At 64.2% G+C, this 226397-nt stretch carries 205 protein-coding genes, 2 tRNA genes, 1 other RNA gene, 7 pseudogenes and 1 riboswitch (2 of these 216 cut by a window edge); of the genes and pseudogenes, 98 read left to right on the top strand and 117 right to left on the bottom strand.

Annotated features, from left to right (window positions below):
- Positions 1-1125 carry the 3' portion of an IS1182 family transposase gene (locus ABIA42_RS36430; RefSeq protein WP_370114641.1) on the top strand. The gene continues 276 nt to the left of window position 1, outside the view, so only the last 1125 of its 1401 coding nucleotides appear in the window; its start codon lies off the left edge, out of view; its stop codon occupies positions 1123-1125.
- Between the two features lie 505 nt (positions 1126-1630).
- Here the strand turns inward: ABIA42_RS36430 and ABIA42_RS36425 are convergent.
- Complete coding sequence (locus tag ABIA42_RS36425) at positions 1631-3193, bottom strand: winged helix-turn-helix domain-containing tetratricopeptide repeat protein (RefSeq protein WP_370116218.1); 1563 nt, start codon at positions 3191-3193, stop codon at positions 1631-1633.
- Between the two features lie 167 nt (positions 3194-3360).
- Here ABIA42_RS36425 and ABIA42_RS36420 point away from each other — a divergent pair, with 167 nt between their 5' ends.
- Positions 3361-4056 carry a hypothetical protein gene (locus tag ABIA42_RS36420; RefSeq protein WP_025576406.1) on the top strand — a complete coding sequence of 232 codons (696 nt, stop codon included), beginning with the start codon at positions 3361-3363 and terminating at the stop codon, positions 4054-4056.
- A 36-nt stretch (positions 4057-4092) separates the two neighbouring features.
- On the top strand, positions 4093-4437 hold the full coding sequence (locus ABIA42_RS36415) for a hypothetical protein (RefSeq protein ID WP_370116220.1): 345 nt from the start codon (positions 4093-4095) through the stop codon (positions 4435-4437).
- A gap of 229 nt (positions 4438-4666) precedes the next feature.
- Here the strand turns inward: ABIA42_RS36415 and ABIA42_RS36410 are convergent, their stop codons facing one another.
- Positions 4667-4963, bottom strand: coding sequence for a DUF1127 domain-containing protein (locus ABIA42_RS36410; RefSeq protein ID WP_370116222.1), 297 nt, complete (start codon positions 4961-4963; stop codon positions 4667-4669).
- A gap of 631 nt (positions 4964-5594) precedes the next feature.
- Positions 5595-6392, bottom strand: coding sequence for a helix-turn-helix transcriptional regulator (locus ABIA42_RS36405; protein ID WP_271527185.1), 798 nt, complete (start codon positions 6390-6392; stop codon positions 5595-5597).
- 323 nt (positions 6393-6715) lie between these two features.
- Between ABIA42_RS36405 and ABIA42_RS36400 the strand changes: the two genes are divergently transcribed.
- Together ABIA42_RS36400 and ABIA42_RS36395 are read left to right on the top strand one after the other, a co-directional pair.
- Complete coding sequence (locus ABIA42_RS36400; protein WP_370116224.1) at positions 6716-7030, top strand: hypothetical protein; 315 nt, start codon at positions 6716-6718, stop codon at positions 7028-7030.
- A 258-nt stretch (positions 7031-7288) separates the two neighbouring features.
- On the top strand, positions 7289-7708 hold the full coding sequence (locus tag ABIA42_RS36395; RefSeq protein ID WP_271527187.1) for a DUF6647 family protein: 420 nt from the start codon (positions 7289-7291) through the stop codon (positions 7706-7708).
- Between the two features lie 468 nt (positions 7709-8176).
- On the opposite strand, the gene ABIA42_RS36390 is transcribed toward ABIA42_RS36395, so the two are convergent.
- The 3 genes from ABIA42_RS36390 to ABIA42_RS36380 form a co-directional block, all read right to left on the bottom strand.
- Positions 8177-9181 (bottom strand): hypothetical protein, encoded by a 1005-nt coding sequence (locus tag ABIA42_RS36390; RefSeq protein ID WP_370116226.1) that lies wholly within the window; start codon positions 9179-9181, stop codon positions 8177-8179.
- A 494-nt stretch (positions 9182-9675) separates the two neighbouring features.
- On the bottom strand, positions 9676-12252 hold the full coding sequence (locus tag ABIA42_RS36385) for an autotransporter outer membrane beta-barrel domain-containing protein (protein ID WP_370116228.1): 2577 nt from the start codon (positions 12250-12252) through the stop codon (positions 9676-9678).
- An 815-nt stretch (positions 12253-13067) separates the two neighbouring features.
- Entirely contained in the window at positions 13068-13430 is a 363-nt protein-coding gene (locus ABIA42_RS36380) for a hypothetical protein (protein WP_370116230.1), read from the bottom strand.
- 473 nt (positions 13431-13903) lie between these two features.
- Here ABIA42_RS36380 and ABIA42_RS36375 point away from each other — a divergent pair, with 473 nt between their 5' ends.
- Both ABIA42_RS36375 and ABIA42_RS36370 read left to right on the top strand, forming a co-directional pair.
- On the top strand, positions 13904-14203 hold the full coding sequence (locus ABIA42_RS36375) for a hypothetical protein (protein ID WP_370116232.1): 300 nt from the start codon (positions 13904-13906) through the stop codon (positions 14201-14203).
- Positions 14204-14400: 197 nt separating this feature from the next.
- Entirely contained in the window at positions 14401-15000 is a 600-nt protein-coding gene (locus ABIA42_RS36370; protein WP_370116234.1) for a hypothetical protein, read from the top strand.
- A 220-nt stretch (positions 15001-15220) separates the two neighbouring features.
- Here ABIA42_RS36370 and ABIA42_RS36365 read toward each other — a convergent pair whose 3' ends face one another.
- The 5 genes from ABIA42_RS36365 to ABIA42_RS36345 all read right to left on the bottom strand — a co-directional run bounded on the left by ABIA42_RS36365 (position 15221) and on the right by ABIA42_RS36345 (position 19611).
- Entirely contained in the window at positions 15221-16144 is a 924-nt protein-coding gene (locus ABIA42_RS36365) for an acetamidase/formamidase family protein (RefSeq protein ID WP_370116236.1), read from the bottom strand.
- A 42-nt stretch (positions 16145-16186) separates the two neighbouring features.
- The gene (locus ABIA42_RS36360) at positions 16187-17014 is read right to left on the bottom strand and encodes an ABC transporter permease (RefSeq protein WP_370116238.1); all 828 of its coding nucleotides are present in this window, start codon (positions 17012-17014) and stop codon (positions 16187-16189) included.
- Between the two features lie 20 nt (positions 17015-17034).
- Positions 17035-17862 carry an ABC transporter ATP-binding protein gene (locus ABIA42_RS36355; protein WP_370116240.1) on the bottom strand — a complete coding sequence of 276 codons (828 nt, stop codon included), beginning with the start codon at positions 17860-17862 and terminating at the stop codon, positions 17035-17037.
- Positions 17859-18905, bottom strand: a complete 1047-nt coding sequence (locus tag ABIA42_RS36350) for an ABC transporter substrate-binding protein (RefSeq protein WP_370116242.1) — start codon at positions 18903-18905, stop codon at positions 17859-17861. Before ABIA42_RS36350 ends, ABIA42_RS36355 begins: the two co-directional genes overlap by 4 nt.
- 337 nt (positions 18906-19242) lie before the next feature.
- Entirely contained in the window at positions 19243-19611 is a 369-nt protein-coding gene (locus tag ABIA42_RS36345) for a transposase (RefSeq protein WP_319338301.1), read from the bottom strand.
- Positions 19612-19803: 192 nt separating this feature from the next.
- Here ABIA42_RS36345 and ABIA42_RS36340 point away from each other — a divergent pair, with 192 nt between their 5' ends.
- Positions 19804-20742, top strand: coding sequence for an acetamidase/formamidase family protein (locus tag ABIA42_RS36340; protein ID WP_370116244.1), 939 nt, complete (start codon positions 19804-19806; stop codon positions 20740-20742).
- 254 nt (positions 20743-20996) lie between these two features.
- On the opposite strand, the gene ABIA42_RS36335 is transcribed toward ABIA42_RS36340, so the two are convergent.
- A complete protein-coding gene (locus ABIA42_RS36335) occupies positions 20997-21686 on the bottom strand; it encodes a Crp/Fnr family transcriptional regulator (RefSeq protein ID WP_271527197.1) in 690 nt (229 codons plus the stop codon).
- Positions 21687-21781: 95 nt separating this feature from the next.
- Here ABIA42_RS36335 and ABIA42_RS36330 point away from each other — a divergent pair, with 95 nt between their 5' ends.
- The 8 genes from ABIA42_RS36330 to ABIA42_RS36295 all read left to right on the top strand — a co-directional run bounded on the left by ABIA42_RS36330 (position 21782) and on the right by ABIA42_RS36295 (position 29655).
- Positions 21782-23197 (top strand): DUF1254 domain-containing protein, encoded by a 1416-nt coding sequence (locus ABIA42_RS36330; RefSeq protein WP_370123727.1) that lies wholly within the window; start codon positions 21782-21784, stop codon positions 23195-23197.
- A gap of 73 nt (positions 23198-23270) precedes the next feature.
- Positions 23271-24251: a DUF1254 domain-containing protein gene (locus ABIA42_RS36325; protein WP_370123729.1), complete on the top strand. Its 981-nt coding sequence runs from the start codon at positions 23271-23273 to the stop codon at positions 24249-24251.
- 77 nt (positions 24252-24328) lie between these two features.
- Positions 24329-25303: a transporter gene (locus tag ABIA42_RS36320; RefSeq protein ID WP_370123732.1), complete on the top strand. Its 975-nt coding sequence runs from the start codon at positions 24329-24331 to the stop codon at positions 25301-25303.
- 65 nt (positions 25304-25368) lie between these two features.
- Positions 25369-25857, top strand: coding sequence for a hypothetical protein (locus tag ABIA42_RS36315; protein WP_370116246.1), 489 nt, complete (start codon positions 25369-25371; stop codon positions 25855-25857).
- 49 nt (positions 25858-25906) lie between these two features.
- Positions 25907-26667, top strand: a protein-coding gene (locus ABIA42_RS36310; RefSeq protein ID WP_110115815.1) for an IS5-like element ISBj2 family transposase whose coding sequence is annotated in 2 segments (ribosomal slippage) — positions 25907-26246 and positions 26246-26667 — 762 coding nt in all. Because the reading frame shifts where the segments join, the coding sequence is not laid out codon by codon here.
- Between the two features lie 50 nt (positions 26668-26717).
- On the top strand, positions 26718-28262 hold the full coding sequence (locus ABIA42_RS36305; protein ID WP_370116248.1) for an adenylate/guanylate cyclase domain-containing protein: 1545 nt from the start codon (positions 26718-26720) through the stop codon (positions 28260-28262).
- Positions 28263-28486: 224 nt separating this feature from the next.
- Entirely contained in the window at positions 28487-28945 is a 459-nt protein-coding gene (locus ABIA42_RS36300) for an Rrf2 family transcriptional regulator (protein WP_370116250.1), read from the top strand.
- A 26-nt stretch (positions 28946-28971) separates the two neighbouring features.
- Complete coding sequence (locus ABIA42_RS36295) at positions 28972-29655, top strand: class I SAM-dependent methyltransferase (RefSeq protein WP_370116252.1); 684 nt, start codon at positions 28972-28974, stop codon at positions 29653-29655.
- 264 nt (positions 29656-29919) lie between these two features.
- Here the strand turns inward: ABIA42_RS36295 and ABIA42_RS36290 are convergent, their stop codons facing one another.
- From ABIA42_RS36290 to styA, 3 genes are all read right to left on the bottom strand, one after another.
- Positions 29920-31371, bottom strand: a complete 1452-nt coding sequence (locus ABIA42_RS36290) for a DUF1254 domain-containing protein (RefSeq protein WP_370123735.1) — start codon at positions 31369-31371, stop codon at positions 29920-29922.
- 147 nt (positions 31372-31518) lie between these two features.
- The gene (gene styB, locus ABIA42_RS36285; protein ID WP_271527203.1) at positions 31519-32004 is read right to left on the bottom strand and encodes a styrene monooxygenase NADH-dependent flavin reductase subunit StyB; all 486 of its coding nucleotides are present in this window, start codon (positions 32002-32004) and stop codon (positions 31519-31521) included.
- A 24-nt stretch (positions 32005-32028) separates the two neighbouring features.
- Positions 32029-33279 (bottom strand): styrene monooxygenase subunit StyA, encoded by a 1251-nt coding sequence (gene styA, locus ABIA42_RS36280; RefSeq protein WP_370116254.1) that lies wholly within the window; start codon positions 33277-33279, stop codon positions 32029-32031.
- A gap of 103 nt (positions 33280-33382) precedes the next feature.
- Between styA and ABIA42_RS36275 the strand changes: the two genes are divergently transcribed.
- From ABIA42_RS36275 to ABIA42_RS36265, 3 genes are all read left to right on the top strand, one after another.
- The gene (locus ABIA42_RS36275; RefSeq protein ID WP_370116256.1) at positions 33383-34312 is read left to right on the top strand and encodes a LysR substrate-binding domain-containing protein; all 930 of its coding nucleotides are present in this window, start codon (positions 33383-33385) and stop codon (positions 34310-34312) included.
- A gap of 30 nt (positions 34313-34342) precedes the next feature.
- Positions 34343-35365 carry an LLM class flavin-dependent oxidoreductase gene (locus tag ABIA42_RS36270; RefSeq protein WP_370116258.1) on the top strand — a complete coding sequence of 341 codons (1023 nt, stop codon included), beginning with the start codon at positions 34343-34345 and terminating at the stop codon, positions 35363-35365.
- A 99-nt stretch (positions 35366-35464) separates the two neighbouring features.
- The gene (locus ABIA42_RS36265; protein ID WP_271527207.1) at positions 35465-35926 is read left to right on the top strand and encodes a DUF2846 domain-containing protein; all 462 of its coding nucleotides are present in this window, start codon (positions 35465-35467) and stop codon (positions 35924-35926) included.
- 98 nt (positions 35927-36024) lie between these two features.
- On the opposite strand, the gene ABIA42_RS36260 is transcribed toward ABIA42_RS36265, so the two are convergent.
- The 5 genes from ABIA42_RS36260 to ABIA42_RS36240 all read right to left on the bottom strand — a co-directional run bounded on the left by ABIA42_RS36260 (position 36025) and on the right by ABIA42_RS36240 (position 41952).
- Positions 36025-37344 carry an aminotransferase class V-fold PLP-dependent enzyme gene (locus ABIA42_RS36260; protein WP_370116260.1) on the bottom strand — a complete coding sequence of 440 codons (1320 nt, stop codon included), beginning with the start codon at positions 37342-37344 and terminating at the stop codon, positions 36025-36027.
- Positions 37345-37640: 296 nt separating this feature from the next.
- On the bottom strand, positions 37641-39785 hold the full coding sequence (locus ABIA42_RS36255; protein ID WP_370116262.1) for a GumC family protein: 2145 nt from the start codon (positions 39783-39785) through the stop codon (positions 37641-37643).
- 199 nt (positions 39786-39984) lie between these two features.
- Complete coding sequence (locus ABIA42_RS36250) at positions 39985-41028, bottom strand: zinc-binding dehydrogenase (RefSeq protein ID WP_370116264.1); 1044 nt, start codon at positions 41026-41028, stop codon at positions 39985-39987.
- Positions 41029-41041: 13 nt separating this feature from the next.
- A complete protein-coding gene (locus ABIA42_RS36245) occupies positions 41042-41707 on the bottom strand; it encodes a class I SAM-dependent methyltransferase (protein ID WP_370116266.1) in 666 nt (221 codons plus the stop codon).
- 101 nt (positions 41708-41808) lie between these two features.
- Positions 41809-41952 (bottom strand): hypothetical protein, encoded by a 144-nt coding sequence (locus tag ABIA42_RS36240; protein WP_370116268.1) that lies wholly within the window; start codon positions 41950-41952, stop codon positions 41809-41811.
- A 93-nt stretch (positions 41953-42045) separates the two neighbouring features.
- On the opposite strand from ABIA42_RS36240, the gene ABIA42_RS36235 reads away from it, so the two are divergent.
- The 4 genes from ABIA42_RS36235 to ABIA42_RS36220 all read left to right on the top strand — a co-directional run bounded on the left by ABIA42_RS36235 (position 42046) and on the right by ABIA42_RS36220 (position 45137).
- Positions 42046-42372 carry a hypothetical protein gene (locus ABIA42_RS36235; RefSeq protein ID WP_370116270.1) on the top strand — a complete coding sequence of 109 codons (327 nt, stop codon included), beginning with the start codon at positions 42046-42048 and terminating at the stop codon, positions 42370-42372.
- Between the two features lie 115 nt (positions 42373-42487).
- The gene (locus ABIA42_RS36230; RefSeq protein ID WP_370116272.1) at positions 42488-42853 is read left to right on the top strand and encodes a BA14K family protein; all 366 of its coding nucleotides are present in this window, start codon (positions 42488-42490) and stop codon (positions 42851-42853) included.
- Positions 42854-43094: 241 nt separating this feature from the next.
- Positions 43095-43886: a phytanoyl-CoA dioxygenase family protein gene (locus ABIA42_RS36225; RefSeq protein WP_370116274.1), complete on the top strand. Its 792-nt coding sequence runs from the start codon at positions 43095-43097 to the stop codon at positions 43884-43886.
- A gap of 201 nt (positions 43887-44087) precedes the next feature.
- Positions 44088-45137, top strand: coding sequence for a phosphatase PAP2 family protein (locus ABIA42_RS36220; protein WP_370116276.1), 1050 nt, complete (start codon positions 44088-44090; stop codon positions 45135-45137).
- A gap of 86 nt (positions 45138-45223) precedes the next feature.
- On the opposite strand, the gene queD is transcribed toward ABIA42_RS36220, so the two are convergent.
- The 3 genes from queD to ABIA42_RS36205 all read right to left on the bottom strand — a co-directional run bounded on the left by queD (position 45224) and on the right by ABIA42_RS36205 (position 46823).
- The gene (queD, locus tag ABIA42_RS36215) at positions 45224-45580 is read right to left on the bottom strand and encodes a 6-carboxytetrahydropterin synthase QueD (RefSeq protein ID WP_271527216.1); all 357 of its coding nucleotides are present in this window, start codon (positions 45578-45580) and stop codon (positions 45224-45226) included.
- A gap of 340 nt (positions 45581-45920) precedes the next feature.
- Positions 45921-46145, bottom strand: a complete 225-nt coding sequence (locus tag ABIA42_RS36210) for a hypothetical protein (RefSeq protein ID WP_370116277.1) — start codon at positions 46143-46145, stop codon at positions 45921-45923.
- 102 nt (positions 46146-46247) lie between these two features.
- Positions 46248-46823 (bottom strand): hypothetical protein, encoded by a 576-nt coding sequence (locus ABIA42_RS36205; RefSeq protein ID WP_370116278.1) that lies wholly within the window; start codon positions 46821-46823, stop codon positions 46248-46250.
- Between the two features lie 337 nt (positions 46824-47160).
- Here ABIA42_RS36205 and ABIA42_RS36200 point away from each other — a divergent pair, with 337 nt between their 5' ends.
- Positions 47161-47784, top strand: coding sequence for a tyrosine-type recombinase/integrase (locus ABIA42_RS36200; RefSeq protein WP_370116280.1), 624 nt, complete (start codon positions 47161-47163; stop codon positions 47782-47784).
- A 427-nt stretch (positions 47785-48211) separates the two neighbouring features.
- Positions 48212-49618 carry a primase-helicase family protein gene (locus ABIA42_RS36195; protein WP_370116282.1) on the top strand — a complete coding sequence of 469 codons (1407 nt, stop codon included), beginning with the start codon at positions 48212-48214 and terminating at the stop codon, positions 49616-49618.
- A gap of 54 nt (positions 49619-49672) precedes the next feature.
- Here the strand turns inward: ABIA42_RS36195 and ABIA42_RS36190 are convergent, their stop codons facing one another.
- The 3 genes from ABIA42_RS36190 to ABIA42_RS36180 form a co-directional block, all read right to left on the bottom strand.
- The gene (locus ABIA42_RS36190) at positions 49673-51577 is read right to left on the bottom strand and encodes a DUF6538 domain-containing protein (RefSeq protein ID WP_370116284.1); all 1905 of its coding nucleotides are present in this window, start codon (positions 51575-51577) and stop codon (positions 49673-49675) included.
- A gap of 86 nt (positions 51578-51663) precedes the next feature.
- A tRNA-Arg gene (locus ABIA42_RS36185) sits at positions 51664-51740 on the bottom strand.
- Positions 51741-52006: 266 nt separating this feature from the next.
- Complete coding sequence (locus ABIA42_RS36180; protein ID WP_370123738.1) at positions 52007-53449, bottom strand: ATP-binding protein; 1443 nt, start codon at positions 53447-53449, stop codon at positions 52007-52009.
- Positions 53450-53856: 407 nt separating this feature from the next.
- Here ABIA42_RS36180 and rpmH point away from each other — a divergent pair, with 407 nt between their 5' ends.
- From rpmH to dapE, 10 genes and pseudogenes are all read left to right on the top strand, one after another.
- Positions 53857-53991: a 50S ribosomal protein L34 gene (gene rpmH, locus ABIA42_RS36175; RefSeq protein ID WP_008542748.1), complete on the top strand. Its 135-nt coding sequence runs from the start codon at positions 53857-53859 to the stop codon at positions 53989-53991.
- Between the two features lie 26 nt (positions 53992-54017).
- A complete protein-coding gene (gene rnpA / locus ABIA42_RS36170) occupies positions 54018-54404 on the top strand; it encodes a ribonuclease P protein component (RefSeq protein ID WP_061879588.1) in 387 nt (128 codons plus the stop codon).
- Between the two features lie 16 nt (positions 54405-54420).
- Positions 54421-56271, top strand: a complete 1851-nt coding sequence (gene yidC, locus ABIA42_RS36165) for a membrane protein insertase YidC (RefSeq protein WP_271527218.1) — start codon at positions 54421-54423, stop codon at positions 56269-56271.
- A gap of 152 nt (positions 56272-56423) precedes the next feature.
- A complete protein-coding gene (gene yihA, locus ABIA42_RS36160; protein WP_370116287.1) occupies positions 56424-57077 on the top strand; it encodes a ribosome biogenesis GTP-binding protein YihA/YsxC in 654 nt (217 codons plus the stop codon).
- Positions 57077-57442, top strand: a complete 366-nt coding sequence (locus tag ABIA42_RS36155; protein ID WP_370116289.1) for a DUF423 domain-containing protein — start codon at positions 57077-57079, stop codon at positions 57440-57442. Before yihA ends, ABIA42_RS36155 begins: the two co-directional genes overlap by 1 nt.
- Positions 57443-57549: 107 nt before the next feature.
- A pseudogene (gene argB / locus ABIA42_RS36150) lies at positions 57550-58438 on the top strand (acetylglutamate kinase).
- A gap of 197 nt (positions 58439-58635) precedes the next feature.
- The gene (locus ABIA42_RS36145) at positions 58636-59622 is read left to right on the top strand and encodes a DUF1036 domain-containing protein (RefSeq protein ID WP_370123741.1); all 987 of its coding nucleotides are present in this window, start codon (positions 58636-58638) and stop codon (positions 59620-59622) included.
- 14 nt (positions 59623-59636) lie between these two features.
- Positions 59637-60323: a pyrimidine 5'-nucleotidase gene (locus tag ABIA42_RS36140; protein WP_370116291.1), complete on the top strand. Its 687-nt coding sequence runs from the start codon at positions 59637-59639 to the stop codon at positions 60321-60323.
- Positions 60324-60503: 180 nt separating this feature from the next.
- Positions 60504-61349: a 2,3,4,5-tetrahydropyridine-2,6-dicarboxylate N-succinyltransferase gene (gene dapD / locus ABIA42_RS36135; protein WP_271527222.1), complete on the top strand. Its 846-nt coding sequence runs from the start codon at positions 60504-60506 to the stop codon at positions 61347-61349.
- A 10-nt stretch (positions 61350-61359) separates the two neighbouring features.
- The gene (dapE, locus tag ABIA42_RS36130; protein ID WP_271527223.1) at positions 61360-62526 is read left to right on the top strand and encodes a succinyl-diaminopimelate desuccinylase; all 1167 of its coding nucleotides are present in this window, start codon (positions 61360-61362) and stop codon (positions 62524-62526) included.
- Between the two features lie 141 nt (positions 62527-62667).
- On the opposite strand, the gene ABIA42_RS36125 is transcribed toward dapE, so the two are convergent.
- The 4 genes from ABIA42_RS36125 to def form a co-directional block, all read right to left on the bottom strand.
- Positions 62668-62958 (bottom strand): GIY-YIG nuclease family protein, encoded by a 291-nt coding sequence (locus tag ABIA42_RS36125; protein ID WP_370123744.1) that lies wholly within the window; start codon positions 62956-62958, stop codon positions 62668-62670.
- Positions 62959-63026: 68 nt separating this feature from the next.
- Positions 63027-63764: a tRNA pseudouridine(38-40) synthase TruA gene (gene truA, locus ABIA42_RS36120; RefSeq protein WP_271527225.1), complete on the bottom strand. Its 738-nt coding sequence runs from the start codon at positions 63762-63764 to the stop codon at positions 63027-63029.
- Positions 63764-64687 carry a methionyl-tRNA formyltransferase gene (gene fmt / locus ABIA42_RS36115; RefSeq protein WP_370116294.1) on the bottom strand — a complete coding sequence of 308 codons (924 nt, stop codon included), beginning with the start codon at positions 64685-64687 and terminating at the stop codon, positions 63764-63766. The genes truA and fmt overlap by 1 nt, the downstream gene beginning before the upstream one ends.
- Before the next feature lie 138 nt (positions 64688-64825).
- On the bottom strand, positions 64826-65353 hold the full coding sequence (gene def, locus ABIA42_RS36110; RefSeq protein ID WP_271527227.1) for a peptide deformylase: 528 nt from the start codon (positions 65351-65353) through the stop codon (positions 64826-64828).
- Positions 65354-65524: 171 nt separating this feature from the next.
- Here def and ABIA42_RS36105 point away from each other — a divergent pair, with 171 nt between their 5' ends.
- Both ABIA42_RS36105 and ABIA42_RS36100 read left to right on the top strand, forming a co-directional pair.
- Positions 65525-66724 carry a DNA recombination protein RmuC gene (locus ABIA42_RS36105; protein WP_271527228.1) on the top strand — a complete coding sequence of 400 codons (1200 nt, stop codon included), beginning with the start codon at positions 65525-65527 and terminating at the stop codon, positions 66722-66724.
- A 189-nt stretch (positions 66725-66913) separates the two neighbouring features.
- Entirely contained in the window at positions 66914-68275 is a 1362-nt protein-coding gene (locus tag ABIA42_RS36100; RefSeq protein ID WP_271527229.1) for an MFS transporter, read from the top strand.
- Positions 68276-68399: 124 nt separating this feature from the next.
- On the opposite strand, the pseudogene ABIA42_RS36095 reads toward ABIA42_RS36100, so the two are convergent.
- The 5 genes and pseudogenes from ABIA42_RS36095 to ffs form a co-directional block, all read right to left on the bottom strand.
- A pseudogene (locus ABIA42_RS36095) lies at positions 68400-68835 on the bottom strand (hypothetical protein).
- 27 nt (positions 68836-68862) lie between these two features.
- Complete coding sequence (gene recR, locus ABIA42_RS36090) at positions 68863-69465, bottom strand: recombination mediator RecR (protein WP_271527231.1); 603 nt, start codon at positions 69463-69465, stop codon at positions 68863-68865.
- 242 nt (positions 69466-69707) lie between these two features.
- Positions 69708-70028, bottom strand: a complete 321-nt coding sequence (locus ABIA42_RS36085) for a YbaB/EbfC family nucleoid-associated protein (RefSeq protein WP_028176358.1) — start codon at positions 70026-70028, stop codon at positions 69708-69710.
- A gap of 112 nt (positions 70029-70140) precedes the next feature.
- Positions 70141-71982, bottom strand: coding sequence for a DNA polymerase III subunit gamma/tau (locus tag ABIA42_RS36080; RefSeq protein WP_370116297.1), 1842 nt, complete (start codon positions 71980-71982; stop codon positions 70141-70143).
- Between the two features lie 94 nt (positions 71983-72076).
- Positions 72077-72173: signal recognition particle sRNA small type (gene ffs / locus ABIA42_RS36075), an RNA gene on the bottom strand.
- A 201-nt stretch (positions 72174-72374) separates the two neighbouring features.
- Here ffs and ABIA42_RS36070 point away from each other — a divergent pair.
- The 4 genes from ABIA42_RS36070 (at position 72375) to ABIA42_RS36055 (ending at position 75288) form a co-directional block, all read left to right on the top strand.
- Positions 72375-72794, top strand: coding sequence for an HIT domain-containing protein (locus ABIA42_RS36070; RefSeq protein ID WP_199751774.1), 420 nt, complete (start codon positions 72375-72377; stop codon positions 72792-72794).
- Between the two features lie 11 nt (positions 72795-72805).
- Positions 72806-73750, top strand: coding sequence for an NAD(+) diphosphatase (nudC, locus tag ABIA42_RS36065; RefSeq protein WP_370116299.1), 945 nt, complete (start codon positions 72806-72808; stop codon positions 73748-73750).
- Between the two features lie 13 nt (positions 73751-73763).
- Positions 73764-74681 carry a sugar kinase gene (locus ABIA42_RS36060; protein ID WP_370116301.1) on the top strand — a complete coding sequence of 306 codons (918 nt, stop codon included), beginning with the start codon at positions 73764-73766 and terminating at the stop codon, positions 74679-74681.
- Between the two features lie 97 nt (positions 74682-74778).
- Complete coding sequence (locus tag ABIA42_RS36055; RefSeq protein ID WP_131871818.1) at positions 74779-75288, top strand: Lrp/AsnC family transcriptional regulator; 510 nt, start codon at positions 74779-74781, stop codon at positions 75286-75288.
- Between the two features lie 103 nt (positions 75289-75391).
- On the opposite strand, the gene ABIA42_RS36050 is transcribed toward ABIA42_RS36055, so the two are convergent.
- Positions 75392-76741: a cell wall metabolism sensor histidine kinase WalK gene (locus ABIA42_RS36050; protein WP_271527237.1), complete on the bottom strand. Its 1350-nt coding sequence runs from the start codon at positions 76739-76741 to the stop codon at positions 75392-75394.
- A complete protein-coding gene (locus tag ABIA42_RS36045) occupies positions 76741-77463 on the bottom strand; it encodes a response regulator (protein ID WP_271527238.1) in 723 nt (240 codons plus the stop codon). The genes ABIA42_RS36050 and ABIA42_RS36045 overlap by 1 nt, the downstream gene beginning before the upstream one ends.
- A gap of 182 nt (positions 77464-77645) precedes the next feature.
- Here ABIA42_RS36045 and ABIA42_RS36040 point away from each other — a divergent pair, with 182 nt between their 5' ends.
- From ABIA42_RS36040 to ABIA42_RS36030, 3 genes are all read left to right on the top strand, one after another.
- On the top strand, positions 77646-77867 hold the full coding sequence (locus tag ABIA42_RS36040; protein ID WP_028176370.1) for a hypothetical protein: 222 nt from the start codon (positions 77646-77648) through the stop codon (positions 77865-77867).
- Between the two features lie 73 nt (positions 77868-77940).
- Positions 77941-78252: a cysteine rich repeat-containing protein gene (locus tag ABIA42_RS36035; protein WP_370116304.1), complete on the top strand. Its 312-nt coding sequence runs from the start codon at positions 77941-77943 to the stop codon at positions 78250-78252.
- 9 nt (positions 78253-78261) lie between these two features.
- On the top strand, positions 78262-79101 hold the full coding sequence (locus ABIA42_RS36030) for a sterol desaturase family protein (RefSeq protein WP_370116306.1): 840 nt from the start codon (positions 78262-78264) through the stop codon (positions 79099-79101).
- Positions 79102-79115: 14 nt separating this feature from the next.
- On the opposite strand, the gene ABIA42_RS36025 is transcribed toward ABIA42_RS36030, so the two are convergent.
- From ABIA42_RS36025 to ABIA42_RS36010, 4 genes are all read right to left on the bottom strand, one after another.
- Entirely contained in the window at positions 79116-80615 is a 1500-nt protein-coding gene (locus tag ABIA42_RS36025) for a phosphomannomutase/phosphoglucomutase (protein ID WP_370116308.1), read from the bottom strand.
- 193 nt (positions 80616-80808) lie between these two features.
- Positions 80809-81321, bottom strand: a complete 513-nt coding sequence (locus tag ABIA42_RS36020; protein WP_370116310.1) for a TIGR02281 family clan AA aspartic protease — start codon at positions 81319-81321, stop codon at positions 80809-80811.
- 160 nt (positions 81322-81481) lie between these two features.
- Entirely contained in the window at positions 81482-83956 is a 2475-nt protein-coding gene (gene hrpB / locus ABIA42_RS36015) for an ATP-dependent helicase HrpB (protein WP_370116312.1), read from the bottom strand.
- A 128-nt stretch (positions 83957-84084) separates the two neighbouring features.
- On the bottom strand, positions 84085-85401 hold the full coding sequence (locus tag ABIA42_RS36010) for a UDP-glucose/GDP-mannose dehydrogenase family protein (protein WP_271527247.1): 1317 nt from the start codon (positions 85399-85401) through the stop codon (positions 84085-84087).
- Between the two features lie 191 nt (positions 85402-85592).
- On the opposite strand from ABIA42_RS36010, the gene ABIA42_RS36005 reads away from it, so the two are divergent.
- The 3 genes from ABIA42_RS36005 (at position 85593) to ABIA42_RS35995 (ending at position 90690) form a co-directional block, all read left to right on the top strand.
- Complete coding sequence (locus tag ABIA42_RS36005; protein WP_271527248.1) at positions 85593-86660, top strand: acyltransferase family protein; 1068 nt, start codon at positions 85593-85595, stop codon at positions 86658-86660.
- 209 nt (positions 86661-86869) lie between these two features.
- On the top strand, positions 86870-89950 hold the full coding sequence (polA, locus tag ABIA42_RS36000) for a DNA polymerase I (protein WP_370116314.1): 3081 nt from the start codon (positions 86870-86872) through the stop codon (positions 89948-89950).
- Positions 89951-90054: 104 nt separating this feature from the next.
- The gene (locus tag ABIA42_RS35995; RefSeq protein ID WP_370116316.1) at positions 90055-90690 is read left to right on the top strand and encodes a LysE family translocator; all 636 of its coding nucleotides are present in this window, start codon (positions 90055-90057) and stop codon (positions 90688-90690) included.
- Positions 90691-90812: 122 nt separating this feature from the next.
- On the opposite strand, the gene ABIA42_RS35990 is transcribed toward ABIA42_RS35995, so the two are convergent.
- Positions 90813-91439: a glutathione S-transferase family protein gene (locus ABIA42_RS35990; protein ID WP_061879621.1), complete on the bottom strand. Its 627-nt coding sequence runs from the start codon at positions 91437-91439 to the stop codon at positions 90813-90815.
- 172 nt (positions 91440-91611) lie between these two features.
- Between ABIA42_RS35990 and pyrE the strand changes: the two genes are divergently transcribed.
- Complete coding sequence (gene pyrE, locus ABIA42_RS35985) at positions 91612-92175, top strand: orotate phosphoribosyltransferase (RefSeq protein WP_027575142.1); 564 nt, start codon at positions 91612-91614, stop codon at positions 92173-92175.
- 244 nt (positions 92176-92419) lie between these two features.
- Positions 92420-93175 carry a DUF2865 domain-containing protein gene (locus ABIA42_RS35980; RefSeq protein WP_370123747.1) on the top strand — a complete coding sequence of 252 codons (756 nt, stop codon included), beginning with the start codon at positions 92420-92422 and terminating at the stop codon, positions 93173-93175.
- A 43-nt stretch (positions 93176-93218) separates the two neighbouring features.
- On the opposite strand, the gene ABIA42_RS35975 is transcribed toward ABIA42_RS35980, so the two are convergent.
- The 7 genes from ABIA42_RS35975 to ABIA42_RS35945 all read right to left on the bottom strand — a co-directional run bounded on the left by ABIA42_RS35975 (position 93219) and on the right by ABIA42_RS35945 (position 101007).
- Positions 93219-93650 (bottom strand): hypothetical protein, encoded by a 432-nt coding sequence (locus tag ABIA42_RS35975; protein ID WP_370116318.1) that lies wholly within the window; start codon positions 93648-93650, stop codon positions 93219-93221.
- Between the two features lie 289 nt (positions 93651-93939).
- Complete coding sequence (gene pdeM / locus ABIA42_RS35970; protein WP_370116320.1) at positions 93940-94638, bottom strand: ligase-associated DNA damage response endonuclease PdeM; 699 nt, start codon at positions 94636-94638, stop codon at positions 93940-93942.
- 119 nt (positions 94639-94757) lie between these two features.
- A complete protein-coding gene (locus ABIA42_RS35965) occupies positions 94758-97346 on the bottom strand; it encodes a ligase-associated DNA damage response DEXH box helicase (protein ID WP_370116322.1) in 2589 nt (862 codons plus the stop codon).
- Between the two features lie 77 nt (positions 97347-97423).
- Positions 97424-97789, bottom strand: coding sequence for a nuclear transport factor 2 family protein (locus ABIA42_RS35960; protein WP_370116324.1), 366 nt, complete (start codon positions 97787-97789; stop codon positions 97424-97426).
- A 154-nt stretch (positions 97790-97943) separates the two neighbouring features.
- Positions 97944-98294, bottom strand: a complete 351-nt coding sequence (locus tag ABIA42_RS35955) for a RidA family protein (RefSeq protein ID WP_027575148.1) — start codon at positions 98292-98294, stop codon at positions 97944-97946.
- A 133-nt stretch (positions 98295-98427) separates the two neighbouring features.
- On the bottom strand, positions 98428-99345 hold the full coding sequence (locus ABIA42_RS35950; RefSeq protein WP_271527256.1) for a PHB depolymerase family esterase: 918 nt from the start codon (positions 99343-99345) through the stop codon (positions 98428-98430).
- Between the two features lie 3 nt (positions 99346-99348).
- The gene (locus ABIA42_RS35945) at positions 99349-101007 is read right to left on the bottom strand and encodes an FAD-binding dehydrogenase (protein WP_370116326.1); all 1659 of its coding nucleotides are present in this window, start codon (positions 101005-101007) and stop codon (positions 99349-99351) included.
- A gap of 262 nt (positions 101008-101269) precedes the next feature.
- Here ABIA42_RS35945 and ABIA42_RS35940 point away from each other — a divergent pair, with 262 nt between their 5' ends.
- From ABIA42_RS35940 to ABIA42_RS35920, 5 genes and pseudogenes are all read left to right on the top strand, one after another.
- A complete protein-coding gene (locus tag ABIA42_RS35940) occupies positions 101270-101791 on the top strand; it encodes a hypothetical protein (RefSeq protein WP_271527258.1) in 522 nt (173 codons plus the stop codon).
- A gap of 107 nt (positions 101792-101898) precedes the next feature.
- Positions 101899-102093 (top strand): hypothetical protein, encoded by a 195-nt coding sequence (locus tag ABIA42_RS35935; RefSeq protein ID WP_131871839.1) that lies wholly within the window; start codon positions 101899-101901, stop codon positions 102091-102093.
- Positions 102094-102117: 24 nt separating this feature from the next.
- A complete protein-coding gene (locus tag ABIA42_RS35930) occupies positions 102118-102708 on the top strand; it encodes an SCO family protein (RefSeq protein ID WP_271527259.1) in 591 nt (196 codons plus the stop codon).
- Between the two features lie 240 nt (positions 102709-102948).
- A pseudogene (locus ABIA42_RS35925) lies at positions 102949-103882 on the top strand (transporter substrate-binding domain-containing protein).
- A 227-nt stretch (positions 103883-104109) separates the two neighbouring features.
- Entirely contained in the window at positions 104110-105750 is a 1641-nt protein-coding gene (locus ABIA42_RS35920) for a lysine--tRNA ligase (protein WP_370116329.1), read from the top strand.
- A gap of 113 nt (positions 105751-105863) precedes the next feature.
- Here the strand turns inward: ABIA42_RS35920 and ABIA42_RS35915 are convergent, their stop codons facing one another.
- Positions 105864-106616, bottom strand: coding sequence for a carbonic anhydrase (locus tag ABIA42_RS35915; protein ID WP_271527262.1), 753 nt, complete (start codon positions 106614-106616; stop codon positions 105864-105866).
- A gap of 137 nt (positions 106617-106753) precedes the next feature.
- Positions 106754-107410: a helix-turn-helix transcriptional regulator gene (locus tag ABIA42_RS35910; protein WP_370116331.1), complete on the bottom strand. Its 657-nt coding sequence runs from the start codon at positions 107408-107410 to the stop codon at positions 106754-106756.
- Between the two features lie 294 nt (positions 107411-107704).
- Between ABIA42_RS35910 and ABIA42_RS35905 the strand changes: the two genes are divergently transcribed.
- Complete coding sequence (locus tag ABIA42_RS35905) at positions 107705-108049, top strand: DUF952 domain-containing protein (protein ID WP_370116333.1); 345 nt, start codon at positions 107705-107707, stop codon at positions 108047-108049.
- Entirely contained in the window at positions 108046-109143 is a 1098-nt protein-coding gene (locus ABIA42_RS35900) for a quinone-dependent dihydroorotate dehydrogenase (protein ID WP_028181548.1), read from the top strand. The genes ABIA42_RS35905 and ABIA42_RS35900 overlap by 4 nt, the downstream gene beginning before the upstream one ends.
- 142 nt (positions 109144-109285) lie before the next feature.
- Here the strand turns inward: ABIA42_RS35900 and ABIA42_RS35895 are convergent, their stop codons facing one another.
- From ABIA42_RS35895 to ABIA42_RS35875, 5 genes are all read right to left on the bottom strand, one after another.
- Positions 109286-110611 carry an MATE family efflux transporter gene (locus tag ABIA42_RS35895; RefSeq protein ID WP_271527266.1) on the bottom strand — a complete coding sequence of 442 codons (1326 nt, stop codon included), beginning with the start codon at positions 110609-110611 and terminating at the stop codon, positions 109286-109288.
- 1 nt (position 110612) lies between these two features.
- The gene (locus tag ABIA42_RS35890; protein WP_271527267.1) at positions 110613-111347 is read right to left on the bottom strand and encodes an MBL fold metallo-hydrolase; all 735 of its coding nucleotides are present in this window, start codon (positions 111345-111347) and stop codon (positions 110613-110615) included.
- A 21-nt stretch (positions 111348-111368) separates the two neighbouring features.
- The gene (locus ABIA42_RS35885; protein ID WP_028181545.1) at positions 111369-111674 is read right to left on the bottom strand and encodes a DUF6460 domain-containing protein; all 306 of its coding nucleotides are present in this window, start codon (positions 111672-111674) and stop codon (positions 111369-111371) included.
- Between the two features lie 266 nt (positions 111675-111940).
- On the bottom strand, positions 111941-113602 hold the full coding sequence (locus tag ABIA42_RS35880) for an ATP-dependent DNA ligase (protein WP_370116336.1): 1662 nt from the start codon (positions 113600-113602) through the stop codon (positions 111941-111943).
- Positions 113599-114636, bottom strand: a complete 1038-nt coding sequence (locus ABIA42_RS35875) for a ligase-associated DNA damage response exonuclease (RefSeq protein ID WP_370116338.1) — start codon at positions 114634-114636, stop codon at positions 113599-113601. The genes ABIA42_RS35880 and ABIA42_RS35875 overlap by 4 nt, the downstream gene beginning before the upstream one ends.
- 62 nt (positions 114637-114698) lie before the next feature.
- On the opposite strand from ABIA42_RS35875, the gene ABIA42_RS35870 reads away from it, so the two are divergent.
- A complete protein-coding gene (locus tag ABIA42_RS35870) occupies positions 114699-115625 on the top strand; it encodes a methyltransferase domain-containing protein (protein WP_370116339.1) in 927 nt (308 codons plus the stop codon).
- Positions 115626-115740: 115 nt separating this feature from the next.
- Positions 115741-116971 (top strand): annotated as a pseudogene (locus tag ABIA42_RS35865) (ABC transporter substrate-binding protein).
- 285 nt (positions 116972-117256) lie between these two features.
- Here ABIA42_RS35865 and ABIA42_RS35860 read toward each other — a convergent pair.
- From ABIA42_RS35860 to ABIA42_RS35815, 10 genes and pseudogenes are all read right to left on the bottom strand, one after another.
- On the bottom strand, positions 117257-118108 hold the full coding sequence (locus tag ABIA42_RS35860) for an amidohydrolase (protein WP_370116341.1): 852 nt from the start codon (positions 118106-118108) through the stop codon (positions 117257-117259).
- 3 nt (positions 118109-118111) lie between these two features.
- Positions 118112-119089 (bottom strand): aldo/keto reductase, encoded by a 978-nt coding sequence (locus ABIA42_RS35855; RefSeq protein WP_370116342.1) that lies wholly within the window; start codon positions 119087-119089, stop codon positions 118112-118114.
- Positions 119090-119195: 106 nt separating this feature from the next.
- Positions 119196-120128: a sugar-binding protein gene (locus ABIA42_RS35850; RefSeq protein WP_370116343.1), complete on the bottom strand. Its 933-nt coding sequence runs from the start codon at positions 120126-120128 to the stop codon at positions 119196-119198.
- Between the two features lie 96 nt (positions 120129-120224).
- The gene (locus ABIA42_RS35845) at positions 120225-121307 is read right to left on the bottom strand and encodes an ABC transporter permease (protein ID WP_271527275.1); all 1083 of its coding nucleotides are present in this window, start codon (positions 121305-121307) and stop codon (positions 120225-120227) included.
- A complete protein-coding gene (locus ABIA42_RS35840; RefSeq protein WP_239627924.1) occupies positions 121307-122065 on the bottom strand; it encodes an ATP-binding cassette domain-containing protein in 759 nt (252 codons plus the stop codon). The genes ABIA42_RS35845 and ABIA42_RS35840 overlap by 1 nt, the downstream gene beginning before the upstream one ends.
- A gap of 12 nt (positions 122066-122077) precedes the next feature.
- Complete coding sequence (gene xylA, locus ABIA42_RS35835) at positions 122078-123400, bottom strand: xylose isomerase (protein WP_370116345.1); 1323 nt, start codon at positions 123398-123400, stop codon at positions 122078-122080.
- The gene (xylB, locus tag ABIA42_RS35830; protein WP_370116346.1) at positions 123397-124854 is read right to left on the bottom strand and encodes a xylulokinase; all 1458 of its coding nucleotides are present in this window, start codon (positions 124852-124854) and stop codon (positions 123397-123399) included. Before xylB ends, xylA begins: the two co-directional genes overlap by 4 nt.
- Before the next feature lie 81 nt (positions 124855-124935).
- The gene (locus ABIA42_RS35825; RefSeq protein WP_370116347.1) at positions 124936-125979 is read right to left on the bottom strand and encodes a LacI family DNA-binding transcriptional regulator; all 1044 of its coding nucleotides are present in this window, start codon (positions 125977-125979) and stop codon (positions 124936-124938) included.
- A gap of 93 nt (positions 125980-126072) precedes the next feature.
- Positions 126073-126546 (bottom strand): GNAT family N-acetyltransferase, encoded by a 474-nt coding sequence (locus ABIA42_RS35820; RefSeq protein WP_370123750.1) that lies wholly within the window; start codon positions 126544-126546, stop codon positions 126073-126075.
- Between the two features lie 456 nt (positions 126547-127002).
- Positions 127003-127086, bottom strand: a pseudogene (locus ABIA42_RS35815) (XRE family transcriptional regulator); the annotation flags it as partial.
- Positions 127087-127326: 240 nt separating this feature from the next.
- Here ABIA42_RS35815 and ABIA42_RS35810 point away from each other — a divergent pair.
- Positions 127327-128318, top strand: a pseudogene (locus ABIA42_RS35810) (alpha/beta fold hydrolase).
- A gap of 5 nt (positions 128319-128323) precedes the next feature.
- Here the strand turns inward: ABIA42_RS35810 and ABIA42_RS35805 are convergent.
- Positions 128324-128397, bottom strand: a tRNA-Gly gene (locus ABIA42_RS35805).
- Between the two features lie 173 nt (positions 128398-128570).
- On the opposite strand from ABIA42_RS35805, the gene ABIA42_RS35800 reads away from it, so the two are divergent.
- From ABIA42_RS35800 to ABIA42_RS35785, 4 genes are all read left to right on the top strand, one after another.
- Entirely contained in the window at positions 128571-129149 is a 579-nt protein-coding gene (locus tag ABIA42_RS35800; RefSeq protein WP_271527281.1) for a methylated-DNA--[protein]-cysteine S-methyltransferase, read from the top strand.
- Between the two features lie 9 nt (positions 129150-129158).
- Positions 129159-129998: a helix-turn-helix transcriptional regulator gene (locus ABIA42_RS35795; protein WP_370116350.1), complete on the top strand. Its 840-nt coding sequence runs from the start codon at positions 129159-129161 to the stop codon at positions 129996-129998.
- A 56-nt stretch (positions 129999-130054) separates the two neighbouring features.
- Positions 130055-130414 (top strand): VOC family protein, encoded by a 360-nt coding sequence (locus tag ABIA42_RS35790; protein WP_271527283.1) that lies wholly within the window; start codon positions 130055-130057, stop codon positions 130412-130414.
- A 146-nt stretch (positions 130415-130560) separates the two neighbouring features.
- Complete coding sequence (locus ABIA42_RS35785; protein WP_271527285.1) at positions 130561-130962, top strand: SRPBCC family protein; 402 nt, start codon at positions 130561-130563, stop codon at positions 130960-130962.
- Positions 130963-131193: 231 nt separating this feature from the next.
- Here the strand turns inward: ABIA42_RS35785 and ABIA42_RS35780 are convergent, their stop codons facing one another.
- Both ABIA42_RS35780 and ABIA42_RS35775 read right to left on the bottom strand, forming a co-directional pair.
- Positions 131194-132636 (bottom strand): MATE family efflux transporter, encoded by a 1443-nt coding sequence (locus tag ABIA42_RS35780; RefSeq protein ID WP_370116352.1) that lies wholly within the window; start codon positions 132634-132636, stop codon positions 131194-131196.
- Positions 132637-132801: 165 nt separating this feature from the next.
- Positions 132802-133854 carry a hypothetical protein gene (locus tag ABIA42_RS35775; protein ID WP_370116353.1) on the bottom strand — a complete coding sequence of 351 codons (1053 nt, stop codon included), beginning with the start codon at positions 133852-133854 and terminating at the stop codon, positions 132802-132804.
- Positions 133855-134136: 282 nt separating this feature from the next.
- Between ABIA42_RS35775 and ABIA42_RS35770 the strand changes: the two genes are divergently transcribed.
- The gene (locus ABIA42_RS35770) at positions 134137-135441 is read left to right on the top strand and encodes a cytochrome-c peroxidase (protein WP_370116354.1); all 1305 of its coding nucleotides are present in this window, start codon (positions 134137-134139) and stop codon (positions 135439-135441) included.
- A gap of 31 nt (positions 135442-135472) precedes the next feature.
- Here ABIA42_RS35770 and ABIA42_RS35765 read toward each other — a convergent pair whose 3' ends face one another.
- Positions 135473-136609 carry a 2'-deoxycytidine 5'-triphosphate deaminase gene (locus ABIA42_RS35765; protein ID WP_370116356.1) on the bottom strand — a complete coding sequence of 379 codons (1137 nt, stop codon included), beginning with the start codon at positions 136607-136609 and terminating at the stop codon, positions 135473-135475.
- A 79-nt stretch (positions 136610-136688) separates the two neighbouring features.
- Positions 136689-136768: riboswitch (SAM riboswitch) on the top strand.
- Between the two features lie 75 nt (positions 136769-136843).
- Here ABIA42_RS35765 and ABIA42_RS35760 point away from each other — a divergent pair.
- Complete coding sequence (locus ABIA42_RS35760) at positions 136844-138031, top strand: O-succinylhomoserine sulfhydrylase (RefSeq protein WP_370116357.1); 1188 nt, start codon at positions 136844-136846, stop codon at positions 138029-138031.
- A 66-nt stretch (positions 138032-138097) separates the two neighbouring features.
- On the opposite strand, the gene ABIA42_RS35755 is transcribed toward ABIA42_RS35760, so the two are convergent.
- The 3 genes from ABIA42_RS35755 to ABIA42_RS35745 are packed head-to-tail and all read right to left on the bottom strand — an operon-like array spanning position 138098 to position 141138.
- Positions 138098-139090 (bottom strand): SGNH/GDSL hydrolase family protein, encoded by a 993-nt coding sequence (locus ABIA42_RS35755; RefSeq protein WP_271527290.1) that lies wholly within the window; start codon positions 139088-139090, stop codon positions 138098-138100.
- A 12-nt stretch (positions 139091-139102) separates the two neighbouring features.
- A complete protein-coding gene (locus ABIA42_RS35750; protein WP_370116359.1) occupies positions 139103-139882 on the bottom strand; it encodes an SGNH/GDSL hydrolase family protein in 780 nt (259 codons plus the stop codon).
- Positions 139882-141138 (bottom strand): OpgC domain-containing protein, encoded by a 1257-nt coding sequence (locus ABIA42_RS35745; protein ID WP_271527292.1) that lies wholly within the window; start codon positions 141136-141138, stop codon positions 139882-139884. The genes ABIA42_RS35750 and ABIA42_RS35745 overlap by 1 nt, the downstream gene beginning before the upstream one ends.
- 196 nt (positions 141139-141334) lie before the next feature.
- On the opposite strand from ABIA42_RS35745, the gene apaG reads away from it, so the two are divergent.
- Complete coding sequence (gene apaG, locus ABIA42_RS35740; RefSeq protein ID WP_035672380.1) at positions 141335-141727, top strand: Co2+/Mg2+ efflux protein ApaG; 393 nt, start codon at positions 141335-141337, stop codon at positions 141725-141727.
- Positions 141728-141976: 249 nt separating this feature from the next.
- On the opposite strand, the gene ABIA42_RS35735 is transcribed toward apaG, so the two are convergent.
- The 3 genes from ABIA42_RS35735 to ABIA42_RS35725 form a co-directional block, all read right to left on the bottom strand.
- Entirely contained in the window at positions 141977-142996 is a 1020-nt protein-coding gene (locus ABIA42_RS35735; RefSeq protein WP_370116360.1) for an Hsp33 family molecular chaperone, read from the bottom strand.
- Positions 142997-143146: 150 nt separating this feature from the next.
- The gene (gene argF / locus ABIA42_RS35730; protein ID WP_028179016.1) at positions 143147-144082 is read right to left on the bottom strand and encodes an ornithine carbamoyltransferase; all 936 of its coding nucleotides are present in this window, start codon (positions 144080-144082) and stop codon (positions 143147-143149) included.
- Positions 144082-145290: an aspartate aminotransferase family protein gene (locus ABIA42_RS35725; RefSeq protein ID WP_028179017.1), complete on the bottom strand. Its 1209-nt coding sequence runs from the start codon at positions 145288-145290 to the stop codon at positions 144082-144084. Before ABIA42_RS35725 ends, argF begins: the two co-directional genes overlap by 1 nt.
- A gap of 458 nt (positions 145291-145748) precedes the next feature.
- On the opposite strand from ABIA42_RS35725, the gene ABIA42_RS35720 reads away from it, so the two are divergent.
- Complete coding sequence (locus ABIA42_RS35720; RefSeq protein WP_271527298.1) at positions 145749-146261, top strand: GcrA family cell cycle regulator; 513 nt, start codon at positions 145749-145751, stop codon at positions 146259-146261.
- Positions 146262-146495: 234 nt separating this feature from the next.
- On the opposite strand, the gene phoB is transcribed toward ABIA42_RS35720, so the two are convergent.
- From phoB to ABIA42_RS35670, 10 genes are all read right to left on the bottom strand, one after another.
- On the bottom strand, positions 146496-147203 hold the full coding sequence (gene phoB, locus ABIA42_RS35715) for a phosphate regulon transcriptional regulator PhoB (RefSeq protein WP_008143479.1): 708 nt from the start codon (positions 147201-147203) through the stop codon (positions 146496-146498).
- 32 nt (positions 147204-147235) lie between these two features.
- Positions 147236-147952: a phosphate signaling complex protein PhoU gene (gene phoU / locus ABIA42_RS35710; protein ID WP_061879664.1), complete on the bottom strand. Its 717-nt coding sequence runs from the start codon at positions 147950-147952 to the stop codon at positions 147236-147238.
- A gap of 11 nt (positions 147953-147963) precedes the next feature.
- Entirely contained in the window at positions 147964-148785 is an 822-nt protein-coding gene (gene pstB / locus ABIA42_RS35705) for a phosphate ABC transporter ATP-binding protein PstB (RefSeq protein WP_271527299.1), read from the bottom strand.
- Positions 148782-149627, bottom strand: a complete 846-nt coding sequence (pstA, locus tag ABIA42_RS35700; protein WP_271527300.1) for a phosphate ABC transporter permease PstA — start codon at positions 149625-149627, stop codon at positions 148782-148784. The genes pstB and pstA overlap by 4 nt, the downstream gene beginning before the upstream one ends.
- A 4-nt stretch (positions 149628-149631) precedes the next feature.
- Positions 149632-150621 (bottom strand): phosphate ABC transporter permease subunit PstC, encoded by a 990-nt coding sequence (gene pstC / locus ABIA42_RS35695; protein WP_271527466.1) that lies wholly within the window; start codon positions 150619-150621, stop codon positions 149632-149634.
- A gap of 177 nt (positions 150622-150798) precedes the next feature.
- On the bottom strand, positions 150799-151812 hold the full coding sequence (gene pstS / locus ABIA42_RS35690; RefSeq protein WP_061879726.1) for a phosphate ABC transporter substrate-binding protein PstS: 1014 nt from the start codon (positions 151810-151812) through the stop codon (positions 150799-150801).
- A gap of 144 nt (positions 151813-151956) precedes the next feature.
- Positions 151957-153255: an ATP-binding protein gene (locus ABIA42_RS35685; RefSeq protein WP_271527301.1), complete on the bottom strand. Its 1299-nt coding sequence runs from the start codon at positions 153253-153255 to the stop codon at positions 151957-151959.
- 47 nt (positions 153256-153302) lie between these two features.
- On the bottom strand, positions 153303-154358 hold the full coding sequence (locus tag ABIA42_RS35680) for a lysylphosphatidylglycerol synthase domain-containing protein (RefSeq protein WP_271527302.1): 1056 nt from the start codon (positions 154356-154358) through the stop codon (positions 153303-153305).
- 451 nt (positions 154359-154809) lie between these two features.
- On the bottom strand, positions 154810-155112 hold the full coding sequence (locus ABIA42_RS35675) for a hypothetical protein (RefSeq protein WP_028179026.1): 303 nt from the start codon (positions 155110-155112) through the stop codon (positions 154810-154812).
- A 2-nt stretch (positions 155113-155114) separates the two neighbouring features.
- On the bottom strand, positions 155115-156509 hold the full coding sequence (locus ABIA42_RS35670; RefSeq protein ID WP_370116363.1) for an OmpA family protein: 1395 nt from the start codon (positions 156507-156509) through the stop codon (positions 155115-155117).
- Positions 156510-156673: 164 nt separating this feature from the next.
- Between ABIA42_RS35670 and ABIA42_RS35665 the strand changes: the two genes are divergently transcribed.
- Positions 156674-157732 (top strand): polysaccharide deacetylase family protein, encoded by a 1059-nt coding sequence (locus ABIA42_RS35665; protein WP_370116364.1) that lies wholly within the window; start codon positions 156674-156676, stop codon positions 157730-157732.
- A gap of 80 nt (positions 157733-157812) precedes the next feature.
- On the top strand, positions 157813-158625 hold the full coding sequence (locus ABIA42_RS35660) for an SDR family oxidoreductase (RefSeq protein WP_271527305.1): 813 nt from the start codon (positions 157813-157815) through the stop codon (positions 158623-158625).
- A 187-nt stretch (positions 158626-158812) separates the two neighbouring features.
- On the opposite strand, the gene boxB is transcribed toward ABIA42_RS35660, so the two are convergent.
- From boxB to ABIA42_RS35640, 4 genes are all read right to left on the bottom strand, one after another.
- Positions 158813-160264, bottom strand: a complete 1452-nt coding sequence (gene boxB, locus ABIA42_RS35655; RefSeq protein WP_271527306.1) for a benzoyl-CoA 2,3-epoxidase subunit BoxB — start codon at positions 160262-160264, stop codon at positions 158813-158815.
- Between the two features lie 149 nt (positions 160265-160413).
- Positions 160414-162102 (bottom strand): 2,3-epoxybenzoyl-CoA dihydrolase, encoded by a 1689-nt coding sequence (gene boxC / locus ABIA42_RS35650; protein ID WP_370116366.1) that lies wholly within the window; start codon positions 162100-162102, stop codon positions 160414-160416.
- A 132-nt stretch (positions 162103-162234) separates the two neighbouring features.
- Positions 162235-163053, bottom strand: coding sequence for an alpha/beta fold hydrolase (locus tag ABIA42_RS35645; RefSeq protein WP_370116367.1), 819 nt, complete (start codon positions 163051-163053; stop codon positions 162235-162237).
- A gap of 225 nt (positions 163054-163278) precedes the next feature.
- Positions 163279-164820 (bottom strand): benzoate-CoA ligase family protein, encoded by a 1542-nt coding sequence (locus ABIA42_RS35640; RefSeq protein WP_271527309.1) that lies wholly within the window; start codon positions 164818-164820, stop codon positions 163279-163281.
- An 84-nt stretch (positions 164821-164904) separates the two neighbouring features.
- On the opposite strand from ABIA42_RS35640, the gene ABIA42_RS35635 reads away from it, so the two are divergent.
- Together ABIA42_RS35635 and ABIA42_RS35630 are read left to right on the top strand one after the other, a co-directional pair.
- Positions 164905-165849, top strand: a complete 945-nt coding sequence (locus ABIA42_RS35635; protein ID WP_370123754.1) for a helix-turn-helix transcriptional regulator — start codon at positions 164905-164907, stop codon at positions 165847-165849.
- 2 nt (positions 165850-165851) lie between these two features.
- Positions 165852-166247, top strand: coding sequence for a group II truncated hemoglobin (locus ABIA42_RS35630; RefSeq protein ID WP_370116368.1), 396 nt, complete (start codon positions 165852-165854; stop codon positions 166245-166247).
- 227 nt (positions 166248-166474) lie between these two features.
- Here ABIA42_RS35630 and ABIA42_RS35625 read toward each other — a convergent pair whose 3' ends face one another.
- Positions 166475-166807 carry a PRC-barrel domain-containing protein gene (locus tag ABIA42_RS35625; protein ID WP_061026089.1) on the bottom strand — a complete coding sequence of 111 codons (333 nt, stop codon included), beginning with the start codon at positions 166805-166807 and terminating at the stop codon, positions 166475-166477.
- A 233-nt stretch (positions 166808-167040) separates the two neighbouring features.
- Here ABIA42_RS35625 and ABIA42_RS35620 point away from each other — a divergent pair, with 233 nt between their 5' ends.
- The 3 genes from ABIA42_RS35620 to ABIA42_RS35610 all read left to right on the top strand — a co-directional run bounded on the left by ABIA42_RS35620 (position 167041) and on the right by ABIA42_RS35610 (position 169155).
- The gene (locus ABIA42_RS35620; RefSeq protein WP_271527311.1) at positions 167041-167874 is read left to right on the top strand and encodes an AraC family transcriptional regulator; all 834 of its coding nucleotides are present in this window, start codon (positions 167041-167043) and stop codon (positions 167872-167874) included.
- Positions 167875-167948: 74 nt separating this feature from the next.
- A complete protein-coding gene (locus ABIA42_RS35615) occupies positions 167949-168383 on the top strand; it encodes a VOC family protein (protein ID WP_370116370.1) in 435 nt (144 codons plus the stop codon).
- 91 nt (positions 168384-168474) lie between these two features.
- Positions 168475-169155, top strand: coding sequence for a transglutaminase family protein (locus ABIA42_RS35610; RefSeq protein ID WP_370116372.1), 681 nt, complete (start codon positions 168475-168477; stop codon positions 169153-169155).
- A gap of 95 nt (positions 169156-169250) precedes the next feature.
- Here the strand turns inward: ABIA42_RS35610 and ABIA42_RS35605 are convergent, their stop codons facing one another.
- The gene (locus ABIA42_RS35605; RefSeq protein WP_370116374.1) at positions 169251-170036 is read right to left on the bottom strand and encodes an IclR family transcriptional regulator C-terminal domain-containing protein; all 786 of its coding nucleotides are present in this window, start codon (positions 170034-170036) and stop codon (positions 169251-169253) included.
- Between the two features lie 109 nt (positions 170037-170145).
- On the opposite strand from ABIA42_RS35605, the gene ABIA42_RS35600 reads away from it, so the two are divergent.
- Positions 170146-171504, top strand: coding sequence for a Rieske 2Fe-2S domain-containing protein (locus tag ABIA42_RS35600; protein ID WP_370116376.1), 1359 nt, complete (start codon positions 170146-170148; stop codon positions 171502-171504).
- A 144-nt stretch (positions 171505-171648) separates the two neighbouring features.
- On the top strand, positions 171649-173085 hold the full coding sequence (locus ABIA42_RS35595) for a glutamine synthetase family protein (RefSeq protein ID WP_370116378.1): 1437 nt from the start codon (positions 171649-171651) through the stop codon (positions 173083-173085).
- Positions 173086-173676: 591 nt separating this feature from the next.
- Here the strand turns inward: ABIA42_RS35595 and ABIA42_RS35590 are convergent.
- The 7 genes from ABIA42_RS35590 to ABIA42_RS35560 all read right to left on the bottom strand — a co-directional run bounded on the left by ABIA42_RS35590 (position 173677) and on the right by ABIA42_RS35560 (position 178987).
- The gene (locus ABIA42_RS35590; protein WP_271527317.1) at positions 173677-174390 is read right to left on the bottom strand and encodes an ABC transporter ATP-binding protein; all 714 of its coding nucleotides are present in this window, start codon (positions 174388-174390) and stop codon (positions 173677-173679) included.
- On the bottom strand, positions 174383-175150 hold the full coding sequence (locus tag ABIA42_RS35585; RefSeq protein ID WP_271527318.1) for an ABC transporter ATP-binding protein: 768 nt from the start codon (positions 175148-175150) through the stop codon (positions 174383-174385). The genes ABIA42_RS35590 and ABIA42_RS35585 overlap by 8 nt, the downstream gene beginning before the upstream one ends.
- Positions 175143-176087, bottom strand: a complete 945-nt coding sequence (locus ABIA42_RS35580; RefSeq protein ID WP_370116381.1) for a branched-chain amino acid ABC transporter permease — start codon at positions 176085-176087, stop codon at positions 175143-175145. The genes ABIA42_RS35585 and ABIA42_RS35580 overlap by 8 nt, the downstream gene beginning before the upstream one ends.
- Entirely contained in the window at positions 176084-177001 is a 918-nt protein-coding gene (locus ABIA42_RS35575; RefSeq protein WP_036042790.1) for a branched-chain amino acid ABC transporter permease, read from the bottom strand. Before ABIA42_RS35575 ends, ABIA42_RS35580 begins: the two co-directional genes overlap by 4 nt.
- Before the next feature lie 297 nt (positions 177002-177298).
- On the bottom strand, positions 177299-177517 hold the full coding sequence (locus ABIA42_RS35570; RefSeq protein ID WP_370116382.1) for a hypothetical protein: 219 nt from the start codon (positions 177515-177517) through the stop codon (positions 177299-177301).
- A 1-nt stretch (position 177518) separates the two neighbouring features.
- A complete protein-coding gene (locus ABIA42_RS35565; RefSeq protein WP_271527470.1) occupies positions 177519-178187 on the bottom strand; it encodes an acyl-homoserine-lactone synthase in 669 nt (222 codons plus the stop codon).
- 71 nt (positions 178188-178258) lie between these two features.
- Positions 178259-178987 carry an autoinducer binding domain-containing protein gene (locus tag ABIA42_RS35560; protein WP_370116384.1) on the bottom strand — a complete coding sequence of 243 codons (729 nt, stop codon included), beginning with the start codon at positions 178985-178987 and terminating at the stop codon, positions 178259-178261.
- 163 nt (positions 178988-179150) lie between these two features.
- Here ABIA42_RS35560 and ABIA42_RS35555 point away from each other — a divergent pair, with 163 nt between their 5' ends.
- From ABIA42_RS35555 to ABIA42_RS35515, 9 genes are all read left to right on the top strand, one after another.
- Positions 179151-179327 (top strand): hypothetical protein, encoded by a 177-nt coding sequence (locus tag ABIA42_RS35555; RefSeq protein WP_271527322.1) that lies wholly within the window; start codon positions 179151-179153, stop codon positions 179325-179327.
- Between the two features lie 399 nt (positions 179328-179726).
- Positions 179727-180665, top strand: a complete 939-nt coding sequence (locus ABIA42_RS35550; RefSeq protein ID WP_271527323.1) for a LysR family transcriptional regulator — start codon at positions 179727-179729, stop codon at positions 180663-180665.
- A 132-nt stretch (positions 180666-180797) separates the two neighbouring features.
- The gene (locus ABIA42_RS35545) at positions 180798-181676 is read left to right on the top strand and encodes a shikimate dehydrogenase (protein ID WP_271527324.1); all 879 of its coding nucleotides are present in this window, start codon (positions 180798-180800) and stop codon (positions 181674-181676) included.
- A 56-nt stretch (positions 181677-181732) separates the two neighbouring features.
- The gene (locus ABIA42_RS35540) at positions 181733-182863 is read left to right on the top strand and encodes an ABC transporter substrate-binding protein (protein ID WP_370116387.1); all 1131 of its coding nucleotides are present in this window, start codon (positions 181733-181735) and stop codon (positions 182861-182863) included.
- Between the two features lie 51 nt (positions 182864-182914).
- Positions 182915-183790, top strand: a complete 876-nt coding sequence (locus tag ABIA42_RS35535; RefSeq protein ID WP_271527326.1) for a branched-chain amino acid ABC transporter permease — start codon at positions 182915-182917, stop codon at positions 183788-183790.
- Positions 183787-184785, top strand: a complete 999-nt coding sequence (locus ABIA42_RS35530; RefSeq protein ID WP_271527327.1) for a branched-chain amino acid ABC transporter permease — start codon at positions 183787-183789, stop codon at positions 184783-184785. The genes ABIA42_RS35535 and ABIA42_RS35530 overlap by 4 nt, the downstream gene beginning before the upstream one ends.
- Positions 184782-185525 carry an ABC transporter ATP-binding protein gene (locus ABIA42_RS35525; RefSeq protein WP_271527328.1) on the top strand — a complete coding sequence of 248 codons (744 nt, stop codon included), beginning with the start codon at positions 184782-184784 and terminating at the stop codon, positions 185523-185525. Before ABIA42_RS35530 ends, ABIA42_RS35525 begins: the two co-directional genes overlap by 4 nt.
- Positions 185526-185536: 11 nt before the next feature.
- Positions 185537-186274 carry an ABC transporter ATP-binding protein gene (locus tag ABIA42_RS35520; RefSeq protein WP_370116390.1) on the top strand — a complete coding sequence of 246 codons (738 nt, stop codon included), beginning with the start codon at positions 185537-185539 and terminating at the stop codon, positions 186272-186274.
- Positions 186271-188142: a bifunctional sugar phosphate isomerase/epimerase/4-hydroxyphenylpyruvate dioxygenase family protein gene (locus ABIA42_RS35515; RefSeq protein ID WP_370116392.1), complete on the top strand. Its 1872-nt coding sequence runs from the start codon at positions 186271-186273 to the stop codon at positions 188140-188142. The genes ABIA42_RS35520 and ABIA42_RS35515 overlap by 4 nt, the downstream gene beginning before the upstream one ends.
- A gap of 348 nt (positions 188143-188490) precedes the next feature.
- Here ABIA42_RS35515 and ABIA42_RS35510 read toward each other — a convergent pair whose 3' ends face one another.
- Positions 188491-189663: an ABC transporter substrate-binding protein gene (locus tag ABIA42_RS35510; RefSeq protein WP_271527333.1), complete on the bottom strand. Its 1173-nt coding sequence runs from the start codon at positions 189661-189663 to the stop codon at positions 188491-188493.
- Positions 189664-190005: 342 nt separating this feature from the next.
- Here ABIA42_RS35510 and ABIA42_RS35505 point away from each other — a divergent pair, with 342 nt between their 5' ends.
- Entirely contained in the window at positions 190006-191271 is a 1266-nt protein-coding gene (locus ABIA42_RS35505) for an NAD(P)/FAD-dependent oxidoreductase (RefSeq protein ID WP_370116395.1), read from the top strand.
- 160 nt (positions 191272-191431) lie between these two features.
- On the opposite strand, the gene ABIA42_RS35500 is transcribed toward ABIA42_RS35505, so the two are convergent.
- The 3 genes from ABIA42_RS35500 to ABIA42_RS35490 form a co-directional block, all read right to left on the bottom strand.
- The gene (locus ABIA42_RS35500) at positions 191432-192643 is read right to left on the bottom strand and encodes an ABC transporter substrate-binding protein (protein WP_370116398.1); all 1212 of its coding nucleotides are present in this window, start codon (positions 192641-192643) and stop codon (positions 191432-191434) included.
- Positions 192644-192704: 61 nt separating this feature from the next.
- Positions 192705-193028, bottom strand: coding sequence for a 2Fe-2S iron-sulfur cluster-binding protein (locus ABIA42_RS35495; RefSeq protein ID WP_370116401.1), 324 nt, complete (start codon positions 193026-193028; stop codon positions 192705-192707).
- A 10-nt stretch (positions 193029-193038) separates the two neighbouring features.
- Positions 193039-194247: a cytochrome P450 gene (locus ABIA42_RS35490; RefSeq protein WP_271527341.1), complete on the bottom strand. Its 1209-nt coding sequence runs from the start codon at positions 194245-194247 to the stop codon at positions 193039-193041.
- A gap of 83 nt (positions 194248-194330) precedes the next feature.
- Between ABIA42_RS35490 and ABIA42_RS35485 the strand changes: the two genes are divergently transcribed.
- Positions 194331-194837, top strand: a complete 507-nt coding sequence (locus tag ABIA42_RS35485) for a MarR family winged helix-turn-helix transcriptional regulator (protein WP_370116405.1) — start codon at positions 194331-194333, stop codon at positions 194835-194837.
- A gap of 380 nt (positions 194838-195217) precedes the next feature.
- Here ABIA42_RS35485 and ABIA42_RS35480 read toward each other — a convergent pair whose 3' ends face one another.
- Positions 195218-197074 (bottom strand): feruloyl-CoA synthase, encoded by a 1857-nt coding sequence (locus tag ABIA42_RS35480; RefSeq protein WP_370116408.1) that lies wholly within the window; start codon positions 197072-197074, stop codon positions 195218-195220.
- A gap of 150 nt (positions 197075-197224) precedes the next feature.
- Between ABIA42_RS35480 and ABIA42_RS35475 the strand changes: the two genes are divergently transcribed.
- Together ABIA42_RS35475 and atzF are read left to right on the top strand one after the other, a co-directional pair.
- Positions 197225-197731 (top strand): MarR family winged helix-turn-helix transcriptional regulator, encoded by a 507-nt coding sequence (locus tag ABIA42_RS35475; RefSeq protein WP_370116411.1) that lies wholly within the window; start codon positions 197225-197227, stop codon positions 197729-197731.
- A 194-nt stretch (positions 197732-197925) separates the two neighbouring features.
- Positions 197926-199731, top strand: a complete 1806-nt coding sequence (gene atzF / locus ABIA42_RS35470) for an allophanate hydrolase (RefSeq protein WP_370116414.1) — start codon at positions 197926-197928, stop codon at positions 199729-199731.
- A 109-nt stretch (positions 199732-199840) separates the two neighbouring features.
- Here atzF and ABIA42_RS35465 read toward each other — a convergent pair whose 3' ends face one another.
- The 11 genes and pseudogenes from ABIA42_RS35465 to ugpB form a co-directional block, all read right to left on the bottom strand.
- Positions 199841-200563 carry a GntR family transcriptional regulator gene (locus ABIA42_RS35465; protein ID WP_271527351.1) on the bottom strand — a complete coding sequence of 241 codons (723 nt, stop codon included), beginning with the start codon at positions 200561-200563 and terminating at the stop codon, positions 199841-199843.
- Positions 200560-200956 (bottom strand): annotated as a pseudogene (hpxZ, locus tag ABIA42_RS35460) (oxalurate catabolism protein HpxZ). Before hpxZ ends, ABIA42_RS35465 begins: the two are co-directional and overlap by 4 nt.
- 1 nt (position 200957) lies before the next feature.
- The gene (locus tag ABIA42_RS35455) at positions 200958-202352 is read right to left on the bottom strand and encodes an AtzE family amidohydrolase (protein ID WP_271527354.1); all 1395 of its coding nucleotides are present in this window, start codon (positions 202350-202352) and stop codon (positions 200958-200960) included.
- Between the two features lie 7 nt (positions 202353-202359).
- The gene (locus tag ABIA42_RS35450) at positions 202360-202539 is read right to left on the bottom strand and encodes a DUF4089 domain-containing protein (protein WP_028182059.1); all 180 of its coding nucleotides are present in this window, start codon (positions 202537-202539) and stop codon (positions 202360-202362) included.
- Between the two features lie 18 nt (positions 202540-202557).
- A complete protein-coding gene (locus tag ABIA42_RS35445; protein WP_370116420.1) occupies positions 202558-204396 on the bottom strand; it encodes a dipeptide ABC transporter ATP-binding protein in 1839 nt (612 codons plus the stop codon).
- Between the two features lie 328 nt (positions 204397-204724).
- Entirely contained in the window at positions 204725-205624 is a 900-nt protein-coding gene (locus ABIA42_RS35440; RefSeq protein WP_370116423.1) for an ABC transporter permease, read from the bottom strand.
- Positions 205625-205886: 262 nt separating this feature from the next.
- Positions 205887-206900, bottom strand: coding sequence for an ABC transporter permease (locus ABIA42_RS35435; protein WP_035677556.1), 1014 nt, complete (start codon positions 206898-206900; stop codon positions 205887-205889).
- 188 nt (positions 206901-207088) lie between these two features.
- Positions 207089-208711: an ABC transporter substrate-binding protein gene (locus ABIA42_RS35430; RefSeq protein WP_370116426.1), complete on the bottom strand. Its 1623-nt coding sequence runs from the start codon at positions 208709-208711 to the stop codon at positions 207089-207091.
- A gap of 398 nt (positions 208712-209109) precedes the next feature.
- Entirely contained in the window at positions 209110-210069 is a 960-nt protein-coding gene (locus ABIA42_RS35425) for an aminoglycoside phosphotransferase family protein (protein ID WP_370116429.1), read from the bottom strand.
- A 210-nt stretch (positions 210070-210279) separates the two neighbouring features.
- Positions 210280-211293, bottom strand: a complete 1014-nt coding sequence (locus ABIA42_RS35420; protein ID WP_370113545.1) for an IS5 family transposase — start codon at positions 211291-211293, stop codon at positions 210280-210282.
- A gap of 218 nt (positions 211294-211511) precedes the next feature.
- A complete protein-coding gene (gene ugpB, locus ABIA42_RS35415) occupies positions 211512-212852 on the bottom strand; it encodes a sn-glycerol-3-phosphate ABC transporter substrate-binding protein UgpB (RefSeq protein ID WP_370116432.1) in 1341 nt (446 codons plus the stop codon).
- Between the two features lie 271 nt (positions 212853-213123).
- Between ugpB and ABIA42_RS35410 the strand changes: the two genes are divergently transcribed.
- From ABIA42_RS35410 to ABIA42_RS35375, 8 genes are all read left to right on the top strand, one after another.
- Positions 213124-214119, top strand: coding sequence for a TRAP transporter substrate-binding protein (locus ABIA42_RS35410; protein ID WP_333921444.1), 996 nt, complete (start codon positions 213124-213126; stop codon positions 214117-214119).
- A gap of 6 nt (positions 214120-214125) precedes the next feature.
- Complete coding sequence (locus tag ABIA42_RS35405; protein ID WP_271527369.1) at positions 214126-216204, top strand: HAMP domain-containing sensor histidine kinase; 2079 nt, start codon at positions 214126-214128, stop codon at positions 216202-216204.
- Entirely contained in the window at positions 216174-217919 is a 1746-nt protein-coding gene (locus ABIA42_RS35400; protein WP_370116437.1) for a DUF3369 domain-containing protein, read from the top strand. Before ABIA42_RS35405 ends, ABIA42_RS35400 begins: the two co-directional genes overlap by 31 nt.
- A gap of 10 nt (positions 217920-217929) precedes the next feature.
- Positions 217930-218667: a response regulator gene (locus ABIA42_RS35395; protein WP_271527371.1), complete on the top strand. Its 738-nt coding sequence runs from the start codon at positions 217930-217932 to the stop codon at positions 218665-218667.
- 305 nt (positions 218668-218972) lie between these two features.
- Entirely contained in the window at positions 218973-219584 is a 612-nt protein-coding gene (locus ABIA42_RS35390; protein ID WP_271527373.1) for a sigma-70 family RNA polymerase sigma factor, read from the top strand.
- A 332-nt stretch (positions 219585-219916) separates the two neighbouring features.
- Positions 219917-220891, top strand: coding sequence for a hypothetical protein (locus ABIA42_RS35385; RefSeq protein WP_370116441.1), 975 nt, complete (start codon positions 219917-219919; stop codon positions 220889-220891).
- A gap of 355 nt (positions 220892-221246) precedes the next feature.
- Positions 221247-221840, top strand: a complete 594-nt coding sequence (locus ABIA42_RS35380; RefSeq protein WP_028181585.1) for a L,D-transpeptidase — start codon at positions 221247-221249, stop codon at positions 221838-221840.
- A gap of 130 nt (positions 221841-221970) precedes the next feature.
- On the top strand, positions 221971-223008 hold the full coding sequence (locus tag ABIA42_RS35375) for an amino acid ABC transporter substrate-binding protein (RefSeq protein ID WP_271527471.1): 1038 nt from the start codon (positions 221971-221973) through the stop codon (positions 223006-223008).
- A 338-nt stretch (positions 223009-223346) separates the two neighbouring features.
- Here the strand turns inward: ABIA42_RS35375 and ABIA42_RS35370 are convergent, their stop codons facing one another.
- Complete coding sequence (locus ABIA42_RS35370) at positions 223347-224486, bottom strand: acyl-CoA dehydrogenase family protein (protein WP_370116446.1); 1140 nt, start codon at positions 224484-224486, stop codon at positions 223347-223349.
- A gap of 146 nt (positions 224487-224632) precedes the next feature.
- The gene (locus tag ABIA42_RS35365; RefSeq protein ID WP_370116449.1) at positions 224633-225832 is read right to left on the bottom strand and encodes an acyl-CoA dehydrogenase family protein; all 1200 of its coding nucleotides are present in this window, start codon (positions 225830-225832) and stop codon (positions 224633-224635) included.
- Between the two features lie 134 nt (positions 225833-225966).
- Here ABIA42_RS35365 and ABIA42_RS35360 point away from each other — a divergent pair, with 134 nt between their 5' ends.
- Positions 225967-226397 carry the 5' portion of a carboxymuconolactone decarboxylase family protein gene (locus tag ABIA42_RS35360; protein WP_370116452.1) on the top strand. The gene runs 115 nt beyond the window's last position, so 431 of the gene's 546 nt are visible here — the first part of the coding sequence; its start codon is at positions 225967-225969; the stop codon falls past the right edge of the window.

Genomic DNA, 226397 nt, shown 5'->3' with positions numbered 1-226397 from the left:
TGCAAGCTCGGCATCGAGGATCATATCCCTGATCACTCGGTGTTTTGCCGGGCGCGGCGCGAACGCTTCCGTGAGAGCGATGCCTTACGCCGGGTTTTTGAGCGTGTAGTGACGCTGTGTATTTCGGCGGGGCTGGTCGGAGGCGAAGCGTTCTCAGTCGATGCGAGCCTGATCAAGGCAGATGTGAACAAGACTAGGCGACTTCCCGGCGACCAGCCTATTACCTGGCCAAAGGCGGAGGAAGCATCCCATGCGGTTCGGGAGTACATCGCAGCGCTTGATGCCGCCAATAGCGATAAGGACAGCGATGAAGACGGCGGCGGTTCAAGTGAAGGCAGCCGTCGCCGCAAGCCTCCCAAGGAAGTCTCGCTCACCGATCCGCAAGCAACATGGGTTACGAGGCCGGGCGTGGATCCATTCTTTGCTTATGATGCGAACTATCTGATCGACAACAAGGCCGGGATCATCCTCGATGCGGTAGGCACGCGCGCGAACCGTGCGGTTGAGATTGCTGTCACCCAGATCATGGTGGACCGCGTTGAGCGTCGCTTCGATCTGCGCCCCAAAAGGTTGGCAGGCGACACGGCTTACGGCGCGGTCAGACTGCTCAAATGGCTGGTGGATCGCAAGATCACGCCGCACGTTCCGGTGTGGGACAAGTCGGCACGCCCCGATGGCACCTTTAACCGAGCGGACTTCGTCTTCGACCAGAAGCGCAATGTCTATGTTTGCCCGGGTGGCGCGGAACTGACCAGCACCGGCAATATCGATCAAGGTCACATCGTTTACTACAGGGCCAGCAAGAGCGATTGCTCTGGCTGCGCCTTGAAGCCCAAATGCACGACGGCGGTCGTGCGCAAAATTACCCGCGACGTCAACGAAGATGTGCGCGATCATGTCCGTGCGCTGGCCAATACGGAAGCCTTCGAGCAATCGCGCCGCGAGCGCAAAAAGGTCGAGATGCGGTTTGCTCATATGAAGCGCATTCTCAGGCTCGACCGGCTTCGGCTGCGGGGCCTGAATGGCGTCAGGGACGAAGTGCTGCTCACAGCCACCGCGCAGAACCTGAGGCGGCTGGCCAAGCTAATCTGCCGTCCTCCGCCACAACTGGCAGTCGCGTGCTGAAATCCACCAGCAAAACGGAAACCGCCGACACCCCGTACCCAAAAAAACCGCCGAAACTCAAAAGCCAAGCTCGCCCCAAGTCAGAAACCAGTTTTGCAACACAATCAAGAGACGAACCGACTAAGGGCATGCGGGCTCCCGAGGGCAGCCTTTGACCCGAAGCGGAAGTTGCGCCTCCTTCGATGCGCCGAAATACGCATCAGGAGATTCCGCGCGTCTCTCGCCGGAGGAGGTCATGCGATTGCGTCGGGTGTGGTGGCCCACACCGGGACGTACACAGTGGACGAGGCCACCAAGATCCACGTCAACATGGAGACGAGTTCATATTCCAAACTGTTCGGAGCGCCAAATCAACGCTGAATCGTGACATCAATTACCGACGATGAACTGCAGTTTACGAATCCACGCACGCCGGCCGGCGTCACGCTAGTGCTGGTATTCAAACGGGGAACCTACGCGCGTCGCTGACGCGGGTCGCGGACCTGGTTGTGACCGGAAGCGCCCGTCACCCTTCCGGCACGCCAGCGAGGCGGAAGCCTTCACACGCGCGCTCGACCCCAGCAAGGTAGATCGGATTGTCGCTTTGTTGAGCAGCAAGAAAGCGACGGATTGTGAAACCCGAGTTGAGCGCAAGTCCCGTTCTTGCAGCATTTCGCGCCTCATCGAGCGCGCCGGTCAGGCCCAACGCAGCGGCGAGCGACAAATGAGCGAGAGGAAAGTTGCGGTTCGCCTCGGTGCTTCGTCGTAGCCAACTGACGGCTTCGACGTCCGAACCAAGCTGTAGCTTGGCCACACCCACATAACACGTCCACTGGTAGGCTTCAACGTCGCGAGGGGAGAGACGTAAAGCCTCGCGTATATGGCCTTCGGTCTCGGCAGCGCGACCCATGCAGAACTTGGCGAGGCCAAGGGCAGCATGAGCGTTGGCCCTATTCGAATCCAGCGCCAACGCATGCTCGAATTCGCGGATGCCTTGGGCGGCCCGGTTCGTAAAGATCTGGACGTAACCCAAGGCCAAGTGGGCCGAAGTACGGTTTGGCCTGATGGACAATGCCCTATTCGCCATCGCCTCTGCCGCTGCAAGCCGCGCAGGCCCGTCATCCGTCGTAAAGCTGGTCGCAACTGCCGTATCAACACTTGCCAGGCCAATCATTGCTTCGACGTTGCCGGGGTCGAACTCTAGAGAGCGTTCGAAGAAGCTCCGCGCTTGCGTCACGCATTCAAGGCTAAACCCCTTCATCAACCAGGCCCGGCCCTGGAAGTACAGGTCCATCGCATCGGGATGCACCGTACGCTCGGCTCGTCGCGCCTCAGCCTCGATGAGCTGGGCACCTAATGTATTGGCGAGCCTCGCTATGATTTCATCCTGCATGTCGAACAGGTCTACGACAGGCTTCTCGAAGCGCTCGGCCCAAAGATGCCGGCCGCTCTCAGCATCGATCAACTGCACGTTCATCCGAAGCCGACTGCCGCTGCATTGCACTGAGCCTTCGAGCACGTAGCGAACGTTTAATTCGCGGCCAACTTGCCGTACATCGACTGCTTTACCCTTGTACGAGACGGCGCTGTTCCGTGCGATTACAAATGAACCACTGATGCGCGACAAGTCCGTGGTCAAACTGTCGGTTACACCATCCGCGAAATAGTCCTGCTCACGATCACCGCTCAGGTTCGTGAAGGGTAGCACGACGATGGATAGGCGCGGCGGCGTGTCGCCGGTCCGCTCGACTGCGCGAACCGTCTCATTTGCGGGCCTCCGGACTTCCTGCACTGCACCAACGAAGCGAAAACCTTTGCGCGGCAATGTTTTGATCAACTGCTGTTTCTCGCCGGTGTCGCCGATGGCGCTCCGAGCGGCATTGATGCGCGTCGTCAGAGCGGCGTCCGAGACGATGCGACCATTCCAGACGCCAGCGATGAGGTCGTCCTTACTGACGACACGTTCCCTGTTCCGGATCAAATAGTTCAGAAGGTCGAATACCTGCGGCGTGACAGCAATCGTGTCGGCTCCCTGCCGCAGCTCCCGCCGGTCCGTATCCAGCGTGAAGTCCGCAAAGGAGTAAAGCAAATGCGTCCTCCTATTGTACGATCGCACCCCGCCAGAGCTGCGATGTAAGCAGACGGTAAGAAGAATGGAAGCCGCTTGTAAAGCGCTTCCCATGATCTCGGTGCATCCTCGTGCGCGGCTGAACAGTATGAACTGCTCGCCGATCCCGCGTCACGAGGGAGGATATCATGAGTCGGATGGTTGCGCTGACGGGAGCGGCGGCTGCAGCGAGGCTCTTGGTCTGGGTCGTTTGCGTTCTCGCCTCTGCGAACCGCGCTCACGCTCAATGCTCGCCGCGTGATGTGCTGCAGAGGCAGTTGACTCTCAAGGCGACGCCATTTGTCCCAACACGCATGGGTCCAGTAACGTCCGTTTCGGATGTTGCCGAATGGAAAACAATAAGCATCGGGACGTTCCCGGATACGTTTGCTGTCCTCACCGCACTGAGTGCGATTGGTTGTGGCGTCGGTAACTCGGCAGCGGAGGCCCTTGCTCGACCTGCGTTTACCGTTAGCGGCACCAGAACGGCGGTGACGCTTCTGACAGTGACCGCGGCCGACCTGGGCTTCAAGAGTGAGACGGTGCCGTTGCGGCAAATCTACGAACTCGCGCAGCAACTGGGCTTCCGGCTTGCGCCGCCCGAAATCGCTCCGCAGCTCAGACTTCAATATCTGGACCAGCCCGTAGGTGAGTTTCTCGTCATCGGGATGAACCCGATCCGGACATGGGCTGGTGAAGAGGTCATCCTGACCGTGGCAAATGGGGGAGCGGGCCTCATCCTCGTTGGCCAGGATGGTCGCGCCGATGCGGAAATACCAGTGACCTCCCGCTTCGTGTTCCTGCGCTCCTTGCCCACGACGCCAGCGGCGCTGATTCGAAACTGAGATGGCCGAGGGGACGAAATGCTGGCGATCAGAGCGATGAAGCACATGGCGGTTCCAATTTTTCTGCTGCTGCTGCCGTCGACCGCGATATTTGCGCGAGATGATGGGCGCTATGCGAATTCCCCGCTGAAGCCCTGGTTCGAGAGTCTGCAAAGCGAATTCGGGAAGTGCTGTGAGGAGTCTGACGCCTACGTCGTCTCCGAACCCAATTGGAAGTCCGATCACGGACAATATCGCGTTCGCATCGACGACGAATGGGTGCTCGTGCCGGATGGCGCCGTCATCAAGCAACCCAACCTTGCCGGACGGACGATGGTCTGGAAGCACTACATCGATGGACATCCTCGCGTCCGCTGTTTCATCCCGGGCAGCATGACCTGATACGTCGGACCATCCTCTGATGCACCCAGTGCATGATCCAAGGTCGATGGTCCCAAGCATTGAGATCGGTTGCTCAGGTTCGTTAAGACAAGAGGCTTCGTCTCCTTACTGTTACGGTGCGTGCATCCGGAAATGGCCCTTCTGGGCTTACCGCAACCCAATTCCAATGTCTGGTGTCTGAGGAAGATCAGAAGGGACTTCGGGCGCAGCAAAACGGCGCTCCTGACCCCTATCGGGAGTCGGTAGGCCCAATCTGGCCATCCACCGTTGGCAGATATCGCGGCCATTCGCCGGATCGGATGCCCCGCGGGTCAATACCTCGGTGCGAGGCGACGTAGTCGATCTCGCCACGCGTGGTGCCGATATCCGTCAGTTCTCGGTTGCTTAGGTCGGATAAGGTGGCGCTCAACTTTTGGCGCTCGCGGCGCTCCTGAAAGGCATCCCAACATTTCCAGATGAAACTGGAGACATGCCGGGTCGATACGGATGTCCGTTCCAGCCACGAAGTGCCGTGCGTCGTGGTCATTGCGGTGTCTCCTCGATGGTGTTTTTCCACCGACGCGAGAGTGCCGCGAGATTGGCGGGGACGCTTAACCGGCAGCTTACATTTTCTCTACCGGCGGCTTATTCTCGCGATTGTCGGCGAGGCCAAAGCGCTACCCGGTTACGGGAACCCTCATCCAATGGGATTCGCATCTTGCGCTATCCCTTCGCGGAGTACGTATTCGACAATGACGCGCGCGAGCTGTATCGCGGGGCCGCCGGAGGAAGCGGTGAGGGACTTAGGAAAGCGGGGTTGCCCGAATAGACCGTGCTCGCCGCATCGACGGGCTGATCATCGGGCGCGATTTGCTGCGCTGCATGAGACTGAATCTGGCCCGATGCTGCCTAGCTCGAAGCTCGCCCGAGCGTCGGCTGCTTGGTGCAAACCGGAAACAGCTTGCAGAAAGGCAGACCGCCGATTCTGCCCCTTAGCTGACCTCAAGCACTTCCCTGTAGGAGGTCCGCGACCCTTTCGAGCCGCTTTACGGGATCGCGGGTGGCGAGCAGCGCCTGCTCAGAGCGCCGGGAGGTCTGCGTCCTGAAGGTGACCCGAAGAGGAACACACGTGATCCAAGGCGGCCTTTACCCCGTGGCTGACGTTCGGGCTCGCTGCATTATCGCAGCTTGCCGAGCCAGAGCGCGGCGAGCGCCGCGCGGTTGCGCACGCCGAACTTGGCGTAGATCGACTTGACGTGGAAGTGCGTGGTGTTCGGACTTTGGCCAAGCTTCTGCGCAATCTCCTTTTCCGCCTGCCCGTCGAGCAGCGAGAGCAATACCCTGCGCTCGGCGGGTGTCAGGGCCGCGTTGGCTATGAGAAGACCGTGACTGAGCAGTTGTTGACGGTGAAACCACCTCAACCCCCGCATCGTGAAGCCCAGAAGCTGGCCGTCCTGCGCCGAGAAGCGGGGTGCCTGCGCATCGCGAAATACGAACAGGCGGATTCGCACGTCCTCATTGAGCGCAATGCGCACTGAAATGCTGTCGGCGAATCCGACATCCAGATAGTGACGACGATAATGCTCGCCCTCGAACCATTCCGGCGGCAGCGTTTCGAACAGCAGGCGAACGCGGAACGGCTCATCTCCCGACGTGGACAGAATCTGAGACAGGTCGACGTTGCCGGACCAGAGCGTATCGTACTGCTTCTGCACGGATGCCGCCACGGCCGGTATCGGGTCCAGCACCCGGACAAGGCGCGGACGCCAGCCAAGCAAGGGATCGGTCCGCTTGCGCGAAGGCAATCGCACGACCGCCCCCCACAGCACATTGCGTGCCGACAACATGGTCCGCAGTGTGGACAGCAGGTGCGTCAGCGCGGCGTCCCCGTCGGCGACCGAGAAGTCGGCCAGCTGATCCCAGAGTGCATAGACTTCTTGGTTTTGCGGATCGACAGGACCCGTGGAGAGATGCATGTCATTCCCGAAGCATGTGCAGGCCGCCGACCGCGCGCGTATCCATAAAGCACAACGAACCACCTTTCCAGGTAGTTCTCAGACGCATCAATCGGCGCGATAGTCGGCACGGTTGTCGGGAAGCGGGTTCTCCCACCGTAATGACATTGGGAGGCCCGCCGGAGAGCGAACCGAGAACCGAATGGCTTCCCGGCTCTTTCACCATCCCGTCATGCGCCGCTCCGCTGCAAAAGCGAGCATCGAGCGGTGAATTTCCAATCGTTCTCTTTTCAGAAACGTCATCGCGGACCACACCGCGCCAGGAGGTTTTCCTGCAAATTTACATGATTGAGCGCGTCAACGCCGACCATCCGATTGCGCGACTGCCTTTCACATGGTGGGAGCGCGCCTGCTTCCGGTCAAAGCTACGCGCGGATATCAGGGACAGATCCGATTTTTTACGCGATATCGGCGTCGACATGTTTGAAGCGCATGCTGAGGCGTGTCGCTTTTTCTGGCAACCGATCACGCTGAAGCGCCCGCCGATCCTGGATTGCGCCCCTGCAACTGCCGCCGTCGCGCGGCCAGCCGTCGATGCCAATGGTTCCAGATATCGCGCTGACAACGCTCCACGTCATCAACCGACCCTGGCGTCCTGATCATGAAAAACACTTCGCAGCCTTCGTCCGCACGGCCGACTCTTGCGTCGTTTCCAATCGAGAATGCAAGGCGACGCTTCCTTGCTTCCATCGAGTCGGCGCTGCGAAGCTCGCGACGCCTTCAGGCGGATCGAATCCTGCGTCAATACGAACATCTGATCGCGCATCCCAGGCAATCCGCCGCGGGGCCAACCTGACCGGAATTAGGAACTTCGAAAACTCCTCGTCACCAGCAGGCCGCGCTGCGGAGCCGTTTCCTTGGATAGCCTGATCGCAATCTACATCGCATGGATCGTTGCCAAGACCGGCTTGTCGGCTCCCGATCATCCGCGGATCCACTTCGTGACACCGGCGGAAATGGCAATGCGACATGGCTCGCCGGAAAACAGCGGGCTGGAGTTGCAGGCGCTCTACAATCGCGACGAGGGGGCGATTTACCTGCCTCAGGGCTGGCGACCCGATGATCTGCGACAGAAAAGCACTCTGGTGCACGAAGTGGTGCACCACGTGCAGAGGGCAAACAACATCGTCCTTCCCTGCATTGCTGCCTACGAACGCCAGGCATACGAGTTGCAGATTGAATGGCTGCGGGAAGAAGGAGTGACAAATCCGTACGAGCTCATCAAGACCAATGAGCTGGGCATCTACATGGCTAGCGCATGCCGTGACGGATCATAGGCGCCGCATAGGCATAGGGACCTCATCACTTCGCCTCGTAGTCCGATGCTATCGGCTATCCAGCTGGCTTGTTAAGGGTATCTAGTCCGCTACTGGCTTCTTGGCGACCGCTGATGCCCGTTTGCAGTTACGGTCGACAAGTGGCCCGTCAGCGAAGTGGCAGCACGCCTCATCGAGGTCCGTTCAATGGGGCGTACCGGGCCGAATCTACTCGCGTTGAGTTCTTCGCGTTTTGACCCTGGCTGTGTGAAAACGTGAAATCTCCCGAAGGGCAGAGAATCTGCTTCTCGGATACGGCCGCGCCGCAGTTCAGTATGCTCCTCATGCTCCCAGAGCGGGCTTTCGAAGGAATACTTTTCTCTGCAATTTGCTCTGCGTTGCGTTTTTACACGGCCAAGGCCCTTTGCGGACATATCGAAATCAGAAAAGACCAAAAGGGAGGCCGAGACGAGAGGCACCGCGGCTCAACTACGGAAGTCCTTTTGTCACCGTAAAGGGATTGAACCCACGTTCCGCGAGGGCAGCCCACGAAGCTGCGCCAAGATGTGACAATCGGAAATAGAGTCGTGGCTTGGTCGGATCGGTGTCCAACACGAACCCGGTCGGTAACTCGCGGACAGTTGTGGCATAGAACCCACCATCCGGCGACCTCTGGGATTCGATTACGGCGATCAACGAGTTTGCCCTCCCAGTCCTGCCGAGCAATTTCATTAAGAGAGCCATTTGGCCCGTCCCTTCGGTCCACACACCATCTCGGTCTTCACCGTAAGAAAAGCCCTCGTCGACACTCATTCGCTGTTCGACGGTCGTAATTGCCGATGCAAATTTCTCGACCGCTCCGTGGAGCGCCATTAAAGGCCAGACCTGAGCATCGAGAGCCAAAATCGGATTGTGGGTGACGCCGTCTTCAGCGGTCCCTGCAGCGAAACAGGCGCATGCCGGATTCCACATCGTATTTACGAAGTGCTCAGCGGCCGTCGCCTTATCACGCCAGCGCGAATCCCCTGTACGGATCGCAAGAAGGCCAAACGCGGCGGCGAGGTCAGTATTATGTTCAGTCGATTTCCACGTCCGCACTTCCGGCGTCGGTTCGTGCCCAAACGTACCGCCCGTGAAGCCGCCAGTACCGCGCGTGTCGGCCCATTGCGCGACCCAGGTGCCAAGCCGTGCCGCACCATCGCGGAACCGAGAGCTGGCGCTCACATCGTCAATCGACAGCAAAGCCAACATTGCCCATGCGACGTTGCCATTGTCGCTGCCCACCTGATACCGATCTTCTAACCACTTGTTTTGAGTATTGTCCCACCAACCCGGAAGTTTGGCGGAGCCACTCGCCACCACACCCGCGGCGTAAGCGTTCCGGAGCCGTCCATCGTGCCAAGTCCGGTCGTTATCGATGGCCCAGAGAATCGCCGCGCCGATCCGACGTGCTTTGTCTCGCTCACCGCAACCGACTAATGCGATGGCGGCCACCGCATTGTCATAAAGGTATGCGGCGCCATGGAGAGGCCCCGATTCCACGGTTGGATAGCTGGGCAAGAACAACGGCCCAGGCGGTGCCTTATCGATTAGACCAGCGAGGTACCCGCATGCAGACGCTTCTGGTGTTGCTAAAGCCCGTGGTGGAGTGGCGGCCATAATGACTATGAAAGTCGTTACGATCCATCCGAAGGTTTCTATTCGGGCCACTTGCTGTTCTCCGGGGTGGACGATGATCCTATATACCGTCGGCGATGTCTGGAAGTGGCCCGTGGCTGCGCTTCGCTCAGAAGACTGAGCGGTCAGCTTTCGGGAGGCGAGCCGAACAGTGCAATTCGGCCTGGCCAAGGCAGCCTTTGACCCAGTGCAGAAATCAACACGGCTTGAAAGTGTGGCACCTGCGTGCTCGCTACGGAGAAGCTGGCACGTCTTGCTGCCTGAGCGGCGCCGCTCTTGTCGCCGGCGCGCCTCCGCTGCGAGCGCGCTATTTACCAGATGAGGCGGAAGCCGCCAGTGCCCTTGTAGTTGCGGTTGTCCGACCCGTCGTTGAGGCTCGCATTGTAGGAAACCTCACCGAAGACAGCGTAGCGCCCGTTGGCCCAGCTGTAGGTGCCGCCGCCGCCGATGCTGGCCCACAGCCGATCCTGCGCATTGGCAAAGCCGGTGCCCGCGACATCGACCTTGGTGCCGTTGAGGAATTCGTAGCGCAGATTTGCGATGCCGTAGATGTCGGATCGCACGATGCCCGTGCCGTCGCTCCAGGTCTTCTGATGGTCGAGCGCAAGCCCGGCCCGGCCGAGCAGGCTGTCGCCATCGCGCAACGACACCGGCGCACCGAACCGGTCCGCAAAATCGTCGAAAGCGACCTTCGCATAGGAAAGCTGCGCCTGCGGCGTCAGCGACCAGCCGTTGCCGAAGCCGATGCGCTTGCCGGTTTCGGCGCTGAAAGCGTATCCGACGCCTTCATTGCCGTGGGTCATGCTGCCAGCCAGCACGGAAGACAGATCGCTGCGGTAGAACATCGACTGCGCCTGACCGTCGACATAGAAGCCGTTGTCGCCATACCAGGTCAGCGTGGCGCCGACGCCGGTTCCCTCGACGCGGATACGGCCATTGCCGTAGAACGAGGCGACATCGGCGGTCGTCAGGCCATATTGCGCGGTGAGGCCGACGATCAGCCGCCCTCGCTCGTCCTCCAGTGCTAGACCATCGAGGCCCGTCTGCACCTTCAACTGGTCGGCCTTGGTGGTCGAGCCCGTGGTGTTGGACGGCTGCAGATCCGAATGCCCGCCCTCGATGCGGCCCCAGAACGCCGTGGGCGTCGGCGACGCCACACCTGGCACCGGTGGCACCACACCCGCGCGCGCCATCGCATCGCTGCCACCCCAATAGCGATTGCCGGCACGCTGCTGCAGCGTCGGCAGATCGTTCATGCCGAGCAGCACCTGCGCGTAGTTCTCGTAGAGCGGAACGCCCGGCTGATAGAGCGGACCGGAGGGTGCCGAGACCGGCGGATTGATCAGGCTCGAGCGCAGATACCAGTCGCCGTCACCGGGACTGGCGATGCCGTTCTTCTGCAACGTGTAGGCATAGGCGCCGCCGACCACCGCCTGCTCGCCGTGAAACACGTAATTGCCGAGAAGCGAGAAGCTGCCGTTGGACGCGCCGACGACGTCGACCACCTTGATGCCCTCGACGGTCTGCGCACCGAAGCCGCCGACATTGGTGACGCGCAGCAACGATGTGCCCGACGTGCTTCCCTGCACCCGCAACAGGTCAGTCGGAGAACTGTCGCCGCCGAGCCGGGTGTTGAGCTGCACGGTGCCGCCGTTGCCCACGTAATTGCCGGTCACGGTGAGCATCGTTCCGGGCGCGCCGCCGAGGGCAACAACGCCGGCATTGCCAAGCGAGGCGACCGTTTGGTTGAAGCCGGCGAGGTCGAGCATGCCGCCGGAGGCGACCGTAAAGGCCGAGGCCGCGCTGAGCGTGTTTGCGGCCCCGGCGCGGAGGGTTCCGGCGTTTACATTGGTCGCACCGTTGTAGGTATTGCCGCCCGCCAGCGTCTGGGTGCCGCCAGTGAGCGTCAGCCCGCCCGTGCCACCGATCACGCCGGCGAACACATCGTTCGCGTTGGTGATCGTCAGATTCTTCACGCCGAGCGCGACAGTCCCGGTTCCTGCGAGGCTTTGAATGTTGGTGCCGGCAGCAGCGATGCCCGAGATGTTGAAAGTTCCGTTTGCGACGACCCGGCTTGACGCGGCTATCGAGCCATTAGAAGCAAGGGCAAGCGTGCCGGACGTGATCACCGTAGCACCGACATAGGTATTGGATGCGCGCAGATTGAAGGTGCCCGCGCCAGTCTTGGTCAATCCGCCCACGCCGGAAAAGCCGTTGTTCGCGCTCACAGTGAAGGCCTGGGTGTCGACGGTCAGGCCGCCCGCGGCGATATTGAGATTTCCCGTCGAAAATCCGGAGATGAAGGCGACGCTGTTTATCCGGGCGCGCAGGATGGCATTGTCGAAATTGATCTGGCCAGTTCCTCCCGTACCGGGGCGAGACAGGGTGGTCGTCTCGAGCGTGCTGCCACCGCCGATATTGAGCGTGCCCGTGCCGCTGGCGAAGCTTCCGAGGAGAACCCCTGCTTGGGCGACGACCCTGGCGCCGTTCTGAATGTTGAGTGTCCCATTGCCACTGGCGCCGATTTCGATCTGAGTGCCGGATGTCGTCCATTGTGATCCGGCCCCGCTGACGGTGACGGTGCCGTTGCTTCCGCCTGCGACTCCAATCGCAATTGTCGCGGCGCTGCTCGTCAGCGTGCTGCCGTTCTGAATTGTCAGGTTGCCGAATGATCCGGTCGTATTGCCGACGGTCAGTTGACCTGTCGCGCCAGCAGCGGCACCGCCTACGCCGAGGATGGTCGGATTGGGCGATGTCGTGTTGATGTTGACGACGTTGCCCGCGATTGGCACCGCGCCACCAGACCAGTTGCTCCCGACCGTCCAATCGCTGCTCGCGGTTCCCGTCCATGTCTGTGCCGAGACCGAAGCGCCGGTCAGGGCCGTCAACACGAACGCCGGGACAGTTGTCAGGATTAAGTGAAGCAGGCGCGTCCGGATGTTGCTGAATGGAGACGGCCGAACCCGGTTCGGACTGCTCTGGGACACGTCATTTCGTTGTCGTCGGATCGTCGCGGGCCGGATGCATTCGCGCATTCGCTATTCCAGTCGGCTTCACACCATTCGAGGATGCGGATTTCTTTTGCGATCCAGAAAAGACAACCACAACGTTAGGCGAAGAGAAACAAGCAGACAAGAACCGAAACGTGACCCTTCAAGAAAGGACCCGGAGTGTGCCCTTTGCGCAACCAAAGACGCTTAACGAGATCTTTCGAGACCAGGTCTCCGACCCAACGTTGACATCGTCGCTGTCGAGAGGCGGCGTTACGACGGCCGGTGACAGCAATTGCAGTGGCAAGAAGATCCAGGGTCGCAGCCACTTTCCGCGCTGCCGTTCGCTAACACTGAACCTCGATCACCCTTTGGGGGCAGCCCTTTGTTCATACTGTCGACCAGGGAACTGACGGCCAGTCGAATGCGTAGTAGGATCGGAAGTGCTGAACCCTGCGGATTAGGACCCGTAAGCACGAGGTGTGTCATGAAGCGTCGTCGTTTCAAGCAAGCCCTCCCCCTCGAAACACGGCTAGCCGAGGAAGCCAAAAGTCTACGTGAGCAAGCCGAGACATTGCCGCCGGGACCAAAACGAGACGCCTTGTTACGGAAGGCCCAGCAGGACGAAATCGGTGCTCACATGACAGAGTGGCTGACATCTCCCGGCTTGAGATTGCCGACTTAGGAACGAATGCAAGGCCTCTCCTGTTGTTTCAGATCACCGACAGTTGCACCGGGCGCCGGTGGCAGAGAGACGAGTTTGCGCTCCCGCCTTTCACGGAATGGGAGCGTTTCAGTGCGAAAAATGCGCTCAGCTGAATGAGAAGATAATGCACTGCAAAGCACTCTCGACGCATACCACCCACCAACTCGCCCTGGACGGAATTGCCATCTTGATTGGGCAGTACGAGGCCCAGAAGCGCGAGCTGCATCCCAACCAGGAGTAAGCCGCCACGGTCGATTTGCGGAGGGAGCGCAATGACCGCCGAGCGAGTATTCCAGATCGCTATTGTTGGGCTGTTCGTCTTCTCTACCGTCTTGATTTCAATGCTGCTCTTGACGCCGTGATGAATCAAAGAGCGCCTCGGCCAAGCAGCGGTTCGCCCCCTTGAGGTTCGCCTCACGGGGTCTAGCGGACCGGAATTGCTCGCGTTGAGCTTTTCCTAATGTGTCCCCCAACGGACCTTCCGATGTCTGCTTTGCGGATGCCAGGGGCTTCAAAATTAGGACAGTTACTCTGGCGAACCAGGCACCGGGCTCAAAGAGACCCACCTCCGAGTCAGTGGGGAGAACGGAGGGCACAAGGTAACAATGCCCGACGTACCTTGAATGCGTTCGCCGCGGGGAATCAGGACAGCGATACAATGTCGCTGATGATTGAACCTTGGTTTCCGCATCGCAGACATAGCAGCAGCCGAAGACTCCAGGAGCAGCTGGTCTGGAGTTGGCGCGTCATGTGAAGCGGTTCATATCAGGGCCGCCGGTGGTTCGATTACTCTGATTGCGGAAGTCGCGGCGCAAATCTCTTTGTTTGCTTGAGGAGATTGCAGTGACGAAGATAATTCTGATGGCCGCCATCAGGGCGGAAATCGTACTGCTGGCATGGTCCTTCGCGGCGCACGCGCATGATCAGAGCCGCCCCGAACTCAATACCTGGTTCGAGAGCCCAGAAAGTGGCAGCCTGCACGATTGGACGCTCGGCGAGGCGCTGCGGATCGAGATCCGTTGCTTCATCCCCCGGGGCCATGATGTGACCGACATCGCGTTTTCAACCGAAGCCTGCCCTACGGTTGGTGGTCGTTGTTGGCCGAAGCCGTTCTGGCGGAACGATACTGACGCAGTTTTCTGATCGTCGATAAGCGCGCGCCTTGCACAAGAGAGGCTGCCATGGGCTTAGTTTTTCATCAGAAAGTTGATTGCCGCGTACGACATGATCGTTCGACAAGGGGGCATCGCAGCCGCCGTCTTGTCTGCGCGATGCTCTGCGCGGTGTGCATATTCCAACTCCCGAGTGAAGCTCGGGCGCAATGCACTGCACGAGATGTCTTGCAGAACCATTTGACGCTCAAGAAAGCTCCTTCGACTGGCGTGCCGCAGGTGCCGGTCAGATCCGCCACCGATGTCCCAACGTGGAAAACGGTTGCGCTGGGGACTTTTGCAGACTCGTTCGCTCTCCGTAGCGCGCTGGACAAGAAAGGCTGCGGCGTCGGAGGGCTCGCTGCGGAAATTCTCGCTCGACCGGCCTTTGTCGTTGGTTCTACGAAAACAGACGTGGAGCTCGTCGCTGTATCGGCGGTCGAACTCGGCTTCAGAACCGATGTTGTAACTCTGGCTGCGATCTATGAGCGCGCCCAGCTATTCGGTTTTGAACTTGCGGCTGCGGAGGTCGGTCCACAACTGAGGCTTCAGTATCTGGACCAACCCATGGGTGAATTTCTCATCATCGGAATGGAGCCAATCAAGACGTGGAGCGGCGAGCCAGTCATTCTAAATGTAGCCAATGGCGGGGCCGGACTTATCCTCATTGGTCAAGATGGCCGACCTGACGCAGAAATAGCAGCAATCTCCCGCATTGTATTCGTACGGTCCAACAGATCCGTGCCCGCTGACGAACTTGCGAAGGCGGCAGCACTCCCGCCGCCCTGAACACGATGCGCCGGCAGCGCCGGATGCCTTTCAAGCCGGCCGCAGTGTGCCACCGGTGGCATATTTCCGCACTTCGGCCGGCCCTCAGCGATCGAACTCCATGTCCGCTCGCAGTCGGCATTCAAGGCAAGATTTGTTTCGGTCTTCCAGGTTGACCCTGGCAGTTGTTGGGGCCGATTCAGAACGTCAGTCACTGGTGCGCACACCGGCTGACGACCGCTCAGCCGTAGTACCGCTCGAGCACGCTTCTTTCGACCTTGCAAATGTAGGTGTACTTCGGATTGACCACCTGCGTGCAGCGGGCTTCCGCAATCTGGCCGAGCAGCATGTATCCCTCCGCAGCCGGAATCTTCCAGTCGTCCTCCATCCAGTAGACCATTTCCTCGAACGCGATGCGCATCGCGTCCTCCAGCGGGCGCGCGCATCCCAGCGTGCAGATGTGAGTGGCCGTCTCGATGCGCGGATGGTTCAGTCGGGCGGGGGCCTTCGCGAGGGAGACCTTGACCGTGAGATTGGCAGCGATCTCGATCGCACCCATTCCGTTGCATTCGCCGTCGCCCTGGATGGCATGGCAATCGCCCAGGAAAAGATGCGCGCCATCCTTGTTGACGCGGAAGAAGATGCTGTTGCCCGCGGTGATCTCCTGGACGTCCAGGTTGCCGCCATGCGGGCCGTTGTCGACGGTGAGGACCGCCCCGTGCACCGGCGCGACGCCGGCCACGCCAATCATCGGTTTGACCGGAAGGCGGAGATGCTGGTTCCAGTGCACGTGGCCTTCCTTGACTTCGACGACGCGTGTCTGGATGCCGAACTCCTTGCGCCTGACCCAATCCGGGAACATGCCGATCCCCGGCCAGAGCGCGGTAAAGCCGAGCTTGTCGAGCTGCATATCCACGACGTCGAGGCGCAACATGTCACCTGGCTTTGCTCCACGCACCTCGATCGGACCAGTGGCGCCGTTCACGAAGGGCATCGTCACGTCAGCCTCGGTCAGTTGCTGTCCGAGATGGCGGATGGTGCCGTCATTGGCGTTGATGGCGCATTCGACCACGAACGTTTCACCGGGTTCCACGCTGGCGATGAACTTGTCGTCGCCGGATAGCGCGTATTTGATGTTGCCGGCCTTGCTGATGCGCTTGGACATGGTCTCTCCGTGAGCCTTTCCGTATGTGATGATGGCTTGAAGTCAGGCCTGCCGCCGCCACGGGATCAGCAGCCGTTCGATCTTGCCGACGAGATACGTCAGGACGAGCGCCAGCACGATCGTCACGACGAGCGCCGCGAAGACCTTGGGAATGATGTAAAGCGACCCGGCCTTGAAGATCGCGTGTCCCAACCCTTCCGACGACGACATGAACTCGCCGACGATTGCGCCGATCAGCGCGAAGCCGACCGTGAGCTTCAGTCCCGCGAAGATGTCGGTGAGCGATGCCGGAACCACGAGCTTCCGGAAGATCTGAAACTTCGAGGCGCCCAGCGTTCGCATGAGGTTGATCTGGTCGCCATCGACGCCGATCGCTCCCTTGTAGGACGTCACCAGCGCGACGATCACCACCGACAGGGTCGACATTGCGACCTTCGAGATCAGTCCGGTGCCGAACCAGATGATCACGATGGGTGCGAGCGCGATGATGGGGATCGATCCGAGCGCGATGACGAACGGCTGGACGACGCGGGAGACGAATCGCGAATACCAGAGCGAGAGGCCGATCAAGGTGCCGACCAGATTGCCCAGGAAGAACCCGAGCAATGTCTCCATGCCTGTGATTGCCGCATCGCGCCACAGGCTCCCGTCCTTCGCCATCTGCACCAGAAAGCCGGCGATCGCCGACGGAGATCCGAACATGAAAGCCGCAGGGCTGCCCTTCGGCGTTACGTACTCCCAGAATGCGAGCAGAGCGGCCAGGACGAGCACTTGAGTCGCCAGCACCGCGATGCCGTCGCGCAGTCTCTTCCACCTTGCGCGGGCCAACTGCGCGGAAGCGCTTCCGATGGGCTTCGACGCATCAGCCATGCTGGTCTCGATACCTGTCGTCATTGGATCGCGACGTCGAGATCGGCCCAGATGCGCCGAACATATTGGCTGAAGTCCGGTCGCTCGCGCAGCGAGATCACGTCGGATCGGCCAACACCGAACTCGATGTGGTAGGTCGCCTTCACCCGGGTCGGCCGCCGCGTCAGCACGACGACGCGATCCGCCAGCGAAACCGCTTCCTCGACATCATGGGTGATGAGCAGCATCGAGCGGCCGCCCTTTCGCACCAGGTCCACCATGTCGTTCTCGATCAACAGCTTGGTCTGGAAGTCGAGTGCGGCGAATGGCTCATCGAGCAGCAGCACGTCCGGGTCGTTGACAAGGGTCCGGGCCAGCGCCACGCGCTGCCGCATGCCGCCAGACAGCGTCGAGGGGTAATGATCTGCGAACCCGTGCAGTCCAAGCTGATCGAGCATGGCCCGGCTGCGGTCTTCCGCTTCAGCGGCGGCCACGCCGCGAATCTCCAGGCCGAGCATGGTGTTGCCGAGCGCAGTCCGCCACGGCAGCAGCAGGTCCTTTTGCAGCATGTAACCGACGTTCTGCGGCTGACCGGACACTTGCCGGCCATGCCAACGGATGCGGCCAGCATCAGGTGCCAGCAGACCGCACAGCGTATTGAGCAGCGTGGTCTTGCCGCAGCCGGACGGTCCGACGATGCTGACGATCTCTCCCTTGCGCAGGGTGAGACTGAGGTCGGCGATGACGGGCACGATCCGACCATCGAGGTCGTAGCCTTTGGCGACGTGCTCGACCATCAGCGGGAGGGCAGCGCCGTTGACGGCCTCGCCCTCGCCATGCCTCGTGTCTTTGGCGGCCTCAACAATCATTTCAGGCTGGCAATCGCCTTTTCGGCAAAGGAATTATCGATGATCTGCTCGAACGGGATCGATCCCTTGGCGTTGCCGAGGTAGATCTGCATGTCCATCAGGTTCTTCCACTGGTCCGGCTTGGTGATGACGGACTGCGCCGGAATGAGGTATTTGAGCTCGGCGTCGATCGCCTTGTCGACGACCTCCCCGGGTAGATCGGGGAATTCCTTCCGTGCGACCTCTTTGGCAAAGGCGGGATCGGCGTAGGTCTTGCGCGACGCTTCCTCGAAGGAGGTTACGAGCGCCTGCACCATCTCGGGATCCTTCTGGATGGTCGAGGGCAGCACCATGATTCCGGTGTTGCAGAACGGCCCGACATAGTTCGAAAAGTCGAACACGACTTTTGCGCCCTGCGCCTCGGCGGCGGCGACGCTCGGCTGATACGCGACCGCCATGTCCGCCTGCCCCGCCAGCATCGCCGCGATCTCGGTGCCGGGATTGACCGGGACGATCGTCGCGTCCGCGCCCAGTTTCAGGCCGGCTTTTTCCAGCATCCGCTTCGTGACGCTGAAATTGGTGTTGGGCTCCGGCGAGGTGACGATCTTGAGACCCTTGAACTCCTTCGGATCGGTGATCGGCTTGAGCGTCTTGGAGACGCCGAAATAGTGCGCGCGCTGCACGACCGTCCCCACGACGACGCCGGGGCCGCCGTTCTCGCGCGAGATCTGCGCCATCGTCGCATCGCCGATCGCGAAATCTGCGGAACCGCCAAGCACGGCCGCGAAGGTCTGGGTGTCACCGCCGGCGGCGCTCACCTTCATGTCGAGACCGTTCTTCTTGAAGATGCCGGCATGCATGCCGACGTAGAGATTGATGTAACCCAGATTGTGCACGGCCTCGCTGAAGCGAACGGTCTTGAGCGTGGCCGCGGACGCGACGCGGGATCCGAGCAGCGGTGTGGCGCCGACACCGGCAGCGAGCGCGGATGAGGCGGCAAGGAAACTGCGGCGGCTGAGCACACGACCACTCGGCGTGGCCGGAGGACGAGCATTTTCGGTCATGGCACGAATTTCTCCAGAACTGCTGACAGGCAGCCCCAAAGACTAGGTGTCGACCTCCGCTCATCAAGCCGAAATAAGCGACGCATTTTGCGCGCGATTTAAACCGCCATTAGAATATGTCGCGCGATTGACACAGAGAGGAAGCGGCTGACCTGGCAATGCTGTTTTATTGCCCGTTGCGCAATCGCGCTGCCGAAATCAACATCCGACTGTCGTCGATTTCGTCATTTTTGACATTATCGCTGCACAAAGATTTTGCAGAAGGCAGCACGGGAACTCGTCAAGCACCGCTTCGCCTGCAAGCTGTCGTGTACGCTGGGCCGCGCTGTCGTGCGCGTTACGGATTGACACGCACCGAGGAGAAGCGGCCAGTCAGCGCGCCGCCGCACTTCTCGGCCGCAATCCGGCTGGCGCGGGTGCCTTCTCGCGGCGCGACTGCGGTCACGCCCTGTCTCTTTTCGGTGTCCGTGTTGCGCAGCAATTCGAACAGATTGCTCACGAGCCCGCGCAAACGCAGATTCTCCGATTTCAACTCGTTCATCTGTTGAACCGCGTGGACGTCGAGCCCGCCGAGGCTACGACGCCAGCGGTAGAACGTGCGCTCGGTAATGCCGGCGGCCTTGCATATTTCTGCAATCGGCACCCCGGAACTCGCCTCGGCGAGGAGATGAATGATCTCATTCTCGGTAAACCGGGATCGCCTCATCGATCTCTCCATCGGCCCGCCATTTGCACGGCGCTTAACCGCCGTGCGCCGCGCTGGGCCTGAGGTCAAGTATAGCCGAAGGATCGCCGCCGCCTAGAACATCCAAGGGCGATTTTGCCGGTCGCACCGTGGCGATCCGGCGCCGACCTTGAACAAAAGAGTGTCCTGAAACGCTACGCCTGGAGTTGTCCAATGCAGCGCCGCCACGAAATACCCAGCACGCCCGAAAACATGGTTTGGGGGTATCTGGACTGCAACACACCACCTGTGCTGGAAATCAACTCCGGCGACAGCGTGACGCTGCATAGCTTCCCGGCGGGAGGGAAGGAGACGCTTCCAGACGACCTCTCGCTGGTTCCGGAAGACTATCGGCTTGCCCTCGAGACCATGCAGCCTGGGCCAGGGCCTCACTTCATTACCGGACCTGTCTACGTACGGGGCGCCAATATCGGCGACACGCTCCAGGTCGACATCCTCAACGTGAAAGTTCGCCAGGATTGGGGTTTCGTCTCGATCCTGCCGCTGCTTGGAACGCTGCCGGACGAGTTCACCGACTACGAGACGATCCACCCGGTGATCGACCGCAAGCGCGAGGTCTGCATCATGCCATGGGGCACGGAAATCCCGCTCGACCCGTTCTTCGGCATCATTGCGACGGCGCCGCCACCAAACTGGGGCCGCTGCGGGTCGCCCGTTCCGCGCGCGTTCGGCGGCAACATGGACAACAAGGAGCTTCGAGCCGGCACGACGTTGTATCTCCCGGTGTTCAACGAGGGAGCGTTGTTCTTCGCCGGCGACGGCCACGGCGTGCAGGGCGACGGCGAAGTCTGCATCACCGCGCTCGAGACCGGCGTCACCGGAACCTTCCGTCTGACCGTACGCAAGGACATGGATATCAAATGGCCTTTTGCGGAGAGCGCCACGCACCTCATGTCGATCGGCCTCGATGAGGACCTCGACGACGCCGCCAAGCAGGCTGTTCGGGAAATGGTCAAGCACGTCTGCGCCCGGACCAACCGCACACGCAACGAGGCCTACATGTTGTGTTCGCTCGCCGGAAATCTGCGTGTCACGCAACTTGTCGACGGCAACAAGGGCATCCACATGTTGTTGCCGAAGGCGCTTCTTTAGCGAGCCCGCCCGAAAGACGTCGCAATCTCCTTCTCGCGTACGGGCCTCATCGGTCCGCCCGGCGCGGCACGGTCAGCAGGAGATGGCGTTTCCGATCGCCTGCTCACCTGGCAGCCCAGCAACATCTGCGAAATAACCGCAGCAGGCTTTGCCTTGCCCGCACCGCGCTCAAAGTGCCTTCCTATCCCGGTTCGCTGTGCTGATAAATGTCGGGTTTCCAAGGCAGTGCGGAAGTCAGCCGCAAGCCGCGAATCTCAGTCATTCGTCTCCGCTTCGGCATATCGGCGAAGCGCATTGACGTCACTTACTATAATCGAGCGATAGGTGTGCGTGAGCCAGCCAGCGTCCCTGAATTGCTTCAATGCGGCATTCACCTGTTTGCGTGATGCATTGGCCATGATGCCCAGCTCGCTTTGAGTCAAGGGCAGAGGGACTTCACCAATTCTTATCGTCCGCTGCAAGACCGAGGCGATGCGACGATCTGCCTGGGGCTTCTGCAAGTCATGCACGACCTCGAGCAAAGTTTCGACGCTCATCATCAGGATTTGCGCGATGTGGTGCGAGACCGTGGGGTCTTTCGCCGCCATTCGGTCGAGCGCATCGAGCGGCACGTGCAACAGCGTCGTATCAAGGGCAGCTCTCACCTCTCCTCGTCGTGGCTTCCTTGTTAGAAAACAAGCCTCTCCCGTCCAGTGGCCAGGTATACCGAGCAGCATCAAGCGCGGTGCGTGATCGAGGGGCGCCAGACTGACGCTAATGGTGCCAGCCACGAGCCCGTAAATTCCACCGGGCGGATCGCCAACGTGAAACAGCACCTCTCCCTTTTTCAATTGAATCAATACCGAATGATCCAGCACGTCCGCCCGAAACTTGCTTGGCACCCGGGTGAGCCAGCCTGACGAGCCTGCGATCTTCTCGGACTCAACCTTAGATATTTTTTTCACAAGCTCTCACCCTTTGTCCGATTTCGGACAATCTTGCATTCTGAGGTCGTTAAACTCAAGGGTGCCTGCAGCTCGGAGGAGAGGGGGTTCGAGTGATGACAACGCATTTAACTCGTCGCGACTTTGTGCTCGGGACGGCTGCTATATCCGTCAGCGCCAACACGAATGCCGCCGCGGCGACATCCCTTGCACCGAGCGATGCGCGAGTGATAGCCAGGGAAGCGACAATCTACGGCGTGCCGATGCTGGAAAACTATCGCATCATGAGGTCGTACTTCGTCGATCGCGACGATCCCGAGTTCAAGGCGCCGTGGAATGCAATCAACAACGTCGCGCGCGTCTTTACCCCGGACGACAAGGCGATCCAGACACCCAATTCCGATACCCCATACTCTCAGCTCGGCGCAGACCTGCGTGCCGAGCCGCTGGTGCTGACAGTGCCCGCCGTTGAGAAGAGGCGGTATTATTCACTGCAGTTCATAGATCTCTACACCTTCAACTTCGCCTATGTAGGAAGCCGCGCCACGGGCAATGATCCCGGAAGTTTCCTGCTGGCCGGCCCACGATGGCAAGGCGAGAGACCGAAAGGCATCAAGGCGGTCATCCGTTCCGAGACCGAGCTCAATCTGGTGCTCTACCGGACACAGCTGTTCGACTCATCCGACCTCGATGGTGTCAAACGAGTTCAGGCTGGCTACAAGGTCCAGACTCTATCCAGCTTCCTGGGGCAACCGGCTCCGCCCCCAATGTCCGCAACCCATTTTCCAGCACCACTCGTGCAAGACGCGCAAAAGAGCTCGCCCGAGTTCTTCGTTCTGTTGAACTTCCTGCTGCAGTTCTGCCCGACGCATCCGTCCGAAAGATCCCTGATGGCTCGCTTTGCGAAGCTGAACATCGGGGCGGGAAAGAACTTCGATCCAGGCAGTCTATCGCCCGAAATGCGCAAAGCCGTGACGGACGGAATGGCAGACGCCTGGAAGGCGTTTGCCGAGTTCAAGGCGAAGGAGGTTGATACCGGCAAGCGCACCGCGGCGGACGGATTCGGTACGCGGGCCATGCTGAAGAACGACTACATGGCCCGGATGGCATCCGCCGTGCTGGGCATCTACGGCAACACCAAGGACGAGGCGATGTACCCGGCTTATTTCCGGGATGCAGACGGCGGCATGCTCAACGGTGCAAGCCGCTACGTGCTTCGCTTCAAGTCAGGACAACTGCCGCCAGCCAATGCCTTCTGGTCCCTCACGATGTACGAGCTGCCGTCGAGCCTGCTCTACGCCAACAAGATCAACCGTTATCTGATCAATTCGACAATGCTCGATAGCCTCAAGCGCGATCCCGATGGCGGTTACACACTCTACATTCAGAATGAACCGCCCGGAGCGGATCGCGAGTCGAACTGGCTGCCTTGCCCCAAGGGGCCGTTCTGGACGACGCTTCGCATATATTGGCCCAAAGCAGAGGCTTTGAAAGGTCAATGGAAGCAGCCCCCGTTGCAGCGCGTTGTCTGAGCGTAAGGAGATTGGCATGAAGATCGGTCGCGTTTCTGTCTTTGCAGTAATGATCACGTCGGTGCAGTTCGGTATGGCGCAAGGCGGATTCCCCGCAGAACATAAGCCCGCTCTGGTAACGCCCGAGAACTTTGCCCGCGCGGAATCGGATCTGTATTTCGGGGGCGTCGTGAAGAACGGTGGTTTTGGAAAATTCGACCATACCCGTTCGCCCGCGCCGCTGGACAAGCAGACTATCATCCGTCTCAACCGAGACACGCTCTATTCGGCCGCCGTGTTCGACCTCGATGCCGGGCCCGTCACGATAACGCTGCCGAACGCTGGCAAGCGATTCATGTCGCTACAAGTGATCGATGAAGACCAGTACACCTTTGGTGTGTTCTACAAGCCCGGCTCCATCACGCTTACACGAAAGGATGTTGGCACACGCTACGCTTTGGCCGCCGTTCGAACGCTCGTCGATCCGGCCGATCCTCAGGACCTCAAGGAGGTGCACGCGCTGCAGGACGCAATCAAGGTGTCCCAAAAGCAGGCGGGGAAGTTCGAGATTCCCGATTGGGATCAAGCAAGCCAGAAGAAGGTGCGTGATGCATTGCTGGCGCTGGGAACCACACTTCCCGATACGAGCCGAATGTATGGACGCAAGGGGGAGGTTGATCCCCTCCGCTTCGTGATCGGCGCAGCCCTTGGCTGGGGGGCAAATCCTCCAAAGGAAGCACTCTACCTCAACGTCGTCCCTGGCCGGAACGACGGCACAACAATCTACAAGCTGAATGTAAAGGATGTGCCGGTTGACGGGTTCTGGTCGATAAGCCTGTACAACGCGGAAGGCTATTTCGAGCCCAACCAGTACAACGCCTATTCACTCAACAACATCACGGCACGAAAGAACGAAGACAATTCGGTATCCGTGCAATTCGGCGGTTGCGACGGAAAGAATCCCAATTGCCTGCCCATCATGAAGGGCTGGAACTATATGGTCCGGCTTTACAGGCCGAGGGCGGAGATCCTGAACGGCAAGTGGAAATTCCCGGAAGCCCAGGCCGACAAGTAGATTTCGGCAACGACAACCGTCTTTCGATGGAAGAAGGCATGAAGCGCAATCGACGGCTCGCGAGCATATCCCTGTCGATGTTTGGCCTGGGTGCGGCTTTGCTGGCGCGACCGGAGCCCTTGTTCGCAGACGAAAGCGGCGTCAGCTTCTGGATTCCCGGCTTTTTCGGCAGTCTCGCCGCGACACCGAGTGTACCCGGATGGTCATGGGCGACAGTCTACTACCACACCGACGTCAGTTCGGGAGCAGGCGCCGCGTTTCCACGCGGCGGTCGAGTCGATGTCGGCATCGCCGGGACAGGCGATCTCGGACTGTTTGGCCCGACTTATGTTTTTGCAACTCCGGTCCTTGGCGGCCAGCTATCCGCAACTCTGCTCGGCATTGCAGGACGAAATGAGGCTTCCGCTGCGCTTTCTCTGGCGGGCCCTCTCGGCAACACGCTCGCCCTGAACCGGACCCAGGAACTCACATCCTACGGTGATTTGATCCCGCAGATTGCGCTCAAATGGAATATGGGCGTGCACAATCTCATGGTTTACGGAACAGGAGCCATCCCCGTCGGCGACTACGATCCGAACCGGCTTGCCAACCTCGGCCTCGGCCATGGCGCGATCGATTTCGGGGCGGGGTACACCTACTTCAATCCGCAAACCGGGAATGAATTCTCAGCGGTCGCAGGAGCGACCTACAACTTCAAGAACACGTCGACCCAGTATCAGAATGGGATCGACTACCATCTCGACTGGGGCGCGTCTCACTTCTTCACCAAGCAATTGCAGGTTGGCGTCGCCGGCTATTATCTGCAGCAGCTTACCGACGATTTCGGCGCGCCGCCTTCATTGGGCGGCTTCCGGTCTCGTGTGGCAGGTGTCGGCCCGCAGATCGGCTTCCTGTTTCCGGTCGGCAACATGCAAGGCTACATCAATCTGAAGGGTTACAAGGAGTTTGCGGCGCAGAACCGACCCGAGGGCTGGAATACCTGGCTCTCGTTTCTGATTTCAGCTGCACCGCCCGAGCCTGCGTCGGCAAGGCCCATTGCGCGGAGATACTGAACGAGCCGCCAGGATCCTGAACCTCAATCAGTGGCCCGGCCGCATCGTCCTCTCAGGGAGACCCGATGGCATCTTCGAAGAACGGCAACATTCAGGTCGGATTCAAGGCCTCCATCATTTCGCTGTTCGTGGTTGTCGTTCTCGCCATCGGTCTGACGCTTGTATATCTGAGCTTTGCGCGGATCACCGCCGCCACGGACTCGGCCGCCAGCAAATTCATCGGCAAAGTGTCCGAATTGTCCGCGGATCGCATTGGTTCGCAGTTGAGGCTCGTACGGGAGAATCTTGCCACGCTGAGGGCTTTGCCGTCGGTCGCTTCAGCCGATATTGAGGACAACCCTCAGCTCAACGCGTTGCTCGCAGCCATGCTCAAGAGCAACAGCCAACTCTTCAATCTCTATATCGGTTACAACGACGGGTCCTTCATAGAGATGGACGCGATCAACACCGTCGAGGGAGAGGCACGCGCGCGGCTGGAAGCACCTGCCGGGGCCGCCTTTCGGCTCGTTGTAATCTCCAGATCGGACGCAGATAGCACTAGGGTCTGTACCTAAATAGCGCCACGTGATTCTCTTGCCTACGTGTTGATTCGGGGGCGAGAGAATGCGCGCTGGTTTGTTTTGGCTGAACGACAGGCAATGGGCGCGTATCGAACCGCATCTGCCGAGGGGACTGACGGGGCCGGATCGGGACGACGACCGACGCATCGTCAGCGGCATCATTCACATGCTGCAATCGGGTGCACGATGGCGTGATTGTCCACGTGAATACGGCCCTTACACGACGATCTACAATCGCTTCAATCGCTGGGCCAAGCGAGGACGATGGTGCGCAATCTTCGAAGCGCTGGCCAAGCCTGGCGAAGACGGCGTCGTACTGTCGCTCGACTCGACCTCGATTAAAGCTCACCGGTGTGCCTCCGGCGGAAAAGGGGGGAGCACAATCAAGCAATCGGCCGCTCGCGCGGAGGCCGCACGACAAAAATCCATGCGCTGAGCGATCCGCTCTGCCGGCCGGTCGTCCTGCATCTGACTCCAGGCCAGGATGCCGATATCGCTGCGGCTCCCGATGTCCTGGCGCTCGCGCCACCCATGAGCGTGCTCCTCGCCGACAAAGGGTATGATGGCGACAAGCTTCGCGGCGCAATCATTCGTCGTGGCGCCAAGCCCGTAATCCCCAATAAATCTAACCGTGTCGTCATCCATCGCTTCAACAAACGCGCCTACAAAGGACGAAATGTCATCGAACGCTGCTTTTGCAGGCTCAAGGACTTCCGGCGCATCGCCACGCGATATGACAAGCTCGCCCGTAATTTTTTGGCCGCTGTTCATCTCGCCGCTCTCGTCGCATATTGGCTCAATTGAGTCTGGACCCTAAGTCGCGGCGGAGATTTCTGACCGAGGGGCTCGAGACCGTGCGGGAATTGCCAGGGCCTCCTGACTACGACCCGCGCGAGCGGCCTTGGTACAAGGACGCAGAGCGTCGCGACGGCAGTACGCTAACCGGGCCCTATGTTTTCTATGCAACCGGGAAACAGGGCTACACCGTCCGGCTGCCGCTGGAACAGGGAAGAGGCGGGGTGATCGCGGGCGATCTGCTGCTCGACGTCGCGCAAGAGCTGTTGAAGCGCGAACAATTGACGCCATCGGCTGCCGCCTTCCTGTTCGACGACGAGGATCGTATCCTGGCCCATCCGCAAATGTCGGAACTGCTGAGACGCGAGGCTTCGGAGACCATTCCTCGCCTTCGCGAAACGGATATGGCCGGCGTGCTTCGGGCGATCAGGGCTTGGCGCGCCGATTCCAATTCGCAGCAGTTCTTTAGCGATCCCGCGGGTCGGCGCTATGCAGCTGCGTTCCAGCCAATTCCGAATTCAGGTCCGGCAAATCTTCATATTGCCGTGCTGGCGCCGGTCGACGAGTTCTTTGCGAGCATTCTATCCGAACGCAGGCGGCTCTTCATTACTGCCGTTGCATTCGTAGCGGTGATGGTTCCCATGGTGTTCCTTATAGGCTCGATGCTTTCCAAGTCGCTGCGGGATCTGGCACTCGAAACCGATCGGATCCAGAAATTCGAGCCCTCTGTTGCGCCGCGGGTGCGCTCGATGATCCGCGAGATCGACGAACTCGGCCATTCGGTTTCGATGATGCGTACCATGACGGAGGCATTCTCACGCTTCGTGCCGCGGCGGCTGGTGGAACGGCTGATCGAGACCGGAACGCCGCTACAACTCGGGGGCATGCGAAGGGAAGTCACCCTGCTGTTTTCCGACGTCGTGAGCTTTACCGAGATTACGGAAAGGGCCGATCCGACTCAGGTCATGCGGTATACGTCGCGCTATTTCGCCGCCATGTCGCACGAGATCATGAGCCACTTCGGCACCGTCGACAAGTTCATCGGCGACGCCATAATGGCCATGTGGAACGCACCGGGCGATGATCCCAACCACGCTGCAAATGCATGCGCCGCCGCGCTCGCCTTTCAGCGTGCGAACGCGCGGCTGAATGCGGAGTTTGAGCGGGACGGATGGCCTGCCTATCGAACTCGAATCGGATTGCATACAGGTGATGCCGTCGTGGGGAATGTGGGCTCCCAGGATCGCATGAACTACACGGCATTTGGATCGACTGTTAATTTGGCGTCGCGCCTCGAGAGGCTCAACAGGAGTTACGGAACATCGATCCTGGTCAGCTCGGCGGTCAAGCAGCGCGCAGAATCCCAGTTTTGCTTCCGCAGCGTCGATCGCATCAAGCCGAAGGGCTTTGCCGAGGAAGTTATAGTCTACGAATTGCGATGCGAACGGACTGTGGCTGACGCCGAGGAGCTGGAATATTGCCGCAGGTGGGAGCTGGTCTATGCCGCGCTATCGCACGGCGTGGCAGGCGCGGAAGTTGAGTTGTGCGCTTTCCTTGCGAAATATCCAGAGGATGGAGTCGCTCGCTGTCATTACGGAAAGTAGTGGCGAGGGCCCGGCCGTTGCCGACTGCGCGCCTTGGATGCGGCGCCGGTTCAGGAGTCCGCGCCCTGGCAGATCTGAGCGCCTTGACATGATTTCCTCCAACATGGAGTTGGGGTAGCTGCTCGGGCACAGATCCACCGCATAATTCAGACTGAGACACCAGGGCACGATCGACATGCACAAGTCGGTTGACCTTCGCCCCAATATGTAACATATAAAGTTACATGAAACGCGACTCCCGATTATCCGGCGTGCTCCACGTCCTGCTGCACATGGCGCAGCAGCCTGGGCCGTTCACGTCCGAGACGCTGGCGAAAGCCATGACCACGAATCCCGTGGTGATCCGGCGCATCATGGCGGGGCTTCGCGATCTCGGTTACGTCCACTCCGAGAAGGGGCATGGCGGCGGCTGGCGGCTTGCCTGCGACCTTTCGAAGGTGACGCTTCGCGACATCTACATTGCGCTCGGGAGTCCCTCGCTGTTGGCGATGGGCAACCGGACCGAGGCGCCGGGTTGTCTCGTCGAGCAGGCGGTCAATGCCGCGCTCGATCAGGCCTTCCACGATGCGGAGGCGCTGCTGCTGTCGCGCCTCGGCGAGGTGACGCTGGCGATGCTCGGCGAGGACCTGCGCAAGCGGCTCGGGTCGCGAAAGATCCACGGCATCAGCGCGCATCGCGCGTGAATGGCGCCATTCACGGGGACGACATCATGACCGACATTCAAGCCGCATTCTCCGATCCGCAGTTCGTGGCGAGATACACGGAGGGGCCGCGGCGCTTCGTACCGGGCTACGACGCCATGCAGTCGATGGCGGCGATTCTCCTGGCCGAACGCGTCCCCGGCGATGCGCGGGTGCTTGTCCTCGGCGCCGGCGGCGGCCTGGAGCTCAAGGCCTTTGCGCAAGCGCATCCCGCCTGGAGCTTCGACGGCGTCGACCCGTCCGCTGCGATGCTGGCGCTCGCCGGCCAGACGCTGGGCGAACTCGCACCACGCGCACGCTTTCATCAGGGCTATATCGACGATGCCCCGGAGGGGCCGTTCGACGGCGCCACCTGCCTGCTGACCCTGCACTTCGTCGACGTCGAAGAGCGGCGCCGCATCGCCACGGAGGTGCGCCGCCGGCTCAAGCCGCGCGCACCTTTCGTGGTCGTGCATCTGAGCGCGCCCCATGGCGAGGAGGAACGCCCGTTGTGGCTGTCGCGCTATTCCGCGTTCCTGGCCGCATCCGGCGTCGAGCCAGACCGGGCAGCGGCCGCGCGGGATGCCGTCACCAACCATCTGCAGATTCTCTCGCCGGCGCAGGATGAGGCGATTCTGCGCGAGGCCGGCTTCTCGGATCCGACGCTGTTCTACACTGGCTTCGCCTTCCGCGGCTGGGTGGCCTACGCCTGAGGTGTCACGGCCTGGTCCACACGGCCGGGCATCAATGCAAAGCCGGATGCGCCATAGAACGTGATGAGATGAGGCTTGATCGCTGCAACAACGGAGGTGCACTCCCTCTCCCGCGCGCGGGAGGGGGTCGGGGAGAGGGTGTATCCCCAACGGGACAATCCCCAAGAGGAGAAAGCCCTCTCCCGGCGCTTCGCGCCGACCTCTCCCGCAAGCGGGAGAGGTGAAGGAGCCGCGGCGATCGATTCAACCTAAAGCCATTCCGCTCTAGCGCTGTACGACCGCAGCCAGTTTCTTCACCGGTGGCGGCTTCCACGTGCCGTTGATGATCGGGGGGCTCTTCTCATTCGGCCAGTACAAGCGCATCATCAGCTGGAATTTGCCGGATGGAGCCGGGAGCCAGTTGGATTCCTTGTCTGCTCCCGGCGAGTCCTTCTGGATATAGATGTCGATGGAGCCGTCCGGGTTCGATTTCAGATTCTGCCGGGCGCTGATCGAATAGCGGTTGATCGGGTTGGCCACGAAGAAGTAGTTGCTGTCATACATCGTCAGCGACCAGAAGCCCCGCGCAGGCGGCAATTGTCCATTTGCAAAACGCAGGACGTACTTGGCGGCTCCGTCATAAGCTTTGCCTTCGCCATCTTTCTGCGAACTGGGATAGACGGCATCTTGCGGCCGGTTCGCGCCGAGACCGACGGCCGTGACGAATGCCCGCATGAAATAGTCGGTCCCGTAGATCCCGGTTTTGGTCGTGTAACCCCACCCGTTGATATCCTTGATCTCCTTGTTGACCTTGAACTGAAGCATGATGCGATCGAAGGCGATTTGCGGGACACGTTTTGCAGAGTCCGCATTGCGCAATCTGCTCGGATCGAACTCCTGTCCGGCGACGAGGCCAATCCGTGCAAACCTGGCGAGCGCGGGGGCATCCGCCGCGGCCGGCGGATTCGCCTTCATGAGCCGCGCCAGGAGTGTGAAATAGGCGATGGTATCCAAGCCATTTACTTGATCGCGCACGGCGGTCTTCATGTCGATGGATCGATCGACCTCGCCGGCTGGCGGCGTATAGGGCTTGCCGTAGCTGCTCAACGGGACCAGCTTGCACTGGTCCTGGACAGCATGGACCGCAGCGTAATCTTCCGGCGTTCCCGTGCAGTAGATCCGTCCGAGTATCCACACGAGGCTGGTTGGTGACTTGTACTCCTTGACGCCGGAGGGGAGCGCACCCTTCCAGCCCGGCCCGGTGATGGCGTAGGTCTGCGCAGCGGTCCCCGTGGTTCGCTTTCCGGGCGCCTGAAACACGTCGGTCCAGCCGTCCAGCATCGGAAACAGAAAATAGCGGTCCTTCATGTCGGGGATACTGAGGACCCACGGCTCCTTTTCGACGTCGATGAATGCCGTCGTGTAGAGGGTGTCCGCATTGGGCGCGGTCACATCGCGGAACGAGGCGTCGGGATATTGGCGCAACTTGATGAACTGGCCCATCGGCGCGCGATTGCCCACCGGGCTCGCGACATTCGTGATGACTCTTCGCGTATATTCCATGGTCACCAACGGATAGCCGTAGATGTAGGCATCCTGGGCCACGGCAAACTCTTCCACTCCTTCACCGAAGTCGCGCAAGATGTCGCCGAACTCTGCGCGGGCCAATGTACCGAATGATGAGCCTGCAAAGAGACTTAGACCGCCAATGGTCGCCTGGCGACGGGATATCGGCATTGCCTTCCCTCCTCTGCACACAACCTTGACGCTAGGTGCCACAAAGCGCGTGACGCTTGATCTAGATCAAGCCCCCGGCGATGCCGCTCTCAGGACGGAGAACGCCCCAGATGGTGAGGAGAGGACGCCTGAGGCGTCACGGCTCCGTCACCGATCAACCGGCACGCCCGGCCCGAGATGATACCGACTTGAAAAGAACACCAACGGCGTGGAGTCACGATGGTCGCAGCCCGAGACTTCAGCGATGATCAGCGTGTGGTCGCTGACCTCGACGTGCCGTGTGACCTCGCAGGCGAACCAGGCCATGCAGCCGGACAGGCGCGGCAGGCCGTCAACGATGTCGTAATGCGGCGCCGCGCCGGTGTTCGGCTGGCTCGCAAAATGCCGCGACAGATCCCGGCCGTGATCCGGCAGGACGTTGACGCAGTAACGTCCGGTCGCCGAGATCGCCCGAAGCATACGGCCGGGCATGACGGAAACCAGCACGGTTGGTGGAGAAAGGCTGACGGTGACGAAACTGTTCGCCGTCATGCCACAGACACAACCGTGCTCGTCCAACGCGGTCAGCACGGCGACGCCGGTCGCAAAGCGCGACGCGGCCTCGCGGAACGAGGCGGGATTGACGCGCGACATCTCAGTCTCCGCTTCGCATCGACTTCACGCTATCGCCCTGACGGGCTCAGGCGGCGCCGACATGCGTTCGATCCAGGCCTGGATGCGCTGCGGCGTGGAGATGCGGTCCCACTGCCGGTCCGGATAGTTGAAATTCTCCGTGAACTCGTTCGCCAGCGCGGGGATCTGGCTCATCGCGCCGATCAGCATGCCCAGCGCTTCCGTCGGCGGCTGCAGCATCACATTGGTCCAGCGCGAGGCCGCCAGCACGCGGTCCTGCCGCTTCAGATCGATCTTCTCGCAGAGGCGCGAATCGAGCGCATCGGCGTTGACGATCTCCTCGCCGAGCACGAAGGCCGCATAGGAGGCGACATTGGCGCCCTGCCCCATCATGGGATCCACGATCGCATGGACGTCGCCGAGCGCGATCGCGCATTTGCCGTCGTCGAATTCGACCACCGTGTTGCGCACGGTCGGGACCACGCCGCCTTGCAGCAGATCCTGAGGCTGCGCGAGATCGAAGCGCGCGGTATCGATGCGGTCGTAAGTGGTCGGGTGATGCTTCTCCAGCTTGCCCAGCAATACCTTCAGGAAGTGTTTCGGGTTGTCGTCGTAGCTGAGCGTCGCCAGCTCCTCCATGTCGCCACCCGGGACGTTCTCCATCAGCAGCGCATTGGCAATCCCGCCGAACGTAATGGTCGGGATCACGATCATCTCGCCATGCCCGGGAGAGACCGAAAGCGTGACGTTCATGGGGTCGGGCTGCCGCACGCCGGTGTAGAGGCCGACGCACAGCCGCCGCTGCGGCTGCGAATAGGGCGTGTGCTCCGGACGGTAGGTGAAGAGCTGGCCGAGCGGCCCCTTGCCGGTGGAGACGACCAGCAGATCGAAGCGCGAGACCAGCGGACGGATGTCGCGCTCCTCGATGCGGCGATACTCGATCCTGCCGCCGCGCTTCGTGAAGTCCTGCATCAGGGCAGGAAGATAGATCCGGTAATCGACGGCGCGGCTTGGTTTGGAGAAATCGCCGCGAAATCTCAGCGGCTGCGGGAAATTGAAGACGTGGTCGTGATAACAATAGTGATCCTTCGGATCGGTCCAGTGATTGACGCCGAGATAGTCCTCGCGGGCGATCGTGACGTGGTGATGCGCGACGGTGTTGAGCAGCCGGATGTTGCGGTAGTCCTCGGGCGGCCGGTCGGTGATGACCGTGGCATCCACGCCGTGCTTTTGCAGGTAGAGCGCGAGATGCAGGCCGGCGATGCCGGCGCCGACAATTCCGATATGGCGTGCCACGTGACTCCCTCCCCGGTTGCTTGTTTTGACAAAGCCTAGCCGTCCGAGATGTTGCGCACTACGGAATATATGGGATATGATTTATTCCGGATCGGAATGAATTATGGACCGGATCGATTGCCTCCGCGCATTCGTTCGCACCCTCGAGGGCGGCAGCTTCTCGGCGGCGGCCAAGGAGCTCGGGATTGGCCAGCCCGCGATCAGCAAGCGCATCGCGATGCTGGAGAGCGAGTTCGGCACGCAGCTGTTCTCGCGCACGACGCGCACGCTCAAGCCGACGGCTGAGGCGCACCGGATCTACGATGTCGCGCGGCAGATCCTCGACAGTTTCGACATGGCGCGGTCGAGCGTCGAACAGGCCACGCCCCGCCCGACCGGCACGCTGCGGATCGGCGTGCCGTCATCGTTCGGACGGCGCTACATGATGCCCGTCATCGCCGAATATGTGCGTCACTATCCTGAGGTTCGGGTCGACATCCGCTTCAGCGAGCGGTTCGTCAATCTGGTGGAGGAGGGCATCGAAATTGCCCTGAGGATCGGTAACCTGGAGGCGAGCACGCTGGTCGCCCGCCGGCTCGGCACCGTGCAGCGCTATCTGGTTGCAACACCGACCTATCTGCACGGCCGCCCGCTGCCACGGACGCCCGACGATCTCAGCGCGCACCAGTGCATCGTCTATTCCAGGATGTCGCCGGCGCATCAATGGGCCTTCGAATCCGAGCATGGCCGTCACGTCGCGTCCATCAACGGACCCATTCATGTCGACGATGCCGACGCGATGCAGGAGGCGACGATGCATCATCTCGGCATCGCGGTCCTGCCCGACTGGAATGCCGCGGACGGTCTTCGCAGCGGCGAGCTCGAGCATGTGCTCCCGGACTACACGATCGCCGCGTTGCCCCTGCATGCGGTCTATCCGGAGACGCAGTGGATGTCGCCACGCGCGCGAACCTTCCTGGATCTCCTCGTGGAGCGCGCCGAACATTTCGCAATGTCTCAGCCGCAGAGCACCGGCATCCGTGCAGATGGTTGACGCCGTCCCGCGCATCATTAAATGACGCCCATGAAAAAGATCGGATTCCTCTCCTTCGGGCACTGGACGCCCTCGCCGCAATCGCAGACCCGCTCCGCCGGCGACACGCTGCTGCAGTCGATCGAGCTTGCCGTTGCGGCGGAACAGCTCGGCGCAGACGGCGCCTATTTCCGCGTCCACCACTTCGCGCGGCAGCTGGCCTCGCCCTTCCCGCTGCTTGCGGCCGTCGGCGCCAGGACCAGCAGGATCGAGATCGGCACGGCCGTGATCGACATGCGCTATGAGAACCCGCTCTACATGGTGGAGGACGCAGGCAGCGCCGATCTCATCGCCGGCGGCCGGCTGCAGCTCGGCATCAGCCGCGGCTCGCCGGAGCAGGTGATCGACGGCTGGCGCTATTTCGGCTACCAGCCGGCCGAGGGCCAGAGCGATGCCGACATGGGCCGGCGCCATGCGGAGGTCTTTCTCGACCTGCTCCGCGGCGAAGGTTTTGCCCAGCCCAATCCGCAGCCGATGTTTCCGAACCCGCCTGGGCTGCTGCGCCTGGAGCCGCATGCGCAGGGCCTGCGCGAACGCATCTGGTGGGGCGCCGGCTCGAACGCGACCGCGGTGTGGGCGGCGAAGCTCGGCATGAACCTGCAGAGCTCGACGCTGAAGAACGACGAGACCGGCGAAGCCTTCCACGTGCAGCAGGCCGCTCAGATCCGAAGCTTTCGCGCGGCATGGAAAGAGGCCGGCCACACCCGAGAGCCGCGCGTGTCCGTCAGCCGCAGTATCTTCGCACTGATGAACGATCGCGACCGCGCCTATTTCGGCGGAGAGCGCGGCGGCGAAGACCAGATCGGCTTCATCGATCCGCAGACCCGGGCCATCTTCGGCCGCTCCTATGCCGCCGAGCCGGATGTGCTGATCGAGCAACTGCGCCAGGACGAGGCCATCGCCGAGGCCGATACCTTGCTGCTGACGATCCCGAACCAGCTTGGCGTCGCCTATTGCGCGCATGCGATCGAGGCGATCCTGACGCACGTGGCGCCGGCGTTGGGGTGGCGGTGACATGGACCGGCGCGGCACGACCAGAAGTCGCGATTGACTTCGTGCACCACCCCCGCCAATGATCCCTTGGGGACTGTTGGACTGAATCAGGGGGTTGGGATGGGCTTGCGTCCGGGGATCTTCGTTGCGGCTTTCTTGCTTGCGGGGTGTGCGTCAGGGCCGATGGGCAGCGCGGCTCTGACAGAACACGTGAGTGCAAATACCGCACGGCTGGTGGTCTATCGCTCATCCGCCCTGGGTTTCGCAGTCCAGCCAAGCTATGCGGTCGATGGACGCGTCATTGGAGGGAGCCAGGCCGCGGGGTTCGTCGCCTGCGAGCTGCCTCCGGGCCGCCACGAGGTTGCAGTCAACAATCTTCCGCTGAGCAGCAACCTGTTCGGGCAAGGAAGTGAGAAGGTGAGCCTCGATCTGCGTGCCGGCAGCACCACCTACCTCTCCGCCCAACCGCAGATGGGAATCGTCACCCCCGGTGCAATCACGTTGATCCAGGTCACGGAGAGCCAGGGCCGTGCCGACGTCGCCAGCTTGCATCAGAGCAACAGCTCATGTGGCAAGGCTTGATCTGAGGCGCTTTGCGGTTTCCTGAGGAGCCCGCCTGAGCGGGCGTCTCGAATGGCCGCACGAGACTGCTCTCAAGTTTGGTTTGCTATCCGCCAGTCTCACCCCGTCTTCGTGCCGGTGATGACGGCCAGCGCCTCGACGAGGCGATCGAGGTCGGCCTCGTCGGTGTAGAGGGCGGGCGTCACACGGATGCACTGGCCTTTGGCGACGCCGGCCCGGCGCACCGTCAGGATCTTATGACCGTCCCTGAGCTTCGCCACCGTCGCGTCGTTGTCGACCTTGCTGGTCTTGCCGGCAAGGCGGAAGGACGTGATCGCGCCATATGAGCCGGCTTCATCCGGCGTCAGAATCTCGATGTCCTTGAATCCGCGGACGCGGCTCACCCAGTAGTCGCGCAAATAACGCAGGCGGGCTTGCTTGGCTGCCGCGCCGATCTGCTGATGCAGCGCCACGGCCGTGGGCACCGTCAGCACCGTGGCGAAATTGACCGTGCCGGTATGTACCCGCGAGCGGATGTCCTCTTGCGGAAAATCCTCGTCGCACATGTTGCGGTCGATGGCCGCGAGACGGTCCTTCCTGATGTAGAGGAAGCCCACGCCAAGCGGGGCGCCGATCCATTTGTGCAGATTGAACCCGACGAAATCGGCGTCGAGCTCGCCCACCCGGAAGTCGATCTGTCCCCAGGAATGAGCGGCGTCGACGATGGTGTCGATGCCCTTGGCCTTGGCCATGCGGGAGATCTCGGCGACCGGCATGACGAAGCCGGTGCGGTGGCCGACATGGGTCAGGAGCAGAAGCCTCGTCTTCGGGTTCGCCTCGATGGCGCGGGCATAGGCGTCGAGCACCGCCTGGCGGGTGGCGGGCTCCGGCACATCGAACTTGACCACGTCGACGCCGCGGCGCGCCTTCAGCGCGTTCATCGCATACTGCATCGAATCATAGTCGAGGTCGGCATAGAGCACGCCGTCGCCGGGCCTCAGCCTGTTGTAGCCGCCGATGAGGAGCTGAAGCGCTTCGGTCGCGCCGCGGGTGAGCGCGATTTCCTCGGGCGCCGCGCCGACCGCCTCCGCCACCCTGGCGCGGACGGCCTCGAAATCCGTACCCGCGCGCAGCCGCGCGTAATAGGTGTTCTGATAGTTGACCATGTCGGACTGGCGGATGAACTCGCGTCTCACCGGCTCGGCCATGATGCCCCAATAGCCGTTCTCGAAATTGACGACATCAGGCGTGACGGCATAGAGCCCCTTCACAGCCGTCCAATAGGCCTTGTCGGTGACGACAGCGGCCACTGAGCCGGTCGGCTGCGCCGGAAGGCCTTCGGCCGCCATCGCCGGTGCCGCAAGCGGCACCACGGCTGCTGCCGCGAGGCCCTTGAGGACCAGCCGGCGGTCAGCCGAAATCGTCTCGATCAGTTGCATGTCAGCTCTCCCCAGAGCGTTCTCGACCGACGTGACGTCCGGCTCGCGTCAAGAGAACGCGTCAAGCAACAATCCAGAGCGCCGTTCCGATGTCATCGGCACCGAAGAGGCTCTGGCGCGCCGGGAAAAAAGCAACGGACGATGCAGCTAAGATGACCGGAGCATGACAATGCGATGATCGCCAAACCGATCGGCGGGATCACCGGCCCTGATCGGGTGAGGCAGGTTGCGGATATCGTGCAGCGGATCCTGTTCGTCAGAGCGACAGCAACATCACCGCCACCGCGTCGTCGTCGTCAGACCGCAAGGCCCAACGCGCCACCCTCGGGCTGAGGCGCCACTGAACCGGCGGGCACATGATTGACGACGAGGCCGGTCGGCACCGCCGCATGTTTTGACAGCGCCGCGGTCACCCTGCGCATCGCGGCCGAACCGAGCTCGCCGGCGCGCGCCACCAGGACGATCAGGTCCGCATGCGAGGCCAGGGCGATGGCGTCGGGCTGCAAGGCGAGATTGCCGGCGTGGACGATGATCAGGTCGAACTCCGAACGAATGTCGTCCTCGGGCCTCGCATCGGGCTTTCGGCCGGCGCTCAGCAGCTCCTCGATCGATTGAAGGCACGCCGTGGTCGAGCCGTCGTGCCATTCGGTCACCGGCGGCTGGTGACTTGCGAATTCCGGCTGGAGCCGGATCAGCACGCTCATCATGCCCCGATTCACGGCGGCGCGATTGAGGGAGCGCGCAACCGTGTTGCCGCCGGCGCTCTTGCCGACCGACAACACCAGCGCGACCTTGCAGCCGCGCACCGGCACACGGTCGATGCGTTCGAGCAGCGGCCGCAGATGGGTGCCGACATCGAGCTCGGCCGAGGTGGCCACCGGTTTTTGCCAGACAGTGCTGATCCCGGCTCCGGATGCCAGCTCGGGGATACGAACCCAGACAGGAAGGCTGGGCATCGGCTCGGGCCGGGGCACGGCGGCGGGCGGTGGCTGGACTTGCCGATCGGGTGCCCCCTCGGCATCCACAGATGCTGGCGCCTGAACGGACGCGGGCTCGTCGGCGGACACGCTCGTCATCACCGCAACGGCGCCGGTCGACGTCAACAGCGAGCCGATGGCCAGCGCCGCGAGCAGCAAGGCGAGCGGCGGACGCGTCGAGCGCACCGGCGGAATGGCGATCGAGGCGACCTTGGTCTGGGATGCCTGCAGCTGACGCTGCTCGCTGGTCGTCTTGAACCTCGACAGGAACTGCTCGTAGATGTTCCTGTTGGCGTCGGCGTCGCGCTGCAGCTCCTGCAGCTTCACGAGAGCCTGACCGTCGACCAGCATCTTCGTCTCGACGGCCTTGAGCTGCTTCTCCAGCGCGTTCTGCTGCTCGCGCTGGGCCTCATATTCGGACTTGGCCGTGTCGATGTTCTTCTTCCGCTCGATCTCGATCTGCCGGTTGATGTCGGCGAGCTGGCTGTAGGAGATCGCGAGGTCGGGATGGCGATCGCCATATACCGCCTTCTTCTGCGCGATCTGGTCGTTCAAGGTCGAGCGCTGCGCGCGCAGCATGCTCAGCAGATCCTGCTTCACCGGCCCTTCGACATTGGCCTTGAGGTCGCGTTGCACCTGCTCGTAGCGCGCCTTGGCCTCCTCGGTGCGCGCGCGGGCGGCGGAGACCTGCTGGGTCAAATCGGTCACCCGCAATTGCTGCGTGGTGGATTCCTTGCCGGCATTGACGATGTTGTGCTCGAGCCGGAAGGCGGCAACGGCATCTTCCGACGCGCGCAGGCGCTCGTTCAGCGCCTTCAACCGGTCCTTGAGCCAGTCGGCGGCCTCGTCGGTTGCCTCGGTGCGAACGCGGCCCTGGCTGGCAACGAATGCCTCTGCGATCGCATTGGCGTAATAAGCGGCCCGCTCGGGGCGATTCGAGGTGAAGGAAATCGCAATGACGTAAGTGAGCCCGCGGCGGGTGATCTCGAGGCGGTTGCGGAATCTTTCGAGCACGCGCGTCATGTCGGTGTAACCGCCGGCGACATCCTCGTCGTCCGCGATCTTGAGCTGCTCGATCAGGGGACGGAGAAAGCCGTCGGATTTTGCGATCTCGATCTGGCTCTGAAGCGCCGCGGCATCCTGGCCGATGCCGGGCAGCACCTCCTGATCCGAGGTCACGCGCAGCTCGCGGGGATCGAGCACGACCAGCGCCGTCGCGGCGTAGCGGACCGGAAGAACCATCAGGACGACGATGCCGAGGGCGAACAGCGCCGCGGCCAGCGTCAGAATGCGCCGGCCGTTCTCGCGCAGAAAGGAGAGTGTACCGGAGACGGTCAGCGATCCCCTGATCAGGGCTGACCCCGTGCCGTCGGGCTTCACCTTCGCAGCCCGCGGCGCTTCCCACGAAGCCGCTTGCTCCGTCGGGGCGATGCTTCGCGGAGATGGGCGGCTACCGAACGCCATGGGTTGGACTCGAAATCAACTGACAGTCATAGCTCAGAGGCTTGCCGCACCGTAAATATCCATGGTTAACCGGCGGTTACGGCGCGCGGCACGAAGCCATAAGACCCGGCGGCATGGCTATGCCGGCGACCGGTGCCGCCTTGCCCCGGCAGGGGGGTCTGATTGCGTGAGGTGAGGCCGTCGACCCTGGGCGCGGCGATCAGCTGATGTTCAGGAGGATCCGTCCCGACGTGCCGCTGCGCATCAGGTCCAGCGCGTCGTTGATGTCATCGAGCGCGAACTCGTGGGTCACGATGCCGCGGTAGCTCACCTTGCCGGCATCGCTCAGGCGAACCAGGCGCGGGATATCGCGCGCGGGCTGGCATTGCCCGCCTTCCGAGCCCTTCAGCACCTTCTCGAAGTGCAAGGGCAGCGTATAGATCTCGGCCTTCTCGCGGGGCACGCCGACAAGGATGCAGCGGCCTTTCTTCGCCGTGATCTCGTAGGCGAGCTCGATCAAGTTCTTGACGCCGGTGGTCTCGACGACCTTGTCGGGTCCGTCGGCCCCCGTGATGGAGCGAACCTCGGCGGCCACATCCTTCACCGCCTCGGAGTTGATGGCGTGGGTGGCGCCGAAATCCCTCGCCATCGCCAGCTTGTTGTCGAGGCGGTCGATCGCAATCACGGGCCAGGCGCCGACCATCGCGGCGAATTGCACGATGTTCAATCCGACGCCGCCGACGCCGAACACCACGACGGCTTCGCCGATGGCGATCTGCGCATCGTTGTTGACGACGCCGAGCGCGGTCGTCACCGCGCAGCCGAGCAGCGGCGCGCTGGTGCGATCGATCGAGGCGGGAACGGGCGTGACGCGATTCTCCGAGACCACGGCATATTCATTGAAGGTGGTGACCCAGCCCGCATTGAGTCGCTTGCCGCGCCAGGAATAGACTGGTGTGTTGGACTGGATGCCCTTGCCCGGCCGCCAGTGCATGACGACGGTGTCGCCCTGCTTGCAGGAGACGACGCCGGGGCCGGTTTCGACGATGGTTGCCAGCGCCTCGTGTCCTAACAGATGCGGCAGGAACTTGTCGACGCCCTTGACGGCGTCGATCTCGTTGATCTGCGCGCCGCAGATGCTCGAGGTGTGCACATGCGCAAGCACCTGGCCGTGTTCGAGCGTATCAGGCAGAGTGAACTCGTCAACGACCAGCGGCTCGCCGGATTCGACGAGGATTGCCGCCTTGGCAGTCTTGATATCCATCAGCAGCGCCCGGTCACTCGAAATAGATGAATTCGTAATCGCCGGTGTAGCCGAGCTTGCCGTACAGCCATATCCATTCCGACGTATGCAGGATGGACTCCGCCGTCAGCGCCCAGCATTCGAGGTTGTGCATTTCGGCGACGTTCCGGTAGCCCTCGACCATGATGTACTTGTTCTTCCCGACCCGCTCGATCTCCTTGACCGCCGCCTCGAGCTCATACAGCCTGAGATTGTGCAGGGTGCCGAGCGAGATGACGAGATCGAAACTGCCGTCGCCATAGGGATAGACGTCCTGGGCGCGATAGTTGAAGAGGTACGGCTTCACCTGCTCGTGCGCATGTGCGAGACCGTGCTTGGAGATGTCGAAGCCGACGACCTTCAAGCCGGGCAGGATCTTCTGCATCTCGTAGAGCAGAAAGCCCTTGCCGCAGCCGACATCGAGCACGCTGGAGCCGTCCTTCAGACCATAGGTCTCGATCAGAGCCCTGGCGACCGGCGCCCAGCGCCCCTCGATGAAGCGGTAGCCGCCATAGCCGAAGCGGCGGTCGCCATCCCAATAATCGGCCTCGTATTCCCGCGCTTTCAGCGAGCAGACGATCTTGTCGTCGTTCATGCGGGCCATGTAGTCGCGCTTGGTCGCCGTATGCAGCGGCGTCACAATATTCAGTAGTCGTCCCATCGAGCCCTCGGATTCCATCACGCGCGAAGATTGTCTTTTAGTGGCCTGGGGAGCCTTGCGCCGTGAACTACGACTCGCCCTAGCATTTGGCCCGAGCGCCATCATTGTTTCAGATCAATGACCAGCGAATCGTGCCGCGGCGGCGTCACCGATCCGCCGCCGAACACGGAGACGCTACAGCACATCGAGGCGACCGGCACCAGGTTCCCAGCGCGACCGTCGGAAAACATGACATAGATGCGCATGCAACCAGAATGCGAACATCGCGTTCATGCTGAAGAGAAGGATTGCCGATCTCGTCCGCAAGATCATTTGTCATTGCCGCAAGGGAATCCACCATGCCGACCAAACCGACGATCGCCCGCATCTGGCGCGGCCGGACCCGCCGCGACCTCGCTGACGCTTACCAGGCTTATCTGCAGGTTGAGGGCATTCCGCCGCTGTTGAAGACCGCACTCGGCGTGCAGCAGTTGCGCGAGGACCGTGATGAGGAGACCTGGTTCACGACCATCTCCTATTGGCCGGACATCGAGGCCATGACGGCTTTCACCAAGGGCGAGCCGACCAAGGTCCATCATCTCGCGCGCGACGCGGAATTCCTGATCGAGCTGCCGGAGCGCATCGAGATCCACCGCATTCTGATCGATGAACAGGGCCTGCGGTGAACAGCTTCATATTGTTCCGCCTGCATCCTTAAGACCAACCATTTTGCCCCGCGCTGAAGGAACGGAGCGGGCAACCCGCCGTTGCCCCGGCATCCTCAACAACATGGAGCGCGACATGATAATGTGTAGAACTTTCGCCGTCCTCGCGGTCGCTGGAGCGATGCTCTCGACGGCTGCTTCGCCGGTGCTCGCGGCGCCTCTGCCGATCGCGAACCCCGGTCCCGACTCAGGCGTGCAGCAGGTCCAGTACCGGCATTGGCACGGACATGGGCATGGTTATTACGGGCACCATCGCGGGCATTACGGTAACGGCGCAGCCGTACTTGGCGGCCTCGCGGCGGGCGCGATCATCGGCGGCGCAATCGCCAGTAGCCAGGCTCAAGCCAACGCCGCGTCCTATTGTGCGCAGCGCTATCGATCCTACGATCCCGGCTCAGGGACCTATTTGGGCCGCGATGGTCTACGCCACCCCTGCCCCTGACGCGCACGTGAAGCTGCGGCAGCCTCATCGCGCAGCGAGAGGCTGCCCGAGCTCAAGGGCAATTCCAATGGGCGACCAGCGCATCTTGATTCGACGGTCCGCGGCGGTATACGTTCCCACCATGATGTTCACGTCCACATTCTTCCCGCTGATCTGAACGGCAGAAAGTCGTTCCGGCGCGTCTGCGCCAATCAGATCAAACCGGCTGCGCTTGATGCTGTAGCCGAGCGGAGAATGTGCAATGCCCAAGGCCGAGCAGGTTGGCCTGACGCCCCGTCAGGTCCAGAACTTCATCGACGACGGTTTCGTCAAGATCGAGGATGCCTTCAGCACCCAGCTTGCAAAGCAATGCAGGGAAGAGCTGTGGGCGGATATTGGTCTGTCGCCGGACCAACCCGAAAACTGGATTCAACCCGTTGTCCGGGTGGGCTCCAAGGCTTCGCCCCCATTCATTGAAGCCGCGAATGCGCCGCCCCTGCGCAGAGCCTACGATCAACTCGTGGGCGAAGGGCGCTGGCTTGCGCCCAGGGGTCTCGGGACCTTTCCGATCCGCTTCCCCTCAGCGGAATCCCCTGGTGATGATGGCTGGCACGTGGACATGAGCTTTGGCACCACCGATCCGGATTTCATGGAATGGCGTGCCAATGTGAAGAGCAGCGGACGCGCATTGCTGATGCTCTTCCTGTTCTCGGACGTTGGCCCGGACGATGCACCCACGAGGATCCGGAAAGGCTCGCATGCTGCCATCGCGCGGGAGCTGCTGCCCCATGGCGATGCAGGCGCGACGCTCCGGCAGCTCTCTGCCGAGAACTACGCCTCGACGGCGGATTGCGAGGTCGAACTGGCGACCGGCACGGCAGGCAGCGTCTATCTGTGCCATCCGTTCCTGGTTCATGCCGCGCAACCACATCGCGGGAAACGGCCGCGCTTCATGGCACAGCCTCCGCTGCTGCCGAAGGGTGAGTTCGATCCGGCGTCGCCACCTTCGCCGGTTCAGATCGCGATCCGGCAGGCTTGCGGACTGGCGTTGTAGCCGGACGAGATCCGGGACCGCCGAGCGGTCCCGGATGTTGCGGCACGCGTACCAGTTCCGCCCGTTTCAGGGGACCTCATTCGCAACTGAGAGAGCAACTACTTAAAGGAATCAGATTCCTAAATTGCAACTATATGGTTACAATCAATTAAGAACATCGCACTATGCATACAATGTATAATTGTATTGCAGGGCGTAAAGATGCCACTCCCGGACCTCGCAAATGGCGTCCGCGATTTCACCTCGCCGAGACAACCTCAAACCCAGGATTGTGATGTTGAGCTGCCCGCTTCAGGGCGCAGCGAACGTGCAATCTGGTTCATCGTTGCCGCAGGTCTGGTTGGTCTGCTCTTCGCCTGCAATCTGCTCAGCTTCGGAATCGCACTTGGAAGTGGACTCCTGGCGATCACGTCAAACGCGGTTTTGCTCGCGTCTGCCTGGCTGATCGAAAGGCAGGGCTGGCTGAGAATCTCCGGGTGGCTCACGGCAACCGCCCAGATCGGCTTCGTGACGATCCTCCTGACGGCTTTGAGCTATGTGCTCGCGAGCACGAACCTGCCAATGCGCGACGCGACACTGATTTCCCTGGATCAGGCGGTCGGGATCGACTGGCGAAGCCTCGTCAAATCCATGATGGACCAGCAAAGGTTGATGTTCGTTCTCAACGTTGCGTATGCCAGTCTCCACTATCAATGTCCGCTGCTGATGCTGCTGCTCTTCCTGTTCGGCCATCATGAAAAAGGAATGCAGTTCACGCTCGTCTGGTCGATCACGCTGGCCGCGACGGTTCTCATCTTCCCGTTCGCGCCTGCTCTGGGCGGCTATCTCTACTATCAACTCGATCCCAAGGACTTTCCCGAAGTCCGGATTGTGGCGGCCTGGCTGTTCGCTCCACCCTTGCTTGCCGCGCGCGATGGCAGCTTGAATGTCATCGAGCTTACGACGCTCGATGGAATCATCACCTTTCCAAGCTTTCACGCGGCCGCAGCGATTCTGTTGGGATGGCACTGGATCTCCATCCCCTTGCTCCGCTGGCCGACGATCCCTCTCAACGCGCTGATGCTCGTTTCAACCGTTCCTGTAGGAGGACACTACATCATCGACGTGATTGCGGGCAGCCTCCTGTCTGTCGTTGCCATCATCGCAGTTCGCGCCTGGGATTCCATGGGGCAGCGGAATCCAAGATCCGCTACGGCCCACGAGCGGCGCTGCGCAACGTCGTCGCCGGCCAGCAGGTCCCGATTGAGTTGACGTCGCCGGGTCGCGCTCACCTGGCCGGCATTGCAGAGACCGAGCGCGAGCGTTTGCTGAAACTGCCGGTGGAACAAGAGCTGTCGTCACCGCCCCTGATATTCGGCCCAGCAGTCTGCCGTCTCATAGACCCGGACCGCCGATAGCTGCCGAAGGCCCGGCTTCAATCGATCCCAGATCCAGACCGCGATATTCTCGGCGGTTGGATTCTCGAGCCCTTCGACCTCGTTCAGGCATTGGTGATCCAGCGCGCCCATGATGTCGGCGAAGCATTTTTCGATATCGAAGAAGTCCGCGACGAAGCCGGTGTGCGGGTCCACCGGACCGTCCAGCTGGACCTCGACCCGATAGGAATGGCCATGCAGCCGGCTGCACCGGTGAGTCTCGGGCACATTTGGCAGCCGATGCGCCGCCTCGAACTTGAACGCCTGCGATATCCTCATCCAGCTCCTCACACGGCGTGGCCATCCGGTCTCGGCCCGGTCTGGCGACCAGATGCTGCCTTGTCCTGACCTGCGTCGAAGAATGGCGCGCCCGGAACGAGGCGAACCGCCAAGTCATAGCCAATTGATAATTCTAGAGAATTTCAATTCCTGCCGTGCAAGCTGATACCACTTGGCTATACCACGAGCAAGCACTCTCTACCGCCCGCAAATCATCAGAAACTGCTACTTTCGCTTCTCTCCAATGCACGAAGGAAACGCGTGACGGTCGCCGTGTTCTCCTCGTTCGGCGCCCTGTCGAGCAAGTCCAGCGCCCTCTCCTTCAGAACGTTCAAGTCGATCAGCCTCTCGAAGCTACGGCTGACACGCTCGTAGTTTCCTGCGGAATGCGCCGCTGTCTTTTGAGTGCATATGCATTACTTGGTTCGCTGGAAATGTAGGTTTCCAGCACCTGATCGGCCTTGGGAAAGAGCATAGCGAGAATGTTGCGCGCGCCCTCAGGACTTTTTGCAGCTTCGGTGAGGTCCTTCAATGAGGCCGCAAGCTCTTTATCTTGTTCCGCCATCAGCTCACCACCATATCAATATTTCGGCGCAACCAAGCGTACACCGAGGGCTCATACAGCTCCAAGACGGTCATCAACGCTAAATCCACCCGGTCTGCGTGATCAGAAAGAGCTGCTAAGGCGACACTCAGAGAATTTACGAAGCGCCTGACATGCCTTGGCGTCGTGAGATAATGACGAAACACGAAATGCCAACTGCCGTTCAATCGTGCTTCGTCCATGCTCCTCAAGGGACCTTGGATAGATGTTCTGAAACATTGCCTGCCAACCGTTCAGCGTCGCAGGGCGGCTGGACCAGTTCTCGCGATAGAGCCTCACAACCTCGGCATGGTTGACCGTTGATCCAGTGCCGCGCACCAGCTTGCAAGCGCCTTCCATGTGGGGCGCCGATCTGCAATACGGACAAACCTTGGGGAACTTCCGGAACACAAGCTCCTCAACGCTGCGAACGCCAAATTTTGCCAGCAAAGGAAAATACCAACCGAGCGCCTTACACAGCGCATCCGTCACATCGAACCCCTCGCGCCGTTTCTTGCGATCATGGATTGTCAGCATGCCGCAGACCTCGACAAAGTGTGCGAAGGTAGCCGTGGCCGTCCGCGTCATGTTCTTGTCGCTGTAGATGTAAGCGACCATTTTATACAGCTCGTCCAGTCGCACCTCGGTGGTGGTCTGCATTTCGCGTTTCCCCTTGCCCATATCCATTGACCGCAGTCATTCCCCCGAAGGTGCCCCTTCGGAGCCCCGGCCGGAACGAGGTGCAGCCTGCAGTTGTGCGCAGCGGTATCTAGCCACAAACCGTCCTTCAGTCGAGACGGTTGAGCGCTGGCGAGCCGGGCGGCGGCGGCGGGCTCAAAGACCAATTATTTGAAATCGGCCCGTACGGCCTTCGCCCCAAGGGGCCCGGTGGCAAAAAGGGGACCCGAAAAAAGCTACGGTGGACAGACCGGGCATTGAAAACTGTTCGTAATTCGGCCATTCTTCGGACAGTCTCTGGTCGCGTGTGCAGGAAACCATGGCCAAATCGCATCTCAAGCTCGTCAAGCCATCCACCGTAAATCGAACAGTCACGCCGAAGCGCCTCCCCAATGCCGACCTGCGGACCCGCGAGTACCTGACAGAGGCCGAGGTCGAGCGGCTGCTTGAGGCCACCAAGGGCAACCGTTGGGGTCACCGGGACGGCACCATGATCCTCGTGGCCTACCGCCATGGCCTGCGGGCGGCCGAGCTGGCGGACCTTCGCTGGGATCAGATCGACTTCGCAACGGCCACCCTGCACGTCCGCAGGGTCAAGCAGGGCAGCCCGAGCACACACCCGATCCTCGGGGACGAATTGCGGCGGCTACGGCGGCTTCAGCGTGAGCAAGAGCCCAAGTCGCCCTTTGTGTTCACGTCGGAGCGTGGGACGCCGTTCACCACGGCGGGCTTTGCGCGCATGGTCGAGCGTGCAGGCGCGCAGGCGGACCTCGGGTTCAAAGCCCACCCGCACATGCTGCGGCACGCCTGCGGGTTTGCGCTGGCCTCCAAGGGGCACGATACCCGCGCGCTTCAGGCCTACCTCGGGCACAAGAACATTCAGCACACCGTGCGATACACCGAGCTGTCGCCCTCGCGGTTCCGCAACTTTTGGCGGGAATGATCCCGGCACCGCACTCAATTGTTTATGTCCAGTGCGGATAAGTTTATCGCTGCGTGGGAAGCGGACCTGTTAGGGTCGATCCCGAGCTGATTTCCGCCACATCCGTCGATGCAAGAACTGCATTGCAATGAAAATAAGTCATTGACCGGGTGGGACGCGGACCTCGGACCGCGAAATCCCGGCTTCCGAGCGATTGACCCGAGACCGCCACGGCCCGGGCCTCTGGCGTGACCCGCTCCTGAGCAGTCGCTCACGTGCCTCAGTTTATGTCTATGCGGAAGCGCCACTGATTTGAAAGAACATCAAGTTCCCAGCGATTGAGATTTGCGTTCACGCGATGAGCTGACTATCTCAGTGGCACGCGCGGACGGCCTTTAGGCTCCGCATGCGCCCGGTAGTTCCGCAGACAGAACAAGAAGGATGCGCCGTGACGAACGGCAGCACGCATAGCTCCCTGAAAATGCAATCGACAGATCAATCCCCCGACACCGAAGTTCAAGATGATTTGCCCCGCGTGGGCACACCCGAGTTCGAAGAGCGATGCGAGCAGGCCATGAAAAAGGTCTGCGACAAGTACGCTTGGACTGCACAGCACGGCGGGATCGTCCTGCGTCGCAATCCGCTGAAGATGGCGCCCCTCCAGGACTACGTGTGGATGCGGATCGCAAAGGCGGAGTACGGCTTTCGTTACTACGATAGTGGAGGGCGAAAGAAGGTCTGGTTTCCATCCTTCGAGACGGTTCTGTCGCAGTACTACGAACCTGAGTATCACGATGAACCTTACAACGGCGTGTTTGTCATCGCGGAACGGGTCGAGTTTCTTCCCGGCGAGCCCGAGATTTCACACGACCGCGACGGTTGCCGCGTGCTCAACCTGTGGACACCCCCGCCTTGGGACGGGGAGGGCTACACCGAGGAGCCCACGGTTTTCCTTGAGCATCTCGCGTACATCTTTGACAATGACAGCGCCGCCATCGAGCACGTCCTGAACTTCCTTGCGCATCTGGTGCAGCGCCCGCAGGAACGGGTCGGGCACGCGCTATTGATCACCAGCGAAGCCAAAGGCATCGGCAAGTCGACCTTGGGGACCGTGGTGCGCCGTTTGGTTGGCGAACAGAACAGCCGCGTCGCGCAAACCAAGGACCTCAAGAGTTCCTTTGATGGCTGGCTCATTGGCAAACTCGTGGTGCAGGTGGACGAAGTCTACGAGGCAGGAAATTGGGACTTGGCCAACAAGCTCAAGCCGCTCATCACCGAGCCCACCGTCAGCGCCAACATCAAATACGGCCCACAGCTTGAAATCGAGAACTACGCCCGGTTTATCATGTTCTCGAACCACAGCGCTCCGCTGAACATCGAAGAAGGCGACCGCCGCTACTTCGTGTTCAACAGCAAGGCCCAGCCACGTCAGGACGACTACTACGACCGCCTTTACGGCTACATCGAAACCCCAGAGGCTATGAACGCTCTTTACGGTTTCCTGATGAAGCGCGACCTGTCCGGGTTTAGCCCCTTCCGGCGACCGCCGATGACTGAGGCGAAGAAGCAGATCATCGCGGAGAGCGAGCACCCGCTACATACCTACATCATCGACGCCGTCGTCAGCGGCCACTTCCGTCGCGAGCTTGGAGCCGAGTTCTCCTTTGACGCCCTCGCGCGCCAGTTGGCGAAAGATGGCTACAGCGCGCAGGCGAAAAATACCAAGGAGGTAGGTAGCGCGATGAAGCTGGCGGGGGCCACACAGGCTCGCAAACCGGTGGGGGACCGAAAGGTGCGCATGTACGTACTCCCGGCAGTGGAGGAAGACGGGGACGACGAGGACCACAAATTCTGATGTCAGTAAGAGTTTCGAAGGCACCCCGGCCTACCCGGTCCGCACGCTGCTCCCCTACGTTTTCCGAGGTTTTTGCGGGCCGGGAACGACACGCCTACCCGGTCCACCACGGGCTCTCTTGGCCCCTCGTGTGCTCATGTGGTCGGGCGTCCATCGGACATGGGAAAGGTTGAGGCCGGGGTAGCGGACCTTCTCAACGGCCTCTGAAAGCCTCTGGAAGCCAAACCGACGAGCCATTTCCTTCCATCCGTAGTCCCGGGCTACCGGATTGTTGCCACTATGTCCTGTGAGCGCATCGTTGATGTCCTCGTTCACGCCTGCTGCGCGCAAAGCGTCCTTGAAGCCGTGGCGGAATGAGTGAAACACGCTGTCCGGGTTGGTGATGCCGAGCTGGCGCTTGTAGCGGCCAAACCATTTCGAGAAGGCTTCCCCAAAGAGCCCCTTGGGGCCCGGTGTGAGCTGTGGAAACAGCCGTGCTGATTGTCCGCCTCCAGCGCTGACGTGCTCCACGAACTCCAGAAAGCCAATGCGGATCAGTTCGGAGTGCACGGGGATGGCGCGTAGAGAGCTTTCAGTCTTCACGCTTCTGCCTTCTTCCTCCGCCTCGATCACAGTGAGGAAACGGACGCCTGTAGGGTCGTCGGTCTTCACGTCCTCCACGCACATCGGCGCAAGTTCGTTCAGGCGAGCACCACTGAAAACTCCGAGCAGCGGCAGCCAGAACGCCGCTTCACCCTTTCCACCTGCGGGCCGTTCTCCCGAAACGTACACTGGTGAGGAGAAGAGGGCCTTCAGCTCCTGTGGCTCCCAAGGCTGTCGTGTGGATCGCGTCTCCCGCAGCCTCATTCCTTTGACAGGATCGGACCACGGCATGTCGTCGGGGATGATGCCGTTGTTTCGTGCCCAGTTCAGCACCGCGCCCAAGCAGTTCAGCCATTTGTTGATGGTTGCGGCCTTGATCCGAGGAAGTTCAGGATGCTTGCGCGAGTAAGCGGCAAGCTCGGGCAGAGGAGCCTTCAAGAGCTTCCCCGACCTCTTCGCTGGCACGAGCTGCGCAGCGTCACGAAACTGGCGGACATGACCTCGGTTGATCTTGGTTACGTCAAGGTCACCGTGCAGTTCGATGAAGCGCTCGATGCCGCGTTCAAACTCCATGGTGGTGCTCTTCCTGCGGGGGGTGACCTTGAGCCAGCCTTCGTAAGCAGCACGAAGCCCTGAGCCTGACGAGGAGACGTTGAGGACGCCGCTGGGCTCGACCAGCTTCGGGCTCTCAATGGGCTCACCACGGTGTCGCGCTTGAACTGCCTCCAATGCGCGGACCTCCGCCCTCATGACCGCGAGTGCCAGCTTGCGAAAGTCGGGACTATCGGGGTCGAGGTTGATGCGAAAGACCTGAAGCAGCTCGTTCACCTCGTAGCGGATGAAATCGACCTTGCCGCGTGCCAAGGCTTCTTTGAGGGCGGGAAGCACCGTCGAGGTGTCCTCCTCGATTTTGTGCATCATCCTGTCGGAGAGACCGGAAGTCGTCTGCGGGACCTCAAATGGAGCAGCGAACTCAACTCCGGCTTCGGTGAGCTGACGGTGAACGTCCGCAAACACCTCATCGGACCCGATGCCCTCCTCGCGAAGCTCTTCATCTGCGCCCAGCTCGTGGGCATAGAAATAGTCGCTGATGGTCTTGATTTCGGCTTCGGTCAGGGAGGTGCGAACGGGCCGTTCGACAAGTAGAGCCTCGGCTTGGGCGAGGACGCGGTCGAATTCTATCATGACCGGCTTTGCGAGAACCTTGGCGCGCTTCTCGTCCTTCGTGCGCAATGAACGTTTGAGCCATGGCTGCCGCGCTCTCGACGCTCCCTGAACTCTTGCGACTGCTTCTTCGAGACGCTTGGGCACCTTCCGGCGCACACACCAAACGCCATGCTCGTTCTGTATCAGACCAAGTCCCACGACACGCACCATTGATCCCACCGCTTGATACCAGTGCGGCAGGACGAAGCTATTGATTTGTCGATTTTTTCCCGAGAAACAATGGCTTCGCGAGATGATGGCGCGCCCGGAACGATTCGAACGTCCGACCCTCAGATTCGTAGTCTGATGCTCTATCCAGCTGAGCTACGGGCGCATTTTCGCAAACAGCGATAGCGGGCATGACCCGCGACGCAACTCCCGGAGGACCGGGAGGGGTGCGAAAGAGCGCTCTGACTAACCGCTCTTGTCCCGATTGGCAAGGTCCGGGATGGGGAGATTTTGCAGGGCGACGACGGCTTCGCTCAGGACATTCCGGGCTCGATCAGCGAGAAATGCGGAATCTCGCCTCAAAACCTCTGGATTCCGGGTTCGGCGTTTCGCGCAGTCCCGGAATGACTCGCTCACTCGGCCGCTGGCCGACTACGCCCTGGCCCGCTCGTTGCGGATCGAGAGCAGTTCCACGGGGCGATCGGGGATGACGATCCGGAAGGTGGCGCCGATGGTGCCTTCGACCAGGTGGATGTCGCCGCCATGGGCGCGGACCAGCTCGGCTGCGATGGCGAGGCCAAGGCCGCTGCCGCCGGGTCGGCCGGAGGTCTGGAAGGCCTCGAACAGGTGCTCCCGGGTCTTCTGGGGGACGCCGGGGCCGGTGTCGGAGACCTCGATGATCGCGACGGCGCCTTCTCGTTTCCCGGTGATCCGGATCTGCTGGACGCGGCCCTCACCCGACGCGTGGCTTTCGAGCGCCTGGGCGGCGTTGCGGACGAGGTTGAGCAATACACGGAACAGCTGGTCGGGATCGGCATCGACCGCAAGCCCGCGCTCGATCGCGGCGACCCAGGCGATCGAGACATCGTTGGCGAGCCCCGCGGTCTCGCGCACCTCCATCACGACCGGCTCGATCAGGATCATGCGGCGGTCGGGCGCGGCCTCCTGGGCGCGGCCGTAGGACAATGTCGACTGGCAGAAGGCGATGGCGCGCTCGAGCGAGCGCACGAGCTTGGGCGCAAAGCGCTGCACCCGCGGATCCGGCACGCTGGCGAGCTGGTCCGACAGGAGCTGGGCCGAGGCGAGCAGATTGCGCAGATCGTGATTGATCTTGGAGACGGCGAGGCCGAGGGCGGCGAGCCGGCTCTTCTGATGCAGCATCGACATCAGATCGCGCTGCATGTCCGACAATTCCCGCTCGGCTACCCCGATCTCATCGCTGCGCTGGCTCGGCACGATGATCCCGGCCGAACTCTCGGGGTTCTCATGGAAGCCGACAAGGCTCGCCGTCAGCCGCCGCATCGGGCGTACGAAGAGATAATGGAGCGCGAGATAGACGAGACCCGCAGTCAGCACCGCGATGATCAGCGCGACCACCACGAGGTTGCGGGAGAAGCGGTACATCTGCTGCCGCAGCGGCAGCTCGTCGGTGACGATCTCGATGAACTGGGCATTGCCGACCCCGGGTCCGACGATGCGAATTGCCTGGTTTCCGGTCTCCAGCATCATCCGGAACGAGCCGGTGATCGCCTCCCAGGCCGTCATGTCGCGCAGGTCGATGTCATGCTCGAGGGCGGACGGGATGTTGTCGCTGGCGAGCAGACGGCGCTGCTGGCCCATCTTGATGGCGACGGCACGGGCGTTGATGCTTTTCAGGATCTGGCGCGACAGCGAATCGGGAACCATGCCGAGCGGCGCCGCATCCAGCACCAGCGCCGCCGTGTTGGCCGCCGCAACGCGGTCGTTCAGCCGGTTGACCCAGAAATTGGCGATGGCCGGCACGTAGAGCAGCACGGCGGCGATCATCACCAGGGGAATGGTGAGCAGCAACAGCTTGCCAGACAGCCCGAGCCCGCGCGTCCCGCGGGGGCGCATCGCCGGCTGGTCCGGCTGATCCAGATCCTGGATCGGCTGGCGATCTGTGGCTACCACGAAATTCGCCCCTGTTGGCCTTGGCTGATGGAGGATGCGGCCCGCCCGGAGTGCGGTCAAATTACGGATCGCTAATCTGCCGAGGTGGGATGTATGCGCTGATATCGCGAGTCGCCACCTCGAGGGTTAAAAACCCCGCACAAACAGCGATATTCACCGGAATCGCGCGCTTGTGCGGCGTTGACGAAAAGAAGACGCTCCCTTATAAGCCGCGCAAATTGTCCGCGATGACCCGGTGCGACACCGGGAGCGGCTCTCTTGGGGCCGGAAAAAGGCCCGTTTTGGGCCGCATCTTCCGGACTTTACCATCAATTCTACAGGCAAATTGCCCGGTCAGCGGAGAAAAACCCGTGAAGCGGACTTATCAACCCAGCAAACTGGTGCGCAAGCGCCGTCACGGCTTCCGCGCCCGCCTCGCCACTGCCGGCGGCCGCAAGGTCCTCGCCGCCCGCCGCGCCCGCGGCCGCAAGCGTCTGAGCGCCTGAGTCGGCCTCCCTTTTGGGATTTCATCATGGATCGGCTGAGGCAGCGGGCGGATTTCCTCGCCGTTGCCAATGGCGCGCGGGTGAATAGTCCCGCGTTCGTCCTGCAAAGCCGTCGCCGCGATGACTTTGGTCCGATCCGGATCGGCTTCACCGTCACCAAAAAGAACGGCAACGCCCCAGAGCGCAATCGCATCCGGCGCCGGCTTCGCGAATTGGTGAAGCGGCTCGATCCGGTGTCGATGCAGCCTCATCATGACTATGTGCTAGTCGGACGAAGGGACGCGCTCTCGCGCGACTTCGCCACCATGCTCGACGATCTGCGCATAGCGTTCACGAAGCCCGCGCGGCATACGGCCAAAGCGCGCGGCCAGAGGCCCGGCCCCGCTCCCGCTGCCAGCCGCAAACCGGATTGATGACGAGACATTCGAGATGACCGATAATCGCAATACCATCCTCGCCGTCATTCTGTCCGGCCTGGTGCTGATCGCCTGGCAGTATTTCTACAACGTGCCGCAGATGGAGAAGCAGCGCGCCCAGCAGCAGGCGCAGACCGAGCTCCAGAAGACCACGCCGCAGCCGACGGCCTCGGCGACACCCGGCACCGCGCCGCAGCCGGGCAGCGTGACCCAGCCGGCAACGCCGGGCGCGAGCCAGCAGGCCCAGCCGGTCGTCGCCCGCGAGGCCGCCATTGCAGCCAGCCCGCGCGTGAAGATCGAAACCCCGCGCATCGCCGGCAGCATCTCGCTGAAGGGCGGCCGGATCGACGACATCGCGCTGGTGCAATTCCGCGAAACGGTCGACCCGAAGTCGCCGCCGATCGTCCTCTATTCGCCTTCGGGCACAGCGGAGCCCTACTACGCCGAGTTCGGCTGGGTGGCGGCGACGGGCGTGACGGCGAAGATGCCCGATGCCCAGACCGTCTGGCAGCAGGACGGCAGCGGCAGCCTGACGCCGACGACGCCGGTGGTGCTGAAATGGGACAACGGCGAGGGCCTCACCTTCCGCCGCACCATTGCCGTCGACGACCACTATCTCTTCACCGTCAAGGACGAGGTGAGCAATGTCGGCAACGCGCCGGTCACGCTCTATCCGTTCGCGCTGATCTCGCGCCATGGCGCGCCGCAGGTGTCGGGCTATTACATCCTGCACGAGGGCCTGATCGGCTATCTCGGCGACCAGGGCTTGCAGGAATACGCCTACAAGAAGATCGACGAAGCCAAGGCGGTGAACTTCAAGGTCACCAATGGCTGGCTCGGCATCACCGACAAGTACTGGGCCTCGGCGCTGCTGCCGGACACCAATGCCCAGCTCCAGGCGCGCTTCTCGTCGAACCCGGTCGGCAACGTCCACACCTACCAGACCGACTACCTGCTCGATCCCGTCACCGTCCCGATCGGCGGCACCGGCACGGCGAACGCGCGGCTGTTCGCCGGCGCCAAGGAAGCCGGCGTCGTCGGCGTGTTCCCGTTCGCCGGGCTCGGCGGCTACAACAAGGAGCTCGGCCTCAATCATTTCGATCTGCTGATCGACTGGGGCTGGTTCTACTTCATCACCAAGCCGATGTTCCTCGGGCTGGACTTCTTCTTCCGTTTCTTCGGCAATTTCGGCATCTCGATCCTGCTCGTGACCGTGATCGTGAAGCTCTTGTTCTTCCCGCTGGCGAACAAGTCCTACGCCTCGATGGCGAAGATGAAGTCGATCCAGCCGCAGCTTATGGCGCTGAAGGAGCGCTATCCCGACGACAAGGTGAAGCAGCAGCAGGAGATGATGGAGATCTACCGCAAGGAGAAGATCAATCCGGTCGCCGGCTGTCTTCCCGTGCTGATCCAGATCCCGGTGTTCTTCTCGCTCTACAAGGTGCTGTTCGTCACCATCGAGATGCGGCACGCGCCGTTCTACGGCTGGATCAAGGACCTCTCGGCGCCGGATCCGACCAATTTGTTCAACCTGTTCGGGCTGCTCCCGTTCGATCCGACCACGATCCCGGTGTTCGGCCACTACCTCGCGCTGGGCATCTGGCCGATCATCATGGGCATCACGATGTGGTTCCAGATGAAGCTGAACCCGACGCCGCCGGATCCGACGCAGCAGCTCATCTTCAACTGGATGCCGCTGATCTTCACCTTCATGCTGGCGGGCTTCCCCGCAGGCCTCGTGATCTACTGGGCCTGGAACAACCTGCTCTCGGTGATCCAGCAGAGCTACATCATGCGACGCAACGGCGTGAAGGTGGAGCTGTTCGACAATCTCAAGGCGACGTTCGCGCGGAAGGCGACGTAGCTTCACGCGAGCGTTCCCGGTCATGCGGGCGCAAATGCCTCCACATCGTCATGCCCGGGCTTGTCCCGGGCATCCACGTTTTGGAGGGTGCCATGCGGACGAACGTGGATGGCCGGGACAAGCCCGGCCATGACGCGAGGATAGACTTTCATATGACAGACAAGTCAGACGACAAGCTGATCGAAGCCGGGCGAAAGCTGTTTGCCCGCGACTGGCAGTTCATCTGGGCCTCGCCCTCGATCGCCACGCTGCCGCCGATGGCGGGGCTGGAGATCGCCTTTGCCGGCCGCTCCAATGTCGGCAAGTCCAGCCTGATCAACGCGCTGACGGGGCGCAACGGCCTGGCGCGCACCTCGCATACGCCGGGCCGCACCCAGGAGCTGATCTTCTTCGAGGTGCCCGGGAAAAGCGACCTGCGCCTCGTCGACATGCCCGGCTACGGCTATGCCAAGGCGCCGAAGAGCCAGGTCGCGTCTTGGACCGAGCTGATCCACAAATTCCTGCTCGGCCGCGCCTCGCTGGCGCGCGTCTACGTGCTGGTCGACGCGCGGCACGGCTTCAAGGACGTCGATCTTGAAGTGCTTGGGACGCTCGACCGTTCCGCCGTCAGCTACCAGATCGTGCTGACCAAGACAGACCAGGTGAAGGCCTCCGAGCTGCAGGCGCGCATCGCCGAGACCGAGGCCGCGCTGGCCAAGCATCCGGCCGCGTTCCCGACCGTGCTCGCGACCTCGTCGCGCAGCTCGACCGGCATGGAGAGCCTGCGCGCCGCGATGGCAAAGCTCCTGGAAGAGCGGAGCAAGTAATGGTGGCCCATCGCCTCCTGATCGGGCTTGCCGGAATGATGGGCGCCGCCGGCGTCGCGCTGGCCGCCGCCTCCGCCCACGGCGCGGATGCGAGCCGGCTGGCGTCGGCGAGCGCCATGCTGCTGTTTCATGCAACAGCCATACTTGCCGCCGTCGCGCTGCTCGCGCGCGGCCTTCTGCATGGCGGAATTTGCCTCGTTGCCACGTTCGGCTTCGTGATCGGCGCCGCGCTGTTCGCGGGCGACCTCGCCTTGCGGCAATATGCGGGTCACGCGCTGTTTCCCTACGCGGCGCCGACGGGTGGAATGGTGATGATTGCGAGCTGGCTCGCGGTGACGCTGGCGGCGGTCGCGGCGAACAGGTAGCGCGCCTCTTACCCTCCCCTGGAGGGTAAAAAGGAACGCCACACTTTGCGCCGCGCCCGGCAATCGGATAGAACGCGCACCGACCGTCCCGCCAGCGAGACCGCGACATGACCGACATCTCTCCGCTCGACCAGGCCCGCATCCTGTCCGAAGCGCTGCCGCACATGCAGCAGTATGACGAGGAAACCATCGTCATCAAATATGGCGGCCATGCCATGGGCGACGAGGCAACTGCGAAGAACTTTGCCCGCGACATCGTGCTGCTGGAGCAGACCGCGATCAATCCGGTGGTGGTGCATGGCGGCGGCCCACAGATCGCGACCATGCTCAAGCGCCTCGGCATCGTCTCGGAATTCGCCGCCGGCCTGCGCATCACCGATGCTGCGACCATCGAGATCGTCGAGATGGTGCTGGCCGGCTCCGTCAACAAGCAGATCGTCGGCTACATCAACGAAGCAGGCGGCAAGGCCGTCGGGCTGTCAGGCAAGGACGGCAACATGGTGAAGGCGTCGAAGACGACGCGCACCATCGTCGATCCGGGCTCGAACATCGAGAAGGCGATCGATCTCGGTTTCGTCGGCGACCCGGAGAAGGTCGACCTCACGCTGCTCAACCAGCTGATCGGCTACGAGCTGATCCCGGTGCTGGCTCCACCTCGCGACCTCGCAGGACGGGCAGACGCTGAACATCAACGCCGACACCTTTGCGGGCGCCGTCGCGGGCGCGCTGAAGGCCAAGCGCCTCCTGCTGCTCACTGACGTACCGGGGGTGCTCGACAAGTCGAAGAAGCTGATCCCGCAGCTCTCGGTCAAGGACGCGCGAAAGCTGATCGCCGACGGCACCATTTCGGGCGGCATGATCCCGAAGGTCGAGACCTGCATCTACGCGCTGGAGCAGGGCGTGCAGGGCGTCGTCATCATCGACGGCAAGATGCCACACGCCGTGCTGCTCGAGCTCTTCACCAACCAGGGCACGGGCACGCTGATCCACAAGTGACGCGGAAGACGCCACGCACGAAAGCCGTCATGCCCGGGCTTGTCCCGCCTGCGCGGCCGAAGCCGCTTCGGCGCGGCGAAGGCCCGGGCATCCACGACCTTTCCTCTCTTGGCAAACGCGTGGATGGCCGGGACAAGCCCGGCCATGACGAATGGAGAGAGCGACGAACCAGCCGCCCGCCTCTCACGCGCTTCCTGATGACGCTGCCGGCAGCGATCGTCTCGTTCCTGTTCTCCTCCGCGCCGGCCTTTGCCGACCTCAAGATCTGCAACCGCATGTCCTATGTCGTGGAGGCCGCGATCGGCATCGACGACAAGGCGGCGACCGCGACGCGCGGCTGGTTCAGGATCGATCCCGCCAGCTGCCGCGTGGTAGTGCAGGGCACGCTGACGGCCGACCGCATCCTGCTCAATGCCCGCGCGCTCGGCGTCTACGGCGCTTCCCCGATCCCGCAGAGCGGCCGCGACATGCTGTGCGTCGCACAGGACAATTTCGTCATCGCCGCGGCGCGACAATGCCGCAGCGGCCAGACCCAGGCCGCGTTCACGCAAGTGACTCCGACGCAAGGGGCGGATGGCAACCTCGTTGCCTATCTCGCCGAGGACTCGGAATATGACGACGAGCAGGCGCGCCTCGCCGGCATCCAGCGGCTGCTGGTGATCGCAGGCTACGACGCAGCTCCGATCGATGGCGTCGACGGGCCGAAGACGCAAGCGGCGCTGGCCGCCTTCCTGAAGAGCCGCGGATTGTCGTCGGACGTCGTGACCTCGCCGAACCTGTTCAAGACCATGGTCGACGCCGTGCAGACGCCCTCTGCGACCGGCCTCACCTGGTGCAACGACACCCCGCACAAGGTGATGGCCGCGATCGCGACCGATGACGGCAAGTCCGTGACGAGCCGCGGCTGGTATCGCATCGATCCCAAGACCTGCCTGCACCCCGATGTGACCGGCCAGCCCAAGCAGATCTTCAGCTTCGCGGAAGCGGTCGACGCCGACAACCGCGTAGTCAAGCTGAAGGACCGGCCGCTGAACTGGGGCGGCGACAAGCAGCTCTGCACGCGCGAGACCAAGTTCGAGACGAGCGAGCAGACCGATTGCGGCGCGCGCGGATTTGCGCCGACGGGCTTTGGCGCCGTGGACATGTCGAGCGGCGGCAAGACGCTGCGCTTTGCGGTGCCGTGAGTGAGAGAGCTGTGATGACCCCGCCCCGCACCTTCGCGCATGTCGACACCTGGGTGTTCGACCTCGACAACACGCTCTATCCGCATCACGTCAATCTGTGGCAGCAGGTCGATGCGCGGATCGGGGAGTTCGTTTGCAGCTGGCTGAACGTCGGCCCGGAGGAAGCGCGGGCGATCCAGAAGGACTATTACCGGCGCTTCGGCACCACGATGCGCGGCATGATGACCCTGCATGGCGTCTCCGCCGACGACTATCTCGCCTACGTCCACAAGATCGACCACTCGCCGCTGGAGCCGAATCCGGCGCTCGGCGCTGCCATCGCAAAGCTGCCGGGCCGCAAGCTGATCCTCACCAACGGCTCGGTCGACCATGTCGACGCGGTGCTGGCGCGGCTCGGCTTCGCCTCGCATTTCGACGGCGTGTTCGACATCATCGCCGCCGAATTCGAGCCCAAGCCGGCGCCGCAGACCTACCAGAAATTCCTCAGCCAGCATGCGGTCGATCCGACCCGCGCCGCCATGTTCGAGGACCTCGCCCGCAACCTCACCGTCCCGCACCAGCTCGGCATGACCACGGTGCTGGTGGTACCGGATGGGACGAAAGAGGTGGTGCGCGAGGACTGGGAACTGGAGGGCCGCGACGCCGCCCATGTCGACCACGTCACGGACGATCTGACGGGGTTCCTGGCGGCGCTGCGGTGAGGCCATAGCGGGTCAACCAGGCATCGTCATTCCCGGGCGCCCGAAGGGCGGATCCGGAACGACGGTGGAGTATGCCCGGGACAAGCCCGGCAGAGGCGAATGTGCGCTTGACTTGACCTTTCCAAATCCCGAAAAAGCGCCCCAATCCACCAAAATTCCTGCTCCCTAGAGGAAATTCCGATGTCCCTTGCAGCCCTCGAATCCAGCATCAACAGCGCCTTCGAGGCGCGCGACGGCATCTCGACCACGACCAAGGGCGAGGTGCGCGAGGCCGTGGACCAGTCGCTGGAGATCCTCGACAAGGGCGAGGCGCGCGTTGCCGAGCGCGGCGCGGACGGCAAGTGGAAGGTCAATCAGTGGCTGAAGAAGGCCGTGCTGCTGTCCTTCCGCCTCAACGACATGGGTGTCATTCCCGGCGGCCCCGGCAAGGCGACCTGGTGGGACAAGGTGCCATCGAAGTTCGAGGGCTGGGGCGAGAACCGTTTTCGCGACGCCGGTTTTCGCGCGGTGCCGGGCGCCATCGTCCGCCGCTCGGCCTTCATCGCCAAGAACGTCGTCTTGATGCCGTCCTTCGTCAATCTCGGTGCCTACGTCGATGAGAGCACGATGGTCGACACCTGGGCCACCGTCGGCTCCTGCGCGCAGATCGGCAAGCGCGTGCACATCTCGGGCGGCGCGGGCATCGGCGGCGTGCTCGAGCCGCTGCAGGCCGAGCCCGTCATCATCGAGGACGATTGCTTCATCGGCGCGCGCTCCGAGGTCGCCGAAGGCGTGATCGTGCGCAAGGGCGCGGTGCTGGCGATGGGCGTGTTCCTGGGCGCCTCGACCAAGATCGTCGACCGCGAGACCGGCGAGATCTTCATGGGCGAAGTGCCGGAGTATTCCGTCGTGGTGCCCGGCGCGCTGCCCGGCAAGCCGATGAAGAACGGCCAGATCGGCCCGAGCACCGCATGCGCCGTGATCGTCAAGCGCGTCGACGAACGCACGCGGTCCAAGACCAGCATCAACGAGCTGCTGCGGGATTGATCCGACGCGCATGACCGATGCCCTGTCCATTGCCCGCGATCTCATCCGCTGCCCCTCGGTGACCCCGGCCGATGCCGGCGCGCTCGGTGTGCTTGAAAAAGCCCTGACCGCAGCCGGCTTCACCTGCCACCGCGTAACCTTCAGCGAGCCGGGCACCGCCGACGTCGAAAATCTCTACGCGCGGATCGGCACGGAAGGTCCGCACATCACCTTCGCCGGCCACACCGACGTGGTGCCGCCTGGCGACGAGAGTGCCTGGAGCGTCGGCGCATTCTCCGGTGAGGTGAAGGACGGTGTCCTGCACGGCCGCGGCGCGGTCGACATGAAGGGCGGCATCGCCTGCTCGGTGGCTGCGGTGCTGGAGCATCTCGCGGCCAATGGCGGCAAGCCGCGTGCGGACGGAAAAGGTTCGATCTCGTTCCTGATCACGGGCGACGAGGAAGACGTCTCCGTCAACGGCACCGTCAAGCTGTTGAAATGGGCCGCCGAACGCGGCGAGACATTCGACCATTGCGTGCTCGGCGAGCCGTCCAATGTCGAGACGCTCGGCGACACCATCAAGGTCGGCCGCCGTGGCTCGCAATCCGGCACGCTCTATGTCGACGGCGTGCAGGGCCATGTCGCCTATCCGCACCGCGCATCAAATCCTGTGCCTGACATTTCGCGGCTGATCGTGGCGATCTCCGACGAGCCGCTCGACCACGGCAGCGCGCAGTTCCAGGCCTCCAATCTCGAATTCACGTCAGTGGACGTCGGCAACAAGGCGTTCAACGTCATCCCCGGCGAGGCCCGCGCAAGATTCAACATCCGCTACAACGACAACCACACGCAGGCGAGCCTGCGCGAGCTGGTCGAGGCCCGCCTCGCCAAGGCCTGCGGCAACCGTATCAAGGCCCGCATCGTCTGGGAGCCGTCGAACTCCAACGTGTTCGTGACCAAGCCCGGCCCCTTCACCGAACTTGCGGTGTCCGCGATCGAGGAGGTGACTGGGCGCAAGCCGGAGCTGTCGACGAGCGGTGGGACCTCGGATGCGCGCTTCATCTCCAGCTATTGCCCCGTGATCGAGTTCGGCCTGGTCGGCCAGACCATGCATCAGGTCGACGAGCGCGTGCCGGTGACGGATCTGGAGAAGCTGACGAAGGTGTATCGCGGGATCCTGACGCGGTATTTCGGGTAGTCGCGAACCGCTGCCAAACCCTCCGCCGTCATGCCCGGGCTTGTCCCGGGCATCCACGTTCTTTGCCGCCCGCTGACAAGAAAGAACGTGGATGGCCGGGACAGGCCCGGCCATGACGATGTGGTGAGAGCTTGGGTCACCTCACTGGACAATCGTGTCGTAGAGATCCTGCCATTCCGGATTATCCTTCAAGATCAGCCTGACCTTCCACGTCCGCGACCAATGCTTGATGTTGTGCTCGCGCTGGATTGCGGTTTGAATGTTGTCATAGCGCTCGAAATAAACGAGCAGCTTGACGCCGTACTTCTTGGTGAAGCCAGGCACGAGTCCATTTCGATGCTCGTAGATGCGACGAATGAGGTCGCTGGTCACACCGACATACAGAATGCCATTCGGCGCGCTCGCCAGGATGTAGACCCATCCGCCATGCATGGTTGCATGTTGACGCACGTGGATGGCCGGGACAAGCCCGGCCACGACGCCTGTGTCGGCATCAGCCGCTAATAATCCACCTTCATCAGATACAGTCCCTCCGGCGGGGCGACGACGCCGCAGGCGGCGCGGTTGCGGGCTGCGAGGGCGGCGGAGAGATCGTCGGCGGTCCAGCGCCCCTCGCCGACCCAGACCAGCGATCCCACCATCGAGCGCACCTGGCTGTGCAGGAACGAGCGCGCCGAAGTGAGAATCGTGATCTCGCGGCCGTCGCGCAGCACGTCGAGCTGGTCGAGCGTCTTCTCGGGCGACTTGGCCTGGCACTCGGTGTCGCGGAAGGTGGTGAAATCGTGCTTGCCGAGCAGGCGCTGCGCCGCCGCGTGCATCGCGTCGGCATCGAGCTTGCGCGGCACGCGCCAGGCGTGGCCGGCGTCGAGCGCGAGATTGGCGCGGGTGTTGACGATGCGATAGCGGTAGTGGCGCTTGACTGCCGAGAAGCGCGCTTCGAAATCGTCGGGCACGATCTCCGCCTCGAGCACCGCGATCGGATGCGGGCGCAGATGCGCGTTGAGCCCGTCGCGAAAACGGCCCGGCGGAAACTGCTTGTCGACGTCGACATGGGCGACCTGGCCGCGCGCATGCACGCCGGCATCGGTGCGGCCGGCGCCGTGCACGCGCAGATCCGCCCCGGTCATCGCCTTCACCGCAGCCTGCAGCGCGCCCTGCACCGACGGCAGCGTCTCCTGCACCTGCCAGCCGAAGAACGGCGCGCCGTCATATTCGATGGTGAGCTTGTAGCGGGGCATCAACCGAACCGCATCGGCGGGCTCACGGGCACGCCGCGCAGGAAGTCGGCGGCCTGCATCCGGCCCTTGCCCTCGCGCTGGAGCTCGATGATGCGGATCGCGCCCTCGCCGCAGGCAATGGTGAGGAGGTCGTCGAGCACCGCGCCCGGCTCGCCCGCGCCTTGCGCGAGCTCGCAGCGCAGGATCTTGACGCGCGCATCCTCAAGCTCGCTCCAGGCGCCGGGAAACGGCGACAGGCCGTGGATGTGGCGCAGCACGGCGCGCGCCGGTCTGGTCCAGTCGATCCGCGCCTCGGCCTTCTCGATCTTGGCGGCGTAGGTGACGCCGTCCTCGCCCTGCTTCTCGAGCTGGAGCTCGCCACGTTCGAGCGCGGCCATCGCGCGCACCATCAGATCGGCACCCAGCCGGGACAGGCGATCGTGCAGATCGAGCGCGGTCATGCTGTCGGAGATCGCGATGCGCTCGGCCATGGCGACGTCGCCGGTGTCGAGGCCGACATCCATCCTCATCACCATCACGCCGCTTTCGGCATCGCCGGCCATGATGGCGCGGTTGATGGGCGCGGCGCCGCGCCAGCGCGGCAGCAGCGAAGCGTGTAGATTGTAGCAGCCGAGCTTTGGCGCATCGAGGATCGCCTGCGGCAGGATCATGCCGTAGGCGACGACGACGGCGGCATCGGCCTCGAATGCGCGAAACTCTTCCAGTGCCTCCGGCGTCCTCAGCGTCTTCGGCGTCAGCACGGGAATGCCGAGCTTTCGCGCAGCTTCCTCGACCGGCGTCGGCTGCAATTGCAGGCCGCGCCGCCCGCCCGGCTTCGGGGTGCGGGTGTAGACCGCCACGATCTCGTGGCCGTGCGCGACGAGCTCGAGCAGCGTCGGCACGGAGAAATCGGGCGTGCCCATGAAGATGAGGCGAAGGGGCATGTGGCGAGACAATCCTCGAAACGAGCAAGGTACTCGTCATGGCCGGGCTTGTCCCGGCCATCCACGTTCTTCCTGCTCGGAGCGACAAAGAACGTGGATGCCCGGCACGAGGCCGGGCATGACGGCGGAGGGCGTGGCCTACTCCGCCGCGCGCTTGGCGGCTTTCTCGAACTTCTTCATCACGCGGTCGCGCTTGAGCTTCGACAGGTAGTCGACGAACAGGACGCCGTTGAGATGGTCGATCTCGTGCTGGATGCAGGTGGCGTAGAGGCCTTCGGCGTCCTCCTCGTGCACCTTGCCGTCGAGATCGGTGAAGCGCACGCGCACCTTCGCGGGGCGCTCGACCTCCTCGTAATATTCGGGAATCGAGAGGCAGCCTTCCTCGTAGACCGAGAGTTCCTCGGAGGAAGCGAGGATCTCGGGATTGATGAAGACGCGCGGCTCGCGCTTGGTCTCGCCGCTCTCGTCGCGCTTGGCGAGGTCCATGGTGATCAGGCGCAAGGGCTGCGCGACCTGGATCGCCGCGAGGCCAATGCCGGGCGCGTCGTACATGGTCTCGAACATGTCGTCGGCAAGCTTGCGGATCTCCGACGTGACCTTCTCGATCGGCTTGGAGACCAGGCGCAGCTGCTTGTCCGGCAGGATGATGATTTCTCGTAGGGCCATGGCCGCGATTTAAGACGCTCGCCGGATGCGGTCAATGCGGCCAGGAACCCCGTTAACCCTCCGCTAACCATAAAACTTCAGGTTTCATTAACCATAACAATTAACGGAGCATTCACCAAAAATGTTCGCTATTCGTTCGTGCGCCATGGCGAATCGGCTAGAAGGGTCGGCATGAACGACATCATCTTCATCCTCGGCGAGTGGCCGGTGCGCGTCGTGGACGCGCTGATCGGCTTCGGCGCCCTGGTTCTCATCCTGCTGGTGGTGATTGCGGTCGTGATCGCGCGATCCGGGCGGCGCGGCGCGGAACTCGCCATGGCCAACGCCATCCGGGCCGACGAGCTCGAGGAACGTTTGAGCGAGGTGCTGCGGGCGCAGAGCGAGTCGTCGGGCCGGGTCGATGCCATGACCCAGGCTCTGGCCGGCCGTCAGGCCGAGATGGCGCGGGCGGTGAACGAGCGGCTGGATTCGGTGACCCACCGCGTCGGCCAGTCCATGGAACACTCCACCCGCAACACCATGGAGAGCCTGCGCGCCCTGCACGAGCGGCTCGGCATCATCGACAGCGCGCACAAGAACCTCACCGACCTCACCACCCAGGTGACCACCTTGCGCGACGTGCTGGCCAACAAGCAGTCGCGCGGCGCGTTCGGCCAGGCGCGGATGGAGGCGATCGTCCAGGACGGGCTGCCGAAGGGTGCCTACGAGTTCCAGTTCACGCTCTCCACCGGCAAGCGCCCGGACTGCGTCGTGTTCCTGCCCGATCAGCGCCCGCTTTGCATCGACGCCAAATTTCCGCTGGAAGCAATGACCGCGCTGCACGACGCCCGGACCGACGAGGAACGGCGAATCGCCACGCAACGACTGCGCGGCGACGTGATGAAGCATGTCAGCGACATCGCAGAAAAATATCTCGTCGCCGGCGAGACCCAGGAGATGGCGCTGATGTTCGTGCCGTCGGAATCGGTCTACGCCGAGATCCATGACGGTTTCGACGACGTGATCCAGAAGGCCTATCGCGCCCGCGTCGTGCTGGTGTCGCCCTCGCTGCTGATGCTCGCAATCCAGGTGATGCAGCAGATCATGAAGGACGCGCGCATGCGCGATGCCGCCGACCAGATCCGCACCGAGGTGATCAAGCTCGGCGACGATTTGGGCCGGCTGCGCGACCGCGTGCTGAAGCTGCAGAAGCATTTTGCCGACGTCAACGAGGACGTCCGCCAGGTGCTGATCTCCGCGGACAAGATCGAAAAGCGCGCGGGACGAATCGAGGAGCTCGATTTCAGCAAGAGCGACACGCCGGAGGCTCCGCGGCTGGTTGCGACAGCCGCGCCGGAGCTGTTCCCGCGGAAGCTCCAGGCTGGGGAGTAGAATCCTAGCGCGCTGTCATGCCCCGCGCAGGCGGGGCATCCAGTATGCCGCGGCGGTCGCGATTAACCAAGGCGCTGGTGATTACTGGATCGTCCGCCTTCGCGGACGATGACATCGAGAGGTGGAGAGAGCATCCGCCCCACCGAGCTCGCAAGAGTCTTTTCCTCCAGAATCTGCTAACACCGCCCCATGACCGCACCCGACGCGACTTCGCCCGCCGCAAGCTCGGCCCCTGCGCCCTCCTGGCGCGACAGCCTTGCCGTTTACCTGCAGCCGCGGGTGCTGATCGTGCTGTTTCTCGGCTTCTCGTCGGGGTTGCCGCTGGCGCTGTCGGGATCGACGCTGCTGGTATGGATGGCCGAGGCGGGGGTCGATCTCGGAACGATCGGGCTCTTTGCACTCGTTGGAACACCGTACACGCTCAAGTTCCTGTGGGCGCCTCTGGTCGATGCGCTGCACGTGCCGTTCTTCACGCGCACCTTCGGCCGCCGGCGTGGGTGGCTGGTGTTTTCGCAGCTGCTGCTGATCGGCGCGATCCTGCTGTTGGCGCTGACCGATCCGGCGCGCTCGCCGCTGTTCGTTGCGCTTGGTGCGCTCCTGGTCGCGACGATGTCCTCGACGCAGGACATCGTCGTCGATGCATTCCGCGTCGAGAGCCTGCCCGAAAGCGAGCAGGCCGCCGGCATGGCCGCCTATGTCGCGGCCTATCGCATCGGCATGCTGATATCGACCGCGGGCGCCTTGTTCATCGTCACCGGCTTCGAGGCGATCGTCCCGCGTGGCGCCGCCTGGATGTGGGGCTATGTGGTGATGGCGGCTCTGGTGCTGATTGGCACGGTGACGGCGCTGGCCGCCACCGAGCCCGCACAATCCAAGCGCGCCGAGGCGGCCACGCAGAACGAGGACGCGCTCATGCGGGTGTTCCATGCCGCGATGGGCGCGTTCTCGGAATTCCTGAGCCGCAAGGAAGCATGGGCGGCGCTTGCCTTCGTCGTGCTGTTCAAGTTCACCGACGCGTTCTCCGGCAACATGACCGTGCCGTTCGTGATCGACATCGGCTTCACGCGGAACGACTACGCGGTGATCGTGAAGGGCGTCGGCATCGCAGCGACCTTGGCCGGAGGGTTTGCCGGCGGCTTCGTGGCACGGCGCTATTCGCTCGCAACGAGCCTGTGGATCGGCGGCATCGTACAGGCAATCTCAAACCTGTCGTTCTCGTGGCTGGCACTCGTCGGCGTCAATGAATGGGCGCTGACCCTCGCAATCACCTCCGACAATTTTTGCAACGCCATCGGCACCGTGATCTTCGTCGCCTATCTCTCGGCGCTGTGCCAGAACCCGCTGCACACCGCGACCCAATATGCGCTGCTGACGGCGCTCGCCGCCGTGGGACGCACCTACCTGTCATCGGGCGCGGGCTATCTGGCGAAGGCGACGGGCTGGCCGATGTTCTTCGCGATCTCCGTCCTCGTCGCCATCCCCAGTTTGATGCTGCTGGCTTACTTGCAGAAGCGTGACCATTTCGACACGTTGGAGCAGGTGCGAGTGTAGAACTCACCTCTCTCGTTCGTCATTGCGAGCGAAGCGAAGCAATCCAGACTGTCACCGCAGCGGCAGTCTGGATTGCTTCGTCGCAAGGGCTCCTCGCAATGACGACGGAGAGAGCTTCCGTCCTCTACTGCTTCCTGATCAAGCTCCACTTCGTGATCACGGCCTCGCTCATCTGGCCGGCGTCGCTGGCGCAGGCGATCTCGTCGACCTTGACCGAGATCTCTTTGCCGACGAACGATTTCAGCTGTGCAGCCTGCGCATCGGTGGAGGTGACGAGCTGGAAGGTCTCCGGGCCGGTCTCGAGATTGCACAGCCCGTTCGGGCGGCGGCAGGCGGCGCGGCTCGGAGGTGATCTGGTAGGTCGCGACGCGCTTGCCGTTCTTGACGTCGCGGACCTTCATCGCGTTCAGTTCGCCTGAGAGCACGTCGCCGGTGTTGATCGGCTTGCCGGGCTTGGACGGCGGCGGCGTCTCGTCGCCCTGCTGCGCGGAGATGGCCGGGCTCACCAGCATCGTCATCATCGCGACCAAAGCCAGTCGTGTGGCGAAAAGTTTCGTCATGTCGTCCGTTCCGTAAAGTCTGGATGGCTAGAACAGGGTGCGCTGCCGCATCGCAGCCGATAGCGTACCTTCATCGAGATAATCAAGCTCGCCGCCGACAGGAACTCCATGGGCGAGCCGCGTCACCTTCACATTGGCGTCCTGAAGCAGGTCGGTGATGTAGTGCGCCGTGGTCTGGCCGTCCACGGTCGCGTTCAGCGCCAGGATGATCTCGTGCACCTGCGAATCATGCGCGCGCGCCACCAATGCGTCGATGGTGAGGTCCTGCGGGCCGACGCCGTCGAGCGGCGACAATGTCGCGCCCAGCACATGATAGCGCCCCTGGGTGGCATTGGCCCGCTCCAGCGCCCAGAGGTCGGCGACGTCGGCGACGACGACGATGATGGAGGGATCGCGCTTCGGATCGGTGCAGACCGTGCAGGGATTTTGCGTGTCGATGTTGCCGCAGGTCTTGCAGACCTGGACCTTGTCAAGCGCGACCTGGAGGGCGGAAGACAGCGGCATCATCAGCGCTTCGCGCTTCTTGATCAGATGCAGCGCAGCGCGCCGCGCAGAGCGCGGACCGAGGCCCGGCAGCCGTGCGAGCAGCTGGACCAGCCGCTCGATTTCAGGACCTGCAACCGCGCCCATCTGCTCCAAGCCATGCCGAAATAGGGTTGCCTCGCCGCGGCAACGACGGCGGCAAACCTCTCCCATAGGGAGAGGTTGCGCCGAAGGCGCGGGTGAGGGGTTCCGCACCATCACGGGACGTGAGCCCCCTCACCCGATTTGCACCGGACGATGCTTCGCATCGCCAGGAGCAAATCGACCTCTCCCCGTTGGGGAGAGGTGGGACGAAACCGCGGACGAATTCCAACAACGAGAAAATCCTGTTACTGGCCGAACAACCCCGGCGGCAGGCCGAGCCCGCCGGTGAGGGCCTGCATCTTCTCCTGCATGGCGGTCTCCGCCTTGCGGCGGGCATCGCTGAGCGCGGTGACGAGCAGGTCTTCCAGCACCTCGCGCTCTTCCGCCTTCATCAGCGAGGGATCGATCTTGATGCCCTTGACGTCCATCTTCGCGGTCATGCGCACGGCGACGAGCCCGCCGCCGGAGATGCCTTCGACCTCGACGTTGGCGAGCTGCTCCTGCATCTCCTGCATCTTGGATTGCAGCTGCGCCGCCTGCTTCATCATGCCGAGAAAATCAGCCATGGGTGCGTGTCCTTGAAAGAGGCTAAGGCGCTATGAATCATCATCGCGCCTTAGCATATTGTTTGCGCATGATCTTATCGGAAAACCGCTTCGCACTTTTCCGGATCATGCGCTAGAAATCGTCGCCGTCGGAACCGTCGGGCGGATCGTCACTGCCATAGTCGGCGTTAATATTGGTTTCCGGCGCCTCGGGGGCAAGCCTGCGGACCTCGACGACCTTTGCTCCGGGAAAGCGCGACAGCACCTCCTGCACGCGCGGATCGGCTTCCGCGGTACGGGCATGCTGCTGCTTGGCCGCTTGGTTTACCGAGCGCAGCGTCGGCTGGCCCTGCTCGTTGGAGACGATCACGGTCCAGCGGCGGCCGGTCCACAGCTCGAACTTCTTCGCGAGCTCGGAGATCATGGTCTTGGAGGCGTTGGGCTCGAGCGCGACTTCCAGCCGACCCTCCTCGAAACGAACGAGGCGCATGTCGCCTTCGAGCGCGCTCTTGGTCATGATGTCGCGCTTCTGCCCGGCGAGCGCGACGAGCTGGGTGAAGCTGGTGACGCGCAGCTGCGGTGCCGCGGCTTGCGGATCCGGCGCGGGGGCCGCCATCTGCGGCCGGGCCGCGCCACCGCCGAACGAAGCGGGCGAGGAGGTCGGCATGCGAACAGGCGCCGCGGACGCAATTGGCGCCGAAGGCGCGCTGCGCGCCGCACTGCCGCCGCTCAAGACCGGTGAGCCGCCGCCGTTCTGCTCCAGCATCCTGATCGCTTCGTCCGGCGTCGGCAGGTCGGCGACATAGGCGATGCGGACCAGCACCATCTCGGCGGCGGCCGCAGGACGCGTCGCACCCTGCACCTCGGTGATGCCCTTGAGCAGCATCTGCCACATCCGCGACAGCACGCGCATCGAGATCTTCGCGGCGAAGTCCCGCGCGCGAACCCGCTCGGTCTCGCCATAGGCGACGTTGTCGGCGGTCGCCGGCACGATCTTCACGCGGGTGACGAAATTGACGAACTCGGCGAGGTCCGAGAGCACGACGATGGGATCGGCGCCGACGTCGTACTGCTCGCGGAACTCCCTGAAAGCGGCGGCGATGTCGCCGCGCACCAGCGAATCGAAGAGATCGATGACGCGGGTGCGGTCGGCGAGGCCCAGCATCTGCCTGACCGCGTCGGCCTTCACCTGCCCTGCCGCATGCGCGATCGCCTGGTCGAGCAGCGACAGCGAATCACGCACCGAGCCTTCGGCGGCGCGCGCGATGATGCCGAGCGCCTCCGGCTCGATCTCGACGTTTTCCTTGGCCGCGATGTTGGCAAGTTGCTTCATCAGCACGTCCGCCTCGACCCGGCGCAGGTCGAAGCGCTGGCAGCGCGACAGCACTGTGACCGGAACCTTGCGGATTTCCGTGGTCGCGAACACGAACTTGGCGTGCTCCGGCGGCTCCTCCAGCGTCTTCAGGAAGGCGTTGAAGGCCGCCGTCGACAGCATGTGGACTTCGTCGATGATGTAGACCTTGTAGCGGGCGCTGGCGGGGGCATAGCGCACGCTGTCATTAATCTGCCGGACGTCGTCGACGCCGGTGTGCGAGGCGGCGTCCATCTCCAGCACGTCCATGTGACGGCTTTCCATGATCGCCTGGCAGTGCACGCCCAAGGTCGGCATGTGGATGGTCGGGCCCTTCACCGAACCATCAGGCATCTCGTAGTTGAGCGCGCGGGCGAGGATGCGCGCGGTGGTGGTCTTACCGACACCGCGGACGCCGGTGAGGATCCAGGCCTGCGGAATGCGCCCGGTCTCGAACGCATTGGAGACGGTGCGGACCACCGCCTCCTGGCCGATCAGGTCGTCAAAAGAGGAAGGGCGGTACTTGCGCGCCAGCACCCGATAGGGTGTGCCCGGCTGGGCACCGAGGGCAAAGCCAGCCTGGCTGGCGCTATCGGGATTGGGAGGGGCGCCGGCGTCGGTCATCGGTCGATCCGCAATGAAATCTCTCTCGGCCGGCTCTTGCGGAAAGGAGCGCGCTGGCGGGACGACCGCCGGCGCAATTCGCTCGAAAAAACAGGTAGGAGACTGACGAGCGACCCGATCCGGACCTCGTTAGGGCTGCTTCCTTCCGGACCTGACCCGGTTGGCGAGTGGCTCGTCCACCGCCAATCTCCCGGTCCCTATTTGGGGCCAAAGGGAGCGGAAAGCAAGCGGGCTGTATGGCTGTTCCCCAAGGCGCCGGACAGACGGGCGGCCTGGCCGATCGCGGCCAGCCCGGCCGGATTGGCATGCCCGCCCCGATGCAACGGCGTATCACGGTTATTGTCCGGGGCCGTGCTGTCTGCGACGGTAGGAATCATCACGAGAAGGTCTTCATGCCCGAACCTGCCTGGTCGCTGCACTCCCGCCTGAAAGAGGACACCATCGACATCGGCGATCTGCCGCTGTCGAAGGTGCTGGTCATCAAGGACGCGCATTATCCCTGGCTGCTGCTGGTGCCGCGACGGCCCGACGCGGTCGAGATCATCGATCTCGACGAGGTGCAGCAGGCGCAGTTGATGACGGAGATCTCCCGCGTCTCGCGTGCGCTGAAGGAGATCACCAGATGCGACAAGCTCAATATCGCCGCGCTGGGCAACCTCGTGCCGCAGCTGCACGTTCACATCATCGCGCGCCGGACCAGTGACGCGGCCTGGCCGCGGCCGGTGTGGGGCGTGATGCAGCCGCTGGCGCACGACGCCACTGAAGTGCAGAATTTCATCAGCGCGCTCCGCCGCAAGATCTGGTTGGGTTGAAAGAGCAAGAAATGTCAGCATCCGATGCGTTTCCGCTGGGGCAGCCGGCCTTCGTCACCAACATTCTCGACCGCGCCGCGCATCTGCGCCGCGACGACGAGAAGCTGTTCGCGCTCGAGCAGAAGCCGTCATCGCGCGCCTATGTGGTCTATCGCGACTCGCTGCTGGTGAAGCGCGAGGGCGAGACGGTACGCGCGATGCTCTCGATCGAGGAGGCGCTGAAGTGCGGCGCCAATCCCGGGACGATCTTCTTGGGCCTGCGCGATGGCGCGGCCGTGTTCGGGATGGGACTATCGCAGGCCGCCGCCGAGAAGCTGGTCGGCCGGGAGGACCATACCATAACCGAGCTGCGCGGCATGGCGATGCAGGGGGCGCTTCCGCCACAGGAGCTGTCGGCGATCGCGATGGCGAAGTCGATGGTGAGCTGGCATCAGCGCCACGGCTATTGCGCCAATTGCGGCACGCGTACCGCGATGAAGGAAGGCGGCTGGAAGCGCGATTGCCCGGCCTGCAAGGCCGAGCATTTTCCGCGCACCGACCCGGTCGTGATCATGCTGGTCGCCTCTGGCGACAAGTGCCTGCTCGGCCGCCAGAAGCAGTTTCCGCCCGGCATGTATTCCTGCCTCGCCGGCTTCGTCGAGGCGGCCGAGACCATCGAGGACGCGGTGCGCCGCGAGATCCTGGAAGAGTCCGGCATTCGCTGCACCGACGTGCAATATTACATGACCCAGCCCTGGCCCTATCCGTCATCGCTGATGATCGGCTGCAGCGCACGGGCGCTGAACGAGGACATCGTCGTCGATCGCATGGAGCTGGAAGACGCGCGCTGGTTCACGCGCGAGGAGGCGGCCCTGATGCTGACGCGGACGCATCCCGACGGGCTCGCCGGCCCGCATCCCTTCGCGATCGCTCATCATCTGCTCGGCCGCTGGGTGCACGACAAGAGCAGTGCCTGAGCTGAGACCATCGATGGCCGGGATCGCGCCGCGCATCCTCTGCATCGGCATGCCGGTGCGGGACCTGATCTTTCGTGTCGAGGCCGTGCCCGAACGCGGCAGCAAGGCCAACGCCGGCGATCTCGCAGAGATCTGTGGCGGCAACGCGCTCAATGCGGCGATCGCCATCGCGCGGCTCGGCGGCCGGGTAGCGTTCACGGGGCCGATGGGCGATGCCGGCGAGACGTCAAGCGGCTTCATCCTTCAACGGATGGCGCAGGAGGGCATCGACATCACGCACATCGTGCGCATGCCGGGCCTGACCACGCCGATCTCGGCGATCATGATCGAGCCCTCGGGCGAGCGGACACTCACCATCTATCGCGACCCCGGCCTGTGGCGCACGAAGCTGCCCGACGCCGACGAATTGCTCGCCGACTGCCGGGCGGTCCTCGTCGAGAGCCGCTGTGCTACGTTCGCAACCTCCCTCTGCGTCGAGGCACGGCAGCGCGGCATTCCCGTCATCGTCGGCGTCGATCGCGCGATGTCGTTGCAGGATGGCCTGCTCACCGCCGCCTCGCATCTGCTGTTCGCCAGCGCGCAGCTGCAGGAGACGGCCGGCATCGCCGGCGACGGCGAGGCACTGAGGCTTCTGGCGGGGCTGACGACGGCGTTCATCGCGGCCACGAACGGCCCGCATGGCACGACCTGGCTGAACGAAAAGGGCCAGCTGGAAGAAACTCCGGCCTTCCCGGTCCAGGCGGTCGATACGCTTGGCGCCGGCGATGTCTTCCATGGTGCCTTCACGCTTCGCCTCGCCGAGGGCGAGGGGGCGCGCGAGGCGCTGCGATTCGCTGCGGCCGCCGCAGCACTGAAATGCACCCGCCATGGCGGCGGCCTTGCCGCCCCACAACGCATTGAAGTTGAAGACTTTTTACGGGACCGGCCCTAGAGCAGCTCCACTGCTCCGCGAAGATTATAGGCTTGCCGTGGAAGGATTTTCTCTATATCAGGGAAATCAGCCCCTTAAATGAAACAAAGTTCTTCAAATGACTGATGTCGCCGCTCAGGTTCCCGAGACCAGCCGCCGCCTCGATGCCATCGACCGCAAGATCCTGATGGTCCTTCAGGAGGACGCCTCCCTCTCGGTCGCCGAGATCGGCGACCGCGTCGGCCTGTCCTCGACCCCCTGCTGGAAGCGCATCCAGCGCCTGGAGGCCGACGGCGTGATCATCAAGCGCGTGGCGCTGGTCGACCAGAACAAGATCGGGCTCGGCATTTCCGTGTTCGTGTCGGTGGAGAGCGCCGATCACTCGGACGCCTGGCTGAAGCGGTTCGCCGAAGCCGTCAGCGCCATGCCGGAGGTAATGGAGTTCTATCGCATGGCCGGCGACGTCGACTACATGCTGCGCGTCGTGGTCGCGGACATGCAGGCCTATGACGTGTTCTACAAGAAGCTGATCAGCGCGGTGCCGCTGAAGAACGTCACCTCGCGCTTCGCGATGGAGAAGATCAAGTCCGTTACCGCGTTGCCGATTCCCGCGGTGGTGACGGCCTGACGCCTGGACCTCCGGTCCTGATCTCGTCAGAACCGGAGCTCCAGATTCTTGTTCTGACGCGTTTTCTTGACGCGAGCCGGTAACCACTTCGCTCGAGAACGCTCTAGACTGGCTGAAACACCGGCAGGGTGACGCTGACGCGCGTGCCTCCGTCCGGGGGCGCGCCGATCGCGATCGTCCCGCCATGGGCCTCGACCAGGCTGCGGACAACGGCGAGACCAAGTCCGGCGCCGCCGGTTGCGCGATTGCGCGACTTCTCCAGCCGGTGGAACGGCTCGAGCACGGTCTGACGCTGATCGGCGGGAATCCCGGGTCCCTCGTCGCCGATCGACACGACGACGGCACCGTCCTTCAGGGCCGTGCGCACATGCGCGGCATGGCCATAGGCGAGCGCGTTGTCGATGATGTTGGCGAAGACCCGTCGCAGGGCGAGCCGGTCGCCGAGGACGACGACGTTGCGCGCACGCTCGTCCGTGACCAGATCGACCGCTGAGCCCTGAAGACGCCGGTCGTTCACTTCGACGGCTACCAGCGCGGCGAGCTCGACCATCTCCTGTGACAGTCCGCCGGCACCCGCCCGCGTTGACAGCAGCGCGTCATCGAGCAGGCGGATCATGTCGTCGATATCGGCGACCGCCCGCTGCCGCTCGGCATCGTCGGGAATGTGCTCGACGCGCAGCCGCAGCCGTGTCGCAAAAGTCCTGACGTCGTGGGCGATGCCGCCAACCAGCGTCATGCGCGCACGCAGCATCTCGGCAAGCCGCCCCTGCAAGCGGTTGAACGCGGCGATGACCGCGCGGATCTCCGGCGCGCTGCGTCGCGCATCCGGCAGCGGCGGCGGATCGGCCGACAGGTCAACGCGATCGACGGCGGCAGCGAGCCGCGCCAGCGGCCGCGTCTCGCGCTGCATGACCAGCAGCGCCAGGAGCGCCACGATCGAGCCGAACAGGCCCGCGCCGAAGCCGACGGGCAGGCCGAACGGGGTCACCGGCAGGCGGGTATAGGCGTCGATGACCAGCAACTCGCCGCTGCGCAGGCCGATGCGGAATTCGATCGCATTGGCCATCAGCCGCGCGAGGCGGGGAAACACCCGGCTACCCCGATGATCGGACGGCGGCACGATCTCAACGGGGCGGCCCGCAAGGCCGGCCGCATAGGTCTCGCGCAGTTCCTGCTGCTCTGGCGGCGTCTCGCCGCCGACCGGCGCGCCCGACGGCACGATGCGCACGGTGAACTGCGGCGAAGACACCGCATCGAGCACGGCCTGCCGTGAACCGGCGTCCGTTCGCTCCAGGAGCGTGGCCAGCGCATCAAGACGCGCTGGCGAAGGCCGTGTCAGCTCGTTTTCGCGGAGGGTTGTCCGGTAGAAGATCGCGACGACCACGGTAGTCACCAGGGTAATCCCCACCAGTCCGATCAGGGCGAGCCGCGCGGCGAGCGTCACGCGCAGCATCAGGACACCTGCTTGACGGTCGCGGTGAACAGATAGCCGCCGTTGCGCACCGTCGTGATCAGGTTGGAGCCGGGACTTGCACCGTCGAGCTTGCGGCGCAGCCGCGAGATCAGCATGTCGACGGTGCGGTCGAACGGCTCGGCCGAACGTCCGCGGGTCCAGTCGAGGATCTGGTCGCGCGTGAGCACCCTTCGCGGCCGCTGCACGAAGCAACCGAGCAGGTCGAACTCGGCGCTGGTCAATTGCAGCTCCGGCGCCTCGGCCTCGGTCGTCTCGACACTGCGCGCATCGAGATCGACGACGAAGCGGTCGAAGGCAAAACGCCGGACCAGCGGCTTTGCCGGCGCCCCGTTGGCACGGCGCAGGATGGCGCGAACCCGCGCCAGCAGCTCGCGCGGACCGAACGGCTTCGTCAGGTAATCGTCTGCGCCCATCTCGAGGCCGACCACGCGATCGATCTCGTCGCTCTTGGCCGTCAGCATCAGGATCGGGATGGCATCGTCGGCGCGCAAGCGGCGGCAGATCGAAAGCCCGTCCTCGCCCGGCAGCATCAAATCGAGGATGACGAGGTCGGGCCGCAGGCGCTGGAGCATCGAATCCATGGCCTTGCCGTCGGCGACGCAAGCGACCTCGAACCCCTCGCGCCGCATGAAGTCGGCAACGAGGCGGCTGATCTCGGGATCGTCCTCCACCATGAGGATCGTGGCTGCTTGCATACTCATGGCTGCATTGTGAGCAATGGCTCGCGTCAGGCAAGGGCGCGAGCTTCCTTGTTACATAGTGTTACACGAGGCCGACAAAGCCATAACAATCGTTTCGTCCCGGCAATGCGCCGCAGACGCGGCCCGACCAGTCTCCTCCCCATGGCTCCCGCTTACGGCAGCCCCATCAGGAGACGACGACCATGACCAAATTCTTCCTTGCCTCCCTTGTCATCGGCGGCCTGTCGCTCGCCGCCGCGGCCGACGCCAATGCCTGGACGCGGTCGGCGACGGCGACCGGGCCGCGCGGCACTTCCCACGTCACCGCGACGGGAAGCTGCGCCTACGGAAGCTGCACGCGCAACGTCACCCGCACCGGTCCCGCCGGCAACACCTACACCCGCACCGGCACGATCTCGCGCTGAGCGGGCCGGACCGTCGCCGCATCTGCCCCGGGCGGCGACGGTCTATCGAAACAGACCAGAAAGGATCCGTACCGTGCCATCGATCTTCCGTGTCCTGCCGCAAGCCGCGGCCGTCGTCGCCCTCGGCGCCTCGACCTCCGCGTTCGCGCAGAGCCAGCTGCAAACGCAGATCACGCCGCAGATGCGCAACGAAGCGCGCACGGTCATGCAGGCCTGCCGCACCGATTACGAGAGCCTTTGCAGCAACGTCGCGCCGGGCGGCGGACGCATCCTGGCCTGCCTGCAATCCCATGCCGGCAAGCTCACCTCGTCCTGCGCACAGGCATTGCCCCGTGCGCAGGCGCTAAGGGGCAGCGCCGTCACCACCGGCGTCGCCCCGAAATAGGAGGGCACCGTGGCTTATGCTTCTCTCCTGCTCGACCCAACGCTCCGGTACGTGGTCCTGGCGACGGCGATCGGCCTGATGCTGCTCGAATACGGCATCGGCCGGCTTGCCCATCGCGAGACCCACGACTGGCGCGAGAGCGTTGCCTCTTTCGGCGTGGCCCTCGGACAGAACCTGCTGCGCGCGGTCGAGGCAGGCATGCTCGCGATGCCGTTCGCCTTTCTTTACGAGCACCGCCTGTTCGACTTCGCGCAGACCGGTCCGCTCGCGCTCGCAGGATTATTCCTGGGCAGCGAGTTCCTGTATTATTGGCAGCATCGCGCCTCGCATCGCATTCGCTGGATGTGGGCCACGCATGCAGTGCATCACTCGACGACGCGACTGAATTTGACTGCGGCGATCCGGCTCGGCTGGACTGGAAACGTCTCGGGCAACTTCCTGTTCTTCCTGCCACTGGCGCTGATCGGATTTCATCCGTTCGCGATCGTGGCAATGCTCGGCATCAACCTGCTCTATCAATTCTTCATCCACAGCCAGTTCGGGCCGAAGCTCGGCGTCCTGGAATGGGTGCTCAACACGCCGAGCCACCATCGCGTGCACCATGCCTGCAATGAGCCGTGCCTCGACAAGAACTACGGCGGCATCCTCATCGTGTTCGACCGCCTGTTCGGGACCTTTGCCGAACGGCCCTCCGACCAGCCGCTCCGGTTCGGCCTCGTTGGCGGCGTGCAATCCTTCAACCCGATCCGGATTGCGCTCGGCGAATGGATCGCGATGCTGGGCGACGCCTGGAAGGCACGGGGTGCGGGCGCGAAGCTCCGCGCCCTGTTCGGCCCGCCCGGAGGCTGAGCGCGCGCAGGCGCTCAAATCTTCTGATTGTACTCGCCGACTTCAGGATGCGTGCGCAGCACGCTGTTCACCATCTCGAACATGTCGTGCATGCGCTGCTCGGAGACCGGACTCTCGACCACGACGACGAGCTCGGGCTTGTTGGAAGAGGCGCGCACCAGGCCCCAGCTGCCGTCCTCGACCGTGACGCGGACACCGTTGACGGTGACGAGATCGCGGATCGCCTGCCCGCCGATCTTGGCGCCCTTCGCCTGCAAGCCTTCGAAGTGCTTCACGACCTTGTCGATGACGCCGTATTTGACCTCGTCGGCGCAATGCGGCGACATGGTCGGCGACGACCAGGTCTTCGGCAGCGCGTTCTTCAGGTCCGCCATCGACTTGCCGGGCGCGCGGTCGAGCATGTCGCAGATCGCGATCGCCGAGACCAGGCCGTCGTCATAGCCGCGTCCATACGGCTTGTTGAAGAAGAAATGGCCGGACTTCTCGAACCCCGCGAGCGCGCCCGTCTCGTTGGTGCGGCGCTTCATGTAGGAATGGCCGGTCTTCCAATAGGCGGTCTTCGCGCCCTGCTTCTGCAGCACGGGATCGGTGATGAAGAGGCCGGTCGATTTCACGTCGACGATGAACTGTGCGTCCTTGTGGATCGCCGACATGTCGCGCGCCAGCATCACGCCGACCTTGTCGGCGAATATCTCCTCGCCGGTGTCGTCCACGACGCCGCAGCGGTCGCCATCGCCGTCGAAGCCGAGGCCGACATCGGCCTTGTGATGCAGCACCGCGTCGCGGATCGCGTGCAGCATCTCCATGTCCTCGGGGTTCGGATTGTATTTCGGGAAGGTATGGTCGAGCTCGGTATCGAGCGGGATCACCTCGCAGCCGATGGCCTCCAGCACCTGCGGCGCAAATGCGCCGGCGGTGCCGTTGCCGCAGGCCGCGACCACCTTGAGCTTTCGGGCCAGCTTCGGTCGGGAGGTGAGGTCGGCGATGTAGCGCGCCGGATAATTCTCGTGGAACTGGTAGGAGCCACCAACCTTGTTCTTGAACTCGGCATTGAGAACGATTTCTTTCAACCGCGTCATCTCGTCGGGGCCGAAGGTCAGCGGGCGGTTGGCGCCCATCTTGACGCCGGTCCAGCCATTGTCGTTGTGCGAGGCCGTGACCATGGCGACGCAGGGCACATCCAAGTCGAACTGCGCGAAATAGGCCATCGGCGTCACCGCAAGGCCGATGTCATGCACCTTGCAACCCGCAGCCATCAGACCGGAGATCAGCGCGTATTTGATCGAGGCCGAATAGCCGCGGAAATCATGACCGGTGACGATCTCCTGCCTGACGCCGAGTTCGGCGATCAGCGCGCCCAGCCCCATGCCGAGCGCCTGCACACCCATCAGGTTGATTTCCTTCTGGAACAACCAGCGCGCGTCGTATTCGCGAAAGCCCGTCGGCTTCACCATCGGCTCGGATTCGAAGGCGTAGGTGTTTGGCAACAATACGGATTTCGGCTTCGGGAACATTGAGACGGTCTCGTGAAAGGGGGGGCAGGATTTGCTGCAGCCTTAGCGAATGCCGGGCTGCAACGAAAGGCGGGAATGAAGGCTTATGGCCGATAATTGCGGCAGATTGGTAACGAAGAGACGTTGCCGCGAGGGCGGCCAGAGCAAGGATATTTTCTCGAAATGGACGGTCGCGCGATCGCGCGGGCTGGCCCTACTGCTCCAGCACCATCTGGCCGTTGGAATATTCGAATCGCTTCAGGCGGGACAGGAAGGAGAGGCCGAGAAGATTCTCGGAGAGCGCCGCGTCCGGCAGCACCATGGCATCGACGTCACGCACGACGAGGCCACCGACCTCAAGCATGGCGATGCGCGTGCGCGCGGCCTTGATGGTGCCGTTGGCCGTCGAGACGGTGGCGTTGTACTCGCTGCGCGACGGACGGAGGCCAAAGCGGGCGGCCGAGGTCTCGTTCAGCGCAACGACGGACGCGCCGGTATCGACCATGAAGCCCATGCGCTGGCCGTCAATCCGGCCCTCGGTCTGGAAATGACCGCGGCCGTCGCGCGGGATGCTGAGGCTGCGGCCGCCGGCTGGCGCCGTGGCCGCAACCGCGACCGTGGTGCGCGGCGCTGACGTTGCCGAAGCAGAGCTCATCCTGTCCGCCATCTGCGCCATGAAGGTGCCGAGGCCGATCATGACGGCCGCGATGATCATAATGTTACGCATCACACCACTTCCGAGCCGAGAGCTCGATTTCACCACGCGACAGGACCGGCCGCGAGCGGAGCTGTGGCCAGGCTCGTGTCATTTTGCCGAAAAGGATGAGCGGACGGTTAATGCGGTGGCCCGAACTTCTCCTCGTCTCCGGGACGAGCGAGGGGGCATCTCACGTTCCGCGCGGCTTCGCCCGCCTTGTCGGCACTGCGTTCGCCGGATCGTCCGGCCAGGGGTGGCGCGGGTAACGGCCGCGCAGGTCGGAGCGCACGGCGGCGTAGCTGCCGCGCCAGAAGCCGGGGAGATCGCGCGTCACCTGCACCGGGCGCTGCGCCGGCGACAGCAATTCCAGCACCAGCGGCACCTTGCCCGCGGCGATCGCGGGATGGGTGTTGAGGCCGAACAATTCCTGGAGCCGCACCGCGATGGTCGGCCCCTGCTCGGCCTCGTAATCGATCGCGAGCGCGCTTCCGGTCGGCGCTTCGAAATGGGTCGGAGCCTCGCGATCGAGCCGCGCGCGCATGTCCCAAGGCAGCAGCGCCATCAACGCGTCGGAGAGGTCGCCCGCTGAGATGTCCTTGAGCGCGATCTTGTCGTAGAGCGCCGGCACCAGCCAATCCTCGCGCCGCGCGATCAATCCCGCGTCGGAGAGGTCGGGCCAGCCGTCACCCTCGGCCTTGCGCAGGAACATCACGCGGTCGCGCCATTGTTTTGCGGTCTTCGACCAGGGCAGCCGGTCGAGACCTGCGGCGATCAACCCATCGGCAAGGATGCGCGCGGTCTCCTCGGAGGGCGACACGGCAAGTGTCGCCTCGGACAGCGTGATCGCATGCAGCGCGCGCCTGCGCCGCGCGCGCAGTGCCATCGCGCCGCGATCAAACGAGATCTCGTCGGCGGTCTCGATATGCTCGGCGAAATGCCGCTCGATCTCGTCCTGGGAGATCTGCGCGGCGAGCAGGATGCGTCCGCTCGCCGCCGTCCCCGTCATCTCGCCGATCGCGATGTAGGGCGCGCGGGCGAGCGAGGAGGTCTGCTCGACCGAAGCGCCACGGCCGTTGGCCAGCACGAAACTGCCATTGCCGCGATTGCGCGCGACACGGTCCGGAAAGGCATAGGCGAGCATCAGGCCGGTCGAGAGATCCTCGTGCTGCCCCGCCTTCTCCGATGCCGCGACCTGCGAGGCCCAGCGCCGCGCCAGGTCGCGCGCGCTGGACGCACGCGGCGAGCGGTCGCGGCGGAACTGGTCGCGCCGATGTTCGAGATCGACACTGTCGCCGCCGAGCCCACGCTCGGTGATGATGGCGGCGATCTCGGCGGCGGCCTCGCCGCTGCCTGCACGATGCGAATCCACGATCATGCGCGCCAGCCGCGGCGGCAGCGCCAGCGAACGCAGGCTCTTGCCCTCTGCGGTAATGCGGCCGTCGCCATCGAGCGCGTTGAGCTCGGACAGCAGGTTTTTTGCTTCCTTCCAGGCCGGCTGCGGCGGCGGGTCGAGGAACGACAATGCGCCGGGATCAGTGACGCCCCATTGCGCGAGATCTAGCACCAGCGACGACAGATCGGCGCTGAGGATTTCCGGCTGAGTGTAGGGCGCAAGCGAGGCCGTCTGCGGCTCGTCCCAGAGCCGGTAGCAGACACCGGGCTCGGTGCGGCCGGCGCGGCCGCGACGCTGGTCCACCGCCGCGCGCGAGGCGCGCACGGTCTCGAGCCGGGTCAAGCCGATGTCGGCCTCGTAACGCGGCACGCGGGCGAGACCGGAATCGACCACGATGCGCACGCCTTCGATCGTGAGCGAGGTCTCGGCGATCGAGGTTGCCAGCACCACCTTGCGCGTGCCCCTGGGCGCCGGTGCGATGGCGCGATCCTGCACGGCGGCATCGAGCGCCCCGAACAGCGGCACGATCTCGATGGAGGCGTCGTGCACGCGCTCACCGAGGAAGTTCTGGGTGCGGCGGATTTCGGCGGCGCCCGGCAGGAACGCCAGAACCGAGCCGCTGTCGGCGCGCAGCGCCGACGCAATCGCATCCGCCATCTGCCGTTCGATCGGCGCGTCGGCCTTGCGACCGAGATAGCGCGTCTCGACCGGAAACGCGCGGCCCTCGCTTTCGACGACGGGCGCATCGCCGAGCAATTTGGCCACGCGCGCGCCGTCGAGCGTGGCCGACATCACTAGGATGCGGAGATCCTCGCGCAGGCCGGTTTGCGCATCGCGCGCCAGCGCGAGGCCGAGATCGGCATCGAGCGAGCGCTCGTGGAATTCATCGAACAGGATTGCGGCAACACCCGAGAGCTCGGGATCGTCGAGGATCTGGCGAGTGAAGATGCCTTCGGTCACCACCTCGATGCGCGTGGCGCGCGAGATCTTCGAGCCGAAGCGGACGCGATAACCGACGGTCTCGCCGGCGCGCTCGCCGAGCGATTTGGCCATGCGATCGGCGCTGGCCCGCGCCGCGATGCGCCGCGGCTCCAGCACGATGATCTTCTTATCCTTCGCCCAGGGCGCATCCAGCAGCGCCAGTGGCACCCGCGTGGTCTTGCCGGCGCCGGGCGGCGCCACCAGCACAGTGGCGTTGTTGGCCTCCAGCGTGCGCGACAAATCGTCGAGCACGGCATCGATTGGGAGGGGCGTGTCGAAGCTGCGGGGCAAGGTCTATCCACTCGTCATGCCCGGCCGTCGTGCCGGGCATCCACGTTCTTTCAGGCGAGAGTGAACAAGACGTGGATGGCCGGGACAAGCCCGGCCATGACGGCTTCTTTCAACGAGAAATGCAGCTATCAGCCCTGCACAGGGGGCCGGCCGACGCTCTCGTAGGTGAAGCCGGCGGCTTCCATGTCTTCGGGGCGATAGATGTTGCGGAGATCGACGAGGACCGGCTGCGCCATGGTCTTCTTCAACCGATCGAAATCGAGCGCGCGGAACTGCACCCATTCGGTGACGATGACGAGCGCATCCGCGCCTTCCGCGCAGGAATAAGCGTCCTCGCAGTAGGTGATGTTGGGCAGCTCACTCTTTGCCTGCTCCATGCCGACGGGATCGAACGCCTTGACGGTCGCGCCCATGTCGATCAGGCCTGTCACCAGCGGGATCGACGGCGCGTCGCGCATGTCGTCGGTGTCGGGCTTGAAGGTGAGGCCGAGCACGGCGATGGTCTTGCCGCGCAGCGAGCCGCCGAGCGCCTGGCTCACTTTCCGCGCCATCGCACGCTTGCGGTTCTCGTTGACCGCCAGCACGGATTCGACGATGCGCAAGGATACGTCGTAGTCCTGCGCGATCTTGATCAAGGCCTTGGTGTCCTTCGGGAAGCACGAGCCGCCGAAGCCGGGGCCTGCATGCAGGAATTTTGTGCCGATGCGGTTGTCCAAGCCAATGCCGCGCGCGACCTCCTGGACGTTGGCGCCGGCTTTTTCCGAGAGATCGGCGATCTCGTTGATGAAGGTGATCTTGGTCGCCAGGAACGCGTTGGCGGCGTATTTGATCATCTCGGCGGTGCGGCGCTCGGTGAACATCAGCGGCGCCTGGTTCAACGACAGCGGGCGGTAGATATCACCCATCACCTTGCGGCCGCGCTCGTCGGAGGTGCCGACCACGATGCGGTCGGGGAACTTGAAGTCGCGGATCGCCGCGCCCTCGCGCAGGAACTCGGGGTTCGAGGCGACCACGACGTCGGCCGCGGGGTTCGTCTCGCGGATGATGCGCTCGACCTCGTCGCCGGTGCCGACCGGCACTGTCGACTTCGTCACCACGACGGTGAAGCCGGTGAGCGCTTGCGCGATCTCGCGGGCGGCGGCGTAGACGTAGGACAGGTCGGCGTGGCCATCGCCGCGGCGCGAGGGCGTGCCGACCGCGATGAACACGGCATCGGCATCCGCGACCGGCTTGGTGAGATCGGTGGTGAAGTCCAGCCGCTTGGCCCTGACGTTCGTCGCGACCAGTTCGTCGAGGCCGGGCTCGTAGATCGGGATCTCACCGCGATGAAGCGCCGCGATCTTCTTCTCGTCCTTGTCGACGCAGGTGACGTCGTGGCCGAAATCCGCAAAGCAGGCTCCGGAAACCAGTCCCACATAACCCGTGCCGATCATCGCGATGCGCATGAAAAATCCTCCCAGCTTGGTTAACGGAAGCCCAATTCGCGGCGGTTTAGCATTTTCCCGAGGTCATGGAACAGTCCGGATGCAAAAACCGGCCCGCGATTTGAACGGGTAAAGAAGTCGGAAACCACTGGGCTCCAAACTGCCCCGCACCCATACAGGGACGGGCGGAACACGCCTCGAAAGGGGACATCATGGCACGATCAGGCACAATCGCGGCGGCCAGCCTTTCCAAGGCCCCTTCCGCCGCGCGTGTCGACTGGGTCGACTACGCCAAGGGCATCTGCATCGTCATGGTCGTGATGATGCATTCGGTGCTGGGGGTCGAGCTCGCGGCCGGCCAGACCGGTTTCATGCATGTTGCCGTGGCCTTCGCAAAGCCGTTCCGGATGCCGGATTTCTTCCTGATTTCGGGCCTGTTCCTGTCTCTGGTGATCGATCGGGACTGGCGAACCTATCTCGACCGCAAGGTGGTGCATTTCGCTTATTTCTATGTCGTCTGGGTGACAATCCAGTTCGGCTTCAAGGCGCCCGCCTTCGCGGCCGAGACGAGCTGGCGCGACGTCGGCCTCTTGTATCTCGAATCCTTCATCGAGCCGTTCGGCACGCTGTGGTTCATCTATCTGCTGCCGATCTTCTTCGTCGTCACAAAACTGACACGCAAACTCCCGCCGCTCGCGATCTGGCTTCTCGCCGCCGCGCTGGAGACGGCCCGCGTCACGACCGGCTGGACCGTCATCGACGAGTTCTGCGCACGCTTCGTCTATTTCTATTCGGGCTACCTGTTCGCGCCTTACGTGTTCGCCCTGTCGGATCGCGCACGCAGCCATCCCGCGCTGGCGCTCGCAGCGCTCGCAACCTGGGCACTGGTCAATGCCGGCCTCGTCGCGTCGGGGGCCAGCGAATGGAAGCTCGTCTCACTCGTGCTCGGCTTTGCCGGCGCCTGCGCCATCATCACGACGGGTACGCTGCTCGCGCGCGCGCAGTGGCTCAATTTCCTCCGCTTCTGCGGCGAGCATTCGATCGTGATCTACCTCGCCTTCTTCCTGCCGATGGCGGCGACGCGCACGCTGCTGCTGCGCACGGGCGTCATTCCCGACATCGGCACGGTGTCGCTAATCGTCACCATCGCCGGCATGCTCGGCGCGCTGGCGATCTGGCAGGTGGCGCTGCGGCTCAATGCGCGCTTCCTGTTCGAGCGGCCGGATGCATTCTGGATCGCGCCGCGAAAGACGGGACCGGTGTTGCAGGCGGCGGAGTAGCTGTGTCGTCCCACGAAAGTGGGGCCCATCACCAAAGGGAGAAGTTGCGGCGCGACGCTGGCACTCCGAGTCGTCGCTGAACCACTCCCTGTGGATATGGATCCCGAATCGGCGCTCCGCTTGTCCGGGACGACGAGAGGTGTGGGAATCGCGCCAAAAATCCGCCTCCCGAGGCTGTCAAACTCCGCAAAAACTCATACATTGCGGCCATGCCCAAGACATCGCCGAAGACCACCGCCAAAGCCGACCCCAAGGCCGCGCCCAACGCGGCCGCCGACACCAAGCCCGCTGCTGCCAAAGCTGCTGCCAAGCCGGTTGCGGCGAAGGCGGCCGGCAAGGGCGATCATGTATTCCTGGTCGACGGTTCCTCCTACATCTTCCGCGCCTATCACGCGCTGCCGCCGCTGAACCGGAAATCCGACGGGCTCCAGGTCAATGCCGTGCTCGGCTTCTGCAACATGCTGTGGAAGCTCTTGCGCGAGATGCCCGAGGACAACCGGCCGACGCATCTGGCGATCATCTTCGACAAGTCGGAGATCACCTTTCGCAACAAGATCTATCCGGAGTACAAGGCGCACCGGCCGCCGGCTCCTGACGATCTGATCCCGCAGTTCGCGCTGATCCGCGAAGCCGTGCGCGCCTTTGACCTGCCGTGCCTGGAACAGACCGGCTTCGAGGCCGACGATCTCATTGCGACCTATGTGCGACAGGCCTGCGAGCGCGGTGCCAGCGCCACCATCGTGTCCTCCGACAAGGATCTGATGCAGCTCGTCACCGATTGCGTCACCATGTACGACACCATGAAGGATCGCCGCATCGGCATCCCGGAGGTGATCGAGAAGTTCGGCGTGCCGCCGAACAAGGTGGTCGAGGTGCAGGCCTTGGCCGGCGATTCCACCGACAACGTGCCCGGCGTGCCCGGCATCGGCGTCAAGACCGCAGCGCAGCTGATCACCGAATATGGCGATCTCGACCAATTGTTGTTCCGCGCCGGCGAGATCAAGCAGCCCAAGCGACGCGAGGCGCTGCTCGAGAACGCCGCGAAGGCGCGCATCTCGCGGCAGCTCGTGCTGCTCGACGATAAGGTCGACCTGGAGGTGCCGCTGGACGACCTCGCCGTCCACGAGCCGGACGCGCGCAAGCTGATCGCCTTCCTGAAGGCGATGGAGTTCACGACGCTGACGCGGCGCGTCGCCGAATATGCGCAGATCGATCCCGCCAATGTCGATGCCGACCCTGGCTATGCCAGCGGCGCCAGTGTGTTCACGCCGCTGCCGCCCTCGGACGTCGTGCCCGCACCGGGAACCGGCACACCGGCGCAAGCCGCGCCCGGCAAACCCAACAAGTCGGCAGGCAAGGAAGACAAGGCTGCGAGCCCGAAGGGTGCGCCCATCTCGCTCGCCGCCGCGCGCGAAGAGGCGCTGCGCAAGCTTCCGGTCGATCGCAGCAAATACCAGATCATCAAGACCCTCAAGGAGCTCGACGCCTTCATCGCGCGCATCCATGACGCTGGCCACGTCGCGATCGAGACGAGAGCGAACTCGATCGATCCGATGCAGGCCGACCTCTGCGGCATCGCGCTGGCGCTGGCGCCGAACGAGGCCTGCTACGTGCCGCTGGCGCACAAGCAGTCCGGCGGCGGCGCCGGCCTGTTCGATGCCGGCCTCGCGCCGGACCAGGTCAAGCAGGACGACGCGCTGCAGGCGCTGCGGCCGGTGCTGGAATCGTCTGGCGTCCTCAAGATCGGCTTCGACGTCAAGTTCACCGCCGTGATGCTGGCGCAGCACGGCATCACCCTGCGCAACATCGACGATGCGCTCCTGATCTCCTACGTGCTCGACGCGGGCCGCGGCTCGCACGCGCTGGAATCGCTGTCCGAGCGCTGGTTCGGCCATGCCATGCTGAAGGAAAGCGAGCTGCTCGGCAGCGGCAAGGGCAAGATCACCTTCGACCAGGTGCCGATCGACAAGGCCGCGCCACTGTCGGCCGAAGGCGCCGACGTCGCGTTGCGCGTCTGGCGCGTGCTGAAGCCGCGCCTCGTCGCCGAGCACATGACCGCCGTCTACGAGACCCTGGAGCGACCGCTGGTCGCGGTGCTCGCACGCATGGAGCGGCGCGGCATCTCGATCGATCGTCAGGTCCTGTCGCGGCTCTCCGGCGACTTTGCCCAGACCGCAGCGCGCGTCGAGGCCGAAATCCAGGAGATCGCCGGCGAGCCGGTCAATGTCGGCAGCCCCAAGCAGATCGGCGACATCCTGTTCGGCAAGATGGGATTGCCCGGCGGCACCAAGACGAAAACCGGAGCGTGGTCGACCACCGCGCAGGTGCTGGACGAACTCGCCGAGCAGGGCCACGACTTCCCCAAGAAGATTCTGGAGTGGCGCCAGGTCTCCAAGCTGAAATCGACCTACACCGACGCGCTGCCGACCTATGTCAACCCGCAGACCCATCGCGTGCACACGACCTACGCCCTGGCCGCGACCACGACGGGCCGGCTGTCGTCCAACGAGCCGAACCTTCAGAACATTCCGGTGCGCACCGAGGATGGCCGCAAGATCCGCCGTGCCTTCATCGCCGCGCCGGGACACAAGCTGGTTTCCGCCGACTATTCGCAGATCGAGCTGCGGCTGCTCGCCGAGATCGCCGACATTCCCGTGTTGAAGCAGGCGTTCCGCGACGGCCTCGACATTCACGCCATGACCGCGTCGGAAATGTTCGGCGTGCCGATCAAGGGCATGCCGAGCGAGATCCGCCGCCGCGCCAAGGCGATCAATTTCGGCATCATCTACGGCATCTCGGCGTTTGGCCTCGCCAACCAGCTCGGCATCGCGCGCGAAGAGGCCTCGGCCTACATCAAGAAGTATTTCGAGCGCTTCCCCGGCATCCGCGCCTATATGGACGAGACGCGCGACTTCTGCCGAAACCACGGCTACGTCACCACGCTGTTTGGCCGCAAGTGCCACTACCCCGACATCAAGGCCTCCAACGCCTCGGTGCGCGCCTTCAACGAGCGCGCCGCGATCAACGCGCGGCTCCAGGGCACCGCCGCCGACATCATCCGCCGCGCCATGACGCGCGTGGAGGATGCGCTGGCCACAAAGAAGCTGTCGGCGCAGATGCTGCTCCAGGTGCATGACGAATTGATCTTCGAGGTGCCCGACGCCGAGGTCGAGGCGACGCTTCCCGTCGTGCAGCACGTGATGCAGGATGCGCCGTTCCCGGCCGTGCTGCTCTCGGTGCCGCTCCATGTCGATGCGCGCGCCGCGAACAATTGGGACGAGGCGCATTGAGGCGATTCGCCTCGCCGAACTCAATTGTCCTCCGAGCAATTGCGTGATGGCATCGGGACCGCTGCGCATATTAGAACCGTTGCGTCCTCCGCACCGGTTCAGCCATGCCCCACATTTCCGCCCTGCTCGGCTTTGCCCTGGTCAGCCTTGGCCTCGTGCTTACGCCGGGACCGAACATGATCTATCTGATCTCGCGCTCGATCACGCAGGGGCCGGCGGCCGGCATCGTCTCGCTCGGCGGCGTGGCGCTCGGCTTCGTGTTCTACATGCTGTGCGCGGCGTTCGGCATCACGGCGCTCTTGCTCGCCATTCCGTTCGCCTATGACGCGCTGCGCTTTGCCGGCGCCGGATATCTGCTGTGGCTCGCTTGGCAGGCGGTGAAGCCGGGCGGGCGCTCGCCGTTCCAGGTGAAAAAGCTCGCGGTCGACAGCCCGCGCAAATTGTTCGCGATGGGCTTCGTCACCAACCTGCTCAACCCGAAGATCGCGATGCTTTATCTCGCGCTGCTGCCGCAGTTCATCGATCCCGCCGCCGGCAGCGTGCTGGCGCAGTCGGTGGCGTTAGGGGCGATCCAGATCGCGATCAGCGTCAGCGTGAATGCGATGATCGCGCTCGCGGCAGGATCGATCGCATTGTTCCTGGCGAACCGGCCGAGCTGGATGCTGGTGCAGCGCTGGCTGATGGGCACGGTGCTGGCCGGGCTCGCGGTGCGGATGGCGGTGGAAGCGAAGAAGGTGTGAGGGTTACTGTCATGCCCCGGCCTTGACCGGGGCATGACAGTACGCCGCGGCCTCTCGACTCAATCACCGCCGTTTCTGGAATACTGGGTCGCCCGGTCGAGCCGGGCGACGACAGCGTCAGCTCAATCCAGCTTCGCTTCCATCCCGCGCTTCACCGCCGGGCGCGCCATCAGCGCCTCGTACCAGCGCTTGACGTTGGGGAAATCGGCCAGATCAACCTTGTGGCGAGGGTGGCGCCAGGCCCAGCCCAGGATGGCAAAATCGGCAATCGAGAGCTCGCCGGCGACGAAGTCGCGCCCCTCAAGCCGCCGGTCGAGCACGCCGTAGAGCCGGCGCGTCTCCGCCATGAAGCGCTTCAGGCCGTAAGCGCGATCCTGCTCATTCTCCAGCGCGATGAAATGGTGCACCTGGCCCGGCATCGGGCCGAAGCCGCCCATCTGCCACATCAGCCATTCGTAGACGGGAATCCGCTCGCTCAGCGATTTCGGCAGGAATTTGCCGGTCTTTTCGCCGAGATAAAGCAGGATCGCGCCTGATTCGAAGATGCTCACGGGCTTGCCGTCGGGCCCCTCGGGATCGACGATCGCGGGAATCTTGTTATTGGGGGAGAGCTTGAGGAACTCGGGCGCCATCTGCTCGCCCTTGGTGATGTTCACCGGGATCACCTTGTAGGGCAGCCCCATTTCCTCCAGCGCGACCGAGATCTTGCGGCCGTTCGGCGTGTTCCAGGTGTACAGCTCGATGGTCATTCCGTTTCCTTCCCCAGGAGGCTTGCCCCCTCAACTACTCTAGAAGGTTGCACCCCCACAACCGGCGGTCCGGGATGGCCGATCCCTGTTGACGGGAGGCGCCCCCTCTGGAATGTCGCGACTGTGCCGGATAAATTCCGCCTCCACCAAAGACGCTGTTCGAGGGACCGCCGTGTCGAAATCTGCCTCCCGCGCCCGCCTGTTCGAAATCATCCGCCGGCGCTCATTCGGCCGCGGCGAGGTGACGCTCGCGTCGGGCCGCAAGAGCGATTTCTATTTCAACCTCAAGCCGACCATGCTCGACCCTGAAGGCGCGACGCTGCTCGCCGAGCTGACCTATGAGGCGCTCAAGGACGACCAGCTCGATTTCATCGGTGGGCTCGAGATGGGCGCCGTGCCGCTCGCCGGCGCGCTGGCGCAGATCTCCTGGATCAAGGGCCATCCGATCGCGGCCTTCTTCGTGCGCAAGAAGCCGAAAGAGCACGGTGCCAAGCTCGCGATCGAAGGCCTGCCCAAGGGCGAGACGCTGGCGGGCAAACGCGTGGTGATCGTCGAGGACGTCACCACCACGGGCGGTTCGGCGATGAAGGCGGTGGAATCGGTGCGCGAGACCGGCGCCAATGTGGTGCTGGTGCTCACCATGGTCGACCGCGAGGAAGGCGCCACCGACACCTTCGGTGCGGCCGGCCTGCCGTTCCGCTCGCTGTACAAGGCGTCGGAGTTCCTGAAGGCGTAAGAGGACGAGGTATTCTCCGCCGACATGCCCGAGCGTGCCCCGGGAGCAACGCCGTCCGTGAAAGCTGCGCGCGGCCATAAAGAGATCACCGCCTCGTCTTGAAACCGCCTCCACGCAACAGCTCATTTACCATCGCGCATTACGGTGAATCGTGTGCTGGAGACCTCGAGGGTCCTGGCCGGTTCCATAGCGTCGGGTGGAGTGAGCCGTGCGTACAGAGTTGTCCCATACGCAGCGTCGCGCGATGCTCGCAGCCGTCATGGTTGCGGTTCCCATGCTTGCGGCCCCGGCCCCGGTTTCGGCCGAAGGCCTGTTCGACTTCCTGTTCGGCGGAATGCAGCGGCCGCAGCCACAGCAGCCGAACTCCAACTCCGATCCCTTCACAGGCCAGCAGAATCCGCAATATGTACCGCCGACACGCTCGGCCGCAGCCGGCGGCTCGGGCCCGGCTTTCTGCGTGCGCAGCTGCGATGGCAAATATTTCCCGCTGATGCGGGGCATGGTCTCACCAGCGCAGATGTGTCAGGCTTTCTGCCCCGCCACCGCCACGAAGGTCTATTTTGGGTCCAGCATCGACGGCGCCTATTCACAGACCGGCGAGCGCTACGCCGACAGCGAGAACGCGTTCGCCTATCGCAAGGCGCTGCGCGCCGACTGCACCTGCAACGGACGTGATCCGGTCGGCCTCGCCCCGGTCGATCTTGCGCTGGATTCGTCGCTGAAGGCCGGCGACGTGATTGCCACCACCGACGGCCTCGTCGCCTATACCGGCATCCGCGTCGGGAACGACCAGGCCGCGGACTTCACCCCGGTTGCCTCCTATCCCGGCCTCACCGCCCAGGTCCGCGCGCGCCTCGGCGAGATGAAAGTGGCGCCGGTGCGGGCAGAGACGGTGTCGACGGACGCCCCGGCCCCCGCCGAGATCGTGCGCGAGGTGCTGCCTGACGTGACGGTGCCAAAGACGGCCGCCAAGCCGGCGAAGCGCGCGGGGCTGGATTGATCTCGCGTCCCGGGCGCGCTGCGCCTTGTCCGGGGCACGGCCGTCACCTGCCGATAATCACCCCGATCACGTTCGGCGCTGCCAGATATTTCTCCTCGATCGCCGCGCGCGCGGCGGCGCGGTTTTCCGGCGTCAAGAGGCCGCGCTTCTCGGCCAAAATCATCCAGCAGAAGCCCCACCAATCGGTCAGCATGCCCGCTTCGTCGACAAGGTCGTAACCCTGCTCGGCCGCGAAGATGCGCGCATGGGCCTCGTCCAGCGTGTCGAGAAACAAATGGTCCTCGGTCGAGAACAGATCGTCGCTGATGTCGTCGATGGTGTAGCCCCAGATCGAATGGCACACCGCGTTGAATTCGCGATCGAACTGGTCGTCATCGACGGCGTAGCGCCGGGCCGCCTGATGCAGCCGTGACAGCGAGCGCGCGAAATCGGCGATCCGGGTAAGGGCAAATTGGTCGAAGGCAACGGTGGACATGTAGTCCTCGCAAAGTCGGACAGACGCTAGATATTGTGTCGGCAAGGCGCCGAATCACAATGATATATCAAAGACTTGCTAAAGTGTTCTTAATTTGTTCCAGGGAATGGTGCGCCGGTCCTGAATGCGGAATTGAAAGGGGCCGCCTCGCAGCGACCCCCTGCCGGTTACAATCTTGTTCGGGATGAGAAATTCCAGCCCCGGCAAGCGTGACGTTAGAACCGGCAACGGGCTCGGGCGATTCCGGAAAAATACTGGATGTAGCGCTGTCCTAATTTGGGCCGGGATCTCAATAACAGCGCGAGGCCGCGATGGCGTGGACCCGACGGTCGCCGAGCAGATGGGCGACGAAGCCGTTCTTCGGAAAGATCCTGGCGAAGGCCGCGTCGCGGATGCTGAGGCCGCCGGCATAGGCGCCGAAGGCGGGCATCACGGCACGCATCCCGTCACTGGCGAAACAGCGGCGCTCCATCGAGCGACCGCGCGCGGAGACGCGCGCCTTCGGATGCAGATGGCCCGCGATCTCGCCGCTTGCGCCGGTCGGCTCGTGGCGGAAGGTGATCGGGCCGATCGTGACTTCGTCCGCGACGGTGCCGCCGAGATCGCGCGGCAGCATGGGATCGTGATTGCCTGAGATCCAGATCCAGTCGCGGCCGCCCTGGAGCGCCGCGACGGCATTGCGATCGTCGGGCGACAGGCGCTCATGCGCGGTGCGGTCGTGAAAGCTGTCACCGAGCGCGACGACGATTCGCGGATCGTGGCGGGCGATGACGGCGGCGAGCCGGCCGAGCGTCGCGAAGGTATCGTAAGGCGGCAGCAGCACGCCGCGCATAGCGAAGCTCGAACCCTTTTCCAGATGCAGGTCGGAGACGACGAGCAGCCGCTGCTCTTCCCAGAACAGCGCGCCGGAGAGATCGGTGGCGAAGGTCGCGGTGGAAACATCCAGAGTGCGGGTAGAAGTCAGGGATGGTGCCACATGTTCCGTCATGGCCGGGCTCGTCCCGGCCATCCACGTTCTTGCTGCAGCGAGAAGGACGTGGATGCCCGGGACAAGCCCGGGCATGACGATGTAGATAGAGTTGCGCCCCGAAAATACATTCTTGCCGTTTACGACATCGCCTCTTTGACGAGTTCATCGGCCGCTTCGGCCAGGAGTTCGTCTGCAGCTTCGCCATAGACTGACTCGCGGCCGATTTCCAGCATCACGGGGACGGCCAGCGGGGAGACGCGGTCGAGTTCCCGGTGCGTGATGCGGCCGTGGATTCGGGCCAGCATGTCGCCGAGTCGGCGCAGGTCGAGCAGGCCGGTGGCGGCATCGGCACGCGCGGCGCGCAGCAGCACGTGGTCGGCCTGGTGCTTGCGCAGCACGTCGTAGACGAGATCGGTCGAGAACAGCACCTGACGGCGGCTCTTCTCTTCGCCGGTGTGGCGGCGCGCGATCAGGCCGGAGATGATCGCGCAGTTGCGGAACGTGCGCTTCATCAGCGCGGATTCGGCGAGCCAGGCCTCGAGGTCGTCGCCGAGCATATCGGGGTCGAACAGCGCGTCGAGGTCGATCCTGCCGTCCCGGATCATGAACGAGAGATCGCCGAGCGCCCAGATCGCCACGGCATATTCGTTGGCGACGAAGCCGAGCGGCCGCGCGCGGGCGCGCTCCAGCCGGCGCGTCAGCAGCATGCCGAGGGTCTGATGCGCGAGACGCCCCTCGAAGGGATAGCAGACCAGATAATGCTTGTTGGCGCGTGGAAAGCTCTCGACCAGGAGCTCCCGCACCGCCGGCACGCGCGAGACGTCCTTCTGCAGCGACAGCCAGTCGCGCACCTGCTCCGGCAAGCCACTCCACGCGCGGCCGTCGTCGAGCAGCCGGCGCACGCGCTCGGCGAGATAGGTCGAGAGCGGAAACTTGCCGCCCATATAGGATGGCACCTTCGGGTCCTTGTCATGCGCGCGCGAGACATAGACCTGGTCCTCGACCAGGGTCTCGTAGCGCACCACCTCGCCTGAGAACACGAAGGTATCGCCGGGGCTGAGGCCCTCGATGAAGGCCTCCTCGATCTCGCCGAGCAGCCTGCCGCCGCGCGCGATCACCCCGGTCGAGCCGCCTGCCTTTCCTTGGCCGCCGCCGCGCGAGCGCACCAGCCGCACCTTCAGCATGTCGTCCTCGACGATGGTGCCGACATTCATGCGGTAGCTCTGCCGCACCTTTGGATTGGCGACGCGCCAGCGGCCCTCCTTGTCCTGCTTGATGCGGGCGAAGCGCTCATAGGTTTTCAGCGCGTAACCGCCGGAAGCGACGAAATCGACGACATCGTCGAAATCCTGCCGCGACAGGTCGGCATAGGGCGCGGCCGTGCGAACCTCGGCATACAGATCATCGCTGAGGAACGGCTCGCCGCAGGCGCAGCCGAGCACATGCTGCGCCAGCACGTCGAGGGCGCCCGTGCGCAAGGGCGGCGTGTCCTGCGCGTTCTCGGCGATGGCATCGATGGCGACGCGGCACTCCAGCACCTCGAAGCGGTTGGCCGGCACCAGCACCGCGCGCGAAGCTTCATCGAGGCGGTGATTGGCGCGGCCGATGCGCTGCATCAGGCGCGAGGAGCCCTTGGGCGCGCCGATATTGATGACGAGATCGACATCGCCCCAGTCGACGCCGAGGTCCAGCGAGGAGGTGCAGACCACGCCGCGCAGTCTGCCCGCCGACATGGCGTCCTCGACCTTGCGGCGCTGGGCGACGTCGAGCGAACCGTGATGCAGCGCGATGGCAAGGCCGTCGTCGTTCATGCTCCAGAGATTCTGGAACAGCATCTCGGCCTGGCTACGGGTGTTGACGAAGACTAGCGTGGTCTTGTTCGCCTTGATCAGCTCGTAGATTTCAGGGAGCGCGTGGCGCGCGCTGTGGCCGGCCCAGGGCAGCCGCTCGCGCGTATCGAGCATCTCGACCACGGGCGGCGCGGCACCGCCGGCGACGACGAGATCGGCGGCGGCTTCCTTGCCGTCTGGCTGCGGCACCAGGAAGCGCGCGAGCTGATCCGGCTCGGCCACGGTCGCCGACAGACCGATCGCGCGCATCTGCGGCGCGAGGCGCCAGAGCCGCGCAAGCCCGAGCGAGAGCAGATCGCCGCGCTTGGACGTCACCAGCGCATGCAGCTCGTCGAGCACGATGCGCTTCAGGGAGGAAAACAGGAACGGTGCGTCGTCGGAGGAGAGCAGCAGCGCGAGCTGCTCGGGCGTCGTCAGCAACACGTCCGGCGGATAGCGCCGCTGCCGTTGCCGCCGCGAGACCGGCGTGTCGCCGGTGCGGGTCTCGACCTTGATCGGCAGCGCCATCTCCGCGATCGGCCGCTCCAGATTGCGCGCGATGTCGACGGCGAGCGCCTTGAGCGGCGAGATGTAGAGGGTGTGCAGGCCGCCGGCGCGCTGCACGCTGCGGCCGGTGGAGACGAGGTTCTTCTTCGCGCCCGCCTCCCGTTCGACCGACTGCGCCGACAGCTCCACCAGCGTCGGCAGAAACCCGGCGAGCGTCTTGCCGGCGCCGGTCGGCGCAATCAGAAGCGCCGAGCGGTCCTCGCGCGCCTTCTCCAGCAGCGCCAGCTGATGCGCGCGCGGCGACCAGCCGCGGGCTGCGAACCACGCCTGAAAGCGATCCGGCAGCAATGCGGCCGGCTCGGCCGATGTTTGGAGGATACGGGGCGGCACAGCATGACAGGTAAGCCGCAGGAGCGGATTCGTCGAGGGGTGGCCCTCCCCGCTTGCGGCGAGAAGGGCACGAGGTCTCACGCCCCGATCGGCACCTGGTTCAGAAATCCGGTCACGCGGCTGATGCGCCCGTCCTTCAGCACGGCAAAATCGGTGCCCTTGATCGGGCTGTCGGCGCCATCAGGACCAAGTCCCCACGAAAAGCGGATGTGATCGCCGTAGCCGTCGGGCTCGCCGATCAGCTTGAACCTGAAATCGGGAAAGCGCTGCTGCACACCCGCGATCAGCGCCTCGATGCCATCTCGGCCGTCGCCCTTCATCAAGGGATCGACATAGCTCGCATCCGTCGTCCAGCTTTCGCTGAGCAGCTCGCGACGGCGTCCGGCCGTGCGCTCGTTCCAGAGCTCGATGTAGCGGTGGGCGATGGTGGTGGGGTCCGTCATGCTGCTCTCCTTCGATGGTGCCGTGTTCGGCCGACCGCCACTCTCGAAGGTTTACGCGCGCCGATCGATTACCTCGGAGATCATGCGCCCACAAAAATGCAGAAGCGCGACGATGCTCTCATCGCGCTTCTGCCGCATCCCAATGCCGCGAAGACTACTTCGCCGCCGTCACCATGATCTCGACGGTGTATTGCGGGGCAGCCAGCTTGGCTTCGACGGTGGCGCGCGCCGGGGTGTTGCCGGGCGACACCCAGGCGTCCCACACCGCGTTCATCTCGCCGAAGGTCTTCATGTCGGTGATGTAGATCGTTGCCGACAGCAGCTTCGACTTGTCGGTGCCGGCCTTGGCGAGGTGGCCGTCGATGGTCGCCAGGATGTCCTGGGTCTGCTTCGTCACGCTTTCGCCAGCCGCCTTGTTCGCGACGACGCCGGCGAGATAGACGGTGTTGCCGTGCACGACGACCTGGCTCATGCGCGGGCCGGTTTCAAAACGCTGAATGCTCATTGGGGATCTCCTGGTGGAATGGCGGCCCTGTCTAGCCCAGCACCTCGCGCTCTGCCACCCCGGGCACGCATGCGTGGCCGGGCACGCATGCGCCGCGTGCGGCGGATGCGTCACCGCCGATGCGAGCCTCGCTTCAAGGAAACTGGCTGAAGAACGTCCAGATCGTCTCGGCACCGTCAATGTCAGCGTTCTGCGGCCCCAGCAGGCCGGCGGCGACCTTCGGGAAGCGGGCATCCGGAGAAAATCCGGGCACGCGATGGCCACCATGGTTGACACGATAGAGCACGACGTCGTGCCCCCGGGGACAGCGTGAGGAGATCCGCGTGACCGTGGAATGGTCTGCGGGCGCCCTGTCCGGCAAATCAGTCGTCTCGGCGTCATCGGTCTCGCAGCCATTGAGCCTGCGCCAGAATGCCAGCGTCTCGTCGGTCGACCAGAACCCGTCCGCGGCAAAATAGCTCGATCCGCGCCCGCCCTCGTAAGGGACCAGCAGGTCGGCGGTGCCGTTCATGAGCAGCATCGGGACCGGCCGCGACGGATGACACGTGACGGCGGCCTCGTCGGTGAGATTCATGATCACACTCGCAGCTGCCGCAAACAAATCGGCGCGCGCGCAGGCCATGGTCATCGCCATGGCGCCGCCATTGGAGATGCCGGCGACGAAGACGCGCCTTGCATCGGCCGTGCCGTCGGCCACCAGCTTCTCGACGAGCCTTGCGATGAAGCCGACGTCATCGGTACCCGCCGGTGGTCCGCGCAGGGCGGGCCCCGCCTTCGTTCGCGCGTCCGCCCATGCATTGTTGAGCCCGTCTGGAAAGACCACGGCCAGGCCCTCGCGCTTTGCAACCTGCGGCCAGGCCGTCCGCGTGATCATGTCGGCACCGCGCTGGGTCTTGCCATGCAGCACGATCACGAGCGGTGCAGGCCTCTTGGCCGGCAGTTGCGCGGTGTAGGAGCGCTTCACGCCGTTGACGTCGATCGTATCGGCGGATGCAGCTGAAGCTGCCGCCAATGAAGCGGCCAGCGCCCCGATGCGCATCCATCGCCGCACGATCTAGCCCACCGCTTTGGCGGCGGCACGGCCCGCATTGCGGCCCGAGAACAGGCAGCCGCCAAGAAAAGTGCCCTCCAGCGAGCGGTAGCCATGCACGCCGCCGCCACCGAAGCCGGCGGCCTCGCCGACGGCGTAGAGGCCGGGAATGACGCGGCCCTCTTCCCCGAACACCCGGGAGTCGAGATCGGTCTCGAAGCCGCCCAGCGTCTTGCGGGTGAGGATGTTGAGCTTTACCGCGATCAGCGGCCCATGCGCGGGATCGAGGATGCGGTGCGGGGAGGCGGTGCGGATCAGCTTGTCGCCGATGTAGCGGCGCGCATTGTGGATGTTCATGACCTGCGCATCCTTGACGTAAGGATTGGCGATCTCGCGGTCGCGCGCCTCGATCTGCATCTTGATGTGCTCGAGCCTCAGGAGATCGCTGCCGGCGAGCTTGTTCATGGCCGCAACGAGCTCATCGAGCTTGTCGCGGACGATGAAGTCGATACCATGGCTCTTGAACGCCTCCACCGGCGCCGGCGCGCCCTTGTTGGTGGCACGGCGCAAGGTCATGCGCCAGCTCTTGCCGGTCAGGTCGGGGTTCTGCTCCGAGCCCGACAGCGCAAACTCCTTCTTGATGATGCTCTGGGTCAGGATGAACCAGGAATAATCGTACCCCGTGGACATGATGTATTTGAGCTGGCCAAGCGTGTCGGAGCCAGGGAACAGCGGCGCCGGCAGCCGTGTGCCCGTGGCGTCGAACCACATCGCCGACGGACCGGGCAGGATGCGGATACCGTGGCGCGGCCAGATCGGATTCCAATTCTGGATGCCCTCGACGTAGTGCCACATCCGGTCGCGATTGATCAGCCGTGCGCCGGTCTTTTCCGTGATGCCGATCATGCGACCGTCGACATGCTCGGGCACGCCGGAGATCATGAATTTCGGCGGCTCACCTAGCCGCTTCGGCCAGTTCTGCCGCACCAGCTCATGATTGCCGCCGATGCCGCCGGAGGCGACGATCACGGCCTGAGCCTTCAGCGCAAACTCGCCGACGACGTTGCGGGAGGAGCTCTTGCCGCGCTCGATCGTGTCGGGCGCAAGGACGGCGCCGCTGACGCCACCCACGGTGCCATTGGTGATCGAGAGCGCATCGACGCGATGGCGGAACCTGAAGCTCAGCCGGCCGCTTCTAGCGGCCTCGCGCGCGCGGCGCTCGAACGGTTCGACGAGGCCGGGGCCGGTGCCCCAGGTGACATGGAAGCGCGGCACCGAATTGCCGTGTCCCATCGCGTCGTAGCCGCCGCGTTCGGCCCAGCCGACCACGGGGAAGATGCGATGGCCCATCGCGCGCAGCCAGCCCCGCTTCTCGCCGGCCGCGAACGCCACATAGGCCTCGGCCCATTTCCGCGGCCAGAAATCCTCGTCGCGGTCGAATCCCGCGGTGCCGAGCCAGTCCTGCATGGCCAAGTCGAAGGAATCCTTGATCCCGAGCCGGCGCTGCTCCGGCGAATCGACCAGGAACAATCCGCCGAACGACCAGAACGCCTGTCCGCCGACCGATTGCTCGCCTTCCTGGTCCACGACGATGACGCGCTTGCCCGCGTCGGCGATCTCGGTGGCGGCAACGAGGCCCGACAGCCCCGCACCGACGACGATAACGTCTGCTTCCTCAGCCATGCATTTCCCCCTCCATGGGTTCCCCCTGTAGTTGCCCGGATTGAAGCCAGCGGTTGCAACTGAGATCAAGGGTATGGCGCGTAAGACCTCATTAACTTGTTCCGCTTTGGGATAGAGACCAGCCGAGTGCAGCGCGGACGCAACACTGGATTTGAATTTGTTTTGATCGAGCCGGGCTGCCTAGACAAAACCTTGGTTACGACAGACGCTAGCTGTGCATCACCACCTGACACGCAGATTCGAATTCGCTGGGGCGGGGACAATGAAGTTTCTGACGGGATTGCTTGCGGTGGTTCTCCTGATCGTGGGCATGGGGGCTTCTCACGCGGTGGTTCGGATCGCGGATGACCGCGGCGGCCGGATTGGAACCTACGTCGACAAGTACCAGGACCTCAGGCAATCGGGCGAGACCGTCATCATCGACGGCCTCTGCGCCTCCGCCTGTACCATCGTCCTCGGCGCAATCCCGCACGATCGGATCTGCGTGACCTCGCATGCGACGCTCGGCTTCCACGCCGCCTGGGATTTCGGCTCCAATGGCCGCGCCATCACCAATCCTGAAGCAACCCAGATGCTCTATGCGATGTATCCCTCGCAGGTGAAGCGCTGGATCGGCCAGCGGGGCGGGCTTACCCCACGCATGCTCTTCCTGAAGGGCAAGCAGCTCGAAGCCATGTACAAGCCCTGCTACCTGGACGCGCAGGCCTCGACGGCCAAGCCGTCGCGCCGATCGCTCCCAAAAGCGGATCAACTCGAATCCGCTCGGGGTCAGCTCCTTCACTGATATTCGTCAGCCCGGATCTGTTTGCGCCGCCGGCGGCGTCTTGCCCGCAGGCGGCGCAAAGCCTATCTGAAAGCCTGGGAACCGGGGCCTTCGTCCCGATCGTTGTCATGGCTCAACCACTGCATCCAGCGCATCGGCTATCGGACAATTCGCCCACTGCCGGCCGGATGCCATCCGTGCTGCTGTGGGCCGGCGCGGCAATCGGCAGTCTCGTCATGATTGGCGCACTGGCGCTCTGGTTCCATTATGGCAGCCAGGTGTTCTTCGAAATGATCAGGACCGGCTTTGCCGCCTGCTTCTGACCTGCGACAGGAAGTTTTCCGCCCATGAGTCCCGCTGCCCGTCCGCTGGTGATCGCGACCGCCTTCGCCGCAAGCCTGGTTATCGGGCTCCTGATCCTGTTCTGGGCCATGGGCGGGCTGAGCAAGGTGGCGCAGCCGGCCGCGATCGGCGGCCCGTTCCAGCTGACCGACCAGAACGGCAAAGCCGTCACCGACAAGAGCCTCAAGGGCAAGCCGACCCTGATCTTCTTCGGCTACACCCATTGCCCCGACGTCTGCCCGACCTCCCTATTCGAAATCTCGGAGGTGCTGCGCGTAATGGGCAAGGATGCCGACAAGATCAATGCCGTCTTCATCTCGGTCGATCCCGAGCGTGATACGCCGGCGACCATGAAGGATTATCTGTCGAGCTTCGATCCGCACCTCGAGGGCCTGTCCGGCGATCCCGCCGAGACCGCCAAGGTCATCAGCTCCTACCGCGTCTATGCCAAGAAGGTCCCGACCAAGGACGGCGACTACACCATGGACCACACGGCGCTGATCTATCTGATGGACCGCGAAGGGAGGTTCGTCTCGCCGTTCAATTTGAAGCGGACGCCGGAGGAGGCGGCTGCGGAGTTGAAGAAGTATCTCTGAGGCCTGCGTTCGAGCTGCGCACTCCGTTGCACCTCTCCCGCTTGCGGTCGCGCCGAAGGCGCGGGTGAGGGCTCTCTCCTCTAGGGGGCTCTCGCCCAGAGGAAACACCCTCTCCCCAACCTTCCCCCGCAAGCGGGGGAGGGAGCGCACCTTCACCTTGGCCACATTCCGGGCTCGCGTTCCCGTCCGGATGGTCTATAAGGCCCTCCGATCCCAACGAAATTCATTCATTTCCGGCCGATGGCTTCATCGCAACAGGCGAAATCGTTCAAATCTGCCCGTGGCTTGCTGATGGGGTTGGCCGCCGCCGCGTGCCTGTTCGCAGCCCTGCCCGCCGAGGCCCAGACGCCCGCCAAGCGGCCCCCAGCGGCGCCCCAGGCCACGCCACAGCACCACCCCCCAGGCAGCCCCGCAGGCCGTGCCCGGCTTCTGGGATCCGCGCCGGCGACCGGAGCGGCCGGACCTGTCGCGCCTGACCGTGATCCGCTTTTTGACCGAGACCGACTATCCGCCGTTCAACTACACTGGCGCAGACGGCAACCCGGCCGGCTTCAACGTCGATTTCGCCCGCGCCCTGTGCGAGGAGATCAAGGTCACGTGCACGGTGCAGATGCGCCGCTTCGAGACGCTGGTGGACGCGCTCACCTCCAACCGGGGCGATGCCATCATCGCCTCGATGGCGGTGAGCCCGCAGCTGCGCGCCCGCGTCGACTTCACCGATCCGTATTACCGCGTGCCGGCGCGCTTCGTCTCCCGCAAGGACGCGGTCATGCCGGAGATCCGGCCCGAATATCTCGAGGGCAAGAAGGTCGGCGTCATCGCCGGCTCCGCGCATGAGGCCTACCTAAAGGCGATGTTCACCGACGCCGAACTGCATGCCTATCCCAGTGACGATGCGATGCGCGCAGCTTTGCGCAGGGGCGAGGTCGATTTCATCTTCGGCGACGCCATCTCGCTGGCGTTCTGGATCAACGGCACGGATTCCGGCGATTGCTGCGCCTTCTCCGGCGGTCCCTTCGTCGAGAGCCGCTTCTTCGGCGAAGGCATCGGCATCGCCGTGCGCAAGGGCAACGACGTGCTGCGCCAGGCCCTGAACTGGGCGATGTTCCGCGTCTGGGAAAAAGGCCGCTATACCGATCTGTGGCTGCGGTATTTCTCGGTGAGCCCGTTTTAGCCAGCCAAACCCGTCATTCCGGGGTGCGCGAGGCGCGGACTATAGTGCGCAATTGCGCACCTGAGAATCTCGAGAATGTTGAATTGTCATTCCGGGATGGTCCGAAGGACCAGACCCGGAATCTCGAGATTCCGGGTTCGATGCTGCCGCATCGCCCCGGAATGACAACAACCGTTCTTTTGCATTCTGCCCGGAAATCGCTATTTTCCGCGGCCCGGAGGCCCCTGATGTCCGTTATCGATATTGCCGCGAACCCGAGCGACCTGCGTGCGCTCGCCGAACAATCCAACGCCTGGCCGTTCGAGCAGGCGAAGGCCATTGTCGCGCGGCTGAAGAAGAGCCCGAAGGACGAGGTGCTGTTCGAGACCGGCTACGGTCCCTCCGGACTGCCGCATATCGGCACGTTCGGCGAGGTCGCGCGCACCTCGATGGTGCGCCATGCCTTCCGCGTGCTGACCGAGGACAAGATCAGGACCCGCCTGCTCGCCTTCTCCGACGACATGGACGGCCTGCGCAAGGTGCCCGACAACGTGCAGAACAGGGCGCCGCTGGAAGCCAATCTCGGCAAGCCGCTGACGCGCGTGCCTGATCCCTTCGGTACGCATGACAGCTTCGGCGCGCACAACAATGCGCGGCTTCGCGCCTTCCTCGACCATTTCGGCTTCGATTACGAGTTCGCGAGCTCGACCGACTACTACACGTCGGGCCGCTTCGACGCGACGCTGCTGAAGATGCTCGCCGCCTACGACAAGATCATGGCGATCATCCTGCCGACGCTGGGTCCCGATCGCCGCGCGACCTATTCGCCGTTCCTTCCGATCAGCAAGACAACCGGTGTCGTGCTGCAGGTGCCGATGATCCGCCGCGACGTCGCGGCTGGCACGGTGACCTATGTCGATCCCGATACGAACCAGGAGGTCGAAACGCCCGTCACCGGCGGCAACGTCAAGTGCCAGTGGAAGGCCGACTGGGCGATGCGCTGGGTCGCGCTCGGAGTCGACTACGAGATGGCCGGCAAGGATCTGATCGATTCCGTGAAGCTGTCCGGCGCCATCGCCAGGGCGCTCGGCGCCACGCCGCCCGAGGGCTTCAACTACGAGCTCTTCCTCGACGAGAAGGGTCAGAAGATCTCGAAGTCGAAGGGTAACGGCCTCACCATCGACGAATGGCTGCGCTATGCCTCGCCGGAATCGCTGTCGCTGTTCATGTATCGCGAGCCGAAGGCGGCCAAGCGGCTCTATTTCGACGTCATCCCGCGCAATGTCGACGACTACCAGCAGTTCCTCGACGGCTTTGCCAAGCAGGACGGCAAGCAGCAGCTCGGCAATCCGGTCTGGCACATCCACAACGGCAAGCCGCCGAAGGGCGACATGCCCGTCACCTTCCAGCTGCTCTTGACGCTGGTCTCGTCGTCGAACGCGGAGAATGCAGAGACGCTGTGGGGCTTCATCGGTCGCTATCGTCCCGGCGTGACGGCGCAGACGCATCCGAAGCTCGACGCGATGGTCGGCTACGCCATCAACTACTATCGCGACTTCGTCGCGCCGACGAAGCAGTTCCGGGTGCCGACAGACAGCGAGCGCGCCGCGCTCCAGGATCTGCGCGATGCGCTGTCGCAGTTGGCGCCGGACGTTTCGGCCGAGGACATCCAGAACGTCGTCTACGAGGTCGGCCGCCGCGATCCGTTCCTCGACCAGGTCAAGAAGGGCAAGGACGGCCGCCCCGGCGTCACGCTCGACTGGTTCAACATGCTCTACCAGGTTCTGCTCGGCCAGGAGAAAGGCCCGCGCTTCGGCTCCTTCGTTGCCGTGTACGGCGTGCAGAACGCCGTCAACATGATCGACGGCGCGCTGGCGCGATCAGCGTAACGCTCAGCGACGACCCGTAGCCCGGATGAGCGTAGCGACATCCGGGGCGCCTCAATGAAGGTCCCGGATATCGCTTCGCTCATCCGGGCTACGGACCCTTCGCTCGCCCCAGCTCAGATCGAGCGCAGCACGTAGCGCCGGTTGTCCTTCTGCACCGGCCGCGCGTTCATCGGATAGAGTTTTGCGAACGCGGCGACATCGGCGGCGGCGACCTGGATCGGGTCGGTCAGCAGCAGCCACTCGACGACCTCCGAGCAGGGCGGCGTCGTCAGCGAGCCGGGATAGCGGAAATAGCTGAGCTTCTGTGGCAGCATGGCGTGAGGATCGATGGTCGCGTCGGCCTTCACCGCGGGTCCTTCCGCCTTCGGCATGGTCTTCACGATCTTGCCGAAGGCCGCGTTCGGCCTGCCCTCGGTCATCAGCACGCCGACCACGGCGAGCCCGCCGGCCTCGTTGCGATGGACGAAATGCGCCTCCATCGGAAAATTCTTGCCGCCGATCATGTGCTCGCTCGGCCGGTGAAAGTGCACCTGAAGCAGCTTGTACTTGACGTCGCCAAGCGTGAGCGTGCTGCCTTCGGCGAAGTTGAGCTGGATCGTGTGCCCGTTGTTGACGATGGTGTCGGCGCTCTTGCTCCAGTTCAGCTTCAGAACCGGCAATTGCGACTTGATCGTCGCCTCGATGTCGATCGGCGATTGTTGCAGGCCGACCGCGCAGGCCTTGTTGGCCGCATCGAGATCGCCCCATTTGGCCGGCCCCCCGGCGCCCTCATAACTCCAATGCGTGCCTTCGGCGGCGAAAGCCGGCTTGCAGAGCGGACATAGCGCAAGACCCGCCAGGGCCTTCAATGCGTGACGGCGATTCATCTTATCCCTCAAAGACAAACTGGATCGACAATATCGGCTGCAGCCTATGCAAGAGGAGCGGTGAGTCGCAAGGTCGCTCGCTGCCGGCCGCGGCGCGGTGGTGTCACCGCGCCCGGCACCATGCCGACGGAAGGCGATCACTGGCTTGCCCACAGAATCCGCGCAATCCACGCCACATCGCCCGCCGCCATCGCGCGTTCGGCCTGTGTCCCATCGATCGGCTCAAGCTCCAGCGCCTTTGCAGTGCGGCGCTTCAGCGTCGCGACCGTCACCTCACCCGCCTTGCTCCTCACCACCACGCGATCGCCTTTGCGGATCTGCGCGCCGGGCGAGACCAGGACGATGTCGCCGTCGCGATAGACGGGCGCAAGCGCATTGCCAGAAATCTCCAGCGCAAAGGTGTGGCCGTCCTCGGTGGTGGGAAGCGCGATCTCGGTCCAGCCCCTGCCGGATGGAAGGCCGGCCTCGTCGAAGGCGCCGCTCATCCCGGCCTGCGCGAAGCCGAGCAGCGGCACCGAGCGCCCGTCGCGCGCGCCGTCATTGTCAATCAACTTCGCAAAGCTGTCGATCGAGGCGCCGGCCGCGGCCAGCGCCTTTGCGATCGATTCGGTCGAGGGCCAGCGCTCACGGCCGTCGGCGGTGACGCGCTTGGACCTGTTGAAGGTGGTGGGGTCGAGGCCGGCACGCTTGGCAAGCCCGGACGGCGACAATCCGGCGCGCGCCGCCAGCCGATCCAGCGCGGCCCAGATCTGGTCGTGAGTCAGCATCCTCTGCGCTTTGGCTAGTCTGACCATGGAAGGTCCAGCCCGTCGCAACTCAGGAAAACTATCCTCAAATCAACCGGTTTTCCGTTTTTCGCGCAAGAGGTGGTGGTGGAAAGCGCTTTCAAGCGAAGTGGGTACCGGTTCGCCTCACGAAAACGCGTCAAAACAAGAATCCAGGGCCCCGTTTCGATTTCATCGGAACGGAAAAGACTCTAAGTCTTGAGTTCGGAAGGAACGGCCTTTACGGTCGCGCCCGGGTTTTGCGGACCTGCGAGAGACGAAAAAACCCAAAAAACTCAAAGAACAAACAAGGCTGCGGAAGCGGTGGTCAAGATCTACAAAATCTGTCCGGCCTCGGCCTGGCGCGAGGCGGAACGGCAGGGTGCCTACCGGGGCAGCGCGGATGACGCGCGCGACGGATTCATCCATTTCTCGACTGCTGCCCAGGTTCCCGAGACCCTGCGCAAGCACTATTTCGGGCAACGTGCGCTGTTCCTGGTCGAGGTCGACGGCGACGTGCTCGGTAGCGAGTTGCGCTGGGAGCGGTCGCGCAACGACGATCTGTTTCCGCATCTCTATGGCGAGCTCGATCTCGGCGCGGTAATCGCGGTGATCAGCCTCAACATGCGCTCCGACGGCGGTCACGATGTTCCGGAGCTCTTGCCGTGATCCGCGCGTTCGACGCCTTTTCGCTGCCGGTGCTGCGCTGGCTCGACCCCGAAGATGCGCATCGCCTCGCGATCCAGGGCCTGCGCTTCCTGCCGCCGGCCAAGCCGCGTGCCGATGATCCCAAGCTCGCGGTGCGCGCCTTCGGGCTGAACTTTCCCAATCCGATCGGCATGGCCGCGGGCTTCGACAAGAGCGCCGAGGTTCCGGACGCGCTGCTGCGACTCGGCTTCGGCTTCGTCGAGATCGGTTCGGTGACGCCGAAGCCGCAAGAGGGCAATCCGCGGCCGCGGCTGTTCCGGCTCGAGCGCGACGAGGCGATCATCAACCGCATGGGCTTCAACAATGACGGTGCGGAGGTTGCGTTGCGCCGGCTTGCCGCGCGTGCGCAGCACGGCGGCATCGTCGGCGTCAATGTCGGCGCCAACAAAGATTCGCCGGACCGGGTCGCCGACTACGTCAAGCTGATCGAGACCTTTGCGCCGGTGGCGAGCTATTTCACCGTCAACGTCTCCTCGCCGAACACGCCCGGCCTGCGCAATCTGCAGGAAGGCGCGCTGCTCGACGATCTCCTCGCACACGTGATCGACGCCCGCGAGCGGGTGCGCCAGAAGGCGGGCGACACGCCGGTGCTGCTCAAGATCGCGCCGGATTTGAGCCTTGCCCAGCTCGACGACATCGTCCAGGTCGCGCGTTCGCGCCGGGTCGACGGCATGATCGTGTCGAACACCACGATCGCGCGGCCGAGCACGTTGCGTGAGCAGGTGCGGGCGAAGGAGCAAGGCGGCCTGTCCGGCCGACCGCTGTTTCGCCTGTCGACGCGCATGGTCGCCGAAACCTATGTGCGCGTCGAGGGCGCGTTCCCGCTGATCGGCGTCGGCGGCGTGGACTCGGGCGGCGCCGCGCTGACGAAGATCCGCGCCGGCGCCAGCCTGATCCAGCTCTATTCGTCGCTGGTCTACAAGGGCCTCGGCCTCGTCGACGAGATCAAGCGCGACCTGACCTCGACGCTGCTCCGCACGGGCCGGGATTCGCTCTCCGATATCGTCGGTGCTGACGCGGCGACGCTCACGGCGGAAGACTGGCCGGGGATGTGATGGCCTCTCCGTGCCCCGGACGCAGCACAGCGCGCCGAGTTCGGCGTGGTAGGCTGCAGAGCCGGGGCCCATGTGGCGGCGCTCTGGATCCCGGCTCTGCGCAGCAGGCGTTTCACGCTGCAGCGCGTCCGGGACACGAGAACTACAGCTTCGAAAACGTCGCCCGATACAGCGCCGGATAGCGCGCACCCTGCAAGCCGCCGCGGGCGACGTAGAACGCGATCAGCGCGCACCACAAACCGGCATTGCCGAACGATTGCAGCGCCAGCCAGACGCCGAAAAAGATCGCGAGCGAAGCCAGCATCAGATTGCGCATCTCGCGCGCCCAGGTCGCGCCGACATAGATGCCGTCGAAGCCGAAGGCGAACACACCGGGGATCGGCGCAAGCACGATGAACGGCAGGAAGTCGCGCGCGGCGCGGCGAACGTCCTCACTGGCCGTCATAACATTGATCAGGCTGGGGCCGAACAGCGCGAACAGCACGGCGACGACCAGCGCGAAGCCGAGGCCCCAGAGCAGCACCAGCTTGGTCGAATCCGCAAATCCCCTGGCGTCGCGCGCGCCAAAGCTGCGGCCGCAGAGCTGCTGGGCTGCGTTGGCGAGGCCGTCGAGGAAGAAGGCGCTGACCAGGAGGAAATTGTTGAGTACGGAGTTCGCCGCCAACGTGACGTCGCCGGCGCGCGCGCCCTTGGCGGTGAAGAACAGGAACACGGCGATCAGCGCCGCCGTGCGGATCATGATGTCGGAGTTCACCGCCAGCAGACGCATCAGCTTTGCGCGGTTGAACAGCGTTGCGCGGGGCACCCTGAAGCCACCGTCCGCATAGCGCCGGCACACGATCACGCCGAGCACGAAGCCGGTCGTCTCCGAGAGCAGCGCGGCAATTGCCGCGCCGGCAATGCCGGTGTCGTAGACAAGCACCAGCAGGATCGTCGCCACCATGTTGATGAGGTTGATGACGACCTGGAGCGCAAGGGCTGGATTGGCGCGGGCCTGCCCGACCAGCCAGCCGAGCACGACGTAATTGGCGAAGGCGAATGGCGATGACCAGATCCGGATCATGAAATAAGTTTTCGCCGCGCGGGTCACGCCTTCGCTGCCGCCCATCAGGTCGAACAGCACCGAGGTCAGCGGCAGTTGCAGCGCGATCAGGCCGGTGCCGATCAGGCCGGCAACGATGAAGCCGCGTACCAGGATCGCGGTCTGCTCGCGCGTCTCGCCGGCGCCCAGCGCCTGTGCGGTGAAGGCGAGCGTGCTCATGCGCAGGAAGCCGAACAGCCAGAACAGGCAGTCGAAGATGACGGAGGCCATCGCGACGCCGCCGAGCAGCGCGGCATCGTCGAGCCGTCCGATCGCGGTGGTCGAGACCACGCCGATCAGCGGCGTGGTCAGGTTCGCGACCATCGCCGGTCCCGCGATGGAGAACACCTGTCGGGAGCTTATCCTGGGATGAACCGGTGCGTGCATGTCAGAACACGAGCACCATGCCGTCCTCTGCAGCGAGATGCGGCACTTCGCCCAGACGTGACAGCATGTCGTCGCTCATATGGGTGAGGACGAGCCGCTTGGCGCCGATCGCGGGCAGATGCTGTTCCAAGGTCTTCAGGCTGAGATGGTTCTTGACCACCTTCTCGTACATGTAGGCTTCCGCGATGAAAAGGTCTGCGCCATGCGCCAGCGGAATGAGCGTCTCCGTCCATTCGGTATCGGCGCTGTAGGCGAGCGTGCGGCCTTCGGCCTCGATGCGATAGGCCAGGAAAGGCCCGCCGGATTCGCCGTGCACGACCGGATAGGGTGTCACCGTCACCGCGCCGAAGCTCTGGCTTTGCTCGGGGGCGAGTTCGATGACGTTCAGCTCGAATCGTTGTTTGGTCCTTGAGGAATGCTCGAACAGCGCTTCCATCAGTTGGGCAAGCCGCGCCGCGATGCCTTTCGGACCCGCGATCGTCAACGGCCGCGTCCGCCGTGAGAATTGCGCGTCGAGCAGGACAAACGGGAGCCCGCCAAAATGGTCGCCGTGGAAATGCGTGATCAGGATCAGATCGATCTCGTTGCAGTCGATCTCGAGCCGCTTCAGCGCCGGCAGTGTCGACGCGCCGCAATCGATCAGGAAGTTGGCCTCGCGCCCGGAGACGTGGAAGCAGGTGTTGAGCCTGCCGCCGGAGCCGAAAGCATCGCCGCAGCCGACAAAGCGCAATTGCATCGGCAGCGAGCCTTCAAAATCTCACCGGCCGCGCGGCGCGCCGAAGACGCGCGAGAGCAGCCAGATCGGGATGACGATGACGGCGCCGAGCAGGAAGTAGCGCCACAGCCAGTTCACGGCATCGAAGCCGAGATCCCAGAGACGCTGGAACAGGAGACGAATGCTAGTGATGATGTTCCAGGGGTCGAAGCCGATCGCGGCCAGCACGACGCCGACCAGGATCGAGAGCAGGACCAGGCGAAACGCGACCGCCAGCGGGGAGCCGCCGAGAAAGCGGTGCAGGCCGTCGCTGCGGCCGGCCGGCAAATCTCTGACGTCTTGGACCATCGCAAACTCCTCAGGGGATTCGACCTCATTATAGGACACGGCGAGGCACATGGGGAACCCGCAACGAGGCGTCAATCAGCTTACCGCACTTTAATTCGGGCGAGCGCGCCACGGGTTGGCTGCAACCTCTCCCGCTTGCGGGAGAGGTCGGCGCGGAGCGCCGGGTGAGGGCTCTGCCTCTTGGGGGAATCCCAATGCGGAGGCACCCTCTCCCCGACCCTCTCCCGCAAGCGGGAGAGGGAGCGCACTGGCTTCGCGGCGACAGTTCATGCTTCAATCTCCGCCGCTTCCGCTTTCAGCATCTTCTCCAGCGTTTCCAGCCGGTCGGCCTCGCGCGGCGGCTTGTCCCAGCGCAAGCGGCTGATGCGGGGAAAGCGCATGGCGACGCCGGACTTGTGTCGCGGCGAACGTTGCAGACCCTCGAACGCAACCTCCAGCACGAGCCCCTTGTCGCCCTCGTGCACGACATGACGCACGGGGCCGAACTTTTCCGTGGTGTTGCGGCGGACGAAGCGGTCGATCTGAAGCAGTTCCTCGTCCGTGAAGCCGAAATAGGCCTTGCCGACCGGCACCAGTTCGTCGCCGCCCTCGCCCCCGGTCCAGACACCAAAAGTGTAGTCGGAATAATAGGACGAGCGCTTGCCGTGGCCGCGCTGCGCATACATCAGCACGGCGTCGATGATGTGCGGGTCGCGCTTCCACTTCCACCATTGGCCCTTCGGCCGCCCGGGCAGATAAGCCGCATCGCGCCGCTTCAGCATTACGCCTTCGACGGCGTCCGCGTCCTCGCCGGCACCTGCGCTTGCCGGATCGGCGCGCGCAGCGGTCAGCGCGTCCCAGCTTGTGAAAGGGACGGTGGGCGACAGGTCGATCCGGGGATCGTCGAGCTTCCCGACGAATCTCTCCAGCCGTTCGCGTCGCTCGGCAAAAGGCAGCTCGCGCAGATCATTCTCGTCGTCGCCAAGCAGATCGTAGGCGCGAAGGTGGATCGGAAACTCCTTGATCAGCTTCGGCGAGACGACCTTGCGGTTGAGGCGCTGCTGCAGGACGTTGAAACTCTGCACGCGGCCCTCGCGCAGGATCAGGAGCTCGCCGTCGATGGCGCCGGGCAGGTGCAGCGACGGCACGAGGTCTGGAAAGCTGCCGGTGATGTCCTCGCCGGTGCGCGAATAGAACCGCGCCGTGATTTGGCCGCGATCGTCCCGCCCCGCCACCGCCTGCACGCGGATGCCGTCCCATTTCCATTCGGCGATGTAGTCGGCGGGATCGAGCGCGGCGAAATCCGTGTCCTCGATCGCATGCGCCAGCATCACGGGCCGGAACGGCGCGGGATCGCGATTGACGGGCTTTTCGGCGCGTCCCTCCAGCCAAGCGAACAGGTCGAGATAGGGCGGCGAAAGGCCCGGCCAGATCAGCTCGACCTCATGCGGGTCCTTGTCGCCGAGTGCGGCAGCCGCGGTCTTGGCGAGGCGCGCGGAGATGCCGATGCGCAGCGCGCCCGTGACGAGCTTCAGCAGCGCCCAGCGGCCGGTCTCATCCAGCTCGTCAAGCCAGCGTTCGAGCTGTCCGGGCAGCTCGGTCTTGCCGAGCGTGCGCAGCGTGGTGACGACTTCGGTGAGGGATGGCGGTGGCGGGTTGTTGTGGGCGGCCAGCGCGGCCTTCGGCCACATCAGCGCCACCGTCTCCGAGAGATCGCCGACATAATCATAGGAGAGCCCGAACAGCACCGGGTCGGTGCGCGCCGCGATGAGATCGCGGATCAGCGCGGGCTTGGCATGCTTGAAACTGAGCGCGCCGGTCAGCGCGGCCAGCGCATAGCCGCGGTCGGGATCGCCGACCTCGCGGAAATAGCCGGTGATCAGCCGCAGCTTGTTGTTGCGGCCGGGCTCGTAAGCGAGGCGGTCGAGCAGTTCGGCGAAGCGGTTCATGCTTCGGCCTCGTCTGGAATCGGCGTCTCGCTCTCCTCCTCGTCGCCATAGCCGACGAGATCGAGCGGCCGCGCTTTCAGGCCTTTGCTCTGGCACCAATGCACCAGCGCATCTTCCTGGCCGTGAGTGACCCAGATCTCGCCCGCGCCGGTGGCGCCGATCGTAGAGGTAAGGCCGTCCCAATCGGCGTGGTCGGAGATCACCAGCGGCAATTCCACGCCGCGCTGCCGCGCCCGGGCGCGCACGCGCATCCACCCCGACGCGAAGGCGGTGACGGGATCGGGAAAGCGCCGCGTCCAGAGATCGGAAGTCGCCGAGGGCGGCGCCAGTGTGATGGTGCCGGCAAGCGCCGACTTCTTCACGCCCTTCACCGGCCTCAGCTTGCCGAGCGCGATCCCGCGGCTCTGGTAGTAGTGCGTGATCGTCTCCATGGCGCCATGCAGGTAGATCGGCGCGTCATAGCCGGCCTGCCGCAGCAGCGCGATCACGCGCTGCGCCTTGCCGAGCGAATAGGCGCCGACCAGATGCGCGCGCTCCGGAAACAGCGCGACGGAGGCCAGCAGCTTCTTCACCTCGTCGGCGGCATCGCCATGCCGGAACACCGGCAGACCAAAAGTGGCCTCGGTGATGAAAACGTCGCAGGGCACCAGCTCGAACCGGGCACAGGTCGGATCGGTCGCGTCCTTGTAGTCGCCGGAGGCGACGATGCAGGTGTCCTTGCACGTCACCGCGATCTGCGCCGAGCCCAGCACATGGCCGGCCGGATGAAATTTGACGCGGACGTCGCCGAGCCGGATCTCCTCGCCATAGCGGATGACTTGCGTCGATCCGGCAAAGTTCTCGCCATAGCGCAGGCGCATCATGTCGAGCGTTTCCTGGGTCGCCAGCACCGCGCCATGGCCAGCACGGGCATGGTCGGAATGGCCGTGGGTGATCACGGCGCGCTCGACTGCGCGGAAAGGGTCGATATGAAAACCGCCGGGCTTGCAGCACAGGCCGGCAGCAGTTGGCAACAGGATGTCTTGCGGACGCATGCCTGCTATATAGGTTGCGTCACTGCATCTTCGAGTCATCACCGCTTCGTTCCCGGTTCCCAATGCCTCTGCGCCTGTTCCTGTCCTCCGGCGACCTCATGGCCGACCGCCGTTTCGAGTTCGCGCGCGACCTCCAGCTCAAGGGCGATCTGCCGGCGGCCGCGGACCTCCTGGAGCAGGCGATCGAGCTTGCGCCGAACTTCACCTCCGCCTGGTTCACGCTCGGCGAAATCCGTCGGCAGCTCGGCGAGCGCGACAAGGCGATCGCGGCCTTTCGGGAAGCGCGCCGATGCGATCCCGCGGACCGGCACGGCGCCGGCCTGCACCTGATGCGGCTCGGCGACGCACAGATGGCGGGGATGCCCAAGGCCTACGTGCAGACCCTGTTCGACCAGTACGCGCCACGCTTCGAGCACACGCTGATCAACGATCTCGGCTACCGCGCCCCGGCGCTGATCTTCAAGGCTGTGCTCGCCGCGCGCGGCGCGGCGAAGAAGCCGGCCTACTTCAAGCGGACCATCGATCTCGGCTGCGGCACCGGGCTTGCGGCTGCCGCGTTCGCCAAGCAGGTCGATCATTTCGTCGGCATCGATCTGTCGGCGGGCATGATCAAGGAGGCGCGCGCCACGAACCTCTACGCGGAGCTCGAGGTCGCCGACATGATCGAAGGCTTGCGCACCAAGGCGGACGCGAGCGCAAATCTCGTCGTCGCCGCCGATGCGTTCGTCTACCTCGCCGATCTCGCACCGGTGCTCACCGAAGCCAGACGCGTGCTCGCGTCGAGCGGCGTGCTCGCCTTCACGCTGGAGACTCATGACGGCGGCGGCATCGTGCTCGGCGAAGGCCTGCGCTATGCCCATTCAGCGGAATATGCCCGCGACGCGATTGCCGAGGCGGGCCTCGAGCTGCTGACACTGGAGCCGGCCTCGCCGCGCAAGGAGAATAACGAGCCGGTGCGCGGCCTCGTCGTCGTCGCCGAGAAAACTTGAGTCTAGGCGCTAGCACTGCGCAATTTGAGCGTCATTGCGTCGCAAAGCTGCGACTTCCCACTTGCGAGCTGCGCTGCGATGTCAGCACAATGCACTCGCTAGGGAGAAACAAATAATGACGAAGAATCCATCGCGGCGCGATTTCAGCGCCGCCGCACTCGCCACCATCGCTGCATCCACCTTGCCTGCGCCTTATGTCTGGGCCGCGGAGAAGAAATACGACGCGGGCGCCAGCGACACCGAGATCAAGATCGGGCAGACCGTGCCGCATTCCGGGCCCGGCTCGCTCTACGGCGTGCTCGGGCGAATCGGCGAAGCCTATTTCCAGATGCTGAACGAGAAGGGCGGCATCAACGGACGCAAGGTCAAATTCCTCACCATGGACGACGCCTACAGCGCGCCGAAATGCGTCGAGGCGACGCGGCGCCTGGTCGAGCAAGAGGAAGTGCTGGCGCTCTATGGCTCGCTCGGCACGCGCGCCGCAGACCGCCGTGCACAAATACCTGAACTCCAAGGGCGTGCCGCAGCTCTTGCTCAACACCGGCGCGTCGAAGTGGAACAACCCGAAAGAGTTCAAATGGACGATGGCGGGCCTGCCGCTCTATCCGACCGAGGCGCGCATCCTGGCCCGGCACGTCGTCAGCGTGAAGCCGAACGCGAAGATCGGCATCCTCTACCAGAACGACGATTTCGGCCGCGACTTCCTGGGTCCGTTCAAGAAGGTGCTGGCCGATGCCGGCGGCACCGCTCAGGTGATCATGGAGCAGACCTACGATCTCACCGAGCCGACCGTCGATTCCCAGCTCATCAACCTCTCGAAGTCGGGCGCCGACGTCTTCTACAACATCTCGACCGGCAAGGCGTCGTCGCAGTCGATTCGTAAAGTGGCCGAGCTCGGCTGGAAGCCGCTGCAATTGCTGTCGGCGGGGTCGACCGGCCGCTCCATCCTGAGCGCCGCGGGCCTCGAGAACGCCGCCGGCATCGTCGCCATCCGCTACAACAAGGAGGTCGGCCTTCCCAAATGGGAGAAGGACCCCGACGTGATGGCGTTCGAGGAGCTGCGCAAGAAATACACGCCTGCGATCGACCCCGACAACACCATCGCCTTTGCCGGCTACGGCCAGGCCGTGACCATGGGCGAGATCCTGCGCCGCTGCGGCGACGAGCTCACCCGCGCCAACGTGCTGAAGCAGGCATCGACGCTCGCGGGCTTCCACTCGCCCTACTTCCTCGACGGCGTCACCTACAGCTATACGCCCGAGAATTACACGCCGATGAAGACGCTGTTCATCTCCACCTTCACCGGTAAGGACTGGGACATCTCCGACAAGCCGATGTCGGAATAGGACCTGGCGCGGGTCCCCGGCCGTTGCTTCCCCTCTCCTGCTCCGCCAGGAGAGGAAGGCGCCGACGCTTCGAGCTAGAGCGGAATGGCTTTAGGTCCAATCGATTGCCGCGGCTCGTTCACCTCTCCCGCTTGCGGGAGAGGTCGGCGCGAAGCGCCGGGTGAGGGCTTTATCCACTTGGGGATTGTCCCAGTGCGGAAGCACCCTCTCCCCAACCCTCTCCCGCAAGCGGGAGAGGGAGCGCACCTCCATCTTTGTAGCGATCGAGCCTCATTTCATCGCGCTCTAAGCGGCGATAGCCAGCCGATAAGCCTGCGTCGCATTCACACCAAAAGCCTTGTCCCGCACGCGCGACCCAAGCCTCGCCAGGCAGGCCTCCAGCGCGGACTTGATCTCACCGTAACTTCCCGCAAGCAGGCACACCGGCCAGTCCGAGCCGTAGATCAGCCTATCCTCCCCGAAACATTTTGCGGCGTGCTCGACGAACGGAAACAGCCGCTCCGCATCCCAGTCATTCCAGACCGCCTCTGTCGCCAGGCCTGAGATCTTGCACCAGACATTGCCGCAAGCCGCCAGCGCTGCGATGCCATCGGTCCATTCGGCGCTGCCGCCGTCGGCGATCGGCGGCTTGGCAGCGTGGTCCAGCACGAACCGTGCCTGCGGAAAGGCCTGCGCGGTTGCGATCGCGGCCGGCAGCTCGCGGGTGCGGACGAGGAGATCGTAGGCGAGATCGCGCGCGAAAGCGGCCGTGAGGCCGCGCTGCACATCCTCGCGGAGCAGCCAATCCGGATTGGCCTCATCATGGACCTGGTGACGAACTCCCACCAGCCTGCCGCCGCCGGGCAAAGCGTGCAGGCGATCAAGTGTTTCGTCGAGGGCGCCATCCGTCAGATCGGCCCAACCGACGACGCCGACGACGAAGGGATTTTCGTGCGCGATGTGCAGGAACTCCTCGGTCTCCTCCAGCGCGGAGCGGCATTGCACCAGGATGCTTGCGTCGATGCCGTTGGCCTTCATGAGCGGCGCGAAATCGGCGGGACCGAAGGCGCGACGGATCGGGCCGAGTTCGTCCGCCTCCATCCAGGGATAGTCGGCGCGTGCCGGGTCCCAGAAATGCTGGTGGCCGTCGATGACCATGCCTTACACTCCGCCCGGCAATGGCGCCCGCGCATCGACGAGCTTTCGTGCGCGCAACTCCTGCCAGAACGCCGGTGGGATCGCTGCCTCCGACATCGCGATGTTGTCGGCGACCTCCGCGGCATTGCGCGCGCCCATCACGGCGACCGTCACCGCCGGATGGGCCACGCAAAACTGGAGCGCGGCGGCTCTCAGCTCGGTGCCGTGCCTGCGGCAGAGCTCATCGAGCTCGAGCGCACGCGCGACGAGCGCCGGATTGGCGTCCTGATAGTTGAATTTGGCGGAGGTCCGCGGATCGGCCAGGATGCCGCTGTTGTAGATGCCGCCGAGCAGAATGCCGATATGCTTCGCCTGACAGACCGGAAACAGCGCATCCAGCGCGCCCTGGTCGAGCAGCGTGTAACGCCCGGCGAGCAGGAAGCAGTCGACCGGCACGGCCTCGGCGAAGCGCACCAGCATCTCCGACTGGTTCATCCCGGCGCCGATCGCCTTGACCGTGCCCTCACTGCGCAGGCGCTGGAGTGCGCGGAAGGCGCCGGCGACGGCGTCGTCATAATGGTCGTCGGGATCATGCACGAGCAGGACGTCGACGCGGTCGAGCCCAAGGCGCGCCAGGCTCTCCTCGACCGATCGCATCACGCCGTCATGGCTGAAATCGAACACCGGCCGCTCGCGCGGCGTGCCCTTGTAGTGCTCGTCCTCCGTGGCATTGCCATCCGGTGCGCGCAGCAGACGGCCAACCTTGGTCGAGATGGCGTAGGAGTCGCGCGGCTGTTGCCGCAGGAATGCACCCAGCCGCCGCTCGGCAAGACCAAAGCCATAGAGCGGCGCGGTGTCGAAGAAGCGGATGCCGGCCGACCAGGCGCGCACGATCGTCGCCTCCGCATCGGCATCGCTGACGGGAGTGAACAATCCGCCGAGCGGAGCAGAACCGAGACCGATTGAAGTAACGTCGAGGGAGCCGAGCCGCGAGCGTTTCATTCCAATTTGCCTTCCAGCAGTCTTCTTCCAACAGTCCGGATCATCTCTCCCGCTTGCGTAAACCGCAAGCGGGAGAGATGTGGCAGCACGGAGGCTGGCGGCGCGCCTACTTCAACATCTGTGCGACGTTGTCCTTGGTGACGAGATCGAGGCCGGTGTGGACGATCTCCGGCACTTTCTCGCCCTTCTTGATGGCGAGCAGCGTGTCCATCGCCTTCTCGCCCATCTCGAACGGACGCTGGCCGACCAGCGCGTTGGCATAGCCGTCGCGCAGCAGCTCGAGCTGCATCTTCAGCGTATCGGCAACGACCAGCGTGAACTTGCCGGAATCGATGTCCTTTTTGTTCCTGGACGCGAAGGCCTTGAAACCCTCAGGAGCGAACATCGGCCAGCCGCCGATCGGAACGATGGCGGCGAGGTCAGGCGTTGCGGTGCGCATGTCCGTCATCTGCTGGACCGCCAGCGCGGGATCGTCGTTGCAGAACGTCGGGGAACCCGCGACCTCGGTCCATTTCGAGCCCTTCAGTGCCTCGCGCACGCCATCGACGCGCTCGGCGAGGTTCTTGGCGCCGGGACCACCCGAGACCATGGCGTATTTGCCGCCATCGGGCCGCATCTTCAAGAGTTGCTTGCCGAGAGCCAGGCCGAACTCCTTGTTGTTGGTGCCGATATAGGCGATGCGCTTGGAGCCCGGTGCGTCAGCATCGAAGGTGATGACGGGGATGCCGGCCGCGGTTGCCGCCTCGATCGACTTGGTCATGGCAGCGACGTCGGCGACCGAGATGGCAAGACCGTCGACCTTCTGAGTGATGAAATCCTGGATGATCTGGGCCTGCGTCGCAGGCTCATGTTCCACCGGCCCCTTGTAAATGCACTCGATGTTGCCGAGCTCCTTGGCGCGCTTCAGGCAGCCGTCGCGCGCGAAGTCGAAGAACGGATTGTTCATCGCCTTCGGCACGATCACGAAGCGGTAGTTCGCGGCGAGCGCCGGCGTAGCCATCATCGCAACGGCGATGCCGGCAAGAAGAAGTTTCCTCATTGTCTCCTCCACCCTTGTGTTTGGTGCCCATCCTCTCGAAAGCGCCCGGGAAGCGGACAGGCGGCATTTTCGTTGCCTTCCCGAGATGACGTCACGTCAGGTCATCCGCGAGCGGATACGGTCGACCAGCACGGCGAGGATGATGATCACGCCCACCAGCGTCTGCTGCCAGTAGGAGCTGACCTGCGCCAGCACGAGACCGTTGCGGATCACTTCCAGCAGCACGCAGCCGACGATGGCCCCGAGCGGGCCGCCAATGCCGCCGGCGAGGTTGGCGCCGCCGATCACGGCCGCCGCGATCACATTGAGCTCGTAGGACGTCGCCATGTTGGCCGGCGCTGACCCGAGCCAACCGGAGATGATGATGCCCTGGAGCCCCGCGGCGAGCGCGCAGATCACGTAGACCTCGATCTTCACCCGCACCACCGGAATGCCGGTGAGCTCGGCCGCCTTCTCGTTGCCGCCGAGCGCGAAGACGTGGCGGCCGAACGAGGTGTGATGCAGCACCACGGCCATCGCCAGCGCGAGGATCACGAGATAGATGAAAGGCACGGGCACGCCGAGCACGTCGCCCGAGGTCGCGGCGTAGAAATAATCGGCGTCCGGTCCGCCTGGAAAGCTGCCACGGCCGTTGGAGACGACGTAGCCGAGCCCGCGCACGATCGAGAGCATGCCGAGCGTGGTCACGAAGGGCGACAGCCCAAGCACGGCGATGCAGAAGCCGTTAACGAGGCCGGCGATCAGCGCGACGCCAAGACCGGCGAGGATCGAGACCAGCAGGATCAGCCCAGGCACATTTGCGAGCACCGTCTTGCCGTCGGCCGCCATGTGCACGAACAGCGCGCCCGCGGGCGAGCCGGGCATCGACAGCTCGGTCATCACCATCGAGGTGATCATGGCGGAGAAGCACATCATCGAGCCGACCGAGAGGTCGATCCCGCCGGTGATGATCACGAAGGTGACGCCGAGCGTCGCAATGGCGATGAAGGAAAAATTCTTCGCCACGTTCTGCATGTTGCCTTGGGTGAAGAAGTAAGGACTGGCGAAATGCATGATCAGCAGCAGCGCCGCCAGCGCGAGCAGGACGTAGCCGGTCTGGGAGGCAAAGATGCCGCGCTGCCACCATCTGATCTTGCCGACATTGGAGAACGTGATCGGGGATTCCAGGGGCATGGCCATCACGCCGCCTCCTTCGCGCCGGTGATGAGAGCGGTGACTTCCTCTGGGCTGGTCTGGTGGATCGGCTTGTCGGCCCGCTTCTCGCCGCGGCGCATGACGATGACGCGGTCGCACACCGCGAACACGTCTGGCATGCGATGCGAGATCAGCATCACGGCGACGCCCTGCTCCTTCAGCCGATGGATCAGGCCGAGCACCTGCTCGACCTGGCGAACAGAGATGGCGGCGGTCGGCTCGTCCATCATCACGAGCCTGGCGTTTGACAGCCGCGTCCGGGCGATCGCGACCGCCTGGCGCTGGCCGCCCGACATCTGCTTGACGAGATCGTCGGGGCGCGTCTCCGAGCGCAACTCGCCGAACAGCTCCAGCGCGCGCGCCGCCATCGCCTTGTGGTCGAGCAAGGCGATGGGTCCGAATTTGCGCTTCAGCTCGCGGCCGAGGAAGACGTTGGCTGCCGCCGTGAGATTGTCTGACAGTGCGAGGTCCTGATAGACCACCTCGATTCCGACAGCGCGGGCATCGACCGGGCGGTTGAAGTGGACCGTGCTGCCGGCAAAGCGGATCTCGCCGTGGGTGGGACGGAAATTGCCGGCGATGATCTTGACCAGCGTCGACTTGCCCGCGCCGTTGTCGCCCATCAGGCCGACCACCTCGCCGGGGAAGACCTGCATCTCGACATCGTGCAGCGCGCGGATCGCGCCGAACTCCTTGCCGATACCGGTCAGCTCGAGGACCGGTGTTGCGTCGGTCTTTGCCATCAGCGGTCCTCCTCAGACGTAGCGGTTGACGAGGGATTCCAGGTATTCCTGCCGGCCCGAGCGCGGCTGCGGGTCGAAGCCGGGACTCATGGCACGGTCGGCGAGATCGACGAGCGAGCGCTGGCCGCCGAGAATGGCGCGCCCCTCGGGGCTGGCCCACCCGTCGTAACGCTTGGCAAGCGGCTCGGTGAGGACGGCGGCATCGATCATGTCGGCGGCGGCGAGGAAGGCACGCGCGCAGGCATCCATCGAGCCGACATGGGCATGGATCAAATCGTCGGGGTCAATGGACTGACGGCGGATCTTGGCGTCGAAATTGAGTCCGCCGGAGGTGAACCCGCCGCGGTTCAGGATCTCGTGGAACACCAGCGCGAGCTCGCCCACATTCATTGCGAATTGGTCGGTGTCCCAGCCGAGCAGATCGTCGCCGCGGTTGATGTCGAGGGAGCCGAAGACACCGAGCGCCTCGGCGAGCGCGACCTCGTGATGGAAGGAATGGCCGGCGAGGATCGCGTGGTTCTGCTCGATGTTGAGCTTGACGTCGTTCAGGAGATCATAGCGTTCGAGGAAGCCGTAGCAGGTGGCGACGTCGAAATCATACTGATGCTTGGTCGGCTCCTTCGGCTTCGGCTCGATCAGGATCGGTCCCTTGAAACCGATCTTGTGTTTGTGCTCGACGACGAGCGAGAGAAAGCGGCCGAGCTGGTCGAGCTCGCGCTTGAGATCGGTGTTCAGCAGCGTCTCGTAGCCCTCGCGTCCACCCCACAGCACGTAGTTCTCGCCGCCGAGCCGGCGCGTCACCTCCAGCGCGGCGCGGACCTGGCCCGCGGCATAGGTGAAGATATCAGGGTCCGGATTGGTCGCGGCGCCCGCCATGTAGCGGCGGTGTGAGAACAGGTTTGCGGTACCCCAGAGCAGGCGCACTTTTGCGGAGGCCATCTTCTGTTCGAACAGATCGGCGATCGCGTTGAGGTTGGCGACGGACTCCGCGAGCGTGGCGCCTTCCGGCGCCGCATCGACGTCGTGGAAGGTGAAGAACGGCACGTCGAGCAGGCGGAACAGCTCGAAGGCGACGTCAGCCTTTGCGCGCGCCATCGCCATCGCGTCGGTGCCGTGGTGCCAGGGCCGCAGGAACGTCTCGCCACCGAAGGGATCGCCGCCCGGCCAGCAGAGGGAATGCCAATAGCAGACTGCGAAGCGCAGATGATCCTCGAGCCTGCGGCCATGCACGAGCCGGTCCTTGTCGTACCAACGGAAGGCGGGCGCGCTTGCGGCATCCCTGCCGGCAAAGGCGACGGGTGCGCTTGCATCGAAGAACTTTGCTGACGCGTTCACCTGACGGACTCCTTCAATGCTGGGTAAAGCGCGCGCCACCGCCGATAGGCCTCGTCATAGACCGAAACGACGGATGCACGGGGCGTGAAGGTCGCGAGCCGCCGCGGACGGGTGCAGACCTCCGCTGCGTCTTCGCCAGTCGCAGCGATGCGGCCAAGCCGCGCGGCGCCGAGCGCGGCTCCGACCTCGCCTTCCTCGACGCGGTGAACGGGAATGCCGAGCACATCGGCGCAGATCTGCGCCCACAGCGCCGAGCGCGAGCCGCCGCCGACGAGATCGACTTCGGCGATCGGCCCACTCGCCGCGCTCAGCGCCGCCAGATTGTCGCGCGCGGCAAAGGCGACGCCCTCGAGCACGGCCTGGACGATCTGGCTCCGGCCGGTCGCACCGCGCAAGCCGACAAAAGCGCCGCTGGCCGCGGCATCGTTGTGCGGCGTGCGTTCGCCATCGAGATAGGGCAGGAATCTGATCGGGCTTGGTCCGTCGACGCGCTCGCCGAGCGGCGCCAGCAGCGCTGCAGCCGGCGTCTCCATCACGCCTGCGAGCCACGCAAGCGAGGCCGCCGCCGACAGCATTACGCCCATCTGGTGCCAGAGGCCGGGCAGGGCGTGACAGAAGGCATGCACGGCCGAAGCCGGCGCCGGGGCGAAGCGATCGGTGACGCGGAACAGGACACCCGACGTTCCCAGCGACAGGAAGGCGTCGCCCGGCACGATCGCGCCGAGCCCGATCGCGCTGGCCGCATTGTCGCCAGCACCGCCCGCGACCACGACATCCTTCTGCATGCCCCAGCGCCGCGCGTAGTCCGGCGCGAGCACGGCGCTCACCTCACTTCCCTCGACCAGGCGCGGCATGTGGTGCAGATCGAGTCCGGTGGCATGCAGCAGCAGGGCCGACCAGCGACGCAGACCGACATCCAGCCACAGCGTGCCGGCCGCGTCCGACATGTCCTCGACCATCTCGCCGGTGAGGCGATAGCGGACATAGGCTTTCGGCAACAGCACCTTGGCCACGCGGTCGAAGATTTCGGGTTCATGCCGCGCGACCCATAACAGTTTCGGGGCGGTGAAGCCGGGCATCGCCAGATTGCCGGTGATCGTGTGCAGCGAGGGACAGCGCCGCTCCAGCGTGGCGCATTCGGCCTGCGAGCGACCGTCGTTCCAGAGGATGGCCGGACGCAGCGGCCGGCCGTCCTTGCCGAGCAGCGTCGCGCCATGCATCTGGCCTGACAGCCCGATGCCACGAACCTGCGCAACCTCGCGCGGCTGGCGCGCGGTGAGATCGTCGATTGCGCCGATGGCCGCATCGACCCAGGCGTCGGGATCCTGCTCGGACCACAGCGGCGCTGGGCGCGACAGCGCAAGTTCGCGCGCCGCCGTCGCGACGACCGCGCCGGCTTCGCTCACGAGCACCGCTTTCACACCGGACGTGCCGATGTCGATCCCGAGATACACGCTATCCTCCCTTTTGCCTGCTGCGGTGCGCGATCTTGCGTCGCTTTCCCCGCAACGGGCCGTTCCGAAATCCGCCTGCCGCTAAGGCAGATTGTCCCGCATCACGATGTCGATCCTGATCTTCTCCTGTTCGCGCAAGATCGGCTCGCCGCGGGCGAGCGCCAGCAGCACGCGCACGGCCGCGCGCGCTTCATGTCCGGGGTTCTGCGAGATCGCAGCATCCATCACGCCCTGCAGCAGCAATCGGCGCGTCAGCGCCGTGACGTCGTGTCCGACGAACACCACCTGCTTGTCGCGGCCGGCCTCGCTCAACGCTTTGGCGACGCCTTGCGTGCCGGCACCGACGTTATAAAGACCAACAATGTCGGCATGGCTGCGGAGCAGCCGGCCCAGCAGCTGCTCCGAACGGTCGTCCTCGTCGCGTCCTTCCAGCACCGGCAGCACGCTGAGATCGGGGAATTCCGTCGCCATCACCTGGTTGAAGCCGAAGATGCGCTCGGCGTGATCGCGCAGGCCCTGCGAGCCCGCCACGATCGCGACCTTGCCGGGCTTCCGGCCGACCAGCCGCCCGACCAGCGCGCCGGCAGTGCGCCCCGCCGCGATATTGTCGATCCCGACATAGTGGTGCCGGCGCGAGGATGGTACGTCCGAGACCAGCGTGACAACCTTGGTGCCAGCATCGACGAGATCGTTGATGGCAGCGCGCACGCTGGGATGATCCAGCGCCACCACGGCAACCCCGTCGCAATCGCCCGACAATGCCTCCAGCGAGGCCGCGAGCGCGGAGGGGTTGAACACGTCGGTTGCGACCGTCTCGACGCTGAGGCGGCGGGCCGCCAGCCAGGCTGCCATCTCGCCGAGATAGGCCTCGATCTGCTGCATGAACGGGTTTGGTCCCGACGGCATCACGAAGGCGAAACGGCGGGCGCGGCCGCGGGCGAGCTCGGCGGCGGCCACATGCGGCTGGAACGAATTGCGTTCGATCGCCGCCTTGACGCGCCGCACCGTGTCCGGCCGCACGCCCGGGCGATTGTGCAGGACGCGGTCCACCGTCGCGAGGCTGACGCCAGCCTCGCGGGCGATGTCCTTCAGGGTCAGCGCGGTCGGGGTGAGCGTCTCGGCCATGGCTGAAGGCTAGCAGAGGTGTTTTGAGGTGCGCAACTCATTTTGAGGCGACCTCGCTGATTTGCGTGCCTTGCGTGGAGACGCGCTCCTGAGCTACCGACGCGCCGGCGCCGACAGGTCCAGCGCCAGGAACAGGCTGTTGGGATCCTCGACATAGCCCTCGAACGGGCCACAGACGATGAAGCCGTGCGCAAGGTAGAGCGCGTGGGCCGGCTTGAAATAGTCCCACGAGCCGGTCTCGAGGCTGAGCCGCGTCATGCCGCGCGCACGAGCCTCCGTGATGATGTGACGCAGCATCCGGCCGCCATAGCCGCGCCGCCGCGCGGTCTGCAGCGTGTGCATCGACTTGACCTCGCCGTGGCTCGCCGAAAGCGTCTTCAACGCCCCGGTGGCGACCAGCGTCTCGCCGTCCCAGCCGGTCCAGAACGCGACGTCGGGTGCACGCAAGCCCGCAAGATCGAGCGCGTGGGCGCTGCCCGGCGCCGTCTGCGCCCGCGCGGCCGTGACGTGGTGATCGAGCAGCGCGACGACGCGGGGATCATAGGTGTCGCCGGTGCGGATCTGCATCGTGCTCGTCTCCATGTCCTGCCTCACATCTTGCCGTAGGACGCGCCGCGCCCTGATGATGATGACGTAGCGCGCGTCCTGCCTGGTTTCGTTCTCGAAGATCACGGCGCGCATCACGTCGAAATCCAGACAATCGCCCTCGCGCAGCCGCACCGCCTTGGTATCGATATGCACGGCGATCGCGCCCTCCAGCATCAGCAGCTGCTGGGTGAAGGCGTTGCGGCCCCAGGGGCTGTAGGAGACGCGGGCGCCGGCCGGAAGGTCGACGACGATGATCTCGATGCCGCTGGCCGCATCCGGCGGCGAGGCATGACGCCGGCGATAGCCGCTGTCGGGATCGCGCCAGAGCGGCTGGTCCGCAAGTCGCACCAGGCGCTCAGGCGGCTTTTCGGCGAGCGCGACGACGTCGCTGAGCGTGACGTCGAGCGCCGCGCAAAGCTTGTTGAGCAGCGCCGCCGTCGCACTGCTCTGCGCCCGCTCCACCCGCCCGATCATGGCCCGGCTGACGCCGGAGCGGCCTGCAAGCTCGTTCAACGTCATGCCCGCCTGCGTCCGCAGCGTTTTCAGGCGCCGACCGATGGCGCGATCGAGTTTCTGCTGGTCCATGGCTTTCATCAAAACATCGCCCCATACGAGGACCGCACCCATCAGAGCGAGAGCAGCCTAGCGCGCACAGAGGCAAACGCCGGGAGCGGAAGTCTAATATATTAGAATCTTTTCTGAGCACGTAGGGCCGATTAGGATGGGCCCCAACCACAATAACCAATCGGAGGCGACGATATGGGCGAGCCGACGCAGCGGACGATCAAGGCCAACGGCATCAGCCTCAATGTCGCCGAGCAGGGTGAGGGGCCAATGGTTCTGCTCTGCCACGGCTTTCCGGAAGGCTGGTACTCATGGCGGCATCAACTCGAGGCGTTGGCAGCGGCCGGCTACCACGCGGTTGCGCCCGACATGCGTGGATACGGAAAGAGCGACCGGCCCGAAGCAATCGATCAATACACGATCCTCCACATGGTCGGCGACCTCGTCGGCGTGCTCGACGCCTTCGAGGCGAAGGACGCCGTCATCGTCGGCCATGACTGGGGCGCGACGATCGCCTGGCACACGGCGCGCCTGCGGCCCGATCGCTTCCGCGCCGCCGCTATCCTCAGCGTGCCCTATCGACCGCGCAGTCCGGTGCGGCCGACGAGCGTCATGCCCAGACGGCGGATGCGCAGTTCTATCAGCTGTACTTCCAGGAGCCGGGTATCGCCGAAGCGGAGTTCGAACGGGATCCTCGCGCAACGCTCCGTGCCATGCTCTTTGGCGGTTCCGGCGAAGGAGCCGCGGCGATCCGTGCCAATGCCGAGCGTCAGGGGCGGACCGTTGGCGTCGGCATGGTCTCGCGGAAGGACGGAATGTTGCCGAAGATGCAGGTGCCGCTGCCGTCGTGGCTGAGCGCCGCCGATCTCGACTATTATGGCGCCGAATTTACGCGCAGCGGGTTTCGCGGGCCACTCAATTACTACCGCAACATCGATCGAAATTGGGAATTGATGGGGGCCTTCGAGGGCGTGAAGGTGGTGGTGCCCTCGCTTTTCATGGCAGGCGACCACGACATGGTCATCGCCTTCCCCGGTGCGGCCGATCATCTCGCCAACATGAAGCAATGGGTGCCGCAGCTCCGCGAGATCATAATGCTGCCCGGCTGCGGACACTGGACGCAGCAGGAGCGGCCGGCGGAGGTGAACGCGGCGATCGTGGAGTTTCTGCGAAGCTTGCCGGGCTAAAGGCTTGGAGCGGGCGAAGGGAATCGAACCCTCGTATGCAGCTTGGGAAGCTGCCGTTCTACCATTGAACTACGCCCGCTTATGCGCGCCTTGCGCCCCTACTGATTAGCCGAGACGGCGCGTCCCGCCAAGCGGTTTGGCGCGCCCGGCCCGACGGTTGTTAACGTCCTGATAAGATTCCAGCTGCGCCGGATTGTGGCGGTGTTATGATTGCGTGTCTGGGGCGAAACGTGCACTGAGTGGGGCGTGTGCATGGCGGGGCGTGCTTACGCGATTTTCGACACGGCGCTGGGGCGCTGTGGCATCATCTGGAGCGGCACCGGCGTGGTCGCCGTGCAATTGCCGGAGGCGCGGGAGATCGACACCCGCCGCCGCATTTTCCTGGCCCATCCCGAGGCGCGGGAGCAGCGACCGTCCGAGAACGCCGAGCTGGCGATCGAGGGGATCGTCGGCCTGCTGCAAGGCGGCGAGCCGGATTTCTCCGACGTCAGCCTGGACGCCGGCGGGGTGCCCGGCTTCGACCGGCGAGTCTACGAATACACCTGCATGGTCCCGCGCGGCGAAACGCGCACCTACCACGAAATCGCCAAAGCCCTGGGCGCCTCCGGCGCCGTGCACTCGGTGGCACAGGCGATCGCCAAAAATCCCTACATGCTGATCGTGCCCTGCCACCGGGTGCTGGAGGCCGGCAATTACACCGACCGGCTTTCGCCCTATGCCGGCATGATCTCCAAGCGGCGGCTGCTGGCTCTCGAAGGCACCCATCCCGTCGCCAGCAAGACGCTGTTCGAGGTGCTGCTGCCCGTTGCTCCGCCCCGCGCGCCTACCTAGATAGGCCGGATGGATGCGACCACGCTGCTGACGACGCCATCGATGACGGTCTCCGAATTTCGCTGCGATGCGGGACCGGACGATACGCCGTTTCCCGAATGCCGCACCGGCCATTCCATCGCTTATGTCCGCGCAGGGAGCTTCGGCTGCCATTGCCGCGCCGGTTTCTTCGAGCTGGTGGCAGGCTCGATGCTGGTCGGCGCCCCCGGCGAGGAATACACCTGCACGCATGAGCACGTGTCCGGCGACGTCTGCCTGTCGTTCTTCCTCAGCGAGGACCTGGTGGAGACTCTCGGCGGGCGGCGTGACGTCTGGCGGATCGGTGCGACACCACCGCTGCCCGAGCTGATGGTGCTGGGCGAGCTCGCCCAGACGGCAGCAGATGGCAACAGCGACCTCGGCCTCGACGAGATCGGCCAGATCCTGGCCAGCCGCTTTGTGGATGTCGTCTCCGGCAAGGCGCGACGGCCGGCGACGCCGACCGCGCGCGACCGCCGCCGCGCCGTCGAGGCCGCGCTGTGGATCGACGACAACTCGCATGCCGAGCTCGACCTTGAACAGACCGCGCGTCAGGCGGGCCTCAGCCCATTCCATTTCCTGCGGCTGTTCTCGAGCGTGCTTGGCGTCACCCCGCATCAATATCTGGTGCGCTCGCGGCTGCGGCACGCGGCGCGGCTGCTCGCCGACGACGACATCGCGGTCACCGACATCGCCTATGACGTCGGTTTCGGCGATCTCTCCAATTTCGTCCGCACCTTCCACCGCGCTGCCGGTGTGTCCCCGACCAAATTCCGCCAGGCCTCGAAGGGACAGCGCAAGATTCTCCAAGAGCAGCTTGCCCTCAACTGACTAGGGTCGTCTCCGGCGCATGCCCCTCTCGGCGCGCTTCTGCAATGGAGACGAACATGTACGACCACATCGGATTGCGTGTTGCCGACCTCGACGCTTCGACACGCTTCTACACCGCAGTGCTGGCGCCGCTCGGATACGTCCTGTGCTCGAGCGGCGACGGTTATGCCGGCTTCGGGCCGAAGGGCGAGCCGGCGCTGTGGCTGCACCTGAACAAGGGCCGGAAGGCCGACGGCGCCCATATCGCCTTCCGCGCCAAAGATCATGACGCGGTCAAGGCGTTCCATACCGAAGGGCTGAAGAGCGGCGGCCGCGACAATGGCGGCGCCGGGCCGCGCAAGGACTACAGCCCGACCTATTATGCGGCGTTCTTGATCGACCCTGACGGCAACAATGTCGAGGCGGTTTGCGCGTGAGCCCCAACGAAGCGCGCCACATTCGCCGTCATTCCCGGATGGCGCCTAGCACCAGACCCGGAATCCCGAGATTCTCAGGCGCGCAACTGCGCGCCGTAGTTCGCGCTTCGTGCGCCCCGGAATGACTCCAGCAAAACAGGAATCCCATGGCGTCCATCCGCAACGACGTTTCCCTCCCCGCCTCCGCACACGACGTCTGGGACGCGGTGCGCGATTTCGGCGCGCTGCACCAGCGGCTGGTGCCAGGCTTCGTCACCGCCTGCACGCTCGACGACGATGCGCGCATCGTCACCTTTGCCAACGGTTCGGTCGCACGCGAGGTGCTGGTCGATTGCGACGATGCGCGACAGCGCCTCGTCTATGCGATCAGCAACGAGCGGCTGAAGCATTACAGCGCCTCCGTGCAGGTGATCGCCGAGAGCGACTTGCGCTGCCGGCTGATCTGGATCATCGACGTGCTGCCGAACGAGCTCGCGGCCTACATTCAAGGGCAAACGAAGGAGGCTGTCGGCGCGATCCACAGGGCATTCCCGCCCGCGACTGCGTGATTTTCTTACAGAGCCGCGCCCTCGCCAGCCGTAACCATGCCCGCGTGCGTCCGGTCGGCTCCGCTCTCCCGGCGAAGCCAAGCACACGAGGAGCATGCCATGCGAGGTGCGGACAAGGTGATCTGCCAGCTAAAGCATGATCCGGAAAAGTGTGCAGCGGATTTCCGAAAAGTCACGCTTGAACAGCGACCTAAAGCACGATGACGATATTCATCCCAATCGCATCGCGCATCAGTCGGCAGTCGAAAGCGCCGGCCTGATCGCAGCTTTTTCCTTGCGCGGCCCCCAGCGCGTCAGCACCACGCTGGAGCACGACAGTACGCCGAGCACGACCATCGAGCTTGCGGCTAGCCAGAAGAAGCTCTGCGCGCTGGCGTCGTGCGTCGACAGCCACCAGCCGACAGCCGCGATGTAAATCAGCCGCGCCGTCTGCGCGAGCACCGGACCGATCACCTTGGCGGCGCCTTGCGAGGAGAAATACATCGTCGTTGCAAGGCCGAAGAAGGCGTAGAACGGCCCGACGGTCGAGAGATATTGATGGCTCGCCGCGCGTACGGCCACGCTGTCGGTGAACATGTTGACCCAGATATCCGGGAAGATCGCAACGAGGCACGCCGGCGCGCCGACCGCCACGAAAGCGGCCGCACTGGCGATCCAGGTGATGCGCCGGGCGCGCGCGATGCGGCCTGCGCCGATCGCCATCCCGACCATCGGCACACAGGCGATGCCGAACGAGAACGCGATCGAGGTCAGCAAGAACTCGAGTCGCGCGCCGATGCCGTAACCGGCGAGGATCGCGGTGCCGAACTTCGCCAACATGTGGGTGAAGATCGAGATCGTCAGCACCGATTGCAGCGGCGAGAAGCAGGCGATGGCGCCGACCTTGAGGATGTCGAAGAACATCGCCCATCGGATGCGCAAGCCGCGCAGTCTCAGCACGATCCGTGCTCGGCCGGAGAACAGGTACCAACCCATGATGCAGATGTTCATGGAATAGGCGATCAGCGCGCCGGCCGCGACGCCGTGCATTCCGAACTGCGGCACCGGTCCGAGACCGAGACCCAGCGTGCCGCCGAGCACGATCTGCCACGCCGCGGAGTTGAGGATGAGAAATGACGGCAGCTTCATGTTGCCGGTGCCGCGCAGGACACCCGCCATGGTGTTGAGCAACCAGGGCAGCACGGCGCCGCCGAAGAACACCTGCGTGTAGGCGATCGCATGCGTCAGCACAGCGCCGCGGCCGCCAAGCATTTCGAGCACCCTGGGCCCGAAGATCAGCATGCCCAGCATGAAGACGAGGCCGAAGCTGATGCCGATCAGCATCGCATGCACGGCGAGCGTTCCGGCGCGCTCGCGATCACCGGCGCCGAGCGCACGCGCGATGGCCGAGGCCACCGCACCGCCCATGGCGCCGCCCGACATCGTCATGGTCAGGATCACGGTCGGAAACACCAGCGCCATCGCCGCAAGCGCCTCGACACCGAGCCGGCCGACATAAGAGGTCTCCGCGATCACCACGCAGATGCCGGCCGACAAGCCGATCACGTTCGGCCACGCGAGGGAGAGCAGCGTGCGCAGAATTGGCCCGTCGGTCAGCGCGCTCTTGACGGGGCGCCGCGGCGGCGGCAACGGGCGCTCTTGCTCATCGACCGGGATCTCGGCGATGTCCGACATGTCCTCTCCCGGGCAGGGGCGCCTTTTGCGGCGCGGCAATGAAAAGGTGTGCCAATCAATCTATTCGCGCGCAGGGCGCGGCGGGGACTTGTTAGCACGGTGCGCGCCGATTCCTCCTGCGCCGGGTGCAGGCGTGCCCTGCGGCAGCGCTCCCCATCGGCGAACTTACCCGATCGTCCAGACCAGTGGCGGACGGCCGGCGACTGCAGAGCGCATCTGCACGCCGATGTGCCGTCCGCACCCCGCGGCGAGCCCCTCGAACAATCCCGCCAGCACCTGCGCACAAGCGGGGTGATGGTCGGCGACGTCGTCCATCAGCTTCCAGCTCTGCTGGTGTATTTCGAACGCGCCTTCTGATTGCGTGGTCTCGGCCGCATCATCCTGCGCGGCAAACAACGCGCTCAGGAACGATGCGAACTCTCTCGCGCCGCCGCGGGTCATCGCCAGCGCCGGGGCAACCTCGTCGAAATATTGCATGCCGATCAGCTTGCCGGTGAGATGCAGGAGATAGCCGGCATCCTCCGGACCGAACAGCTGCACCATCACGGGCGCGGCGGTGCGGACATATTCCATGGCGTAGTTGCGATAGGCCTTTTCCAGACGCGGCTTCGGCCAGTTCGCAACCGGCAGCGCCGGCGCGGTCTTCGCATCGAACAATGGCGCTTCCAGATGACGGGCGAACACCAGGCGCTGGTCGGGCTCGAGCGGATGGTCGTACTGATGATAATAGCCTTCGAGCCCATCCTGGCCATCGACGCTCTGCTTGGTGCAGACGAAGCCGAGCCTGAGATCACCAAGCGCAACGCCGTTGTTGGCGTGCCAGCCACGCAGCATCGCGCTGGAGACCTCGCCCGGCACGCCGCAGATCGCGGTGCCCCTCCAGATCCAGCGCGGCGGCGGATAGCGGATCCAGGCCTTGGTGTCGCTCTCATACATGTACTCGACGTGCACGCCGCCGATCCAGTTGGAGAGATAGTGATATTGGGCAGCCGCGACCGCGGGCGGCAGACCTTTAAGCCCGAGCTTCTCGAGCCCGGGCAGGAAACGCTCCTGCTGCTGGCGACGGAACACGCGGAAGACGAATTCCGCGGCATCCGCTGTCCCGCGCCGAGTCACCACGGTGAGGATGAGGCCGGTGAAGTAGGCGTGATAGAGGTCTGCGACCGCGCGCCAGCGCTTCCATTGCGCTTCCTGCGTGGCTTCTGTTTCGCTCCTCATGCCTTGCTCCCGATGGATTTGTTGTAACGGACTGTGTCATTGCGCGAGAGGCGACGCAACCGAGCCACGCGCGCGGCCGTCATGCCCGACCAGATCGGCGATCCAGAAAAGTAGCCGGATGAGCGACGCCATATCCGGATCCTTCCTCAGATCATCCCGGATATCGCTTCGCTCGTCTACGGCTTGGAGCAATCTCGATACGCTTTCGTCGATTCGCTCACCATGACGTTCAGGACCTTTCGTGTTAGTTTTCTTACTTATCCCGAGAACAAAGGCTATCGGATGCGCGCAATATCGCTGGCTGTTCTCCTGCTCCTGTCGCAGATCTTGCCGTTGCTTCCCGTATCGGCGGCGGACGAAGACAGCGCGGTCGGTCCACCGCCAGCGCTGGCGCCGGGGCAACCGCCGCCGCTGCCTGGGCAAGGGCCACTCGCCGAGCCGCGCTCGCGGGATCAGGTCGGTTTTCCCGCGGCGTTGACAGCGTCAGTGATCCCGCCGGCAACGCCGCTTGCACCTGCGACGGTTGCGTTGGGACAGAAGCTGTTCTTCGACGCCCAGCTCTCGGGCGACGGCACCATCGCCTGTGCCACGTGCCACGATCCGGCACGCGCCTTCACCGACGGCAGGCCAGTGTCGATCGGCATCCATGGGCGCGCTGGCCAACGCAACGCCCCGACCGTGCTGAATGCGCTCTACAACAAGTCGCAGTTCTGGGACGGTCGCGTCGACACGCTTGAGCAGCAGGCGGCGCTGCCGATCACCAACGCTCTCGAGATGGGCTCGGCCAGCATCGGCGATGCCGTATCCAGGATCGCAGGCGACAAGGACTATCAGGCCCAGTTCATGCAGGCCTTCGGCCGCGGCGTCAACGAACAGGACATGTTGCGCGCCATTGCAGCCTATGAACGGACGCTCGCGTCCTTCGATTCGCCCTTCGATCATTTCATCGCTGGAGATGCGGATGCGATCAGCGGTTCGGCCAAACGTGGTTGGGAATTGTTCAACAACAAGGCGCGCTGCAATCTTTGCCATGCGCTGACGGATAAAGAGCGCGATCCAACTGTCTTCACCGATCACGATTTTCACAACATCGGCATCGGCATCCTTCGGCATCGCGTCGGTGCGCTGGCGGAGCAGGCCGAGCGCGAGCTGGCGCAGGGACGTGCGCCGGATGTCGACAACGCGGCGATCGCGAACGAAATGTCGGTTCTGGGGCGTTTCCTGATCACCAAGCGGCCGGGCGACATTGCGTCCTTCAAGACGCCCGGCCTGCGAAATATCCTGGTGACCGCGCCCTACTTTCACGACGGATCGATGGAAACGCTGTGGGACGTCATGGATCACTACAACAAGGGCGACGGCGTCGCTGACGCGTGGCTCGATGAGGACATCCAGCCGCTGGCGCTGACGGAGCCCGAGATCGACGACGTGGTGGCGTTGATGGCGGCACTGACCAGTCCGCAATACAAGGACGCCGGCGACAAGGAGTATGCGCGACAGCTCGTACTATCCAAGGTGAACCGTCCGCAGCGCGATACGGCACGCGCCTTTGGTCCGAAGCCGCCACGGCCGAAGCCGCCGCTTTGAGCCATGGTTCACGCGCAGCACTTGCTGACACTTACACCCGAAAATGCTTGCTCAGCTTCAGGCCCTGCGCCTGGTAGTTCGAGCCGATGCGCTGGCCGTACATGGCGTCGGGGCGGGCGAGCATCTTTTCATAGACGAGGCGGCCGACGATCTGGCCGTGCTCGAGGATGAACGGCACCTCGCGCGAGCGCACCTCAAGTACGGCGCGCGCGCCCTGCCCGCCAGCGCCGGCATAGCCGAAGCCGGGATCGAAGAATCCGGCATAGTGCACGCGGAACTCGCCCACCAATGGATCGAACGGCACCATCTCCGCGGCGTAGTCGGGTGGCACCTGCACAGCTTCCTTGGAGGCGAGGATGTAGAACTCGCCGGGATCGAGGATCAGGCTACCGTCGGGGCGGGCCGAGATCGGCTCCCAGAAGTCTTCGACCGCATAGCCGGAGCGGCGATCGACGTCGACGACACCGGTGTGGCGCTTGGCGCGATAGCCGACGAAGCCGCTCGCCTTCTCGCCGGAGAGATCGACGGAGACGGCGACACCGCCGGAGAGGTCGGCATCGTCGATGTCGACGAGGCGCTCGGCGGCATGCAGCGCCTCGAGCTCGTCGGCATTGAGGATGGCATCACCAGTGCGGAAACGCACCTGCGACAGGCGCGAGCCCTCGCGCACCAGCACCGGAAAGGTCTTCGGGCTGATCTCGGCATAGAGCGGGCCGTGATAGCCGGCGCCGATCATGTCGAAGCGGCGGGTGCCGTCGGCGATCACGCGGGTGAAGACGTCGAGCCGACCGGTCGAGCTCTTGGGGTTCGCTGCCGCGACGATTTCCGGCGGCAGCGCCAGGCTTTCCAGCAGCGGCACGATGTAGACGCAGTTGGTCTCCAGCACCGCGCCGTCGGCAAGGCTGAACTCGTGCAGCTTCAATTCATCGATGCGTTCGGCGACCGTGGCGCCGGGACCGGGCAGGAAGCTCGCGCGGACGCGATAGGCGATATCGCCGAGGCGCAGATCGAGGCTCGCCGGCTGGATCTGGCTTTCGACGAAGTCGTATTCGGGCAGGATGAGCCCCGCTTCCGCCATCGCCGCGATCATGCGGTCGGGCAGGATACCATTGGCGTCGGCGGCGACCGTGAACGTCAACCGGGGGTCCTCATCAGGGCTCTCTTGCATCCCGACATACGGGAAAAACAGCCTTTTACGGCTAGCCGATGGACGCCTTGACGGAAAGGGCATTGCGGAATATGAGCATCACTTATCCCGTGGTGATTTGAGCCGGCCGGCTTGCAGCCACGTTAAATAAGTCGCTAAACAGGCCGGGGACCTCTGTGATCCCGGCCAGTGGAGATATCCAGGCCGGTTTTTTTGTGACCGTTTGCGCATCGAATGGTCATGTCGGAGGGTCCTATGTCGAAGTCGCCTGCCAACTACCGTCCCGAAACCCGCCTGGTCCATTCCGGGACCCTGCGCTCGCAATTTGGCGAGACGTCGGAGGCGCTGTTCCTCACCCAAGGCTACGTCTACAACAGCGCCGAGGAGTGCGAGGCGCGGTTCAAGGGCGAGGATCCCGGCTTTATCTATTCGCGCTACTCCAACCCCACCATCGCGATGTTCGAGCGCCGCATGATCGAGCTCGAAGGCGCCGAAGCCGCCCGCTCGGCCGCGACCGGCATGGCCGCGGTGACGACCGCGATCCTCGCACCGCTCAAGGCCGGCGATCACGTCGTGGCCTCGCGCGCCTTGTTCGGCTCGTGCCTTTACGTCATCCAGGACTTGTTGCCGCGCTACGGCATCGAGACCACGCTGGTCGACGGGCTCGATCTCGACCAATGGCAGCGCGCGCTGAAGCCCAACACGAAAACGTTCTTCCTGGAGAGCCCGACCAACCCGACCCTCGACGTGCTCGACATCCCCGGGATCGCCGAGATCGCGCACAAGGGCGGCGCGCGGCTCGTGGTCGACAACGTGTTCGCAACTCCGATCTGGCAGAGCCCGCTCGCGCTAGGGGCCGACGTCGTCGTCTATTCCGCGACCAAGCATATCGACGGCCAGGGCCGGTGCCTGGGCGGCATCATCCTGTCGTCGGAAGCCTTCATCGCCGAGCACATCCACAATTTCATGCGCCAGACCGGCCCCTCGATCTCGCCGTTCAATGCCTGGGTCCTGCTCAAGGGCCTGGAGACGCTGGCCGTGCGCGTGCGCGCGCAGACCGATACCGCAGCGCGCATCGCCGAGGTGCTGGCGAGCCATCCGAAGATCTCGCGGCTGGTCTATCCCGGCCGCGCCGATCATCCGCAGGCAGCTTTGGTGAAGAAGCAGATGCGCGGCGGCTCGACCCTGGTCGGCTTCGAGGTCAAGGGCGGCAAGCAGGCCGCGTTCCGCGTGCTCAACGAGTTGAAGCTTGCGAAGATCTCGAACAATCTCGGCGACGCCAAGAGCCTCGTCACGCATCCGGCGACGACGACCCATCAGCGCCTGAAGCCGGAGGACCGTGCCGCGCTCGGAATCAGCGAGGGGTTCATTCGCTTCTCCGCGGGGCTCGAACATGCCGACGACCTGATCGAGGATCTGACAGCGGCGCTGGAGAAGGCGTGAAGGGGGAATGGCGAATAGTGAGTGGCGAATGGATCCCTATTCGCTACTCGCCATCCCCTGTTCTCTCTACATCGGCCGGTACGTCCGCACGTCCGCGGGCACGTTCACCCCGAGCTTGATCTGGCCGACGGAACGGATGATGTCGTCACCCAACAGCTGAGCGAAGCAGGCATAGCCCCAATCGTTCATGTGCAGGCCATCGGCGATCACGAAGCCCTCGACCGGAATGGCCTGCTTCTCATGCCAGTCGCGCATCACCTCGAAGCGCGGGAAGATTCCGACGTGACGGAGCTCGGCGACCTTGTTGAGCAGCTTCACCATCTTGCCGGCGCTCTCGGCGCGCTGGTTGACGGCCGGCGAATATTGCGGATCCACCAGCACGATGTCGGCGCCGCCCGCGGCCTGGATGCGGCTGATGCCGTCCTCCACCATCTTGGCGGTTTCGCCGGGATCGAGATTGCGCAGCACGGCGTTGGTGCCGACCTGCCAGATCACGAGATCCGGATGCATGTCGATCACCTGCGTCTGGAGGCGCTTCATCATCTCGGGGGCGTCCTCGCCGCCGACGCCGGCATTGATGACGCTGATGTCGGCGGTCGGATAGTGCCGGCGCAGCTGCGCGGCGAGACGATTGGGGTAATTGAACTCCGGCGAGCTCGCGCCGAATCCCTGAGTCGACGACGAGCCGAACGCGACGATGACGACGGGCAGGCCGGCGACGAGCTTGCCAGCAACGTGCGGCAGCGAGCCCATCGCCTTCGAACCGTCCTTCGGCGGCTGGCAGGGCACACGGTTGAAGATGTCGCTGGCGGATTTGGCGGCCTGCTTCACCTTGTCGATGGCGCGCGCCGTGATGCCGCGCTGCTCGGGCGACGTCGCAGCGACGGTGGTCTGGGAGGGCGAAGCGGAAGCGGGATCAGCCGACTGCGCGGGGGCGGGTGTCGCCTGTGCGGCTGCCGTCTGGGCATGCGATTGCGGGGCCGGCGTCAGCAACAACAGCGCCGCGGCTGCAGGCGCGGCCAGCCATGTCGTCAGGCAAAAAGGGCAGAGAGAACTCATTAACGCTAGACCTCAATTTTGCTGCTGGGCCGGCTCGAGACGGGCTGCGTCGATCACGAACTGTGCCAACGCCCGGCCAAGGCAATCATGGACCTGTTTCGCCAGCTCGGGCCCGCGGGACGGGCTGAACAGGTCGAACTGACCCTGATCATTCCACTGCCGCATGATCGCGAAACGATCGAACAGCGGGATACCGTGCTCCTGCGCCACCACCCGCATATTGTCGAGAAAAGGCTGCGCCGAGATCATGGTTTCAGTGCGTGGACTATACTGCAGATTCATCAAGACGACGTCAGCCCCCGCATTTTGCAATGCAGCAACCCCTTCGGTGACGGCACTGCGAAACTCGTCGGGATCGCTCGCTCGGATAGCGTCCACGGTCCCGGTCTGCCAGATGACCAACGTAGGCGTTTTTGCTTCCATCAGCTTAACGAAAGTGGAGGCGGTCTCCTCTGCCGTTTTCTTGCTCTGTATTTCTACGGAGACATGTACCACCTCCGGCGGCGGCAGCTTCTCCTTGAGGATCGCCTCCATGCGCGCGGGGTACGAGCTGTTCTCCGAAGATGGAATGGTCGTCGAGCGGCTGCCGATGACCAGGATCTCGAGCGGCTTGCCGGCCTTGACGGCGGCGGCGACCTTGGGCAACGCGCTTTCGCTGGTCAGCAGATAGGCCGGCAATTCGCAGGAAGCGGGCGCAGGGGAAGCCGTGGGCGCAGGATCGCCCGCACGCGCCACAGGCGCGGCGAGGCCACCGCATAGCAGGGTCAGGCTCAGGAGAACCTTCGCCTTCATCAGCCCCCTCCCGCCAGATCGGCGTTGCCGACGGCGTTTTTGGTCTTCGCACCGCTCTTGTCAGCCACGCGCTTGTACCACGAAATGACCCAGGCCACCCCCCACATGATCAGCACTCCGGAGAGACTAATCAAGGCATGCATGGCTGCGCCGCCGGAGACTTCGGCCAGGATGAAGTGGCCGGCGAAAGCAAGGAAGACGCCGAGACAGAAGATCTCGAGGGAATGCTGGCCGCACAGGATCAGCGGCCGCAGCCAGGGCGACTTCAGGCCCGGCCAGTCCCGCGGCAGGAAGCGCACCGTGAGCGCGGCCAGCGCCAGGAAATGCGTGAAGCGCAGCACGTCGAGATCGGTCTTGTTGATCGGATACATCCATTGCTCGATCAGCTTCGGCATGAACTGGGAGAGCTGCGGCACATACCAGGTCAGCGTCACGTAGAACGACGCGACGAGATAGGCGATCGCCAGCCACATCGTGACGCGTGACGACAGAATACGCGACATGCGGCGCGCACCTCCGAGCGCACACCATGCTCCAAACACGAACAACAATTGCCAGGCAAAGGGATTGAAGGCCCAGAAGCCGTTCGGATAGGCCGATAGATAAAGATCGTACTCCCAGGTGACCGCGTAGAGCACGACCGAAAGGCCGAGGGTGACGTCGGGGCGCCATTTCATCGACCACAGGATCAGGGGCAGCGCCAGCATCAGCACGATGTAGAGCGGCAGCACGTCCATGTTGACGGGACGAAAGCGCAAGAGCAGCGCCTGCACGATGGTGACGTCCGGCTGCTTGAGGAAGTCCATGATACCCATCTCTTCGGTGTAGAGCGGGTTCTCGAACCTGGTCGCCACGTAGGAGATTTCGGCAAGGAAGATCGTGAACAGGAAGACGTGGGCGACGTAGATCTGCCAGACCCGGCGCAGGATGCGCGCGGTGGCGATGACGACGCCGCTCTCCAGCATCGCCCGGCCGTAGACGAAGGCGGCGGTGTAGCCGGAGATGAAGATGAAGATCTCCGTAGCGTCGCTGAAGCCGTAATTGCGGATCGTGAACCAGGTCAACAGACTCGGCGGCAGGTGGTCGATGAAGATCAGCCACAGCGCGAGCCCGCGGAACAGATCGAGCCGGAGCTCGCGCTCGCCGATGGCGGGCAGCGTGATGGCCGGCGCGGCGGCGCGCGGCTTGGTCCCTGCGGGTCTGGCCTCCGCGGTCCCCGCGATCGTCGATCCCGTCACTTGGTCGGCAATGGTCATCGGGGCCTAAAAACCCTTCCGCAAAACGCGACGTTGAAAGAATGTAAGGGTCCCGCCGTCGTCTCGCAAAGCGGCCCGGATCATATAAGGGAATCTCCCTTTGGGGTGTCCTTCCCTTCGAATTCTGGCGGGACGATGTCGCCAAAGCCGTCTGTGGCGTTTGGTTCCCGGGACGGATTTGGCTATTATAGCAACCATGTACCGCGCCGTGACCCGCCAGATTGAAGTGACCGTCGAGCCGAACTTTGTTCCGGAGCAGTCGTCGGCCGACCGCTCGCGCTATTTCTGGGCCTATACCATCGTCATCACCAATTCGGGCGAGGAGACCGTGCAGCTCAAGACGCGGCACTGGATCATTACCGATGCCTCGGGCCGCCAGCAGGAGGTGAAGGGCGAGGGGGTGGTCGGCGAGCAGCCGATCCTGGCGCCCGGCGAGCGCTTCGAATACACCTCCGGCGTGCCGCTCTCGACCGCCTCGGGCTTCATGACCGGCCGCTACCAGATGGTCAGCGAAACCGGCGAGCGCTTCGAGATCGACGTGCCGACGTTCTCGCTCGACAGTCCCGACAACAAGCGGGTGTTGAACTAAAGCATGATCCGGAAAAGTGCACAGCGGTTTTCCGAAAGATCATGCTGAAACAACAACCTAAGCCGCGATGACGATTCATCCTAGTCGCATCGCGCTTTAGCGCGGTGTCGTAGGGCGGGCAGAGGCGCAAAGCGCCATGCCCACCATTCCGGTCATCGCAGGACATGGTGGGCACGCTCCACTTTGCCTACCCTACGATGTCCGAACCTTTGGCGAGCTGCCCCACATCGTCCTTGCGAGGATGCCGCGTCAGGCGTCTTCCACGCCCGCCTCGTGGGGCGAGAACTGGTACACCGACGAGCAGAACTCGCAGGTGACGACGACCTTGTCGTCCTTGACCATTGCAGCACGATCGTCCGGCGAAAAGCTCTTGAGCATCGAGGCGACCGCATTGCGCGAGCAGGAGCACTGCGCCTTGAGGACCTGCGGATTGAACACGCGCACGCCGCGCTCGTGGAAGAGACGGTAGAGCAACCGCTCGCCCGAGAGTTCGGGATCGATCAGCTCGACGTCTTCGACGGTCTCCATCAGCGAACGCGCCTCGACCCAGGCGTCGTCTTCGGCGACGCTGTGCACTTCGACACCTTCAGGCGCATCGCCGGGATGCAGATCGGCCTGCCGGGCGCGCTCCGGCGCCTTCGGCAGAAACTGCATCAGCATGCCGCCGGCCCGCCAGCGATGCTTGCCGCCGTCGCTCGAGCGCCACTCCTCGCCGACCGCAAGGCGCACGCGCGTCGGAATCTGCTCGGAGCGGAGAAAATATTCGTGCGCGGCGTCTTCCAGGCTACCGCCGTCGAGCGCAACCAGACCCTGGTAGCGGCTCATGTCGGGGCCCTGGTCGATGGTCATGGCGAGATGGCCGCGGCCGAGCAGCGTGCCAGACTGCATGCCAGCGTCCTTGGCCTCGCCGAGGCGCTCGGCGTCAAAGCGGGCATAGGCGCGCAGGCGATCCGGCGCCATGTAGTCGACGACCAGGAACGACACCGGACCGTCGGTCTGAGCCTGGAGAATGAAGCGACCTTCGAATTTCAGCGCGGTGCCGAGCAACGTCGTCAACACGATGGCTTCACCGAGCAGCTTGCCGACGGGTGCGGGATAATCGTGCTTGGTCAGGATATCGTCGAGCGCCGGGCCGAGCCGCACCAGCCGCCCGCGCACATCGAGCGCATCGACCTCGTAAGGCAGCACGGCGTCGTCGATCGGAACCGCCGATGGTGCGCGAACCGGGCCTTCTGGCCCGGTTTTCATGTCAGGGGATTGGGAAACCATGGCGCGTTATCTGGGGTCGGAGGGCTGAGAATGGAAGGGGGCGGCTACCACCACATATTCCGCTATCGTTCCGGACAAGCGAGCGGAGCGAGCGCTGATCTGCGACGACAGCGGCGCGCGGGGCGACAGCAACGCCACCACACGCCCCCGCTATTTCACCGCGTCGAAGCACCAGGCCAGAATGCCCTTCTGCGCGTGCAGGCGGTTCTCGGCCTCGTCGAACACGACCGATTGCGGACCGTCGATCACTTCATCCGTGACCTCCTCGCCGCGATGGGCTGGCAGGCAGTGCATGAACAGCGCATCGGGCTTGGCCAGCGACATCAGCTTGGCATTGACCTGGTAGGGCTTGAGCACGTTGTGGCGGTGCTCGCCCTCCTTGTCGCCCATCGACACCCAGGTGTCGGTGACGACGCAATCGGCGCCGCGCACGGCGGCTTCCGGATCGGTGCCGAGCACGATCGGCGCGCCTGACGTCTTGATCCAGTCGCGCATTGCCTTCTTCGGCGCGAGCTCCGGAGGTGTTGCGACGTTGAGCTGGAATTTGAAGCGCTCGGCGGCGTGCGCCCAGGACGCCAGCACGTTGTTGTCGTCGCCGGTCCAGGCCACCGTCTTGCCCTCGATCGGGCCGCGATGCTCCTCATAGGTCATGAGGTCGGCCATCACCTGGCAGGGATGCGACCGCCGCGTCAGGCCGTTGATCACGGGCACGGTCGCATAGGCCGCGAGCTCCAGCAGCGCCTCGTGATTGAGGATGCGGATCATGATGGCGTCGACATAGCGCGACAGCACCCGCGCGGTGTCGGCGATGGTCTCGCCGCGACCGAGCTGCATCTCGGCGCCGGTGAGCATGATGGGCTCGCCGCCGAGCTGGCGCATGGCGACATCGAACGACACCCGCGTCCGCGTCGAGGGTCGCTCGAAGATCATCGCCAGCGTCTTGCCTTCGAGCGGCCTGACCGGCTGGTGCGCCTTCTGCTTCGCCTTCATGGCGGACGAGGCGGCGAGCATGCTCTTGAGCTCCGACAGCGGCAGCTCGTTGATGTCCAAAAAGTGCTTTGGAGCTTTATTGGGCGTCTTGCTCATCAGCTTGCCGCCCGCTTGGTCTGGCTGGACGAGATCGCAGTGCAGGCGCGTTCGAGCCGCCCGACGCTGTCCTCGATCTCCGCCTCGGTAACGATCAAGGGCGGCAGGAAGCGCACGACATTGTCGCCGGCTCCGACGGTGAGCAATTTTTCGGCGCGCAGCGCCGCGACGAGATCGCCCGAGGGCACCACGGCCTTGATGCCGATCAGGAGCCCCTCGCCGCGCACCTCGCTGACGACATCTGAATGGCGATCGATCACGGAGGCGAGCTTCTGCTTCAGCAGCAGCGACATTTTCTGCACGTGGTCAAAGAAGCCGGGCTTGAGCATGACGTCGAGAACGGCGTTCGCAGCCGAGATCGCGAGCGGATTGCCGCCGAAGGTCGAACCATGCGAGCCCGGCCCCATGCCGCGCGCAGCGTCGGCGGTGGCGAGCACCGCGCCGATCGGGAAACCGCCACCGAGCGCCTTCGCCAGCGACATCACGTCGGGCACAACACCGGTACGCTTGTAGGCAAAGAGTTCGCCGGTGCGGCCCATGCCAGTCTGCACCTCGTCGAAGGCGAGCAATAGGCCGCGCTCATTGCAGAGCTCGCGCAATGCCTTCAGGAACGTGGGAGGCGCAGAACGAACGCCGCCCTCGCCCTGGATCGGCTCGATGAGAATGCCAGCGGTGTGCGGGCCGATCGCCTTCTTCACAGCTTCCAGGTCGCCATGCGGCACCTGGTCGAAGCCGTCCATCGGCGGGCCGAAGCCCTCGAGATATTTTGCAGAGCCGGTGGCGGCCAGCGTCGCCAGTGTGCGGCCATGGAAGGCGCCCTCGAATGTGATCATGCGGTAGCGCTCAGGATGCCCCTTGGAGAAGTGATGGTGGCGCACCAGCTTGATCACGCCTTCCAGCGCCTCGGCGCCGGAATTGCAGAAGAACACGAAGTCCGCAAAACTCTCATTGCACAGACGCGCCGCGAGCTTCTCGCCGTCCGGGCTCTGGAACAGGTTCGACATGTGCCAGAGCTTCGTCGCCTGCTCCTGCAACGCCTTGACCAGAGTGGGATGCGCATGGCCGAGCGCATTCACCGCCACGCCGGAGGTGAAATCGAGATAGCGATCCCCATTGGTTGCGATCAGCCAGCAGCCTTCGCCGCGCTCGAAACCGAGGTCGGCCCTGGCGAAAACGGGGAGCAAATGCGGCGCGGCGCTGTTCGTCATGACGTCACTTGAATGTTGCGGACGGTGTGACGCGCGCATTACGCAACGCACCATTGACCGGCCCGGAAAACGAAACGTGCCGCCTTTTAAGGGCGGCACGTAGGACTATCTTATGCCTGGCAAGACGGGTGTCAATGCCGCCCGGAAAGCCCCGCGAAACGCTGAATCCGTAGTCTTGCGGTGCCGATTTCGCGGGATTTTCACCACGGAACATGTGGACGCGAGTCGGCGGACTCTTGCGCGGGAGTCACGCCATATTGTAGCGTTTGGACTGTCAGATACGACATCTCGTGCAGCAGTTCTGATCCCTTAAGTCCTCATGTACCGGCGTAAACGTTCGGGCGTCTTGAGCGCGCCCGGCGAGCCTTAAGGGATTCTGGCCGCACGGGTTTTTCAAGGCTTAGGCAATCGCTGCGAAGGCCCCAGGATGGTAGGCGCGCAGCGAGGGAAAGGGTGCAATGACGGTTTTGACCTGGTCCGATGATCGCGTCGAGCAGCTGAAGAAGCTTTGGGAGGCCGGACTTTCGGCCAGCCAGATCGCGGCGGAGCTCGGCAATGTGACCCGCAATGCCGTGATCGGCAAAGTGCACCGGCTCGGCCTGTCCGGCCGCGCCAAGAGCCCTTCGTCGGCAGCGCCCCGGCCGCGCAAGGCGCGGCCCGCGCAGCACATGATGCGGGTGACCCGCCCCGTTGCCCGCGGCAACACCGCGCTGGCGCAGGCCTTCGAGGTCGAGGTGGAGGCCGAACCCGTCACCTACGACAATGTGGTGCCGATGAACCAGCGGCTGTCGCTGCTGGAGCTGAACGAGGCGACCTGCCACTGGCCGGTCGGAGATCCCTCGAGCCCGGATTTCTTCTTCTGCGGCGGCAAGGCGCTCTCCGGCCTGCCCTATTGCGCCCAGCATTCGCGCGTGGCGTATCAACCCGCAGCGGATCGCCGGCGCGCGCCGGCGAAGCCGGGCACGCGGTGAGTTTGCGGATTTAGCTGACTGCAGCCGTCACACGATGACGGCTCGACTTACTCGGTGTCATCCCCGCGGAGGCGGGGATCCATAACCACAGGGCGCAGTGATTGCGCGAGATGGCTACTGCGAGTCTTCGCCAAACCACGTCTTGTGGTTATGGATCCCGGGCTCGCGCTACGCGCGCCCCGGGATGACGGCCAAGATTGTTGCCGCGGCTCGCTAATTCGACATCCACAAAACTCAGGTCTGCTCCGCCTTCGCGAACCGATCGTCCAGCGCATAGCCGGCGCCACGCACGGTGCGGATCGGATCCTGCTCCCGGCCGAGATTGAGCAGCTTGCGCAGGCGGCCGATGTGGACGTCGACAGTGCGCTCGTCGATGTAGATGTCGCGGCCCCAGACGCTATCGAGCAGCTGCTCGCGCGAGAACACGCGGCCGGGATGCTCCAGGAAGAACTCCAGCAGACGATATTCGGTCGGGCCGAGATCAATCGGCCGGCCCGAACGCGCCACGCGGCGCTTGTCGCGGTCGAGCTCGATGTCGCCATAGGCGAGCACGGTGGCGAGCCGCTCGGGGCTGGCGCGCCTGAGCAGGCCCTTCACGCGCGCCAGCAGCTCCGGCACCGAGAACGGCTTGACGATGTAGTCGTCGGCACCGGTCGCAAGTCCCCGCACCCGCTCGCTTTCTTCGCCGCGCGCGGTCAGCATGATGATCGGAAGCTGCTTGGTTTCGGGACGGGTGCGCAGCCGCCGGCACAGCTCGATGCCCGACAGGCCCGGCAGCATCCAGTCGAGCACGATCAGATCGGGAATGTGCTCCTTGAGGCGGGTGTCGGCATCATCGCCGCGCATCACCGTCTCAACGTCATAGCCGTCGCCTTCGAGGTTGTAGCGAAGAAGCTCGGTGAGAGCTTCCTCGTCCTCAACCACCATAATGCGTGCGCCCATGTTGTCGTCGCTCCTTGGGTATTCGGCACCGTTTAGGTATTCGGCACCGTCGTGGCGAAGGTCGTCATGTCGCCCTTCGGCCGCTTGTCGGTGATCGCCTGACCCTCGATCATGTAGAATACGGTCTCGGCGATGTTGGTGGCGTGGTCGCCGATCCGCTCGATGTTCTTGGCACAGAACATCAAATGGATGCAGAACGAGATGTTGCGCGGATCCTCCATCATGTAGGTGAGGAGTTCGCGGAACAGCGAGGTGCAGATGGCATCGACTTCCTCGTCGCCCTTCCACACCGCCATCGCTGCCGGCAGATCGTGCGCGGCATAGGCGTCCAGCACCGACTTGACCTGCTGCTGTACGAGGTCGGTCATGTGTTCCAGGCCGCGGAACAGTTTCAGCGGATGAAAATCCGTCTCCAGCGCTGCGACGCGCTTGCCCATGTTCTTGGCGAGATCGCCGATGCGCTCGAGATCGGTCGCGACGCGCATGGCCCCGACGATCTCGCGCAGATCAACGGCCATCGGCTGGCGGCGGGCGATGGTGAGCACGGCGCGCTCCTCGATGCGCTTCTGCAGCGTGTCGAGTTCGGCGTCGGTGGCGACGACGCGTTGACCGAGCGCGACGTCGCGGCGGATCAGCGCGTCGACGGAATCGACGATCATGCGCTCGGCGATGCCGCCCATCTCGGCGACCAGGCGGGTGAGTTCCTGGAGGTCGGTATCGAAAGCCTTTGCGGTATGTTCAGAACCCATGTTCCGTCTCCTCAGCCGAACCGGCCGGTGATGTAATCCTGCGTGCGCCGGTCGGTCGGCGACGTGAAGATCTTGCTGGTGTCGTCGAACTCGATCAGCTCGCCGAGATACATGAAGGCGGTCTTGTCGGAGACGCGGGCCGCCTGCTGCATGTTGTGGGTGACGATCGCGATCGTGTAGTTCTCGGACAATTCCTGGATCAGCTCCTCGACCTTGGCGGTCGAGATCGGGTCGAGCGCCGAGCAGGGCTCGTCGAACAGGATCACCTCGGGCCGCACCGCGACGGTACGGGCAATGCAGAGGCGCTGCTGCTGGCCGCCGGAGAGCGACAGGCCGGAGGCATTGAGCTTGTCCTTGACCTCGTTCCACAGCGCGCCGCCGCGCAGCGCCTTCTCCACGCGATCGTCCATCTCCGATTTCGAGATCTTCTCGTAGAGGCGGATCCCGAAGGCGATGTTCTCGTAGATCGTCATCGGGAACGGGGTCGGCTTCTGGAACACCATCCCGACCCGCGCGCGCAGCAGATTGAGGTCGAGCTTGGGGTCGAGCATGTTGGTGTGGTCGAGCATGAGCTGGCCGGTGGCGCGCTGGCCCGGGTAGAGGTCGTACATCCGGTTGAAGATACGCAGCAGGGTCGACTTGCCGCAGCCGGACGGGCCGATGAAGGCCGTGACGCGATTGGTGCCGAGCGCCAGATTGATGTTCTTCAGCGCATGATGCTCACCGTAGTAGAAATTGAGGTTGCGCGCCGTGACCTTGGCAGGCGCCTCGGGCAGCGGCTGCGAGCCGGGGTGAACGGTCGGCGCGCTTACGGAAACAGACATTTCACTCATTTTGCGGTCCTCTCGGCACCAAGGATGCGGGCGCCAATGTTCAGGGCAAGCACAGTCAGGGTGATCAGCAGCGCACCGCTCCAGGCGAGTTGCTTCCAGTAGGCGTAGGGGCTCTGCACGAAGTTGTTGATGGTCACCGGCAGGTTGGCCATCGTCTTGTCCAGGCCGAGGCTGAAGAATTGGTTCGACAGCGCGGTGAACAGCAGCGGCGCGGTCTCGCCCGCGACGCGAGCAGTGGCCAGCAGCACGCCGGTGATGAGGCCCGAGCGCGCCGCACGGTAGGCGATGCGCTTGATCACCAGCGAGCGCGGCAGCCCGAGCGCGGAGGCCGCCTCACGCAGCGGGTTCGGCACCAGCAGCAGCATGTCCTCCGTGGTGCGCACCACGACCGGGATCACGATCACGGCGAGCGCCAGCGCGCCAGCGATTGCCGAGAAGCCTCGCATCGGCACCACGACCGCACCGTAGATGAACAGGCCGATGATGATCGAGGGCGCCGAGAGCAGGATGTCGTTGATGAAACGGATGACCGAGGTCAGCCTGTCGTTGCGTCCGTATTCGGCAAGATAGGTGCCGGCGAACATGCCGAGCGGCGCGCCGATGCCGACGCCGATCACGGTCATGATCAGCGAGCCGACGATGGCGTTGCGAAGGCCGCCCTCGGTCGATCCGGGCGGCGGCGTGTCTGCGGTGAAGACCTGAAGGTTGAGCCCAGCCAAGCCGTTGTAGAGCAGCGTGACCAGGATCAGCGCGAGCCAGGTGACGCCGAAGGCGGCGGCTGCGATGCAGAGGCCGCGGATGACGATGTCCCAGCGGCGGCGGCGCGAATAGATCGGGTTCATGGCTTCACTTTCCGGCCTTGGTTTCCAGGCGCATCAGCATCAGCCGCGCGGCCGCGAGCACGAAGAACGTCAGCACGAACAGGAGCAGGCCGAGCAGGATCAGGCCGGACTGGTGCAAGCCGTCGCTCTCGGCGAACTCGGATGCGATCGCTGCCGAGATCGTGGTGCCCGGGGCGAAAATCGATGAAGAGATGCGAAACGAATTGCCGATGATGAAAGTCACGGCCATCGTCTCGCCGAGCGCGCGACCCAGCGCCAGCATGACGCCGCCGATGATGCCGACGCGGGTATACGGGATCACCACGCTGCGCACGACTTCCCACGTGGTGCAGCCGACACCGTAGGCGGCTTCCTTCAGCACCGGCGGCACCGTCTTGAACACGTCGACCGAGATCGAGGTGATGAAGGGCAGCACCATGATGGCGAGGATCAGCGCGGCATTGAACAGGCTGAGATAGGACGGGGGACCCGCGAAGATCGCGCCGAGCACGGGCACGCCGTCGAACACCCTGATCATGAAGGGCTGGAAGGTGTTGGCCAGGAACGGCCCCAGCACGAAGAAGCCCCACATGCCGTAGATGATCGAGGGAATGCCGGCGAGCAGCTCGATCGCCATGCCGATCGGGCGGCGCAGCCATTGCGGACAGAGCTCGGTGAGGAAGATCGCAATGCCGAGACCGACGGGAATGGCGATCAGCATCGCGATGAAGGAGGTGACGAGCGTACCGTACATCGGCCCGAGCGCGCCGAGCACGGGCGGATCGGCCGAAGGGGCCCAGCGCTGCGTCCACAGGAACGACAGGCCGTATTCCTTGATCGCCGGGAAGGCGCCCACGATCAGCGAAATGATAATGCCGCCGAGGATCAGCAGCACCGAGATCGCGGAAAGCCGCGTGACCCAGTAGAAGGTGACGTCACCGAGCTTGAACGCGCCCAAGGCCTTGGCGCGATCATACGGTCCGGCGTCGTCGATTGCATCGCTCTGAACGGCCATCTCTGCCACGCCGATCCCCTGTTTTGCCTTACGCCATCTGCATGCCGCCAAAGGCGGTCGTTTTCGACGGTTTGCCGCGTCGTTCCGGGTGGTCTCAAGGACCCGGAATCCTGGGATTCCGGGCCGTTCTTTCACTCGCGCCCGCCGAGGCGGAGCGCGAGTTTCAGTACGCTGCAATCAGCTCTTGATCTCGGCAGCCCACGTCTTCTCGATCTGCTTCACGACCGTGTCGGGCATCGGGATGTAATCGAGCTCCTCCGCCATCTTGTCGCCCTTCTCGAACGCCCACTTGAAGAACTTGATGGCTTCCTGGGACGCCGCCTTGTCGGTCGCATCCTTGTGCATCAAGATGAAGGTCGCGCCGGTAATCGGCCACGACGTTTCACCGGGCTGGTCGGTCAGGATCACATAGTAGTTCTTGGAGCCGGCCCAGTCGGCGTTGGCGGCTGCTGCCTGGAAGGCCGCAACGGTCGGCTGCACGGTCTTGCCGGACTTGTTGATCAGGGCACCGTAGGTCAGCTTGTTTTGCTTGGCATAGGCATACTCGACATAGCCGATCGAGTTCTTGGTCTGGCTGACATTGCCCGCGACGCCTTCATTGCCTTTGGCGCCAACACCCGTTGGCCACTCGACCGCGGTACCGGCACCGACCTTTGTCTTCCACTCGGCATTGGTCTTCGTAAGGAAATCGGTCCAGATGAACGTGGTGCCGGAGCCGTCCGACCGACGCACGACGGTGATGGCGTCCGAGGGGAGCTTCACTTTGGGATTAAGCTTGGCGATCGCCGGGTCATTCCATGTCTTGACCTTGCCCAGATAGATGTCGCCCAGCAACTCGCCAGAAAACACCAGCTCGCCCGACTTGATCCCTTCGAGATTGACGACCGGCACCAAGGCACCCATCGCCTGCGGCCATTGGATCATTCCGTCCTTTTCAAGTTGCTCAGGCTTGAGAGGCATATCGCTCGCGCCGAAGGTGACGGTCTTGGCCTGGATCTGCTTGATGCCGCCGCCCGAACCGATCGACTGGTAGTTCAGACCGTTGCCGGTCTCCTTCTTGTAGGCGTCAGCCCACTTCGAATAGAGCGGGAACGGGAACGTCGCGCCGGCGCCGGTGATGTCGGCCGCAAAGGCTGCCGTCGTCGATGCGGCGACCAAGCCAGCAGCGACCATAGTTTTGAGGAAATTCATGCTGGTCTCCATACAGGGGAGCGAAGCGCCATCCGCGCCCGATCGCGCTCCCCGCGCCGCCCGTTTAGGAGCGGTCGGCTGTGCTTTTACGAAGGTTTCATGACAGTTGGATGACGCCACCAAGCAATTGAATCCGCTTGGTTTTTAGGCCTGAGCCGAAATCTTCGCCTGGGGAAAACACGCCGTGAAAGTGGCGCCCTGCTTGGGCACGCTTTCAATCAGAAGCCGGCCGCGATGGCGGTTAAGAATATGTTTCACCAGCGATAATCCGAGCCCGGTCCCGCCTTGCGAGCGGCTGTCGCCGACGTCCACCCGGTAGAAGCGCTCGGTCAGCCGCGGCAGGTGCTCGGGCGCGATGCCGGGGCCGAAATCGCGGACCAGGACCCGGATTTCCTGAGTTCCATCAGTGGCGACGCCGGATGTCAGCGACACGATGACGCGGCCGCCGGAGGCGCCGTATTTGAGCGCGTTCTCGATCAGGTTCTCGAACAGGCGGAGCAGTTCCTCGCGGTCCCCCGCGATCATCACCGGCGGCTCCGGCAGATCGATCTCCACCTCGACCTGACGCTCGCGCGCCAGCGGCTCGAGCCCGTCGGCGACCTGGCGGATGATCGGTATGAGGTCGACCAGGGTGTCGGGCCGGACATGGGCCGACAGCTCGACCCGCGACAGCGACAGCAGATCGTCGATCAGGCGCGCCATGCGCGTGGCCTGGTTGTGCATGATACCGAGGAAGCGCTCGCGCGCCTTGGGATCGTCTTTGGCCTGGCCCTGGAGGGTGTCGATGAAACCCGACAGCGCGGCCAGCGGCGTGCGCAGCTCGTGGCTGGCATTGGCGACGAAGTCGGCGCGCATCTCCTCGACCCGGCGTAGCGGCGTCTGGTCGTGGAAGGTCATCAGCATGCATTTGTCGGCGCCGCCGAAGCTGGTCGGCACCGGAACCGGCGTGATCATGAGCTCCATCCAGCGATCGACCGGAACATGGTCGAGATAGGTCGCGCGCCGCGGCTCGGTGGTGGCGATCGCCTCGCGCAGCGCCGTGATGATCTCCGGCGAGCGCAGCGCGAACTGGGCGAGTTCGTTCCTGCGCAGCGCCGGTGCGAGCTGGGCGGCCGCGGCGTTGAGATGGATGACGCGGCCGGCGCGGTCGAGCAGCACCGCCGGATCCGGCATGCCGGCGACCACCGCAGCCACCGCCGCGCTCTCGACCGGGTTGATGCGCCTGACATCATCGCGTGAGGCGGCGGGATCGTGCAGCCGCCACGGGATCAGGGCAGCCGCCGCGATGCAGAGGAACACAATCGCGGCGTGCAGCGCGGACAATTCGCCGAGCGAGACCACGACGGACAGCGCCAGCGCCGCGGCGATCAGGATGACGGTCGAGTGGCGCAGCCGGTCGGACCAAGGCTGGGCGGGGGGAGAAGATGGGGCGTCGATCGCCATCGGGGCAGGCTTCTCCTGGAGGACTTGTCCTAAGGACCTGGCACCGGTCAGGCGCCGCTGTCGCTACGCTCTCGCACATAGGCAGCTTCACGCGCCGGGCCGGGGTCCAGCTTGAGCGCCGCCTGATGCAAGCGCTTCGATCGCGCGCCGATGATAACTTCGCGAAGCGTCAGCAAGATTACAGATAGGACGAAGGGAGACAGATAATAGAGGACGCGGAACAGCAGCATGCCGCCCAGAAGCTCCTCCCGGTCCATCTGCCAGAGGCCGACCAGCATGGCGGCGTCGAACACGCCGAGCCCTCCGGGCGAATGGCTGGCGAAGCCGAGCAGGGTGGCCGAGACGAAGATCACCGCGACCACGACGAAGCCGAGATTGGGCTCGTCCGGAACCAGGACATACATCGCCAGCGCGCAGAAGCCGAGATCGACGATGCCGATCGCGATCTGAAGCAGCGTCAGCGGGCCGCCCGGCAGCACCACGGTCCAGGGGCCGCGGCCGACCACCCGCGGCTGGGTCCAGACCCAGACCACGTAGCCGATCAGCGCCACGATGATCATCAGCGCCAGCGTCCGGTTCAGCCAGGGCGGGAGCTGGTCGATCGAGGCGGCGGCCTCCGGGTGATAGGAGATGCCGAGGCCGAGCACGGCGGCATTGCCCAGCCAGAAAGTCAGGCCGGCGAGGAAGCAGATTTTTGCGACGTCGATCGCGTTCAGCCCATAGGCCGAATAGATGCGGTAGCGCACCGCGCCGCCGGTGAAGACGCTGGCGCCGACATTGTGGCCGATCGAATAGCTGGTGAAGGCCGCGAGCGCATTGATGCGATAGGGCACATGGGCATGGCCGATCGCGCGCGTGGCGAAGAGGTCGTAGAAGGTCAGGGTGAAATAGCCCGCAGCGACGAACAGCGCCGCCATCGCGATCTGACTGGGCTCGGTGCTCTTGATCGCCTCGAGGACCTCGTTGAAATCGATGCCTCGCAGCATGTGGTACAACACATAGCAAGCGATGCCGATGACCGCGATGCTGATCACAACTCCAAGCTTATGCAGGACCTGCTTCTGGCGCAGAAACGACATCGCCCTGCGTATGGCTTCCAGCATCTAGACCTCGAACAACGCTTCGGCGGCCAGGGTGGCCGGCGGACAGGCGGACGACGCACAGGCACCCAGCGAACCCTCGCCGTGGGCTCCGGCATCGCGCATGCTCCCTGCCCCTCCACTAGCGCGTTTTCGGGCGGAGTGGAATTCGCCAATCCGAACAAAAACACGTGCCTTCAATATTTTAGGCAGGGTTACGGCTCCTGATGCACGATTTGGCGCTTTCGGCGGCAAGGCTTGACGCGAATCTCCATGGCAATCCTGCGCAGACGCCATGAAGTTTTGATGATTTCGGCCGCACAATGTTCCGTCACGCCTTAAGCCGACGTCAATCTATGGGGCAGTCCTGCCCGTTGAAAGAGGATGATCGAGGCGGCCAGTTGACGCGTTCTGACGCGCCGAAAGGCCGCGGCGGACGCGCCCCCCGTCCCTTCAGTGAGGGTGCGCAGCAACATCACAGAGCGGCTGGTGGCGCGGTGCGCGAGACCACGCGGTCGCGCAGCCACGCACCGATGGTGCAGCCGACGAGGTAGCACGCGAACATGATCAGGCCGAGATCGAGCCAGTAGCCAAAGCGGCCGGGGACCACATGGGCGAGCGAGGCCGCGACCAGCGCGGCGGCGAGCGCGGCGAGCCAGCGCGCCGTCACCTTCGAGGTGCCGTTGCCGCGCTGGACCACCGAGATCCAGCCCATGCAGAAGCCCAGCAGCAGCGAGCCGATCAGCCAGCCCAGATGGAACGAGACGAGATAGGGCATCGTCACCTCACCAGAAATTCGATACGGCGGTTCTGGGCCTTGCCTTCATCGGTGTCGTTGCCGGCAAGCGGCTGAGTGCTGCCATGGCCAACCGCGGTGAAGCGGCTGGCGGGCAGGCCGGCCTTGACCAGATAGTCGATCACCGCCTGCGCGCGCTTTTCCGAGAGAGCCTGGTTGAAGGAATCCTCGCCGTCGGCGTCGGTATGCCCGGCGATCTCGATATTGGTGGTGGGGCAGCGCAGCGCCGTCTCGATGAGACGATCGAGGATGCCGGCGGAGTCGGGATCGATGTCCGCACGCCTGGTCGCGAAACGGATCTTGCCCTTGGTCAGAAGCTCCGAGAACAATTGCTGGCACACAGTGCCGTCGACCGGGCCTGCCGCAGGCTTCACCGTGATCTCCGGCTTGTATTGCCAGTTTCTCGGGAAGTCCTTGCCGAGCCCTGCGCGGATATCGTTGGCAGCGCCTTCGTAGAGCGCATCGCCCGACAGCTTCACCTCGCGGTCGGAGACGACAAGCGTGCCGGTCGACAGCCGCGACAGCGCGCCGAGCGCTGGGACCACGGCCGTGCTGAAGGAGCCGGGTGCCCCGATGCTGGCCTTGAGGTTGTCGACGACCTTCTCGGTGAAGAACTTTCGCGCGGCGCTGGTGGCGATCGCCGCATGGACATTGTTGTCGGGAACATAGCCGGTCAGCGTCACGGTCGCGGCCACCGGATCCTTGTAGGCCTGGAAGATGTAGGGCGGCGCCTTGATGTCGTTGGCGGCGATCGAAAAACCTTCGGGCAGGTTCTTCAGCGCCGCCGCGATCGCCTCGCGGCCGCCGAGCTCGCGCGCCATGCCCGACAGATTGACCTTGGTGTCGGTTATCGTGATCTTGCCGTCCTTGAGCTTGCCGATCTGATCCAGCAACAGCATCGCGGCAGCCTCGAACCGCGGCGGCGCACCGCGGGCCAGCCCCATCTGGTCGGCCACCTCGACGCCGCCGACCTCCTTGCGGGCGGCCTCGGTCAGCCGGGCCTTCATCGACGGCAGGGGCGCCGAGCCCGACAGAGTCACCCGCACCACGTCGCGCTCGGCGGTCCAGACGAAGGGCTTGGCTTCGGGAACAAGGCGGGTCCGATCGTCGACCAGGCGGACGCCGGAGACAGTCTCGACCGCCATCACGGCGTCGCGGCGCCCCTCCTCGGAGAAGGCGTCCGCGGCCAGGCCGACGTCGCGGCCATCGACGACGATCCGTGTCTTGTCCAGAACGGTATCCTTCAGCGCAGCCGAGCTGCGCGCCGACAGATCGGCCTCGACCGGTAAAGTATTATTCCAGGCCGCAAATCCCCACATGACGGCCAGGGGGATCAACCCCGGCCACCATTTGCTGGCCCACCTGAAAAGCTTCTGCATTCGACGACCCGAACTCTGGAAACGGAGACAAAACAAACCCTTGGCAGGCTGTCAAACCGGAAATGCTGCCGTTCCGACGGCCCCGCCTGGACAATCGGAATAACTTTTTCTTCAAGGGTTCTTCCGTAAGTTGAGGACGGAATGCCAGAGTCCCCCAGCCGCTCATGAAACAACTGCGTAATAACGTCATCCGCGCCGGGCTGGGAGCACTCTATTTCAGCGGGGCGCACCACCTGCTGCGCCCACTTTTGTCGGGCGTCGGCGCCATTTTCATGCTGCACCACGTGCGGCCGGCCCGTGAGGCCGCGTTCCAGCCGAACCGGCATCTCGAAGTCACACCCGAATTCCTGCGCGCGACGCTGTGCCATTTGCGCTCGCGCGACATCGACATCGTCAGCATGGACGAGCTGCATGAGCGGCTGGTGCAGGGCCGATTCGACCGCCGCTTCGCCGCCTTTACCCTCGACGACGGCTATCGCGACAATCTCGACTATGCTCTGCCGGTGCTGCGCGAATTTGACGCGCCTTTGGCGGTCTATGTCGCGAGCGATTTTGCCGAGGGCACCGGACGATTGTGGTGGACGGCGCTGGAGGCCGTGATCGCCAAAGCCGAGCATGTCGACGTCAGAATCGGCAACTCCGCGCTGCGGCTCGATGCGACGACGCCCGCCGCCAAACAGGCGGCGTTCGATCGCCTGCACGACTGGCTGCGCGCGCTGCCGGGCGAGCACGACCTCAAGCGCGAGATCGAAGCGCTCTGCACGACGTACGACGTCAACATGGAAGCGCTGTGCCGCAGCCTGTGCCTGTCCTGGGCCGAGGTGAAGACATTTGCCGCCGATCCGCTGGTCACGATCGGCGCGCATAGCGTCAGCCATTGCAACCTCGCCAAGCAGGCGGAAGACATCGCCGCGCAGGAGATGGCCGCGAGCCGCGCGCGGATCGAGCAGGTGTTGGAGCGGCCCGTGTTGCACCTCGCCTATCCCTATGGCGATCGCGAGGCCGCGGCCGAGCGCGAGTTCGCCCTTGCCGCATCCGCCGGCTTCAAGACCGCGGTGACGACACGGCCCGGCATGCTGTTCGCGGAGAATGCCGGTCACATGACCGCGCTGCCCCGCGTCTCGCTCAATGGCAACTATCAGGACGCGCGCATCCTGCCGGTGCTGACCTCGGGCGCCGCGACCGCGATGTGGAACGGTTTTCGCCGGATCGCGGCGGCGTAGCCACTCCTATCTCCGCGGCCGCGGAGATTGACTCCCCTCCCCGCTCCGCTCACAACCAGCGCCAACCAAAGGGAGGCACCATGTTCAACGATCTGTTCTCGCTCAAGGGCCGCATCGCGCTGGTGACCGGCGGCTCGCGCGGCATCGGCAAGATGATCGCCGCGGGGTTTCTGAGCGCCGGCGCGGCCAAGGTCTACATCACCGCGCGCAAGGCGGGACCCTGCGAAGCCACCGCGAAAGAGCTCACCGCACAATGTGGTGGCGAGTGCATCGCGCTGCCGATCGACATCTCCACACTCGCCGGCTGCGAGCTGCTGGCGAACGAATACAGCAAGCGCGAGTCCAGGCTCGACATCCTCGTCAACAATGCGGGCGCCGCCTGGGGCGCGGAGTTCGACGAATTTCCGGAGAGCGGCTGGGACAAGGTGATGAACCTCAACGTCAAGGCACCGTTCTTCCTGACCAAGGCGCTGGCGCCGACGCTGCGCGCGTCGGGAAGCGCGGAACGGCCAGCCAAGGTGATCAACATCGCCTCGATCGACGGCATCTTCGTCAATCCGGGCGAGACCTATTCCTATGCCGCCAGCAAGGCCGGCCTGATCCATCTGACCCGGCGCATGGCTGTGAAGCTGATCCCCGACCATGTCGTGGTCACGGCGATCGCGCCTGGCCCGTTCAAGTCCGACATGAACCGCGCCGCCCGCGACCACGCCGACGAGGTCGCAACGCGCGTACCCGTGGGCCGCATCGGCACCGACGAGGACATGGCGGGCGCCGCGATCTATCTCGCCTCGCGCGCGGGCGATTACGTGGTGGGAGCCACCATCGCGGTGGATGGCGGCATCGTGTATGCGAACCCGGGGATCAAGGGCAGCGGGTGGGACAGTGATTGATCGGGCGATCTCTCGTCACGCAGTGGGACGCCAAACAAAATGTCGAAAACAACCCCATGCACAGTAGAATGCCCCTTGATCAATAAGGGATTTTTTTACGCCTCTGGAAGACAGGATCACCCGCGCAATTGCGCAGCGGGGCGAGTGATGACGCCATTTGTGTTGCGGGAGCGTCGGCTCCCGTTGCTTACGACTCGATCTTCACATACTCGAAATCGCCGGGCTTGTTGTCGATGCCGACCTTGGGCGGCGAGATCCAGGAGGCGAACTGGCCGATCTCGGTGACGGGCTGCATCAGGGAGGTGATGAAGTCGCCGTCGCTCGCAGAGGGCAGCCATTCGTCCCGTCGTTTCGCCCAGGTGGCATCGTCGATCAGGATGCCGTCGGGAGTCGCGTGAACGTCCTTGAACTCGCCGATGTGGCGGTGGAAGGCGACGTTGGGCAGAGCGAGCTTGAAATCGTAGCCCGCGGTCGAGATCACCTTGTTCCAGCGCAGCAGGCCCTTGACGCAATCCTGGCTGTAATCGTCGCGCAGGCGCATGTTGAGCGCAGTCAGCGCCGGCTCGTCGACCAGCTTGATCTCGCCGTTGATCAGCTTGAGCACCGGATAGGTGGAGTTCTTGAGCTGATGATCGTCGTCGATCTGGGTCTCGTGATAGCGGCCCTTGATGCCGGCGTTGAAGGCGTTGGCCGCGTTGGTCGAGACTTCCGAGCCGAACAGGTCGAGCGACAGCGTATAGTGCAAGTTCAGCTTCTTCTGGATGGTCGGCAGGTCGATCACCCCCAACGCGCGAACCTTGGCAATGTCGGTCGGGTCGGTGATGCCGGCCGCCTTCATGGCATCGCAGGTGCGCTGCACGACACGGGTGATGCCGGTCTCGCCGACGAACATGTGGTGGGCTTCTTCCGTCAGCATGAACCGGCACGTGCGCGACAGCGGATCGAAGCCGGACTGCGCCAGTGAGTGCAACTGCATCTTGCCGTCGCGGTCCGTGAAATACGTGAACATGAAGAATGACAGCCAGTCCGGCGTCGCCTCGTTGAATGCGCCCAGCATACGCGGCGCATCGGCATCGCCGGAGCGACGACGCAGGAGATCGTCGGCTTCTTCACGGCCGTCGCGGCCGAAATATTTCTGCAGCAGGTACACCATCGCCCAGAGGTGACGGCCTTCCTCGACATTGACCTGGAACAGGTTGCGCATGTCGTAGAGCGAGGGCGCGGTCTTGCCGAGATGGCGCTGCTGTTCGACCGAGGCCGGTTCGGTGTCGCCCTGGATCACGATCAGGCGGCGCAGCATGGCGCGATGCTCGCCCGGGACTTCCTGCCAGGCCGGCTCGCCGTAATGCTCACCGAACGGCACGACGCGGTTCTCTTCCTGCGGCGCAAGGAGAATGCCCCAGCGATATTCGGGCATGCGGACGTAATCGAACTTGGCCCAGCCGCGCGGATCGACCGAGTACGCGGTGCGCAAATACACCAGCGACTCCTGAAAGCCTTCCGGCCCCATGTCGCTCCACCAATCCATGTAGCCCGGATGCCAGCCTTCCAGCGCCTTCAGAACCTGGCGGTCTTCGGCAAGATTCACGTTGTTCGGAATCTTGGTCGAGTAGTCGACGTTCATGATGTTCATGTTCATGGCCGTGCTCCTTGATCGGTCTCGTGTCCCGGACGCAGTGCGGCGCGAAGTGCTGCACTGCTGAGCCGGGACCTATTGTCTGGTCCGTCTGGGTCCCGGTTCTGCGTCGCATCGCTTCGCGCTGCGCCGCGCCCGGGACACGAAAATCATCAAACCCGCGTCATATCGAATTTCGGCTTCTGGCCGCTGCCGTAGCGGCGCAGCGCGCCTTCCTCGCCGACGGCGTTGGGGCGCTGGAAGATCCAGTTCTGCCAAGCGGTGAGGCGCGCGAAGATCTTCGACTCCATCGTCTCGGGGCCGACGAAGCGCAGGCTCGCTTCCATGCCGGTGAGGCTGTCGGGCGAGAAGCTGGCGCGCTCCTCGAGGAACACGCGGACCTCGTCGTCCCAGTCGATGTCGTCGAGCGCGAAGGTGACGAGGCCGAGCTCCTCGGCCTCCTCGGCATCGAGGCTGGTGCCGATGGTCGCTTCCGCGCGCTCCACATCGGACGGATCGGCCTGGAAGCGCGATTGAAGCCGCGTCAGGCCATGGCTCATCGGATACGGCCCGAAATTCATCGCGGACAGCTCGATCGACGGCGGCGGCCGATTGTCGCCCTGACGCGTGCCGATCAGCATGTAGGAGCGGTCGGCGGCAAACACGAGCTCGGCGAGCGTACCGGCAAAGCAGGAACCGGGCTCGACCAGCGTCACCAGTGTGCGCGAGGTGACGTCGATGCGCTTGAGCACGCGCTTCCAGTAGTGCCTGATCTCGTTGACCAGCCAGTGCGCCTTGTTGGCTTCGAGGAAAGCATCGCAAGCGAGCACATGGGCACGATCGCCGTGGCTCTTGAACACCAGCATGGCGATCTCGAGCTCGTTGATGCGCAGATGCAGGATGGCGTCATCGAGCTCGCGTGCGACCTGGAGCGGCCAGAACGAAGCGCCCTGCGCCATCATGCCGTCAATGTCGGCAGGCGGCGCGGCCTCCGGCGCCTTGATCGAGATGGTGGCGATGCGGGCAGCGCGATCGATATCGACGGTGACGAAGCCGTAGCGGATGCTGTTTTCGTCGATGACGCGCTTGAGCGGCGTCAATGCGATGCCCTTGCCGCTGCCGGTGCGTTTCGAGGCTGCCGCGAATTCCTTGGCGCGCTCGGCGATTTTGGCTTCCAATTTGGAATTCGGCGCGATCTCATCGACGAGACGCCACTGCACCGCGCGCTTGCCCTTCACACCCTCCTCGATGGTGCAGAAAAAATCGGCGTGGTCGCGGCGCACCTTGCGCTTGTCGACCACACGCGTGAGACCGCCGGTGCCGGGCAGCACCGCGAGCAGCGGCACTTCAGGCAACGCAACGGCGGACGAGCCGTCATCGGCGAGAATGATGTGATCGGTCGCAAGCGCCAGTTCGTAGCCGCCGCCGGCGGCCGAGCCGTTCACCACGGTGATGAAGCGCTGGCCGGAATTCTCCGAGGAATCTTCCATGCCGTTGCGGGTCTCGTTGGTGAACTTGCAGAAATTGACCTTGTGAGCGTGGGTCGAGCCCGCGAGCATGCGGATATTGGCGCCGGCGCAGAACACGCGGTTCTTGGCCGAGCGCATCACCACGACCTTGACCTCGGGATGCTCGAAGCGCAGGCGCTGAATCGCGTCGGCAAGCTCGATGTCGACGCCGAGGTCATAGGAGTTGAGCTTGAGCAGGTAGCCCTCGAACAGGCCGCCGTTCTCGTCGACATCCATGGTCAGCGTCGCAACGTCGCCCTCGACCGCGAGCTTCCAATGCTTGTAGCGGGACGGTTCGGTCTGGAAATCGATGAATGTCGCGCCGCCTGCGAGGCGCCGATCTTCCCCGGCCATGGGTCATCCCTGAGCTTGATTATACGTTTAGGCTTGAACGTTAGATGCACAATAGTGCATCTTTTTGGATACGTCTAGCCCTCAACAGCTATAGCATGCACTTTGTTTCATGGCGACCACTATCGGCCGCCATCACGCGGCGCGTCCTTGCAGGCCCTGATCGTCGCGCAGGGCCGCTCTTGCGAACTGCTCGATCGCCTCGAGTGCCGGCCCGGGCGCTTCACGATGCGGAGAATGTCCCGCGCCTGGAATGATCTTCGGATCGACCGGGCAGTAGCACTCTTCCTGCGCGATCTCGACCTGACGCAGGGTGCCATATTGGTCGTCAGCGCCTTGCAGGACCATGATGGGGACGCGGACATAGGCCAGGTATTCCGAGATGTCCCAATCGCGGAACTTCGGATCGAGCCAGGCGCCGTTCCAGCCGTAGAAGGCGTTGTCGACATCCTTGTGCCAGCGCGCCAGCTTTGCCCTGAGGTCCGTGGTCTCGAACGTCGTCTTGATCGCGGCGATCGATTTGATCGAGATGTCCTCGACGATGAAATGCGGCGCGATCAGCACGAGACCGTTCAGGCGATGATCCTGATGCGCCCCGGCATAAATCGTCGCGATCGAGGCGCCGTCAGAATGGCCGAGCAGGAGGCCACGCTTGAAGTCGATCGCATCGAGCAGCTTCGGCAGCACGTCCAGCGCCTCGCGCTGCATGTAGTCGAGCGGCCGCGGCAGTGCGACCGGACTGGACTGGCCGTAACCCGCGCGTGAATAGGCGAAGATGCCGGCGCCGGTCGCCTGCTGCAGCTTTTCCGGGAAGTCGCCCCAGAGGCCGACCGAGCCGAGGCCTTCATGCAGCATCACGATGGTCGGCGCGTCGGCGGCCTGCGGCGCGAGCCATTTGTATTCGAGGCTGGCGCCATCAATGCGGAGAAATCCGGTGGGGGTGAGGTTGGTCATGCTGTTCTTCCTGTTCGCTCCGTCTGCACCCTCCCCTGGAGGGGGAAGGGTCGGCTCATATCGAGCGCAGCGAGATGTGAGACGGGGTGGGGTGACAGTCTCTCCGCGGATGCGGTGCCCGTGTGGAGAGATCACCCCACCCCGCTTCGCATTGCGCTTCGCTCAACGCGAAGCGACCCTCCCCCTCCAGGGGAGGGTAAGCAAGCGAGTCCACCGCCTGCACCATCAATGCGCTCCTTCCCGCAGCTTGAACCGCTGGATCTTCCCCGTCGCCGTCTTCGGCAACGAGTCGACCACGTCGATCCAGCGCGGGTATTTCCATGGGCCGATCTTCTGCTTGACGTGCTCCTTGAGCGTCTCCTGCAAGTCCGTCGTTGTCGCGCCCGGCCGCAGCACGACGAAGGCCTTCGGCTTCAACAGCCCCTCCGGATCGGCTTCGGGCACGACGGCGGCTTCCAGCACGGCCGGATGCGTGATCAGCGCGCTCTCGACCTCGAACGGTGAGACCCAGATGCCGGAGACCTTGAACATGTCGTCGGCGCGGCCGCAGAAGGTGTAGCGACCCTCGGCGTCCCTGACATATTTGTCGCCCGTGCGCGTCCACGGTCCCTCGAACGTGCGGCGGCTCTTGTGCCGCTGGTTCCAGTAGCCTTCGCCGGCCGAGGGCGCGTCGACCAGGAGCTCGCCGACCTCGCCGTCGGCAACGTCCTGACCGGCCTCGTTGACGAGCCGCACCGCATAACCCGGCACCGGCTTGCCGGAGGAGCCGTATTTGATGTCGCCGGGCGCGTTCGAGAGGAAAATGTGCAGGAGCTCGGTCGAGCCGACGCCGTCGAGGATGTCGACGCCGAAGCGCGCCTTCCAGCTGTTGCCGACCGATTCCGGCAGCGCCTCGCCGGCCGAGGTGCAGATGCGCAACGCCTTGCCGCAGCGCTCGCCCTTCATCGCCTCGTCGTTGAGCATCGCCGCGAACAGCGTCGGCACGCCGTAGAAGATCGAGGGATTGTAGCGGTTCATCAGATCGAACATGCGGGCCGGCGTCGGACGCTCGCTGTTGAGGATCACGCTGGCGCCGACCGACATCGGGAAGGTCAACGCGTTGCCGAGGCCATAGGCGAAGAACAATTTTGCCGCTGACAGACAGACATCGCTCTCGCGAATGCCGAGCACCTGCTTCGCATAGGTGTCCGCCGTCGCCTGCAAATTCGAGTGCAGATGGCGCACGCCTTTGGGCATGCCGGTCGAGCCGGACGAGTACAGCCAGAACGCCGGCTCGTCCGGATGCGTCGCGGCAGTGGTGAACCGGTCGCTCTCGCCTGAGAGCTCCTCGGCGAGCTGCTTGTGGCCGTTCTGCTTGGCACCGGAGACCACGACATGCTCGAGATCGGGCATGCGGCCGACGACGTCCTTGATGACGGGATAGAGCGCTTCGGACACGAACAGCACGCGCGCGCGGCAGTCGGCGAGGATGTAGGCGTACTGGTCCGCGGTCAGCAGCGTGTTGAGCGGCACCGGCACGATACCGGCGCGGATCGCGCCCAGGAACACGATTGGGAAATCGATCGTATCCAGCATGATCATCGCCACGCGCTCCTCGCGGCGGACGCCAAGCCGGCGCAGCATGTTGGCGGCGCGCCGGGTCTCGCGCGAGAGCTCGCCATAGGTGAGCCGCGAGACCGTGTCGTCGAAGGCGAGCTTGCTGGCGCGGCCTTCCTCGACGTTACGGTCGAGCAGCCAGGTCACCGCGTTGTAGGATCCCTCGCTCACGAACATCTCCCCCGAATTTAGAATTATAATTCATAGAAAGACACCGCGGCGGCTTGCTGTCAATGCCAGCAGGCATTATGTTTCATTAAAACGCGCCGCAGGACATCCGTAAAGAGACTCATGACCGAAAGTCCCGACGCCGAATCCCGATTTCTCGAACAGCTCGGCCAGCGTGTGCGCACCATGCGCGCATTGCGCGGCATGTCGCGCAAGGTGCTCGCCAAGGTATCCGGGATTTCGGAGCGCTACATCGCGCAGCTCGAAAGCGGCAAAGGCAATGTCTCCATCGTGCTGCTGCGCCGCGTCTCGGACGCGATGGGCGCGCACCTCGAAGATTTGCTCCCCTCGGCCGATCCGACGCCGGACTGGCAGATGTTTCGCGATCTCTTGCGCAAGGCAACGCCGGCGCAGATCGCGCAGGCCAAGGATTTGCTCGCCGGCGGCAGCGCCTCCGCCCCGCGGCGCGCGCCATTCTGCGGCATCGCACTGATCGGCCTGCGCGGCGCCGGCAAGTCCACGCTCGGCAAGATCCTGGCGAAAAAGATCGGCTGGAGTTTCGTCGAGCTCAACAAGGAGGTCGAGCAGCAGAACGGCCTCTCGGTCGCCGAGATCATCGCGCTCTACGGCCAGGAAGGCTTTCGCCGCATGGAGCAGGCGGCGCTGCAACAGCTGCTTGCGCGCAACGAGCTGATGGTGCTGGCAACCGGCGGCGGCATCGTCTCCGAGCCCCTGACCTTCGACCAGGTCCTGACCTCGTTCTACACGATCTGGCTGAAGGCCGAGCCCGAGGAGCACATGGCTCGCGTCCGCCGCCAGGGCGATCTGCGCCCGATGGCGGATGATCGCTCCGCAATGGCGGAGCTGCGCAACATCCTGCTCAGCCGCGAGCCGCTGTATTCGCGCGCGACGGCGGTGGTGGATACGGCTGGGCTTTCGGTCGATGCAGCTGCTGCACGGCTGATTGATGCGGTGCGGCCAGTGCTGCAGAACGAGGCGCGCAGCTTCGGGCTGCGCAGCGTGGCACTGTAGAGATGGCCGACAGCAACGTCGCAATTTCCATGTTCGAGCGGATCGGCGGCAGTGCCACGATCGATCGTCTCGTCGACCGCTTCTATGACCGGATGGACACGCTGCCGGAAGCGCAAGCGATCCGCGCCATGCATGCGGACGATCTCGGCCTGATCAGGGACGTCTTGAAGCGCTATCTCACCGAGTGGACCGGCGGCCCGCGGCTATACTCCGTCGAGAAGGGCCATCCGCGACTGCGCCAGCGCCATATCGGCTTCGCTATCGGCGATGCCGAGCGCGACGCGTGGCTGCTCTGCATGCGCGGCGCGCTGGAAGAGACGGTGACAGATAGCGACGCGCGGCAGGATCTCGACACGGCACTATCCGGTCTTGCCGATTGGATGCGCAACCGGAACTGATCGGGACCGTATTGCCGACATTTGGCCGCCTACGGAAGTTGCGACGCCGCTAAAGCATGATCCGGAAAAGTGCACAGCGGTTTTCCGAGAAGATCATGCTTAAACAACAACCTGAAGCGTGACGAGACAGGGCATGATTGCTGCAACGACGGAGATGCACTCCCTCTCCCGTTAGCGGGAGAGGTGTACGAGCCGCAGCGATCGATTCAACCTAAGGCCATTCCGCTTTAGATCGACCAGTAATGCGGATGCGGGTACGGCCGCGAGCGGTCGCCCCAGTCGAACGCGTCGCCATCGAATTCGCATGGGCCGCTGCTGAGCTCGTCCAGCGTCAGCTCGATCTGGAAAGCCTGCCGTCCTGGATCGTATTTCAGCGCGCTCCACTGGAGCGGATAATGGTGACGCGTACCGAGCAGCCCGCCGGTCTTGATCACGGCATAGGCGACCGTTCCGCTCATCTTGTCCAGCATCAGTCGCTCGATCGTGCCGAGCTTTGTGCCGTCGCGTCCGTAGACGGCGACGTGCTCCACGCGATCACTGGGAACCATGGTGTGGTTCATGGTGTCCTCCCTGTTCTCTTGTGCTTGCAGCAACTATAGCACCGTTTTCGAGGCGGCGGGAGCAGCTACAGAAGCTGCGATCGCACCGCCTCCGCGCCTTTCCGCAACAACGGCAGGAAGCGGTTGATCGGTTCCCGCGCCGGCAAGCGATCGACATGCTGCCGGAAGCGACTCTGTCTCTTGGTGCGATGCCGTCGTCCGGCTAAGCTGTGCATGACAACGGAGGCTTCTCCATGGACGCAAGCACCGCGCCGGAAGTCATCAGACGGCCCGTTCCCGCGCATATGGCGCACGTCGTCTCGTCGATCTCGTGCTACCGCGAGCGTGGGCTCGGCCTGACCAATTTTCGGCATGCCGCGCCGTTGGCCCTGCCGTTGCTCATCAGTCTTGGATCCCCCTTCCGCATCGCGCTCGGACGCGACCCCGATCGGGCGGATACCCAGCCGAGCTTTGCGGCCGGCTTGTTTCCCGGACCGGTGCAGATCGAATCCGACGGCCGCGCCATCTGCATCCAGGTCGACTTCACGCCGCTCGGCGCCTATCGGTTCTACGGCGGCGCCGTGCCTGACCTCACGGCGCGCATGGTCGATATCAGAGATTTGCTTGGCCGCGACGGCCGAGAGCTCGGCGAGAGGGTGGCGGAAGCAGAGGGATGGCAGCAACGCCTGGAGATCATCGAGACTTTCGTGCTCGAGCGTACGGTGAACGAACCCTCTCCCGCGATCGCCGCGGCGATCGGCTGGCTCTGGCGCAGCGCCGGCGCGGCGCGCATATCCGAGATTGCAACCGACATCGGCTGGAGCCGCAAGCATCTGTCGCGTCGGTTTCAAAACGAGATCGGCGTTTCACCGAAGACCCTGGCACGGATGCTGCGCTTCCACCGCGCCTGCGAATTGGCGCGCAGCGGGAGCGCGTGCGGATGGGCCGGCATCGCGCTCGAAGCGGGCTTTGCCGACCAGGCGCATCTTGCCCGAGAGTTCCGGGAATTCAGCGGCGAAAGGCCGACCAGCTGGGCCGCGCGGCTGGCGAACATGGATCCCCACCTGATGCGGGAGGCCGGCGGATAAGTCCAGGTCCCATTTCTTCAAGCCGCGGGACGACGGCTGACCTAGGGTGAGCGCGAAACCCACGGGAGACAGTCATGACAGACTCAATCCGGAAGGAAGCGCCGCGCCTGTATCATACACTGCGCTGCAGGGATGCCGAGGCGATGATCGCCTGGCTGACGGACGTGCTTGGCTTCACCGAACGCGTGATCTACAGGCGCGAGAACATCATCGCGCATGCTGAATTGTCGTTCGGGACATCCATCCTGATGCTTGGGGCAGACCGCCCGGATGCCTATGGGAAAAGCGTGGGAGACCTCGACGGACACAGGACCGACTCGGTGTATCTGGCCGTTGACGATCCCGACGCGCTTTACGCAAAGGTGAAGGCATCCGGAGCTCGGATCGAGATGGAATTGCACGATACCGATTACGGCAGCCGGGACTTCTCGGCGCGGGATCCCGAAGGAGGCTTGTGGAGCTTCGGCACCTACTGGCCGAAATTCGGCGAAGACCCCCTGCCGGGCTGATCGCGAGTCACACGGGATGCGCAGGGCTGACATCCAGGCGCAACGAGCACAGAGCGTGGACAACGCCCCGCACCGCATTACACTTGCAAGCATGACCGAGATCCTCCCCGACACCATCCGCCGGCTCTACACCGATCCCGGCGAATACATCGACAGCGATCATCCCGCGGTGCAGCGCTTCGCCGAGAGCAGCGTGCCGGCGGAGGCGAGCGCGCGCGAAAAGGCGAGCGTCCTTTACAAGGCGGTGCGCGACGGGATCCGCTACAACCCTTACGTCAGCATGCGCGTCGCCGAGACTTTTCGCGCATCGAGCGTCCTCGCCGCCGGACAAGGCTATTGCGTCGGCAAGGCGGCGCTCTATGCGGCCGCCTGCCGCGTCCACGGCATCCCCGCCCGCGTCGGCTTTGCCGATGTGAAGAACCATCTCACCACCGAGAAGCTGCGCGCGAGCATGGGCACCGACATCTTCACCTGGCACGGCTTCACGGAAGTGTTCGTCGACGGAGGCTGGCGCAAGGCGACGCCGACGTTCAACGACACGCTCTGCGCCAAGGTCGGCGTGCGCCCGCTCGATTTCGACGGCCACACCGATGCGCTGCTGCATCCCTTCGACGGCGAAGGCCGTGCCTACATGCAATACGTCAATGACCGCGGCAGCTATCACGACGTGCCCGCGAAATTCTTGATGCGCGAGATGGCGCGCGACTACGCCAACATGCAGGGCGAGGATCTGTCGAGCCGCGACATGGAGCGCGAGGCAGAGGCGCTGTAGCGTACAATGCCGTAGCTGGCGGTAGTCGGATCAGCGCAGCGACATCCGGGATTCCTCGCGAACAGTTTCCCAGGGTATCGCTTCGCTCATCCCGGCTACAATAAATGCGAGCGCACCGCCTCCGCCCCTTCCCGCAGCAGCGGCAGAAACCGATCGATCAGTTCCTGTTCCGGGACGCGATCGACATGGGCACCCATGTTGACGGCGGCGACGATGACGCCGTCATAGCGGCGCACCGGAACCGAGATCGAGCGGAAATGCGGCTCGGCCTCGCGGTCGACCAGCGAATAGCCCTGCGTGCGGTCGGCTGTGATGCGCGCGAGCAGCGCGCTCGGGTCCGTCACCGTCTGCGGCGTCAGCGCCTCGCGCGTCATTGCGTTCAGCCGCGCGCCGAGCTCGGCATCGTCGAACTGGCCGAGCATGGCCCGGCCGACAGAGGTGCAGAAAGCCGGCAGGCGATAGCCGATCTCCAGGCCACCCGAGAAGACTCGCGTCGGACCGCCGCGGGCGATGAACACGACGTCGTCGCGATCCAGCACCGCGAGCGACGAGATCTCCTGCGCCGCGGTTGCGATGCGATCGAGCACGGGTTGGAGCACCGCAACGAGCTGGTTTGAGCGCAGGTAAGACGCTGCCAGCGTCAGCACATGCGGCGTCAACGAGAACAGCTTTCCGTCACCGGAGACGAAGCCGCCGCGCTGGAGCGTGAACAGCATGCGCCGTGCGGTGGCGCGCGGAAGCTCCGCAGCCCGGGCGAGATCGCTCAACGTCATCGGCCCGGCCGTCGTGCCGAAGCACTGAAGCAGGCGCAGCCCGCGATCAAGGCTCTCGACGAAATCCGTCCCGCGTTCGTCGCTCTCGCTCCGCTTCAGCTTGGGCATGGGTGGGACAATCCTGCAAAATAGTGCTTGCTGTTGCTTCAAGGCATGTCATAATTCGCCCATTCGTTCAATAGGCGAACAAACGCCACTCCACAAGGATGCACGCGCCATGATGAGCCAGGAGCAGAACGACCTGATCACCCGCACCGGGCCGAAGGACCCCTGCGGCAAGCTGATGCGGAGCTATTGGCAACCGGCAGCGCTGGTGGACGAGCTGGAGGGGGCGCGGCCAATCCGTCCCGTAAAACTGCTTGGCGAGAATCTGGTGTTGTTCCGCGACGAAGCTGGACGTTACGGCCTGATCGATCGCCATTGCGCCCATCGCGGCGCCGACCTCGCCTTCGGCCGGCTCGAACATGGCGGCCTGCGCTGCGCCTTCCATGGCTGGCTATTCGACGCCACCGGCCAGTGCATCGAGACGCCGGCCGAGCCGAAGGATTCGAAACTCTGTCAAAATATCCGCCAGCGCTCCTATCCCGTGGTCGAGAAAAGCGGAATCCTCTGGGCCTATCTCGGCGAAGGTGAACCGCCGGCATTCCCGGAGATCGACTGTTTCGTCGCGCCCGGCACGCACACCTTTGCGTTCAAGGGCCACATGGCCTGCAACTGGCTGCAGGCGCTGGAGGTCGGCATCGATCCGGCGCACGCTTCCTATCTGCACCGCTTCTTCGAGGACGAGGACACGTCCACGGCGTATGGCAAGCAATTCCGCGGCGCCTCTGCCGGCTCCGATCTGCCGATGACGAAAATCCTGCGCGAATACGACCGTCCGATCATCAATGTCGAGCACACCGAATATGGTCTCAGGCTGATCGCGCTTCGCGAGATCGACGAGGAGCGGACGCATGTGCGCGTCACCAACCAGCTCTTCCCGCACGGCTTCGTCATCCCCATGAGCACGGAGATGACGATCACGCAGTGGCACGTGCCGATCGACGACGAGAACTGCTATTGGTACGCGATCTTCACCAGCTACACGAGCCCGGTCGACAAGCAGAAGATGCGCGACCAGCGGCTCGAGCTCTATGAGCTGCCGGACTACAAATCGCGCAAGAACCGCAGCAACGACTACGGTTTCGATCCGCACGAGCAGCAGACCGCGACCTATACCGGCATGGGCAACGACATCAACGTCCACGACCAGTGGGCAGTTGAATCGATGGGCGCGATCCAGGACCGCACCAAGGAGCATCTCGGCCAGAGCGACAAGGCGATCGTGCAATACCGCCGCCTGCTCCGGCAGGAGATCGAGAAGGTCTCCGGCGGCGAGAAGCCGATGCTGTTCCTCGACGAGGCCAATGCACGCAGCATCCAGGGGCCGGCGACCATGGACGGCATCGGGCCGACGCGGGGCTGGGAGACCTATTGGATGGAGGTCGACGTCAAGCGCCGCCGCGGCGCGCCCTGGACCGCACCGGTGCCGAAGGAGATCGCTGGCAAGGTGCATCGGCTGACGGCGGCGGAGTGACGTGACGCTCTATCCTCGTCATTGCGAGCGCAGCGAAGCAATCCAGACTGCCTCCGCTCACGGACTTCTGGATTGCTTCGCTGCGCTCGCATTGACGGAGAATGTGGCGCATGCTTCGCGCCTCACGGCTGGAGGAGTAGAGAAGTGACTTTCGTCGCGCGTCATAGGCTGTGGTCGGATGAGCAGAGGGACGCAGCTCAGCGCATGCGCCGCATCGTCGAGGAGAGGAACCTCGAGGTCATCCGCCTCGCCTTCCCCGACCAGCACGGCATCTTGCGCGGCAAGACGATCGTCGCCTCCGAGGCGATCGCCTCGCTGGAGAGCGGCTGCTCCATCACCACGACCATGCTCGCCAAGGATAGCTCGCACCGCACGGTATTCCCCGTGTTCACGGCGGGCGGCGGCTTCGGCATGAAGGAGATGGAGGGCGCCGCCGACGTGCTGATGGTCGCCGACCCCGCCACCTTTCGCGTCTTGCCGTGGGCGCCGACAACGGGCTGGGTGCTGTGCGATCTCTATTTCAACGATGGCCGCCCGGTGCCGTTCGCGACGCGCGGGCTGTACAAGCGCGTGCTCGATGAACTCGGCGCACGCGGTTACGACTTCGTCGCGGGCCTCGAAGTGGAGTTCCACATCTTCAGGCTCGACGATCCGCATATGCGGGCCGAGGATGCCGGCCAGCCCGGCACGCCGCCCTCGGTCAGCCTGCTCAGCCACGGCTATCAATATCTCACCGAGCAGCGCTTCGATCAGATGGAGCCGGTGCTGGAGATTTTGCGGCGTGACATCGTGGCGCTCGGGCTTCCCTTGCGGTCGGTCGAGGTCGAGTTCGGGCCGAGCCAGTGCGAGTTCACTTTCGCGCCGAAGAAGGGCTTGGAGTCCGCCGACAACATGGTGCTGTTTCGGAGCGCCGTGAAGCAGATCGCGCGCCGCCACGGCTATCACGCCACCTTCATGTGCCGGCCGAAACTGCCTAACGTGTTCGCGAGCGGCTGGCACCTGCATCAGTCGATCGTCTCGCGCGCGAGCGGTGACAACCTGTTCATGGCGAAAGGCGGCGGCGAGCCGCTCAGCGCGTTCGGCCGCGCCTACCTCGCCGGCCTGCTCGATCATGCCCGCGCATCGACCGTGTTCACTACCCCGACCATCAACGGCTACAAGCGCTACCGCTCCTATTCGCTGGCCCCGGACCGTGCGATCTGGGGCCGTGACAATCGCGGCGTGATGATCCGCGTGCTGGGCGGGCCCAATGATGCCGCAACGCGCCTGGAGAACCGCATCGGCGAGCCCGCCGCCAATCCCTATCTCTACATGGCCTCGCAGATTCTCTCAGGGCTCGACGGCGTCGACCGCAAGCTCGATCCCGGCCCCTCGGCCGACACGCCCTACGAGACCAAAGCGCCGCCATTGCCGAAATCGCTGCGCGATGCGGTCGCCGCGCTGAAGGACGATCCTTTCTTCCGCGAGAAGCTCGGGGCCGAGTTCGTCGACTACTACACTCACATCAAGAACGCCGAGATCGATCGCTTCCTGTCCGAGGTCACCGACTGGGAGCATCGCGAGTATTTCGAGATGTTTTGAGCAAGTCCGGCTCGATCCGGCACCGATGGCCTACTTCAGCCAGCTCGAACTGGTGCATTGCTTCACGCTCCCGTGAGGCGACTTCTTCCGGAATGTTCCGACGACATTGCCCCACTCGGGACGAAGCCATTTCCTCATTCCGCGAAAACCGCCGGAAAGACATGCGGCCTATAACCACACCCCATGATCAACAGCGGAGTTCGATCATGTGGGATCAATTTTTCAGCCTGATCTATCGCTTGTCCTGTCGGACCACCCTGATCGAGATCGGCATGCACCGCCTCTCGCGCTAGTCGGGCGCCGCATGCGGTCACACGGGAAGCGACCAAGACCGACATCGCCAAGCCAAAGCGCCGGCAGTCGTCGACGGGGGCGCGGGTGATCCGCGAGCTGCACCGCCATGGGATCTATTGGTGATGACGAATGTCATCCCGGCGAAGGCCGGGACGCATTACCCCCAGGGGGACGTTTGACGAAGACTCCTCGCCCGGTCCTGATACCGACCGCAATCGATATAAGTCCTGGCCTTAGCCAGGACGACGCTGAATGTGAGGCACTGGCACTCCACGCCTCACCTTGCCGGCGGAAGCGCTAGATCCCCAGATATTTGTGCTGCAGATCCGGCTCGGCCACGAGTTCGTCGGAGGTGCCGCTCCACACCGTCCTGCCGCGCTCGATGATGTAGTGGCGGTCGCAGATGCGGGCGAGATGGTCGACATTCTTGTCGACGACCAGGATCGACTGTCCCCGGCTCTTGAGCAGCGACAAGCAGTTCCAGATTTCCTCGCGGATCAGCGGCGCAAGGCCCTCGGTTGCTTCGTCCAGGATCAGGAGTTTTGGATTGGTCATCAATGCGCGGCCGATCGCGAGCATCTGCTGCTCACCGCCGGAGAGCTGGTTGCCCATGTTCGAGGCGCGCTCGGCGAGGCGCGGGAACAGCACGTAGATCGCGGCGAGCGTCCAGGGATTGCTGCTGCCAAAACGGTCGGCGGCAGCCGCCACCAGGTTCTCGCGCACGGTGAGGTTCGGGAAGATCTGACGCCCCTCCGGAACGAGGCCTACGCCGAGCTTTGCAATCCTGTAGGACGGAAGCTGTCGCACCTCGGCGCCAGCGAAACGGATCGCGCCTGCGCGCGCCGGCGTCAGGCCCATGATGGAGCGGATGGTGGTGGTCTTGCCCATGCCGTTGCGGCCCATCAGCGAGACCATCTCGCCCGGCTTGATCGACAGCGACAGGCCGAACAGCACCTGGGACAAGCCGTAGCAGGTCTCGATGCCTTCGACGTCGAGCAATGTGTCAGCCATGATGCGTCACCACATGCTGATCGCCGAGATAGGCGCGCTTGACGTCCTCGTTCTGACGGATCGCGGCCGGATCGCCGGAGGCGATGACGCGGCCATAGACCAGCACCGAGATGCGATCGGCGAGCGCGAACACCGCCGGCATGTCGTGCTCGACCAGCACGATCGACACTTCCTTCCGTAGCTCCTGCAGCAGCTTCACCATGCGCTGGGATTCGGTGACGCCGAGGCCGGCCATCGGCTCGTCCAGCAGCAGCAATTTCGGCTTGCTGGCGAGCGCGACGGCAAGCTCCAGCTCGCGCCTCTCGCCATGGCTGAGCCTGTTCACCACGACGTCGGCGCGATGCGCGAGACCGACGCGATCGAGCGCCGCATGGGCGGCATCGCGCAGGCCTTTTTCCTTGCGCGCGTTGGCGAAGAAGCGGAACGACGTTCCGGCATGCGCCTGCGCCGCCAACGCGACGTTGTCGGCGGCGGTGAAATCGAGCAGCAGCGAGGTGATCTGGAACGAACGCGCGAGCCCGAGCGCACAGCGGCGATAGGCCGGCAGATAGGTGATGTCGCGGCCACCGAGCAAAACGCGACCGGAATGCGGGGAAAGATGTCCTGTGAGCTGACTGATGAGCGTGGTCTTGCCGGCACCGTTCGGGCCGATGATGGCGTGCAGCTCGCCTGCCGCGACGTCGAGCGAGACGTGATCCGTCGCGATGATGCCACCGAAGCGACGCACCAGCTTTTCGACGCGGAGCAAGGGTTCAGCCACGGCCAGCCCTCCCCAGCGCGCCCATGATGCCGCCGCGGCCGAACAGGACGATCAGCAGCAGCAGCGGACCCATGATCAGCGCCCAATATTCGGTGATCTGCGACAGAAACTCTTCGAGCAGCAGGAACACCACGGCGCCCATGACCGGGCCGAACAGCGTGCCCATGCCGCCCAGGATCACCATCACCATCAGGTCGCCGGAACGCGTCCAGTACATCACGGCCGGGCTGATGAAATCGGTGTTGTTGGCGAGCAGCGCGCCGGCAAGACCGCACATGGTGCCGGAGATGACGAAGCAGACCAGCTGGTAGCGCTTGGCCGGGAAGCCGATCGCCTGCATGCGCTGCTCGTTGGAACGCAGGCCCTGCAAGACGAGGCCGAAGCGCGAATTGACGATGCGCCAGATCAGGAAGATGACGCCGAACAGGCAGGCAAGGCAGAGATAGTAGAACTGCACGCGATTGCCGAGATCGATCAGGCCGGAGAAGTCGCTGCGCTTGTAGATGGTGAGGCCGTCATCGCCGCCGTAACGCGCCAGCCCCGAGGCGACGTAATAGGCCATCTGGGCGAAGGCAAGCGTGATCATGATGAAATAGACGCCGCGCGTGCGAAGCGAGAGCGCGCCGATCACGAGCGCGTAAATGGCGGAGGCGGCGAGCGCGACCGGAAACTGGATGAAGCCGCTTCCGACGCCCTCCTGAGCGAGCATGCCGACCGCGTAACCGCCGATGCCGAGATAGGCGGCGTGACCAAAGCTCATCATGCCGCCAAAACCCATGATCAGGTTGAGGCTCGCAGCCGCCAGCGCCAGGATGATGATGCGGGTGAACAGCGTCAGGATGAAGATGTTGCCGGAGAGCTGCGAATAGAGCGGCAGCAGCACGAGGCCCGCCAGCAAAAGGGCCGTGACGGCCTTGCTCACCGTGAAAGCCTTCATCGACGATTGGCCGGAAACAGCCCCTCCGGCCGCACCACCAGCACGATCGCCATCAGGAGATAGATCAGCATGGACGACAGGGCCGGCGCGGCGGTGGAGGCAGCGGCGCCGCTCAGCACCTGCCGCAACAGGTTCGGCAGAAAGGCGCGGCCGAGCGTGTCGATCATGCCGACGAAGATCGCGGCGAGGAACGCGCCGCGGATCGAGCCGATGCCGCCGATCACGATGATGACGAAGGCGAGGATCAGGATGTTCTCGCCCATGCCGATCTGCACGGTCAGGATCGGCGCCTGCATCAGGCCGGCAAGGCCCGCGAGCGCGGCTCCCAAACCAAACACCAGCGTATAGAGCAGCTTGATGTTGATGCCGAGCGCACCGATCATCTCGCGATTGGAGGCGCCGGCCCGGATCAGCATGCCGATGCGGGTGCGCATCACGCCGAGATAGAGCAGCAGCGCGACCAGCAAGGCCACCACGATGATCGCGAGGCGATAGGCGGGATAGTGAATGCCGGGCAGGATCGGCACAGGCACAGTGAGCCAGGCCGGCAGCGGCAGCGCAAGGCCGGCCGGGCCCCAGATCAGCCGCACGGCTTCGTTGAAGAACAGGATCAGGCCGAAGGTCGCGAGCACATGGTCGAGATGGTCGCGGCCGTAGAGATGCCGCAGCGCCGTCACCTCCAGCACGATACCGAGCACCAGCGTGGCCCCCAGCGCCATCAGCGCGCCGAGCAGGAAGCTGCCGGTCCAGGCCGCAAAGGTCGCGGCGAAATAGGCGCCCATCATATAGAGCGAGCCGTGCGCAAGGTTGACGAGATCCATGATCCCGAACACCAGCGTCAGGCCGGCGGCGAGCAGAAACAGCAGCAGGCCAAACTGCAATCCGTTCAGGAACTGTTCGACGACGAGCAGCATCAAGACTCTTTCAGGCGCACGCAGCGTCGCGCCGATGTTCGAGCAATGTCGCCATCAGTGAAAGAGCTCCCCCTGCCTCTTCAAGGCCGAAAAATGGGTAATGGCAGTATCGTTCCGAGGCAAGAGCGATTCGACACCAAACATGCACTTTGTTGCATGCCGGTGCATGCGATCGAAATCGGCCTTGCAAGAAGGCTGCCGTGCAGGCTGGGGCAACCTGCCGCACCCAATGATCACCCTCTCGCCGGCGGGCCGCAGAGAGGGTGCAAAATTCGTCGAAATGTAGTGGGTTTAAGTCTAGTGCGACGTCATCCGCGGGGGAAGGTCGTCCGGTTCGGCGAGCGCGCTGTGGGCCGTCGAGGCCTCCAGCGCGGCCATCCGGAACAGATAGGCGAGCGTCGTCAGTCCGGTGTCCTCCGCCATCTGCGCCAGCTCGAGCGCCATATCGGACATGTAGCCGAGATTCTCGTCCTTGATCTGCGCCATGATCTGGCTGTCCCGCATCATGTTCGACATCTCAGGCGCTCTTTCGTTGGGCGGCGAGGCCGCGGAGGTTGGCACGGGCGATGACGTCCAGATGCGGCCCATCCTGACGCACGACCGAAGCCATGCCAATACGGTCATGCAAGACATCGAGCGTCTCGCGACGAATGTCGATGGTCGCCGCCATGGTCCACGCATTCTCCACCAGAGCCGGCAGGCCCAGCGGGGTCACGACGAAGCCGGCCTCGTGGAAGCGCGGCAACCACCAGGTCTCCATGACCGCGCTGACCTGCGCTATTCCCTGATCAAGACAGAACTCCTGCGCCGCCGCCATCAGTTGCAGGTTGAGCAGGCCGTCGCGGCGATGACGCACGACGAAGTAGCGCGACCATTCCCAGACCAGCGGATCCGCGGGGCAGCCGCGAACCGACGCCAGATGCGGGAACACCTCGCTCATCATCGAGGGCTTGGTCGTCGGGTAAAGGCGGTGACCGCCAACCACGCGCCGCCCTTCCAGGGCGAGCAGATAGACGGTGTCCTCGTCATCATAGGAATCGATCTCGCGGCCATCCGGCCTGCGCAGCGCGTCCCAACGCCGCTCCTCGACGAAGATATCGTGACGCAGCCGGAAATGCTGCTCGATCACGTCTTCATACAGGTGGCGATTCGCCACGGAAATTGCGTGAATCATGAAAGCCCCCATCATCCCGAACGGGGGGACAGCATCCGTGAAAAGAGCCGGGTTCGGTACTGGGAAATTTCCCAGTACGGCGCTCAGGGATTGATGATCTTGTTCCGAATCGCCAGCGCCACCGCATGCGTCCGGTTGACGGCGCCGAGCTTGCGCGCGGCAGTTGCAAGATGCTCTTCGGCGGTGCGCTGCGTGATGTGCAGGATCTCGCCGATTTCCCAGGCCGACTTCCCCTGCGAGGCCCAGGCGATCACTTCCCGCTCGCGCGGGGTGAGGCGCGTCGACGGATGCGGCGCCGGCTCGAGCAGACGCCGGATGTGGTCGAAGCCATACATCGCCATCAGGTGCAGTGCCGGCTTGCTGCGGGGATTGAGGTCGAGATGGACGCCGCCGAGCGACACGGCGGCCTCATAGCCGGTCAGCCCGTGGATCGGCACGATGAAACCGCGCGACATGCGAAACTCGCTGGCGCGATTCATCACCTCGGCTGCGTTCGGCTCGAGCTCGGCGTCATAGGGGGCTTCCGACCACTCGAACGGATTGACCGATTGCCGGCACAACCGCACCACCGGGTCGAAGCGATCGTAATTGTTCTCGGTGTAGAGGCTGAACCATGCCGCCGGCCAGCGCTTGGCCAGCACCATCTGTGCAAATCGCTGGTCGGGATTCGGCAATCCCGTCACGATGATGGTTTCGAAGCCGAAGCGACCGAAGGCCACTTCAAGCGCATTCATGGCTTCTGGTACTTTGCGGTAGACGTCCAGGCCTTCGATGAAGTCGAGCGCCTCCCGGCCATAGTCTACGGCGAACATCAGTGCGTTTCCTGACTCTCGGACTCGCGTATAACACGTATTTGGCGAACGCCTCAATTCGAGGCTCCCGTAGTTTACCGGTGCCTGTTTGCTAAGACTCAATCTACTTGTGGAAGAAGTGCCCTCAAGTTACAGCTGTGACTTACGACGAGGGAAAACCACGATGGAAGACGAGAACATCGCCCTCAACAGCGTGCTCGGCCTGGAATTGAACCGCGTGTTTTTCGCCGTCCGCGAAACGGCGAACAAGCAGAAGATCATCGAGTTCGCGCGCAAGGTGCTGCAAAGCGAGCACGCGGAGGCGGCCGAGAACGCATCGCCCGAGGGCCCGGCGAGCTAGCCATCGCAGTTGCAACAAACGACGCCGATGCAACAGATCGCGCGGCGACGCGGCCCTTCCATTTGAACGCGCAGACCCAATCGAAACACTCAGACCGGGAAGTTCTTCGCCTTCTCCTGCTGGAGAAGATCGAAGCACCTAGCCGCGCCCTCGTGCCCCGGACGCGGCGCAGCGTCTCTTCGACGATGCGCTGCAGAGCCGGGGCCCACATTGCATGGAGGCATCGCCGCGACATGGGTCCCGGCTCTGCGCTGCAACGCCAAAGGCGTTGCAGCGCGTCCGGGACACGAGAGCGACTGGCCTCTTCCCGCCACATCGACACACACTTGCCGCTGGATGACATCACGGCTCTCGTGAGATGATGGTGGCCACCATGCTCATCCTTCGGATGCCAAGGCCATGATGACGCTACGCCAGGTCGAAGTGATCCGTGCCGTGATGGTGACGGGCACCATTGGCGGTGCGGCGAAGCTGCTCAACGTGTCGGCGCCAGGGATCAGCCGTCTGGTCAAATACACCGAACGCTCGCTCGGCATCCGCTTCTTCCAGCGCCAGAACGGGCGCTACTTCCCGACGCCGGAAGCCGAGAGCATCTTCGAGCAGATCAACGGGGTCTACAAGAAGGTCGACGATCTCTCCGAGATCATCTCCAAGATCGGCCGCGGCGGCCTGTCGGAGCTGCGCATCGGCTCGGTGCCCAGCATCTCGCAGGTGATGGTGCCGCGCGCGATCGAGCGCGTCCGCCGCCGCTATCCCGATCTCGGCATCGACATCAACATCCTCAAGCTCGAGGAAGCCATCGACTATCTCCTGCTCGGCCGCGGCGAGTGCGTCGCGATGAGCTACCGGCTGGAGCATTCCGGGCTCGACTTCATGCCACTCGCATCGGGCGAGCTCTATTGCATCGTGCCGCCGGGTCACGAGCTCGCCGGCCGCAAGCAGGTCTCGGCCGCCGAGATCACCCGCTATCCGCTGATCGGCATCGACCCGAACGATCCCTACGGGCGGATCATGGCCGAGATCTTTGCGCGCAACCGGCTCGACTACAACATCACCATCCGCGCGCGCTTCGGCACCACGGTCTGCGCGCTGGTGAAGGCGGGGCTCGGCATCGCCATCATCGACCAGTTCACGGTGGCCCATGGCGGCTATCCAGGGATCGAGCTGTTGAAGATCACCGAGCCGACACGGTTCGACACCTACGTCGCAGTGAAGCGCGGCGCGCCGCTGTCGCTGCATGCCGAGTATTTCATCGAGTCCCTGCGCACCGAGATGCGCGCGGTCGAGCCGTCCCGCGGCAACGGCAGGACCGTTTCAGCACGGAGCCGGAGGAAATAACATGATGTTAGGTTGGCCGGATAAAAGGGTAATTGTGTTAGGCGGCGGAAGGGCTATCGTCGCAGCTGGAATTGCGCGGTTTTCCCGGCCAATGGCCGAGACCGGACGCTCCCAACGAGACGATGGCGAACCATGTCGAAGCGCGAATACGCCGCCAGCAAGAAGCTTCTCACCGGCCTGATCGGCGCGCCGATCGCGCATTCCGCGTCCCCCGCCATGCATGAGCGCGCCGCCGAGGCGCTGGGCCTGCGCGGTCACTACCAGCTCATCGAGGTCGCCGGCGCCGACGCGGCCGGGCTCCGCATGATGCTCGAAGGCGTACGGCGGCTCGGCTTCGCCGGCGTCAATGTCACCTACCCCTACAAGGAGGCTGTAGTCCCGCTGCTCGACGCGCTGGCGCCGGGCGCAGCCAGCATGGGTGCGGTCAACACCGTCGTCGTCGGAGATGGCCGGCTGACCGGCCACAACACCGACACCACAGGTTTCGCCCGGGCGGTGGCGCCACTGCTTGCGCCGTCCGGCAACGCCGTCGCGGTGATTGGCGCCGGCGGCGTTGGCAAGGCTATCGCGTTTGCGCTGGCGAGCCTGAAAGTCGCCGACATCCGCATTTTCGACAGCGAGCCGGCGCGCGCTGAGAAACTCGCTGGGCTGCTTGCCGGGCAAGGCGGCGCGAGGGTGGCTGGAAGCGTCGAGGACGCGCTCGTTGGCGCGACCGGTCTCGTCAACGGCACGCCAGTCGGCATGCTGCCGAGCCGTGACACGCCGGTACCGGCGGTGCTGCTCAGGGCGGACCTGTGGGTCGCTGACGCCGTCTATTCGCCGCTGATCACGCCGCTGCTCGCCGCAGCGCGAGAGAAAGGCGCTAGGATCATGACCGGGCGCGAGCTCGCGATCTACCAGGCCGCGGACGCCTTCGAACTGTTCACCGGCCTTGCCCCATCGACCGAAGTCATGGGAGAGGCTTTTGATGCCGTGATGGCTGCGCGTAGTGCCGCCTATCAGGCAGCTTGAGGCAAAGCGGCCGGACACAAGGCCGCTTGCAAAATTCGAAACGGGAGGAGAGGACGATGAAATCAACGCTATTGGTGGGCGCGCTGTTCACCATCATGACCGCAACGAGCGCCCACGCCCAGGCGATCAAGCTCGCCGACGTCGCCGAGTTGTCGGGCGGCGGCGCCACTGTCGGAACCAACTGGAAGAACGGTATCGACCTCGCGATCGAGGAGATCAACGCCAAGGGCGGCGTGCTCGGGCGCAAGCTGGAGGTCACCCACGCCGACTCGCAGTCCAATCCGGGCGTCGCCCGCGCGCAGGTGCAGAAGGCGCTCGACGCCGAGCCCTATGTGCTGCTCGGGCCCGGCTATTCCGGCTCGGTGAAGGTCACCGCGCCGCTCGCCGCCGAGGCCGGCATCGCGCAGATCATGGGCGGCGAGGCCGCCGAGCTGACGCAGCAAGGTAACAAGTTCCTGTTCCGCACCTCGTTCGGCCAGCAATCCTCGATGCCGAAGGTCGCGAAATACATCCACGACGAGATGAAGGCTAAGTCCGTTGCGGTGGTCTGGGTCAACAACGATTTCGGCCGCGGCGGCCGCGACGTCGTCGTCAAGGAGCTCGACCGGCTCGGCTCCAAAGTGGTGGCCGATCTCTCGACCGAGGCGGGCCAGGCCGATTTCGCGGCCGACGTCGGCAAGATCAAGGCCGCCAACCCGGACGCCGTGTTCGTGTATCTCAATGAAGAAGAGAGCGCGCGCATCCTCAAGGAGCTGAAGCGCCAGGGCGTCACTGCGCCGCTGATGGGCGAGACCACGCTGATCGGCCAGAAGGTGATCGAGCTGGCCGGCGATGCCGCCAACGGCGCGCGCGGCCATGTCGGCCTCACCACGGATGCCCCGGTCGATCTGATCAAGGCGTTCCGCGAGAAGTTCTCCAAGAAGTACAATTACGTGCCGGACCACAACGGCCTGAAGGGCTATCTCGCCGTCTATATGGTGAAGGCCACCACCGAGAAGATGGGCAAGGTCGACCCCAAGAAGTTCGCCGACACGCTGCACGGCCTGACCATCAAGGCCGCGGACGAGCCGGGCATCCTGATGGACGTCACCTTCAGCGATACCGGCGACATCGACCGTCAGAGCTTTCTGGTCGAGGTCGTGGAAGGCAAGCAGGTGGTGAAGCAGGTGCTGCCGAAGGTGAAATGAGGTTCTTCGCCTCTCTCCGCTTGCGGGGAGAGGGAGAGGAAAGAGGGGAAAATGTCCAACCTGTTCGATCTTCTGGTCGCGGGACTTGCCACTGGCGCGATCTACGCGCTGGTCGCGGTCGGCTTCACGCTATTGTGGCAGACCTCGCAGACCATCAATTTCGCGCAAGGCGAGTTCGTGATGCTGCCGGCGTTCCTGATGCTGGCGGCGATGCATGTGGGCGCGCCGTTCTGGCTCGCCATCATCCTCGGGATCCTGCTCTCGATGATCCTGCTCGGCCTCGCCTTCAAGCTGCTTCTGGTCGACCCGATGATGCGCCATGGCGTGCTGCCGCTGGCGATCGCGACGATGGCGCTCGCGATCGGCATCAAGGAGGCCGTCAAGCAGTTCTACAGCGCGGAAGCCTCGCCCTTCCCCTCGATCGTGCCGACCGGCGACATCTCCATCCTCGGCCATGCGCTGTCTCTGCAGAGCATCGGCGTGCTCGTCGTCGCCATCCTCGCCGTGGTCGGCCTGACAACGCTCTTGAATCGCAGCTCGCTCGGGCACCAGATGCAGGCTGCGGCGCAGAACCCGACGGTGGCGCGCATCATCGGCGTCCCGGTCGAGCGCATGATCCTGCTGACCTTCCTGATCAACGCCTTCCTGGTCGCGCTGGCTTCGCTGCTGATCACGCCGATCTACCTCGCAAAATTCTCCTCCGGCGAGGTGCTGGGCCAGGCCGCCTTCATCGCCGCGATCGTCGGCGGCTTCAACCAGGTGCGCGGTGCGATCGCCGGCGGCCTCTTGATCGGCGTGCTCGACAATCTCGCGGCCGCCTACGTCTCGACCCAGTATCGCGCCGCCGTGCCGATGCTCTTCCTGATCGTCGTCATCCTGTTACGGCCGCAGGGCTTGCTTGGCCGCGCCGAGGAGCGCACCGTATGAGCGGCTTTGCCAAACCCCTGAAGATCGCGCTTGGCCTTGCCGTCATCGCCGGCCTGGTCATCGTCCCCATGAACTTCAACCGCTACGGCCTGTTCATCCTGAGCCAATGGGCGGTGATGAGCATCGCCGCGATGGGCCTCAACCTCACGCTCGGCTATGCAGGCCAGGTCTCGCTGGCGCAAGGCGCGTTCGTCGGCATCGGCGCTTATGCGGCGGCGATCATGACGACGCATGGCTGGCCCCTGCCGGCGGCGATCGTGGTCGCGATCGTCCTCAGCTTCGCGGTCGGCTGGGTGCTCGGCTATCCCGCGCTGCGCGTGCAGCACCACTACCTCGCCTTCGTCACGCTCGCCTTCTCCACCCTCGCCTTCCTGGTGTTCCGCAACGAGAGCTGGCTCACCGGCGGCATCTACGGCATTTCCAACATTCCGCGGCCGCACGTTCTCGGGTTCGCGACCAACAAGCCGCTGCCCTTCTACTATGTCTGCCTCGGCTCGCTCGCGATCGTGTCGCTCGCGGTGTGGTGGCTGATCCGCTCGCCGTGGGGCCGCGCCTTCATGGCGCTGCGCGAAAATCCGCTGCGCGCGCAGTCGCTCGGCGTCGACACACGGCGCTACACGCTGATGGCGTTCGCGATCGGCTCGGCGCTCGGCGGCGTCGCCGGCGCGCTCTATGCGCCGCTGACGCAATATATCGACCCTGTTCCCTTCAACCTGTCGCTCTCGCTCGACCTGCTGATGATGGTGATCGTCGGCGGCGCCGGGTTCTATTTCGGTCCCTTCCTCGGCGCCATGATCGCGGTGCTGCTGCCGGAATGGCTGCGCTTCACCGAAGGCTATTATCTGATGCTCTACGCCGTCGCCGTGATACTGCTGCTGATCTGGTCGCCGACGGGCATCCTGGGAATCCTCGACCGCTATCTCGCCGAACGCCGTACCAAGGCGGCCTCCGCGCTGCGCGCCGTCGCGAAATCCCGCCTGGAGACGGCGCAATGAGTGCGGTCCTCGAAGTCACCGACATCAGGAAGAACTTCGGCGGCATCAGCGCCGTCGGCGGCGTCTCGTTCGACGTGCACGAGGGCGAGATCCTCGGCCTGATCGGCCCGAACGGCTGCGGCAAGTCGACCCTGTTCAACTGCATCCTCGGCCAGCTCACCCCGAGCGGCGGCGAAGTGAAGCTTGACGGGCGGGTCGTCACCGGCCTGCGTCCGTCCGAGCTCAACAAGCTCGGGGTGAGTCGCACCTTCCAGCTGCTGCAGGTGTTCCCAAAGCTCTCGGTGCGCGAGAATCTGATCCTCGCCGGGCAGGAGCACCAGGGCAACATGGCCTCGCGCCTGGTCGGCCGCTCCGATGCCGGGCTGACCGACGCCGCCAACCGGATGATCGGCTTCTTCAAGCTCGATCATCTCGCCGACGAGCCGGCCGGTGGACTCTCCTATGGCCAGCAGAAGCTGCTTGATGCCGCCATGGCCTTCATGGGCGGACCACGCCTGGTGCTGCTCGACGAGCCCGCCGGCGGCGTCAACCCGTCGATGCTGGCGGACCTCAAGGACCGGCTGATCGCGATCAATCGCGAGAAGAACGCCACCTTCGTCGTGATCGAGCACAACATGGAGTTCGTGATGTCGCTGTGCTCGCGCGTGATGGTCATGGCGGAGGGCAAGGTGCTGGCGACGGGCCGGCCGGACGAGGTGCGCAAGAACCCCGCCGTGATCGAAGCCTACCTCGGACATTAGGAGAGCGAGCCATGAGCGATCCGATCCTCTCGGTTCACAATCTCGTCGGCGGCTACGGCAAGATGACGATCTTGAACGGTACGACCTTCGCCGTGCCGCAGGCGACCATCACCACCATCATCGGCCCGAATGGCGCCGGCAAATCGACCGTGTTCAAGGCGATCTTCGGCCTGCTCAGGCTGCGCGATGGCAAGATCAACTTCGGGGGTCGCGACGTCACGAATCTGAGCCAGCGCGCGCTGCTCAATGCCGGCATCTGCTACGTGCCGCAGGGGCGCAACATCTTTCCCGAGCTGTCGGTGCGCCACAATATCGAGCTCGGCGGCGTCGCCGCCGACAAGGGCCTCGACCTGCCCAGGCGGATCGAGGCCGCGCTCGACCTGTTCCCGGCGCTGCGTCGCAAGTCTGCGCAGCAGGCCTCGACGCTGTCGGGCGGCGAGCAGAAGCAGCTCGAGATTGCCCGCTCGCTGCTGCTCGAGCCGAAGCTGGTGCTGATCGACGAACCCTCGATCGGCCTGTCGCCGCTGATGGTGCAGCAGACCTTCGATATCCTGAAATCCCTGCGCGACAATGGCGTCACGATCCTGATGATCGAGCAGAACGCGCGCTCGGCACTGGAAATCTCGGACATCGGCATCGTGCTCGAGCTCGGCCAGACCCGCATGGTCGACGACGCAAAGCGCATCCTGAATGACCCGCGCATCGGCCAGCTCTTCCTCGGCGGGACTATGGAGGAGAGCGCGGCATGAACAAGCGCTCGATCGCAACGGTCTCCCTCTCCGGTGCCCTCGACGAAAAGCTCCGCGCCATCGCAGCTGCCGGCTTCGACGCGGTCGAGATTTTCGAGAACGATCTGCTGTCGTTCGGCGCAGGCCCGCGCGACATCGCAAAGCTCTGCCGCGATCTCAGTGTCGAGATCTGCGCGTTCCAGCCGTTCCGCGATTTCGAAGGCATGCCGGAGCCCCAGCGCACGCGCAATTTCGCACGCGCCGAGCGCAAGTTCGATCTGATGCAGGAGCTCGGCACCGAATTGCTGCTGATCTGCTCCAACGTGTCGCCCGCCTCGCTCGGTGGCATCGACCGCGCTGCGGACGATTTTCGCGAGCTTGGCGAGCGCGCCGCCAAGCGCGGCTTGCGCGTCGGCTACGAAGCGCTGGCCTGGGGCCGCCATGTCAACGACCATCGCGACGCCTGGGAGATCGTGCGCCGCGCCGATCATCCCGCGATCGGCGTCATCCTCGATAGTTTTCACGCACTGGCGCCGGGCTTTCCGACCCGCCCAATCGCTTCGATCCCCGGCGACAAGATCTTTCTGGTGCAGCTTGCGGACGCGCCAAAGCTCGAGCTCGACATCCTGTCCTGGAGCCGGCACTTCCGCTCCTTCCCCGGCCAGGGCGACCTGCCCGTCGCCGAGTTCATGGCCGCGATCGCGGCGACCGGCTACGCCGGGCCGCTGTCGCTGGAGATCTTCAACGACCAGTTCCGCGCCGGCTCGGCGGCGCAGACTGCGATCGACGGGCTGCGCTCGCTGATCCTGCTGGAGGACCAGCTCGCACCGGACTGGCCGAAGCTTGCCGGCGAGCCGCTGGCGCCGAAGGCCAGGAGCCGCGGCACCGGCTTCATCGAGTTCGCCGTCAACGAGACCAAGGCGGGCGAACTCGGACGCCTGTTTTCGCAGCTCGGTTTCCGCAAGACAGGCAAGCATCGCAGCAAGGCGGTCGAGCGCTGGTCGCAGGGCAAGGTCGAGCTCGTCATCAATTGCGAGACCGACGGCTTTGCCCATTCGCACTACGTCACGCATGGTCCCGGCGTCTGCGCGATTGCGCTCGATGTCGACAATGCCGGCCTCGCCATGCAGCGCGCCGAGACGCTGAAGGCGCGCACGTTCTACCAGCCGGTCGGGCCGGGCGAGCTGGAAATTCCCGCGATCCACGGCGTCGGCGGCAGCTTGCTCTATTTCCTCGACCAGGCCGGCAAGAACTGGGACACCGATTTCGAACTCGTCACGAGCGATGCAAGCACGGACGCGCTGCTCGCCGTCGACCACATCGCGCAATCGATGCCCTATGACGAGATGCTGTCCTGGCTGTTGTTCTACACCGGCATCCTCGATCTGAAGCGGCTGCCGCAGATGGAGATCGTCGACCCCAGAGGCCTCGTGCAGAGCCAGGCCATCATCAACGGCGACGAAAGCCTGCGTTTCGTGCTCAACGGCTCCTCCGCCAACCGCACGCTGCCAGCGCGCTTCATCTCGGAATTCTTCGGCTCCGGCGTGCAGCACGTCGCGTTCGCGTGCCGGGATATCTTTGCGACCGTTGCCGCGATGCGCAAGCGCGGCGCGGACTTCCTGGATATCCCCGAGAACTACTACGATGATATCGAAGCCAAATACGACCTCGCTCCCGAACTGATGGCGCAGCTGCGCGCCAACCACATCCTCTACGACCGTGAGGGCGACGGCGAGTTCTTCCAGGTCTACACCCACATCTTCGACGAGCGGTTCTTCTTCGAGATCGTCGAGCGAAGGAGCTATCAGGGCTTTGGCGCGGCCAACGCCGCCATCAGGCTCGCAGCGCAGGCCCGCGAAGTGCGTCCCGCAAGCATGCCGCGGATGTGATGACCCTCTCCCCTTGTGGGCAGGGCAATCGCATTTGAATATTGCAGAGGTCGTCATGCCCGGGCTTGTCCCGGGCATCCACGTTCTTTGTGCTGCGTGGAAAGGCGTGGATGGCCGGGACAAGCCCGGCCATGACGCTGTGGAAACAGTCGGTACCCACAGCCACGTCTCATATGCGATAGCCCTGCCCTTGTGGGAGCGGGTGGCTCGCCGCGACAGCGGCGAGACGGGTGAGGGGTCTCTCTCCGCATGCAAACCTCTTGCTTCTGAATACGCGGAAGCAACCCCTCATCCGGCGCTGCGCGCCACCTTCTCCCACAAGGGGAGAAGGGGCAACGTCGCTTGTGGCTACTTCATCTTGCACTTGTCGTGGAAGCGATCCTGGTCGTTCTCGACGATGGTGGCGACGGTCTTCAGCGCGAGCTGGCCTTCGGAATCCTTGACCACGTCCTGGAGGTAGAAGGTCTGGATCGGGATGTGATTGTTGCCGAACTTGAACGCACCGCGCACCGACTTGAAGTTGGCCTTCTCCATCTCGGCCTTCATCTCGTCCTTCTTCGAGGTGTCACCGTTCACGGCGACGACGGCGCTGTTGATCAGGTTCGCGGCGTCATAGGACTGCGCACCGTAGAAGGTCGGGCGCAGGCCGGTATACTTCTTGCGGTAGTCGGCGACGAAGCGCTTGTTCTGCTCGTTGGGGAGGTCGTTGACCCATTGCTGCGCGCCGGGCACCCCGAGCGCGTTCTCCTTCTGGAGCGGCAGCGAGAGCTCGTCGATGGTGAAGGCGGTGTAGAGCGGCATCGTGCTCTTCAGCCCGGCCTGGGCATATTGATTGAGGAATTGCACGCCGGCGGCGCCGGGGTAGAACACGAAGATCGACTCCGCGCCGGAGGCGCGCGCCTTGGAGAGCTCGGCGGAGAAGTCGAGCTGGCTCGGCCACACCGTGTATTCCTCACCCACGACCTGGCCCTTGAACGTGCTCTTGACGCCGGCCAGCATGTCCTTGCCGGCGGCGTAGTTCGGGCCGATCAGGAACACCGACTTGACGCCCTTCTGGTTCATGTAGGTGCCGACCGCCTGCGGGGTCTGGTCGTTCTGCCAGGAGGTCGAGAACACGTAAGGCGAGCACAGCTCGCCCGCGAGCTGCGACGGACCGGCATTGGCCGAGATCAGGAAGGTCTTCGAATCGACCGCGGTCTTCAGCGAGGCGAGCAGCACGTTGGACCAGATATAGCCGACGATGAAGTCGACCTTGTCCGACTGCACCAGTTTCTCGGTCTTCTGCTTGCCGACGTCGGGCTTCTGCCCGTCGTCCTCGTAGATCACTTCCACCGGCTTGCCGCCCATCTTGCGGCCGAGGTGATCGAGCGCGAGCTCAAAGGAATTGCGCATGTCGTTGCCGATCACGGCGGTCGGGCCGCTGAAGGTCGAGACGAAACCGATCTTGATGGTGTCGCCGGCGAATGCCTGATTTGCCAGCACCAGCGCCGCTGCGCCCGCCAGCCAAAATGCCGTCCTCATAACCACTCCCTCCTTATTATCGGTCCCGGAAGCGGGGTGATCGCCGCTCCAAGCCTGTCTCTATTGAACGCAAAATCTGTCGAGCCGCCAATGGCTCAGCGTACGCCCTGCACCATATTTCGCCTCAATCAGCGATGGCAAGAAATATAATTCTACTCGTTTCGGCCGAGGTCGGCCCAAGGCCGGCCCAAGGCCGGCCCACCGCCGGTCCGGGCGCTGCGGCGCTTTTTCGCGCCCGATCGATACATCAGGCCTATGTGGCGATTGATGACAGCTATTGGACCGCGGCCCCCAATCCGCACTTAAATGAAGGTGAGCAGCAGCGAGATTCGAGGGTGCATCATGACCGCAAATCCCCATCGCGTCGTCATCGTCGGCGCCGGCTTCGGCGGGCTGGAAGCGACCTACCGGCTTGCGGGAGCGCCGGTCGAGATCACGCTGATCGACCGCCGCAATCATCATCTGTTCCAGCCGCTGCTCTACCAGGTCGCGACCGCCTCGCTCGCGACCAGCGAGATCGCCTGGCCAATCCGCCATCTCATGCGCGATCGCCGCGAGGTGACGACACTGTTTGCCACCGTGAGCGGGGTCGACACGGCGCGTCGCTGCGTGCTCATCGACGATGGCAGCGAGGTGCCCTACGACACACTGGTGCTCGCCACCGGCGCGCGGCACGCCTATTTCGGCCACGACGAATGGGAGCAGTTCGCGCCCGGCCTGAAGACCCTGGAGGATGCGACCACGCTGCGCCGGCACATTCTGGTGGCGTTCGAGCGCGCCGAGCGCGAGACCGATCCGGAGAGGCGCGCGGCGCGGCTGACCTTCGTCATCGTCGGGGCCGGCCCGACCGGCGTCGAACTCGCCGGCACCATCGCCGAGATGGCGCATCACACCCTGCCCGGCGATTTCCGCAACATCGACACGCACAAGGCGCGCGTCGTGCTGATCGAGGCGGGCCCGCGCGTGCTCGCAGGATTTCCCGACGACCTCTCGGCCTATGCCCAGGCCTCGCTGGAAAAGATCGGCGTCGAGGTCGTGCTCGGCCAGGCCGTCACCGAGATCAATCGCGAGGGCGTCGTGTTCGGCGGCAAGCTGCTCGAGGCGAAGACCAGAATCTGGGCCGCCGGCGTGCGCGCTTCGCCCGCGGCCGAATGGCTGGGCGCCCCCAGCGACCGCGCCGGGCGCGTGCAGGTCGAAGCCGACCTCACCATTCCCGGCCATCCAGAGATCTTTGCGATCGGCGACACCGTCAGCATCAACGCCTGGAACGGCAAGCCGGTGCCCGGCATCGCACCGGCCGCCAAGCAGCAGGGCCGCCACGTCGCCGAGACCATCAAGGCACGCCTGCGCGGCGCTGCGACCGGCCCGTTCCGCTACAAGCATGCCGGCAGCCTCGCCCAGATCGGCAAGCGCCTGGCAGTGATCGATTTCGGCCGCATCAAGCTGCGCGGTGCTATCGCATGGTGGATCTGGGGCATCGCCCACATCTACTTCCTGATCGGCCTGCGCCACCGCCTCAGCGTCGCGCTGAGCTGGCTCTGGATCTACTCCCGCGATCAGCGCGCGGCGCGGTTGATCACGCAGGGTAGCAGCAAGGTCGTGGGGTGAGACTGTTCTCGCGTCCCGGACGCGGCGCGGCATGTCCCGGCGATGCGAAGCATCGTCCGGTGTGACGCGACGCAGAGCCGGGATCAGAAGCGGTGGGCCCCGGCTCTGCGGCGCAACGCTTCGCGCTGCACCGCGTCCGGGGCACGAGACCATTCATTTTCTACTTCACCAGCTCACATCCGCCTTCCGTCAGCGGACGGAACGCCTGCTCGGCGGGAATCGTCGAGACCAGCTTGTAGTAGTCATATGGATATTTCGACTCCTCCGGCTTCTTCACCTCGAACAGGTACATGGGGTGCACGACGCGGCCGTCCTGGCGGATCGTGGTGTCGCCGAACAGCTTGTCCTTGCCCCTGAACTTCTTCATCTCGGGCACGACGTTCCTGGCATTGTCACTGCCGGTGGCTGCAACCGCATTGAGATAGGCGAGCGTTGAGGCATAGACGCCGGCCTGATTGCCGCTCGGCATCTTGCCGTTCATTCCGGGCCGGGCGGCGAAGCGCTTGGCAAAGGCGCGGGTGTCCTCATTCATGTCCCAATAGAAGGCCTCCATGAGCTGGAGCCCTTGGGCGACCTTGATGCCCATGCCGTGGATGTCGTTGATGAAGAGCAGAAACGCGACGAGCTTCTGGCCGCTCTGCTGGATGCCGAATTCGGCCGCCTGCTTCACCGCGTTGATGGTGTCGCCGCCGGCATTGGCAAGGCCGATCACCTGTGCCTTCGAGCTCTGCGCCTGCAACAGGAAGGACGCGAAATCGGAGGTGCCGAGCGGATGCTTCGAGGACCCGAGCACCTTGCCGCCGTGACCTTCGATATATTTCTGCGCCTCCGCCTCGATGCCCTTGCCCAGCGCATAGTCGACTGTCAGGAAATACCAGTCCTTGCCACCGCGCGACATCATCGCGGCCGCCGTGGTGTTGCCAGTTGCCCAGGCGTCATTGACCCATTGGATGGTGTTGGGCGAGCAGGCCTTGCCGGTGAGATCCGAGCTTGCGGTCGAAGATGCCAGGAACGTCATGCGGCTGTCGCGCAGCAGGGCATTGATGGAGAGGCCCACCGCCGAGTTCGGTACGTCGACGATGGCATCGACACCCTCGACGTCGAGCCATTTGCGGGCGATGGCGTTGCCGACGTCGGCCTTGTTCTGGTGATCGGCATAGACGATATCGACCTTGATGCCCTTGCCGCCGCCGTTGAAATCCTCCGCCGCCATGCGCGCGGCCTCGACCGAGCCCATGCCGTTGGTGTCCTGGAAGATGCCGGAGATGTCGTTGAGCACGCCGACGCGCACGACATTGTCCGATATCTGGGCGCTTGCGGCGCCGGTTGCCAGGCTCGCAGCCAGCGCGAGCGTCCACTTCAGACGTTTCATCATTCCCTCCCCTGTTGGATCGATTGCCGCGGCGGTCGATGCCGGCGCGTTTGAGAAAAAATCAGACCTGCCGTTCGGGCAGTCTCAGCACGAGCCCATCGAGCGTGGGCGTGATCTTGATCTGGCAGGACAGCCGGCTGTTCGGCAGCCGCTCGCTCGCGGTACCGTCGAGCAGCGCATCCTCGTCATCCGCCATGTCAGGCAGGCGCGCGAGCCAGCTGTCATCGACGTAGACGTGGCAGGTCGCACACATGGCATTGCCGCCGCATTCGGCCAGAATGCCGTCGAGCCCGTGACGAGTCGCGGCCTGCATGGCGCTCTCGCCGTCGCCGGCCTCGACGCGGTCGGACTTGCCGTCGGGATGGATGAAGGTGATGGCGGGCATGAGCTCCTCGTCAGGCCGGAATGATGGTGACAGGCAGGCTGTCGAGCCCGCGCAGCGTGTTGTTGAAGCGGCGCTTCGGCTCGCCCGTGATCTCGATCTTTGCGATGCGCCGGGCCAGCGCCGTCAGCATCACCTCGCCTTCGAGACGGGCAACGAGCTGGCCGACGCACATGTGGATGCCGGAGCCAAAGCCGACATGGCCGGAGGTGCGGCGGGTGATGTCGTAGCTGTCGGGCTTGTCCCAGCGGCGGGGATCGCGATTGGCTGCGGCGAGGAACATCAGCACCTTCTCGCCCTCGCCGATCCGCGCGCCGGAGAGCTCGACCTCGCGCGTCGTGGTGCGGAAAAAGGTCTGCACCGGGCTTTCGAAGCGCACGGCCTCCTCGAAGGCGCCACGGGCGAGCGTGAGATCCTCGCGCAGGCGCTGCCATTGATCCGGGAAGCGGGCGAGGCAATAGACCGCGGCCCCGATGCCGTTGACGGTGGTGTCGAGACCGGCCGACAGCAGTGAGCGCACCAACAGCGGCGCCTCGGTCGCCGTGATGGCACCTTCGTCGACCTGTGCATGAATGCACGCCCCAAAGCCACCCGGCGCCAGGTTCTCGCGCTGACACTGCTCGGCGACATAGGCCTGGTGCGGTGCCGAGCGTTCGATCGCCTCCTGGCGCAACTGGTTGGGCGGACCGAAGGCGTTGAACACCACGCTGGCATAGGGAATCAGATGCTCCCGCCCCTCCGGCTTCAGGCCGAGCGCATCCGGGAAGATCGAGAGCGGATAGGCTTCCGCAAGATCCGTGATCGCATCGAAGCTGCGCCTCTCCAGCAGCGCATCGACCCGCGCCTCGGCCGCTGCGGCAAAGCGATCCCGGACCTGCTTCATCACCGTCGGCGACAACACTTTTGACAGCACGGCGCGGGTACGGGTGTGTGCAGGCGGATCGGCCTCGAGGATCAGGCTCGGCGGCCGCCACGGCGCCTCCTTCTTGAAGTCGGAGAGGCCGACGCCGCGGCTCGAGCAGAAGGTCGCGGGATCGTTCAGCACGGCATGGACCTCGGCGTAGCGCGCGACGGCGTACACGTTCCATTTGTCCAGATAGACCACGGGCCCCGCTTCCCGCAGCAGCTCATGCGTGGGGTAGGGGTCGGCAAAAAACTTCATGTCGAAGGGATCGACGTCGAGATGCGGAATGCCTGATCCAGCGGGGCCGGATGCGGTCATGGAAGACCTCCCTCATTTTGATCTTGTGAAAGGGGAGCGCATGCCCTTAGGTCAGCAGGCCCGCCGCGAGTCAGAAACCCGATATGCCGCCGTCTTCGACCAGAGTCCGCCAGAAGCCCGCGCCCACGGATGTGGGACCGACGCTCGATCTCGACCGTTACGTCCCGGCGTTCATCACCTTCATCGCCAACAAGCTTTCGAACAGCGCGACCGCGTTCTATCAGAAGCAGTTCGGCGTGAACGTCACGGAATGGCGGATCATGTCGCTGCTGGCGATCGAACCCGGCATTCCGGCCTCGCGCATCTGCCACGTCATCGGCTTCGACAAGGGACCGGTGAGCCGGACACTGGCAGGACTGGAGAAGCGCGGGCTGGTCTCGATCCGCACCGATCCGAACGACGGCCGCACCCATTCGATCTCGCTGACGGCGAGGGGCCGCGCCACCCACGACAAGGTGATCGTCGCTGCGTTCGAACGTGAGCGGCGCCTGCTGTCCTGCCTCAGCAAGGACGAGCGCGAGGTGCTGATCGAACTGCTGCGCCGGCTGCACGAAAATCTCGGCGCGGTGACCGGCAGCACCGAGGTCTGACAGGCCCCGCAACAGGGACCCTCTTCCATCCCCAGGCATACGCCCGCGTTTGCCGACGGCACCATGTCTGCCGCGCATTGTTTCCTCCAGAATTAGACGCAGCAGTTCGCCTGCCGTCGTCCTTGTCTGGAACGGTTCGCACAAATTAGTTGCTTAGGCAACAAAAGAATCGGCAAAATGTTGCAGCAGGGTTGCTGGCCTATTTGGTACGCCTAACCCCGCTCTCGTGTCCCGGACGCGACGCGGCGTGAAATGACGCGGCGCAGAGCCGGGACCCAGATTAGCAACCTGCGTGAAGAATGGGCCCCGGCTCAGCAGCGCATCACTTGCGTGCTGCGCTGCGTCCGGGGCACGAGAGGAGTACGCGCGGTAACGGCACGCTAGCCGGCGCAGCCGATCCACTCGCCCGACGTATCGTCATTCAGACGCGCCACGGCATCGGCACGACGCGTCAGCACGGCGCGCTGGTTGATGTAACCCTTGTCGGTGATCTCGCCGCCGTCGACCGAAGCCGGCTCGGCGAGCAGCAGCGCACGCGTGGCGTGGCCCGAGGAGTTGCCGCTCTGCTGTTTCAGCTTCGCCAGACCCTGCGCGATCGCGGTCCTGACCTTGTCGTGCGCCAGCACGTCGTTCACAGCCGCCGTCTCGGGCAGCCCGGCATGGGCGCGACAGGCCGCGATGTTCGGAAACACCAGGAAGCGCACCTCGTCCCCGCCATGACCGGTGACGACGATGTCCTGCGCGAGCGGCGCCAGCGCGGCGATGCCGGCAACGCGCAACGTGCCGACACTGACCCAGGTGCCGGAGTTGAGCTTGAAATCTTCCGCGACGCGGCCGTCGAAGAACAGGCCACGCTCGGGCCTGCTCGCATCGGCAAGCTTCACGGCATCTCCGATCAGATAGAAGCCCTCGTCGTCGAACGCCTGCCTGGTCAGTTCCGGCGCCTTCCAATAGCCAGGCGTGACGTTGGGGCCGCGCACCCTCACCTCCAGCTTGTCGCCGGAGGTGACGAGCTTCAGTTCGGTGCCGGGAATGGGCACACCGATGTTGCCGGAGCGTTCGGCGAGGAAATGACAATCGGTGGCGAGCGGTGAGGTTTCGGTCGAGCCCCAGGCCGAGACCATCGGCAACGCACGACCGACGGTCTCGATGGAAAGCTGCTCCAGGGCATCCCAGAGATTCTGCGGCAGCGCGGCGCCGGCATAGAAGGCGAATTTCACCTCGCCAAAGAAGCGGCGGCGCAGTTCCTCGTCGCTGCGCAGCGACGCGATCAGCATGTCGAAGCCGCGCGGCACATTGAAATAGACCGTCGGCATCACGCTCTTCAGATTGGCGAGCGACGTCGCGAACAGACCGGGGGCAGGCTTGCCGCCGTCGATATAGAGCGAGCCGCCATTGCGCAGCACGAGATTGAAATTGTGGTTGGCGCCGAAGGTGTGGCTCCAGGGCAGCCAGTCGAGGATGACGAGATTGCCGGGGCCCTCGTCGAGAAAAGTCCAGGTCTGGGCCTTGGCTTGCTGACTGGAGGTCAGCATGCGCTGGGTGTTGATGACCGCCTTGGGCGTGCCGGTCGAGCCTGACGTGAACAGGAGTTTCGCGACCGTGTCCGGTGTGAGCGCGGCAAAGGCTGTCGCAACGTCGGGCGTCTCGGGCGTTGCCGTAACGGTGCGGAAGGCGAGTGCGCCATCGTCATCGGCATTGCCACTGATGATCTGCGCCTGGTGCAGCGGCTCGATAGCTGCCAGCGCTGCCGCGAATGGCTTCGTCGCGGAGACGTAGATCGCGCCGGGCTCGAGCAGCGCAATCATGCTCTTGAGCTTGTCGAAGTCTCTCGACATCAGCGAATAGGCGGGCGAGATCGCGGCCGAGGGCACGCCCACATGCTGGGCGGCAAGCGCGAGCAGCGCGTGATCGATGCTGTTGTCGGAGAGGATCGCGAGCGGGCGCTCTGCGCAAAGGCCCTGCGCCAGGATCCAGGACGCGGCGGCGCGCACCTTCCGCAATGCCTGGGCATAGGTGACGGTGGTCCAGGGCGCTTCGACATTGCCGCGTTCGGCCAGGAAGATCGCATCCGGCGTTCGCCGCGCCCATTGCTCCAGCCAGTCGCCGACGCAACGTGCGCCATCGCGCAACGGATCGGGCGATCGCAGCACGATGCTGCCGTCGGCGCGTTGCTCTGCGATCGTCCTTGGTGTTGCGAACAGGCCTGCAACGTCACCATCTGGGGCGACTGTCATGTGTTTCCTCCTCCGCCCGGATATCGGATCGGCCGCAGCCTCGTCCGGGCCGCTTTGGCCATAATGTTGGGCATGGCAATTGTTGTCGTCAACAACAATCTTTCTCTCGAGGCCGCGAGGCGCTAGGGTTGCGCGACAGGAGAGACCGACGTGACAGCCAGCGCAGCCCGGGCCGACAGCCGCCCCACCCCACGCAAGCGCGCCGGCAACGGCGCGGCACCTCGCGACGTCGCCGATGACGTCGGCCTCGACGCACTGGCCGGCCACGCCGGCTATGCGGTGCGGCGCTTCCAGATCTGGATCTTTCAGGACTTCATCAAGACGCTCGGCGAGGTCGACATCCGGCCGACGCAATACTCGGTGCTGACGGTGATCGGCGCCAATCCGGGTCTGTCGCAGATGGCGGTGGCCAAGCGCCTCGGCATCGAGCGCGCCCGGCTGGTGCACCTGCTCGACAGCCTCGAACAGCGCAAGCTGGTGAAGCGGACCAAGTCGAAGGAGGACCGGCGCTCGCATGCGCTGCACCTCACCGCGCCGGGCGAGACGGCGCTTGAGAAGTTCAAGCGGCTCGCAGCCGAGCACGAACGGCACGTCGAGGCGAAGATCGGCAGGGAGAACAGGGCGCACCTGCTCCGGATCCTCGCCGGCTTCACCTGATCTCGAACTGCCTACGATTTAGGCAGATGCACGTCACGGGTCGCTGACGCGTCCGCTCACGCCCCTGCCGAAATGTCCCCAACCCACTGATCGCACGATAGTATCCACGGCAGTCGTCCTGCCCGGATAATGTACACAATGGCACATCGCTTGCTTCACTCCGGGTGAGGACATGTTGCCGGAGTTTTGTCGCCATGGGGGCTGAGCAGCCTGAAACGATCGCCGCGATTGTGGCCGCGCACCGCGCGGGCACGCTGACGCCGGCGCAGACGGTCGCGCGGGCCTATCAGCGCATCCGCGACCACGATGACCCCGCCGTGTTCATCAGCCTGCGCGACGAGAAGGATGCGATCGCGGAGGCCGAACGTCTCGCCACGAAAGACGCCGCCGGCCTGCCGCTCTATGGCGTGCCGGTCGCGGTGAAGGACAATATCGACGCGCTGGGCTTTCCGACCACGGCCGCTTGCCCGGCCTTCTCGTACACGCCGGCGCACGATTCGACAGCCGTGGAGCGCCTGCGCGCCGCCGGCGCCATCATCATCGGCAAAACCAATCTCGACCAGTTCGCAACCGGCCTCGTCGGCGTCCGTTCGCCCTACGGCATTCCCAAAAATTCAATCCGCGAGGATCTCATTCCCGGCGGCTCGAGCTCGGGCTCGGCGGTCGCGGTCGGCGCCGGGCTCGTGCCGCTGTCGCTCGGCACCGACACCGCCGGCTCCGGCCGCGTGCCGGCAATGCTCAACAACATCGTCGGGCTGAAGCCGAGCCTCGGCATGATCTCGACCGCGGGTCTGGTGCCGGCCTGCCGCACGCTCGACTGCATCTCGGTATTCGCACTGACGGTCGACGACGCCGCCCTCGCGCTGTCGGTGATGGCCGGCCCGGACCAGGCCGACCCATTCTCGCGCGACCGGCCGCTTGGCGCGATCACGCCGTTGCCGGCAAACTTGCGCCTGGGCGTGCCGCGCAAGGGGCAGCTGATCTTCTTCGGCGACAAGAAAGCGGAAGCCGCTTACGGCGATGCACTGAAGCGATGGACTGCGCTTGGCGCCACATTGGTCGAGTTCGACCTCGAGCCGTTCTACGAGACGGCGCGGCTGCTCTACGAGGGTCCCTGGGTCGCCGAGCGCTACCTCGTGATCAAGGACCTGCTCGCCTCCGCGCCTGACACGATCCATCCCGTGACGCGCGAGATCACCGCCGCCGGCGCGCGGCTGACCGCGGCGGAAACCTTCTCGGCGCTCTATCGTCTGCAAGGGCTTCGCAAGACCGCCGAGCGCACGTTCGCCAATATCGACGCGCTGGTGCTGCCGACGGCGCCGACGGCCTACACGACCGCACAGGTGCTCGCCAACCCGATCGAGCTCAACAGCCGTCTCGGCACCTACACCAATTTCGTCAACCTGCTCGACCTCTGCGGCCTCGCCATACCCGCATCGATGCGCAGCGACGGCATTCCGTTCGGCATCACGCTGCTCGCGCCCGCAGGACGCGACTCGCTGCTCGCCAGCATCGGCCGCGTCTTCCATGCGGATACCCGGCTGAGCCTCGGCGCAAAGGGCACGGCGCAAGCGCCGCTCCCGCCGCTGCCGGCCAGCAGCGGCGACGAGATTCCGATCGCGGTGGTCGGCGCGCATCTCTCCGGCATGGCATTGAACGGTGAGTTGACGGCGTTGAACGGGCACCTGATCGAGGCGACGAAGACTGCGCCGGACTACAAGCTCTATGCGCTGCCGACCACGCCGGCCAAGCCGGGCATGCTCCGCGTCGAAGCCGGCAAGGGCGCCGCGATCGAGCTGGAGATCTGGTCGCTGTCGTCATCCGCCTTCGGCAGGTTCGTCAACGCGATCCCCGCGCCGATGGCAATCGGGACGGTTCGCTTGGCGGACGGCCGCAGCGTGAAGGGCTTTCTCGTCGAGCCGGAAGTGCTGGGCGAGGCGCGCGACATCACGGCGTATGGGGGATGGCGCGCCTTCATGAAGGAAGCCGCGACAGCGTAGGTCTCGTAGGGTGGGCAAAGCGAAGCGTGCCCACCATTCCGTCCATCATGAAAAGATGGTGAGCACGGCGCTTTGCGCCTTTGCCCACCCTACGGCACCACGTGTGCGGCTACACCGACACCGCGTAGATCTCGTACTCTCCGCGCACCAATTCGATATGCGCGCGCATCGCAGCTGCTGCACCTTGCTTGTCGCCGCGCATTACGGCGACGACGACGCGGTCGTGCTCGGCTTGCGACTTGGCGAGGCGGCCGAGATTGCGGAACTGGGCGCGTCGAAACGGCTGCACCCGGACGCGGGTGGCGAGCGTGATCTCGGCGATGTAACCGTTCTGCGATCCGGCGTAGATCGCGTTGTGGAAGCGCTCGTTGACCTCGTGGAAACGCTCGGGATTGCCGGTGTAGCTCAGCACCCGCAGCTCCTCGTGGATGGCCTCCAGGCCGTGACGCTCGGCCGCCGACATGCGTTCGGCGGCAAGGCATGCGCACAATGCCTCGAGCTCCGCCATCGCCTCGAACATGCCTTTCAGCCGCTCGACGGATGGCTGCGCCACCACCGCGCCGCGATGAGGCCGCGCCTCGACCAGCCCGCTCGCCACCAGCTGGCGCAGCGCCTCGCGCACTGGCGTGCGCGAGACGTTGAAGCGCCGTGCGATGTCGGTCTCGTCCAGCGGAGAGCCCGGCGCCAGCATTCCGCGCACGATCTCGTCGGCAAGTTGAAGGCGCAGCTCCTCGGCGCGCGTGACCTTCTGCACCGATGGCAGTGCCCGGTCGACGCGGGGCACCACCGGCTCGGCCGGCAATGTTCCCCGCGGAAGATCATCAAGCGTCATACGGTCTCTTTCGGCTCGTCGATGATGCTGACATGAGGCCGCGACGACGCGCCAGCCCTCCGGGAAGCGAATCCACGTCTGCATCTGCCGGCCGACCTTGCCGGGCGCCGTGTCGCGATAGAACAGGGTGGAGGCAACGGCCGTGTCGCGGCCGTAGCTGGTGATCACCGTCTTTGCGGTGCGCCGGTTCAACCCGACGGGCGAGCGCGCGGCGCGGAAGCCGGAGATGGCCTCATAGCCGTAGAGGTTCTCGCCGATGCCGTAGCGCAGCGTGCGGGGATCGTTGCGAAAGAGCTCGCCGAGCACGGCGACGTCGTTGCTGACGAGGGCCTGCTCATAGCGATCGAACGCGGCTTTGACTTCCGCGATCACCTCGGGGAGATCAATCTCCATCTCAGAATCCTCTTGGCGCGGGCGCAGCAGCGACGCCCATCTTCTCCAACGCGTGCGCGACGCGCAGCGCGATGTCCTCGCGCCAGGGCGCACAGATGATCTGCACGCCGATCGGCAGCGGCTCGAGCGGCACCGGCACCGCAACGACCGGCAGGCCGATGAACGAGATCGGCTGGGTGTGGATGCCGATATTGGCGCGCACCGGCAGCTCGACGCCGTCGAGGTTGAAATTCACCTGGCCGAGCTTTGGCGCGGTGCAGGGCGTCGCCGGCGCCAGCAGCACGTCGACCGATTTGAAGATCTCGGCAAGCTGGGCGCGATACCAGCGGCGGAATTTCTGCGCGCGATCGACCAGCGGCGCCGGCACCATGGCGCCCGCGATCAGCCGGTCGCGCACGGCCGGATCGAAATCGTTCGGGCGCTTGCGCAGGCGATCGAGATGCAGCGAGGCGCCCTCGGTCGTAGTGATGACATAGGCCGCGGCGCGTGCGCGCGAAGCTTCGGGCACCTCGACCACCCGCGTTGCGCCAAGCGCCTTGGCAACGCGGCTGACGGCCTCGACCGCTTCCGGAAACACGTTCTTCTGGAAGTGACCGCCGGCAACGGCGATGCGTAGATCCGAGACCGGATTGGCGAGCAGCGGCAGCGTCGGTTCCAGGCCACGCGTCGTGCAGGCGGCATCGTCGGCATCCGGGCCCTGCATCACGTCATAGGCGAGCGCGAGATCGGTGACGGAGCGCGCGAACGGACCGAGATGATCGAGGCTCGCCACGAACGGGAACGACCGCGCTCGCGACAGCCGGCCGTAGGTCGGCTTCAGGCCGAAGATGCCGCAGAACGACGACGGCACGCGGATCGAGCCGTTGGTGTCCGAGCCGAGCGCGATCGGCACCAGAGCGCCGCCGACGGCGCTGCCCGAGCCGCCCGACGAACCGCCGCTCATCCGCGTGGTGTCGTGCGGATTGCGCGAGGGGCCGTCGTGGACGTTCTCGCCGGTGAAGTCGTAGGCGTATTCGCCCATGTTGAGCGCGCCGACGAGAACGGCGCCGGCGGCTTCCATCCGCTCGATCAGCGCCGCATCGCGCGTCGCAGGCGCGCGATCGCGGTTGATCTTCGAGCCTGCACGGGTCGGCAGGCCGGAAACGTCGAACAGGTTCTTCACCGCGAAGGGAACGCCCGCAAGCGGACCGACTTCCTTGCCGGCCGCGATATCGGCATCGATCGCGCGCGCCTTGGCGCGGGCACGATCGGCGGTGACGTCGGTAAAGGCGTTGAGGACGGTGTCGTGCTGCTTGATGCGCGCGAGCGCGGCTTCGGTGGCATCGAGCGCGGACATCTTGCCGCCCGCAACCGCACTCGCGATCTCGGAGGCCATCATCTCTGGCTTTGCGGTCATGGCGGCGTCAGGCGGTAAAAACGGGCGCCGGCTCGGTCTCGTCCGGCAGCGCGAATTCGTCGACAAGACGGGCGAGCCGCAGCGAGACCTCGAGGTTGGCGCGCACCGCGGGCCTCCAGGCCTCCTCGACCGGCAGCGCCAGCGCTTTCGATACGGCGTCGATATAGTCGTCCAGCGGTTCGGCCATCACTCTCTCAAGCTGATCTCAATGCACCGGCAACGGCGGATGCGGAATCGCCGTCAGCAGCTCCTTGGTGTAGTCGTCCTGCGGATCGCTCAGGACCTGCTCGGAAGAGCCTTCCTCGACGATTCGACCCGTCCGCATGACAATGACACGATCGCACAACAAGCGCACCACATTCAAATCATGCGAGACGAACAGATAGCTCATACCTAGCCGCGCCTTGAGGTCCTGCAGCAGATTGAGCACCACGGCCTGGACCGAGACGTCCAGCGCCGCCGTCGGCTCATCGAGAATGACGAGCTTGGGATGCAGGGCGATCGCCCGGGCGATGCCGACGCGGGCCTTCTGGCCGCCGGACAATTGGTGCGGGAAGCGGTCGAGCAGATTGTGCGGCAGGCCGACCATGGTGGCCAGCTCCTCGCAGCGGGCGCGGAGCGCGTCGCGCCCCTTGATGTCACCCAATTGCATGATCGGGTCGGCGATGGCGCGCGCGGCGGTGAAGCGCGGGTTGAGGCTGTCGGTCGGATCCTGGAACACCATCTGGATGCGGCTGCGCTGCGGCAGCCGAGCAAACGATGCCGGCTGGATGGCACCGATGTCCTCGCCGTCGAACTTGATCAGGCCGGAGGTCTGGTCGAGCAGCCGCATCACCATCATCGACGTGGTCGATTTGCCGCAGCCGGATTCGCCGACGAGGCCGACGCTCTCGCCATGGCCGACCGAGAAGCTGATGCCGTCGACGGCGCGGAACACGTCGGGCTCGACCGGCGGCTTGCGGCCGAACAGTTTTCCGAGCACGGCGGTCGCGCCCTGGCGGGGATATTCCTTGACGAGCTTGTCGACGAGGAGGAGGGGTGCCTTCTCGCTCTCCCTGCTTGCGGGGTCGCGACGAGCTTCGCTCGCGCTGAGAGGGTCGGGGTGAGAGGGACTCTCCGCGAGCACGATGCCTGGAGAGTTCCCCTCACCCGCCGCGCTGGGCGCGTCAGCCTCTCCCCGCATGCGCGGAGAGGCGAAGGAAGCCGTCGTCGCGGGTTCATCTTCCGGCAACAGATCGCGCAGGCTCACCCCGAGCCGCGGCGTCGCGCGCATCAGCTTCTTGGTGTAGGGGTGCTGCGGATTGGCGAAGATGTCGGCGGCTTTCGCGGTCTCGACCACGCGTCCCTTCTCCATCACGACGACGCGGTCGCAGTAGGCGGCGGCCAGGCCAAGGTCGTGCGTGATCAGGATGGTCGACATCGCGCGGCGCCTGGTCAGCTCGACGATCAGATCCATCACCGCCTTCTGCGTGGTGACGTCGAGGCCGGTGGTCGGCTCGTCCGCTATCAGGAGCTGCGGATTGCAGGCGAGCGCGAGCGCGATGACGACGCGCTGGCACATGCCGCCCGAGAGCTCGAAGGGATAGGCGTGGTAGCGCTCGCGCGGGCGGGCGATCTTGACCTGCTCCAGCGCTTCGATCGCCTTCTCGCCGTGATCGGCCACCTGGGCCTGCTGCACATGGGTGCGCAGCACGTCTTCGATCTGGTCGCCGACTTTGCGGATCGGGTTCAGCGCCGCGCGCGGATTCTGGAAGATCATCGAGACTTCGCGGCCACGCAAGTCGCGCATCTGGTCTTCGGTCGCGGCCTTGACGTCGATGCCGGAGAACATCACCGAGCCCTCGGCAATCCGCCCGGCACGGTCGAGGATGCGCATCACGGCATAGGAGGTCACCGACTTGCCGGAGCCGGACTCGCCGACGATGGCGAGCGTCTCGCCCTTGGCGACGGAGATGTTGACGTGCTGCACCGCTTTCACGATGCCGCGACGGGTCGTGAACTCGACGGTGAGGTCCTGGACGTCGAGCAGGGGCTGCGCGGTCATGGGCGGCTCCCGTCAGTCAAAAGGTCGAAAACAACCCCATGCACAGTAGATATGAACTTGGAATCATTGAGGAATTTTGGCCAGAATTTTGCGTGTGAGACAGGCACTGCTCTCTCATTCCCTCCCCCCTTGTGGGGGAGGGTCAGGGAGGGGGGTGCCACACGGGGACCGTCTCCGCATGCGAGCATCGCGACATCCGCCCCATGGATACTTTTTCCTGGGCTACCCCCCTCCCCACCCCTCCCCCACAAGGGGGGAGGGAGCGAGAGAGTTGCGCCCACCTGACATTCGAGGCGAGCGTTGCTCATCCCGCACTGGTCACCAATCATCACGTCCTCCGCTGGGGATCGACGATGTCGCGCAGGCCGTCGCCGAGGAGGTTGAAGCAGAACACGGCGATCATCAGGGCCAGGCCGGGGAATAGCGCGATCCACCATTCCCCTGACACCATGAAGCCGGCGCCCTCCGCGACCATGATGCCCCATTCGGCGGTGGGCGGACGAACGCCGAGGCCGATGAAGGACAGGCCCGCGGCGTTGAGGATGGCGTAGCCCATGGTCAGCGACATCTGCACGATCATGATCGGCATGATGTTCGGGAGAATGTGCACCAGGAGGATGCGGAATTCGCCGTTGCCCGACAGGCGCGCCGCCTGCACGAAGCCGGCGTTGCGGCGGACATTCGCTTCGGCGCGCGCGACACGGGCATAGAGCGGGAAGTTCACGATCGCGGTGGCCAGGATGATGTTCTGCACGGTGTTGCCGAGCGCGGCGACGATGCCCATGGCGAGCACGAACAGCGGGAACGCCATGATGGTGTCGGCGATGCGGCCGACGATGCGGTCGGTCCAGCCGCCGAAGTAACCCGCCGCGATGCCGGCGAGCCCGCCCATCAGGAACACCAGCGCGACGGATGCGACCGCGATGAAGACGTCGAGCCGGGTTGCGACGATGACGCGGCTGAAGATGTCGCGCCCGAGCTGGTCGGTGCCGAACCAGTGCGCCGTCGACGGCGGCTTCAGGGCAGCGGCAGTGTCGGAGGCGAGCGGATCGTAGGGCACCACATAGGGCCCGAAGATCGCGGCGGCGAGGATCAGGATCAGCAGCGCGAAGGCAAAGCCCGTGACCTTGTTCTCGCCGAGCACGTAACGGGTCTGTTCGAGGATCGCGACCAGTCCGGACGTGCGCGCGGGACCGACAGGCTCGGCGGCAGGCGCAACGGAGCTCATGGCTTCACTCCTGGAGCGTTTGCGCGTTGGGATGAATTGACGCGCCGCGAACTCGGTTTACCTCTCCCGCTTGCGGGAGAGGTCGCGCCCAACGGGTCGCGCCGAAGGCGCGCCCGATGACAGGCTCCGACGCGGGTGAGGGCTTTCTCCTCTTGGGGGTTCTCGACCGCGGAGAAACCCTCTCCCCAACCCTCCCCCGCAAGCGGGGGAGGGGGAGGGAGCGCACCGTTCGCATGACTCGCATCCGACACGATCATATAGGCTATCCCTCCAGCCGCACGCGCGGATCGATCACGCCATAGAGAATGTCGATCACGAGGTTGAGCAGCACGTACATGACCGCCATGGTCAGCACGAAACCCTGCACCGGCGCAAAGTCCGACGAGATCAGCGCTTCCACCGCATAGGAGCCGATGCCGGGCCAGGCGAAGACTTTCTCGACCAGCACATTGGCGCCCAGCAGGAACGAGAACACCATGCTGAGCGTGGTGATGACCGGAAGCATCGCGTTGCGGAAGGCGTAGGTGACGATCACGGTTGCGGGCGACAGGCCGCTGGCGCGCGCAGTGCGGACGAACTCGCTGGCGAGCACCGCCAGCATCGAGGCGCGCGTCATGCGCGCGATCGGCGCCAGCGAGAAGATCGCGAGCGTCGTCGCCGGCAGGATCAGCTGGCTCAGCGCCGAGCGGAATGCCTCGACGTCGCGCGCGAGCAGGGTGTCGATGAGGTAAAAGCCGGTCACCGTCGGCGGCGCGCTGTAGAACACATCCAACCGGCCGAGCGGCGCAGGCGACCAGCCGAGGCGGAAGTAGAACACGTAGACCAGCACGAGGCCGGTGAAGAACACCGGCAGCGACACTCCCGCCGTCGTCGTGACCCGGCAGAGATGGTCGATCCAGGAGCCCGGCCGGGTTGCCGCCAGCACGCCGAGCGGAATCGCGATCGCGATCGAGACGAAGAGGCCGAGCAAGGTCAACTCGGCGGACGCCGGCAGGCGGTTGCGGATTTCGGCCGCGACAGGCTGGCCGGTGGTGAGCGAGTTGCCGAAATCGCCATGGGCGAGGTCGTTGGCATAGCGGAAGAACTGCTCGACCAGCGGCTTGTCGAGACCGAGCTTCTTGCGGATCTGCTCGACCGCTTCCTTCGTTGCGGCAGGGCCGGCGAAGTACGCCGCCGGATCACCGGGCAGCGCGCGCGTCAGCAGGAAGGTGACGATGACGACGCCGATCAGCGAGGGAATCGCGAACATCAGGCGCTTGCCGATCATGGTCAGCATGGGGCGCTCCTGCGCGTGTTGCGCACGCTGCTCGCCACACACTCCGCCGCGTTCCCTCCCCCCTTGTGGGGGAGGGTTAGGGAGGGGGGTAGCTCCGCGATAGGTCGGAGTTCGTGGCTACCCCTCTCCCCAACCCTCCCCCACAAGGGGGGAGGGAGCCCGAAGAGCGTGCTCACCTCACTCATGACTCACCCCTTCGCCATCGCGCGATAATCGAGCCTGCGGTGGAACCAGTATTGGTAACCGCTGATGTTCTTCTGCATCGCGACGTTGACGAAGGGCTGGTACAGCGGGATGCGCGGCACGTCGGTGTAGGCGAGATCGACGAAGCCCTTCACGTCCTTGTCGTAGGTCGCCGTGTCGCCGGTCGCAGCGGCCGTGCGCGCGCCATCGATCAGCTTGTCCATCTCCGCCGACTTGTAGCTCATGGTGTTGAAGACGGAATTGTTGCCGTGATAGCACCAGTAGAAGAAGTATTCGGGATAATCGAGCCAGCCCGAGAACACGTTGGTGAAGAGCGGCATCTCCTTCTTGTTCAACTCGGTGCGCCAGTTGGCGCCGGGCACCTTGTTGATGGTGGTCTTGATGCCGAGCTGGGCGAGCGATTCCTGCACCAGCACGCAGAGCGGCTCGTTGACGCCCGCGAAGTTGAGGTCGAACGAGATCGTGGTCTCGAAGCCGTTGGCGTAGCCGGCCTCGGCCAGCAGCGCCTTCGCCTTCTCCATGTCGGTGTTGAACTTGTGCGGCTGCGGCCAGGCGACCTCGGTCGGCTTGTCCTTGGGCGCACCGAACATGGGATTGCCGAGGCCGAACAGCACGGCGTCCATGATCTTCTGGTACGGCATCGCATAGGCCATGGCCTGCCGCACCTTCGGATTGTCGAAGGGCGGCTTGGTCACGTTCATGCCGATATACTGGATGCCGTTCGAGAACGGCAGCGACACCACGTTGAGCTTGCCGTTCGCCTTCATCTCCTGGAAATCCTTGAACGGCAGCTCATAGGAGATGTCGGCGTCGCCGCGCTCGAGCAGCGCACGGCGATTGCCGGCCTGCGGCACCATGCGCCAGATCACGCGCTTGATCTTCGGCAGGGGACCGCCGACCCAGTCGTCGTTGCGCTCCATCACCACTTCGGTGCCGGCGGTCCATTTCACCACCTTGTAGGCGCCGGAGCCCGCGGTCTGCTGCTTGGTGAACTCGAGACCCCAGGGGTCCTTTTCGCTGGCGTTCTTCTTCACCAGCTCGGAATTGACGATGCAGGGCACGATGACGGCGAGATCGGGGATCGTGAGCCTATCCTTCTTCAGGAAGTCGACGCGCACCGTATGATCGTCGATCACGACGAACTGCTCCGGCTTGGTCAGCGAGCCCGCGCTCATCTGGAAGGTCGGGAAGCCGCCGACGCTGACGGCGCGGTCGAGCGACCATTTCACGTCCTTGGCGGTGACCGGCGCACCGTCGTGGAATTTGGCGTTCTTCTTCAGCTTGAAGGTGACCGACATGTCGTCGATCTTGAAGTCCTCGGCCAGCTCGCCCTTGAACTTGTCGCGATCGTAATAGGGCACGCCGCCGGGGCCGCTCTTCATCTCGTGGCTGATCAGGCGGTCGTAGCAATTCCAGGACACCTCATAGCCGGGCACGTTGGTGCCGATGCCGTGGATGTCGAGATTGTTGGGGCCGCCTTCGGAGACGATCAGCAGCGTCTCGGAGCGGGCATCGGCCCTGGCGGAGGAGACGACCGATGGCATGGCCGGAAGCGCCGCTCCCGCGGCCAACCCGGAAACGGATTTGAGGAAATCGCGGCGCTTCATGAAATTGCTCCAACACAAAGTTTTGGTTGGAACCGCTTTCGCAAGGTTCGTGCCAGAGCTTAACGAGGCATTACCCGCGGATTAACATGCTGATTTTATTCATGTTATGCCATTCCTGGCGGAAATTGAAGAGAGCGGCCACGCCTCGTATTGCATACAAAGAGAGATGATTGCCTAAAACATAGGCCGATAAATGGAGGAGCCCATTTGGAAGGCGAGGACAGAACCCTCCCTTCGGAGGACGCCGCATTGCAGCGGCACCCCGGCCGTCATCCCGAGGCGATGCGTAGCATCGAGCCCGGAAATCCATCGGGCGGCAGAACGCGCGGGACAATGGATTCCGGGCTCGCCGCTCCGCGGCGCCCCGGAATGACATCGGGAGGCGCAGCGGGGAGCGCTCACCCTGGCCAGATCAAGTCCTGAAGCTCGACCAGGTCCGCCACCCTCTCCTGCCAGCCTTCGATGCAGATGTGGCTGTTGAGGTCGCTGGCGCGGTGCAGCAGCATCAAGGCCATCAAGCGGCGCTTGAGCGCGAAATCGAGCTTCGTATAGCCAAAGCCTTCGAGCAGGCTCCTCACCCTGCCCGGCCGTCCCGCCGCCATGAAGGCGCTGGGGCCGAGCAAATCGTAATCGCGCCATCCTGCGAGCACGTCGCCGAAGTCGAACAGGCCTTTGAGCGACCATTCGCCGTCATCGCTGGCGAGCAAAAAGTTCTCCGGGATGTATTCGCCGATCAGGATCACCGGCGGTGCGTCCATCGGAATCAGCCGAGCTGCGTCGCGAAGGAGATCGTCGAGACCTGAGAGAAACTTCGGTGCAAGGCCAAGACGCGCATGCCGCGCCTTGCAGCCCTGCATCTGGGCGCGCATGAACGCGTCCCAGCGCGGCTCGATATGCGCGAGCTCCCCAAGAGGGACGCGCTGCACGGAAGCGATGGTCTCGCCGATCTGGCGCAGCACGCGCTCCTTCTGGTCTTCCGGCAAATGCGGCCAGACCTCCGAGCCGAGCGTGCCGGCAAGGCGCGTGATGACGAGATAGGGCCAGCCGTCGCGCACGCCTTCCGCGACGATCTCGGGGATCGGCAGGTGAAGACGACCGGCAAGCTGCATCAACGAGGCGCGCTCGGAGACGAATTGAGCGCGGAGCAGCGGCGGGAAGATCTTGAGGATCAGCCTGTCGCCGAGCCCGATCACGAGATTGGTCCCGGTCGGAAACACATGCGGCGAGCCGACATCGAGACTATGTCCGCGCGCGATGTCGAGCGCGATCGGCAGCCATTGCGAGGACGCGGAGCGAAAGGCGCGAAAGCTTTCGGCGTCGGTGAGGTGAGGAAGTTGTTGCGACGGCATGATTGTCATTGGCGCTTGCGTATCGAAAGCAGGATTGGCTTTGGTTGGCTCGATGCCAGCCGAGAAGACGGTGCACCTCTCCCGCTTGCGAGAGCTTTGCATAATTGGATGTAAGGGACTGGTTCCCGATGTCGGGCTTTTTTTGCGCGGGGTCGGACGGCGCGCGGGCGTTGAATGGTTGGGTTTTCGCGGCCAACCGATGGCGTTGGGCGGCGGCGGTCATGCCGCAGCTCCCGCAGGAGACAGCACTGCCCATCGTTTGAGATTCATGGCGAGGCAGATCAGGCGCAGACGCGTCTGGTTGCGCGCCAAGCCGAGATAGCGGGCGCGCGCCCAGCGGTAGCTGCCCTTGAGGCGCGCGAAGACCTGCTCGACCGGTGCGCGGCGCTTTCCCACAGCGTCGTTGAAGCGCTTCTGCCGCTCGGTCAGCGGATGATGCTTGTTGGGCCGAAACATCAGCCGCGGCTTGATGCCTCGCGCACGGAGGCCGCTGCGGCGCTCGTGCTTGTCATAGGCCTGGTCGGCGTAGACCGCCTTCTCATCACCACAGATCAACTCGTCGGCGGGCACCGTGTCGTTGACCGCAGCATCGGTCAGCTTGTTGCGGCGGATGATGGCCGAGCCCTTGTCGATGCCGACATGCGCCTTGTAGCCGAAGTATCGTTTGCCGCCCTTCTTGGTCCAGCGCGCATCCGGATCGCGCTTGCTGTTGACCAGTTTGCTCGGCGCCCGGCCGTCCGGGCCGGGCGGCTGCGGGTCCTCTGGCGGCTTTGGCGGCTTCACCGCCGCCGGGATCAGGCTCGCATCGATCAGTGTGCCCCGCCGCAGCACCAGCCCATGCGCCTCGATCTGGCGCAGGATCTCACCGAACAGCGTCTCGTCCAGGCCGGCCCGCTGCAAAGCGTCGCGGAAGCGCCAGATCGTTGCGTGGTCGGGGGTCTCGTCGCCCAGCACAAAGCCGCAGAAATCGCGGAACGAGGCGCGATCATCCAGCGCCTCTTCAAGCTCAGGATCGGACAGCCCGTACCATTGCTGCAGCAGCAGCGCCTTGAACATCACCAGCCGCGGATAGGCCGGCGCGCCCCGCTCCGGTTCCGGCAGACCGCCCAGCACGCGCGCCACTGCCGCCCAATCGACCAGTTCGCCAACCCGCCTCAGCACCCGATTGCCTTTCCCTCGCCGCGACACCAGCGCGTCCGCGAAGCTCGGTTGTCCAACCTGCCGATATGCCATCCCCAGCCCCCTACCAATCAAGCCGAGAGAATTGCAGATTCGTGCTTTATGCAAAGCTCTCGCTTGCGGGAGAGGTCGGCACGTAGTGCCGGGTGAGGGTTTTCTCCTCTTGGGGATTGTCCCATTGCGGAAGCACCCTCTCCCCAACCCTCCCCCGCAAGCGGGGGAGGGAGCGCACCTCGCTTGCGGCTACAGCGATATCCAATCGCGACACGCCGCTACCGTTCCGGACTTGCGCGCTCGAACTGGCGCAGCAGCTTGTTGCCGCGCTCGACGGCGGAATCCAGTGCGGCTTGCGCGCTCTTCTGGCCGGCAAAGGCCTGCTCCAGCTCGTCCTCGATGGCGCCGCGGATCAGAACGAAGGAGCCGAGCCGGATGCCCTTCGAGTTCTCCGTCGGCGGATGCAGCGTGATCTCCTCGAACGAGATCGCCGAGCCCGGATTGCGCTCGTAGAAACCCTGCGACCGCGTCAGCTCGAAAGCGGCGCGGGTCACAGGCAGGTAGCCGGTGTTCTGGTGCCAGGCGGCCTGCACGGCGGGTTGCGACAGATAGGCAAAGAACCGCGCCACACCCTTGTATTCCTGGCGGGGACGGTCGCGCAGCACCCAAAGCGTGGCGCCGCCGATGATCGAATTCTGCGGCGCGTCCTTTGCGTCGGGCCAGTACGGCATCATGCCGTAGCCGATCTCGAACTTCGAATTCGCCTTGATGTCGGCACGCGTCGCCGAGGAGCCGATGAAGATGCCGCATTCGCCCTTCTGGAAGCGCGGCTCGGCTGCTTGCCCGCGGCCGCTGTAGTCGAACAGCCTGGTCTTCTGCCACTCCGCGAGTTGGGCGAGGTGCTTGACGAGAAGCGGATTGTTGATGGTCAATTCGGCATCGAGCCCGGCAAAGCCGTTCGCCCGCGTCGCCAGGGCCAAATTGTGGAAGGCGGAGAAATTCTCGACATGGATCCAGGACGGCCAGGACGTGGTGAAGCCGCAGGCCGCGCCATGGTCGCGCAGGCGCTTTGCGGCCGCCCCCAATTCCGGCCAGGTCTTCGGCGGCGCCTCCGGATCGAGGCCCGCCTCGCGGAACATGGTCTTGTTGTAGTAGAGGATCGGGGTCGAGGAATTGAACGGGAAGGACAGCAGATTGCCGGCCGCATCGGTGTAGTAGCCGGAGACCGCGGGCAGGTAATCGCCCAGCGAGAACGGCTCGCCCTGGTCCCGCATCAGGCTGAACACCGGATAGATCGCGCCCTTGGCCGCAGTCATGGTGGCGGTGGCGACCTCGTTGACCTGGACGATCGCCGGCTGGCTGCGCGAGCGGAAGGCGAAGATCGCGGCCGTCACCGTCTCGGTGTAATTGCCCTTGTAGGCAGGCACGATCCGGTAGTCGGACTGCGAGGCGTTGAAGTCGGAGGCGAGCTTGTCGAGCTGCCGGCCGAGCTCGCCGGACATGGCGTGCCACAGCGCGATGTCGGTGGCGGCACGCGCCCCGGAGGTCAATGTGAGGACCACGAAGACGGCGACGACCTGCAAGAGGCGCAATGCTGAAGTCACGATAGCTCTTCCCATGTCGCGCGGCGGACGGCGACCTTATCCTGCTTACGGCGCGGCATTTGCGGTTTCAACCGGGAATGAGCGCCGGCCGCGCCGCACAATCGGCCCGGCGGGATGGCCTTCCCTTTACCATCTGCTAGAGACCCGTTCCGATCGGACGGGTCTCTAGATTCTTAATTTGACGCGTTTTCTTTACGCAAACCGGTATCCACTTCGCTTGAAAACGCTTTAGATTGCATTGAACCTTTTCCTTCCCGCCATAGACTCCACCACTGAGGGGTTGAGTGTGCCAGTGCTGAACCGTGCCGAATCTTCGCGGACCGGGGTGATCTTCGTCGCGCTTCTGCTTGCCGTCTGGACGACGGGCGCCGTTGCGCGCGAATTTCGCGCCGCCGACACTCAGGCCGAGAATTACCCGACCGTCCAGGCGCTGCGCTACATGGGCGCCCTGATCGCCGAGCGCAGCGGCGGCCGGCACGAGATCAAGGTGTTCCACTCCCGTCAGCTCGGCGAGGAAAAGGAGACCATCGAGCAAACCCGGGCCGGCGCGATCGACCTCAACCGGACCAACGTGGCGCTGATCGGCAATTTCGTCCCGGCGATGAACGTGCTCGCAATGCCGTTCCTGTTCCGGTCCATCGAGCACATGCAGAACGTGCTGGACGGGCCGATCGGCAGCGAGATCTTGAACAGTTTCGAGCCCTACGGCTTCGTTGGACTCTGCTTCTACGATTCGGGCGCGCGGTCGATCTACAATGGCATCCGCCCGGTCCGAAGCGTCGCAGATCTCCAGGGATTGCGGATCCGGGTGCAGCAGTCGGAGTTGATGAGCCAGATGATGCGCGCGCTCGGCGCCGAACCGGTCGAGCTGCCCTACGGGCAGGTGGTCACCGGGCTTGCCAACCACCTGATCGACGGCGCCGAGAACAACTGGCCATCTTTCGTGACGACGGACCATTACAAGCATGCCGGCCACTACACGCTCACCGAGCACACGATGAGCCCGGAGGTGCTGGTGATCTCGCTGAAGGCCTGGCAGAGCCTGTCGCCGGACGACCGGATCATCTTCAGGGAGGCCGCGCAGCGCTCCAGCCGCTTCATGCGCGAGAAGTGGCGCGACCTCGAGGAACAGTCGCAGCGCAAGGCGCAGGACGCGGGCGTGACCATCATCAGGGACATCGACCGCAAGCCGTTCGAGGAGGCAATGGCCGCAATCTACGCCAAGGCCGGACGCGATCCTGCGGCAGCCGCGCTGATCGAACGCATTCGCAAGGTGGAGTGAGGCCTGTTGGCTGCACTTGGACATAGCGAACACGCGGACAGGCCGCCCGGCCCGATCGGGCAGCTGCGCGCGCGGCTCGTCGGCGTGCTGCGGGCGGTGCCGATCCGCTGGCGCATCCTGTCGATCGCCGCGCTGAACTCCGCCGTGGTCGTGGTGCTGGTGGCGATGATCTGGAACGGCGCGCAGGTGCTGGGCTCGGCCTGGCACGACGTGCGCCAGGTACGCGAGTCCGACCGGATCCTGGCGCTGCTCGAAAGCGAGACCGGACGCCTCCAGAACCTGATCCACCGCTATATCAACCAGCCGAGCCCGGACCTGTTCGCCGAGATTCTCTTGCTGCGCGAGGCGGTGCTGGGCACGCTGACCAACCGCGCCGCCAAGGACCCGATGCTGTCGGGCTCGGTCGAGGAGCTGGAGCGCACCACCGATCGCTTCCTCAACGGTTTCGGCGAGCTGCGCAGCGTGCAGGCGACGATCGCCAAGACCTATGAGGAACAGGTGCAGGGCCCGGCCAGGGACATGGCCGGCCTCTACTCCATCATCGAGGGCGCCACCGGCCATCGCGACGCGCTGATCTGGCCCTCGCTCGGCAAGTCCCGCGAGGCCTTCACCGCGATGCTGGTGGCGGCCAATTCCTACTACCTGTCGCAGTCATCGGGCGCCGCCGACGATGCACGCCGCAACACCGAGACGATCGAGAAGACCATCCCGGTCATGATCGATCTCGCCGACAACGACCTCCAGAAGATGGCCCTGCGGCGGCTTGCGGCCCGCACCATGGCGCTGCGCGAGGGCTTCGCCAAGCTCTCCGAACAGCTCGCGAGCCGCACCGAGCTGCTCCGCAACACCATCGACGCCAGCCAGGCCGAGGCGATCGGCGCCATCGACGACCTCTCGACCAAGATGCGCCAGCGCGAGCAGAAGGCGCAGGAGACCTTCGACCGCACGCTGGCCGACATTTCCCGCCGGGTGCTGTCGATCGCGATCATCTTCCTCGGCATCATCCTCAGCGCCGGCGTGCTGATCGCGCTGTCGATCCGCCTGCCGCTGCAGCAGATCATGACGGCGATGCGCGCGATCACGCTCGGCGACCTCGATCGCGAGGTGCAGGGCACCAAGGCGCGCGACGAGGTCGGCGCCATGGCGCGCGCGGTGGAGGTGTTCCGCGAGAACGCGATCGCCAAGCGCGAGACCGAGGACGAGCTGCGCGCGTCCAAGGAGAAAGCCGAGAGCGCGCTGCTCGAGCTCAATGCCGCGCAGCAGAATTTGATCGATGCCGAACGGCTGGCAGCGCTCGGCGGCCTGGTTGCCGGCGTCGCGCACGAGGTCAACAACCCGATCGGCATCAGCCTCATGGTGGCCTCCAGCTTGGCCCGGCGCACCGAGATCTTCGAGGCCCAGCTCAAGGGCGACGGTGGCCTGCGCCGCTCGCAGCTGGAGGAATTCGTGCAGTCCTCACGCGACGCCTCGCAGCAGCTCGTCGCCAACCTCCAGCGCGCGGGCGAGCTGATCCAGTCGTTCAAGCAGGTTGCGGTCGACCGCTCGCATGCCGAGCGGCGGCAATTCTCGCTCAGCGAAGCCACCGACCAGATCATCGCCAGCCTGCGCCCGGTGCTGAAGCGCTCGCCGATCACGCTTCAGGTCGACGTGCCCGAGGGGCTGCTGCTCGACGGCTATCCCGGCTCCTACGGCCAGATCCTGACCAACCTGTTCCTCAACGCCGCCAACCACGCTTTCGCCGACGGGCGCGCCGGCACGATCGCGATCTCGGCGCGGCCGCGCGGGACCGACGACATCGAGATCAGCTTCGCCGATGACGGAGCCGGCATGACCCCCGACGTGCAGCGCCAGGCCTTTGACCCTTTCTTTACCACCCGGCGCAATGAAGGCGGCACGGGACTTGGCCTCCATATCGTCTATAACCTCGTCACCCAGCAGCTCGGCGGCCGCATGGTGCTGGAATCCAAGCTGGGACAAGGCACCACTTTTCGCATTATCATACCCCGGGTCGCCAAGGGCGGCGCGCGAAGCACAGAAATTGACGGATCTTCTCAATGGCCGAACAGGACGATGTCCTCCACCTGATCGACGATACCGGTACCGCGTCGGAGGATAGTAACGCCCGGAAGTGGAAGATCGCCGTCATCGACGACGATCCGGCCGTGCATGACGGCACCCGTTTCGCGCTGTCCGACTACAGCCTCAACGGCCAGAGCCTGGAGATCCTCTCGGCCTATTCCGCAGCGGAAGGCCGCAAGCTGATGGCCGAGCACGGCGACATCGCGGCCGTGCTGCTCGACGTCATCATGGAGACCGACGTCGCCGGCCTCGAGCTGGTCGAGTTCATCCGCAACGAGATCAGGAACGAGACCGTGCGCATCATCCTGCGCACCGGCCAGCCCGGCCAGGCGCCGGAGCGGCGCGTGATCGTGCAATACGACATCAACGACTACAAGGCCAAGACCGAGCTCACCGCCGACAAGCTGTTCACCTCCCTGACCGCGGCGCTGCGCTCCTATCAGCAGCTCGAGCGCATGGTGCAGACGCGGCGCGGGCTGGAGATCATCATCGACGCCGCCTCGACGCTGTACGACTTCAAGTCGATGCAGCGGCTCGCCGAGGGCGTGCTGACCCAGCTCGCCTCGCTGCTCAACGTCGATTGCGCCGGCATCCTGGTCCTGCGCGACAATGGCGGCGTCGATCCCGAGCTCTCGGTGCTCGCCGGCAGCGGCTGCTACAGCCGCTTCATCGGCACCACCACGTCGAAGGCGCTCGACCCTGATCTGCGCGAGATGGTCGAGGCGGCGTTCCAGCGCCGCAAGAACGAATTCGCCGACCACCGCAGCGTGATCTACTTGCGCACCGGAAGCGGCCGCGAGGTCGTGGTGCTGCTCCAGGCCGAGCGCGAGCTGTCGGAAACCGACCGCTCGCTGGTCGAGATCTTCTCCAGCCGGCTCTCGATCGCCTTCGACAACGTGATCCTCTATCAGCAGCTCCAGGACGCCAACACCCAGCTCGAAGACCGCGTCGCCCAGCGCACCCGCGCGCTGATGCAGGCCAACCGCCGGCTCTCGGCGCAATGGCTGCGGCTGCAGCGCGCCAACGGCTTCAAGAACGAGATTCTGGGCACCGTCGCGCACGACCTGAAGAATCCGCTCGGGGTCATCCTCGGCCGCACCGAGATGCTGAAGGAGCTGATTTCGACCGGCGCCTCGGAAAGCGGCGTGGTCGCCCAGGTCGACCACATTCGCGACGCCACCAAGCGCCTGACCACCATGGTCGATCACCTGATCTCGGATGCGATGGCCGATGCCTTCGACATCACCATCCGTCGCGAGCCGGTCGACGTCGCGGCGCTGGTCAAGGAGGTTGCCGAAGCCAACCAGCCGCTCGCCGTCAACAAGCAGCAGACGATCAGCGTCGCCGCGCCGGCCAACATGGTCACCATGTGCGACACCGACCGCATCCGCGAGGCGATCGACAATCTCATCAGCAACGCCATCAAATACTCTCCGATCGGCGGCAAGATCGACGTGGCCGTCAGCCATGAGGGCCGCGACACCACCGTCCGCGTCAGCGACGAGGGCGCCGGCCTGTCGCCGGAGGATCTCGGCCGCCTGTTCGGCCGGTTCCAGCGGCTGTCGGCAAAACCGACCGCCGGCGAGAGCTCGACGGGGCTTGGGCTCTCCATCGTCAAGCGTATCATCGACATGCATGGCGGCGAGGTAACCGCCGACAGCGACGGCCCCGGCAAGGGATCGACCTTCACCATCACCCTCCCCGCGACTGAAATGCCGTGATGCAGAGACCATGACCCAAAGCCAGCACATCATGATCGTCGACGACGAGGCGCCGGCCCGGGAGATGGTCGGCGATTACCTCAAGATGCACGGCTTCACCGTGACGCTGTGCGACGGCGGCAAGAGCTTGCGCGCCGCGATCCAGGGCAGCATGCCCGACCTCGTCGTGCTCGATCTCAACATGCCCGAGGAAGACGGGCTCTCGATCATTCGCGACCTCAAGAGCCGCATCAACGTTCCGGTGATCATGCTCACGGCGACCGCGAGCCCGATCGATCGCGTCGTCGGACTCGAGCTAGGCGCCGACGACTACGTGGCCAAGCCCTGCGAGCTGCGCGAGCTGATGGCGCGCATCCGCTCGGTGCTGCGGCGGAGCGTGCCGGCCAAGGCAGCAGCGCCCGATGCGTCGGCGGCGAAATCGGACAAGGAGCGGCTGGTGCGCTTCGGCACCAAATGGCTCGATCTCGAAGCGCAGGCGTTGCGCGACGACGAGGGCAACGAGCATCCGCTGACGGCCTCCGAGTTCGGGCTCCTGAAGGTGTTCGCGGCGAATCCGAAACGCGTGCTGTCGCGCGAGCGCCTGCTGGAATTGGCCAATGCGCGCGACGCCGAGGCCTTCGACCGCGCGGTCGATCTCCGCATCATGCGCATCCGCCGCAAGATCGAGCCCGATCCGGCCAAGCCCGCCGTGATCCGCACCATCCGCGGCGGCGGCTATCTGTTTTCTCCGGCGGGCGAGAAGGCGTAGGGACGTCATTCCGGGGCACCCGAAGGGCGAACCCGGAATCACGGCGAGGGCGGACGAACGCAACAGCCCGAAATACGTTCCCGGCGCCTCCGCTCAGCCCCAAATTCCCACCCCCGTATTTCCCGCACGTTGAAATTCCACGCCTTTTTGCCCCGAATGTTTCGTCGAGGCCGCCGCGACGAAACAATTTGGCGGCGCACGAAACCATTTTCTCCTTTTCGTGCAGACGTCCCGAAACGTTGGCTCATTAACACTTCGGCTCAAGGAAACGCCGCTCGGTTGCGGCGCTACGGGGAGCCAAGTCAATGCCGAACGTCATCGCCATCAACGCCCAAGCCAGCCAGAGCATCATTGCCGCTCAGGCGACCTCGGACGACATGCTCCTCGAGAGCATTGCCGACGGCAACCGGACGGCCATGCACATTCTCTATTGCCGACACAATGTGCGGGTGTACCGCTTCATCTTGCGCATCGTGCGCGACGCCACCACTGCGGAAGACCTGGTCAGTCAGGTGTTTCTGGATGTGTGGCGGACCGCCGGCCAATTCCAGGGCCGCTCGCAGGTCTCGACCTGGCTGCTCTCGATCGCCCGCTTCAAGGCGCTGACCGCGATGCGCCAGCGCCGCTTCGAGGACATCGACCAGGAAGACGTGCGCCAGATTGCCGATGGTGCCGACACGCCGGAGACCTCGCTCGACCGCAGCGACACCAGCGCCATCCTGCGCGCCTGCGTGCAGAAGCTGTCGCCGGCGCATCGGGAGATCATCAACCTCGTCTACTATCACGAGAAATCGGTGGAGGAGGTCGGGCAGATCATCGGCATCCCCCAGAGCACGGTGAAGACGCGGATGTTCTATGCCCGCAAGCAACTGGCCGATTTGCTTAAGGTTGCCGGCGTGGATCGTTTCGCCGCCTAAATCCAATCAATTCAATGGGATAGGACCGCAGCTCAGGCCCTGTCCCCGGACACGGAAGTGTTACCTCCGACGAAACAATTGAAACAAAGCGCAACATCAGGCGGAAAAACTTCGTCCCTATAAGCTTCTCATACGGTTTCGTTAAACCTCCCAAGACCTCCAGCGACCCGGACGATGCCCCCGTCCGGGTCGTTTTGTATTTGGGGGGTGGGAGCGCACCGTCGCCGTGGCCGGGGCGCGTCCATCCTGCCGCTCGGCATCTGTCGCCCTTGTTGCTTGACTCCGCGGACCGGTCCGCGGAGTTTCGCGAGCGACGGAAACAACCGCCCGCGATGGACGACGCGACCACCAGCACCGACATCCGCCTTCGTGAAGGCGCCTCGATCGCCCAGCGGCTGGTGATGTCCGGCTTTGCGGCCGCGGTTGCGCTGTGCTTCACGCCGGGCCTGTTCACGCGCGACATCCTGGAAATCGTGATCTCCGTGGTCGCGCTGCTCGTGGGGGCGGGCTTCGTCGTCGGCATCATGATGGCGCCGGCCGTGGTGTGGATCATCACACCGAGCGAGATCCTGATCGGGCAGCAGCGTCCGTTCGGAAAGCTCCGCACGCGGGTCGTGCCCAAGGACGACATCAGGGAATTGCAGGTTCCCGGCAACAAGAGGGTGAAAGCCCGTTTCCAGCTGGCCTTCACGCTGGCCTCGGGGGAACGCCTGACGTCCCCGCCGATCTCGGACGTCACGCATGTGCATGACACCGTGACCCGGATCGCCACGCAGTTCGGCGTTCCCAATGTCGAGGCACCCCGCAATCCGCTCGATGCCAGCAATCGCGAGATGCATCTCGGCGAACCGATCGAGCCGTTTCCGACGCGGGAAATCTACATCGTTGCACTGATCGCGGTCGCCGTGAGCGCCGTTCCCTATGCCTACAAGCTCTGGCGCGGCCTGCCGCCGGGCCCGATCGACATCGCGCTGTTGCCCGCCGGCGCGATCGCGGCGTTCGTCGTCTACAGATACGCCAACCTCGTCACCGGTGCCTTCTGGATCATCCGCCAGAGCGATATCCGCGTCGAGCGCCTGTGGGGCGACGGCAGCTTGCGCGCCGACCATATCGAGGGGCGCGACGTGAAGACGATCACCGTCGAGCGCCGCGGCCGCTCCGAGGACGAGCACTGCATCGTCGTGATCCGGCTGCACTCGAGGCGGCGATTTCGCAGCCCCCGTATCGGGTCGCGAGCCGAGGCGCGCGCCGTGGCCACGGAGATCGTCCGGCGGCTCGGGATTGCGGCGGAGAATAGCAAGATCTGATATCGGTGCAGGCGATCGGGACCCCGAGGCCTCCACATCGTCATGGCCGGGCCTGTCCCGGCCATCCACGTCTCTGCACTTGGCACCAAAAACGTGGATGCCCGGGACAGGCCCGGGCATGACGGCACCTTTGAATTCGATCCCGCGAGCGAGCGAGGGAGTGCATCGAGCCCAGCCACGACAAATCACTGCTTTTCGCGCCATCCCCTGTTCTTGGCATTGCTCCGGCCCCGTCAAAAAGCCAAAGTATTCTCGTGACATACCAGGGCGGCGCGCCATCAACTTGCCACGAACTTGCCCCTCAGGTTTGATGGTTCATGATTGATTTGCGCTGTGGCAGCGGGGAGAGCTTTACATGACGGATTTTCGTCGCCTGACCGGGATGTTTGTGGCTGCGATCGGCCTGATTCTGTCCGCGCCGCAGGCCTTCGCCCAGCAGCCGGACCGCGGGGACGAGCCGGGCCTGATCGCCGATGACGGCTACCAGCTCGATCCGGAATGGCAGAAGCAGGTGGTCTACTTCCGCACCACCGAGCCGCCGGGAACGATCATTGTCTCGACCGCAGAACGGCACCTCTATCTGGTGCAGCCCGGCGGGCGCGCGATCCGCTATGGCATCGGCGTCGGCCGCGACGGTTTCCAGTGGCAAGGACTGGTGACCATCACCAACAAGAAGGAATGGCCGGACTGGACGCCGCCGCCGGAGATGATCCAGCGCCAGCCCTATCTGCCGCGCTTCATGGCCGGCGGCCCCGGCAATCCGTTGGGGGCCCGCGCCATGTATCTCGGCACCACCGTCTACCGCATCCACGGCACCAACCGCCCCGACACGATCGGCACCAAGGTGTCTTCCGGCTGCTTCCGCCTCGTCAACAATGACGTTGCCGATCTCTATGATCGCGTTCCTGTTGGCACCAAGGTGGTCATCCGGCAGAAGCCCGAGCTTTAGAGTTTATGGTTCGAGCATGATCTTTTCGGACAGCCGCTTCGCGCTTCGCGCACACGCGGCCCTCCGGATCCGGATCATGCTCTCCGTCCTCGCCTGATTCCTTTTCCCGGTTTTTCGAGAGAGCAACATGATGCGCACTTTTCGTGGCGGCCTGCTGATCGGGCTCGCCATCGCCGTGCTGGTCGCCGTCCTGGCGATCATTTACGAATTCTACGACACCCGCACCTTGAAGCGCACGGTTCGCCGGGGCGAAGTGCTATGCGGCGTCAACAAGGGCCTGCCGGGCTTCTCGATCCCCGACGACAAGGGCAACTGGACCGGCTTCGACGTCGATTTCTGCCGCGCGGTCGCCGCCGCGATCTTCAACGACCCGGGCAAGGCGAAGTTCGTCCCGCTCGACGCCAACGAGCGCTTCAAGGAGCTGCAGAGCCGCAAGGTGGACATCCTCTCGCGCAACACGACCTGGAGCATGGCGCGCGAGCTCGACTACGACCTGTATTTTCCGGCCGTGGCCTATTACGACGGCGTCGGCTTCATGGTGCCGCGCGCGCGCAACAAGGAGACCTCGCTGGACCTGACAGACAGCAAGGTCTGCGTGCAGAGCGGAACCACGACCACACTCAACGTCGCCGATTACTTCCGCGTCAACAACATGAAGTATGAAGAGGTGAAGTTCGACAAGCTCGACGACGTCGTGAAGGCCTATGACACCGGCAAGTGCGACACGCTTTCGGCCGACGTCTCCCAGCTCTATGCGCTGCGGCTGAACCTCTCGAAACCCGGCGACCATATGATCCTGCCGGACATGATCTCCAAGGAGCCGCTCGCCCCCGTCGTGCGTCAGCGCGACGACGACTGGATGATGATCGTGAAGTGGACGCTGTATGCCATGATCAACGCCGAAGAGCTGGGCGTCACCTCGGAGAACATCGACGAAGCCCTGAAGTCGAAGAAGCCGGAAGTGATGCGCCTCGTCGGCACCGAAGGCCGTTACGGCGAGCAGCTCGGCCTCACCAAGGACTGGGCCGCCCGCATCATCCGCCACGTCGGCAATTACGGCGAGATGTACGACCGAAACATCGGGGAGAAGTCCAAGCTGAAGATCCCGCGCGGCATGAACCAGCTGTGGAATGCCGGAGGCGTGCAGTACGCACCACCGATGCGGTAGGCGGTTTAACCTCCGTCATTGCGAGCTTGAGCCAAGGCTCGCGCCACGCTCTCAATCGTCATGCCCGGGCTTGTCCCGGGCATCCACGGTTTTGAGGTAGGTCAAGAACGTGGATGGCCGGGACGAGCCCGGCCATGCCGGCTGATAGGTAACGTTTTCTCCCCTCATCCTGAGGAGCGCGCTCCTTCAGTCTGGGGCAAGCGGTTTCGACTCGCTCGATCCCGTAGCCCGCATGAGCGAAGCGATATGCGGGGTGGCGCCCGCGGCATTCCCGGATGTCGCTGCGCTCATCCGGGCTACGCGCCACGCTTTCTCTCCTCACCCTGAGGGGATTGACCTCAATACCCCCGCGCCCTCGCCAGCTGTTCGGTGTGATAGTTCGCATCGCCGAACAATTCCTCGCACACCCGCGCGCGCTTCATGAAGAAGCCGATGTCGAACTGGTCGGTCATGCCCATGCCGCCATGCATCTGCACGCCTTCCTGCACCGCGCGCGTGGCGGTGGTGCCGGCGCGGGCCTTTGCGACTGCGACGGCCGAGGCGGCCTTGGCGACGTCGCCATCCAGGGCCTGCAGCGCCTTCATCACCGCGGCGCGGGTGATCTCGATGTCGACATAGAGCTCGGCGGCGCGGTGCTGGAGGGCCTGGAATTCGCCGATCAGCTTGCCGAACTGCTTGCGGCTCTTCAGGTACTCGACGGTGCGGCCAAACACCTCCTCGCTGAGACCGACCATTTCGGCGGCGACCGCGCCGCGGCCGATATCGAGCACACCGTCGAGCAGAGTTGCGCCCTGATCGACCTCGCCGAGCACGTTGTCGGCATTGACCTCGACATTGGCGAATTCGATCCGCGCTGCATTGTGCGCATCGACCATGATGGTGCGCTCGATCGCGACGCCCTTGGCCTTGGGATTGACCAGGAACAGCGTCAGACCCTCGCGCTCACCGGCGGAGCCCGCGGTGCGCGCGGCGACGATCAGGAGATCGGCGACGTGACCATCGACCACGAGCGCCTTGGCACCGCTCAGCCTGAAGCCGTTGCCGGCGCGCACGGCCTGCAAGCCGGTGTGGAGCGGACGGTGCTTGGCGCCCTCGTCGATTGCGAGCGTTGCCAGCAGCGACCCGCTTGCGATCTTCGGCAGATATTCCGATCTCTGCGCGGAATTACCGCCGCGGTTCAGCGCCGAGGCCGCGACCACGCTGGTGGCGAGGAAGGGCGACGGCATCAGGGTGCGGCCGATCTCCTCCATGATGACGCCAGCTTCGACATGGCCGAGGCCACTGCCGCCGAACTCTTCCGGCACCAGAAGACCGGCAAAACCCATCTCGGCAAAGGAATTCCAGAGCTCCTTGGAGAAGCCGGTGCGATCCTTGCTGTCGCGCAAGTGACGCAGGTGCGACACCGGCGCCTTGTCACTGATCAGCCCGCGCGCGCTGTCGCGGAGCATCGATTGTTCTTCGGTGAGGACGAGGGCCATGTGCGTGTTCCGATTCGAAAATCTATCTGTGTCGTCATTCCGGGATGGCCCGAAGGGCCAGGCCCGGAATCCATAACCACGATCGGGACTATGGATTCCGGGCTCGCGCTACGCGCGCCCCGGAATGACGGGTGGTGAGAGCGTGTTCACGCCCCCGGCAGATCCAGGATGCGCTTGGCGACGATGCCGAGCATGACCTCGGACGTGCCGCCCTCGATCGAGTTGGCCTTGGTGCGCAGCCAGGCGCGCGGGCGCGCGCCCTGCTTGGAGCGCTCGCTCTCCCATTCCAGCGCATCAACGCCTCCGGCCGACATCAGGATCTCGTGGCGGCGCTTGTTGAGCTCGGTGCCGTAGTACTTCATCGCCGACGAGAACGCCGGATGCGCCTGCCCGGCCTTGGCGAGATCGACCGCACGCTCGGCGCAGGCCGCGAGCGCGGCTTCATCGACGTCGAAGCGCGCGATCTGGCCGCGCAGCATGGCATCGTCCAGCCTGCCTTGCCCATCGGTGCCGACGGAGTCCGCCGCGATCTGGCCGAGCGGCCGGCCGACGCCGCGCTCGCCCATCCCTGAGATCATCGCGCGCTCGTGCTGGAGCAGATATTTCGCGACGTCCCAGCCACGGTTAATGGTGCCGACCACGTGCGACTTCGGCACGCGGACATTGTCGAAGAAGGTCTCGCAGAACGGCGAATAGCCGGAGATCAAAAGGATCGGCTTGGTCGAGACGCCCTTCGAGGTCATGTCGAACAGGATGAAGCTGATGCCGTCATGCTTCTTCGCAGTGGGATCAGTGCGCACCAGGCAGAAGATCCAGTCGGCGTAATTGGCATAGGACGTCCAGATCTTCTGGCCGTTGATGATGAAGTCGTCGCCGTCGCTCTCGGCGCGGGTCTGGAGCGAAGCGAGGTCGGAGCCGGCGTTCGGCTCGGAATAGCCCTGGCACCAGCGGATCTCGCCCGCCGCGATCTTCGGCAGATGCTCCTTCTTCTGGGCGTCGTTGCCGTATTTCAAGAGCGCCGGCCCGAGCATCCAGATGCCGAAGCTCGACAGCGGCGGGCGCGCGCCGATCCTCGCCATCTCGGCGCGCAGCACTTTGTGCTCGGCCGCGCTGAGGCCGCCGCCGCCATACTCCTTCGGCCAGTCAGGGACGGTCCAGCCCTTGTCGCGCATGCGCTCGAACCAGATGCGCTGCGGCTCGGACGAGAATTTTGCGTTGCGCCCGCCCCAGAACACGTCGGCATCCGACGTCGCGGGCTTGCGCATTTCCGGCGGGCAATCGGCTTCGAGCCAGATGCGCGTCTCGTTGCGGAATGTTTCGAGATCGGCGGTCTCGGTGTCGCTCATGGTCGTTTCCATCGCTCAAAAAGACTTGTTGGGCACGACTCTGGGCCAAGCCCCCGCGGAATTCAACCACTTCCGCAGGCGCAGTCGGCTATAGTCGCGGCAAGACGGTGCTTGAAAACAAAGAGGAAACGCGAATGCGCCTGAAGCTTCTTTCGCCTGGCGAAATGAACGAGAGCCAGCGGCAGACCTATGACGAGTCGATCGCGGGCAAGCGCGGCAAGCCGCCGCCGCCGATGATGGCCTGGCTGAACAGTCCCGAGATGGCGCGTCACGCGACGCGGCTCGGCGAAGTCATGCGCTTCGACACGATATTCCCGGCAAAGCTCTCGGAGATCGCGATCCTGGTGACGGCGCGGCACTGGACCGCGCATTACGAATGGTACGCGCATAAGCGCCTCGCGCTCGCGGGCGGCATGAAGCCCGAGATCATCGACGCGATCCGCGACCGCCGCACGCCCGAGTTCGACGATCCCAAGGGGAAGATGATCTACGACGTCGCGAAGTCGCTGCACGAGGGACACGGCGTCGAGAAGGGCTTGTACGACGAGGCGGTGAAGCTGCTCGG

Origin of the sequence: Bradyrhizobium sp. USDA 327, assembly GCF_041262065.1 — a bacterium.
Lineage (GTDB): Bacteria > Pseudomonadota > Alphaproteobacteria > Rhizobiales > Xanthobacteraceae > Bradyrhizobium > Bradyrhizobium liaoningense.
The sequence above is the reverse complement of the archived record's forward strand: the minus strand, read 5'-3'. Positions and strand labels throughout refer to the sequence as shown.

What these genes read in the sequence shown, in the direction of transcription:
- ABIA42_RS36060 (WP_370116301.1), top strand. Translation starts at nt 73,764, where the DNA reads ATGGCCGGGATCGCGCCGCGCATCCTCTGCATCGGCATGCCGGTGCGG.
- nudC (WP_370116299.1), top strand. Translation starts at nt 72,806, where the DNA reads ATGTCAGCATCCGATGCGTTTCCGCTGGGGCAGCCGGCCTTCGTCACC.
- ABIA42_RS35420 (WP_370113545.1), bottom strand. Translation starts at nt 211,293, where the DNA reads ATGGCATATCGGCAGGTTGGACAACCGAGCTTCGCGGACGCGCTGGTG.
- recR (WP_271527231.1), bottom strand. Translation starts at nt 69,465, where the DNA reads ATGGGCGCGGTTGCAGGTCCTGAAATCGAGCGGCTGGTCCAGCTGCTC.
- apaG (WP_035672380.1), top strand. Translation starts at nt 141,335, where the DNA reads ATGTACCGCGCCGTGACCCGCCAGATTGAAGTGACCGTCGAGCCGAAC.
- pstC (WP_271527466.1), bottom strand. Translation starts at nt 150,621, where the DNA reads ATGGCCGTTCAGAGCGATGCAATCGACGACGCCGGACCGTATGATCGC.
- dapE (WP_271527223.1), top strand. Translation starts at nt 61,360, where the DNA reads ATGACCGATGCCCTGTCCATTGCCCGCGATCTCATCCGCTGCCCCTCG.
- ABIA42_RS35750 (WP_370116359.1), bottom strand. Translation starts at nt 139,882, where the DNA reads ATGAAGGCGAAGGTTCTCCTGAGCCTGACCCTGCTATGCGGTGGCCTC.
- ABIA42_RS36295 (WP_370116252.1), top strand. Translation starts at nt 28,972, where the DNA reads ATGACCGACATTCAAGCCGCATTCTCCGATCCGCAGTTCGTGGCGAGA.
- pdeM (WP_370116320.1), bottom strand. Translation starts at nt 94,638, where the DNA reads ATGACGGAACATGTGGCACCATCCCTGACTTCTACCCGCACTCTGGAT.
- ABIA42_RS36040 (WP_028176370.1), top strand. Translation starts at nt 77,646, where the DNA reads ATGACCAAATTCTTCCTTGCCTCCCTTGTCATCGGCGGCCTGTCGCTC.
- ABIA42_RS35495 (WP_370116401.1), bottom strand. Translation starts at nt 193,028, where the DNA reads ATGCCCGCCATCACCTTCATCCATCCCGACGGCAAGTCCGACCGCGTC.
- ABIA42_RS36340 (WP_370116244.1), top strand. Translation starts at nt 19,804, where the DNA reads ATGCAGCGCCGCCACGAAATACCCAGCACGCCCGAAAACATGGTTTGG.
- ABIA42_RS35610 (WP_370116372.1), top strand. Translation starts at nt 168,475, where the DNA reads ATGACCGAGATCCTCCCCGACACCATCCGCCGGCTCTACACCGATCCC.
- yidC (WP_271527218.1), top strand. Translation starts at nt 54,421, where the DNA reads ATGACCGATAATCGCAATACCATCCTCGCCGTCATTCTGTCCGGCCTG.
- ABIA42_RS35990 (WP_061879621.1), bottom strand. Translation starts at nt 91,439, where the DNA reads ATGACCATCGAGCTGTACACCTGGAACACGCCGAACGGCCGCAAGATC.
- phoU (WP_061879664.1), bottom strand. Translation starts at nt 147,952, where the DNA reads ATGGGTTCTGAACATACCGCAAAGGCTTTCGATACCGACCTCCAGGAA.
- ABIA42_RS36200 (WP_370116280.1), top strand. Translation starts at nt 47,161, where the DNA reads ATGGCCAAATCGCATCTCAAGCTCGTCAAGCCATCCACCGTAAATCGA.
- ABIA42_RS35560 (WP_370116384.1), bottom strand. Translation starts at nt 178,987, where the DNA reads ATGTTCGCCGTAGACTATGGCCGGGAGGCGCTCGACTTCATCGAAGGC.
- ABIA42_RS35845 (WP_271527275.1), bottom strand. Translation starts at nt 121,307, where the DNA reads ATGGCCATGCCCCTGGAATCCCCGATCACGTTCTCCAATGTCGGCAAG.
- ABIA42_RS36050 (WP_271527237.1), bottom strand. Translation starts at nt 76,741, where the DNA reads ATGCTGCGCGTGACGCTCGCCGCGCGGCTCGCCCTGATCGGACTGGTG.
- ABIA42_RS35930 (WP_271527259.1), top strand. Translation starts at nt 102,118, where the DNA reads ATGAGTCCCGCTGCCCGTCCGCTGGTGATCGCGACCGCCTTCGCCGCA.
- ABIA42_RS36085 (WP_028176358.1), bottom strand. Translation starts at nt 70,028, where the DNA reads ATGGCTGATTTTCTCGGCATGATGAAGCAGGCGGCGCAGCTGCAATCC.
- ABIA42_RS35455 (WP_271527354.1), bottom strand. Translation starts at nt 202,352, where the DNA reads ATGACCGCAAAGCCAGAGATGATGGCCTCCGAGATCGCGAGTGCGGTT.
- ABIA42_RS36210 (WP_370116277.1), bottom strand. Translation starts at nt 46,145, where the DNA reads ATGGCGGAACAAGATAAAGAGCTTGCGGCCTCATTGAAGGACCTCACC.
- ABIA42_RS35645 (WP_370116367.1), bottom strand. Translation starts at nt 163,053, where the DNA reads ATGACCAACCTCACCCCCACCGGATTTCTCCGCATTGATGGCGCCAGC.
- ABIA42_RS35390 (WP_271527373.1), top strand. Translation starts at nt 218,973, where the DNA reads ATGCCGAACGTCATCGCCATCAACGCCCAAGCCAGCCAGAGCATCATT.
- ABIA42_RS35510 (WP_271527333.1), bottom strand. Translation starts at nt 189,663, where the DNA reads ATGAGGACGGCATTTTGGCTGGCGGGCGCAGCGGCGCTGGTGCTGGCA.
- ABIA42_RS36325 (WP_370123729.1), top strand. Translation starts at nt 23,271, where the DNA reads ATGGCGCAAGGCGGATTCCCCGCAGAACATAAGCCCGCTCTGGTAACG.
- ABIA42_RS35490 (WP_271527341.1), bottom strand. Translation starts at nt 194,247, where the DNA reads ATGACCGCATCCGGCCCCGCTGGATCAGGCATTCCGCATCTCGACGTC.
- ABIA42_RS36020 (WP_370116310.1), bottom strand. Translation starts at nt 81,321, where the DNA reads ATGCGTAACATTATGATCATCGCGGCCGTCATGATCGGCCTCGGCACC.
- ABIA42_RS35770 (WP_370116354.1), top strand. Translation starts at nt 134,137, where the DNA reads ATGCGCGCAATATCGCTGGCTGTTCTCCTGCTCCTGTCGCAGATCTTG.
- ABIA42_RS35680 (WP_271527302.1), bottom strand. Translation starts at nt 154,358, where the DNA reads ATGCTGGAAGCCATACGCAGGGCGATGTCGTTTCTGCGCCAGAAGCAG.
- ABIA42_RS36235 (WP_370116270.1), top strand. Translation starts at nt 42,046, where the DNA reads ATGCCGACCAAACCGACGATCGCCCGCATCTGGCGCGGCCGGACCCGC.
- ABIA42_RS35880 (WP_370116336.1), bottom strand. Translation starts at nt 113,602, where the DNA reads ATGAACCGCTTCGCCGAACTGCTCGACCGCCTCGCTTACGAGCCCGGC.
- ABIA42_RS35975 (WP_370116318.1), bottom strand. Translation starts at nt 93,650, where the DNA reads ATGTCCACCGTTGCCTTCGACCAATTTGCCCTTACCCGGATCGCCGAT.
- ABIA42_RS35395 (WP_271527371.1), top strand. Translation starts at nt 217,930, where the DNA reads ATGACCCAAAGCCAGCACATCATGATCGTCGACGACGAGGCGCCGGCC.
- atzF (WP_370116414.1), top strand. Translation starts at nt 197,926, where the DNA reads ATGGGGGCTGAGCAGCCTGAAACGATCGCCGCGATTGTGGCCGCGCAC.
- ABIA42_RS36205 (WP_370116278.1), bottom strand. Translation starts at nt 46,823, where the DNA reads ATGCAGACCACCACCGAGGTGCGACTGGACGAGCTGTATAAAATGGTC.
- ABIA42_RS35450 (WP_028182059.1), bottom strand. Translation starts at nt 202,539, where the DNA reads ATGGCCGAACCGCTGGACGACTATATCGACGCCGTATCGAAAGCGCTG.
- ABIA42_RS35670 (WP_370116363.1), bottom strand. Translation starts at nt 156,509, where the DNA reads ATGCAGAAGCTTTTCAGGTGGGCCAGCAAATGGTGGCCGGGGTTGATC.
- ABIA42_RS35760 (WP_370116357.1), top strand. Translation starts at nt 136,844, where the DNA reads ATGTCGAAGTCGCCTGCCAACTACCGTCCCGAAACCCGCCTGGTCCAT.
- ABIA42_RS36260 (WP_370116260.1), bottom strand. Translation starts at nt 37,344, where the DNA reads ATGCAACTGATCGAGACGATTTCGGCTGACCGCCGGCTGGTCCTCAAG.
- ABIA42_RS36250 (WP_370116264.1), bottom strand. Translation starts at nt 41,028, where the DNA reads ATGGATATCAAGACTGCCAAGGCGGCAATCCTCGTCGAATCCGGCGAG.
- ABIA42_RS35945 (WP_370116326.1), bottom strand. Translation starts at nt 101,007, where the DNA reads ATGGCTGAGGAAGCAGACGTTATCGTCGTCGGTGCGGGGCTGTCGGGC.
- ABIA42_RS35745 (WP_271527292.1), bottom strand. Translation starts at nt 141,138, where the DNA reads ATGACCATTGCCGACCAAGTGACGGGATCGACGATCGCGGGGACCGCG.
- ABIA42_RS36245 (WP_370116266.1), bottom strand. Translation starts at nt 41,707, where the DNA reads ATGGGACGACTACTGAATATTGTGACGCCGCTGCATACGGCGACCAAG.
- boxB (WP_271527306.1), bottom strand. Translation starts at nt 160,264, where the DNA reads ATGAACATGAACATCATGAACGTCGACTACTCGACCAAGATTCCGAAC.
- ABIA42_RS35380 (WP_028181585.1), top strand. Translation starts at nt 221,247, where the DNA reads ATGACGGATTTTCGTCGCCTGACCGGGATGTTTGTGGCTGCGATCGGC.
- ABIA42_RS35620 (WP_271527311.1), top strand. Translation starts at nt 167,041, where the DNA reads ATGGACGCAAGCACCGCGCCGGAAGTCATCAGACGGCCCGTTCCCGCG.
- ABIA42_RS35385 (WP_370116441.1), top strand. Translation starts at nt 219,917, where the DNA reads ATGGACGACGCGACCACCAGCACCGACATCCGCCTTCGTGAAGGCGCC.
- ABIA42_RS36100 (WP_271527229.1), top strand. Translation starts at nt 66,914, where the DNA reads ATGACCGCACCCGACGCGACTTCGCCCGCCGCAAGCTCGGCCCCTGCG.
- ABIA42_RS35755 (WP_271527290.1), bottom strand. Translation starts at nt 139,090, where the DNA reads ATGAGTTCTCTCTGCCCTTTTTGCCTGACGACATGGCTGGCCGCGCCT.
- ABIA42_RS35820 (WP_370123750.1), bottom strand. Translation starts at nt 126,546, where the DNA reads ATGCAGATCCGCACCGGCGACACCTATGATCCCCGCGTCGTCGCGCTG.
- ABIA42_RS35600 (WP_370116376.1), top strand. Translation starts at nt 170,146, where the DNA reads ATGATGAGCCAGGAGCAGAACGACCTGATCACCCGCACCGGGCCGAAG.
- argF (WP_028179016.1), bottom strand. Translation starts at nt 144,082, where the DNA reads ATGAGCAAGACGCCCAATAAAGCTCCAAAGCACTTTTTGGACATCAAC.
- ABIA42_RS36265 (WP_271527207.1), top strand. Translation starts at nt 35,465, where the DNA reads ATGGGCTTGCGTCCGGGGATCTTCGTTGCGGCTTTCTTGCTTGCGGGG.
- ABIA42_RS36010 (WP_271527247.1), bottom strand. Translation starts at nt 85,401, where the DNA reads ATGCGCATCGCGATGATCGGCACGGGTTATGTGGGACTGGTTTCCGGA.
- ABIA42_RS35765 (WP_370116356.1), bottom strand. Translation starts at nt 136,609, where the DNA reads ATGCAAGAGAGCCCTGATGAGGACCCCCGGTTGACGTTCACGGTCGCC.
- pstS (WP_061879726.1), bottom strand. Translation starts at nt 151,812, where the DNA reads ATGAATTTCCTCAAAACTATGGTCGCTGCTGGCTTGGTCGCCGCATCG.
- ABIA42_RS35465 (WP_271527351.1), bottom strand. Translation starts at nt 200,563, where the DNA reads ATGACGCTTGATGATCTTCCGCGGGGAACATTGCCGGCCGAGCCGGTG.
- ABIA42_RS36070 (WP_199751774.1), top strand. Translation starts at nt 72,375, where the DNA reads ATGCCCGAACCTGCCTGGTCGCTGCACTCCCGCCTGAAAGAGGACACC.
- ABIA42_RS36350 (WP_370116242.1), bottom strand. Translation starts at nt 18,905, where the DNA reads ATGACCGAAAATGCTCGTCCTCCGGCCACGCCGAGTGGTCGTGTGCTC.
- phoB (WP_008143479.1), bottom strand. Translation starts at nt 147,203, where the DNA reads ATGGGCGCACGCATTATGGTGGTTGAGGACGAGGAAGCTCTCACCGAG.
- ABIA42_RS35840 (WP_239627924.1), bottom strand. Translation starts at nt 122,065, where the DNA reads ATGGCAAAGACCGACGCAACACCGGTCCTCGAGCTGACCGGTATCGGC.
- ABIA42_RS35500 (WP_370116398.1), bottom strand. Translation starts at nt 192,643, where the DNA reads ATGAAACGTCTGAAGTGGACGCTCGCGCTGGCTGCGAGCCTGGCAACC.
- ABIA42_RS35980 (WP_370123747.1), top strand. Translation starts at nt 92,420, where the DNA reads ATGCTCGCAGCCGTCATGGTTGCGGTTCCCATGCTTGCGGCCCCGGCC.
- ABIA42_RS35890 (WP_271527267.1), bottom strand. Translation starts at nt 111,347, where the DNA reads ATGCAATTGCGCTTTGTCGGCTGCGGCGATGCTTTCGGCTCCGGCGGC.
- ABIA42_RS35480 (WP_370116408.1), bottom strand. Translation starts at nt 197,074, where the DNA reads ATGACAGTCGCCCCAGATGGTGACGTTGCAGGCCTGTTCGCAACACCA.
- ABIA42_RS35525 (WP_271527328.1), top strand. Translation starts at nt 184,782, where the DNA reads ATGAGTGCGGTCCTCGAAGTCACCGACATCAGGAAGAACTTCGGCGGC.
- ABIA42_RS36225 (WP_370116274.1), top strand. Translation starts at nt 43,095, where the DNA reads ATGCCCAAGGCCGAGCAGGTTGGCCTGACGCCCCGTCAGGTCCAGAAC.
- ABIA42_RS35825 (WP_370116347.1), bottom strand. Translation starts at nt 125,979, where the DNA reads ATGGCCGAGACGCTCACCCCGACCGCGCTGACCCTGAAGGACATCGCC.
- ABIA42_RS35780 (WP_370116352.1), bottom strand. Translation starts at nt 132,636, where the DNA reads ATGTCGGACATCGCCGAGATCCCGGTCGATGAGCAAGAGCGCCCGTTG.
- ABIA42_RS35895 (WP_271527266.1), bottom strand. Translation starts at nt 110,611, where the DNA reads ATGCACGCACCGGTTCATCCCAGGATAAGCTCCCGACAGGTGTTCTCC.
- yihA (WP_370116287.1), top strand. Translation starts at nt 56,424, where the DNA reads ATGACAGACAAGTCAGACGACAAGCTGATCGAAGCCGGGCGAAAGCTG.
- ABIA42_RS35995 (WP_370116316.1), top strand. Translation starts at nt 90,055, where the DNA reads ATGCCCCACATTTCCGCCCTGCTCGGCTTTGCCCTGGTCAGCCTTGGC.
- ABIA42_RS35435 (WP_035677556.1), bottom strand. Translation starts at nt 206,900, where the DNA reads ATGCTGACCATGATCGGCAAGCGCCTGATGTTCGCGATTCCCTCGCTG.
- ABIA42_RS35795 (WP_370116350.1), top strand. Translation starts at nt 129,159, where the DNA reads ATGGATGCGACCACGCTGCTGACGACGCCATCGATGACGGTCTCCGAA.
- ABIA42_RS35570 (WP_370116382.1), bottom strand. Translation starts at nt 177,517, where the DNA reads ATGTCGAACATGATGCGGGACAGCCAGATCATGGCGCAGATCAAGGAC.
- ABIA42_RS36400 (WP_370116224.1), top strand. Translation starts at nt 6,716, where the DNA reads ATGATTGAGCGCGTCAACGCCGACCATCCGATTGCGCGACTGCCTTTC.
- ABIA42_RS36275 (WP_370116256.1), top strand. Translation starts at nt 33,383, where the DNA reads ATGGACCGGATCGATTGCCTCCGCGCATTCGTTCGCACCCTCGAGGGC.
- ABIA42_RS36255 (WP_370116262.1), bottom strand. Translation starts at nt 39,785, where the DNA reads ATGGCGTTCGGTAGCCGCCCATCTCCGCGAAGCATCGCCCCGACGGAG.
- ABIA42_RS35775 (WP_370116353.1), bottom strand. Translation starts at nt 133,854, where the DNA reads ATGAGGAGCGAAACAGAAGCCACGCAGGAAGCGCAATGGAAGCGCTGG.
- ugpB (WP_370116432.1), bottom strand. Translation starts at nt 212,852, where the DNA reads ATGGGAAGAGCTATCGTGACTTCAGCATTGCGCCTCTTGCAGGTCGTC.
- ABIA42_RS35440 (WP_370116423.1), bottom strand. Translation starts at nt 205,624, where the DNA reads ATGAGCTCCGTTGCGCCTGCCGCCGAGCCTGTCGGTCCCGCGCGCACG.
- ABIA42_RS36220 (WP_370116276.1), top strand. Translation starts at nt 44,088, where the DNA reads ATGCCACTCCCGGACCTCGCAAATGGCGTCCGCGATTTCACCTCGCCG.
- ABIA42_RS36080 (WP_370116297.1), bottom strand. Translation starts at nt 71,982, where the DNA reads ATGACCGACGCCGGCGCCCCTCCCAATCCCGATAGCGCCAGCCAGGCT.
- ABIA42_RS36320 (WP_370123732.1), top strand. Translation starts at nt 24,329, where the DNA reads ATGTTTGGCCTGGGTGCGGCTTTGCTGGCGCGACCGGAGCCCTTGTTC.
- pstA (WP_271527300.1), bottom strand. Translation starts at nt 149,627, where the DNA reads ATGAACCCGATCTATTCGCGCCGCCGCCGCTGGGACATCGTCATCCGC.
- ABIA42_RS35785 (WP_271527285.1), top strand. Translation starts at nt 130,561, where the DNA reads ATGGCGTCCATCCGCAACGACGTTTCCCTCCCCGCCTCCGCACACGAC.
- ABIA42_RS36415 (WP_370116220.1), top strand. Translation starts at nt 4,093, where the DNA reads ATGAAGCACATGGCGGTTCCAATTTTTCTGCTGCTGCTGCCGTCGACC.
- ABIA42_RS35920 (WP_370116329.1), top strand. Translation starts at nt 104,110, where the DNA reads ATGTCCGTTATCGATATTGCCGCGAACCCGAGCGACCTGCGTGCGCTC.
- ABIA42_RS36365 (WP_370116236.1), bottom strand. Translation starts at nt 16,144, where the DNA reads ATGTCCAAGCGCATCAGCAAGGCCGGCAACATCAAATACGCGCTATCC.
- ABIA42_RS35365 (WP_370116449.1), bottom strand. Translation starts at nt 225,832, where the DNA reads ATGAGCGACACCGAGACCGCCGATCTCGAAACATTCCGCAACGAGACG.
- ABIA42_RS35550 (WP_271527323.1), top strand. Translation starts at nt 179,727, where the DNA reads ATGATGACGCTACGCCAGGTCGAAGTGATCCGTGCCGTGATGGTGACG.
- ABIA42_RS35515 (WP_370116392.1), top strand. Translation starts at nt 186,271, where the DNA reads ATGAACAAGCGCTCGATCGCAACGGTCTCCCTCTCCGGTGCCCTCGAC.
- ABIA42_RS36005 (WP_271527248.1), top strand. Translation starts at nt 85,593, where the DNA reads ATGGCACGATCAGGCACAATCGCGGCGGCCAGCCTTTCCAAGGCCCCT.
- ABIA42_RS35935 (WP_131871839.1), top strand. Translation starts at nt 101,899, where the DNA reads ATGGCTCAACCACTGCATCCAGCGCATCGGCTATCGGACAATTCGCCC.
- queD (WP_271527216.1), bottom strand. Translation starts at nt 45,580, where the DNA reads ATGAGGATATCGCAGGCGTTCAAGTTCGAGGCGGCGCATCGGCTGCCA.
- ABIA42_RS36330 (WP_370123727.1), top strand. Translation starts at nt 21,782, where the DNA reads ATGACAACGCATTTAACTCGTCGCGACTTTGTGCTCGGGACGGCTGCT.
- dapD (WP_271527222.1), top strand. Translation starts at nt 60,504, where the DNA reads ATGTCCCTTGCAGCCCTCGAATCCAGCATCAACAGCGCCTTCGAGGCG.
- ABIA42_RS35540 (WP_370116387.1), top strand. Translation starts at nt 181,733, where the DNA reads ATGAAATCAACGCTATTGGTGGGCGCGCTGTTCACCATCATGACCGCA.
- ABIA42_RS36105 (WP_271527228.1), top strand. Translation starts at nt 65,525, where the DNA reads ATGAACGACATCATCTTCATCCTCGGCGAGTGGCCGGTGCGCGTCGTG.
- polA (WP_370116314.1), top strand. Translation starts at nt 86,870, where the DNA reads ATGCCCAAGACATCGCCGAAGACCACCGCCAAAGCCGACCCCAAGGCC.
- ABIA42_RS36270 (WP_370116258.1), top strand. Translation starts at nt 34,343, where the DNA reads ATGAAAAAGATCGGATTCCTCTCCTTCGGGCACTGGACGCCCTCGCCG.
- ABIA42_RS36155 (WP_370116289.1), top strand. Translation starts at nt 57,077, where the DNA reads ATGGTGGCCCATCGCCTCCTGATCGGGCTTGCCGGAATGATGGGCGCC.
- ABIA42_RS35615 (WP_370116370.1), top strand. Translation starts at nt 167,949, where the DNA reads ATGACAGACTCAATCCGGAAGGAAGCGCCGCGCCTGTATCATACACTG.
- ABIA42_RS35720 (WP_271527298.1), top strand. Translation starts at nt 145,749, where the DNA reads ATGACGGTTTTGACCTGGTCCGATGATCGCGTCGAGCAGCTGAAGAAG.
- ABIA42_RS35665 (WP_370116364.1), top strand. Translation starts at nt 156,674, where the DNA reads ATGAAACAACTGCGTAATAACGTCATCCGCGCCGGGCTGGGAGCACTC.
- ABIA42_RS36315 (WP_370116246.1), top strand. Translation starts at nt 25,369, where the DNA reads ATGGCATCTTCGAAGAACGGCAACATTCAGGTCGGATTCAAGGCCTCC.
- fmt (WP_370116294.1), bottom strand. Translation starts at nt 64,687, where the DNA reads ATGCCCCTTCGCCTCATCTTCATGGGCACGCCCGATTTCTCCGTGCCG.
- ABIA42_RS35860 (WP_370116341.1), bottom strand. Translation starts at nt 118,108, where the DNA reads ATGGTCATCGACGGCCACCAGCATTTCTGGGACCCGGCACGCGCCGAC.
- ABIA42_RS35875 (WP_370116338.1), bottom strand. Translation starts at nt 114,636, where the DNA reads ATGCGTCCGCAAGACATCCTGTTGCCAACTGCTGCCGGCCTGTGCTGC.
- ABIA42_RS35675 (WP_028179026.1), bottom strand. Translation starts at nt 155,112, where the DNA reads ATGCCCTATCTCGTCTCGTTCCATCTGGGCTGGCTGATCGGCTCGCTG.
- ABIA42_RS35425 (WP_370116429.1), bottom strand. Translation starts at nt 210,069, where the DNA reads ATGACAATCATGCCGTCGCAACAACTTCCTCACCTCACCGACGCCGAA.
- ABIA42_RS35375 (WP_271527471.1), top strand. Translation starts at nt 221,971, where the DNA reads ATGCGCACTTTTCGTGGCGGCCTGCTGATCGGGCTCGCCATCGCCGTG.
- truA (WP_271527225.1), bottom strand. Translation starts at nt 63,764, where the DNA reads ATGCCCCGCTACAAGCTCACCATCGAATATGACGGCGCGCCGTTCTTC.
- ABIA42_RS35790 (WP_271527283.1), top strand. Translation starts at nt 130,055, where the DNA reads ATGTACGACCACATCGGATTGCGTGTTGCCGACCTCGACGCTTCGACA.
- ABIA42_RS36180 (WP_370123738.1), bottom strand. Translation starts at nt 53,449, where the DNA reads ATGCGCCCCCGCGGGACGCGCGGGCTCGGGCTGTCTGGCAAGCTGTTG.
- ABIA42_RS35400 (WP_370116437.1), top strand. Translation starts at nt 216,174, where the DNA reads ATGGCCGAACAGGACGATGTCCTCCACCTGATCGACGATACCGGTACC.
- pstB (WP_271527299.1), bottom strand. Translation starts at nt 148,785, where the DNA reads ATGAGTGAAATGTCTGTTTCCGTAAGCGCGCCGACCGTTCACCCCGGC.
- ABIA42_RS35530 (WP_271527327.1), top strand. Translation starts at nt 183,787, where the DNA reads ATGAGCGGCTTTGCCAAACCCCTGAAGATCGCGCTTGGCCTTGCCGTC.
- ABIA42_RS35590 (WP_271527317.1), bottom strand. Translation starts at nt 174,390, where the DNA reads ATGGCTGACACATTGCTCGACGTCGAAGGCATCGAGACCTGCTACGGC.
- rnpA (WP_061879588.1), top strand. Translation starts at nt 54,018, where the DNA reads ATGGATCGGCTGAGGCAGCGGGCGGATTTCCTCGCCGTTGCCAATGGC.
- ABIA42_RS36290 (WP_370123735.1), bottom strand. Translation starts at nt 31,371, where the DNA reads ATGCCGATATCCCGTCGCCAGGCGACCATTGGCGGTCTAAGTCTCTTT.
- ABIA42_RS35555 (WP_271527322.1), top strand. Translation starts at nt 179,151, where the DNA reads ATGGAAGACGAGAACATCGCCCTCAACAGCGTGCTCGGCCTGGAATTG.
- ABIA42_RS35940 (WP_271527258.1), top strand. Translation starts at nt 101,270, where the DNA reads ATGAAGTTTCTGACGGGATTGCTTGCGGTGGTTCTCCTGATCGTGGGC.
- ABIA42_RS36140 (WP_370116291.1), top strand. Translation starts at nt 59,637, where the DNA reads ATGACCCCGCCCCGCACCTTCGCGCATGTCGACACCTGGGTGTTCGAC.
- ABIA42_RS35850 (WP_370116343.1), bottom strand. Translation starts at nt 120,128, where the DNA reads ATGAGGAAACTTCTTCTTGCCGGCATCGCCGTTGCGATGATGGCTACG.
- ABIA42_RS35520 (WP_370116390.1), top strand. Translation starts at nt 185,537, where the DNA reads ATGAGCGATCCGATCCTCTCGGTTCACAATCTCGTCGGCGGCTACGGC.
- ABIA42_RS36025 (WP_370116308.1), bottom strand. Translation starts at nt 80,615, where the DNA reads ATGTTCCCGAAGCCGAAATCCGTATTGTTGCCAAACACCTACGCCTTC.
- ABIA42_RS35870 (WP_370116339.1), top strand. Translation starts at nt 114,699, where the DNA reads ATGCCTCTGCGCCTGTTCCTGTCCTCCGGCGACCTCATGGCCGACCGC.
- ABIA42_RS36360 (WP_370116238.1), bottom strand. Translation starts at nt 17,014, where the DNA reads ATGGCTGATGCGTCGAAGCCCATCGGAAGCGCTTCCGCGCAGTTGGCC.
- ABIA42_RS35535 (WP_271527326.1), top strand. Translation starts at nt 182,915, where the DNA reads ATGTCCAACCTGTTCGATCTTCTGGTCGCGGGACTTGCCACTGGCGCG.
- ABIA42_RS36055 (WP_131871818.1), top strand. Translation starts at nt 74,779, where the DNA reads ATGACTGATGTCGCCGCTCAGGTTCCCGAGACCAGCCGCCGCCTCGAT.
- ABIA42_RS36410 (WP_370116222.1), bottom strand. Translation starts at nt 4,963, where the DNA reads ATGACCACGACGCACGGCACTTCGTGGCTGGAACGGACATCCGTATCG.
- boxC (WP_370116366.1), bottom strand. Translation starts at nt 162,102, where the DNA reads ATGGCCGGGGAAGATCGGCGCCTCGCAGGCGGCGCGACATTCATCGAT.
- ABIA42_RS35735 (WP_370116360.1), bottom strand. Translation starts at nt 142,996, where the DNA reads ATGGTTTCCCAATCCCCTGACATGAAAACCGGGCCAGAAGGCCCGGTT.
- ABIA42_RS35605 (WP_370116374.1), bottom strand. Translation starts at nt 170,036, where the DNA reads ATGCCCAAGCTGAAGCGGAGCGAGAGCGACGAACGCGGGACGGATTTC.
- ABIA42_RS35445 (WP_370116420.1), bottom strand. Translation starts at nt 204,396, where the DNA reads ATGACCGCGCAGCCCCTGCTCGACGTCCAGGACCTCACCGTCGAGTTC.
- ABIA42_RS35625 (WP_061026089.1), bottom strand. Translation starts at nt 166,807, where the DNA reads ATGAACCACACCATGGTTCCCAGTGATCGCGTGGAGCACGTCGCCGTC.
- ABIA42_RS35800 (WP_271527281.1), top strand. Translation starts at nt 128,571, where the DNA reads ATGGCGGGGCGTGCTTACGCGATTTTCGACACGGCGCTGGGGCGCTGT.
- styB (WP_271527203.1), bottom strand. Translation starts at nt 32,004, where the DNA reads ATGTCGCGCGTCAATCCCGCCTCGTTCCGCGAGGCCGCGTCGCGCTTT.
- ABIA42_RS36405 (WP_271527185.1), bottom strand. Translation starts at nt 6,392, where the DNA reads ATGCATCTCTCCACGGGTCCTGTCGATCCGCAAAACCAAGAAGTCTAT.
- ABIA42_RS35485 (WP_370116405.1), top strand. Translation starts at nt 194,331, where the DNA reads ATGCCGCCGTCTTCGACCAGAGTCCGCCAGAAGCCCGCGCCCACGGAT.
- ABIA42_RS36300 (WP_370116250.1), top strand. Translation starts at nt 28,487, where the DNA reads ATGAAACGCGACTCCCGATTATCCGGCGTGCTCCACGTCCTGCTGCAC.
- ABIA42_RS35885 (WP_028181545.1), bottom strand. Translation starts at nt 111,674, where the DNA reads ATGGTCCAAGACGTCAGAGATTTGCCGGCCGGCCGCAGCGACGGCCTG.
- ABIA42_RS35545 (WP_271527324.1), top strand. Translation starts at nt 180,798, where the DNA reads ATGTCGAAGCGCGAATACGCCGCCAGCAAGAAGCTTCTCACCGGCCTG.
- ABIA42_RS35685 (WP_271527301.1), bottom strand. Translation starts at nt 153,255, where the DNA reads ATGGCGATCGACGCCCCATCTTCTCCCCCCGCCCAGCCTTGGTCCGAC.
- ABIA42_RS35915 (WP_271527262.1), bottom strand. Translation starts at nt 106,616, where the DNA reads ATGAATCGCCGTCACGCATTGAAGGCCCTGGCGGGTCTTGCGCTATGT.
- ABIA42_RS35660 (WP_271527305.1), top strand. Translation starts at nt 157,813, where the DNA reads ATGTTCAACGATCTGTTCTCGCTCAAGGGCCGCATCGCGCTGGTGACC.
- ABIA42_RS35565 (WP_271527470.1), bottom strand. Translation starts at nt 178,187, where the DNA reads ATGGGGGCTTTCATGATTCACGCAATTTCCGTGGCGAATCGCCACCTG.
- ABIA42_RS36190 (WP_370116284.1), bottom strand. Translation starts at nt 51,577, where the DNA reads ATGGTGCGTGTCGTGGGACTTGGTCTGATACAGAACGAGCATGGCGTT.
- ABIA42_RS36125 (WP_370123744.1), bottom strand. Translation starts at nt 62,958, where the DNA reads ATGCATGGCGGATGGGTCTACATCCTGGCGAGCGCGCCGAATGGCATT.
- ABIA42_RS35575 (WP_036042790.1), bottom strand. Translation starts at nt 177,001, where the DNA reads ATGCTGCTCGTCGTCGAACAGTTCCTGAACGGATTGCAGTTTGGCCTG.
- ABIA42_RS35630 (WP_370116368.1), top strand. Translation starts at nt 165,852, where the DNA reads ATGGCCGACAGCAACGTCGCAATTTCCATGTTCGAGCGGATCGGCGGC.
- ABIA42_RS36345 (WP_319338301.1), bottom strand. Translation starts at nt 19,611, where the DNA reads ATGAGGCGATCCCGGTTTACCGAGAATGAGATCATTCATCTCCTCGCC.
- ABIA42_RS35370 (WP_370116446.1), bottom strand. Translation starts at nt 224,486, where the DNA reads ATGGCCCTCGTCCTCACCGAAGAACAATCGATGCTCCGCGACAGCGCG.
- ABIA42_RS35725 (WP_028179017.1), bottom strand. Translation starts at nt 145,290, where the DNA reads ATGACGAACAGCGCCGCGCCGCATTTGCTCCCCGTTTTCGCCAGGGCC.
- def (WP_271527227.1), bottom strand. Translation starts at nt 65,353, where the DNA reads ATGGCCCTACGAGAAATCATCATCCTGCCGGACAAGCAGCTGCGCCTG.
- ABIA42_RS36230 (WP_370116272.1), top strand. Translation starts at nt 42,488, where the DNA reads ATGATAATGTGTAGAACTTTCGCCGTCCTCGCGGTCGCTGGAGCGATG.
- ABIA42_RS36045 (WP_271527238.1), bottom strand. Translation starts at nt 77,463, where the DNA reads ATGAGTATGCAAGCAGCCACGATCCTCATGGTGGAGGACGATCCCGAG.
- ABIA42_RS35960 (WP_370116324.1), bottom strand. Translation starts at nt 97,789, where the DNA reads ATGACGGACCCCACCACCATCGCCCACCGCTACATCGAGCTCTGGAAC.
- ABIA42_RS36145 (WP_370123741.1), top strand. Translation starts at nt 58,636, where the DNA reads ATGACGCTGCCGGCAGCGATCGTCTCGTTCCTGTTCTCCTCCGCGCCG.
- ABIA42_RS35505 (WP_370116395.1), top strand. Translation starts at nt 190,006, where the DNA reads ATGACCGCAAATCCCCATCGCGTCGTCATCGTCGGCGCCGGCTTCGGC.
- ABIA42_RS35955 (WP_027575148.1), bottom strand. Translation starts at nt 98,294, where the DNA reads ATGAGCATTCAGCGTTTTGAAACCGGCCCGCGCATGAGCCAGGTCGTC.
- ABIA42_RS36355 (WP_370116240.1), bottom strand. Translation starts at nt 17,862, where the DNA reads ATGATTGTTGAGGCCGCCAAAGACACGAGGCATGGCGAGGGCGAGGCC.
- ABIA42_RS35910 (WP_370116331.1), bottom strand. Translation starts at nt 107,410, where the DNA reads ATGGTCAGACTAGCCAAAGCGCAGAGGATGCTGACTCACGACCAGATC.
- ABIA42_RS35430 (WP_370116426.1), bottom strand. Translation starts at nt 208,711, where the DNA reads ATGAAGCGCCGCGATTTCCTCAAATCCGTTTCCGGGTTGGCCGCGGGA.
- ABIA42_RS36420 (WP_025576406.1), top strand. Translation starts at nt 3,361, where the DNA reads ATGAGTCGGATGGTTGCGCTGACGGGAGCGGCGGCTGCAGCGAGGCTC.
- ABIA42_RS36240 (WP_370116268.1), bottom strand. Translation starts at nt 41,952, where the DNA reads ATGCGCATCTATGTCATGTTTTCCGACGGTCGCGCTGGGAACCTGGTG.
- ABIA42_RS35580 (WP_370116381.1), bottom strand. Translation starts at nt 176,087, where the DNA reads ATGAAGGCTTTCACGGTGAGCAAGGCCGTCACGGCCCTTTTGCTGGCG.
- ABIA42_RS35855 (WP_370116342.1), bottom strand. Translation starts at nt 119,089, where the DNA reads ATGAAACGCTCGCGGCTCGGCTCCCTCGACGTTACTTCAATCGGTCTC.